General features: G+C 54.4%; 227 protein-coding genes, 1 tRNA gene, 1 other RNA gene and 1 other annotated feature (2 of these 230 only partly in view). Of the genes, 126 read left to right on the top strand and 103 right to left on the bottom strand.

Annotation, left to right across the window (positions count from 1 at the left end):
* From EE896_RS15125 to EE896_RS15120, 3 genes are all read right to left on the bottom strand, one after another.
* Positions 1-172: the 5' portion of a methyl-accepting chemotaxis protein gene (locus tag EE896_RS15125; RefSeq protein ID WP_033761898.1), read on the bottom strand. 1406 nt of this gene lie to the left of the window's left edge; only the first 172 of its 1578 coding nucleotides appear in the window; its start codon is at positions 170-172; the stop codon falls past the left edge of the window.
* A 300-nt stretch (positions 173-472) separates the two neighbouring features.
* On the bottom strand, positions 473-622 hold the full coding sequence (locus EE896_RS22425; protein WP_003850104.1) for a hypothetical protein: 150 nt from the start codon (positions 620-622) through the stop codon (positions 473-475).
* Between the two features lie 81 nt (positions 623-703).
* The gene (locus tag EE896_RS15120; RefSeq protein ID WP_140916029.1) at positions 704-1666 is read right to left on the bottom strand and encodes a chemotaxis protein; all 963 of its coding nucleotides are present in this window, start codon (positions 1664-1666) and stop codon (positions 704-706) included.
* Between the two features lie 167 nt (positions 1667-1833).
* On the opposite strand from EE896_RS15120, the gene EE896_RS15115 reads away from it, so the two are divergent.
* A complete protein-coding gene (locus tag EE896_RS15115; RefSeq protein ID WP_008924851.1) occupies positions 1834-2226 on the top strand; it encodes a YgiW/YdeI family stress tolerance OB fold protein in 393 nt (130 codons plus the stop codon).
* Between the two features lie 36 nt (positions 2227-2262).
* Here EE896_RS15115 and dbpA read toward each other — a convergent pair whose 3' ends face one another.
* Positions 2263-3645, bottom strand: coding sequence for an ATP-dependent RNA helicase DbpA (dbpA, locus tag EE896_RS15110; protein ID WP_008924852.1), 1383 nt, complete (start codon positions 3643-3645; stop codon positions 2263-2265).
* A gap of 413 nt (positions 3646-4058) precedes the next feature.
* Between dbpA and EE896_RS15105 the strand changes: the two genes are divergently transcribed.
* A complete protein-coding gene (locus tag EE896_RS15105; protein ID WP_008924853.1) occupies positions 4059-4277 on the top strand; it encodes a hypothetical protein in 219 nt (72 codons plus the stop codon).
* Between the two features lie 193 nt (positions 4278-4470).
* Here EE896_RS15105 and EE896_RS15100 read toward each other — a convergent pair whose 3' ends face one another.
* Positions 4471-5859 (bottom strand): amidohydrolase family protein, encoded by a 1389-nt coding sequence (locus EE896_RS15100; RefSeq protein ID WP_140916028.1) that lies wholly within the window; start codon positions 5857-5859, stop codon positions 4471-4473.
* Positions 5860-5949: 90 nt separating this feature from the next.
* The gene (locus tag EE896_RS15095) at positions 5950-6810 is read right to left on the bottom strand and encodes a LysR family transcriptional regulator (RefSeq protein ID WP_003850092.1); all 861 of its coding nucleotides are present in this window, start codon (positions 6808-6810) and stop codon (positions 5950-5952) included.
* Positions 6811-6897: 87 nt separating this feature from the next.
* On the opposite strand from EE896_RS15095, the gene EE896_RS15090 reads away from it, so the two are divergent.
* The 6 genes from EE896_RS15090 (at position 6898) to yniD (ending at position 12602) form a co-directional block, all read left to right on the top strand.
* Positions 6898-8070 carry a cyanate transporter gene (locus EE896_RS15090; RefSeq protein ID WP_003850091.1) on the top strand — a complete coding sequence of 391 codons (1173 nt, stop codon included), beginning with the start codon at positions 6898-6900 and terminating at the stop codon, positions 8068-8070.
* Between the two features lie 206 nt (positions 8071-8276).
* Positions 8277-9932: an L-lactate permease gene (gene lldP / locus EE896_RS15085; protein ID WP_039659031.1), complete on the top strand. Its 1656-nt coding sequence runs from the start codon at positions 8277-8279 to the stop codon at positions 9930-9932.
* Entirely contained in the window at positions 9929-10702 is a 774-nt protein-coding gene (gene lldR / locus EE896_RS15080; protein ID WP_039659034.1) for a transcriptional regulator LldR, read from the top strand. Before lldP ends, lldR begins: the two co-directional genes overlap by 4 nt.
* Entirely contained in the window at positions 10702-11889 is a 1188-nt protein-coding gene (lldD, locus tag EE896_RS15075) for an FMN-dependent L-lactate dehydrogenase LldD (RefSeq protein WP_140916027.1), read from the top strand. The genes lldR and lldD overlap by 1 nt, the downstream gene beginning before the upstream one ends.
* Before the next feature lie 57 nt (positions 11890-11946).
* Complete coding sequence (locus tag EE896_RS15070; RefSeq protein ID WP_003850085.1) at positions 11947-12375, top strand: OsmC family protein; 429 nt, start codon at positions 11947-11949, stop codon at positions 12373-12375.
* A 155-nt stretch (positions 12376-12530) separates the two neighbouring features.
* Positions 12531-12602: a small membrane protein YniD gene (gene yniD, locus EE896_RS22665; RefSeq protein WP_370581736.1), complete on the top strand. Its 72-nt coding sequence runs from the start codon at positions 12531-12533 to the stop codon at positions 12600-12602.
* 115 nt (positions 12603-12717) lie between these two features.
* Here yniD and EE896_RS15065 read toward each other — a convergent pair whose 3' ends face one another.
* The 3 genes from EE896_RS15065 to EE896_RS15060 form a co-directional block, all read right to left on the bottom strand.
* Positions 12718-12951 (bottom strand): hypothetical protein, encoded by a 234-nt coding sequence (locus EE896_RS15065; protein WP_008924857.1) that lies wholly within the window; start codon positions 12949-12951, stop codon positions 12718-12720.
* A gap of 99 nt (positions 12952-13050) precedes the next feature.
* On the bottom strand, positions 13051-13221 hold the full coding sequence (locus tag EE896_RS22420) for a hypothetical protein (RefSeq protein WP_003850083.1): 171 nt from the start codon (positions 13219-13221) through the stop codon (positions 13051-13053).
* A gap of 170 nt (positions 13222-13391) precedes the next feature.
* Positions 13392-14042: a CPBP family intramembrane glutamic endopeptidase gene (locus EE896_RS15060; protein ID WP_003850082.1), complete on the bottom strand. Its 651-nt coding sequence runs from the start codon at positions 14040-14042 to the stop codon at positions 13392-13394.
* 213 nt (positions 14043-14255) lie between these two features.
* On the opposite strand from EE896_RS15060, the gene EE896_RS15055 reads away from it, so the two are divergent.
* The 3 genes from EE896_RS15055 (at position 14256) to EE896_RS15045 (ending at position 17910) form a co-directional block, all read left to right on the top strand.
* Positions 14256-16859, top strand: coding sequence for a bifunctional diguanylate cyclase/phosphodiesterase (locus EE896_RS15055; RefSeq protein WP_140916026.1), 2604 nt, complete (start codon positions 14256-14258; stop codon positions 16857-16859).
* Positions 16860-17137: 278 nt separating this feature from the next.
* Positions 17138-17434, top strand: a complete 297-nt coding sequence (locus EE896_RS15050; protein WP_003850080.1) for an I78 family peptidase inhibitor — start codon at positions 17138-17140, stop codon at positions 17432-17434.
* 158 nt (positions 17435-17592) lie between these two features.
* On the top strand, positions 17593-17910 hold the full coding sequence (locus EE896_RS15045; RefSeq protein WP_140916025.1) for a hypothetical protein: 318 nt from the start codon (positions 17593-17595) through the stop codon (positions 17908-17910).
* Positions 17911-17922: 12 nt separating this feature from the next.
* Here the strand turns inward: EE896_RS15045 and EE896_RS15040 are convergent, their stop codons facing one another.
* Complete coding sequence (locus EE896_RS15040; RefSeq protein ID WP_003850078.1) at positions 17923-18174, bottom strand: biofilm development regulator YmgB/AriR family protein; 252 nt, start codon at positions 18172-18174, stop codon at positions 17923-17925.
* 434 nt (positions 18175-18608) lie between these two features.
* Here EE896_RS15040 and EE896_RS15035 point away from each other — a divergent pair, with 434 nt between their 5' ends.
* On the top strand, positions 18609-19880 hold the full coding sequence (locus tag EE896_RS15035; RefSeq protein ID WP_008924859.1) for a multidrug efflux MFS transporter: 1272 nt from the start codon (positions 18609-18611) through the stop codon (positions 19878-19880).
* On the opposite strand, the gene EE896_RS15030 is transcribed toward EE896_RS15035, so the two are convergent.
* Entirely contained in the window at positions 19765-22899 is a 3135-nt protein-coding gene (locus EE896_RS15030; protein ID WP_153574577.1) for a beta-galactosidase, read from the bottom strand. The genes EE896_RS15035 and EE896_RS15030 overlap by 116 nt on opposite strands.
* Before the next feature lie 399 nt (positions 22900-23298).
* On the bottom strand, positions 23299-23490 hold the full coding sequence (locus EE896_RS15025; protein WP_003850076.1) for a hypothetical protein: 192 nt from the start codon (positions 23488-23490) through the stop codon (positions 23299-23301).
* Between EE896_RS15025 and iraP the strand changes: the two genes are divergently transcribed.
* The 3 genes from iraP to EE896_RS15010 all read left to right on the top strand — a co-directional run bounded on the left by iraP (position 23489) and on the right by EE896_RS15010 (position 25913).
* The gene (gene iraP / locus EE896_RS15020; RefSeq protein WP_003850075.1) at positions 23489-23743 is read left to right on the top strand and encodes an anti-adapter protein IraP; all 255 of its coding nucleotides are present in this window, start codon (positions 23489-23491) and stop codon (positions 23741-23743) included. The genes EE896_RS15025 and iraP overlap by 2 nt on opposite strands.
* A 112-nt stretch (positions 23744-23855) precedes the next feature.
* Positions 23856-24158, top strand: coding sequence for a PsiF family protein (locus EE896_RS15015; protein WP_003850074.1), 303 nt, complete (start codon positions 23856-23858; stop codon positions 24156-24158).
* Positions 24159-24386: 228 nt separating this feature from the next.
* Positions 24387-25913 (top strand): FAD-dependent oxidoreductase, encoded by a 1527-nt coding sequence (locus EE896_RS15010; protein ID WP_039659045.1) that lies wholly within the window; start codon positions 24387-24389, stop codon positions 25911-25913.
* Between the two features lie 54 nt (positions 25914-25967).
* On the opposite strand, the gene proC is transcribed toward EE896_RS15010, so the two are convergent.
* Positions 25968-26780 (bottom strand): pyrroline-5-carboxylate reductase, encoded by an 813-nt coding sequence (gene proC / locus EE896_RS15005; protein ID WP_110411620.1) that lies wholly within the window; start codon positions 26778-26780, stop codon positions 25968-25970.
* A gap of 168 nt (positions 26781-26948) precedes the next feature.
* On the opposite strand from proC, the gene EE896_RS15000 reads away from it, so the two are divergent.
* Positions 26949-27404, top strand: coding sequence for a YaiI/YqxD family protein (locus tag EE896_RS15000; RefSeq protein WP_003850071.1), 456 nt, complete (start codon positions 26949-26951; stop codon positions 27402-27404).
* Here EE896_RS15000 and EE896_RS14995 read toward each other — a convergent pair.
* Positions 27401-28129, bottom strand: a complete 729-nt coding sequence (locus tag EE896_RS14995; protein WP_140916020.1) for a DUF2076 domain-containing protein — start codon at positions 28127-28129, stop codon at positions 27401-27403. The two genes, EE896_RS15000 and EE896_RS14995, sit on opposite strands and share 4 nt — an antisense overlap.
* A gap of 315 nt (positions 28130-28444) precedes the next feature.
* On the opposite strand from EE896_RS14995, the gene aroL reads away from it, so the two are divergent.
* The 3 genes from aroL (at position 28445) to ppnP (ending at position 29844) form a co-directional block, all read left to right on the top strand.
* A complete protein-coding gene (aroL, locus tag EE896_RS14990; RefSeq protein ID WP_003850067.1) occupies positions 28445-28969 on the top strand; it encodes a shikimate kinase AroL in 525 nt (174 codons plus the stop codon).
* Between the two features lie 111 nt (positions 28970-29080).
* A complete protein-coding gene (locus EE896_RS14985; protein ID WP_003850063.1) occupies positions 29081-29272 on the top strand; it encodes a YaiA family protein in 192 nt (63 codons plus the stop codon).
* Positions 29273-29547: 275 nt separating this feature from the next.
* Entirely contained in the window at positions 29548-29844 is a 297-nt protein-coding gene (gene ppnP / locus EE896_RS14980; protein WP_003850060.1) for a pyrimidine/purine nucleoside phosphorylase, read from the top strand.
* Positions 29845-29872: 28 nt separating this feature from the next.
* Here ppnP and EE896_RS14975 read toward each other — a convergent pair whose 3' ends face one another.
* A complete protein-coding gene (locus EE896_RS14975; RefSeq protein ID WP_105099446.1) occupies positions 29873-31285 on the bottom strand; it encodes a hypothetical protein in 1413 nt (470 codons plus the stop codon).
* An 83-nt stretch (positions 31286-31368) separates the two neighbouring features.
* A complete protein-coding gene (gene rdgC, locus EE896_RS14970; protein ID WP_003850053.1) occupies positions 31369-32280 on the bottom strand; it encodes a recombination-associated protein RdgC in 912 nt (303 codons plus the stop codon).
* 146 nt (positions 32281-32426) lie between these two features.
* Between rdgC and mak the strand changes: the two genes are divergently transcribed.
* On the top strand, positions 32427-33338 hold the full coding sequence (gene mak, locus EE896_RS14965) for a fructokinase (protein ID WP_003850052.1): 912 nt from the start codon (positions 32427-32429) through the stop codon (positions 33336-33338).
* An 84-nt stretch (positions 33339-33422) separates the two neighbouring features.
* On the opposite strand, the gene eat is transcribed toward mak, so the two are convergent.
* A complete protein-coding gene (gene eat / locus EE896_RS14960) occupies positions 33423-34787 on the bottom strand; it encodes an ethanolamine permease (protein WP_008924864.1) in 1365 nt (454 codons plus the stop codon).
* Positions 34788-35037: 250 nt separating this feature from the next.
* Between eat and EE896_RS14955 the strand changes: the two genes are divergently transcribed.
* Positions 35038-36042, top strand: a complete 1005-nt coding sequence (locus EE896_RS14955) for a phosphotransferase enzyme family protein (protein ID WP_105099445.1) — start codon at positions 35038-35040, stop codon at positions 36040-36042.
* A 161-nt stretch (positions 36043-36203) separates the two neighbouring features.
* Positions 36204-37271 (top strand): AraC-like transcriptional regulator QhpR, encoded by a 1068-nt coding sequence (qhpR, locus tag EE896_RS14950; RefSeq protein WP_003852478.1) that lies wholly within the window; start codon positions 36204-36206, stop codon positions 37269-37271.
* Here qhpR and EE896_RS14945 read toward each other — a convergent pair.
* Positions 37268-37660: a cell envelope integrity TolA C-terminal domain-containing protein gene (locus EE896_RS14945; protein ID WP_003852479.1), complete on the bottom strand. Its 393-nt coding sequence runs from the start codon at positions 37658-37660 to the stop codon at positions 37268-37270. The two genes, qhpR and EE896_RS14945, sit on opposite strands and share 4 nt — an antisense overlap.
* A gap of 153 nt (positions 37661-37813) precedes the next feature.
* Here EE896_RS14945 and EE896_RS14940 point away from each other — a divergent pair, with 153 nt between their 5' ends.
* The 3 genes from EE896_RS14940 to EE896_RS14930 are packed head-to-tail and all read left to right on the top strand — an operon-like array spanning position 37814 to position 39515.
* The gene (locus EE896_RS14940; RefSeq protein ID WP_008924867.1) at positions 37814-38491 is read left to right on the top strand and encodes a CsgG/HfaB family protein; all 678 of its coding nucleotides are present in this window, start codon (positions 37814-37816) and stop codon (positions 38489-38491) included.
* A gap of 11 nt (positions 38492-38502) precedes the next feature.
* Positions 38503-38862, top strand: coding sequence for a DUF4810 domain-containing protein (locus EE896_RS14935; RefSeq protein WP_008924868.1), 360 nt, complete (start codon positions 38503-38505; stop codon positions 38860-38862).
* Positions 38859-39515, top strand: coding sequence for a DUF799 domain-containing protein (locus EE896_RS14930; protein ID WP_140916019.1), 657 nt, complete (start codon positions 38859-38861; stop codon positions 39513-39515). The genes EE896_RS14935 and EE896_RS14930 overlap by 4 nt, the downstream gene beginning before the upstream one ends.
* A 29-nt stretch (positions 39516-39544) precedes the next feature.
* On the opposite strand, the gene EE896_RS14925 is transcribed toward EE896_RS14930, so the two are convergent.
* A complete protein-coding gene (locus tag EE896_RS14925; protein ID WP_140916018.1) occupies positions 39545-43219 on the bottom strand; it encodes an SbcC/MukB-like Walker B domain-containing protein in 3675 nt (1224 codons plus the stop codon).
* Positions 43216-44415, bottom strand: a complete 1200-nt coding sequence (sbcD, locus tag EE896_RS14920) for an exonuclease subunit SbcD (protein ID WP_003852485.1) — start codon at positions 44413-44415, stop codon at positions 43216-43218. Before sbcD ends, EE896_RS14925 begins: the two co-directional genes overlap by 4 nt.
* A gap of 197 nt (positions 44416-44612) precedes the next feature.
* On the opposite strand from sbcD, the gene phoB reads away from it, so the two are divergent.
* The 6 genes from phoB to proY all read left to right on the top strand — a co-directional run bounded on the left by phoB (position 44613) and on the right by proY (position 51972).
* A complete protein-coding gene (phoB, locus tag EE896_RS14915) occupies positions 44613-45302 on the top strand; it encodes a phosphate response regulator transcription factor PhoB (protein WP_003852491.1) in 690 nt (229 codons plus the stop codon).
* Between the two features lie 14 nt (positions 45303-45316).
* Positions 45317-46630, top strand: coding sequence for a phosphate regulon sensor histidine kinase PhoR (gene phoR, locus EE896_RS14910; RefSeq protein WP_003852493.1), 1314 nt, complete (start codon positions 45317-45319; stop codon positions 46628-46630).
* Positions 46631-46649: 19 nt separating this feature from the next.
* On the top strand, positions 46650-47570 hold the full coding sequence (locus EE896_RS14905; RefSeq protein WP_078804314.1) for a PstS family phosphate ABC transporter substrate-binding protein: 921 nt from the start codon (positions 46650-46652) through the stop codon (positions 47568-47570).
* A gap of 161 nt (positions 47571-47731) precedes the next feature.
* A complete protein-coding gene (locus tag EE896_RS14900) occupies positions 47732-48838 on the top strand; it encodes a cobalamin-independent methionine synthase II family protein (protein WP_140916017.1) in 1107 nt (368 codons plus the stop codon).
* A gap of 391 nt (positions 48839-49229) precedes the next feature.
* Positions 49230-50549, top strand: a complete 1320-nt coding sequence (gene brnQ, locus EE896_RS14895) for a branched-chain amino acid transporter carrier protein BrnQ (protein WP_008924876.1) — start codon at positions 49230-49232, stop codon at positions 50547-50549.
* Between the two features lie 70 nt (positions 50550-50619).
* Positions 50620-51972 (top strand): proline-specific permease ProY, encoded by a 1353-nt coding sequence (proY, locus tag EE896_RS14890; RefSeq protein WP_003852502.1) that lies wholly within the window; start codon positions 50620-50622, stop codon positions 51970-51972.
* Between the two features lie 513 nt (positions 51973-52485).
* Here proY and EE896_RS14885 read toward each other — a convergent pair.
* From EE896_RS14885 to EE896_RS14875, 3 genes are all read right to left on the bottom strand, one after another.
* On the bottom strand, positions 52486-53742 hold the full coding sequence (locus tag EE896_RS14885; RefSeq protein WP_008924877.1) for a histidine-type phosphatase: 1257 nt from the start codon (positions 53740-53742) through the stop codon (positions 52486-52488).
* The gene (locus tag EE896_RS14880) at positions 53743-54555 is read right to left on the bottom strand and encodes an inositol monophosphatase family protein (protein WP_003852505.1); all 813 of its coding nucleotides are present in this window, start codon (positions 54553-54555) and stop codon (positions 53743-53745) included.
* 207 nt (positions 54556-54762) lie between these two features.
* Positions 54763-55344, bottom strand: a complete 582-nt coding sequence (locus EE896_RS14875; RefSeq protein WP_105099440.1) for an ACP phosphodiesterase — start codon at positions 55342-55344, stop codon at positions 54763-54765.
* 103 nt (positions 55345-55447) lie between these two features.
* Between EE896_RS14875 and queA the strand changes: the two genes are divergently transcribed.
* The 5 genes from queA to secF all read left to right on the top strand — a co-directional run bounded on the left by queA (position 55448) and on the right by secF (position 60928).
* On the top strand, positions 55448-56518 hold the full coding sequence (gene queA, locus EE896_RS14870) for a tRNA preQ1(34) S-adenosylmethionine ribosyltransferase-isomerase QueA (protein WP_003852507.1): 1071 nt from the start codon (positions 55448-55450) through the stop codon (positions 56516-56518).
* Positions 56519-56595: 77 nt separating this feature from the next.
* Complete coding sequence (gene tgt / locus EE896_RS14865) at positions 56596-57744, top strand: tRNA guanosine(34) transglycosylase Tgt (RefSeq protein ID WP_003852508.1); 1149 nt, start codon at positions 56596-56598, stop codon at positions 57742-57744.
* Entirely contained in the window at positions 57744-58076 is a 333-nt protein-coding gene (gene yajC / locus EE896_RS14860) for a preprotein translocase subunit YajC (protein WP_003852509.1), read from the top strand. The genes tgt and yajC overlap by 1 nt, the downstream gene beginning before the upstream one ends.
* Positions 58077-58101: 25 nt before the next feature.
* Positions 58102-59949 (top strand): protein translocase subunit SecD, encoded by a 1848-nt coding sequence (gene secD / locus EE896_RS14855; protein WP_071778534.1) that lies wholly within the window; start codon positions 58102-58104, stop codon positions 59947-59949.
* A 10-nt stretch (positions 59950-59959) separates the two neighbouring features.
* Positions 59960-60928: a protein translocase subunit SecF gene (secF, locus tag EE896_RS14850; RefSeq protein WP_003852511.1), complete on the top strand. Its 969-nt coding sequence runs from the start codon at positions 59960-59962 to the stop codon at positions 60926-60928.
* Positions 60929-60987: 59 nt separating this feature from the next.
* Here the strand turns inward: secF and EE896_RS14845 are convergent, their stop codons facing one another.
* Positions 60988-61566 carry a SadB/YajI family lipoprotein gene (locus EE896_RS14845; protein WP_140916016.1) on the bottom strand — a complete coding sequence of 193 codons (579 nt, stop codon included), beginning with the start codon at positions 61564-61566 and terminating at the stop codon, positions 60988-60990.
* Between the two features lie 16 nt (positions 61567-61582).
* Positions 61583-62020 carry a peptidoglycan-binding protein LysM gene (lysM, locus tag EE896_RS14840; protein ID WP_003852513.1) on the bottom strand — a complete coding sequence of 146 codons (438 nt, stop codon included), beginning with the start codon at positions 62018-62020 and terminating at the stop codon, positions 61583-61585.
* Positions 62021-62206: 186 nt separating this feature from the next.
* On the opposite strand from lysM, the gene nrdR reads away from it, so the two are divergent.
* The 6 genes from nrdR (at position 62207) to pgpA (ending at position 66277) form a co-directional block, all read left to right on the top strand.
* Complete coding sequence (gene nrdR / locus EE896_RS14835) at positions 62207-62656, top strand: transcriptional regulator NrdR (protein ID WP_003852514.1); 450 nt, start codon at positions 62207-62209, stop codon at positions 62654-62656.
* Between the two features lie 3 nt (positions 62657-62659).
* Positions 62660-63760, top strand: a complete 1101-nt coding sequence (ribD, locus tag EE896_RS14830) for a bifunctional diaminohydroxyphosphoribosylaminopyrimidine deaminase/5-amino-6-(5-phosphoribosylamino)uracil reductase RibD (RefSeq protein WP_140916015.1) — start codon at positions 62660-62662, stop codon at positions 63758-63760.
* 90 nt (positions 63761-63850) lie between these two features.
* Positions 63851-64321: a 6,7-dimethyl-8-ribityllumazine synthase gene (gene ribH / locus EE896_RS14825; protein WP_136196561.1), complete on the top strand. Its 471-nt coding sequence runs from the start codon at positions 63851-63853 to the stop codon at positions 64319-64321.
* A gap of 19 nt (positions 64322-64340) precedes the next feature.
* The gene (gene nusB / locus EE896_RS14820; RefSeq protein ID WP_003852517.1) at positions 64341-64760 is read left to right on the top strand and encodes a transcription antitermination factor NusB; all 420 of its coding nucleotides are present in this window, start codon (positions 64341-64343) and stop codon (positions 64758-64760) included.
* A gap of 55 nt (positions 64761-64815) precedes the next feature.
* On the top strand, positions 64816-65793 hold the full coding sequence (gene thiL / locus EE896_RS14815; RefSeq protein WP_140916014.1) for a thiamine-phosphate kinase: 978 nt from the start codon (positions 64816-64818) through the stop codon (positions 65791-65793).
* A complete protein-coding gene (gene pgpA, locus EE896_RS14810; RefSeq protein ID WP_003852520.1) occupies positions 65783-66277 on the top strand; it encodes a phosphatidylglycerophosphatase A in 495 nt (164 codons plus the stop codon). The genes thiL and pgpA overlap by 11 nt, the downstream gene beginning before the upstream one ends.
* 56 nt (positions 66278-66333) lie before the next feature.
* Here the strand turns inward: pgpA and EE896_RS14805 are convergent, their stop codons facing one another.
* From EE896_RS14805 to xseB, 4 genes are all read right to left on the bottom strand, one after another.
* Entirely contained in the window at positions 66334-67308 is a 975-nt protein-coding gene (locus EE896_RS14805) for an aldo/keto reductase (RefSeq protein WP_105099437.1), read from the bottom strand.
* Positions 67309-67389: 81 nt separating this feature from the next.
* Positions 67390-69255 (bottom strand): 1-deoxy-D-xylulose-5-phosphate synthase, encoded by a 1866-nt coding sequence (dxs, locus tag EE896_RS14800; RefSeq protein ID WP_008924885.1) that lies wholly within the window; start codon positions 69253-69255, stop codon positions 67390-67392.
* A 19-nt stretch (positions 69256-69274) separates the two neighbouring features.
* Positions 69275-70174 (bottom strand): (2E,6E)-farnesyl diphosphate synthase, encoded by a 900-nt coding sequence (gene ispA / locus EE896_RS14795; protein ID WP_140916013.1) that lies wholly within the window; start codon positions 70172-70174, stop codon positions 69275-69277.
* Positions 70174-70416 carry an exodeoxyribonuclease VII small subunit gene (xseB, locus tag EE896_RS14790; protein WP_003852524.1) on the bottom strand — a complete coding sequence of 81 codons (243 nt, stop codon included), beginning with the start codon at positions 70414-70416 and terminating at the stop codon, positions 70174-70176. Before xseB ends, ispA begins: the two co-directional genes overlap by 1 nt.
* Before the next feature lie 232 nt (positions 70417-70648).
* Here xseB and thiI point away from each other — a divergent pair, with 232 nt between their 5' ends.
* Entirely contained in the window at positions 70649-72097 is a 1449-nt protein-coding gene (thiI, locus tag EE896_RS14785) for a tRNA uracil 4-sulfurtransferase ThiI (protein ID WP_003852525.1), read from the top strand.
* A gap of 81 nt (positions 72098-72178) precedes the next feature.
* Here the strand turns inward: thiI and yajL are convergent, their stop codons facing one another.
* Both yajL and panE read right to left on the bottom strand, forming a co-directional pair.
* A complete protein-coding gene (gene yajL, locus EE896_RS14780) occupies positions 72179-72775 on the bottom strand; it encodes a protein deglycase YajL (RefSeq protein WP_140916012.1) in 597 nt (198 codons plus the stop codon).
* Positions 72729-73649 carry a 2-dehydropantoate 2-reductase gene (gene panE / locus EE896_RS14775; RefSeq protein WP_039659075.1) on the bottom strand — a complete coding sequence of 307 codons (921 nt, stop codon included), beginning with the start codon at positions 73647-73649 and terminating at the stop codon, positions 72729-72731. Before panE ends, yajL begins: the two co-directional genes overlap by 47 nt.
* 135 nt (positions 73650-73784) lie before the next feature.
* Here panE and EE896_RS14770 point away from each other — a divergent pair, with 135 nt between their 5' ends.
* Complete coding sequence (locus EE896_RS14770) at positions 73785-74276, top strand: YajQ family cyclic di-GMP-binding protein (protein ID WP_003852530.1); 492 nt, start codon at positions 73785-73787, stop codon at positions 74274-74276.
* Positions 74277-74841: 565 nt separating this feature from the next.
* Here the strand turns inward: EE896_RS14770 and EE896_RS14765 are convergent.
* The 8 genes from EE896_RS14765 to EE896_RS14730 form a co-directional block, all read right to left on the bottom strand.
* Complete coding sequence (locus tag EE896_RS14765) at positions 74842-76206, bottom strand: MFS transporter (RefSeq protein WP_008924887.1); 1365 nt, start codon at positions 76204-76206, stop codon at positions 74842-74844.
* A 132-nt stretch (positions 76207-76338) separates the two neighbouring features.
* Entirely contained in the window at positions 76339-77226 is an 888-nt protein-coding gene (gene cyoE / locus EE896_RS14760; RefSeq protein ID WP_008924888.1) for a heme o synthase, read from the bottom strand.
* Between the two features lie 13 nt (positions 77227-77239).
* Positions 77240-77569, bottom strand: a complete 330-nt coding sequence (locus EE896_RS14755; protein WP_008924889.1) for a cytochrome o ubiquinol oxidase subunit IV — start codon at positions 77567-77569, stop codon at positions 77240-77242.
* Positions 77569-78183 (bottom strand): cytochrome o ubiquinol oxidase subunit III, encoded by a 615-nt coding sequence (locus EE896_RS14750; RefSeq protein WP_008924890.1) that lies wholly within the window; start codon positions 78181-78183, stop codon positions 77569-77571. The genes EE896_RS14755 and EE896_RS14750 overlap by 1 nt, the downstream gene beginning before the upstream one ends.
* Entirely contained in the window at positions 78183-80165 is a 1983-nt protein-coding gene (cyoB, locus tag EE896_RS14745; RefSeq protein WP_008924891.1) for a cytochrome o ubiquinol oxidase subunit I, read from the bottom strand. The genes EE896_RS14750 and cyoB overlap by 1 nt, the downstream gene beginning before the upstream one ends.
* 4 nt (positions 80166-80169) lie before the next feature.
* Positions 80170-81096, bottom strand: a complete 927-nt coding sequence (gene cyoA / locus EE896_RS14740; RefSeq protein ID WP_008924892.1) for a cytochrome o ubiquinol oxidase subunit II — start codon at positions 81094-81096, stop codon at positions 80170-80172.
* Positions 81097-81540: 444 nt separating this feature from the next.
* On the bottom strand, positions 81541-83031 hold the full coding sequence (gene ampG / locus EE896_RS14735) for a muropeptide MFS transporter AmpG (protein ID WP_008924893.1): 1491 nt from the start codon (positions 83029-83031) through the stop codon (positions 81541-81543).
* A 57-nt stretch (positions 83032-83088) separates the two neighbouring features.
* Positions 83089-83667 carry a lipoprotein gene (locus EE896_RS14730; protein ID WP_008924894.1) on the bottom strand — a complete coding sequence of 193 codons (579 nt, stop codon included), beginning with the start codon at positions 83665-83667 and terminating at the stop codon, positions 83089-83091.
* A 286-nt stretch (positions 83668-83953) separates the two neighbouring features.
* Here EE896_RS14730 and bolA point away from each other — a divergent pair, with 286 nt between their 5' ends.
* The 9 genes from bolA (at position 83954) to EE896_RS14685 (ending at position 94370) form a co-directional block, all read left to right on the top strand.
* The gene (gene bolA / locus EE896_RS14725; protein WP_008924895.1) at positions 83954-84268 is read left to right on the top strand and encodes a transcriptional regulator BolA; all 315 of its coding nucleotides are present in this window, start codon (positions 83954-83956) and stop codon (positions 84266-84268) included.
* A gap of 293 nt (positions 84269-84561) precedes the next feature.
* Positions 84562-85866 carry a trigger factor gene (tig, locus tag EE896_RS14720; RefSeq protein WP_039659077.1) on the top strand — a complete coding sequence of 435 codons (1305 nt, stop codon included), beginning with the start codon at positions 84562-84564 and terminating at the stop codon, positions 85864-85866.
* 335 nt (positions 85867-86201) lie between these two features.
* Positions 86202-86825 (top strand): ATP-dependent Clp endopeptidase proteolytic subunit ClpP, encoded by a 624-nt coding sequence (gene clpP / locus EE896_RS14715; RefSeq protein WP_003850496.1) that lies wholly within the window; start codon positions 86202-86204, stop codon positions 86823-86825.
* A 134-nt stretch (positions 86826-86959) separates the two neighbouring features.
* On the top strand, positions 86960-88231 hold the full coding sequence (gene clpX, locus EE896_RS14710; RefSeq protein ID WP_003850494.1) for an ATP-dependent protease ATP-binding subunit ClpX: 1272 nt from the start codon (positions 86960-86962) through the stop codon (positions 88229-88231).
* Between the two features lie 186 nt (positions 88232-88417).
* Positions 88418-90772, top strand: coding sequence for an endopeptidase La (gene lon / locus EE896_RS14705; RefSeq protein WP_003850493.1), 2355 nt, complete (start codon positions 88418-88420; stop codon positions 90770-90772).
* A gap of 214 nt (positions 90773-90986) precedes the next feature.
* Positions 90987-91259, top strand: a complete 273-nt coding sequence (hupB, locus tag EE896_RS14700; RefSeq protein WP_033731763.1) for a nucleoid-associated protein HU-beta — start codon at positions 90987-90989, stop codon at positions 91257-91259.
* Between the two features lie 249 nt (positions 91260-91508).
* Positions 91509-93377: a peptidylprolyl isomerase gene (ppiD, locus tag EE896_RS14695; protein WP_140916011.1), complete on the top strand. Its 1869-nt coding sequence runs from the start codon at positions 91509-91511 to the stop codon at positions 93375-93377.
* A 140-nt stretch (positions 93378-93517) separates the two neighbouring features.
* Complete coding sequence (locus EE896_RS14690; protein WP_008924899.1) at positions 93518-93871, top strand: ComEA family DNA-binding protein; 354 nt, start codon at positions 93518-93520, stop codon at positions 93869-93871.
* Between the two features lie 100 nt (positions 93872-93971).
* Positions 93972-94370: an acyl-CoA thioesterase gene (locus EE896_RS14685; RefSeq protein ID WP_003850485.1), complete on the top strand. Its 399-nt coding sequence runs from the start codon at positions 93972-93974 to the stop codon at positions 94368-94370.
* Positions 94371-94419: 49 nt separating this feature from the next.
* Here the strand turns inward: EE896_RS14685 and queC are convergent, their stop codons facing one another.
* Both queC and EE896_RS14675 read right to left on the bottom strand, forming a co-directional pair.
* On the bottom strand, positions 94420-95115 hold the full coding sequence (queC, locus tag EE896_RS14680; RefSeq protein WP_140916010.1) for a 7-cyano-7-deazaguanine synthase QueC: 696 nt from the start codon (positions 95113-95115) through the stop codon (positions 94420-94422).
* 41 nt (positions 95116-95156) lie between these two features.
* The gene (locus tag EE896_RS14675; protein WP_140916009.1) at positions 95157-96875 is read right to left on the bottom strand and encodes an SgrR family transcriptional regulator; all 1719 of its coding nucleotides are present in this window, start codon (positions 96873-96875) and stop codon (positions 95157-95159) included.
* A 91-nt stretch (positions 96876-96966) separates the two neighbouring features.
* On the opposite strand from EE896_RS14675, the gene cof reads away from it, so the two are divergent.
* Complete coding sequence (gene cof, locus EE896_RS14670) at positions 96967-97788, top strand: HMP-PP phosphatase (protein ID WP_008924902.1); 822 nt, start codon at positions 96967-96969, stop codon at positions 97786-97788.
* 34 nt (positions 97789-97822) lie between these two features.
* On the opposite strand, the gene EE896_RS14665 is transcribed toward cof, so the two are convergent.
* A complete protein-coding gene (locus tag EE896_RS14665) occupies positions 97823-98857 on the bottom strand; it encodes a PLP-dependent cysteine synthase family protein (protein ID WP_008924903.1) in 1035 nt (344 codons plus the stop codon).
* Between the two features lie 116 nt (positions 98858-98973).
* On the opposite strand from EE896_RS14665, the gene EE896_RS14660 reads away from it, so the two are divergent.
* The 5 genes from EE896_RS14660 (at position 98974) to amtB (ending at position 104914) form a co-directional block, all read left to right on the top strand.
* Positions 98974-99435 carry an Lrp/AsnC family transcriptional regulator gene (locus EE896_RS14660; RefSeq protein WP_033742960.1) on the top strand — a complete coding sequence of 154 codons (462 nt, stop codon included), beginning with the start codon at positions 98974-98976 and terminating at the stop codon, positions 99433-99435.
* A 24-nt stretch (positions 99436-99459) separates the two neighbouring features.
* The gene (locus EE896_RS14655) at positions 99460-101229 is read left to right on the top strand and encodes a SmdA family multidrug ABC transporter permease/ATP-binding protein (RefSeq protein ID WP_105099434.1); all 1770 of its coding nucleotides are present in this window, start codon (positions 99460-99462) and stop codon (positions 101227-101229) included.
* On the top strand, positions 101222-102997 hold the full coding sequence (locus EE896_RS14650) for a SmdB family multidrug efflux ABC transporter permease/ATP-binding protein (protein ID WP_008924906.1): 1776 nt from the start codon (positions 101222-101224) through the stop codon (positions 102995-102997). The genes EE896_RS14655 and EE896_RS14650 overlap by 8 nt, the downstream gene beginning before the upstream one ends.
* Positions 102998-103254: 257 nt before the next feature.
* A complete protein-coding gene (gene glnK / locus EE896_RS14645; protein ID WP_003850469.1) occupies positions 103255-103593 on the top strand; it encodes a P-II family nitrogen regulator in 339 nt (112 codons plus the stop codon).
* Positions 103594-103627: 34 nt separating this feature from the next.
* Complete coding sequence (gene amtB, locus EE896_RS14640) at positions 103628-104914, top strand: ammonium transporter AmtB (RefSeq protein WP_003850465.1); 1287 nt, start codon at positions 103628-103630, stop codon at positions 104912-104914.
* A 49-nt stretch (positions 104915-104963) separates the two neighbouring features.
* On the opposite strand, the gene tesB is transcribed toward amtB, so the two are convergent.
* On the bottom strand, positions 104964-105827 hold the full coding sequence (gene tesB / locus EE896_RS14635; RefSeq protein ID WP_003850463.1) for an acyl-CoA thioesterase II: 864 nt from the start codon (positions 105825-105827) through the stop codon (positions 104964-104966).
* 190 nt (positions 105828-106017) lie between these two features.
* On the opposite strand from tesB, the gene EE896_RS14630 reads away from it, so the two are divergent.
* Positions 106018-106575 (top strand): YbaY family lipoprotein, encoded by a 558-nt coding sequence (locus EE896_RS14630; protein WP_008924908.1) that lies wholly within the window; start codon positions 106018-106020, stop codon positions 106573-106575.
* A gap of 30 nt (positions 106576-106605) precedes the next feature.
* Here EE896_RS14630 and EE896_RS14625 read toward each other — a convergent pair whose 3' ends face one another.
* Positions 106606-106923, bottom strand: coding sequence for an MGMT family protein (locus tag EE896_RS14625; protein ID WP_039659087.1), 318 nt, complete (start codon positions 106921-106923; stop codon positions 106606-106608).
* A gap of 187 nt (positions 106924-107110) precedes the next feature.
* Between EE896_RS14625 and ffs the strand changes: the two genes are divergently transcribed.
* An RNA gene (gene ffs, locus EE896_RS14620) (signal recognition particle sRNA small type) lies at positions 107111-107207 on the top strand.
* A gap of 135 nt (positions 107208-107342) precedes the next feature.
* Here the strand turns inward: ffs and EE896_RS14615 are convergent.
* From EE896_RS14615 to EE896_RS14605, 3 genes are all read right to left on the bottom strand, one after another.
* Positions 107343-107558: an HHA domain-containing protein gene (locus EE896_RS14615; protein ID WP_003850458.1), complete on the bottom strand. Its 216-nt coding sequence runs from the start codon at positions 107556-107558 to the stop codon at positions 107343-107345.
* A 24-nt stretch (positions 107559-107582) separates the two neighbouring features.
* The gene (gene tomB / locus EE896_RS14610; RefSeq protein WP_003850455.1) at positions 107583-107960 is read right to left on the bottom strand and encodes an Hha toxicity modulator TomB; all 378 of its coding nucleotides are present in this window, start codon (positions 107958-107960) and stop codon (positions 107583-107585) included.
* Positions 107961-108107: 147 nt separating this feature from the next.
* A complete protein-coding gene (locus EE896_RS14605; RefSeq protein ID WP_003850454.1) occupies positions 108108-108461 on the bottom strand; it encodes a hypothetical protein in 354 nt (117 codons plus the stop codon).
* A gap of 340 nt (positions 108462-108801) precedes the next feature.
* Here EE896_RS14605 and EE896_RS14600 point away from each other — a divergent pair, with 340 nt between their 5' ends.
* The 3 genes from EE896_RS14600 to EE896_RS14590 are packed head-to-tail and all read left to right on the top strand — an operon-like array spanning position 108802 to position 111200.
* Positions 108802-109470 carry a metal ABC transporter ATP-binding protein gene (locus tag EE896_RS14600; protein WP_008924910.1) on the top strand — a complete coding sequence of 223 codons (669 nt, stop codon included), beginning with the start codon at positions 108802-108804 and terminating at the stop codon, positions 109468-109470.
* Positions 109467-110306, top strand: a complete 840-nt coding sequence (locus EE896_RS14595; protein ID WP_003850449.1) for a metal ABC transporter permease — start codon at positions 109467-109469, stop codon at positions 110304-110306. The genes EE896_RS14600 and EE896_RS14595 overlap by 4 nt, the downstream gene beginning before the upstream one ends.
* A gap of 15 nt (positions 110307-110321) precedes the next feature.
* Positions 110322-111200, top strand: a complete 879-nt coding sequence (locus tag EE896_RS14590; RefSeq protein ID WP_003850447.1) for a metal ABC transporter substrate-binding protein — start codon at positions 110322-110324, stop codon at positions 111198-111200.
* 45 nt (positions 111201-111245) lie between these two features.
* On the opposite strand, the gene ykgO is transcribed toward EE896_RS14590, so the two are convergent.
* The 4 genes from ykgO to EE896_RS14570 all read right to left on the bottom strand — a co-directional run bounded on the left by ykgO (position 111246) and on the right by EE896_RS14570 (position 116180).
* Positions 111246-111386, bottom strand: a complete 141-nt coding sequence (ykgO, locus tag EE896_RS14585; protein ID WP_003850445.1) for a type B 50S ribosomal protein L36 — start codon at positions 111384-111386, stop codon at positions 111246-111248.
* Between the two features lie 3 nt (positions 111387-111389).
* Positions 111390-111650 carry a type B 50S ribosomal protein L31 gene (locus EE896_RS14580; RefSeq protein WP_008924911.1) on the bottom strand — a complete coding sequence of 87 codons (261 nt, stop codon included), beginning with the start codon at positions 111648-111650 and terminating at the stop codon, positions 111390-111392.
* Between the two features lie 161 nt (positions 111651-111811).
* A complete protein-coding gene (locus tag EE896_RS14575; RefSeq protein WP_003850443.1) occupies positions 111812-114967 on the bottom strand; it encodes a multidrug efflux RND transporter permease subunit AcrB in 3156 nt (1051 codons plus the stop codon).
* A 16-nt stretch (positions 114968-114983) separates the two neighbouring features.
* Complete coding sequence (locus EE896_RS14570) at positions 114984-116180, bottom strand: efflux RND transporter periplasmic adaptor subunit (RefSeq protein ID WP_140916008.1); 1197 nt, start codon at positions 116178-116180, stop codon at positions 114984-114986.
* A gap of 142 nt (positions 116181-116322) precedes the next feature.
* On the opposite strand from EE896_RS14570, the gene acrR reads away from it, so the two are divergent.
* Complete coding sequence (acrR, locus tag EE896_RS14565; protein WP_003850439.1) at positions 116323-116961, top strand: multidrug efflux transporter transcriptional repressor AcrR; 639 nt, start codon at positions 116323-116325, stop codon at positions 116959-116961.
* On the opposite strand, the gene rsmS is transcribed toward acrR, so the two are convergent.
* The 3 genes from rsmS to priC are packed head-to-tail and all read right to left on the bottom strand — an operon-like array spanning position 116958 to position 117952.
* A complete protein-coding gene (gene rsmS / locus EE896_RS14560) occupies positions 116958-117110 on the bottom strand; it encodes a pleiotropic regulatory protein RsmS (RefSeq protein WP_003850436.1) in 153 nt (50 codons plus the stop codon). The two genes, acrR and rsmS, sit on opposite strands and share 4 nt — an antisense overlap.
* An 8-nt stretch (positions 117111-117118) precedes the next feature.
* Entirely contained in the window at positions 117119-117364 is a 246-nt protein-coding gene (locus EE896_RS14555) for a GlsB/YeaQ/YmgE family stress response membrane protein (RefSeq protein WP_003850434.1), read from the bottom strand.
* Positions 117365-117421: 57 nt separating this feature from the next.
* Positions 117422-117952: a primosomal replication protein PriC gene (gene priC / locus EE896_RS14550; protein ID WP_003850432.1), complete on the bottom strand. Its 531-nt coding sequence runs from the start codon at positions 117950-117952 to the stop codon at positions 117422-117424.
* Between the two features lie 57 nt (positions 117953-118009).
* Between priC and EE896_RS14545 the strand changes: the two genes are divergently transcribed.
* The 6 genes from EE896_RS14545 (at position 118010) to htpG (ending at position 124299) form a co-directional block, all read left to right on the top strand.
* On the top strand, positions 118010-118399 hold the full coding sequence (locus EE896_RS14545) for a DUF454 family protein (protein WP_003850431.1): 390 nt from the start codon (positions 118010-118012) through the stop codon (positions 118397-118399).
* 144 nt (positions 118400-118543) lie between these two features.
* Entirely contained in the window at positions 118544-119095 is a 552-nt protein-coding gene (gene apt, locus EE896_RS14540) for an adenine phosphoribosyltransferase (protein ID WP_008924915.1), read from the top strand.
* 157 nt (positions 119096-119252) lie between these two features.
* Complete coding sequence (dnaX, locus tag EE896_RS14535; protein WP_039659093.1) at positions 119253-121331, top strand: DNA polymerase III subunit gamma/tau; 2079 nt, start codon at positions 119253-119255, stop codon at positions 121329-121331.
* Positions 120673-120734 (top strand) — a sequence feature (DnaX frameshifting element). Its footprint overlaps the gene before it by 62 nt.
* Positions 121332-121386: 55 nt before the next feature.
* A complete protein-coding gene (locus EE896_RS14530) occupies positions 121387-121719 on the top strand; it encodes a YbaB/EbfC family nucleoid-associated protein (RefSeq protein WP_003850423.1) in 333 nt (110 codons plus the stop codon).
* A complete protein-coding gene (recR, locus tag EE896_RS14525; RefSeq protein WP_003850420.1) occupies positions 121719-122324 on the top strand; it encodes a recombination mediator RecR in 606 nt (201 codons plus the stop codon). The genes EE896_RS14530 and recR overlap by 1 nt, the downstream gene beginning before the upstream one ends.
* A gap of 100 nt (positions 122325-122424) precedes the next feature.
* Positions 122425-124299: a molecular chaperone HtpG gene (gene htpG / locus EE896_RS14520; protein ID WP_003850418.1), complete on the top strand. Its 1875-nt coding sequence runs from the start codon at positions 122425-122427 to the stop codon at positions 124297-124299.
* Positions 124300-124332: 33 nt separating this feature from the next.
* Here htpG and EE896_RS14515 read toward each other — a convergent pair whose 3' ends face one another.
* Positions 124333-125202, bottom strand: coding sequence for a LysR substrate-binding domain-containing protein (locus tag EE896_RS14515; RefSeq protein ID WP_003850416.1), 870 nt, complete (start codon positions 125200-125202; stop codon positions 124333-124335).
* 189 nt (positions 125203-125391) lie between these two features.
* Here EE896_RS14515 and EE896_RS14510 point away from each other — a divergent pair, with 189 nt between their 5' ends.
* The 4 genes from EE896_RS14510 to EE896_RS14495 all read left to right on the top strand — a co-directional run bounded on the left by EE896_RS14510 (position 125392) and on the right by EE896_RS14495 (position 129459).
* Positions 125392-126276 carry a DUF6024 family protein gene (locus tag EE896_RS14510; RefSeq protein ID WP_003850414.1) on the top strand — a complete coding sequence of 295 codons (885 nt, stop codon included), beginning with the start codon at positions 125392-125394 and terminating at the stop codon, positions 126274-126276.
* Positions 126277-126381: 105 nt separating this feature from the next.
* Positions 126382-127026 carry an adenylate kinase gene (gene adk / locus EE896_RS14505; RefSeq protein WP_003850412.1) on the top strand — a complete coding sequence of 215 codons (645 nt, stop codon included), beginning with the start codon at positions 126382-126384 and terminating at the stop codon, positions 127024-127026.
* 113 nt (positions 127027-127139) lie between these two features.
* Positions 127140-128099, top strand: a complete 960-nt coding sequence (gene hemH, locus EE896_RS14500) for a ferrochelatase (protein ID WP_003850410.1) — start codon at positions 127140-127142, stop codon at positions 128097-128099.
* 58 nt (positions 128100-128157) lie between these two features.
* Positions 128158-129459 (top strand): inosine/guanosine kinase, encoded by a 1302-nt coding sequence (locus EE896_RS14495; RefSeq protein WP_003850408.1) that lies wholly within the window; start codon positions 128158-128160, stop codon positions 129457-129459.
* A gap of 223 nt (positions 129460-129682) precedes the next feature.
* Here the strand turns inward: EE896_RS14495 and ybaL are convergent, their stop codons facing one another.
* Positions 129683-131377 (bottom strand): YbaL family putative K(+) efflux transporter, encoded by a 1695-nt coding sequence (gene ybaL, locus EE896_RS14490; protein WP_003849412.1) that lies wholly within the window; start codon positions 131375-131377, stop codon positions 129683-129685.
* Positions 131378-131962: 585 nt separating this feature from the next.
* Here ybaL and ushA point away from each other — a divergent pair.
* Positions 131963-133699, top strand: a complete 1737-nt coding sequence (gene ushA, locus EE896_RS14485) for a bifunctional UDP-sugar hydrolase/5'-nucleotidase UshA (protein WP_373681463.1) — start codon at positions 131963-131965, stop codon at positions 133697-133699.
* Positions 133700-133733: 34 nt separating this feature from the next.
* Here ushA and EE896_RS14480 read toward each other — a convergent pair whose 3' ends face one another.
* Positions 133734-134165: a multidrug/biocide efflux PACE transporter gene (locus EE896_RS14480; RefSeq protein WP_140916006.1), complete on the bottom strand. Its 432-nt coding sequence runs from the start codon at positions 134163-134165 to the stop codon at positions 133734-133736.
* Positions 134166-134254: 89 nt separating this feature from the next.
* Between EE896_RS14480 and EE896_RS14475 the strand changes: the two genes are divergently transcribed.
* Positions 134255-135124 (top strand): LysR family transcriptional regulator, encoded by an 870-nt coding sequence (locus EE896_RS14475; protein ID WP_140916023.1) that lies wholly within the window; start codon positions 134255-134257, stop codon positions 135122-135124.
* On the opposite strand, the gene ybaK is transcribed toward EE896_RS14475, so the two are convergent.
* The 3 genes from ybaK to copA all read right to left on the bottom strand — a co-directional run bounded on the left by ybaK (position 135121) and on the right by copA (position 139160).
* Entirely contained in the window at positions 135121-135600 is a 480-nt protein-coding gene (gene ybaK, locus EE896_RS14470) for a Cys-tRNA(Pro)/Cys-tRNA(Cys) deacylase YbaK (RefSeq protein ID WP_140916005.1), read from the bottom strand. The genes EE896_RS14475 and ybaK overlap by 4 nt on opposite strands.
* A gap of 172 nt (positions 135601-135772) precedes the next feature.
* Positions 135773-136576, bottom strand: a complete 804-nt coding sequence (locus EE896_RS14465) for a TraB/GumN family protein (RefSeq protein ID WP_140916004.1) — start codon at positions 136574-136576, stop codon at positions 135773-135775.
* Between the two features lie 70 nt (positions 136577-136646).
* The gene (gene copA, locus EE896_RS14460) at positions 136647-139160 is read right to left on the bottom strand and encodes a copper-exporting P-type ATPase CopA (protein ID WP_140916003.1); all 2514 of its coding nucleotides are present in this window, start codon (positions 139158-139160) and stop codon (positions 136647-136649) included.
* Between the two features lie 97 nt (positions 139161-139257).
* Between copA and cueR the strand changes: the two genes are divergently transcribed.
* Positions 139258-139662: a Cu(I)-responsive transcriptional regulator gene (cueR, locus tag EE896_RS14455; protein WP_003849426.1), complete on the top strand. Its 405-nt coding sequence runs from the start codon at positions 139258-139260 to the stop codon at positions 139660-139662.
* Here the strand turns inward: cueR and EE896_RS14450 are convergent.
* The 5 genes from EE896_RS14450 to tesA form a co-directional block, all read right to left on the bottom strand.
* Positions 139650-140096, bottom strand: a complete 447-nt coding sequence (locus EE896_RS14450) for an NfeD family protein (RefSeq protein ID WP_140916002.1) — start codon at positions 140094-140096, stop codon at positions 139650-139652. The two genes, cueR and EE896_RS14450, sit on opposite strands and share 13 nt — an antisense overlap.
* Complete coding sequence (locus tag EE896_RS14445) at positions 140096-141010, bottom strand: SPFH domain-containing protein (protein WP_003849430.1); 915 nt, start codon at positions 141008-141010, stop codon at positions 140096-140098. The genes EE896_RS14450 and EE896_RS14445 overlap by 1 nt, the downstream gene beginning before the upstream one ends.
* 58 nt (positions 141011-141068) lie before the next feature.
* The gene (locus tag EE896_RS14440) at positions 141069-141926 is read right to left on the bottom strand and encodes a co-chaperone YbbN (RefSeq protein ID WP_003849432.1); all 858 of its coding nucleotides are present in this window, start codon (positions 141924-141926) and stop codon (positions 141069-141071) included.
* Positions 141927-142005: 79 nt separating this feature from the next.
* Positions 142006-142779 (bottom strand): SDR family oxidoreductase, encoded by a 774-nt coding sequence (locus EE896_RS14435; protein WP_003849434.1) that lies wholly within the window; start codon positions 142777-142779, stop codon positions 142006-142008.
* A 30-nt stretch (positions 142780-142809) separates the two neighbouring features.
* Complete coding sequence (gene tesA / locus EE896_RS14430; RefSeq protein WP_181162210.1) at positions 142810-143436, bottom strand: multifunctional acyl-CoA thioesterase I/protease I/lysophospholipase L1; 627 nt, start codon at positions 143434-143436, stop codon at positions 142810-142812.
* Between tesA and ybbA the strand changes: the two genes are divergently transcribed.
* Complete coding sequence (ybbA, locus tag EE896_RS14425; protein WP_010259059.1) at positions 143404-144090, top strand: putative ABC transporter ATP-binding protein YbbA; 687 nt, start codon at positions 143404-143406, stop codon at positions 144088-144090. The genes tesA and ybbA overlap by 33 nt on opposite strands.
* The gene (gene ybbP / locus EE896_RS14420; protein WP_140916001.1) at positions 144087-146504 is read left to right on the top strand and encodes a putative ABC transporter permease subunit YbbP; all 2418 of its coding nucleotides are present in this window, start codon (positions 144087-144089) and stop codon (positions 146502-146504) included. Before ybbA ends, ybbP begins: the two co-directional genes overlap by 4 nt.
* 83 nt (positions 146505-146587) lie before the next feature.
* Here the strand turns inward: ybbP and purK are convergent, their stop codons facing one another.
* From purK to ppiB, 4 genes are all read right to left on the bottom strand, one after another.
* Entirely contained in the window at positions 146588-147652 is a 1065-nt protein-coding gene (purK, locus tag EE896_RS14415) for a 5-(carboxyamino)imidazole ribonucleotide synthase (RefSeq protein ID WP_140916000.1), read from the bottom strand.
* Entirely contained in the window at positions 147649-148155 is a 507-nt protein-coding gene (purE, locus tag EE896_RS14410; protein WP_003849444.1) for a 5-(carboxyamino)imidazole ribonucleotide mutase, read from the bottom strand. The genes purK and purE overlap by 4 nt, the downstream gene beginning before the upstream one ends.
* 130 nt (positions 148156-148285) lie before the next feature.
* A complete protein-coding gene (gene lpxH / locus EE896_RS14405) occupies positions 148286-149002 on the bottom strand; it encodes a UDP-2,3-diacylglucosamine diphosphatase (protein ID WP_003849446.1) in 717 nt (238 codons plus the stop codon).
* Complete coding sequence (gene ppiB / locus EE896_RS14400; protein WP_003849447.1) at positions 149002-149496, bottom strand: peptidylprolyl isomerase B; 495 nt, start codon at positions 149494-149496, stop codon at positions 149002-149004. The genes lpxH and ppiB overlap by 1 nt, the downstream gene beginning before the upstream one ends.
* A 212-nt stretch (positions 149497-149708) precedes the next feature.
* Here ppiB and cysS point away from each other — a divergent pair, with 212 nt between their 5' ends.
* A complete protein-coding gene (gene cysS, locus EE896_RS14395; RefSeq protein WP_008924928.1) occupies positions 149709-151094 on the top strand; it encodes a cysteine--tRNA ligase in 1386 nt (461 codons plus the stop codon).
* A 33-nt stretch (positions 151095-151127) separates the two neighbouring features.
* Positions 151128-152234, top strand: coding sequence for an AAA family ATPase (locus EE896_RS14390; RefSeq protein ID WP_140915999.1), 1107 nt, complete (start codon positions 151128-151130; stop codon positions 152232-152234).
* Between the two features lie 27 nt (positions 152235-152261).
* Here EE896_RS14390 and ybcJ read toward each other — a convergent pair whose 3' ends face one another.
* Positions 152262-152474, bottom strand: a complete 213-nt coding sequence (ybcJ, locus tag EE896_RS14385; RefSeq protein ID WP_003849455.1) for a ribosome-associated protein YbcJ — start codon at positions 152472-152474, stop codon at positions 152262-152264.
* Positions 152475-153341, bottom strand: coding sequence for a bifunctional methylenetetrahydrofolate dehydrogenase/methenyltetrahydrofolate cyclohydrolase FolD (gene folD, locus EE896_RS14380; protein ID WP_003849457.1), 867 nt, complete (start codon positions 153339-153341; stop codon positions 152475-152477).
* Positions 153342-153513: 172 nt separating this feature from the next.
* On the opposite strand from folD, the gene EE896_RS14375 reads away from it, so the two are divergent.
* The 3 genes from EE896_RS14375 (at position 153514) to EE896_RS14365 (ending at position 154864) form a co-directional block, all read left to right on the top strand.
* Positions 153514-154017 (top strand): DUF1198 family protein, encoded by a 504-nt coding sequence (locus EE896_RS14375; protein WP_008924930.1) that lies wholly within the window; start codon positions 153514-153516, stop codon positions 154015-154017.
* 94 nt (positions 154018-154111) lie between these two features.
* A tRNA-Arg gene (locus EE896_RS14370) sits at positions 154112-154188 on the top strand.
* Between the two features lie 352 nt (positions 154189-154540).
* Positions 154541-154864: a hypothetical protein gene (locus EE896_RS14365; RefSeq protein ID WP_008924965.1), complete on the top strand. Its 324-nt coding sequence runs from the start codon at positions 154541-154543 to the stop codon at positions 154862-154864.
* On the opposite strand, the gene EE896_RS14360 is transcribed toward EE896_RS14365, so the two are convergent.
* Entirely contained in the window at positions 154861-155679 is an 819-nt protein-coding gene (locus EE896_RS14360) for a DUF4225 domain-containing protein (protein WP_140915998.1), read from the bottom strand. The genes EE896_RS14365 and EE896_RS14360 overlap by 4 nt on opposite strands.
* A 714-nt stretch (positions 155680-156393) precedes the next feature.
* On the bottom strand, positions 156394-156573 hold the full coding sequence (locus EE896_RS22890; RefSeq protein WP_420372167.1) for a hypothetical protein: 180 nt from the start codon (positions 156571-156573) through the stop codon (positions 156394-156396).
* Between the two features lie 413 nt (positions 156574-156986).
* Between EE896_RS22890 and tssB the strand changes: the two genes are divergently transcribed.
* The 20 genes from tssB (at position 156987) to ddpX (ending at position 180160) form a co-directional block, all read left to right on the top strand.
* Positions 156987-157472, top strand: a complete 486-nt coding sequence (tssB, locus tag EE896_RS14350) for a type VI secretion system contractile sheath small subunit (protein ID WP_003854105.1) — start codon at positions 156987-156989, stop codon at positions 157470-157472.
* Positions 157469-158944 carry a type VI secretion system contractile sheath large subunit gene (gene tssC / locus EE896_RS14345; protein ID WP_003854103.1) on the top strand — a complete coding sequence of 492 codons (1476 nt, stop codon included), beginning with the start codon at positions 157469-157471 and terminating at the stop codon, positions 158942-158944. The genes tssB and tssC overlap by 4 nt, the downstream gene beginning before the upstream one ends.
* Before the next feature lie 29 nt (positions 158945-158973).
* Entirely contained in the window at positions 158974-159468 is a 495-nt protein-coding gene (locus tag EE896_RS14340; protein ID WP_008924967.1) for an Hcp family type VI secretion system effector, read from the top strand.
* Positions 159469-159513: 45 nt separating this feature from the next.
* Positions 159514-159921, top strand: coding sequence for a GPW/gp25 family protein (locus tag EE896_RS14335; protein ID WP_140915997.1), 408 nt, complete (start codon positions 159514-159516; stop codon positions 159919-159921).
* Positions 159922-159935: 14 nt separating this feature from the next.
* On the top strand, positions 159936-161738 hold the full coding sequence (gene tssF, locus EE896_RS14330; protein ID WP_039659122.1) for a type VI secretion system baseplate subunit TssF: 1803 nt from the start codon (positions 159936-159938) through the stop codon (positions 161736-161738).
* Positions 161729-162664 carry a type VI secretion system baseplate subunit TssG gene (gene tssG, locus EE896_RS14325; protein ID WP_008924969.1) on the top strand — a complete coding sequence of 312 codons (936 nt, stop codon included), beginning with the start codon at positions 161729-161731 and terminating at the stop codon, positions 162662-162664. The genes tssF and tssG overlap by 10 nt, the downstream gene beginning before the upstream one ends.
* A gap of 4 nt (positions 162665-162668) precedes the next feature.
* Entirely contained in the window at positions 162669-164657 is a 1989-nt protein-coding gene (locus tag EE896_RS14320; protein ID WP_008924970.1) for a type VI secretion system Vgr family protein, read from the top strand.
* A gap of 11 nt (positions 164658-164668) precedes the next feature.
* Positions 164669-165181, top strand: a complete 513-nt coding sequence (locus EE896_RS14315) for a DUF6931 family protein (RefSeq protein WP_008924971.1) — start codon at positions 164669-164671, stop codon at positions 165179-165181.
* Entirely contained in the window at positions 165181-165480 is a 300-nt protein-coding gene (locus tag EE896_RS14310) for a PAAR domain-containing protein (RefSeq protein ID WP_181162220.1), read from the top strand. The genes EE896_RS14315 and EE896_RS14310 overlap by 1 nt, the downstream gene beginning before the upstream one ends.
* A gap of 12 nt (positions 165481-165492) precedes the next feature.
* Positions 165493-166548 carry a type VI secretion system protein TssA gene (tssA, locus tag EE896_RS14305; RefSeq protein WP_140915996.1) on the top strand — a complete coding sequence of 352 codons (1056 nt, stop codon included), beginning with the start codon at positions 165493-165495 and terminating at the stop codon, positions 166546-166548.
* Positions 166545-167201 carry a type VI secretion lipoprotein TssJ gene (locus EE896_RS14300; RefSeq protein ID WP_039659126.1) on the top strand — a complete coding sequence of 219 codons (657 nt, stop codon included), beginning with the start codon at positions 166545-166547 and terminating at the stop codon, positions 167199-167201. Before tssA ends, EE896_RS14300 begins: the two co-directional genes overlap by 4 nt.
* Positions 167198-168589, top strand: coding sequence for a type VI secretion system baseplate subunit TssK (tssK, locus tag EE896_RS14295; protein ID WP_008924975.1), 1392 nt, complete (start codon positions 167198-167200; stop codon positions 168587-168589). Before EE896_RS14300 ends, tssK begins: the two co-directional genes overlap by 4 nt.
* Positions 168586-169212 (top strand): DotU family type IV/VI secretion system protein, encoded by a 627-nt coding sequence (locus tag EE896_RS14290; protein ID WP_008924976.1) that lies wholly within the window; start codon positions 168586-168588, stop codon positions 169210-169212. The genes tssK and EE896_RS14290 overlap by 4 nt, the downstream gene beginning before the upstream one ends.
* A gap of 1 nt (position 169213) precedes the next feature.
* On the top strand, positions 169214-172651 hold the full coding sequence (locus tag EE896_RS14285) for a type VI secretion system protein (protein ID WP_140915995.1): 3438 nt from the start codon (positions 169214-169216) through the stop codon (positions 172649-172651).
* Positions 172652-172700: 49 nt separating this feature from the next.
* Positions 172701-175253, top strand: coding sequence for a type VI secretion system ATPase TssH (gene tssH, locus EE896_RS14280; RefSeq protein ID WP_140915994.1), 2553 nt, complete (start codon positions 172701-172703; stop codon positions 175251-175253).
* The gene (locus tag EE896_RS14275) at positions 175250-176572 is read left to right on the top strand and encodes a VasL domain-containing protein (RefSeq protein WP_140915993.1); all 1323 of its coding nucleotides are present in this window, start codon (positions 175250-175252) and stop codon (positions 176570-176572) included. The genes tssH and EE896_RS14275 overlap by 4 nt, the downstream gene beginning before the upstream one ends.
* 141 nt (positions 176573-176713) lie before the next feature.
* Positions 176714-177619 (top strand): hypothetical protein, encoded by a 906-nt coding sequence (locus tag EE896_RS14270; RefSeq protein WP_078804177.1) that lies wholly within the window; start codon positions 176714-176716, stop codon positions 177617-177619.
* A 94-nt stretch (positions 177620-177713) separates the two neighbouring features.
* Positions 177714-178679, top strand: coding sequence for a hypothetical protein (locus EE896_RS14265; protein WP_140915992.1), 966 nt, complete (start codon positions 177714-177716; stop codon positions 178677-178679).
* Positions 178680-178861: 182 nt separating this feature from the next.
* Complete coding sequence (locus tag EE896_RS14260) at positions 178862-179353, top strand: hypothetical protein (RefSeq protein ID WP_140915991.1); 492 nt, start codon at positions 178862-178864, stop codon at positions 179351-179353.
* A gap of 225 nt (positions 179354-179578) precedes the next feature.
* Positions 179579-180160 (top strand): D-alanyl-D-alanine dipeptidase, encoded by a 582-nt coding sequence (gene ddpX, locus EE896_RS14255; protein WP_140915990.1) that lies wholly within the window; start codon positions 179579-179581, stop codon positions 180158-180160.
* A 172-nt stretch (positions 180161-180332) separates the two neighbouring features.
* On the opposite strand, the gene EE896_RS14250 is transcribed toward ddpX, so the two are convergent.
* Complete coding sequence (locus EE896_RS14250; RefSeq protein ID WP_003854080.1) at positions 180333-180569, bottom strand: DUF2171 domain-containing protein; 237 nt, start codon at positions 180567-180569, stop codon at positions 180333-180335.
* A gap of 353 nt (positions 180570-180922) precedes the next feature.
* Between EE896_RS14250 and EE896_RS14245 the strand changes: the two genes are divergently transcribed.
* The 7 genes from EE896_RS14245 (at position 180923) to EE896_RS14215 (ending at position 185881) form a co-directional block, all read left to right on the top strand.
* Positions 180923-181519, top strand: a complete 597-nt coding sequence (locus tag EE896_RS14245) for a DUF1349 domain-containing protein (protein WP_003854078.1) — start codon at positions 180923-180925, stop codon at positions 181517-181519.
* Positions 181520-181621: 102 nt separating this feature from the next.
* Entirely contained in the window at positions 181622-182641 is a 1020-nt protein-coding gene (locus EE896_RS14240; protein ID WP_140915989.1) for a DUF481 domain-containing protein, read from the top strand.
* 103 nt (positions 182642-182744) lie between these two features.
* Positions 182745-183710, top strand: a complete 966-nt coding sequence (locus EE896_RS14235; protein ID WP_140033621.1) for a magnesium and cobalt transport protein CorA — start codon at positions 182745-182747, stop codon at positions 183708-183710.
* 297 nt (positions 183711-184007) lie between these two features.
* A complete protein-coding gene (locus EE896_RS14230) occupies positions 184008-184241 on the top strand; it encodes a hypothetical protein (protein WP_003854071.1) in 234 nt (77 codons plus the stop codon).
* Between the two features lie 474 nt (positions 184242-184715).
* On the top strand, positions 184716-184988 hold the full coding sequence (locus EE896_RS14225; protein WP_003854069.1) for a cupin domain-containing protein: 273 nt from the start codon (positions 184716-184718) through the stop codon (positions 184986-184988).
* Between the two features lie 11 nt (positions 184989-184999).
* Positions 185000-185425: a DUF4186 domain-containing protein gene (locus tag EE896_RS14220; protein WP_140033620.1), complete on the top strand. Its 426-nt coding sequence runs from the start codon at positions 185000-185002 to the stop codon at positions 185423-185425.
* Positions 185426-185563: 138 nt separating this feature from the next.
* On the top strand, positions 185564-185881 hold the full coding sequence (locus tag EE896_RS14215; RefSeq protein ID WP_140033619.1) for a hypothetical protein: 318 nt from the start codon (positions 185564-185566) through the stop codon (positions 185879-185881).
* Positions 185882-185946: 65 nt separating this feature from the next.
* On the opposite strand, the gene EE896_RS14210 is transcribed toward EE896_RS14215, so the two are convergent.
* Positions 185947-187185, bottom strand: coding sequence for an AI-2E family transporter (locus EE896_RS14210; RefSeq protein WP_003854064.1), 1239 nt, complete (start codon positions 187183-187185; stop codon positions 185947-185949).
* Positions 187186-187536: 351 nt separating this feature from the next.
* Here EE896_RS14210 and EE896_RS14205 point away from each other — a divergent pair, with 351 nt between their 5' ends.
* The gene (locus EE896_RS14205) at positions 187537-187866 is read left to right on the top strand and encodes a hypothetical protein (RefSeq protein ID WP_140915988.1); all 330 of its coding nucleotides are present in this window, start codon (positions 187537-187539) and stop codon (positions 187864-187866) included.
* A 14-nt stretch (positions 187867-187880) separates the two neighbouring features.
* On the opposite strand, the gene EE896_RS14200 is transcribed toward EE896_RS14205, so the two are convergent.
* Complete coding sequence (locus EE896_RS14200) at positions 187881-191639, bottom strand: NAD(P)-binding protein (RefSeq protein WP_140915987.1); 3759 nt, start codon at positions 191637-191639, stop codon at positions 187881-187883.
* Between the two features lie 601 nt (positions 191640-192240).
* Between EE896_RS14200 and EE896_RS14195 the strand changes: the two genes are divergently transcribed.
* Positions 192241-192933 (top strand): YetF domain-containing protein, encoded by a 693-nt coding sequence (locus EE896_RS14195; protein WP_003854056.1) that lies wholly within the window; start codon positions 192241-192243, stop codon positions 192931-192933.
* A 14-nt stretch (positions 192934-192947) separates the two neighbouring features.
* On the opposite strand, the gene EE896_RS14190 is transcribed toward EE896_RS14195, so the two are convergent.
* The gene (locus EE896_RS14190) at positions 192948-193682 is read right to left on the bottom strand and encodes a GNAT family N-acetyltransferase (RefSeq protein ID WP_003854055.1); all 735 of its coding nucleotides are present in this window, start codon (positions 193680-193682) and stop codon (positions 192948-192950) included.
* Positions 193683-193870: 188 nt separating this feature from the next.
* On the opposite strand from EE896_RS14190, the gene EE896_RS14185 reads away from it, so the two are divergent.
* The gene (locus EE896_RS14185) at positions 193871-194077 is read left to right on the top strand and encodes a hypothetical protein (RefSeq protein ID WP_003854053.1); all 207 of its coding nucleotides are present in this window, start codon (positions 193871-193873) and stop codon (positions 194075-194077) included.
* A gap of 64 nt (positions 194078-194141) precedes the next feature.
* On the opposite strand, the gene EE896_RS14180 is transcribed toward EE896_RS14185, so the two are convergent.
* Positions 194142-195335 (bottom strand): zinc-dependent alcohol dehydrogenase, encoded by a 1194-nt coding sequence (locus tag EE896_RS14180; RefSeq protein WP_003854051.1) that lies wholly within the window; start codon positions 195333-195335, stop codon positions 194142-194144.
* 150 nt (positions 195336-195485) lie between these two features.
* Complete coding sequence (locus EE896_RS14175; protein WP_003854049.1) at positions 195486-196076, bottom strand: hypothetical protein; 591 nt, start codon at positions 196074-196076, stop codon at positions 195486-195488.
* A gap of 365 nt (positions 196077-196441) precedes the next feature.
* Here EE896_RS14175 and EE896_RS14170 point away from each other — a divergent pair, with 365 nt between their 5' ends.
* The 4 genes from EE896_RS14170 to EE896_RS14155 all read left to right on the top strand — a co-directional run bounded on the left by EE896_RS14170 (position 196442) and on the right by EE896_RS14155 (position 200735).
* Positions 196442-197728, top strand: a complete 1287-nt coding sequence (locus tag EE896_RS14170) for an HAAAP family serine/threonine permease (RefSeq protein WP_003854047.1) — start codon at positions 196442-196444, stop codon at positions 197726-197728.
* Positions 197729-197963: 235 nt separating this feature from the next.
* Positions 197964-199061: an ABC transporter substrate-binding protein gene (locus EE896_RS14165; protein ID WP_078804186.1), complete on the top strand. Its 1098-nt coding sequence runs from the start codon at positions 197964-197966 to the stop codon at positions 199059-199061.
* 271 nt (positions 199062-199332) lie between these two features.
* Positions 199333-199797, top strand: coding sequence for an RcnB family protein (locus tag EE896_RS14160; RefSeq protein WP_078804187.1), 465 nt, complete (start codon positions 199333-199335; stop codon positions 199795-199797).
* A gap of 101 nt (positions 199798-199898) precedes the next feature.
* A complete protein-coding gene (locus EE896_RS14155; protein WP_008924994.1) occupies positions 199899-200735 on the top strand; it encodes a Cof-type HAD-IIB family hydrolase in 837 nt (278 codons plus the stop codon).
* A 108-nt stretch (positions 200736-200843) separates the two neighbouring features.
* Here the strand turns inward: EE896_RS14155 and EE896_RS14150 are convergent, their stop codons facing one another.
* Positions 200844-201992 carry an iron-containing alcohol dehydrogenase gene (locus tag EE896_RS14150; RefSeq protein ID WP_039659295.1) on the bottom strand — a complete coding sequence of 383 codons (1149 nt, stop codon included), beginning with the start codon at positions 201990-201992 and terminating at the stop codon, positions 200844-200846.
* 292 nt (positions 201993-202284) lie between these two features.
* Between EE896_RS14150 and gntT the strand changes: the two genes are divergently transcribed.
* The gene (gene gntT / locus EE896_RS14145; RefSeq protein WP_003854041.1) at positions 202285-203601 is read left to right on the top strand and encodes a gluconate transporter; all 1317 of its coding nucleotides are present in this window, start codon (positions 202285-202287) and stop codon (positions 203599-203601) included.
* 111 nt (positions 203602-203712) lie between these two features.
* On the opposite strand, the gene EE896_RS14140 is transcribed toward gntT, so the two are convergent.
* Entirely contained in the window at positions 203713-203958 is a 246-nt protein-coding gene (locus EE896_RS14140; RefSeq protein ID WP_003854040.1) for a hypothetical protein, read from the bottom strand.
* A 255-nt stretch (positions 203959-204213) separates the two neighbouring features.
* On the opposite strand from EE896_RS14140, the gene EE896_RS22945 reads away from it, so the two are divergent.
* The 5 genes from EE896_RS22945 (at position 204214) to tatE (ending at position 207790) form a co-directional block, all read left to right on the top strand.
* Positions 204214-204297 carry a small membrane protein YohP gene (locus EE896_RS22945; RefSeq protein ID WP_019105993.1) on the top strand — a complete coding sequence of 28 codons (84 nt, stop codon included), beginning with the start codon at positions 204214-204216 and terminating at the stop codon, positions 204295-204297.
* Between the two features lie 958 nt (positions 204298-205255).
* Positions 205256-205465: a transcription antiterminator/RNA stability regulator CspE gene (gene cspE, locus EE896_RS14135; RefSeq protein WP_006118399.1), complete on the top strand. Its 210-nt coding sequence runs from the start codon at positions 205256-205258 to the stop codon at positions 205463-205465.
* A gap of 228 nt (positions 205466-205693) precedes the next feature.
* Complete coding sequence (locus EE896_RS14130) at positions 205694-206125, top strand: GNAT family N-acetyltransferase (RefSeq protein WP_003854037.1); 432 nt, start codon at positions 205694-205696, stop codon at positions 206123-206125.
* A gap of 499 nt (positions 206126-206624) precedes the next feature.
* Positions 206625-207413, top strand: coding sequence for a deaminated glutathione amidase (locus EE896_RS14125; protein WP_140916021.1), 789 nt, complete (start codon positions 206625-206627; stop codon positions 207411-207413).
* A 173-nt stretch (positions 207414-207586) separates the two neighbouring features.
* Positions 207587-207790 (top strand): twin-arginine translocase subunit TatE, encoded by a 204-nt coding sequence (tatE, locus tag EE896_RS14120; protein ID WP_003854033.1) that lies wholly within the window; start codon positions 207587-207589, stop codon positions 207788-207790.
* Positions 207791-207912: 122 nt separating this feature from the next.
* Here the strand turns inward: tatE and lipA are convergent, their stop codons facing one another.
* The 13 genes from lipA to leuS all read right to left on the bottom strand — a co-directional run bounded on the left by lipA (position 207913) and on the right by leuS (position 221387).
* Entirely contained in the window at positions 207913-208878 is a 966-nt protein-coding gene (lipA, locus tag EE896_RS14115) for a lipoyl synthase (protein ID WP_003854032.1), read from the bottom strand.
* A 169-nt stretch (positions 208879-209047) separates the two neighbouring features.
* Positions 209048-209707 carry a lipoyl(octanoyl) transferase LipB gene (lipB, locus tag EE896_RS14110; protein ID WP_008924997.1) on the bottom strand — a complete coding sequence of 220 codons (660 nt, stop codon included), beginning with the start codon at positions 209705-209707 and terminating at the stop codon, positions 209048-209050.
* A gap of 80 nt (positions 209708-209787) precedes the next feature.
* A complete protein-coding gene (gene ybeD / locus EE896_RS14105; protein ID WP_003854030.1) occupies positions 209788-210051 on the bottom strand; it encodes a DUF493 family protein YbeD in 264 nt (87 codons plus the stop codon).
* A gap of 100 nt (positions 210052-210151) precedes the next feature.
* On the bottom strand, positions 210152-211363 hold the full coding sequence (dacA, locus tag EE896_RS14100) for a D-alanyl-D-alanine carboxypeptidase DacA (protein WP_003854029.1): 1212 nt from the start codon (positions 211361-211363) through the stop codon (positions 210152-210154).
* Positions 211364-211494: 131 nt separating this feature from the next.
* Positions 211495-212571, bottom strand: coding sequence for an endolytic peptidoglycan transglycosylase RlpA (rlpA, locus tag EE896_RS14095; protein WP_003854028.1), 1077 nt, complete (start codon positions 212569-212571; stop codon positions 211495-211497).
* 10 nt (positions 212572-212581) lie between these two features.
* Entirely contained in the window at positions 212582-213694 is a 1113-nt protein-coding gene (gene mrdB / locus EE896_RS14090) for a peptidoglycan glycosyltransferase MrdB (protein WP_033743010.1), read from the bottom strand.
* A gap of 8 nt (positions 213695-213702) precedes the next feature.
* Complete coding sequence (gene mrdA, locus EE896_RS14085; RefSeq protein WP_140915986.1) at positions 213703-215607, bottom strand: peptidoglycan DD-transpeptidase MrdA; 1905 nt, start codon at positions 215605-215607, stop codon at positions 213703-213705.
* Between the two features lie 34 nt (positions 215608-215641).
* Positions 215642-216112, bottom strand: a complete 471-nt coding sequence (rlmH, locus tag EE896_RS14080; RefSeq protein WP_008103678.1) for a 23S rRNA (pseudouridine(1915)-N(3))-methyltransferase RlmH — start codon at positions 216110-216112, stop codon at positions 215642-215644.
* 3 nt (positions 216113-216115) lie between these two features.
* Positions 216116-216433, bottom strand: coding sequence for a ribosome silencing factor (gene rsfS, locus EE896_RS14075; RefSeq protein WP_003854023.1), 318 nt, complete (start codon positions 216431-216433; stop codon positions 216116-216118).
* 92 nt (positions 216434-216525) lie between these two features.
* Positions 216526-217170, bottom strand: coding sequence for a nicotinate-nucleotide adenylyltransferase (nadD, locus tag EE896_RS14070; protein ID WP_140915985.1), 645 nt, complete (start codon positions 217168-217170; stop codon positions 216526-216528).
* Positions 217163-218194 carry a DNA polymerase III subunit delta gene (gene holA, locus EE896_RS14065; RefSeq protein ID WP_140915984.1) on the bottom strand — a complete coding sequence of 344 codons (1032 nt, stop codon included), beginning with the start codon at positions 218192-218194 and terminating at the stop codon, positions 217163-217165. Before holA ends, nadD begins: the two co-directional genes overlap by 8 nt.
* The gene (gene lptE / locus EE896_RS14060) at positions 218191-218790 is read right to left on the bottom strand and encodes an LPS assembly lipoprotein LptE (RefSeq protein ID WP_003854016.1); all 600 of its coding nucleotides are present in this window, start codon (positions 218788-218790) and stop codon (positions 218191-218193) included. Before lptE ends, holA begins: the two co-directional genes overlap by 4 nt.
* Before the next feature lie 14 nt (positions 218791-218804).
* Positions 218805-221387 carry a leucine--tRNA ligase gene (gene leuS / locus EE896_RS14055; protein ID WP_140915983.1) on the bottom strand — a complete coding sequence of 861 codons (2583 nt, stop codon included), beginning with the start codon at positions 221385-221387 and terminating at the stop codon, positions 218805-218807.
* A gap of 222 nt (positions 221388-221609) precedes the next feature.
* On the opposite strand from leuS, the gene EE896_RS14050 reads away from it, so the two are divergent.
* Positions 221610-222092, top strand: coding sequence for a zinc ribbon-containing protein (locus tag EE896_RS14050; protein WP_003854013.1), 483 nt, complete (start codon positions 221610-221612; stop codon positions 222090-222092).
* A gap of 45 nt (positions 222093-222137) precedes the next feature.
* Here EE896_RS14050 and EE896_RS14045 read toward each other — a convergent pair whose 3' ends face one another.
* The 9 genes from EE896_RS14045 to miaB all read right to left on the bottom strand — a co-directional run.
* A complete protein-coding gene (locus tag EE896_RS14045; protein WP_140915982.1) occupies positions 222138-222863 on the bottom strand; it encodes an amino acid ABC transporter ATP-binding protein in 726 nt (241 codons plus the stop codon).
* On the bottom strand, positions 222864-223541 hold the full coding sequence (gene gltK / locus EE896_RS14040) for a glutamate/aspartate ABC transporter permease GltK (protein WP_140915981.1): 678 nt from the start codon (positions 223539-223541) through the stop codon (positions 222864-222866).
* Entirely contained in the window at positions 223541-224281 is a 741-nt protein-coding gene (locus tag EE896_RS14035; RefSeq protein ID WP_140915980.1) for an amino acid ABC transporter permease, read from the bottom strand. The genes gltK and EE896_RS14035 overlap by 1 nt, the downstream gene beginning before the upstream one ends.
* Positions 224282-224566: 285 nt before the next feature.
* Positions 224567-225463: an amino acid ABC transporter substrate-binding protein gene (locus EE896_RS14030; protein ID WP_003854004.1), complete on the bottom strand. Its 897-nt coding sequence runs from the start codon at positions 225461-225463 to the stop codon at positions 224567-224569.
* Positions 225464-226072: 609 nt separating this feature from the next.
* A complete protein-coding gene (lnt, locus tag EE896_RS14025; RefSeq protein ID WP_140915979.1) occupies positions 226073-227596 on the bottom strand; it encodes an apolipoprotein N-acyltransferase in 1524 nt (507 codons plus the stop codon).
* A gap of 4 nt (positions 227597-227600) precedes the next feature.
* Positions 227601-228482 (bottom strand): CNNM family magnesium/cobalt transport protein CorC, encoded by an 882-nt coding sequence (gene corC / locus EE896_RS14020; protein ID WP_008925004.1) that lies wholly within the window; start codon positions 228480-228482, stop codon positions 227601-227603.
* An 82-nt stretch (positions 228483-228564) separates the two neighbouring features.
* Entirely contained in the window at positions 228565-229038 is a 474-nt protein-coding gene (ybeY, locus tag EE896_RS14015) for an rRNA maturation RNase YbeY (RefSeq protein ID WP_039659164.1), read from the bottom strand.
* Positions 229035-230096 (bottom strand): PhoH family protein, encoded by a 1062-nt coding sequence (locus EE896_RS14010; RefSeq protein WP_013357113.1) that lies wholly within the window; start codon positions 230094-230096, stop codon positions 229035-229037. The genes ybeY and EE896_RS14010 overlap by 4 nt, the downstream gene beginning before the upstream one ends.
* Before the next feature lie 209 nt (positions 230097-230305).
* Positions 230306-230686, bottom strand: partial view of a tRNA (N6-isopentenyl adenosine(37)-C2)-methylthiotransferase MiaB gene (miaB, locus tag EE896_RS14005; RefSeq protein WP_140915978.1) — the 3' end only. The gene runs 1044 nt beyond the window's last position; the window shows 381 of its 1425 coding nt (coding positions 1045-1425); its start codon lies off the right edge, out of view — the gene reads right to left on this strand; its stop codon occupies positions 230306-230308.

Genomic DNA, 230686 nt, shown 5'->3' with positions numbered 1-230686 from the left:
CAAATGCCAGTCGTACTTTCACATAGCGATCATCAACGATCGACGAGATCGCCGTATTGATATTGTTAATTCTGGTAATAGATGTCACACCAATCACTATCAGTAACGTCACAATAATGCCGAAGGCTGCTGCAAGCCGCATTCCGACCTTCATATTCCTGATGCTGAACATGTTCTTTTCCCCGTTATTGTATTAATCAATTTATTAGCAACACTCAGATTCCCTGCTGTTGTACGCAAAGCCGTGCTGAAGTCTGTGGTCACAGCCGCAGGCAAAATGTGATCTCGCGCATACAGTTATCGGAGTGCGGAGTTGTATCTTTAATAATTTTTAAGTAATCACGCAGCGTGAATAAATAATCAGTGAAAAGCATCAGAAAAGGTTAACAAACGAGCGGAGGCGGAATTCAGGCAAAAAAAAGGGCTGTCAGCAGTGGTGCTGACAGCCCGATCCAGACAAACATGAATGGATTCAGAAAACTAAAAAGTAGAGGCCTACCCAGAACGCGACGCTTAAACTGACGGCGCTAATCCAGGCCAGCTGACGTAAACGGCCACGCAATACCTTTTGAGGAGAAGGCGTCGCAGGTGCGGGCGTAACAGGTAAAGTTTCAATGTGCATAGTCGTTTCCTGGTCAGGTCAGCGATTCCGCTGATCAAAAAAGTAAAAGTGTGCCGGGCATTCTTTGCGGCCCGTGTTCACTTAACGGGCGGTATCGAGAACGTTGAAAATCACGTCTGAAAGTTCATTCAGCTCAAACTTTGCCACATAGCCGTCGGCTCCCACTTTACGCACGTGGTCTTCGTTGGCGCTTCCAGAGAGTGAGGAGTGGATCACGACCGGCAGCGTTTTCAGAATCGGGTCACGCTTGATGTTGCGGGTCAGCGTAAAGCCATCCATCTCGGGCATCTCCAGATCGGTCAGTACCAGGGCAATTTTGTCGTGAATCGACTCGCCTGAAGCCTGCACTTCCTGGCTTAGCAGCTTAATTTTTTCCCAGGCATCAAGGCCGGTGTTAAACATCAGCGCCGGAATGCCCATGCTCTTCAGTCCCTGCTCCAGCAGCTGACGCGCGACTTTGGAATCTTCTGCCACAATCGCAACCGCACCCGGGCGATAGTTGAAGGCACGCGGTTTGGCCGCTTCAGGCTCGACGCCGCGTGACGACGGGATGATGTCATACAGGATTTGCTCAACGTCCAGCACCATCGCCAGCTCGCTGCCCTGCTTATCGGTGTCCAGGCAGGCGATGCTGGTAATGTTGCGACCGCCGATACCGGCTTCAGCGGTATGGACCTGGCTCCAGTCGAGACGCACGATGTTATCCACGGATTCCACGGCAAATGCCTGGGTGTTACGGGCATACTCGGTGACCAGTAGCAGGTTAAGGCCCGTTTCAGGTACGCAACCTGCCACAGCAGGCAGGTCGATGACCGGAATGAACTGACCGCGAATACTGGCCATACCCAGCAGCGGCGAACTCATTCCCGCGGCTTTGGTGATGGTCTGCATTGGTACAATTTCACGCAGCTTGAAGACGTTAATGCCAAACAGCTCAGACTTGCCTTTCAGCTGATCAGAACCTAAGCGAAACAGCAGCAGCTCAAACTTGTTCGATAATGCGAGGTTCGCTCTCTCATCGATCTCTTTCTGAAAATTATCCATGGTTGCCTCTGCATTAACGCAGCTGGTGAAATAGGGTGTGAACAGGTTATCGGCAGCAAACGGAAAAAGGTGAGAAGAGAAAGGTGAAATAAAACGGACGCCAATTATTGTGCCAGGCTTAACCCTGAAGGTTCAACATGGACACCTTTCCAATAAAGGAGTGTGAAATGAAAAAAGTGATTTTAGCGTCGTTGCTGGTGATGATGAGCGCGGGTGTGTCGGCTGAAGAGGGCGGATACAAAGCGGGTGATGCGCCACCGCCGCAGCACAAGCAGGATGCGGGCTATAAAGGCTCAGAAGATACCGGTCAGACACATATTGATCAGATCCGCGATTTCCGTCAGGGCGGGTATGTGACGCTGGAAGGTTACATCGTAAAGAAAGAGCAGGGCGAGCGCTATCAGTTCCGCGACAACACCGGTACGTTACCGATTATCGCACCGAAGAAGACCTTTGATGGTAAAACCTACACCGCGGAAGACAAAGTACGTGTCAGTGGTAAGGTACAGGGCAAAGGGGATAAAACCACGCTGCATGTGACACAAATCGAAGAGCCATAAGAAATCGGGCGAGGTAATAACCTCGCCCGATTTTATTCAGTCCTTCAGCAGAATCGCCCGGCAGGTTTTGCCTTTGATTTTGCCCTGCTTGAGTTTCACCAGTGCCGCTTTAGCGTGGTTCGCTTCAATCGCCACGTAGGCATGGGTTGGGGTCAGAACGATTTTACCGATCTGATCGGCGCGATAACCCGCTTCACCGGTCAGCGCACCCAGAATGTCTCCCGGACGCATCTTGGCTTTACGACCACCATCAATACACAATGTCATCATGGCGGCAGGCAGAGGCTTGCTGCTGCCTTTTTTCAGCGTGCTGGCAGAAACCCACGGCAGTTTTTGCTGCAGGAAATCCTCCAGTGCATGTGCGCGCGCCATTTCATCGGCAGCAACCAGGCTGACGGCAACGCCATGTTCGCCTGCACGTGCTGTACGACCGATGCGGTGCAGGTGGATTTCAGGATCCCAGGCAAGCTGGTAGTTGACCACCATCGCCAGTGATTTGATATCCAGTCCGCGCGCGGCGACATCGGTGGCAACCAGTACGCGTCCACTGCCGTTAGCAAAACGGATCAGCACACGTTCGCGATCGCGCTGTTCCAGGTCACCATGCAATGGCAGGGCGCTGATATCACGCGCGTTAAGCGCCGCAGCGACATCGTCACATTCACGTTTGGTGTTGCAGAAGACCACACAGGATGAGGGCTGACGGTCGCTAAGCAGCGCGATGAGCAGACCCAGTTTTTCATTGTGGCTGGCTTCAAAGAACTGCTGGTCAATTGAAGGCAGTTCGCTGACTTCTTCAGTTACCACGCTCAGCGCATCACGCTGGAAGCGGGTACTGATGGCGGTGATGCCGTCGGGCCACGTAGCGGAAAAGAGCAGCGTCTGCCGCGAGGCGGGCGTCGCCTCAATGATAGTTTCCATATCATTGAGGAAACCCATCTCCAGCATCCGATCTGCCTCATCCAGTACCAGCGTGTTGAGCTGGTCCAGTTTGAGGTTTTCGCGGTTGATGTGGTCGAGGATACGACCCGGCGTGCCGACCACGATATGCGGTGGATGCACCAGCGAGTCACGCTGTGCACTCATCGGTTGTCCGCCACACAAGGTGAGGACTTTGATGTTTCGGGTGAAGCGGGCCAGCTGGCGCAGCACGTTGCCCACCTGATCGGCCAGTTCCCGGGTTGGACACAGGATGAGTGCCTGAGTCTGAAAGCGGGTGCTGTCAATATGGTGCAGTAAACCAATACCAAAGGCAGCCGTTTTACCGCTGCCGGTTTTTGCCTGCGCACGCACGTCGCGTCCCTGCAGAATGGCGGGCAGCGTAGCAGCCTGCACGGGCGTCATGCTGGTGTAGCCCATCTCGCGCAGGTTATCGAGCTGGCTGTCGGGAAGCGAATTGAGGGTAGAAAAAGCGGTCACGGGCGCGGCCTCTGAGGCTGAAAGTGTAGGGCATTATTGCGGGGCAAGTCTGGCAGAAAGCACGCCTGACAGCAACGGGAACCTCGATGGTTAACGGTATGAAACTATCTCTGCCGGTACGCTTAGGAATAGACTGAAGTTTGCCTGGAAAAGACGGTTTTTTTTAATCGATTCGCTGAATGTAAAGCTTTTCATTTCAAAGTGATAATTTACCAGGACCATGCATTGTTTTATAACCCTCCGTTTTTAAATATTTATTTCATTGTTAATCAGATGATTCCTTAATAATCACTCCAGTAATAGAATTAATCATTAAAAAATATCGCTCTCCATGCCGATAAAAATCCTGAGCTAATTGCTTTATATTTAGCGCGCCATATTCCTGGTACAACGACCGGTAGAGGGTATTTGCATTGAGTAAACGCATCCAGGGACCACATGAAAATGTGCTTAAAATAGTAGGCCGCGCCGTACTGACACTGCATATTCATGGAGAGGGCTTATCGGCTGATAAGATCGCTTCGATGATTGCGTGTTATGCGGAAGATGAGCCCTGTGATCAGGAAGATCGTCGCTTATACGCGCTGGCAATGGAACTAATGTCGAATAATCAATGGGCCAAAAGCGCGTAACCCGCACTTCGCTCAGGTAAATGCAGAGCCTCCCTTGTGGAGGCTCTGTTGTTTTTGGGGAGAGGGCTGGCTCGCGGTCGATTGAGTCTGGCTCGGTGAAAAGGGTGGTAGCCCGCGATGCTTTGCTTCAGGCGCAGGCTCCCATCGCTTCACGTCAGGTGGTCGTCTGTGAACCCAATGCGGTTTTGCTGTGTCAGGCTGAGGCCAGTGCAAAGACCGGTTTACCGCGCGAGAAGGTCGCGACCACCGGCGAGATCCGGGCTACGGCTTCGGCGGAACAGCTCGCCGCCACCAGCATCATACTCGCGTCATCGCCCGTCACGGGCCACTGGCGTTTACCCTGAGCAGAGAGTGGCAGCCGGTCGCCTGTGGCAATCGCCAGCGCCCGCGACAGCGAGAATTCATCCGAGCCGCGATAGAGTTGTGCGTAAAGATGCGCTTTTTCCAGCATGCTGCCCGTGCCAAAGGGTGACCAGTGATCGATGACGCTGTCTGTGCCGGTCATCACTTTCACACCCGCTTTCTGTAGCTGCGGAACTGGCATGGTGAGCTTGCCGATCGGCAGCGTGGAGGCGACGCTGAACTGCTGCTCCGCCAGCCCTTCGATCATCCTGTCCAGCGCGCTGCCGGTCAGGGTCGCCAGCGCGAAACCGTGGCTCAGCGTCACTTTGCCTTTTAGCACCGGATTCTTCGCCACGGTGTCAATCATGTACTGAATCGCCGCCACGCCAGCAGGGGAGGTTTCATGCAGATGAATATCCACGCCGCGCTGGTAATCGAGCGCAATCTGGAACATCGCATCCAGCGACCTCTCCATCGCACCATCGACATTGGTGGGATCCAGCCCGCCGACATACTCAACGCCGTGCTGCATTGCTTCGCGCATCAGCCCGTCAACCTGCGAGTGCAGCAGGCCGTGCTGCGGGAAGGCAACGATCTCGCAGGGAAAATCGGGGTGCCGGGCTAATGCCGCCTGCAGATGTTCCAGGCTCCTAAGGCCGCTGACCGGATCAATGTTGCAATGGCTGCGGGCGCGGGTGGTGCCTTTGGCGTGCAACAGAGCGATCAAGGCTTCAGCGCGCGCCTCGGAGTGCGGCAGCAGTTGCGGAATCAGGACTTGTTCGCGCGCAATCATATCCATGATGGTTTTGCCCTGACGGGGACGCGGAGCCTGCCACGGGCCGCCGTAGAAGGTTTTATCCAGGTGAATGTGCATATCCTGCGTGGCGGGCAGCAGCAGGGCATCCTGTGCGTCCCAGGACGGCAGCGTGCTGTCGCCCTGGCCTGCGGGCACCAGCTGGTCAATTTTACCGTCGCGTACGCTGATGTCGTAACGTCCGGTCCGGGTCGCGACGATTTCGTCATCCTCGCGAATAAACCCTTCTTCCAGCCTCACATTGCGCAGCAGGTAGTGATCCTGCTGTGGCAGGGCGGTGGACTGGTCGGGATTGATAGCGGGTGAAGGTGAGGACGTGGCGGCACTGGCCTGCCCGAGACCGGCGGCCAGTAAGCCGCCTGCGGCGGTCCAGCGAACACCTTGTCCAAGGAAATCGCGGCGGCTCGGTGAAGAGGAAATAGGCATCAGAGGCTCCTGCAAAGTGAACAAGACATTAATCTGACAAACGACGCTTCACCCTGCTGCGTTATTTTCCACTGACGACAATTCGATATCTCACTGCCAGCGCAGCTGGCCAAAGGCCGCCAGTGACTCTGCCAGTTCGCGCTGCAACGGATCCTGCGGCTGGCGGCAGAACAGTGCCAGTTCAAAGGTATCAATCAACGGCAGTCCCTGCTCAGGACCCAGCACCCGATGTTGCGGCAGGCGGCAGCTGGCGGGCAGTAACGTGAGTCCCAGTCCCTGAGCACTGGCGGCGGCCAGCGCGACCAGGCTGGCGCTGCTGTAGCTAATGCGCCAGCTTCGACCCAGCGCATCCAGCGTCTGGCACACCTCGTCACGATAGAGCCCCTGCTGGGGAAACAGCACCAGCGGCACCGGCGTCTGTTCAAAGCAGGGCCACTCCGCGCTGTCGAGCCACAGCAGGGGTTCGGGACGCGACGCCATCGGACGCTCGCCGTAAGGCTGCTTGATCAGCATGATGTCGAGCTCTTCACGCTGCCAGGCGCGACGCAACTCCACCTGCATGCCACTCATCACATCCAGCCGCAACTGCGGATGGTCGCGGCTGAAGTGCGCCAGCAGGCCGGCAGTGGGTGCAGCGAAATCCTCCGGCACGCCAAGGCGCAACACGCCGTCGCGCCACTGGTCACTCAGCACATCGTGCGCTTCGCCATTCAGAGCAATAATCCGGCGGGCGTAGCCTAAAAGTTTTTCGCCCTCTTCGGTGATCTGCACCTGATGCGAGGTGCGAACCAGCAGTTCCTTTCCTAACATCTCTTCAAGACGTCGCACCTGCTGGCTGACAGTGGATTGCGACAGGTGCACTCTGTCGGCGGCGCGGGTAAAGCTGAAGGTTTCACACACCGCCACAAAGCTAAGCAACTGCTGCGGGGTAAACATGGGCTGACGATTCATTTTTCCACTACCTGGCAGAGTAATATTTCATTTCCAGATAGTAGCGACTGCTGCCAGGCTGGCAACCTTTAACTGCGTGGATCTCAGATGAAGAGAGAGAACAATCTGCTGCTGGCGGCGCTGGTGCTGGCAGGACTCAATATGCGGCCACTGATGACCTCGGTCAGTCCGTTACTCGGCCAGTTGCGGCAGAGCATTGGTCTGTCGTCACTGGCGGCATCGCTGCTACCTGCGATACCAATGATGATGATGGGCGCGATTGCGTTAATCAGCGCCCCGCTGATGCAGCGTTTTGCGGTGCGCAGACTGCTGCTCGGCGGTCTGGTACTGCTGTTGCTGGCGCTGGTGAGTCGGCTGTTGGTTACTGATGGCCGCTGGCTGGTGCTGACTGCCGTGCCGGGTGGGGCAGGTATTGGCATTGTACAGATGGCAATGCCGGGATTGATCCGTCAGCGTTTTGGCAGCCGGAGCGCCGGCGTGACCGGACTCTGGGCCGCCGCGCTGATGGGTGGCGGCGGAATTGGCGCGGCTATCTCGCCGTGGCTGAGCGCACATTTTGGCTGGCAGGGCGCGCTGAGTAGCTGGGCGCTGCCGGTGGTGCTGGCTATTCTGGTCTGGCTGTTTATCACCACCGCACCGCCCACAGCCCGGACAGAGGCAGCAGAGATGCCTTCGCTGTGGCGAAAAACCCGTGCCTGGACGCTGGCGCTGAGCTTTGGACTGGTGAACGGAGGATATGCCATCTGTGTTGCCTGGCTGCCTGACTTTTATCATCAGCTCGGCTGGAGCACACAGGCGGGCGGTTCACTGCTTGGTATGATGATCGCCTGTCAGGTCTCGGGTGCGCTGCTGTTGCCGTTGCTGGCTCGGGGCCGCGATCGTCGTCCGCTGTTGCTGTTCACGCTGGCGATGCAGCTCAGCGGCATGCTCGGCTTTCTGCTTGCGCCACAAGGGGCGCCGTGGCTCTGGGCGGGGATTGCGGGCGTCGGACTGGGCGGGGCGTTTCCGCTGGCACTGGTGCTGGCGCTGGATCATCTTGATAAACCCCAGACTGGCGCACGGCTGGTGGCCTTTATGCAGGGCGTCGGCTTTATTATTGCGGGCAGCATGCCGTTTATCGCCGGTCAGCTGCATGCGTTCACCGGCCAGTTCGCCAGCATCTGGATTCTGCAGGCGGCGGTTACGCTGCTGCTGGTCGTCCTGACTCTGCGTTTCCATCCACGCAGCTATCAGCGGGCCTTTCCCGGCGTGAGTAGCTGATTTTGGTCGGACCAATCAAAGCAATACTTTTCTCTGGTTCACACTCCAGAAATATTCGCGCAACTTCTATTGCCACGGATTAACAATACATTAACTATCTCTTGCCACAAGCCCCGATAAAGCATTTTGGTCTGACCAATTCGGGGCGCAGGGCATGCAGCGCTGCGGCTACATGCTTCGTCACCTCTTCCTCTGGAGATACTGGCATGCAGATCTGGCAACAAAACTACGATCCGCTGGGTAATATCTGGCTCTCAAGCCTTGTTGCTCTGATCCCGATTCTCTTTTTCTTCTTTGCGCTGATTAAGCTGAAGATGAAAGGCTATCTGGCGGCCACCACTACAGTGGTGCTGGCGCTGCTGGTGGCGCTGTTTCTCTATCAGATGCCGGTTGCACAGGCGCTGGCTGCCGTGGGTTATGGCTTTCTCTATGGATTGTGGCCGATTGCCTGGATTATTGTCGCGGCGGTATTTGTTTACAAGATCTCGGTCAAAACCGGTCAGTTCGATATTATCCGCGCCTCTATCCTCTCGATTACGCCCGATCAGCGTCTGCAGATGCTGATTGTCGGCTTCTCATTCGGGGCTTTCCTGGAGGGCGCTGCAGGCTTTGGTGCGCCAGTGGCGATTACTGCCGCGCTGCTGGTGGGACTCGGCTTTAATCCACTCTACGCCGCCGGCCTCTGCCTGATTGTAAACACCGCGCCGGTCGCCTTTGGTGCGATGGGCATTCCGATTATTGTGGCGGGCCAGGTGACCGGACTGGACAGTTTTGCCATCGGTCAGATGGCTGGACGCCAGCTGCCGCTGCTGACCCTGATTGTGCTGTTCTGGATCATGGCGATCATGGATGGCTGGCAAGGCGTGAAAGAGACCTGGCCAGCGGTGGTTGTCGCGGGCGGATCCTTTGCCATTGCCCAGTTCCTCAGCTCCAACTTCCTGGGGCCTGAACTGCCCGATATTATCTCTTCACTCGCCTCGCTGGTTTCGCTGACGCTATTCCTGCGGGTCTGGAAACCGGTGCGTATCTTTCGGTTTGCCGATGCAGAGGCGAAGCAGGGCGATCCGCTGCTGCCTCCGCAGAAGTATCGGCTGGGCCAGGTGATCCGTGCCTGGATGCCGTTCCTGTTTCTTACTGCTACCGTCACGCTCTGGAGCATTCCGCCGTTTAAAGCGCTGTTTGCCAAAGGCGGTGCGCTCTATGACTGGGTGCTGGCTGTGCCGGTTCCGATGCTGAATGAGCTGGTGGCGCGGATGCCACCGGTCGTCAGCAGTGCGACGCCTTATCCGGCGATCTATAAACTGGATCTGGTTTCTGCCACGGGTACCGCCATTTTAATCGCAGCCATCATCGCTATGCTGTTCCTGCGCATGAAACCAAAGGCGGCATTGCAGACCTTTGGTGAAACGCTGAAAGAGCTGGCGCTGCCAATCTACTCCATCGGAATGGTGCTGGCGTTTGCGTTTATCTCCAACTATTCCGGCCTCTCTGCGACGCTGGCACTGGCGCTGGCACACACCGGCCACGCATTTACCTTCTTCTCGCCGTTCCTCGGCTGGCTGGGTGTCTTCCTGACCGGATCAGATACCTCATCGAATGCACTGTTTGCCGCGTTACAGGCCACCACTGCCCAGCAGATTGGCGTCTCCGATATTTTGCTGGTGGCGGCGAATACCACCGGCGGCGTGACCGGTAAGATGATCTCGCCGCAGTCGATCGCCATCGCCTGTGCAGCGGTCGGGCTGGTGGGGAAAGAGTCCGACCTGTTCCGGTTTACCGTTAAACACAGCCTGATTTTCACCTGTATGGTCGGTGTGATTACCACACTTCAGGCCTATGTCTTCCCGTGGATGATCCCATGAACAGCCATGTCGATCCGCTGGTGATGCGCCTCCGGGCGTATATCACCGAACATCAGCTTGAACCGGGTATGCGACTGCCCGCCGAACGTCAGCTCTCTGCGGAGCTTGGCGTCTCCCGCTCCTCGCTGCGGGAAGCGATACAGCAGCTGATCAGCAGCGGAATGCTGATCAGCCGACGTGGCGGCGGCACCTGGCTCCGTCAGCAGCTGGCTCCCTGGTCGGAGCAACGCATCGTCGAGCCGATTCGTCAGTTACTGCGCGACGATCCCGACTACCGCTACGACATTCTGGAGGCGCGCCATGCCATCGAGGCCAGCACCGCCTGGCATGCCGCACTGCGCGCCACCGACAGCGACAAAGAGAAACTGCAGTTCGCTTTCGACGCCACCCTGAAACTCAAGGAGAGTGACGATCCCGATCTCGCCGCGCAGGCGGATGTGCGCTTCCACCTGGCGATTGCCGAGGCGTCGCACAATGTGGTGCTGCTGCAGACCATGCGCGGTTTTTTTGAGCTGCTGCAGTCATCGGTGATGCAGACCCGTCAGCGCATGTACACCCAGCCTGCGATTTTCGGCCGCCTGACGGAACAGCATCAGGCGCTGCTTGATGCAATCCTTGCGGGCGACGCCGAAACGGCCCGTCAGGCGGCGATGCACCATCTGGGTTTTGTGCACACCACCATGAAAAGCCTGCATGAAGATGAAGCGCGTCAGGCGCGCATCACCCGTTTACCGGATAACGACATACGCAACCCTAAGGAATCTGACTGATGATTATCTCAGCTGCCAGTGATTATCGCGCCGCCGCGCAACGTATCCTGCCGCCGTTCCTGTTTCACTATCTTGATGGCGGTGCCTACGCCGAGCATACCCTGCGACGTAACGTGGAGGACCTGTCTGACGTGGCGTTGCGTCAGCGCATCCTGAAGAACATGTCGGAACTGAGCCTTGAGACGAAATTATTTAATGAAACGTTGTCGATGCCGGTTGCGCTCGCACCGGTCGGTCTGTGCGGCATGTATGCCCGTCGGGGCGAAGTACAGGCCGCGCGCGCTGCCGCCCTGAAAGGCATTCCGTTTACGCTGTCGACAGTCTCGGTTTGCCCGATTGAAGAGGTGGCCCCGCAGATCAACCGCCCAATGTGGTTCCAGCTCTATGTGCTGCGTGATCGCGGGTTTATGCGCAATGCGCTGGAACGCGCCAAAGCCGCCGGTTGCTCAACGCTGGTGTTTACCGTGGATATGCCGACGCCGGGTGCACGCTATCGCGATGCGCACTCCGGGATGAGCGGTAATCATGCGGCGCTGCGTCGATACTGGCAGGCGGTTACTCATCCACAATGGGCACTGGATGTGGGCCTGCAGGGGCGTCCACACGATCTGGGGAATATCTCCGCCTATCTGGGTAAGCCGACCGGGCTGGAAGATTATATCGGCTGGCTGGCGAACAACTTTGATCCCTCGATCAGCTGGAAAGATCTGGAGTGGATCCGCGAGTTCTGGGACGGACCGATGGTGATCAAAGGTATTCTCGATCCGGAAGATGCGCGGGATGCGGTGCGCTTTGGCGCAGACGGCATCGTGGTCTCGAATCATGGCGGACGTCAGCTGGATGGTGTGCTCTCTTCGGCGCGGGCGCTGCCCGCGATTGCCGATGCCGTCAAAGGTGACATCACGATTCTGGCGGACAGTGGCATTCGTAACGGGCTGGATGTGGTGAGAATGATCGCGCTGGGCGCAGACAGCGTGCTGCTGGGAAGGGCCTTTATTTATGCGCTGGCGACCCACGGTCAGCGCGGTGTTGAAAACCTGCTGAACCTGATTGAGAAGGAGATGCGCGTTGCCATGACGCTGACCGGCGCAAAATCCATTAGTGAAATTACCCGCGACTCACTGGTCCAGGCGGAGGTGTTGCTGGCACCAGCAAGCACATCGCCACGTCCGCGTGCGGTGAATTAGCCTGCGAAAATGAATGTATTGTCTATACTTAGCTTCTTTACCAACAGGAGGAATGACATGACCATTCACAAGAAAGGTTCGGCGCACTGGGAAGGCGATATCAAAGGTAAAGGCACCGTCAGCACCGAGAGCGGCGTGCTGAGCCAGCAACCTTATGGCTTTAATACCCGTTTTGAAGGCGGTAAAGGCACCAACCCGGAAGAACTGATTGGTGCAGCGCATGCAGCCTGTTTCTCTATGGCGCTGTCGCTGATGCTGGGTAACGCGGGTCATCCGCCGGAAAGCATTGATACCACGGCCGACGTGTCGCTGGACAAAAAAGGCGACGGCTTTGCCATCACCAAAGTGGCGCTGACCAGCACCATCTCTCTGCCAGGTATTGATGCGTCAACTTTCGACGAGATTATCAATAAAGCCAAAGCAGGCTGCCCGGTTTCTCAGGTTCTGAATGCGGAAATTACGCTGGATTACACCCTGAACAACTGATGCCGGCGACGGGTCGCCTTTTGGTGGCCCGGACGTTATGCTATCCCCTCGGTCCTGTTACTGACCGAAACTGATGCGCCTTCTGGCGCATCTTCGCTTTCTGATGAGAGGAAACCGAGGTGACAAGATACCGGGCGGCCAAAAAGTACTGGAAGATGGTGCTGGTTCTTTTATGCATTTGCGGTGGTCTGCTGTTGATTCGCTGGGCCGCCATGATCTGGGCATGAGTCGATGAAGGGGACCGGGCGTCACACGCCGTGCAACGTTTTGATGGTGATGATTGCGCTGGAAGGGGAGCTCTGCCGGCTCACAGCCTCATGTCTGCCGGGATAATCGTGTTATTCAGACAAAGGCATCTTCACGCCGTTGTTTAGCCCGCACGTCACTGCGCGCAATGCGATACGCTTTGCGGGGATCGCCCACCACAAATTCAAAGGTTGGCGTGTAGTAAAATGGCAACCAGCCGCCATAGCTGCTCTCCCACTCCCATCGGACGGGGCAGGGCCACAGAATGCCATCATACAAAAGATAGTATACCCAGCGTCCACCAGGACGACGGGGGCGTGATGTTTTCATGGGATTCACTACGGTAATGGTTAACAACAGCTTATATTTTGTACGCTAAAGCGCCAGCTTGCAATGTTACAGCGCCGCTTTATTGAACCTGGTCCTGAATTAGCGATGGACCTCTCCGCAAAGCAGGACCACATTCGGCCTGACTTTATGAATGCGGTTCGCCATCGTTTCGCAGTCGACCTTTGTCGGATAGATGCGCTCCGAGACCGGCAGCGCTTCGCAGGCATCGTAGCCGCACGCGCTCACTAACAACACAAATCCTATCAACATAGTTCCTCTCCTTTGCACGGTCTGGTGGTACGGACTGCGGTGCTTTTTATCCCTTTTTAACATCCAGTATAGACAAACGTGACGGTGCGGCATTGTCAGTGTGAGCTATGGTCCGTCCGCAGGGTCATGCCGGCGTCTGTCAGCGTGTAAGAAGAGGATTGATGCCTGCATTAACCCGCGAAATACCAGGCGGGCAGCAGCGCAATCAGGTTATTCAGGGTGTGGAGGAAGATGGGCAGCGCCAGACTGTTGCTCCGCAGCCGGGCATAGCAGAGCAGCAGTGAAAACAGCGTCAGGGCGATAAGCGTCTGCCAGTGCACATACTGCGTATGCATTACCGCAAACAGCAGCGAGGTGAGCAGCATACAGGCGAAGCGGCTGCGCGGCGCCCACAGCAGAAAACCCTGTAACAGAAAACCGCGGAACAGCACCTCTTCAAAAACCGGCGCCAGCAACACGGCGGTCAACAGCAGGATAAGCAGCGAATTACGTCCCTGCTGCGCCTGCATCACCAGCCAGCCTTCCGGCTGCATAAATTGCATCTGTGCTGCCATCAGGACAAACAACGCGCCGGTAAAGAGCAGGGTTTGCAGGGTATAAAGTTCACCCAGCGGTAAATCGGTACGGCGCTGGCAGTAGAAGCGATAAAGCGGGTAGATCACAGCAAATTCAAACAGACAGAGCACGGGCACCAGCAGGCCGTCATTACGCAGCACGCCGTAATTAGGGAACAGGGTGATCAGCATGGTAACCAGGTAATAGACCACAAAGCTGCCGACGTAGAACAGCGTCAGGGTCACTCTGTCGGAATTGATGTTCATAGGCGACTCAGCCAGCGAAGGTAAGCGCATAGTAGCAATGCCCCCGATCGCTGTCGAGTCAGCCTGTAACACAATATTTAAGCGCAAAATGTTTACCGCAGACTAAACACCCGAGCGCCCGAGCCGATAACTGAGGAAACTAATCGGGTCAGCACCCTGTGTGGTATTGCCGGCCTTTCATCTCAACCCCTGGTTGTGTAGTGGGCACTCTTAATGACTTTTAATCCTCCGGCGCCACCCGCGTTGCCATTCAGACATGTTGCTGAAGATCGCACTGTCCGCTTTACGCGGCGCAGCCTGCGTGTCCTTTCGCTGCTGCTGTTTGGCGTGCTGGCGCTCTCGATGCTGATGGTGCTGACGATTGCGCAGCGGCAAAACAGCGTATCGGTTGAGCATGACCGGCTGCTGATGCAGCAGGCGTGGAAAAGTCGTCAGGAGGCGATGGTAACGGATATCCGGGATTATGCGTTCTGGGGCGAAGCCTGGCAAAATCTCCATGTCAGTGTGGACAAAGTCTGGGCGTTTGACGAAGAGAACTTTGGTCCAGGCCTGTATGAGGAGTATCACTACGAGGGTGTTTTCGTGGTCGATGGTAAAGGCCACACCCGTTATTCAGTCATTAACGGCAAACTGGTGGATACGCCGCTGGAGGCCTGGCTGGGCAAAGAGACCTCTGCATTTATTGCGGCGGCACGTCAGCTTAACAACAAAGCGATGCATCGTGATGTGCTGATCAATCATCTGCCCGCCATCGTGGTTGCTGCCCCTATCACCAGTGGCAAAGTGAGGGCGGTGACGCCAGTGGCGGGGCCTCCGTCCATCATGATATTTGTGAGTCTGTTTACGCCTGAAAAATTAAAGGCGCTGGGAACATCGCTGGATGTACGCGAACTGCGCGCGCCAGCCAGTGAGGAGGATGCCCTGCGTGAACCCCGGATGATGTTAACGTTGCCGATGGGCGACCCGATTGTGCTGCGCTGGACCTCAAAGATGCCTGGCATGGGCCTGATCTGGTTTTTGCTGCCACTGCTGATGTTGATGGCGATCATCATCGCCATAATTACCCGTCGCGTCAGTCGCCATGCGCTCTCAAATGCAATTATCTCTGATCGGCGTTTCGCTATGCTGGCGATCAGTCAGCAGGAGCTTGCCAACAGCGAAGCGCGGTTTCGCGATCTCGCTGAGGCGGCGTCAGACTGGATCTGGGAGACGGATGCAGAGGGCCGGCTAATCTATCTGTCAGCGCGCTTTCATACCGTTACCGGCCATGACATTACGCACTGGCTGGGGCGTCACATCGATCATCTGCTGACGCATCCCAGCCATTCGCTGGTTGCCTGGCTGCGACGTCAGGAGGAGGACGGACAGCAGATGCCGCTGCGCTGTCAGTTCATGTCTGCGCACGGCAATCGTCGCATCGGCCAGCTGGTGGCAAAAACCATCTGGCACGACGCGAAACGCATCGGGTTTCGCGGTACGGTATCGGATATCACTCAGGGTATGGAAGCTGAGGCGCGCATTCAGTTCCTGTCGCGTCACGACGTCCTAACCGGCCTGTCGAACCGCATGCAGTTGCTGGAGTTTCTGACGCTACACCTTGCAATAACGGATGGCTCCGCGCCGCTGACGCTGGTCACCCTCGATCTTGATCAGTTCCGGCCGATTAACGAAACCTGGGGTCATGCAGCAGGCGACGAGGTGCTGAGCCAGATAGCACAGCGACTGAAGCGCTGTATTGGTCCGCAGGAGCTGGTGGCGCGGCTGAGTGGCGATGAGTTTGTGCTGGTATTACGTGAAGCGAACCGTGAGCGGGTCGATCAGCGTTGTGCTCAGCTGGTGCATGAGGTTCAGCAACCGATCAGCACCGGCCAGCATGTCCACTATCTTACCATCAGCATGGGGATTGCCTGCGCACCTCAGGATGCCAGCCACCCGGAAGCGCTGCTGGAAATGGCAGATATTGCGCTGAATGAAGCGCGTGACGCGGGACGCAATCAGTGGGTCTGGTATGCCAATGAGATGACCAGTCAGCGGGAAGATAAACGTGAAATGGCGCGGCGGATTGAGAAAGCGCTGAAGAACAATGAGTTTCGCCTGCACTATCAGCCACGCTATCAACTGCTGACGGGGCAGCTGGCGGGCGCTGAGGCCCTGATTCGCTGGCAGATTGCCCCGGATCAATGGATAACGCCCGACCACTTCATTCCACTGGCGGAAGAGAGCGGTCTGATCGCCACCATCAGCGACTGGGTGCTGATGCGCGCCTGTGAGGATGCACTGGGGTGGGGCGGCGAACGCTATGTTTCAGTCAATATATCGCCAATGGAGTTTCGCACCAGCGACCTGGTGCAACGGGTCGCGAACGCGCTCGAGAAAAGTGGCCTGCCGGCAACCCGGCTGGAGCTCGAAATTACTGAGAACGTTACCTTTGAACACCCACAGCATGCGCTGGAAATCATGCAGGGATTACGATCGCTGGGTGTCCGGTTGACTGTTGATGATTTCGGCACCGGCTATGCCGCGCTGGGCTACCTGAAAACCTTCCCGTTTAATGGCCTGAAGATCGATCGCTCCTGGATGAAAGATTTCCCCGAGTCGCAGCAGGCACAGTCGGTGGTCGCGGGGATCATTGCGCTGGCTCGCGCCTTTGCCCTGACGATCACAGCAGAAGGCATTGAGACAGAAGCGCAGTTAAACCAGCTAAAACAGCTCTCATGCGAAGAAGGGCAAGGTTACTTCCTTGGCCGGCCGATGCCACTGGCTGCATTCAGAACGCTGCTGGAAAGAACGGCGCAAAATCAGCCTGAGATGGCTTAACGCACTTTGACCGCGAGGGCGGTCATTAGCATTGCGCAGACAACAAAAATAATCAGTTCCATTATGACCTCCACGGGGCTGGGTAAGAAAATTCTTAAGAAATTGTAGGGGTTCACGGTGACTTTTTTTTGGCTGAGAGTGCGATTAATCTCAAAAGGACGCCTGCCCAGCAGTTGGCTTAATCCTGCTGTAACAACTTTACCTTTTGAGGGTTCAGGTCTGCCGGCGCGTTTTGCTACTCTTGGGCAAGGTGTTACACGTCCAACAGGAGAATAAACGTGAGATTTTATGGAAAAGGGCTGCTGGTAGTCGGTCTGTTCGCATTAACCGCCTGTCAATCTGCCTCTCAACCCGACACTGCCCGTGTGGCGCAGGATCCCGACGCTGACCGCTGCGGCGCCTCACAGTTTCAACACTATATCGGCAAACCGTTGACCGCACTGCAGGGTCAGCACTTCGAACAGCAGGTGCGTCCGATCCCCTATAATTCAGCCGTCACCATGGACTTTAATCTCAACCGGCTTAATTTCCTGGCCGATAAAAATGGCAATATCAGCTCAGTTTATTGTGGCTAATGGCCAGAATGTCATAGGCTTGTCATAACGGCAGGCGAGGATAGCTGCGCGTTTGAGAAACTTCCTCGTCACACAATAGATAGTGCTCGTCTTGTTTATTCCCGCCCCGGCGGGAATTTTTTTAGCGTCCGCGGACCGGAACAGGAGCGAAGAAGAAGATGAAACGCATAGTGGCATTTCTGCCCACGTTGTTACTCAGCAGCACACTGGTGCATGCTTCCAGTGAAGACGCCTGGAAAAAGAGCCGCGAGGTGATGGTTCAGGCGTGCGTCAACGCCAGCCACCTGAGCAAAGTCAGGGTGCTGGGCGAACCGATCGAATATGACGACAACACAGGTTACAGTGCACTGTTGCTGGAGGGACGCTACCCGCAGCAGCACATGAAAAATAAGCGGGGACGGGAGCTCTGCCTGTTTCAGCGCAGCAGCGGACGTGCCAGCGTCAGCGAAGCGGATAAGTTACGCTGGGTGAAGTAGACGCCGGTTGATTTACGGCTCCGGCTGCGTGTCGATCAACTGAGCCAGCAAGGTGCGATAACGCTGCAACTGCATCTCGTCGCCCTCTACTTCCAGTTTATCGATCACCCGCGCAATCAGCACTTTACTGGTGGCGGGCTCGCCCGCTTCCATTATTTCACGCAGGATCACCGCCAGCAGATCGGACTCTGGCGGTGTCCGCCAGGCCGGGCTTTTAAAATAGTCGCTGATTGCACGGCTGGCGCTATTTGGTTGTACTCTCATTTCCCCACCTCCGCTGAAACACGCCACTGCCCCTTACTGCTGAGTAAGGGCGTATCTGTATGAAATAAGCTGGTTTGCCTCAGCGTAGCCGGATGGTCTGCACCGTTTTTTGCGGAGGACGTCGCACCGATCAGAATGATCGCCACACCGCCACGGCTGGCGGTTTTTTAAACATAGAAGCGGGGAGCGGGGTTGTCAGTAACAGAATGACATATTTTTCCATATTGATGAGGGGGCGTTTAAGAAGCGCATTTCAGTGCCGTCTGTCATCCGCGCGCTTCGCACTCTGAATTCCTGCGTCGGTGAAATTTGTGCCGGTAATTGAGCCGAATCAAAGCAGAATCCGTTCTTTCACTCTCTGTGCCATGTTTTGTCGGTCACGCTGAGAATGCGCGCGTTAGACTGAGCCTACCCTCTCTTTATATCGTCTGCTCATGCCACGCACTATTGAACCCTGGAAGATAAACCTGATCTCGGTCTGGTTTGGCTGCTTTTTTACCGGACTGGCGATTAGTCAGATTATCCCGTTTCTGCCGCTCTACCTTGAACAGCTAGGCGTAACCGGTGGCGAATCACTGAGCCTCTGGTCGGGTCTTACCTTCAGTATCACCTTTGTGGTCTCGGCGGCGGTGGCGCCGCTATGGGGCAGCCTGGCCGATCGCAAAGGTCGTAAACTGATGCTGCTGCGTGCGGCTTTTGGCATGGGCGTGGTGATCCTGCTGCAGGCTTTTGTCACGGAGGCCTGGCAGTTGCTGCTGCTGCGTGCCCTGATGGGGCTAACCTCCGGATATATCCCCAACGCCATGGCGCTGGTGGCGGCTCAGGTTCCGCGTGAACGAAGCGGCTGGGCGCTGAGCTGTGTCTCAACCGGTCAGATTGGCGGGGTGATTCTGGGGCCAATGCTGGGCGGGCTGCTGGCCGACTGGGTCGGTTTGCGTACGGTGTTTATTGTCACTGCGGTGCTGTTGATGGTCAGCTTTCTGGTGACGCTGTTCCTGATTAAAGAGACCGGTTATATCCCGGTCAGTAAAAAAGATAAGCTCAGCGGACGCGAGGTTTTCCGCTCGCTGGATAACCCAAAGCTGATGCTCTGCCTCTTTTTTACCACCATGGTGATTCAGATGTGCAACGGGTCGGTGAACCCGATTCTGACGTTGTTTGTGCGTGAACTGGCACCGACTGCGGAGAATATCGCTTTTCTGAGTGGCGTGATTGCCGCGCTGCCAGGCGTCTCAGCGCTGCTGGCGGCACCCCGGCTGGGGCGACTCGGCGATCGCATCGGCACGCAGCGTATCCTGCTGGCGACAATGGTTATCTCGCTGCTGCTGTTTGTTGCGATGTCGTTTGTGACCAGCACGACACAGCTGGGGATATTGCGGTTTCTGCTGGGCTTCGCCGATGGCGCAATGATGCCTGCGGTGCAGACGCTTCTGGTATGTCATTCGCGCGACAACATCACCGGACGAATCTTCGGCTATAACCAGTCGTTTATGTATCTCGGCAATGTCGCAGGCCCGCTACTGGGGGCTGCGGTGTCGGCGGTGGCAGGTTTCCGCTGGGTCTTTTTTGCCACCGCCGTGGTGGTGCTGATTAATGTGCTGTTTCTGAAGCGTTTTTACCGGCGTCCGAAGACCGAGCTGCCCCTGGCTGAGAAATCGTCAGCTCAGCCTGCCAGCGCTGCTGAGTCAGTAAAAACTCAGGACTGACGCTGGGGCTCCAGGAGTCATCGCCGCCAACGCCCATGTGAAACGCATCCAGATGCAGCCAGCAGCCCGTTTCAGGACGCAGAAGGTGGCGGTGTGAAGTCTCCCGCAGCTGCTCCAGACTGAAGCGGCTTAGCGAGAAAGCGAAGTCGCCGCTGACCTGCCAGCTGCCGCTGTCGAGCTGACGCGTACCGCCACGCTGACCATTCTCGCTGGGGAAAACGTAGGGCGTTGAAAGCTGATCCAGCGGCAGCTGCCAGCGGGAAAACTGCGCGGCCAGCTGGCGGTCGGGATAGTTTTCATGCGGACCCAGGCCCAGCCAGCTAACCTGCTGCGGGATGTGTGCCAGCTCACAGCGCAAGCCGATGCGTGCGGGCGGTGGCAATCCGCGCGACTGCTCAACCGACAGCTGCAGCTGTAACTCACCCTGCGCGTTGATCACATAACGTTTACGGCTGATGAACGCGAGCTCACCGTTGGCGAGCCAGCCATGCAGCGTCTCAATCTGCACTGCCTGCGACAACGTATTCGCCGTGATCGATACCAGACTGCTGCTCATCTGGTCATAACCCGCCGTTTTCCAGCGTTCAACCCAGGCATCAGGATCAACCCGTTCCGCTTCGCTGGTGCCGATGTCATTGTCCAGCGGCGCGCGGATAAAGCAGTCCTGAAGAGGGGAGAGCAGCGTCGGCTCCTCATTGACAAACCACTGCGTCAGTTCGCCGCTGTGGCGTGAAAAATGCCAGCGTTGCTGCTGATGAGTGACAACAATGTCACTGGCATCATTGTGCAGCACAGGTGCTTCGGCAGCCTCTGGCTGTACTGGAATCGCCAGCGCCGAGGGCAGCGTCCACTGGTGCCAGGCGACGCGCCAGCCAGCAACGCTCCAGGGTGTGGCGTTGATCTGATGAATCGCGACGTTCAGCCAGCATTCGCCGTATAACGCGGGCGGTGTGGGCAGCGTGATTCGCTGCTGACCCTGCGCGGTGATATCCAGCACTATTTCGCCTTCTGTCACCACCTCTCCTTCCTGCTCAATGGACCATCGCAGCACTTCATTGTCACTGTGGCGGAACAGATAGTCGCTGCTGATCGTAACGCTCAGCGGATCGCGGGGATCAACGGTAAACTGATAAAACTGCTGGGCGCGCTGCGCTTCATAAAGCGCTGGATGTGGCGTGCGATCGGCAAACACCAGCCCGTTCATACAGAACTGACGATCGTTAGGCTTATCGCCAAAATCACCGCCGTAAGCCTGCCAGGAGTTGCCCTGTTCATCATGGCGGGTCAGGCTCTGATCCACCCAGTCCCAGACGAAGCCGCCCTGCAGTCGCGGGAACTGACGGAAGGCCTCCCAGTACTTCGCAAAACCGCCGAAACTGTTGCCCATGGCATGCGCGTATTCACACAGGATCAACGGACGCGTTTCGCCCGGCAGACCGATCCACTTCTTAAGCGACCATTTCGGCACTGCCGGGAACGGCTGATCTTCATCAACCCTGGCATACATCGGGCAGATAATATCGGTTGCGGCGGTATCTGCACCGCCGCCTTCATACTGCACCGGACGGGTTGGATCGCTGCTTTTCACCCAGCGGTAGAGCGCGTCATGGGTGGCGCCATGTCCTGACTCGTTGCCCAGCGACCAGATGATAATGCTGCAGTGATTACGATCGCGCTGCACCATGCGCGTGACACGTTCGCTGTAGGCCGCGAACCAGCGGGGATCATCGGAGAGCCGGTTCATCGGCTGCATGCCGTGGGTTTCGATATTGGCCTCATCCACGACATAAAGCCCGTACTGGTCACACAACCGGTACCAGAGCGGATGATTAGGGTAGTGCGAACAGCGGACCGCATTGAAATTGTGCTGCTTCATCAGCTCGATGTCGCGGCGCATCGTCGCCTCATCCACTACCTGACCGTGCTCCGGATGGTGCTCGTGACGGTTGGTGCCCCGGATCAGCAGCGGTTTGCCGTTCAGGCAGAGCAGGCCGTTGTCGATGGTGACCTGACGGAAGCCAACATCGTAAGCTTCCACTTCGACCAGCTGCTGATCGCCATCCAGCAGCGCCAGCGTAGCACGATAGAGGTGGGGCGTTTCGGCGCTCCACAGCGCGGGCTGTTCAACCGGCAGGCTGATCAGGGCGCGTTCAGGATAGTGACCCCGTTCGTCAATGATCGCGCTGCCCAGCGGCTGCTGACACTGCGCAACCTGCTGTTTACCCTGCCACAGCGTCAGGCGCAGCTGATAGCGCGAGGTGGCGTCCGGCAGTAAGGCGACGCGGACCTGGGCGCGTAGCTCGGCACGGGTAAACTCCGGGCTGAGCCGGGTTTCCAGCTGAACGTCGGCCAGATGCACCTGCGGTTTATGCAGTAATGTGACATCGCGGAAAATGCCGCTCATCCGCCACATATCCTGATCTTCCAGATAGCTGCCGTCGCTCCAGCGCAGCACCATCACCGCCAGCCGGTTTTTACCCGGTCGCAGATGAGGACTCAGGTCAAATTCGGCGGGCAGGCGGCTGTCCTGAGAGTAGCCAATCCAGCGCCCATTGCACCACAGGTGAAAAGCCGAATTTACGCCGTCAAAAATGATGCGTGTCTGTCCCGAATCGAGCCAGGCTGTGTCAGTCGTGAATGTGAGCGAGTAACATCCGGTGGGATTCCCGGCGGGAACCAGCGGAGGATTAACGGGAATCGGATATTGTACGTTGGTGTAAATGGGCGCATCGAAGCCGTGCATCTGCCAGTTAGCCGGGACCGGAATCGTGCTGGCATCCGGCAGATCCTGCAATAACCAGCTGGCAGGCACCGCTTCAGGCTGAGCAAAGTAACTAAATCCCCACTCTCCGTTGAGACATTGCCGTGACGCCGAAGGATGATCATCGCGCGCCGCCGCTTCATCGCGCCAGCTGGCGAATGGCGGATGGGCATCCAGACGATGCAGCGAGGTCACGACCGGGTTCTCCCAGTCGCGCCGGGAGAGGATGTCACTGAAAGTAGCCAGAGAGAGAGTCATGATTTTATCCTGTAAATGTAATGCGCTCACAATGCGCAAAATTCGTCAGTCTGTAAAGTGTTCACCCTCCCGATTTACACAAATAGTCCTGTTAACAAACTCACCGGGATGTTGAGAATACGACGACATACTGGCGGTAAAACGTTAAGTCTGGTCAGCAAAGATGAATAGCCGCCTGAAGCAGAGGAATCTCACTTGTCGCCATGCCAGCGGCTTCATACACTCCGCCCGATTTTTTCACTCTGAGGTAGATAGGGTACGAATCAATAAGCTGGTGGCTGTTGTGGGATTAGTGACTGCATTAAGTGGATGTATTTTCCCGCCTCCCGGCGGCGGTTGGGGCGGACACGGTGGCGGGCCGGGTCACGGATTCGTAAATCCTCGTTAAGCTTCTCTGTTTCATTTCAGGCAAGCGACATTTAACCGCGGCAGTGCAACCCCGCAAAACGTTTCGCCAGCAAAATAACCGTAAATGGCTGAACAGATGGGATAAATGTGGGCTAAGCCACTGAAAAAATGGCTGTCGCCCTCTGTTTTTTTAGCCAGCGTGGTGATAATTTCAGCTTTTCTCCACCGCTGAGACAACAGCATGAAAAACCTGATTGCTGAGTTACTGGTAAAGCTGGCTGAAAAAGAGGCGACAGCGAAAGAGCAAATGGCGCAGATTGAAGCACTGGAGATCGTTGTCACTGCGCTGGTTCGCAAGCTGGAGCCGCAACAACATCTGGCAATCACCACCAGCATTGAAAGCGCTATGGACAACGTGGCTGATGCTGATGATAACGATGCACGCCTGCTGCGCAATTACATTGAAAAGCTGCTCCATCATCCCCGCCAGTATTGATCCCGGAACAGGTCGGGAATGGGATCTTCCCATCACTTTGACCTCAAACATTTTCTGCTTTGCTTATTCGCTGCCAGAATAATAGAGGACAATCCACTGTGGAGTTATCAAGATGAAAGTCGGTTTAATGGCGATGATGATGGCAGGCCTGCTGGTCAGCGGGCTGGCAGGTGCTGCGGAGAAAACTCCGCAGCAGGAGAAAATGACGATGTGCAACCAGCATGCGAAATCACAGGATCTCAAAGGGGATGCGCGCAAAACCTTTATGAGTGAATGCCTGAAAAAGGACAGCAAGATGTCGCAGATGTCACCGCAGCAGATGAAAATGAAAAGCTGTAACGGTGAAGCCGGTGATAAAAAACTGGCAGGCGATGCCCGTAAAACCTTTATGAGTCAGTGCCTGAAAAAGAGCTGATGATGCCCACGGCCACGCAGGTGGCCGCTTCTATCTGCCGCCCGATGCGGATTCACTTCCCCCTCAACGCCGATTAAATTACCTGCCACAACAGCAGGTTATCTTTCTGAAACAGATTCCTCATCAGGCTTCCCGGTTCCTTTGCCACACTTACTGTTTGTAGGGGATTGCGCAGCGGGCTTTTTTGCCGTGCAGCATAAGACCAGAAACAGTGAAAGGAGCCATGCCGTGAACTATCAATTTACCGTCGACCTGAACGATCTGCCGCAGCGACAGCCGGTTAAAAAGACGCTCGGCGATGTTGATCTATTATTGATTCGCGACGGTGACAACGTCCGTGCTTTTCAGGCGAAATGTCCACACGCTGGCGCACCGCTTGAACAGGGCGCGATTTGCGGCGATCGGCTGGTCTGCCCGTGGCATAAAGCCGCGTTTGATATCGCCGATGGCAAAATGTGTGAACCGCTGGCGTTAGCCGATCTCAAACAGTACCCGCTTCGCATTGAAGAGGGCCGGGTACTGATAAACCCCAAAGCGATGTCACCCGCAGCACCCATTGGCAGCGGGGCAGATGCACCGGTCTATGTGGTATTAGGTGGCGGCGCGGCGGGTAGCGCAGCGCTATGGCGTCTGCGTCATGAAGGTTTTAAAGGCCGCCTGATACTGGTCGAGCGTGAAGCCGATGCACCTTATGACCGCACCGCGCTGACCAAATTTGTGCCGTCGGGAAAAATGGATATTAACGAAGTGCCGCAGCTGCTGAAAGCGGATGTGATGGACCACGTTGAAAGACTCCAGGCTACAGTGAGCCGGCTGGATGCACAGCAACAGCGGTTAATCTTCGGCGATGGCGGGACGCTTGCGTTCGACAAACTGTTGATCGCCAGCGGCGCGACGCCTGTTCTTCCCGATTTGCCGGGCAGCGATCTTGACGGGGTTCATCTGCTGCGCAGCAAAGCGCAGACCGATGAGCTGCTTCAGGCGGTGGATGCCAGCCATAAAATCGTGATTATCGGCAACAGTTTTATCGGTACCGAACTGGCGTCGGCACTGCGTAACCGCGATATTGACGTCACAGTCATTGCCCGCCAGGCACTGCCTTTTGCTAAACGGTTTGGCGAGCAGATTGGTCGCTATTTCTACCAGCTTCATGAGCAAAACGGCGTGAAGTGGGTGCAGGGCGAGATCGAAGCGCTGCAGGGTGACCAGAAGGTAAATGGCGTGCAGCTGAAGGGCGGACGCAGGCTGGATGCTACCGTTGTGCTGTTCGCGACCGGGGTTAAACCGGCCACCGACTTTATTCACGATCTGCCGCTGGCAGAGGATGGCAGCCTGCAGGCGGATGATCAGTTGCGGGTCGCTGATAATATCTGGGTGGCGGGGGATATCGCCACCTATCCGGCGGCACAGGGGCCGCTGCGTATTGAGCACTATCGCGTTGCACATCAGCAGGGACAGACTGCCGCATGGAATATGCTGGATCAAAACGTCGCTTTTGATCGGGTGCCGTTCTTCTGGACGACCCAGTATGGCACTCGTTATGAGTATGTTGGCCACGCGGCAGAATGGGATGAATTCCAGCTAATCGGTTCGCTGGAGGATAAAAAGTTTATGGCGTTTTATGGTCAGCAGGGGCAACTGGCGGCGATCTGCTCATGCGGTATGTATACGCTGACCGCTGAGCTGGTGCAGCAGATGCAGCATCCCATGACGCTTTCTGACGCGGTGGCGCGCTGTCAGGCGAAAATCAGTTAAGCTGCACGCAGGGCGGACCAGGCTGACGGGCCGCCCTGCGCACTTTCTCACCGGTTAGCTGCGACTCAGTTTCTCTGACTTCGCCATGCACTGCTGCATCGCTTCCATCACTGCCGAGCGCATCCCTTTTTCTTCCAGCACTTTCACCGCTTCAATGGTGGTGCCGCCTGGAGAGCAGACCATATCTTTGAGTTCAGCCGGATGTTTACCGGTGGTCAGCACCATCTGCGCCGCGCCTTTAACCGCCTGCGCAGCAAACTGATAGGCCTGAGCACGCGGCATGCCACCCAGTACGGCTGCATCCGCCATCGCCTCGATAAACATAAACACGTATGCCGGTGCAGAACCGCTCACGCCGACCACGGAGTGAATCAGATATTCATCCACCACGGCCGCTTTGCCGAAGCTCTCAAAAATCGCCACGACTTCGTCGATCTCCGGCTGCTCAACCAGCACGTTAGGCGTTACCGAGGTCATGCCTTCGCTCACCAGTGAGGGCGTATTCGGCATTGCGCGGACAATTTTGCGATCGTAACCCAGCACCGAGGAAAGCGAGTCCAGCGTCACGCCAGCCGCAATCGACACCACCAGCGCCTCTTTTTTCAGGCTGCCTGCCAGCTCTTTTAATACTTTCAGAATGACATTCGGTTTTACTGCGCCGAACAGGATGTCCACTTCACGCGCCAGCGCATCCGCGCTCTCTGCTGCGTTGATGCCATACTGCTCTGCCATCGCCTGGTTGGTCTCAGCTTTGCGATCGTAAACGAAGATATCAGACGGGGCGATTTTGCCGCTGTTGACCAGTCCGCCGATAATGGCTTTCGCCATGTTTCCCCCGCCGATAAATCCGATTTTCTTTGCCAGCATCGCCATCTCCTTAGGACATTATTCGTTTTTCTCAGTGAGCTAGCTTACTTCAGCCAGCCCGAATAACAAGTCAGCTGCAAGCGCGCTGGAAAGCGTGGCGCAAATTAAATTTGCCATTTAAGAGGAACCCGGCAAGATCTCAGGCTTCTCTGACTGTAAGGAATCATGATGTTTATCTGGGTCGATGCCGATGCCTGTCCGAATGTGATCAAAGAGGTGCTCTACCGTGCGGCGGATCGTACCGCGACCACGGTCACTTTTGTGGCGAACCAGTTTTTGCGCGTGCCGCCATCGCCGTATCTGCGCACGCTGCAGGTGCCTGCTGGCTTTGATGTGGCGGACAATGAGATTGTCAGACGTTGTCAGCCCGGCGATCTGGTGATCACCGCCGATATTCCGCTGGCGGCTGAGGTGATTGAGAAAGGGGCAGCGGCGCTGAATCCGCGCGGCGAGCGTTACTCACCGGCGACGATACGCGAACGTCTGACGATGCGTGATTTTATGGATACGCTGCGGTCAAGCGGCGTGCAGACCGGCGGCCCCGCGACGATGAGTCCGCGTGACCGCCAGCAGTTTGCGAATGAACTGGATAGCTGGCTCACCCAGCAGAAACGCTCAACTTAAACGAAGCTGTCGTCGTCGTCGAAATCGTTGCCGCCAAAATCGTTGAGATCGCTGTTGTCGGCATAATTGCTGTCCCAGCCCGTGTTCTGGTCGAGGAAGGCGCTGTCGTTACCGCCGTTAAAGTTATCGGCATTGTCATCGCCACCGTTGAAGGTGTTGAGATTATCATTCACCTCCGGCAGCGGCGGCTCATTGATGATATTCACAATCTCTTCCGGCTGTGAATGGTGGAACATGCTGGTCAGCATGTCGGCCATCACGACACCACCCGCGACGCCCACGGCAGTTTGCAGAGCGCCGCCAAGGAAACCGGTGCCGCGTGGCGCGGGTGCCTGGGCAGGGGCATACTGCTGCTGTGCCGGTTGCTGCGACGCACTGTTCCACGGTGACTGTTGCTGCGGCTGCTGAACGGGAGGCTGCTGACGCGAACCGCTGCCAAACAGTCCCGACAGGAAGCCGCCGCTGCTCTGTGCAGGCTGCTGCTGTTGTTGTTGCTGCAACTGTGCCACCTGGCTTTCCAGCGCTGACACTTTCTCATTGAGTTTTTTCAGCGCCGCTTCCTGAATCAGGATTGCCTGCGTCATGTAGTAAGGCGCGCCTGGCTGCGCCTGAAGATGCTGGTTAATCAATTGTTCGGCAGCGGCATCGCGTGCCACGGCCTGGCTTTCGGCCTGTTTCAGACGGCTGAACAGCCCATCAATCAGTTGTTGTTCTTCGCGTTGCATGATGACTCTCCTGTGGCGATTGTTATCAGTATATGGGGTCGTCAACACGAAAAGTAAAATCCGGGCGGTAAGCAAATATTGCCAGCCCATTTCAGCCGCCGTTTTATGCGTTTTTTAGCGCCCGGTTACTCACCTGATGCACAAAACGTGCATGCATTTCCCCTTGAAAATAGAGAGATTATCGCTGTTCATGTGAGGAAAAAGCGTAAATCATGCCTGACAGGTGGAGGCCATAATAATTTCCAGTTATGATGCGTCGCATTAATCAGCTAACCATGCAGCCGCATCGCGCGGTCAGGCGGAGGAACGGCCCTGATGTCACTACCCATCTTTTTGATTGGCGCTCGCGGTTGCGGCAAAACCACGGTCGGCGAGGCGTTATCGCAGGCGCTGGGCTACGCCTTTACGGATACCGATCACCATCTGCAACTCAGCACGCAACGCAGCGTGACGGAGATTGTCGAGGCGGAAGGCTGGGAAGGTTTCCGCGCCCGTGAAACGGAGTCGCTGAAAGCAGTCACGGCCCCCAGGACGGTCATTGCCACGGGCGGTGGCATGATCCTGGCTGAAGAGAACTGCCGCTTTATGCAGGAGCAGGGGCAGGTGATCTGGCTCAGCGCGTCCCCCGAAGTGCTGGCAGAGCGACTGGAAAGCGAACCTGAAGCGGCCCAGCGTCCGACCTTAACCGGACGTCCGATTGCTGACGAGATGAGTGATGTACTGCGTGAACGCGCGCACCTTTACCAGGCGGCGGCCCATCATCAGGTGAATGCCATGCAGGCACCGGAGTGTGTGGTGGAAGAGATTCTGCTGTCACTTTCTCTGGCGCGCGCCAGCTAACCCTCAGATTTTTCCCGCTTTGATCCCGCTTCAGATGGCATTGTCTATACTTATCCTATGACAGGCAGCAGCCTGTCCTGTGGAATGTTGTTCAGACAAGAGGGACACAGTATGCCTACCAGACCGCCGTACCCGCGTGAAGCGAAAATTGTGACTGTTGAAAAGGGGCCTGAAGGTAATAAGGTAACCTTTTATGAATTGCGTGCTGATCATCCCAAACCGAATTCATTAATCAGTGAGCATGAGACGGAAGAAGAAGCGCACGATGCTAAAGCGCGCTACGAAGACGTCGAAAAAGAGTAAAGCATTGCGGCTGGCAGGGAGGCCAGCCTGATATTCAGCGTCATTTCGCCGTTTGTCAGTACGTTGCCTGAGTTATGCCCATCGCCTCTTTATTCCCGACATCCCCTTGCCGACGCACAACAAAGCTGCCTGGAATACTGGCTTAACGCTTTTTCGCTCTGCGCGTCTGATCTCTCCCGCCGGAACAGATCACAAACGACCATCATTTCGCGTGACAGATCAGCGGGTTCCCTTCTACACTGCCAGACACACAACATGTGCTCTGGAGAACTATTATGCTCAACGTTAGTGAGTATTTTGACGGAAAAGTTAAATCTATTGGTTTTGACAGTGCGAGCACCGGTCGTGCCAGCGTCGGCGTGATGTCTGAAGGTGAATACACATTTGGTACCGGCCAGCCGGAAGAGATGACCGTCGTTAGCGGCTCGCTTAAGGTGTTGCTGCCAGGTGAGACCGAGTGGAAATGGTTTGAAGCGGGTTCGGTGTTTAATGTGCCGGGTCACAGCGAGTTTCATCTGCAGGTAGGCGAGCCAAGTTCCTATCTCTGCCGTTACCTGAAAGATAAAGATTAAAAAAAGGGCCGCTAAGCGGCCCTTTTTTCTAGCGAATAATCTTCACATCACTCAGGGTGATAGCGCCCATCGGTTTATCACCTGTTTTTGCCCTTAGTGGCGCTAAAATCCGCAGGTCTTCAAGCCAGGCACTCTCTATGACGGTGACAGGCTGTTTGTCTGTCGCAATGGTACAGGTTACCTTCAGATAGCGTCCGCTAAATGCCGGGTTAATCTCTCGCGCGTCGCCACCGCTGGAGACGGCACAGGTTTCCCGCTGATGACTGTCCTCATCCTTGCCCACGCTACTCTCACTCACCGCGTCGTTCTGATAGTGCTGTCCGGCGGTTAGCGGATAACGCAGCGTCGAACTAAGTTGTTTTAACCGCGAAGGGGAATAGGAAATCGACATGGTATAGGCGAGCTGGATATCATTGGCAATCGTCAGACGCTGCACTTTCCAGATACCGTAATCCTCCAGCTTGCGAATAAATCCAGCGTCATCCGCCACCATATGCACGCTGACGCGACCTTCCCGACTATTTTCGACCCAGCTGAGCTGCTGAAAACGCGGTGTGGCCCAGGGATGGACCAGGGTTTTCAGTTGTTGCTGCAGGGCAGGGGCAAGCGGGACGGCGGCCAGCACCGAGGCCGGATTGCCATTCAGGTCGGGTAGCATCTGTTGTGCCATCGAACCGGGCGATTTATGCGAAGCGGGTCTGAAGTGGCCCAGTGCATGAAATCTCTTAACATCTGGCAGCGTACAGAGCTGGGCAAAAGTTTTTTGCAGCAGAGGCGTCAGATCAAAAGCGGTTTTACGGCGCGCCAGCTGGCCTCCATCCAGTGAATCGGTTACGTAACCGTTGTCATCAATATCAAATGCGGATAACGGTGTACTGACACCGGTTTCGCAGTTAAAACGGTAATTTTCGACCTTTAGACTGTAGGGCGCATCATAGGGTGGATCGAAATCGCTGGCCGCATAATCAGTGCCGACCCGGACCCGCAATATCTCTGCCTCACGCTTCAGGCTGGCAACGTCAATCAGTGTCGTGGCACCATACTTATCAGCAGATTCAATTTTTTCCCATAGCACTGACCTTTCGGGTAATCCGCAGATTTTTTTCAGAACAGCCGGATCCTGATTTGAGCCAGGCTGAGGTGCGCTGTAGCGGCCATATTCATTGCCGTAAAACCGGCCTTGTGGGCTGCCTTCTGCATCGACCATGTGGCGGTAAAGCGCTTCGGCATAAGGTTTTTGGCAATCATAAGCCTGCCAGACCTGCATTGCGCCCCCGTTTTTACCGGGAATAGCCACCATCACATTCAGGCGATCGTTGATGCGCACCGCATCGAAACGGCTGACGCTGGGCGGATCATCCGAGGCGGGCTGACTGCGTGCAGAGAGTGAAAGAAGCGACAGTGTGCAAAATAAAAACAGGTGCCGAAATAAGCGGGACATAAGTGGAATTCCTTTGCCAAAGACCCGGTTATCGACAAAGTATGCCAAAACTTCAGGGCGGAACGGCGCCGCCCTGATAATGCTTAACGCTGGGCTTCGCCGCCTAACGCTTCCACCAGATTACTGGTCAGTGCTGCCAGTTCGCTGGTCATCAGAATAAAGTCGGCATCAAAGCGCTGCGCGAAATCTTCGCGGTCGATATCGTCGTTCTGGTCGCGCAATGTGTCGCTGAACTTCAGACGCTTCACTGAACCGTCATCGGCCAGCACGAACTGAATACGCTCCTGCCAGTCGAGTGCCAGTTTTGTCACGACCTTGCCGGCTTCGATATGGTTGGCGATCTCATCGCACACCAAATCCTGTTTCTTGCAGCGGATGACGCCGCCATCTTCCAGCAGGGCTTTCAGCTCCGCTTCATCCATCAGCGCAAACCCGGCTGGCAGGTCGCCTGAACGCACCCATTGGGTCAGCGTCAGTTCAATCGGATTTTCCAGCGTCAGTGGCACCACCGGCAGTGAACCCAGGCTTTTGCGCAGCAGCGCCAGGGTATCTTCCGCTTTTTTCGCGCTGGCACAGTCCACCATAATCAGGTTATTGACCGTGTCGATCCACAAATAGGTCTGGCTGAAACGGCTGAAAGCACGCGGCAGCAGGCTATGCAGCACTTCATCTTTCAGCGAATCTTTTTCGGTCTTTTTGAGCTTGCGGCTCTGCTCAGATTCCAGCTTGTCGATTTTTGCTTCCAGCGCCTGTTTCACGACCGGCGAAGGCAGGATTTTCTCTTCTTTGCGGGCGCAAATCACAATCTGGCCTTTATTCTCGTGGGTCAGCGCGTCGCTGCGGTTACCCATCGGCGAGACCCAGCCGGTCTTGCTCATATCCTGACTGCCACACGGTGAAAAAGTGAAGGCGTCGAGCTGTTTTTCCATCTCATCTGCGGACAGCGGAATGTCACGATTCAGACGATAAACCATCATATTTTTAAACCACAACATCGGGATTCCTTACCGTGGCGCGATCGGGCGCACAAGTCTGCGAGAGTCAGCGCGCATGATAGCGAAACATCGGAGTGGTTTCATTGCCTTTAAGGCAGCCGCCTTTTACTGTATCTCTCACCTGAACGAATAACGAGGAAGTAACCTTGCGCATAGGCATAGATCTGGGTGGCACCAAGACAGAAGTGATTGCATTGTCAGATAAGGGAGAGGAGCTGTTCCGTCACCGCGTGAATACCCCGCGTGACGACTATCAGGCAACGGTGCAGGCAATTGTTGATCTGGTCACGCTGGCGGAGCAGAAAACTGGCGAGACCGGTACGGTCGGCCTGGGCATTCCCGGCTCGCTTTCGCCTTTCAGTAAGCGGGTGAAGAATGCGAACTCCACCTGGCTTAACGGCCAGCCGCTGGATAAAGATCTGGCTCAGGCGCTGAACCGGGAAGTGCGCATCGCCAACGACGCGAATTGCCTGGCCGTATCGGAAGCGGTCGACGGTGCCGGTGCCGGACAGTCGCTGGTGTTTGCCGTGATTATCGGTACCGGATCGGGTGCAGGTATCGCGATTAACGGTGAATCGCGCATCGGTGGTAACGGTAATGCCGGTGAGTGGGGCCACAATCCGCTGCCGTGGATGGATGAGGATGAGCTGCGTTATCGTCAGGAAGTGCCCTGTTATTGCGGGCAGCAGGGCTGTATCGAAACCTTTGTTTCAGGCACCGGTTTTGGTATCGACTATCAGCGGCTGAGCGGCGTACATCGCAAGGGCGCGGAGATCGTCTCACTGCTGGCACAGCAGGATCCGATCGCCGAACTGGCAATGAGCCGCTATGAACTGCGTCTGGCAAAATCGCTGGCGCAGGTGGTGAACCTGATCGATCCTGACGTGATCGTGCTGGGCGGCGGGATGAGCAATGTGGATCGGCTCTATCAGACTGTGCCGGTGCTGATGAAGCAGTGGGTGTTTGGCGGGGAGTGTGAAACGCCGGTGCTGAAGGCGCAGCATGGCGACTCCAGCGGCGTACGCGGTGCGGCGTGGCTCTGGCCGCTTAACGGCTGAGTGTCCCGCACATCCGCTGACGTTCAGCGCCTGGATTTCAGGCGCTGAACGTAACCCACGGCGCGGCATCCTGCCGCGCCGCGTTTATTCGCCCACCAGCATCGTGTCCTGTGGCGCCCGGTCGCGCTGCGCTTTGGTGGCGAGGAAGTAAATATAGCCGACCAGCATGATGGCAAAGAACAGCGCGCCAATCACCGGGTTAAACCACAGCATCGCCAGCAGACAGACCACCGACAGCAGCAGGGCGATGCCCGGAACAATCGGATAGCCCGGCGCGCGGAAACTGCGGGGCATTTCCGGCGCGCTGCGGCGGAGTTTAAACAGGCTCAGCATGCTCATGATGTACATCACAATCGCGCCAAACACCGCCATGGTGATCATCGCCGCCGTCAGCGTCATTCCCTGCAGATTAATCACGCCATCGCTGTAAATCGCCGCGATGCCCAGTACGCCACCGAGAATAATCGCCCGATGCGGGGTCTGGAAACGTGACAGTTTTGCCAGAGAAGGCGGCAGATAGCCCGCGCGTGCCAGAGCAAAAAACTGCCGTGAATAGCCGAGAATAATGCCGTGGAAGCTGGCAATCAGACCAAACAGGCCAATCCACACCAGCATATGCATCCAGTTAGAGTGTTCGCCGACAATCATTTTCATCGCCTGCGGCAGCGGATCGTTTATGTCCGAGAGTTTGCGCCAGTCGCCCGCGCCGCCTGCCATCAGCATCACGCCAATCGCCAGCACCACCAGCGTCAGAATCCCGCTGATGTAGGCGCGGGGAATGGTTCGGGTGGGATCTTTTGCCTCTTCGGCGGCCATCGCTGCACCTTCAATGGCAAGGAAGAACCAGATGGCGAAGGGAATGGCGGCGAAAATACCGGAGAAGGCGGGCATGCCGAAGGTGTCGCTGCCTGCCCAGCCGTGCGCAGCAAAATTCGCCAGGCTAAAGCCGGGTGAGACCACGCCCATAAACACCAGCAGCTCAATGACAGCCAGCACGGTGACAACCAGTTCGAACATCGCCGCCAGTTTTACACCCAGAATATTCAGCGTCATGAACACCAGGTAAGCCCCGACCGCTGCGGTTTTTGGGTTGAGCTGGGGATACTGCACATTGAGATAAGCCCCAATCGCCATGGCGATCGCCGGTGGCGCAAAGACAAACTCAATCAGCGTCGCCAGACCGGCAATCAGTCCGCCGGTTTCGCCAAAGGCGCGACGACTGTAGGCAAAGGGCCCGCCCGCATGAGGGATCGCAGTGGTCAGTTCGGTGAAGCTAAAGATAAAGCAGGTATAGAGTGTGGCGATCAGCGCGGTAGTGACCAGAAATCCCAGCGTGCCTGCCACAGCCCAGCCGTAACTCCAGCCGAAATATTCGCCTGAGATCACCAGGCCAACCGCAATCCCCCACAGGTGCAGGGTGCCCAGCGTGGGCTTGAGTCTGTTTGTCATACTGTTATCCCCGTCGTTGTTGGTCGCACGCGGCGTTACACCGCCATTACGACTAAAGTAAGGTGATAATGCCGTTGCATTACTCACCACGACTTGACGCGGGCGCAGTGACTTCTGTCCTCCACGGTCAACTCACAGGCAACAACCGGGCCGGATGCACGCTGCGGTCAACTTTGTCTCTTCTGAGGTCAAGCAGCTCACCTTCTGGCAACGCATGCTGAGATAACGCAAGTGAAAAGGAGCCGGACTGATGAGCGCTAAACAATATGACAACCTGACTGATTCCCAACTCACCCTGATGGCGCAGCAGGCGCTGGCCTGCTATCCCGCCGCGCTACAGGGAGATCTCAGCCTGCTGTGCCGCTCAGAGAATGCCACATTCCTCTTGCAGGCAGCAGGCCGGCGTTATGCACTGCGGCTGCATCGCGGCGATTACCATCAAAAAGCGGACATTGTCAGTGAGCTGCTGTGGCTCGATGCGCTGCGTGAAACCGGCATTATGGTGCCGGAAGCGGTGCCGGACAAAGAGGGTGAAACCGTACTGACGCTGCGACTGCCGGATGGCGGTGAGCGGTACGTAGTGTTGTTTCACTGGATTGATGGCGAGATGCCAACCACCGACGTCGATCCCCGCGCTTTTCAGCAGCTGGGCACGATTACCGCGCGGCTGCATCAGCACAGTAAACAGTGGCAGCCGCCTGCGGGTTTCCAGCGGATTATCTGGGATCACCACACCATGACGAGTAGCGAGAGTCACTGGGGACGCTGGCAGGATGCGCCTAATCTGAATCCCGCCGATCACGGCGTGGTCGAGCAGGCGATAAGTCAGGTGGGTGCGTCGATGGCGCAGTTTGGCAAAGGATCTGATCGTTATGGCCTGATCCACGCCGATCTGCGACTCACCAATCTGCTGCTGCACAAGGGTGAAACGCGGGTGATCGACTTCGATGACTGCGGACTTGGCTGGTATCTGCACGATCTGGCGGCGGCGATCAGTTTTGTTGAGCATCATCCGCGCGCGCCAGAGTGGATCGATCACTGGATTCGCGGTTACGAGCAGGTGGCGCATATCAGCGACGCGGAGATGGCCATGTTACCCGCGCTGCTGATCCAGCGTCGCATCCAGCTCACTGCATGGGTGGGATCCCATGCCGAGACTGAAATGGCGCACAGTCTGGGTCCGGAGTGGGCCAGCCATTCGGTTCGTCTTTGCCGCCGCTATCTGGACGGTCAGCAGCTGCCGGTTGGCGTCTGATGCACCAGCGGCGGGCGTGACTGCGCCGCCGCAGTGCCCGATGCTATGCTCACGCGCAGCCTGACGCCCCCACAGGCGGCGTGGCAGGCATCGGGGACCTGGTATGGAATTTGCTCTGATCATGTGACGGGTGATCCACCTGAATTCTGACAGAGGCGACCATGAATCCGACACTGATAAAGCCTGATGCCTTTGCGGCCTGTTCTGCAGCGGCGGGCGCAGGCAATCACGGCGTGCTGGCAGCGGCGGCGACCGGCTTAAGCGACTTTATTCATACCCAGGGCGGCGATGTTGATCGCATCTTCGGCATCAGCGGCATCGATCCCGAGCGCCTGGCCAGCCCGACGCTGAGTCTGGGACTGGTTAACTACTGTCGGGTACTGGAAGAGGCGGCGCGTCACTCTGGTTTTGATAACTTCGGTTTGCACTACGGCAGGCAGTTTAAACCGCAGTCATTAGGCCTGATAGGTTATATCGGCTTGTGCTCCGACACGCTGGAGCAGGCGCTGCACAATGTGGTCAATGCGTTTCCCTGGCATCAGCACGACACCTTAACCCGGCTGGTGGATAAGGGGGAGTGCTGGCGGCTCGACTATCAGGTGCGACACGGCGCAATCCTGTCGCGCCGTCAGGATGCCGAGCTTACACTTGGCATGTTTATGAATCTGATCCGTCACGTGGCAGGCAGGCACTGGGCACCTCGTGAAGTTCACTTTGAACATCCGCGTCCCGGCCAGTGGCACGATCACTGTAAAGTGTTTGATGCGCCAGTCTGGTTCGATCAGCCGTTTAATTCGCTGGTGATCCCGAAGCGCGATCTGCTGCGCGCAATGCCAGAGAGCGATCCGATCCTGTTGATGGTGATGCAGGATGCGATCCGGCGGCTTAATCGTGGTACGTCACAGCAAAGCATGATTGAACAGGCGCGATCGCAGGTTAATTTATCGCTGATGCAGGGCGAGCCGGTGCTGGAAGAGGTGGCGGATAAACTCGGGCTGTCGAGCTGGTCACTGCAGCGGCGACTGCGCGAAGAGGGCAGTAGCTTTACCGCGCTGGTGGATCAGGTGCGCTGCGAAATGGCGACATATTATCTGCAGCAAAAGCAGCTGCCGATCTCAGAGATGGCGCTGCTGCTGGGCTATTCGGAAGTCAGTGCGTTCTCACGCGCGTTTCGCCGCTGGTTTGGCATCAGTCCGCGCCAGTGGCGTCAGGAAGGTCTGGCCAGCTAACCGCGCGGCGCAAAGCCGAACCACGCCGGTTGCCCGGGCTCCGGTGGCGGCGGCAGATCGCGGGTCTGCGCCACCAGCTGCCAGGCACGCAGGCAGAGCGCTTCATCACCCTGAGTCTGGGTCACCGCATAATGTCTGCTGTGCGCCTGCCACTCCATCCGTACCAGACATTGCTGGCCCGCATAACGCGCCGCATCCGTGAACTGCCTGTTGAGCACCGGCTGCATTTGATTAGTCCAGTGACAGGATTTGCTGTCCGGATCTTTCGCAGGCTGACAAAGATTTGCCACACTATCCTGTTGCTTTGTCACAGGTTGCTGACAGGCGCTGAGCGACACTGCAATAATCATCCCCAGCAATATTCTCATCTTCATATTAATTAAATTCATTTAACTGGCCAATTTTCCTTAAAGATCTTCCTGTCTGCTGCCGACAGTCTACAGACCGGCATCATGAATGCTATGGCATTACTCCGACTGTCGACAGAACCAGAATTTACCGCCCTGGCGCGGATTACGTCTCTTTTACTTCATGGATTAGAAATGCAGAAAAATTATGCCTTTGCGGCACTCTCCCTGTTAATGGCGTCGCTGATCAGCGGCTGTGCCACCGAATCTTCCCGCGCTATTCAGGCCCCGCAGGTTCGCGCAGCCAGTCAGCCGGTTTACCAGGGCGTGCGCAGCCCGATTGCGGTAGGCCAGTTTGATAATCGCTCCTCGTACATGAACGGCATCTTCTCTGATGGCGTCGACAGGCTGGGCAATCAGTCGAAAACCATTCTGATTACCCATCTGCAGCAGACCAATCGTTTCAGCGTGCTGGATCGCAGTAACCTGAAAGAGCTGCAGCAGGAGTCGGATTTCAAACGCAGCCAGCAGAATATCAAAGGCGCGAACTACATCATCACCGGTGATATCACCGAATTTGGCCGCAAAGAAGTGGGCGATCAGCAGCTGTGGGGCATTCTGGGCCGCGGCAAAACGCAGGTCGCCTATGCCAAAGTGAATCTGAACGTGGTGGATGTCACCACTTCTGAAGTGGTCTACAGCTCCCAGGGCGCAGGCGAGTACCAGCTTTCGGCGCGTGAAGTCATCGGCTTTGGCGGCACCAGCAGCTATGACTCAACGCTGAACGGCAAAGTTATGGATCTGGCGATTCGTGAAGCGGTCGATCATTTAGTGGATGGAATCAACAACGGCGCATGGCGTCCGGCTAAATAAGGAAGCAGTAAATGAAGATGATGACACTGAGCAGCCTGCTGATTGCCGCAGCGCTGCTGGCCGGCTGTGCGCCAAAAGCGCCGAAGACGATCTACTACTGGGGCGATTATCAGCAGCAGGTCTACAGCTACTATCAGCCGGGCAGCGATCCGCTGAAGCAGATTGATGCGCTGAATCTGGATATCGAAAAAGCCCGTGCTGTTAACCAGCCGGTTGCGCCTGGCCTGCATGCCCAGCTGGGTCTGCTCTTTGCCAAAACCGGCGACACCAATAAAGCCTTTGAGCAGTTTGCCATCGAGAAGCAGCTGTTTCCCGAATCGGCACCTTACATGGATTTTCTGATGAGTAAAAAACAAGGAGTGGTTCAGTGAAAAAACTGATTGCCCTGAGCGGCGCGCTGATGGTGTTGTTGCTGACCGGCTGTGCGCACCCGAAAAAACCTTATGATTACAGCGCGTTTCGTGCCAGCAAGCCCGCCTCAATTCTGGTGTTGCCTGCGGATAATAAATCACCGGATATCAACGCTGCTCACAGCCTGAACTCGCTGGTGACGCGTCCGCTGGCCGAAGCCGGTTACTACGTCTTCCCGGTGGCGGTTGTTGAAGAGACCTTTCAGCAGAATGGCGTGACCAGCGCCACTGACGCCCAGGCGGTCAGCGCGAAGCGTCTGAATGAGATTTTCCATGCCGACAGCGCGCTCTATGTCTCGATCAGCGAATATGGCAGTAGCTATCGGGTCATTGACAGCGTGACGACCGTGACGGCCCAGGCACGGCTGGTGGATCTGCGCAGCGGCAAAGAGATCTGGCAGGGTAAGGCCACTGCCAGCGACAGTGAAGATAACAACAATAACAATGGCGAACTGGTGGGGATGCTGGTGAACGCGGCGATCAAACAGATTGCCAGCAACGTCACTGATAAAGCGCACACCGTGGCCGGACTGACCAGCAATCGACTGCTGTCCCAGAACGAGCAGGGCGGGTTACTTACCGGCCCACGCTACACGCTGGTTAGCGCCCGCTGATCAGACTCAGACGGGCGCGCTGGCGCCCGTTATCCCTGCGGCAGTTCCAGCTGGCTGTAGCCTAACCCATTCATCTTACGCACTTTAATCTGCACCGGAATACGCTCTTTCATCGCTTCCACGTGGCTGATCACCCCAATGGTTTTACCGCTGGCGTTAAGCGCGTCCAGCGCATCCAGCGCGGTATCCAGCGTCTGAGCATCCAGCGTGCCGAATCCCTCATCCAGAAACAGCGATTCGATACGCGTTTTATGACTGACCAGATCCGATAACGCCAGCGCCAGTGCCAGACTCACCAGAAAGCTCTCGCCTCCCGACAGCGTGCGGGTGTCGCGTGCCGCATCAGCCTGCCAGGTATCGACCACATCCAGCTCCAGCAAATCCTGCGCCCGGCGTTGCAGCAGATAGCGGCCATGCAGCCGATCAAGCTGCCTGTTAGCGAGCGACACCAGATGATCCAGCGTTAGGCCCTGGGCGAAGCGCCGGAACTTGTCGCCGGTCGCGGAACCGATCAGATCGTTGAGCCGGCTCCACTGCGCCAGCACCACACCATCCTGTTCAATCTGCGTCATCAGGCTCTGCTGACGGGCGCGAAGGCTGGCATCGCTGTGCAGCTGCTGCTGAACCTGGCCCTGCAGGCTGGCGTTGTCGCGCAGGGCCAGCCGTAACTGCTCGAGCTGCTGTGCCAGCGCTTCGGCGGATTCCGGCATCGCGTCAGGCTTCGCCTGCTGATGGACACTGAGCCGCTGACGCAGATCTGCCCGTCGCGCCTGCTGCTGCTGGCATTGCTGGTCGAGCTGCTGCAGCTGCTGACGCAGTTGCAGCGCGGTCTGCTCATCCAATAGCGCCGCGCGCAGGCTGGCTTCATCCGCGAATCCGGCGCTCTCCAGTGACTGCTGCAGTGCACTTTCCGCCTCTGTCAGTTTGCCGCTGAGCGTCTGACGCTGATTTTCCAGTCCCGACAGCTCACCCTGCAGGCGACTGACTTCAGCCTGCGCCTGCTGCAGGGCAGCGAGCTGCTGCGCCAGCTGTTCATCAGACTGCTGAATGCGGGCCTGCATCTGCTGACGGGCGAGGGTGACTTCGCGATCGCCAAACAGCGCCTGACGCTGCTGACGCATTTCACCTAACTGTCTCTGGCTCTGCTGTTGTTGCTGTTGACGGATGGCCAGTTGCTGCTGTTCCTGCTCTGCCTGCTGTTGCAGGGCGGTGAGCTGGGTTTCGCCTTTTAACAGTTGCGGCTGCAGGTTAGCGAGCAACTGCTCACTCTCCTGCCAGCGCTGCCAGCGCCTCTGCTGTTCCGCCAGCCACGTGTCGCGATTCGCGGCATCCGGAAGGGCAAGGTTGTGGTCGCTGAACTGTTGGGCTAAACGGGATTGCAATTGCGCCATGGCCTGCTGTTCCTGCTGCTTCCGCTGGTGCAGCGCATCCAGCGCCTGCTGCAGGCTGATCAGCGACTGCTGCGCCAGTTGCTCTGCCTGCAGATGTTGTTGCCAGGCCTGCAACTGCTGAAGATGGTGATCTTTCGCGGCCTGACGTGCCTGTTCGGCGGCTTCCTGTGCCTGCCGCTGTTGCTCAAGCTGGCTTTCGTGTTCGCTTTGCTGCTGCTGCCACGCGGCTAACGCTTCGCGGTCGACAAGGGTGAAGGTAAGTGCCAGCTCACCGCTTAGTGCCTGCCATTGCTGCTCAAGCTGGTCAAGCTGACGCTGCATTTCCGCGATTTCGTCACGCAGGGTCTGCTGCTGAACGGCAGATTGCTTTAGCTGTTCGCTTTTTGCCGTTCCTGCTTCACGCAATGCCTCAGTTTGCTGCAGCAGCGCAGCCCGGCGCTGCTGGTTAGCACTCACTTCCAGCGTGCTGTAGGTTTCAACAGCCGGATGGGTGCAGGAGCCGCACAGCGGGCACGGCTGATCGGGGGTGAGCCGGGCGCGGTAATCGCTGAGATCGATAATCTGCTGCTCCAGCGCACAAATTTTTTCAACGTCATCCAGCTGCTGCTTTTCGCGTTTCCACGTTTCACGCAGAGTCTGAAGTTCCGCTTCGCTCTGCTGTTGCGCTTTTTCAAGCGCGGTCAGCCGCTGCTGGCGCTGATTCAGCTGCTGATGCAGTGGCTGCCACTGCGTGGAGAGCAGCAACAGTTGCTGACGGGCCGGACGGCTACTCTGCAACTGGCTTAATGCCTGCCGCAGTGCAGCGGGCGGATGCTGTTCATGAAGCGAAGTGAGTGCCTGCTCCGCCTGCAACAACGCCTGGTGCGCCTGTTGCTCCGCCTGCTGGCGCGGCAGGGCCTGCTGTGCCTGCTGTTGCTGTTTCGCCTGCTGGGCGTCGATCTGTTTTTGTTGCTGTTCGCACTGCTGCTGCAGTTCGGCCAGCGTCGCCTCACGCTGTGCCAGCACGGCAAAGTTCTCCTGCCATACCGGCAGTGAAGCGCCCCAATGCGCCAGATCGGCAAGCTGCTCACGTAACTGATGCTGTTCAGTCATCGCCTGCTGCACTGACATCACCTGACGCTTCTGCTCCGCCAGTCTGTTCTGCGTCTGGTCAGCCTGCTGTTGCTGGCGGGCATTTTCCTGCTGTTGCTCTGCAAAGTGCTGCTGCAGCGTCATGATTCGCTGATCCAGCGGTAATACCTGTTCCGTCAGCAGGTTCTCCTGCTGCTGCTGTTCCTGAAGCGCCTGCTGGCGGGCCGTCTGAGCAGCAGCGTAATTTTGCTGATGCTGCTGCTGTTGGTTCTGCGCCTGCTGCGCCGATGCGGTCAGTTGCTGGCAGTGGCTCTCGATCTGCTGCTGTTCGGTGCGTAATGCATCACGCTGCTGCAGTTTTATCCGCAGCTTTTCAGCCGGTTCGCTGCGAGCCAGCCGCTGGCGGTCCGTCTCTGCCGCCTGGGATGCAGACTGAGCCTGCTGCAACGCGGCATCAGCCTGCTCACTCTCCTGCTGTAACTGCTGCGCCTGCTGCTGCCACTGCTGCTGCTGCTGCGCCTGTTGATAGTGCGCGCTGAGCCGCTGTTCCGCGTCGGTCAGATCGGTGAGCTGCAGTTGCAGGGCGTCACGTGCGTCACTATCCAGCAGTGCCATCGCACCCGCCTGACTGCGCAAGATATCCAGCTGCGTTTTCGCCTCTTTGTGACGCTCGTAGATAGCGGCGGAGATCAGGCCGTAAATTTCGGTGCCGGTCAGCTCCTCCAGCAGTTCGGCACGCTCACTGGCTTTAGCGTTGAGGAAGGCGGCAAACTGGCCCTGCGACAGCATCATTGAGCGGGTAAAACGTTCGAAATCAAGCCCGGAGAGAGTTTCGATCATCTTCAGCTTGTCACCGACTTTATCGGCAACAATGGTGTTGTCGGCGCAGCGCGCCAGCTCAACGCGCGGGGCCTGCAGCTTACCGTCAGCGGTGCCGCGCGCACGGTTCTGGCTCCAGAAGGCGCGCCAGGCTTCGCCTTTGATCTCAAACTCTACTTCAGCCAGACATTCGGCACAGTCGCGCGTCATCAGCGCATTCTGGCTCTGGGAAATCGCGCCCAGGCGCGGCGTCTGGTGATAGAGCGCCAGACAAATGGCGTCCAGCAGGGTGGTTTTACCTGCGCCGGTCGCGCCGGTTATGGCAAACAGGCCATTGCTGGCAAAAGGCTCGGCGCGGAAGTCGATGAACCATTCACCGCGCAGAGCATTAAGGTTTTTAAACCGTAGCGTGAGGATCTTCATTGGGTCTCTTCCATGGCGGCCAGCGTCTGGCGGAACAGGGTGGTCATCTCGTCGATTTGCGCAGGTTGCAGCTCCTCATCCAGCGCGAGCCGGCGGGCAAAGACCTCTTCCACTTTCAGTTCACTCAGGGTTTCGTTGTCGAGCCGCGCCAGGCTCTGCTGCCGCTGCTCGCGGCTGCGGCGCAGCAGCAGGACTTCAACCGGCAGCGTGGCGGTCAGGGTTTCGACCTGATGCTGCAGATCGCTGAGGTACTCCTGCGTGGTGACTTCGATGTCGAGCCAGGTCGGCTTCTCCTGCTCAGCCGTGCTGAAGGCGTGTAACTGTTCCGCAATCTGTGCCAGCGATCCTTTCAGCACCTGCATCGGCTGCGCCTGCGGCACCACCAGCGGCGTAACGGATTGCAGGCCGCTTGCCGCAAGCTCCAGCAGAAAGACGCTTTTTTCGCTGCCCAGCTCATCAAAACTCAGCGGAATGGGCGAGCCGCTATAGCGGATATGCTCGCTGCCCGCCACGCGCTGGGCGCGATGAATATGGCCCAGTGCAATGTAGTCAGCGGCCGGAAAGGCACTGGCGGGGAAGGCATCAAGCGTACCGATGTAGATGTCACGCACCGAATCGCTCTGGCTGACCCCGACGGTGGTGAGATGTCCGGTAGCGATAATCGGCAATGCATGGCCCAGCGCCTGGGCGGCGGCAAAGCGCTGCTGATAGTGATGGGCAATCGCCTCCAGCAGCGAGGTCTGTTTATCGCGCCCTGACTGACCCGCCCGGCTGCGCAGAATATCGCGCGGTCGCAGATAGGGAATGGCACAGAGCAGCGCGCCCGGTTCGCCCTGGCGTGTGTTCAGCAGCAACACATCATCCTGCTCCTGGGGGGTGGCGATTACCCGGGTGTTGAGACAGGCGAGCAGTTCGCGTGACTCATTCAGCGTCGCCACGGAATCGTGGTTGCCCGCCAGCACAATCAGCTGACAACCGGTGGGCTGCAGCGCCACCACAAAGCGGTTAAACATCTCGCGGGCGTAGCTGGGCGGCGTGCCGGTATCAAACAGATCGCCTGCAATAATCAACGCATCCACCTGATGCTGTTCAATCTGGATCAACAGCCAGTCGAGAAACGCCTGATGTTCGGCTGCCCGACTTTTGTTGTAAAAGAACTGCCCCAGATGCCAGTCCGCAGTATGAATGATGCGCATGATGAGTCCCTGCCGTTGTGATTCGCCCGGCGATTATACTGGCTCTGCGGCCAAAGCGAAAAATTGTCGCTGCGCTGTCATAAATGATTACCAACGGCGTTACAGGCAGGTTATGTTTTTCATAAAAGTGTCACAAATCTGACGCATAATGGCGCCGCGAATCTCAGTGACAGCCGTCATAATCAGCAGGAGTAATAATGGCTAAGCGCATTTTGGTTGTGGAGGATGAAGCCCCCATCCGTGAAATGTTGTGTTTTGTTCTGGAGCAGAACGACTATCAGCCAATTGAGGCGGAAGATTATGACAGTGCCGTGGGCAAGCTGATTGAACCCTGGCCCGATCTGATTTTACTGGACTGGATGTTACCTGGAGGCAGCGGTATTCAGTTTATCAAGCATCTGAAACGCGAGGCGATGACACGGGATATCCCGGTGATGATGCTCACCGCGCGTGGCGAAGAGGAAGATCGGGTGCGTGGCCTGGAAGTGGGCGCCGATGATTACATTACCAAGCCGTTTTCGCCTAAAGAACTGATGGCGCGAATTAAAGCGGTGATGCGCCGTATTTCACCGATGGCGGTGGAAGAGGTGATTGAGATGCAGGGACTGAGTCTGGATCCTTCTTCACATCGCGTGATGTCCGAAACCACGCCGCTGGAGATGGGCCCGACCGAATATAAGCTGCTGCACTTCTTTATGACTCACCCGGAACGCGTATACAGCCGCGAACAGCTGCTGAACCACGTCTGGGGCACCAATGTGTATGTGGAAGATCGCACTGTTGATGTTCACATTCGCCGTTTACGTAAAGCGCTGGAAGTCTCCGGCCACGATCGCATGGTACAAACCGTCCGTGGAACAGGGTATCGTTTCTCTGCCCGCTACTAAACGGAGCCTTTACCGTGCTGGAACGCCTCTCCTGGAAGAGATTACTGACAGAACTGCTGCTGGCCTGTCTGCCTGCGGTGCTGCTGGGCCTGCTGTCTGGCGGTTTGCCCTGGTGGTTGCTGCTGAGCGTGGTCATGGTGCTGTTATGGCATTTCCACAATCTGATGCGGCTGTCGCACTGGCTGTGGCTCGACCGCACCATGACGCCACCCGCCGGGCGTGCCAGCTGGGAACCGCTGTTTTATGGTCTTTACCAGATGCAGCTGCGCAACCGGCGGCGGCGACGTGAACTCGGTAATCTGATCAAACGTTTCCGCAGCGGTGCCGAGTCGCTGCCGGATGCGGTGATCCTGACCACGGAAGAGGGCACTATTTTCTGGTGTAACGGTCTGGCGCAACAGCACCTGGGTCTGCGCTGGCCGGAAGATAATGGCCAGAACATCCTCAATCTGCTGCGTTATCCGGAGTTCTCACGCTATCTGCGCCAGCGCGATTTTGACAAGCCCCTGACGCTGGTGCTGAACAACAAACTTCACATGGAATTTCGCGTCATGCCCTACAGCGAGGGGCAGTGGCTGCTGGTGGCGCGTGATGTGACGCAGATGCATCAGCTGGAAGGGGCGCGCCGCAACTTCTTTGCCAACGTCAGCCATGAGTTACGTACGCCGCTCACGGTGCTGCAGGGCTATCTGGAGATGATGAACGACTCGGTGATGAGCGAGCCTTCGCGCAGCAAAGCGCTGCACACGATGTCGGAGCAGACGCGCCGTATGGACAGCCTGGTCAAACAGCTGCTGACGCTGTCGCGCATTGAAGCCGCGCCTGCCATCGATCTGAAAGAGAAGGTGGATGTGCCGGTCATGCTGAAACTGCTGCAGCATGAGGCGGCGACGCTAAGTGGCGGTCGTCACGATATTCATTTCCATACCGATCCCCATCTGAAAGTGTTCGGCAACGATGAACAGCTTCGCAGTGCTATCTCCAATCTGGTTTATAACGCGGTGAATCACACCCCGGATGGCACGCGGATCGATATCAGCTGGCTGCGCGGCAAACAGGGCGCCACCTTCCGGGTGTGCGACAACGGGCCGGGTATTGCTTCAGAACATATTCCCCGTCTGACCGAGCGTTTCTACCGCGTCGATAAAGCGCGTTCACGCGCCACCGGGGGTAGCGGGCTGGGTCTGGCGATTGTGAAACATGCGCTGAGTCACCACAACGCGCGGCTCGACATCACCAGCGTGCCGCACCAAGAGACCTGTTTTACGTTTACGCTGCCCGCGAGGTTGATTGTCAGCAGCGTGATGCAGGAGAATGCCGTTCATTAATGGCTGCCGGATCTTCCTGATGCGCATTCTTCTTGTATTGATTGTTACGCTGCTGCCGGGCCTGGCGCTGGCCCAGCACGGCACGCTCTCCGGCAATCTCAGCAGTGTCGGCTCAGATACGCTTGGCTATCTTATGACCCTGTGGGGCGAGGATTTTAGTCGGCAGGCGCCGGGCGTCAATGTGCAGGTTCAGGCCTCCGGTTCCTCAACCGCACCGACCGCGCTGGCAGCAGGTGCCGCACAGCTCGGTCCGATGAGCCGCCCGATGCAGGCCGATGAGCGGCAGGCTTTTGAGGCGCGCTACGGTTATCCGCCGCTGGCGGTGCCGGTGGCGATGGATGCGCTGGTGGTGGTAGTGAATCAGCGTAACCCGCTGCAGCAGATTGAACCGCGTCAGCTCGACGCCATCTTCTCCATTACCCGTCTGTGTGGCGCACACAGTGTGCCGCTGCGCTGGGGCGATCTCGGTTTAACCGGCGCGCAATGGAACAAACGCCCCATTCAGCGCTATGGACGTAATTCCGCCTCCGGCACCTGGGGTTTCTTCAAACAGCAGGTGCTATGCAAAGGCGATTTCCGCAGCGACGTAGCGGAGTTTCCTGGCTCGGCCGCGGTGGTGCAGGCGGTGGCCGGTAATTCGCGCAGCATCGGCTACGCCAGTTTTGGCTTTCATCTCAGCGGCGTAAAAATGCTGGCGGTGACGAATGATCAGGGCCAGGCGATTGCTCCGGATGCCGATGCTATTCGTAGCGGCCGTTATCCCTGGGCGCGCCCACTCTATCTCTATGTTAATAAAGCACCCGGTAAACCACTGCCGCCGCTGGTGGCGGCATTTCTGCAGCAGGTTCTTTCACCACAAGGACAGCGGCGGGTCAGCGAAGCGGGCTATCTGCCGCTCTCAGACAGCCAGATGGCAGAGGCGCGCGCCGCCCTGCGTTAATCCCGGTTGAATTTTTTTCATCATCCCTGAATTTTCTTCAGTTGCAGATGCATGCCACTCATGACACTCTGTTTTCAGACATGTAGCCATCCGGATGGCTATTTATTTCAGGGTGTAATGATTTCCTGTCGTTATTACCGGCAGGAGAGACAGGAGTGATCATGCAAAGAGAAACCGCCCCGTTCCGTGCCGACACCGTTGGCAGTTTTCTGCGTCCCGCTGCGATTAAGCAGGCGCGCGAAGCGTTTGCTACCGGAGAGATTGATGCGGCGGCCCTGCAGCAGGTCGAAGATGAGGCGATTCGCGATGTGGTAGCGAAGCAACGTGAAAATGGCCTGAAGGTGGTCACCGATGGCGAGTTTCGTCGCGGCTGGTGGCACTTCGACTTCTTCTATGGCCTGAATGGCGTTGAGCGCTATGAAGCGGAACAGGGCATCCAGTTTAATGGCGTGCAGACCAAAGCGCATGGCGTGAAAGTGGTGAGCAAACTCGGTTTCCCGGCGGATCATCCGATGCTGGCGCATTTCCGTTTCCTGCAGAGTATTGCCGGGGATGCGGTGCCAAAAATGACCATTCCCAGCCCCAGCGTTTTACACTTCCGCGGTGGCCGCAAAGTGATTGATGCAGAGGTCTATCCCGATCTGGCGGACTACTTCGAGGATCTGGCGCAGACCTACAAAGCGGCGATTCAGGCCTTTTATGATGCGGGCTGCCGCTATCTGCAGCTGGATGACACCGTCTGGGCTTATCTCTGCTCTGAAGATCAGAAGCGCGATATCCGCGAACGCGGCGACGATCCGGATCAGCTGGCACAGATTTACGCTCAGGTACTGAATAAAGCGCTGGAGGATAAGCCTGCCGATCTGACGGTGGGTCTGCATGTCTGTCGCGGGAACTTCCGCTCCACCTGGATCTCAGAGGGGGGCTACGGGCCGGTGGCAGAAATCCTGTTCGGCAGCGTCAACGTGGATGCGTTCTTCCTGGAGTATGACAATGCCCGGTCCGGCGGCTTTGAGCCACTGCGTTACATTAAACGGGGTCATCAGCAGGTGGTGCTGGGTTTAATCACCACTAAGGTGGGTGAACTGGAAGATCCGGCGCAGGTGAAAATCCGGCTGGAAGAGGCGGCGCAGTACGTCAGCCTGGATCAGATTTGCCTCAGCCCGCAATGCGGTTTCGCCTCAACTGAAGAGGGCAACAGCCTGAGTGAAGCGCAGCAGTGGCAGAAAATTCGTTTGGTGGTGGATATCGCGAATCAGGTCTGGTAGTGCTGTAACGTTGTGCAGACAGGCGCGTAAAACGCGCCTTTTGTGTATCTGAAACCCCGTTCATGCGGGGATTTCTCACGCTCTGTCTATTATTTAGGCACATCATCTTGTGTCCCTGCAGCAAAAATTAACGCTATCCACTGCCTTTGGGAAAAATGGTGGTATAACCTTCTGGTTTTCCGATCCCGTATTGCCTTTCACCGCTATAAACGTTTTACTTAGCGCCGTTGTCGATCCATCCCTCTGTGAACAGAATAAAAGCAGCTTAAATCACCTGCGCTTTACCCTGCGACGAGCATAATGCGCTGACATTGTCAGCCAGATCGCGGTTTACACGCAGCGAGGGGACAACACTAACCCAACTTCCACCGCAACATCAGTGACAGGCCGTATGACACATCGTTTAACTTCGAAGGACATTCTCGCGCTGGGCTTTATGACATTCGCCCTGTTTGTTGGCGCGGGCAACATCATTTTCCCGCCAATGGTCGGTATTCAGTCTGGTGAACACGTCTGGACCGCCGCAATTGGTTTTCTGATTACCGCAGTCGGGTTACCGGTGATGACCGTGATCGCGCTGGCTCGCGTCGGCGGCGGCGTGGATGCACTCAGCACTCCGATTGGCAAGGTTGCGGGCATTGTGCTGGCTACCGTGTGCTATCTGGCTGTTGGGCCGCTGTTTGCCACCCCGCGTACGGCAACGGTTTCATTTGAGATGGGTATTGCGCCGCTGACCGGCGATGGTGCGCTGCCCCTGTTTATCTACAGCCTGATCTACTTCGCGCTGGTGATTGGTGTATCGCTTTATCCGGGCAAACTGCTCGACACTGTAGGTCACTTCCTTGCGCCCTTGAAAATTATCGCGCTGACCGTGCTGGGCGTGGCTGCACTGGTGTGGCCGGCGGGTGGCACCATTCCCGCGACCGTTGATTATCAGCATGCGGCGTTCTCAAGCGGTTTCGTTAACGGCTATCTGACGATGGATACGCTGGGCGCGCTGGTTTTTGGCATCGTGATTGTCAACGCCGCCCGTTCGCGTGGCGTCGACAATGCCGCGCTGCTGACGCGCTATACCGTGCTGGCAGGCCTGATCGCGGGTCTGGGCCTGACGCTGGTCTACCTTTGCCTGTTTAAGCTGGGCGCGGGCAGCGGTGCGCTGGTTGATCAAAACGCCAACGGCGCAGCGATTCTGCATGCGTATGTTCAGCACACCTTTGGCAATATGGGCAGTCTCTTCCTGGCCGCACTGATTTTTGTTGCCTGCATGGTGACCGCCGTTGGCCTGACCTGTGCCTGTGCGGAATTTTTTGCGCAATACCTGCCGTTATCGTATAAAACGCTGGTGTTTATTCTGGGTCTGTTCTCGATGGTGGTGTCGAACCTCGGCCTGAGCCACCTGATTCAGATCTCCATCCCGGTACTCACGGCGATTTACCCGCCTTGTATCGTGCTGGTTGTACTGAGTTTCACCCTCAACTGGTGGAACAAGAGCAGCCGGATTATCGCGCCAGCTATGCTGGTAAGCCTGCTGTTTGGCATTGTTGATGCGATTAAAACCACCGGGTTTAAAGATTTGCTGCCCGCTTTCAGTCAGCATCTGCCGCTGGCCGATCAGGGTCTCGCCTGGTTGCCGCCGTCGCTGGTGATGCTGCTGATTGCCGCTGTTGTTGATCGGGTGAAGGGGCCGGAACAGGTTGCCGTTCACTCGTAACAGAACGCACTGATTTTTCTTTAACCACGGGCCTGCCCGTGGTTTTTTCATTTCACAGGTACAGGTTGTTATGCAAGAAACCAACAAGCTCAAACGCGGACTGAGCACGCGCCACATCCGTTTTATGGCGCTGGGATCGGCGATTGGCACCGGGCTGTTTTACGGTTCCGCCGACGCGATAAAAATGGCCGGCCCGAGCGTGCTGCTCGCCTATATCATCGGTGGGGCCGTGGCTTACATCATCATGCGTGCGCTGGGTGAGATGTCCGTTAATAATCCTCAGGCCAGTTCCTTTTCACGCTATGCGCAGGACTATCTTGGGCCGATGGCGGGTTACATTACCGGCTGGACCTACTGTTTTGAGATCCTGATTGTCGCGATTGCAGATGTCACCGCGTTCGGCATCTATATGGGCGTCTGGTTCCCCGAGGTGCCGCACTGGATTTGGGTGCTGAGCGTGGTGCTGATCATCGGTGCCGTCAATCTGATGAGCGTGAAAGTGTTCGGTGAAGTGGAGTTCTGGTTCTCCTTCTTCAAAGTCGCCACCATCATTGTGATGATTCTGGCCGGTTTCGGCATGATCATCTGGGGGATTGGCAACGGCGGCCAGCCGACCGGCATCCATAATTTATGGACCAATGGCGGCTTCTTCGCGCACGGCGTGGTCGGCATGCTGCTGTCGCTGCAGATGGTGATGTTCGCCTACGGCGGCATTGAGATTATCGGGATTACGGCGGGTGAAGCGAAAGATCCGGAGAAGTCGATTCCGCGTGCGATTAACTCAGTGCCGTGGCGCATTCTGGTGTTCTATGTCGGTACGCTGTTTGTGATTATGTCCATCTACCCATGGAATCAGGTAGGCACGTCGGGCAGCCCGTTTGTGCTGACATTCCAGCATCTTGGCATCGCCGCCGCCGCCTCTATCCTCAATTTTGTGGTGCTGACCGCGTCACTCTCGGCGATTAACAGCGATGTGTTTGGTGTGGGTCGCATGCTGCACGGAATGGCGCAGCAAGGCCATGCGCCTAAAGTCTTTATGAAGGTCTCTTCACGCGGAATTCCGTGGGTGACGGTTGTCGTGATGATGTTTGCCATGCTGATTGCGGTCTATCTCAACTACCTGATGCCCGAAAAAGTCTTCCTGGTGATCGCGTCGCTGGCGACCTTTGCAACAGTATGGGTCTGGATCATGATTCTGCTGTCGCAGATCGCGTTCCGTCGCAAAATTGGCAAAGAGGCGGCCAGTAAGCTGAAGTTTGCACTGCCAGGTGGCAGCTGGACGGCGGGTGTCGGCGTTGCCTTCCTCTGCTTTATCATCGGGCTGATTGGATATTTCCCCGATACCCGTATTTCACTCTATGTGGGTATGGTGTGGATAGTGGTATTGCTGCTGGGTTATAAGCTGGTGCGTAAAACCCGCTAATCCTCTGTTCTGCTCTCCCGATTTATGGGGGAGCAGAACACGCTATTTCCCCTCTCAAATTTTCCCCGCATCTGATTATTTATGTGATCCCCGCCACAACACGAACTCCTTTTATTCGGCACTTATTGTGTATCAGCGAAATAAGGTCATGCATCACATTATTTCAGCAAATAGTTCCGGGAATGATTATTTCAAAGAGCAGTGAATATCACGGAGGATGCAAACCGGGGACAGGGACACAAGAGAGCCTGAGCAGGAGAGGGTGCAGCTAATCGGGCACGAAGGGTAATAAAGGCAGAAATAAAAAACGGCGAAACCAGTCGCCGAAATACTCAAGGATTACAGGAAAATAGTTAATAAAGGGATGATTGACGTAACTATCGTAAAACAAAACGGGTAGCGCTGATAGTCAGTCGTTTTAAATAAGAATAGGTCGGAGTGGCGTTAATTAACCGTGGTTAACATTAATAAGGCCGCATTGAGACTGCGGCCTTAATTTCATTAGCCACAGACTCAGGGCAATATAACCGAAACCGGCAACACAGCGCTGTTATCCAGGTTTTTCCGCAGCTGAGTCAGCGTGGATTGATAAGGGCAGAGCACGCCGACATGGGTAACTCTGCAGTCTGACTGATGCCATTCCTGATGTAATAACGGATGTTTATCATCAATTGGTTGCAGCTGTCGGATACCATCCAGACTCTGCGCCTGAAAATAGAGTCGCAAAAAACGTTTGCCACTGTGTATGTCGCGCCAGCGCTCCAGCACCAGACTGCTGCCCGGCGGAATGTTGCCGCGTGAATAGCCGGGTAACTGCCAGCTAAAGTCCATCAGAGTGCGCACCATTGCGATGTTGGTGTCATGCGCCACCAGAATCAGCCAGCGGGTTGGCGAGCTGTCAGACGCAATTTCTGACAGCAGGGCGTTAAGCAGTATTGAGCCACGGTGCTGAGCCAGATAAAGGATATCGTTGCTCAGATCGTAGTTGGCGGTCAGCAATGGAAGCAGCGAGGTGATCTGCGCGGCCGAGGTGATGTGTCCCCAGGCGAGCTGATCAAACGGCAGGTTTTCGCTGTAACCCAGTCGCAGCGTCTCCACCATGCTCGCCATCACACTCAGCCCGTAAACGTAAGTATTGCCGTTGCGCGTCTGCCGAAACGCCCAGGGCGCATCAAACAACGGGCAATCTGTTGCGGGCGGGCAGACGGCAGCTTTCAGTTGCTGAATCGCCGGCTGCAGCTGCTGTTGTAGCCGGGCCAGATCGCCTGCTTTCTGCTGTTTCGCGGCGAGCTCCTGAGCGGGATCGGTCCGGGTGATGGTCAGCTTTTCGCTCTGAAACAGGGGATCGGCATCGCCTGCTACGTGATGCACGGGCACGCCGCAGCCGGGAAATGCGCCGTCCGTCAGCGCCGCGGCGGTGGCGCGGGTGCGCTGAAGCGGACTGGCGCGAACGTAGACCTCAGCCGCGTCAGGACAGCCCGTGCTCAGCAGCCCGAGCTGACGATAGCGATCGCCTTCCCAGCGTCCTTTATTCACCACAGCGCTGTAGCCATGGCCGGTCAGCTCACCATCGGCAGTGGTCCACTGCGTCCAGGGTTGCTGGCTGGCGGCTTCGATCTCTTTGCGATTGCCGGGCGTGGGCGGACGAACACCGTGACGGCTCAGTTCGACTACTTTCTCCAGCTGGTAATCCGCCGCCTGTGACGCCGGGCTTAGCAGCCAGAGAGAACTGAGGATCAGCGCGCAGCGGTACAGGGCAGGCATCGTCATTTATTCCTCCAGCGCCAGATTGCCGGTCAGCGCTTTTATTTTCGGGTAAAGGGCTGCATTGGACAGCAACACCGGGTTGCCGTTTTTCATTCCGTCATTACGCAGGTAATCATTGGTGACACCGCCTGCTTCACGCATCAGGACGATGCCCGGCAGACTGTCCCAGGGATGCATATGCGCTTCATAGTAGCCAATCAGCCGCCCGGCGGCGGCCCAGGCGCTGGTAAGCGCACCAGAACCGATACGAATAAACATGCCACCCTGTTCTGTTAAGCCGCGAATCAACCGCGAGGTACTTTCACCCGGTGTGCGGCTGGAGTTGCTGATGCCGAGTAACCCCTCGTTGAGATGCTGCGCGTCATGGGCCTGCAGACGGCTCTCATTAACCCACGCGCCCTGGCCCGCTCGTGCATGAAACAGCTCCTGATGGTTAGGATCGCAGACCACGCCGATCACCGGTTCGCCCTCACAGACGACGGCCAGCGAGACGCACCAGTTAGGCAGGCCATTGACGAAGCAGGCGGTGCCATCGATCGGATCAACGACCCAGATAAAAGGCGCGCCCTGGACCTCGCCACCGCTCTCTTCGCCATAGACGGCATCCTCAGGAAAACGCTCGGCAATTAACGACTTAATTAATGCCTCAACGTTACGATCAGCCTCGCTGACCACATCCTGCAAATCCCTTTTGTGTTCCACTACCAATGTCTGACGCTGTTGATACCATGACAAAGCCCGGCTGCCCGCAGCACGGGCAATGTCGCAGGCGTAACGATAACGCGCGTCTATTTCAGAATGCGAAGCGGATGACATCTTTTCCTCTTATGATTTTTTTGCCATAACGAACGGAAGGTGCGCCTGAGCAGGCGGTCTGGCTGTAATGTTTTCTTAGCTATTGTTAAGAAAGGCTTCATTAAGCCGCAGATAAGCAGCAATGGCAAGATGGCGGGAAGTCAGGAAAGCGGCTTTTTATTCAGACGAAAGCTGGCATCCGCCAGCCCGGCAGCAGAGGATCGGGTTTTACAGGGTTCTGCTGGTCGCCAGCGCCATTAAACGCGGATAAAAAATAAAAAACAGCGCTTCCAGCTGATCATAATGTTCGGTGAAATCATGGTAGGAGTCGCGCAGTGCCGCCAGGCGTGGACGGCGGCTGGCCATGCCGTGCAGCACCCGCTCAAGCCGTGCAGGCTGGGCATAATGCTCAAACCAGCGCTCACGCCACATCACAGCATTGAGTTCCTGAAATTCAGTGGGGGTATCTGGCAGTTGCGGCAGGATTTCGCGCTCGGCGGCGGCAGAAAACTGCACCAGCGTCTGCTCGGGTGTGAAACGCTGCCAGTGACGCGCCAAAAAATGGTCCCAGATGACATCCAGTGTGATGGGTGCCACGCGATACGTTTCCGCACGGAACAGCTGACGGGCGCTGCGCACTTCCGGCAGCCCATCGGTCATCACATCCAGACGACGATGCATCAGAATGCCGTCTGCAACAGGTGCAGACCAGTGCTGGTGCGGGTTGCCACGCACAAAGTCGGCCATTAAATTGCCGAGTAAGGAGCTGTTGGCCAGCTTAGCCAGATGGAGATGCGCAAGAAAGTTCATGCCGCATTATAGGCTGAACTGCCTTAGCGCAGCCAGTTGTTCAGAATTGGTCGTTTTTCCGCTAAACTGTGCCGCCTGTTTTTGCCTGAGAAAGAACATTTCAATGCGTGTCGCTGATTTTGCTTTTGAACTGCCCGAATCCCTGATTGCTCACTATCCCCAGGCGCAGCGCAGTGGCTGTCGCCTGCTGTCGCTCGATGGCCCCAGCGGGGCCTTGTCGCACGGTGTTTTCACCGACGTGCTGGATAAGCTGAATCCAGGCGATCTGCTGGTGTTCAACAACACCCGCGTGATTCCGGCGCGCGTCTTTGGCCGTAAAGCCAGCGGTGGCAAAATCGAAATGCTGGTAGAGCGGATGCTCGACGATAAGCGCGTACTGGCACATGTGCGCGCCTCGAAAGCACCAAAGCCGGGCGCAGAACTGCTTCTGGGTGAAGATGAGAGCGTGAAAGCGACGATGGTGGCACGCCACGATGCGCTATTTGAGATTGTCTTTGATGATGAGCGCGCGGTGCTCGATATTCTCAACAGCGTCGGCCATATGCCGCTGCCGCCCTATATTGACCGTCCGGATGAAGAGGCGGATCGCGAGCTTTATCAGACGGTTTACAGCGCCCGTCCGGGTGCTGTCGCGGCCCCGACCGCCGGTCTGCATTTCGATGAACCGCTGCTGCAGGCGCTGAAAGAGAAGGGCGTTGAAATGGCGTTTGTGACGCTGCATGTTGGGGCGGGGACTTTCCAGCCGGTGCGTGTCGAGACCATCGAAGAGCATCACATGCACGCAGAATATGCCGAAGTGCCGCAGGAGGTTGTTGACGCGGTGCTGGCCTGTAAAGCGCGCGGCAATAAGGTGGTCGCCGTCGGCACCACCTCCGTCCGTTCGCTGGAGAGCGCCGCCAAAGCGAGTCAGGATGCTCTGATTGCGCCGTTCTTCGATGATACCCAGATTTTCATCTATCCGGGCTATGAGTATCAGGTGATTGATGCGCTGATCACCAACTTCCATTTGCCCGAATCGACGCTGATTATGCTGGTCTCGGCGTTTGCCGGTTATCAGCACACCATGGCGGCGTATCACGCAGCCGTGGCTGAGCAATATCGTTTCTTCAGTTATGGTGACGCGATGTTTATCAGCAAAAATCCGCAGGCGCCGCTGGAAAAAGTGGGCGACTGATTTATTAACCGATAGCCGGAACCGCCTTAATAGCGTGAAGGTTGTATACATTGGACTGTTTCTCCAATGGGGGCTTTGTGAAATTTGAACTTGATACTACAGACGGGCGCGCACGCCGTGGCCGTCTGATTTTTGATCGCGGTGTGGTGGAAACCCCTGCGTTTATGCCTGTCGGCACCTATGGCACCGTGAAAGGCATGACGCCGGAAGAAGTGCAGGAGACTGGCGCACAGATCATTCTGGGCAATACCTTCCACCTCTGGCTGCGTCCGGGCCAGGAGATCATGAAACTGCATGGCGATCTGCATGATTTTATGCAGTGGAAAGGGCCGATTCTGACCGACTCCGGCGGCTTCCAGGTCTTCAGCCTGGGTGACATCCGCAAAATCACCGAAGCGGGCGTTCACTTCCGTAACCCGATCAATGGCGACCCGATCTTCCTCGATCCGGAAAAATCGATGGAGATTCAGTACGACCTCGGTTCCGACATCGTCATGATCTTCGATGAATGTACGCCCTATCCGGCAGACTGGGACTATGCCAAACGCTCCATGGAGATGTCGCTGCGTTGGGCGCGACGCAGCCGTGATCGTTTCGACAGCCTGGGGAATAAAAATGCGTTGTTTGGCATTATCCAGGGCTCGGTTTACGAAGATTTACGAGATGTCTCGGTGAAAGGTCTGGTAGAGATTGGCTTTGATGGGTACGCTGTGGGCGGCCTGGCGGTGGGTGAGCCCAAGCAGGACATGCACCGTATTCTTGAGCACGTCTGTCCGCAGCTTCCGCAGGATAAACCACGTTATCTGATGGGTGTCGGCAAGCCAGAAGATCTGGTTGAAGGCGTCCGTCGCGGCGTCGATATGTTTGACTGCGTGATGCCTACCCGTAATGCCCGAAATGGTCACCTGTTTGTGACTGAGGGTGTGGTGAAAATCCGCAACGCCCGATACAAAGATGACACTGCGCCGCTGGATGCGGAGTGTGATTGTTACACCTGTCGCAATTATAGCCGCGCCTACTTGTATCATCTCGACCGTTGTAACGAAATACTGGGCGCGCGTCTGAACACTATCCACAATTTGCGCTATTACCAGCGTCTGATGGCAGGTTTACGCCAGGCCATTGAAGAGGGTAAATTAGAACACTTTGTAACTGAGTTTTACCAACGGACGGGCAAAGAAGTTCCGCCATTAACGTCTGATAATTCATCAATGAGGGAAATTTAATGAGCTTATTCATTTCTGACGCCGTGGCTGCAGCTGGCGCACCGTCTCAGGGAAGTCCGTATTCTCTGGTGATCATGCTGGTGGTGTTTGGTCTGATTTTCTACTTCATGATCCTGCGTCCGCAGCAGAAACGTGCGAAAGAGCACAAGAAGCTGATGGATTCCATCTCTAAGGGTGATGAAGTGCTGACCAGCGGTGGCCTGGTAGGCCGCGTAACGAAAGTCTCTGACACGGGATACGTCGCTATCGCGCTGAATGACACCAATGAAGTCGTCGTTAAACGTGATTTCGTCGCTGCCGTGCTGCCTAAAGGCACTATCAAGGCGCTGTAATTCTTTCTTCCCTAAGGGAACTGCCGTGTTAAATCGTTATCCTTTGTGGAAGTATGTGATGCTGGTCGTCGTGATTCTCGTCGGCCTGCTCTATGCGCTTCCCAACCTGTATGGTGAGGATCCGGCCGTTCAAATCACTGGTGCGCGCGGAAGCGCCGCCAGTGAGCAGACGTTGGATCAAATTCAGTCCGCATTAAAACAAGACAATATCCAGAGCAAATCTGTTGCGCTGGAAAATGGTGCGATTACCGCGCGCTTCAACAATACGGATGTGCAGTTACGCGCCCGTGAAGCCATCATGAAAGCGCTGGGTGAGAACTACGTTGTCGCGCTGAACCTTGCGCCAGCCACGCCGCGCTGGCTGAGCATGCTGTCAGCAGAGCCGATGAAACTCGGTCTCGACCTGCGTGGTGGTGTGCACTTCCTGATGGAAGTGGACATGGACACCGCGCTCAGCAAGCTGCAGGAGCAGAATGCTGACACGCTGCGTAGCGATCTGCGCACCAAAAATATCCCTTATACCACCGTCAACAAAATCGCGAACTACGGCGTGGAAATTCGTTTCCGTGACGCTGCCAGTCGTGATGCGGCGATCTCCTGGCTCTCCTCGCGTCATCAGGATCTGGTGATCAACAGCAGCGGCAGCGATGCGCTGCGTGCCACCATGAGCGATGCCCGTCTCAGCGAAGCGCGTGAATATGCGGTTCAGCAGAACATTACGATTCTGCGTAACCGTGTAAACCAGCTTGGCGTGGCGGAACCACTGGTTCAGCGTCAGGGCTCCGATCGCATCGTGGTTGAGCTGCCGGGTATTCAGGATACGGCGCGTGCCAAAGAGATTCTGGGCGCAACCGCGACGCTGGAATTCCGTCTGGTGAACACCAGCGTAGATCCTACTGCGGCGGCCAGTGGCCGTGTTCCGGGTGACTCAGAAGTTAAAGACATGCGTGATGGCCAGCCGGTCGTGCTCTACAAGCGGGTGATCCTGACCGGTGACCACATCACCGACTCGACGTCCAGCATGGATGAGTACAACCAGCCACAGGTGAACATTTCACTTGATAGCGCAGGCGGTAACATCATGTCCAACTTCACCAAGGACAACATCGGCAAGCCGATGGCGACCCTGTTTGTGGAGTATAAGGACAGCGGTAAAAAAGATGCTAACGGCCGTTCAATTCTGGTGAAACAGGAAGAGGTGATTAACGTCGCTAATATCCAGTCTCGCCTGGGGAACAGCTTCCGCATCACCGGTATCAACAACCCGAACGAAGCGCGTCAGCTGTCGCTGCTGCTGCGTGCCGGTGCGTTGATTGCGCCCATCCAGATTGTGGAAGAGCGTACGATCGGGCCGACCATGGGTCAGCAAAACATTACTCAGGGTCTGGAAGCCTGCCTGTGGGGTCTGCTCGCCTCGATCCTGTTTATGGTGGTGTTCTACAAGAAGTTTGGTCTGATTGCGACGAGTGCGCTGCTGGTTAACCTGGTGCTGATTGTCGGCGTCATGTCCCTGCTGCCTGGTGCGACCCTGACCATGCCGGGTATTGCCGGTATCGTGTTAACACTGGCGGTAGCAGTCGATGCTAACGTACTGATTAACGAACGTATTAAAGAAGAGCTGCGTAACGGGCGCTCGGTTCAGCAGGCAATTCATGAGGGCTACAAAGGCGCCTTCTCCAGTATTGTCGATGCGAACGTGACCACCCTGATCAAAGTTATCATTCTTTACGCGGTCGGCACCGGTTCGATCAAAGGCTTTGCTATTACCACCGCAATTGGTATCGCGACCTCAATGTTCACCGCGATTATCGGTACCCGTGCCATTGTTAACCTGGTTTACGGTGGCAAACGCATCAACAAGCTGTCTATCTGAGGAGTGCGTTGTGGCACAGGAATATAACATTGAGCAGTTAAACCACGGGCGTAAAGTCGTCGACTTTATGCGCTGGGATAAGCTGGCCTTCATCATTTCAGGACTGCTGATTCTTGCCGCGATTGCGATCGTGGGTGTGCGTGGTTTTAACTGGGGCCTCGATTTCACCGGTGGTACGGTGATTGAGATCGCGCTGGAAAAACCGGCCGACCTTGAAGTCCTGCGTGGTGATCTGGTGAAAGCGGGCTTTGACGAGCCGCTGGTGCAGAACTTTGGCAGCAGCCGTGACGTCATGGTGCGTATGGCACCGGTGACCGGCCCGGCGGGTACTGAGTTAGGCAATAAAGTGGTGTCGGTGATTAACCAGACTACCCAGCAAAACGCGACCGTTAAGCGCATTGAGTTCGTTGGCCCGAGTGTGGGTAGCGACCTGGCGCAGGCGGGTGCGATGGCGCTGCTGTCTGCACTGATTGCGATTCTGATCTATATCGGTTTCCGCTTTGAGTGGCGTCTGGCGCTGGGTACCGTGCTGGCGCTGGCGCATGACGTGATCATCACCTGCGGCCTGCTGGCGCTGTTCCGCATTGAAATCGACCTGACAATTGTTGCCTCGCTGATGTCGGTGATTGGCTACTCGCTTAACGATAAAATTGTGGTCTCTGACCGTATTCGTGAAAACTTCCGTAAGATTCGTCGCGGCAGCTCTTACGATATTACGAACGTGTCACTGACACAGACGTTAAGCCGTACCCTGATTACCTCGCTGACGACGCTGGCGATGATCCTCATCCTGTTCGTGTTTGGTGGTGCGTTGCTGAAAGGCTTCTCACTGACCATGCTGATTGGTGTGACGATTGGTACGATTTCATCCATTTATGTCTCTTCGGCGCTGGCGCTGAAGCTGGGCATGAAGCGTGAACATATGATGGTGCAGAAAGTCGAGAAAGAGGGCGCCGATCAGCCTTCTATCCTGCCTTAATCACGCGTCAGAAATAAAAACGGGCAGCCAACAGGCTGCCCGTTTTTTTTGCACCGCGGCTATGGGCTAGCGGGTGCGGCAGGGGAAGTCTGAGTCGGCGTATCCCCGGTTACGTTATGCACGCGGACATAACCCAATTGCTCCGGTGTCAGGCCACTGAGCCGCAGCGGGATGCTGGTCGAATGCTGGGGCAGCAACGAGGCCGGCACCGTGACGGTCTGACTCAGACTGTCGCTGTTCAGCGGTTTACCGGTCGCCGGGTCAAGCTCACCCCAGATCACCGTCGCATGCAGGGCGGGCAGAGGGCGGTCGTCCATTGAACGCACAGTCAGGGTTGTCCGCGAGCCGCTGGCTTCAGCGGTCACAGGCGACAGCGTCAGTCGCAGTGTGCCGAGCTGGGTTTGCAGCGCCACTGGCGTTTTCGCCTGCGGCACCAGCCATGCGCCTTGTTGCAACTGACTGTTAAGCTGTCCCTGGACTTCCAGTGCACTGGCCTGCGTGGTCAGGTGCTGCATCTGCTGATTTAGCTGACTCACTTCCTGATGCAGCTCTCTGACCTGCGGATTGCCTGCCGTGGTGCTGCAGCCGCTCAGCGTTACCAGAGAGAGCGCCACCGGAATCCAAACCATCCTGCTCATAAGTTATCCTTGTCCGTTATTTTGGAATACGTAAAACCTGGCCAGGATAGATCTTATCAGGATGCGAGAGCATTGGCTTATTCGCTTCGAAAATCTTGTTATATTCGTTAGCGTTGCCGTAAACCTGTTTGGAAATCGCGCTCAGCGTATCGCCTTTTTTCACGGTGTACAGCTCTGACTCGACCGCGGTATCTGTCACGGTCACCTTGTCTTCAACTTTCGTGATGCCTGCAACGTTACCTGCAGCAATCAGAATCTTTTCTTTCAGCTCCTGGGACAGGCCATCACCGGTCACGGTCACGGTGTCGCCATTGACCTTGACGTCGACCTTGTCGCTGTCAGGCAAGCCGAGCTTGTTAATGTGATCCTGCAGCTTTTTATTCTGGTCATCTCCGCCGTTTACCGCGTCCCAGAGTTTTTCACCGGCTTCTTTCACAAAGTTAAACAGACCCATACAACCTCCAGAGTGTTAGTGGAAAATTTTACTTGCAGCTCTTAAAGCGTAGTCCCTTTTGCCGCAGCCGAAATTTAGCCGCGTTTATCCTGCGATGAGAAGCCCGGTAAAGGCACGGAAGAGATTTTGTTGATTCGCAGTTCGCGCTACACTGTCAGACCCATCACTCTCGCGTCAGGAAACGTCATGCATTGCCCATTCTGCTCCGCTGTGGACACCAAAGTGATTGATTCTCGTCTGGTTAGTGAAGGCTCTTCGGTGCGTCGCCGCCGCCAGTGCCTGGTGTGTCATGAACGCTTCACCACCTTTGAGGTGGCGGAACTGGTGATGCCACGCGTGGTGAAGAGCAATGATGTGCGCGAGCCTTTTAATGAAGACAAAATGGCCAGCGGGATGATGAAAGCGCTTGAGAAACGTCCCGTGAGTGCCGATGCGGTTGAAAGCGCTGTGAACCATATTAAAACGCAGTTGCGCGCGACTGGCGAACGTGAGATCCCCAGTAAACTGATTGGCAATCTGGTGATGGATGAGCTGAAGAAGCTCGACAAAGTGGCCTATATTCGCTTCGCCTCAGTTTACCGCAGCTTTGAAGATATTCGTGATTTTGGCGAAGAGATCGCCCGGTTACAGGATTAAACCATGGATGAACTTTACATGGCGCGCGCGCTGGAACTGGCGCGACGCGGTCGTTTTACGACCATGCCGAACCCCAATGTCGGCTGCGTGATTGTGCGCGATGGCGAAGTAGCAGGCGAGGGCTGGCATCAGCGTGCCGGTGAACCGCATGCCGAAGTTCACGCCCTGCGCATGGCGGGCGAAAAAGCCCGTGGTGCAACCGCCTATGTCACGCTGGAGCCCTGCAGCCATCATGGTCGCACACCGCCCTGTTGTGATGCGCTGATTGCTGCTGGCGTTAGCCGTGTTGTGGCTGCGATGCAGGACCCCAATCCGCAGGTCGCAGGACGCGGGCTGCACCGTCTGCATCAGTCAGGCATTGCGGTCAGCCACGGCCTGATGATGCCGGAAGCGGAAGCGCTGAATCGCGGCTTCCTCAAGCGGATGCGCACCGGCTTTCCCTGGATTCAGCTCAAGCTGGGCGCGTCACTGGATGGCCGCACGGCAATGGCCAGCGGTGAAAGCCAGTGGATAACGTCGGCTGCGGCCCGCCGGGATGTCCAGCGTCTGCGTGCGCAAAGCGCCGCAATCCTCAGCAGCAGCGCTACGGTGCTGGCGGACGATCCCTCGCTGACGGTGCGCTGGTCTGAACTTGATCCGGAGAGCCAGTCACTGCTTGATGAACAGCAACTGCGTCAGCCGGTGCGGGTGATTGTTGACAGTCAGAATCGCGTCACGCCGCAACATCGGCTCATTTCTCAGCCGGGCGAAACCTGGCTGATGCGTCATCAGCCGGATCAACAGCACTGGCCCGCTGAGGTGACGCAGATTGCCGTGCCGCTGCGCGAACAGCAGCTGGATCTGGTGGCGATGATGATGCTGCTGGGACAGAAACAGATTAACAGCGTCTGGGTTGAAGCGGGTGCCTCACTGGCCGGGGCGCTGTTGCAGGCCGGGCTGGTCGATGAACTGATTGTTTATCTGGCACCTAAGCTGTTGGGTCATGAAGGACGTGGCCTGTGTCAGCTGCCGGGGCTCAGCTCGCTCGCTGACGCGCCTGCCTTCCGTTTCAGCGACGTCCGGCAGGTCGGTGACGATTTACGCCTGATCCTGACACCCCAATAACACGGTCGGAAAAGCGAGAGCACGCCGCCCAAGAGTATGATAGAATCCGCCCCCCTGCGCGGGGCTAACCAAACCCCTGAAAGGATAAGTATGAAAGTTATCGAAGCTGCTGTTGCAACGCCTGAGGCCAATGTTGCCATCGTTATTGCGCGTTTTAACAACTTCATTAATGACAGCCTGCTGGATGGCGCAGTTGATGCCCTGAAACGTATCGGCCAGGTCAAAGATGACAATATCACCGTAGTCTGGGTGCCAGGTGCCTACGAACTGCCTCTGGCAGCCCGTGCGCTGGCTAACTCCGGCAAATATGATGCGATTATCGCACTCGGCACCGTCATTCGTGGAGGCACTGCCCACTTCGAATATGTGGCGGGTGAAGCCAGCTCCGGTATCGCCAGCGTTGCCATGAACAGCGATATTCCTGTCGCGTTTGGCGTGCTGACCACTGAAAGCATCGAGCAGGCCATTGAGCGTGCCGGCACCAAAGCGGGTAACAAAGGTGCTGAAGCGGCTCTGACTGCGCTCGAAATGATCAACGTATTGAAAGCCATTAAAGCCTGATTTTTGTAAGGGGAATTTTGTGAAACCTGCTGCTCGTCGTCGCGCCCGTGAGTGCGCTGTTCAGGCGCTTTACTCCTGGCAGTTGTCGAATAACGACATTGCCGATGTGGAATACCAGTTTCTGGCGGAACAGGACGTCAAAGACGTCGACATTACCTACTTCCGCGAACTGCTGTCCGGTGTGGCGACCAACAGTGCGTATCTGGATGGACTGATGAAGCCCTATCTGTCGCGTCAGCTCGAAGAGCTGGGCCAGGTAGAAAAAGCTATCCTGCGCATCTCGCTGTATGAGCTGAGCAAACGTAACGATGTGCCTTATAAAGTGGCCATCAACGAAGGGATTGAGCTGGCGAAAGTCTTCGGTGCCGAAGACAGTCATAAATTTGTTAACGGCGTGCTGGATAAAGCCGGTCCACAAATTCGACCCACTCGCAAATAAACAAAAAGGCCGGCTTGCCGGCCTTTTTTCATTAAGGGTTAAGCGGAACGCAATTATGTCTTGTGGTGAATTTGAACTCATCGCACGCTACTTCAACCGCAGAACACGCAGCCGCCGTGATGTCGAACTCGGCATCGGTGACGATTGTGCGTTACTTAGCGTGCCGGAAAAACAGACCCTGGCGATCAGCACCGATACCCTGGTCGCGGGTGTGCACTTCTTACGGGATATTCATCCTGCCGATCTGGGTTACAAAGCCCTGGCTGTGAATCTCAGCGACCTTGCTGCTATGGGCGCCGATCCCGCCTGGCTGACGCTGGCCTTAACGTTGCCGCAGGTCGATGAAAGCTGGCTCTCGGCCTTTAGTGAAAGCCTGTTTGAACTGCTGGAATATTACGATATGCAGCTGGTGGGTGGTGACACTACGCGTGGCCCGCTGAGTCTGACGCTGGCGATTCACGGTCTTTTGCCGCAGGGCCGCGCCCTGAAACGATCCGGCGCGAAGCCGGGCGACTGGATCTTCGTGACCGGTACGCTGGGTGACAGCGCGGCGGGTCTGGCGTTGCTGCAGCATCACTGTCGCATCAGCGATCCGGCAGTGCATGAAGCGCTGATTAAACGTCATCTGCGTCCGATGCCGCGCATTCTGCAGGGTCAGGCACTGCGTTCGCTGGCTTCCTCTGCGGTGGATATTTCCGACGGTCTGATTTCCGATCTCGGCCATGTGCTGAAAGCCAGCGGCTGCGGCGCGCGGCTTAACCTGGATGCGTTGCCACTGTCGGCGGCCCTGCGCGACCACTTCGAGCCTGAGCAGGTACTGCGCTGGGCGCTGAGTGGCGGCGAAGACTATGAACTCTGCTTCACTGTGCCAGAGGTTAATCGCGGCGCGCTGGATGTGGCGCTGGGGCATCTGGGCGTGCCGTATACCTGCATCGGACAAATAGCACCGGAGTCGGAAGGCTTGACGCTGCTGGATAATGGCAAGCCCGCCACCTTCCGTCACAAAGGGTTTGATCACTTTGATGCTAAATAACGACGTGGCCAAACGTCGCCTGCGGATGAGCAATCCCTGGCATTTGCTGGCGACCGGTTTCGGCAGCGGATTAAGCCCGGTTGTGCCGGGCACCATGGGATCGCTGGCGGCCATCCCATTCTGGTGGCTGATGACTTTCCTGCCGCAGGATCTCTATTCGCTGGTGGTGCTGGTGGGTATCTGCGTCGGCGTTTATCTCTGCCATCGCACCGCCAAAGATATGGGCGTACACGATCACGGCAGTATTGTCTGGGATGAGTTTATCGGCATGTGGATTACGCTGATGGCGATTCCGGTCAACAGCTGGCAATGGGTGCTGGGGGGCTTTGTGCTGTTCCGTATTCTTGATATGTGGAAGCCATGGCCGATTCGCTGGTTTGACCGCAATGTGCATGGCGGCATGGGCATTATGGTTGATGACATTATTGCTGGCGTGATTTCCGCTGCCATGCTCTATGGAATCGGGGTCTGGCTGGCGGCTTAACCGCCATGCTAAACGCCTGATAAGAGGTGACGCCCGGGAAGGGCGTCACGTCAGGTTTACTCGAATCCTACCGCCTGATGTGGCTGATAGAGCTCTTCCAGCAGGGTAATTTCCTCGTCACTCAGCGTGACATCCACCGCCTTAACCAGATCGTCAAACTGCTCAGCACGGGACGCGCCAATAATCGGTGCCGTGACGGCAGGTTTGCTCAGCAGCCAGGCCAGGGCCACCTGCGCCCGCGTTACGCCTTTACCTTCCGCCACCATCGCCAGTCGTTCTGCAATCGCGGCATCGTTCTCTTCGGTGTTGTCATAAAGCTTTGCCATTACCTGGTCAGAGGCAGAGCGCGCGGTGTTTTCACCCCACGGGCGGGTCAGCTTGCCGCGCGCCAGCGGACTCCAGGGCAGCACGGCGATCTGCTCCTTCAGACAGAGAGGATGCATTTCCCGTTCCTCTTCGCGCTGAATCAGGTTGTACTGATCCTGCATGCTGACAAAGCGGTGCCAGCCCTGTTCAGACTGCATCTGCAACGCCTGAGCAAACTGGCTGGCGTGCATTGACGAGGCACCGATGTAGCGGGCTTTGCCAGACTGCACGACGTCATGTAGCGCTTCCAGCGTCTCCTCCAGCGGGGTGTTGTAGTCCCAGCGGTGAATCTGCAGCAGATCGACATACTCCATGCCGAGGCGCTGCAGGCTGTCATCAATGGATTGCAGGATATTCTTGCGCGACAGGCCCTGTGAAAGATTAGTCAGGGGGAAATAGACTTTGGTGGCGACAACAACCTCTTCACGGCGGGCAAAATCTTTTAGTGCCCGACCCAGAATCTCTTCGCTGCTGCCATCAGAGTAGCTGTTAGCCGTATCGAAGAAGTTGATACCTGCATCCAGTGCCTGCTGAATCAGTGGACGGCTGCTCGCTTCTGGCAGCGTCCAGGCGTGGTTGCCGCGCGTTGGCTCGCCATAGGTCATACAACCGAGACAGAGACGAGACACCTGCAGATCGGTGCTACCGAGTTGAATCGTATTCATGGTGAAGGCTCCTGCGAAAGTGCAAAGGTTACAGCATAGCAGGATGTTGCGCTCCCTGAGGGGGAGCGCAGCGAAGGGAGGTTACTGCGCCAGCCAGCGGGCGATCTGTTGCTGAATGCCTTCCGCGTCAAGCAGATAGTCATGACGCACTTCATCCTGCGTACCCTGCGGGATAAATTCATCCGGCAGACCGATGTTCAGCACAGGAACAGCCAGACGTTTCGCCATGATAAATTCATTCACGCCACTGCCTGCACCGCCTTTGATTGCGCCTTCTTCCAGCGTAATCAGTGAGTCGTGCGTGGCAGCGAGCTCAGCAATCAGCGCTTCATCCAGCGGCTTTACAAAGCGCATATCGACCAGGGTCGCATTCAGTGCTTCCGCTGTGGCGGCAGCTTCTGGCAACAGAGTGCCGAAGTTCAGAATTGCCAGCTTTTCACCCTGGCGTTTCACGACCGCTTTACCCAGCGGCAGGCTCTGCAGGGGTGCCAGCGGCGTACCGACACCGGTGCCGCGCGGATAACGCACTGCACTTGGGCCAGCCTGATAGTGATAGCCGGTGTAGAGCATCTGCCGACACTCATTCTCATCGCTTGGGGTCATGATCACCATATCCGGCACACAGCGCAGATAGGCGAGATCAAACGCGCCCTGGTGAGTCTGACCGTCCGCACCCACAATACCACCGCGATCAATGGCAAACAGGACCGGCAGTTTCTGGATGGCGACGTCATGAATCAGCTGATCATAGGCACGCTGCAGGAACGTCGAGTAGATGGCAACAATCGGTTTGTAGCCGCCAATCGCCATACCCGCTGCGAAGGTCACCGCATGCTGCTCGGCGATTGCCACATCAAAATACTGTTTCGGGAACTCACGGGAGAAGGCCACCATGCCGGAGCCTTCACGCATCGCCGGGGTAATCGCCATCAGCTTCGGATCGTCGGCAGCCATTTCGCACAGCCAGTTACCAAAGATTTTGGAGTAGCTCGGCAGACCTTCCGCACTTTTTGGCAGTTCGCCAATCGCCGGGTCAAATTTAGGCACGGCGTGCCAGGCAATCGGATCTTCCTCTGCCGGCGCGTAGCCTTTGCCTTTCTTCGTCATGATATGCAGGAACTGCGGCCCTTTCAGGCTGCGCATGTTGCTCAGCGTATTGACCAGCGTCAGCACATCGTGACCGTCAACCGGGCCGATGTAGTTAAAGCCCAGCTCTTCAAACAGCGTACCCGGCACGACCATGCCTTTGAGGTGTTCTTCGGTGCGTCTTACCAGCTCTTTAATCGGCGGCAGGCTGGTCAGCACACGCTTGCTGCCTTCGCGTAGTCGTGCGTAGGTTTTACCTGACAGGATTTGCGCCAGGCGGTTATTCAGCGCACCGACGTTTTCAGAGATCGACATCTCATTGTCGTTGAGGATGACCAGCATATCCGGCTTGATATCACCGGCATGATTCATCGCTTCAAACGCCATGCCCGCCGTGATCGCGCCATCGCCGATAATACAGGCGGTGCGACGGCCCTGGCCTTCACGTTCAGCCGCCGCGGCCATGCCGAGACCGGCACTGATCGAGGTCGATGAGTGTCCGACGCTTAAGACGTCATATTCACTTTCACCGCGCCACGGAAACGGGTGCACGCCATTTTTCTGACGAATGGTGCCGATGCGATCGCGGCGACCGGTCAGAATTTTATGCGGATAAGCCTGATGACCCACGTCCCACACCAGATGGTCAAAGGGGGTGTTATAGACATAATGCAGCGCGACCGTCAGTTCGACTACGCCCAGACCCGACGCAAAATGGCCGCTGGAGCGGCTTACACTGTCTAACAGATACTGACGCAGTTCATCACACAGCGCAGGCAACTTCTCTTTGGGCAGGGCGCGCAGCTCCTGAACCGTGTTTGCCAGCGCCAGTGTCGGGTATTTAGCAATATCAAAACTCATCAGAGACTCATTATGGAAGTTATTTGTCGCGTTCAATTATGAAGCTCGCTAGCGCCTGCAGTGCTGTAGTGTTATAAGAGTGCGCAGCGAGCAATTCTAAAGCATCAAGAGCTTCCTGATACAAATCCCGCGCTTTTGCACGGGCATTTTCAAGGCCTAACAATGAAGGATAGGTGCTTTTTCCCAGATCCTGATCGGCACCCTGGCGTTTTCCGATCACGGCCGTATCACCGACCACATCGAGAATGTCGTCCTGCACCTGAAACGCGAGACCAATAGCCTCAGCATAGCGGTCAAACAGCGGCAGCGCTTCACGGCCCGCATCGCCTGCCGTTAACGCGCCTAACCGGACTGCTGAGCGGATCAGCGCGCCGGTTTTGTGGCGGTGGATCTGTTCAAGCTGGTCCAGATCGACAGATTTGCCTTCCGCCGCTAAATCCAGCGCCTGTCCGCCACACATCCCGGCCACGCCGCTGGCCTTAGCCAGTTCGGAGAGCATCATCAGACGGTATTCGGCACTGACACCCGGCATCGCTTCATCTGCCAGGATAGAGAAGGCCAGCGTCTGCAGGGCGTCGCCCGCCAGAATCGCCGTATCTTCGCCATATTTAATGTGACAGGTTGGCTGCCCGCGACGCAGTGCGTCATCGTCCATCGCAGGGAGATCGTCATGTATCAGAGAGTACGCATGGATGCATTCAACCGCGGCGGCGGGCGCATCCAGACTCGCCGGGTCGGCGTGGAGCATTTCACCGGTAGCGTAGACCAGAAAAGGACGCAGGCGTTTACCGCCTAATAATGCCCCATAATGCATGGCATTCACCAGAGGAGAACTCTGAAAAGGAAGTGGCTCTATAAAACGCGTCAGGGCAGCGTTCACCTGCTGCTGATAAACGTCGAGTAATCGGGCGAAATCCATTAGTCGTTTTCCGGCGTGAAAGCGGTGAGGTCGGCCTCTTTATCATCATTCAGCAGAATACGGACCCGCTGTTCAGCCTGCTGCAGCGTCTGCTGGCCATTTCGCGCCAGCTGCACGCCGCGCTCAAATTCGTTCAGGGCTTCTTCAAGCGGCAGTTCACCACTTTCCAGACGGCTGACAATCTGCTCCAGCTGCTGCAATGACGTTTCAAAGCTGGCTGGCTGTTCGGCTTTTTTCGGCATATTTCGTGTCGACTCACAGTTGGGACATTATCTCGCAATCGGTCATGGTAGCTGAGACCCAATGATTAGCAAAATAATCAATGCGGCGGCTGATGAAGAAGCAGTCACCTGACAAAGGTGATATACTCCCGCGCCTCGGATGCGGTTGCGCCTTGCAGCCCGCAATTTTGTGATTTTACCAGCTAAGTGCCGCCTGTTTTAGCACTTATTTGCCCAACGAAGCTGTGTCGCCATGAAGTTTATCATCAAGTTATTTCCTGAAATCACCATCAAGAGTCCGTCGGTGCGTTTGCGCTTTATCAAGATTCTTGCCAGCAATATTCGCAACGTCCTGAAAACCGTCAGCGACGACATCGCCGTTGTGCGCTACTGGGATCACATTGAAGTGCGGTCAAAAAATGCAGCGCTGGCGGATATTATTCCCGATGAGCTCGCCCGCATTCCCGGTATTCATCACGTTTTAGCGGTCGAAGATCGCGAGTACACGGATATTCATCACATCTTTGAACAGACGTTAGCGCAGTATCGCGACAGTCTGGAAGGAAAGAGTTTCTGCGTGCGTGTTAAGCGTCGTGGCAAGCATAGCTTCAGTTCGCAGGATGTGGAGCGCTATGTAGGCGGCGGTCTGAACCAGCATATCGAAAGCGCCCGCGTGCAGCTTAAAAATCCGGACGTGACGGTGAATCTGGAAGTTGAAGAGAATCGTCTGACGCTGGTGACTGCGCGCTACGAAGGCCTGGGTGGCTTCCCGATTGGCACGCAGGAAGATGTGCTGTCGCTGATTTCCGGCGGTTTCGACTCCGGCGTCTCCAGCTATATGCTGCTGCGTCGCGGCAGCCGTGTGCATTACTGCTTCTTTAACCTTGGTGGAGCCGCCCATGAGATTGGCGTCCGTCAGGTTGCGCACTATCTGTGGAATCGTTTTGGTCGCTCACACCGCGTACGCTTTGTAGCGATCAATTTTGAGCCGGTCGTCGGTGAGATCCTCGAGAAAGTGGATGACGGCCAGATGGGCGTAGTGCTGAAACGCATGATGGTGCGGGCTGCCTCGACGATTGCTGAGCGCTACGGCGTACAGGCACTGGTCACCGGTGAAGCGGTAGGCCAGGTGTCGAGCCAGACGCTGACCAACCTGCGTCTGATCGATAACGCGTCGGATACGCTGATTCTGCGTCCGCTGATCTCTCATGACAAAGAGCACATTATCCGAATTGCCCGTGAAATCGGCACCGAAGATTTCGCCAGCACCATGCCGGAATATTGCGGCGTGATCTCAAAAAGCCCGACCGTGAAGGCGGTGAAAGCGAAGATTGAGGCGGAAGAGCAGAATTTCGACTTCACGATTCTCGATCGGGTTATCGAAGAAGCGACCAACGTCGATATCCGCACCATCGCTGAGCAGACAGAAGAGGAGGTGGTGGAAGTTGAGACCGTCGCCTTGCTGAGTGAGAACGATGTGGTGCTGGATATCCGATCTATCGATGAGCAGGAAGAGAAGCCTCTGACGCTAAACGCGACGGAAGTGAAATCGCTGCCGTTCTATAAACTCAGTACGCAGTTTGGCGATCTCGATCAGAATCGCACCTGGCTACTCTATTGCGATCGCGGTGTGATGAGCCGTCTTCAGGCGCTCTATCTGCATGAGCAGGGCTTTAAGAACGTTAAAGTTTACCGTCCGTAGTGACGCCTGATAGCCAGTCAGATCCTGTTCAGGTCTGGCTGGCTTATCTTTAAACAGATTGATTTAAAATAAACAGGCTGTTTAAGCCTGATAGTCATAAATGCCGGGAGCCAGCACCAGTTGTGCGGCAACCTCGCGCGCCATCTCTTTTCCCACCAGCAGATCAATCAGCTTCAGCGCAAAATCCATTGCCGTGCCGGGTCCCTGGCTGGTCAGCAGATTAACGCGCGGATCCCAGACGACACGGCGCTCCATCCACTTATCTGCCGGAATGGTCTCTTTTAAGCCGGGGAATCCGGTCATGTTACCGACCGGGAAGAGATCGTGGGGGATCAATACGGTGCCTGCCGCTGCGCATATCGCGGCGACAATTTTCTCACTGAGATGAAACTGACGCACCGTTTCGACTAACAGCGGACTGTCACGGAGAGTCTCAGCCCCTTTAAGGCCACCAGGCAGGACGATGGCGGCGAAGTCATTGTCGGCGACTTCAACCAGTGTGACGTCAGCCAGCAGACGCACACCGCGAGAGCAGACGATCTCCCGGCTGCCATCGCTTTCGACGCTGGCGGTAACAACGTTTAGCCCGGCCCGAACCAGCAGGTCGATAGTGGTGACAGCTTCGGTTTCTTCACTGCCATGTGCCAGGCAAACCAGCACCGATGCGTTCGCGGTCATAATGGGACTCCTTGCGTTTTACAATGTCATACAGACGGGTGTTCTCCGTCAGCACCAGGCCGTGCGTCCGGGCGCGGCGCAGCAGAAAGCCGCTGATATAGTCGATTTCGGTGAGCCGTTGCGCGCGAACATCCTGCAGCATTGAAGAGGTGTTGGCCGCAGTGCTTTCAATCACGTCGAAGATGATGTCCTGAAGGCTTTCACTGGCTATGCTCTGGCCTTCGCGCTCCATGACCCAACTGATCTCTTCACACAGTTGCGCGATCTGTTCCGGATAAGCACGCAGTGCACCGTTCTGACACGCATACTCCACGCTGAGCGGGTTGATGACGCAATTAACGGCCAGTTTGCGCCAGCAGGCGGCCCGGATATTGTCATGCCAGGCAACGTCGGGCAGTGCAGGGTGCAGGATATCGGCGAGATCGCTATAAGCGGCGCTTTTACGGTTGCCGGGGCCGATATGGGTGATACCACTGGCAATGTGTTTGATGACGGTGCCATCGCGCATCGCCGCATGGGTAGTGACGCCGCGCAGCAGTGGCTGAGTCAGCCCTTTCAGCTCTTCAAGCGTCCCCATGCCGTTGTGCAGCAGCAGCACCGGGCAGTTCTTCTGCAGCACGCTCTCCAGGTTTTTCACCGCAGGCGAGACCTGCGGGGCTTTGAGCGTGACGAGCAGCAGCTGGCTTTCCGCCAGAAAGAGCGGATCATTGGCAATAAACGTGCGGTTCGATATGTTGCCTTGTGGGTCAACCACATTGGCTGAACAGTAGGGCTGCGGCACCCGCAACCATCCCTGTACCTCATGTCCCTGGCGGGCCAGTGCTGTCAGCCAGACCTGTCCCAGCGCACCGCAACCTAACACGGTAATTTTCATGCTGCCTCCCGCTGGCGGGCTATCCATCTATTATTCATTGTCACACTTTCATTATAGCGTTGTGTGCAGCCTGATTTTATTTAGCACCTTAAGACGCGTATTATGCATGTCACTTTAGCGTCAGGAGAAGAAGAGATGCCATCTTTCGATATCGTTTCAGAGGTCGATCTGCAGGAAATTCGCAATGCGGTGGAGAATGCCAACCGTGAAGTGTCTACCCGCTTCGATTTCCGCAACGTGAGCGCCGAGTTTGAGCTCAACGAAAAGAATGAAACCATCAAGATCACCAGCGAGTCTGATTTTCAGGTTAAGCAGCTGGTCGATATTTTGCGTGAGAAGTTACTGAAGCGCGGGATTGAAGGCGGCGCCTTAGAGGTGCCCGAAGAGATTGAGCATAGTGGCAAAAGCTGGGCGGTCGATGCCAAACTGAAGAAAGGCATTGAAAGCGACGTCGCGAAGAAGCTGGTGAAGCTGATTAAAGACAGCAAGCTGAAAGTGCAGACCCAGATTCAGGGTGAAGCATTGCGTGTGACCGGCAAAGCACGTGATGATTTGCAGGGCGCGATGGCGATCGTGCGCGGCAGTAATCTGGGCCAGCCGTTCCAGTTTAAAAACTTCCGCGATTAAGCGTGATTGGCTGAGTTTTCAGCATGAATGCAGTGATATAAACCCGGCTAATGCCGGGTTTTTTGTTATCTGGCAGGAGCAGCGCTGCATCGTTCCAAATTTGTGAGCCGTCTGAATGAAGGCGTGGTTTGTGACGTCAGTGGCATCGTGTGCTGGCTTGCATCTCTTTGAAGAAGTGGGTGTGAGCTGTAGGGCGTCTGTGCGATCACGCACTTGCTCAGGGAGCCTGTGCCTTTCGCAAAGACGCAAAAGCGCCATCCATGGCGGCTCATCGCGGGCCATCCATGGCCCGCGATGCTTTGCTACAGGCACAGGCTCCCATCGCTATGAATTTCTGAGTTGTCTGTAAGAATGGTTATGCGGGTTGGAGGTTGCTTAGAACCTTAAATGCGGGTGAACCATTCAGCAACTCAAAAGCTTAGGAGGCGAAGGGAATACGGCCAGAGGAGGAAAGCGTCCCGCGCCATGGATGGCGACTTTTGCGACTTTCCGATCTGACCTTGCCCCCTGCGCCAGCTCGATCCTGAAGCGAAACGAGCTGACGTTATCACCAAACTTTTTTAAGCTAGCAACTCCCCAGCAGCGCTTCCAGTTCAGGGCGGCTGGTGACCTTACTATCAATTTTGATATACGCGCTTTTCTCTTCCGGCACGATAAACACGGAGTTAACGCCAGGCTGCGCTTTCAGGCGCTGCTCCAGATTTGGCACAGCCAGAGCCGCATCACTCAGCACGATGCGCAGGCTACTGACATAAGGCGGCTCCTGCATCGTCATGCTGACAAACAGCCAGGCCGCAGCCACCATCGCGCCAACCAGGAACACGGTCTGAGCATCGAAATGACCAAATACCCAGCCACCCATACTGCCACCAACGGCCACACCCAGGAACTGGCTGGTGGAGTAGATCCCCATCGCCGTACCTTTATAACCTGCAGGGGACTCTTTACTGATCAGTGAAGGCAGGATGGCTTCCATCAGATTGAAGGCGAAGAAGAAGAGCTGAACACCCACGACCAGCGTCCAGAAATGACCTTCCGCGCCCCACAGTACAATCTCAGCAATGACAATCATCCCGACGCAGCCGACAAACACGCGCTTCATACGACGCTTCACTTCGGCATAAATAATAAACGGCACCACGCCGGCAAAGGCGATAAGCATAGTGGAAAGATAAACTTTCCAGTGCTCAGGGGCCGGGAATCCAGCCTGTTCAAACTGCCCTGGCAAGGCGACAAAGCTCGACATCAGCAGAACATGCAGGCAGAAAATACCGATATTGAGCTTTACCAGACGCGGGTTAGCCAATACTTTGCGGAAGCTGCCTTTCACCATACCCGATTCACGGTTCAGGACATGATGTGAAGCGGACGGCACCACAAGCAGGGTAATCACGATACCCAGCGACGCCAGAATCGCAATCATCCAGAACAGCGCATGCAGACCCAGCGCGTGCGTAACAATCGGGCCGACGACCATAGCAATCGCGAAGGTCACGCCAAAACTGATGCCGATAAACGCCATTGCTTTGGTGCGGTTCTGCTCACGGGTTAAATCGGATAACAGGGCCATTACGGCAGCCGCAATCGCGCCTGAACCCTGCAGCGCACGACCCAGAATAATGCCCCAGATGGAGTCGGTGCAGGCGGCGATAACGCTGCCCAGAACAAACAACAACAGTCCGCCGACAATTAACGGCTTACGGCCGATGCGGTCGGAGAGCAGACCAAAAGGAATCTGAAAGATTGCCTGGGCAAGGCCATAGATGCCAATTGCCAGACCGATTAAGGTTTCACTTGCGCCCTGTAATGCCATGCCATAAGTGGTCAGTACCGGCAGGACCATAAACATTCCCAGCATGCGCAGGGAAAAGACCGTACCGAGGCCCCATGTGGCGCGCAGCTCCACCGGAGTCATTTTATTATCGTTCATTCCAACCTCTGTTAATGTGCTGCTTTTATTCTAGGTGGCGGGGCAGGGCGGGTAAAACAATAGTTTTTAAGCAGTGGTAACAAAAAGAAAGGGCGCGATAATCGCGCCCTTTTCATGCTGTATCGGTGCCAGTTACCAGACGTAAGTCAGCAGGTCCTTTGAAGCCGGAGCCAGCGAATCTACCGACATCATCACGCTCAGCGCGGTGATGGTCACGATAGAAAAGACAAACAGCTTGCGTGCCCAGACACGGTCATCTGCGGTTTTGTAACCCGATAACGCCATGCCCAGCCACCAGACGCTGACCGCAGCAGCCACAACCAGATATTTGTAACCCGCGTAGCCACCCAGCGTCAGCATCAGCGTGGCAATCATAAACGCCAGAATATAGAGCGTAATATGATTCTTAGCCACGGAAATGCCTTTCACCACCGGCAGAACCGGGATGTTCGCTGCCTGATAATCTTTAAAGCGGAAGATAGCAATCGCGTACGAATGCGGCATCTGCCACAGGCTAAAGATCGCCAGCAGGATTAACGCACCAGCATCAAACTGGTTAGAGACTGCACAGTAGCCGATAACCGGCGGCGCAGCACCTGACAGACTGCCAATCAGCGTTCCGTAAACGGAATTACGCTTCATGTAGAGACTGTAGATACCCACGTACACCACGAAGCCCATCACCGCCAGCCACATGGCCAGCGGATTAGCACCGAAGTAGAGCAACGCAAAGCCGGCAATACCCAGCACAGTGGCATAAACCAGGCTTACTTTCGCGGAGATGAGGCCTTTTACCAGCACCCGATTCCTGGTTCTCTCCATCTTGATGTCAATGTCGCGGTCAATCACGTTGTTGAAAACACAACCCGATGCAACCACCAGTGACACGCCCACCAGGGTGATGAGAAACAGGGCGTAATCTGTGTTGCCTTTGGAAGCCAACAGAAATCCGCCGATCACAGAAATTAAATTCCCGAAAATAATTCCTGGTTTTGTAACTTGCAGGTATTGCTTAAACATTACGCGTGACTCTTTAGTGAGGCATCATGTTGTAGTTGAGGTTCCACATGATCCACAGTGAGCCCACTACGACAATCAGGATGATGATGGCCGAGAAAACAATGGCTACCATGTTCCAGCCACCCTCAGATTTGCTGTCTAAGTGCAGGAAGTAGACCAGGTGAACCAGCACCTGGATTACCGCACAAACCAGAACAACACCGAGGATAGTACCGTGAGATGCACTGCCATCCATTACCATCCAGAACGGGATGGCCGTCAGGATGATAGAGAGGATGAAGCCGATCATGTAGGACTTCACGCTACCGTGTGAAGCGCCATGTTCGTTAACAGAATGACTCATTACATGGCTCCCATCAGGTAAACAACGGTGAAGACGCAAATCCAGACCACGTCCAGGAAGTGCCAGAACAGGCTCAGACACATGATACGGGTGCGGTTAGTCGCGTTCAGGCCACGTTTAGAAACCTGGAACATCAGAACCAGCATCCAGATCAGACCGGAGGTCACGTGCAGACCGTGAGTACCGACCAGCGTAAAGAAGCCAGACAGGAAGCCACTGCGATCCGGACCAAAGCCTTCAGCAATCAGGTGATGGAATTCATAGATTTCCATCCCGATGAAGCCCAGACCGAACAGGAAGGTCAGCGCCAGCCAGCCGATAACGGCACCTTTTTGCTCCTTGTTCATGGAGATAACAGCCATGCCGTAAGTGATCGAACTCAACAGCAGCAGGGCGGTTTCTACCAGAACAAACGGCAGCTCAAAGATATCTTTACCTGCCGGGCCACCGGCAGTGTTGTTGACCATGACAGCATAGGTCGCAAACAGGGTTGCGAAGATAATGCAGTCACTCATCAGGTAGATCCAGAAGCCAAAGACTTTATTGGCTCCTGCATCGTGATGCCCATGCTCCGCATGGGCGTCGTGGTGATGTTTAAGAGTTTCAGTTGACATTATTTCAGACCTGCTTTGCTGATTTCGTCAAAGTGCTGGTTTTCAATCTTCTGAACTTCAGCAACCGGAACGTAGTAATCCACGTCTTCGTCGAAGCTCTTCACGATCCAGGTAACGATCATGCCGAGGAAGGAAAGACCAGCCATCCACCAGATATGCCAGATCAGCGCGAAGCCCATTACAGTAGCGAATGCGCAGATGACGATTGCAGCACCACTGTTTTTCGGCATATGAATCTCTTCATAAGATGCCGGCTGTTTGTACGCTTCGCCTTTCTCTTTCATTTCCCAGAAAGCATCACGCTCATGCACATGTGGGATGACAGCAAAGTTATAGAACGGTGGTGGTGAAGAGGTTGCCCACTCCAGCGTACGACCGCCCCACGGGTCACCTGTCACATCACGGTTCTGATCACGGTCACGTACTGAAACGTAGAACATGGTCAGCTGACACAGGATACCCATTGCAATCAGACCAGCACCGACCGCCGCAACCACCAGAAGAGGGTGGAACTGTGGATCGATATCCTGGCTCAGACGACGGGTCATGCCCATGAAGCCCAGTGCGTACAGCGGCATAAAGGCAACGAAAAAGCCAATGATCCAGAACCAGAATGCGCGCTTACCCCAGGTTTCGTTCAGGGTGAAGCCGAATGCTTTCGGGAACCAGTAGGTCACGCCTGCCATACAACCGAAGACCACACCACCGATGATAACGTTGTGGAAGTGAGCAATCAGGAACAGGCTGTTATGCAGAATAAAGTCAGCGCCCGGAACGGCCAGCAGTACGCCGGTCATACCCCCTACAGAGAAGGTTACCAGGAAGCCAACGGTCCACAACATGGCAGAGTGCATCTGAATGCGGCCCTGATACATGGTGAACAGCCAGTTAAAGATTTTAACCCCGGTCGGAATCGCGATGATCATCGTCATGATACCGAAGAAGGCGTTAACGTTGGCACCTGCACCCATGGTGAAGAAGTGGTGCAACCAGACGATAAACGACAGCACGGTAATGGCGATGGTCGCCCACACCAGAGAGGTATAACCAAACAGACGTTTTTTGGAGAAGGTCGCGGTAATCTCTGCGAACACACCAAACACCGGCAGTACCAGGATATACACTTCCGGATGGCCCCAGACCCAGATCAGGTTGACGTACATCATCATGTTCCCGCCCATTTCATTGGTGAAGAAATGGAAGCCGAGATAACGATCAAGGGTCAACAGCGCCAGGGTCACGGTCAGAACCGGGAACGCAGCGATGATCAGGACGTTGGTGCACAGCGCGGTCCAGGTAAAGACCGGCATTTTGAACAGGCTCATGCCCGGTGCGCGCATCTTCAGGATAGTCACGAAGAAGTTAATACCGGTTAAGGTCGTACCAATACCTGAAAGCTGAAGGCTCCAGATCCAGTAATCGACCCCGACGCCGGGACTGTACTCCGCGCCGGAAAGCGGCGGATAAGCCAGCCAGCCGGTCTGTGCGAACTCGCCCACGCCCAGCGACAGGTTAACCAGGATCACACCGACCGCAGTAAACCAGAAGCTCAGGTTGTTCAGGAACGGGAACGCGACGTCACGTGCACCAATCTGCAACGGAACGGCGATGTTCATCAGGCCAACCACGAAAGGCATCGCCACGAAGAAGATCATAATCACGCCGTGCGCGGTAAAGATCTGGTCGTAGTGGTGCGGTGGCAGAATGCCCGCTTCACCGGCCGAAGCCATAACCTGCTGGGTACGCATCATAATGGCATCAGCGAAACCACGAATCAGCATGACGAATGCCATGATGATGTACATGATACCCAGGCGTTTGTGGTCGATTGACGTCAGCCATTCAGACCACAGATATTTCCACTTACCAAAATAGGTAATCGCAGCGACCAGCGCCGCACCACCTATCAGGATAGCGGCAACCGTAACCATGATAATCGGCTCATGGTACGGCACTGCATCAAGTGTTAATTTTCCGAACATCGTATTATTCCTCGGCTCCCGCGGAAGCGGCGTGACTCATGTCCATACCTTCATGCTGTGGCATGTCCATTTTCCCGTGGCTCATCTTGAACTTGTCGATGACTTGCATGAACAATTTAGGATCAGCTGAAGAGAAATATTCCACCGGGTGATTTTCGCTTGGCACAGCCACTTTCTCGAAATCATCCATAGTAGTCAGCGTGTTAGGGGCTGCTTTAACTTTAGCCACCCACTGCTGGAATTCCGCATCGTCTTTGGTTGCAATGGCTTTAAACTTCATGCCAGAGAAACCACGACCACTGAAGTTCGCAGAGATACCGTCGAAAATTCCCGGCTCATTCGCAATCAGATGCAGTTTGGTCTGCATACCAGCCATCGCATAAATCTGGCTGCCGAGCGTTGGGATGAAGAAAGAATTCATGACGGAGTTAGACGTAATTTTGAAGTTCACCGGAGTGTTTGCCGGGAAGGCAATCTGGTTCACGGTCGCAATACCCTGCTCCGGGTAAATGAACAACCATTTCCAGTCCAGTGCAACCACATCGATCTCAACCGGTTTCACATCAGATTGCAGCGGTTTGCTGGGCTCCAGTGCGTGGGTCGATTTCCAGGTCAGCACACTGAGGAAGATAATGATCAGGATCGGAATGGTCCAGACCACGGCTTCCACTTTGTTAGAGTGTGACCAGTTAGGGCTGTACTTCGCATTCGTGTTGGATGCCCGATATTTCCAGGCAAACACCACGGCCATCAGGACTGCGGGAATCACGACGATCAACATCAGGCCAAAGGCAGTCAGTATCAGCGAACGTTGCTCCAGTGCAATCTGTCCTTTGGGATTTAACAATGCACTATCGCAGCCACTCATTAATAAAGTGCCTGCAATTAATGACAAAATCCCCAAACTTTTATTGTATTTACTGAGTCTCATTTAACGACCTCAATGACAAAGGGCTCTATTGTCGTTTAAGTGTGCGCGCATTTTACGGGAAGGTTTATGCAGTGTAAACCAGCTTAAGGATGTGTCAGATACGTGTTGACACCTTTTGCTAAGGGTGTCACAGATGTTGCGCCAGGTGACAAATAATTAACGCAGACAAGCAGTTGGCATCAATATAACAAAAACCAATGGAAGTAACCGTAAAAAAATCAGGGAAAGGAATAACCCTTACTTTTAACTCCCAAATATTTAACAAGTCTGCATCATTTGCGCGATGAAATTTAACTAAAGTAATTGCTCACCGGTTTTTAGTATTTCCGCTACGCCTCCTCAGGTCATATTCTTATTTTTTAAAAATAACACGCGATGATAAATGATGGCGACTTATCGGCATGGCATAAAATAAGTCGCCGTTCGTTAACCTATCGATTTTACTTAAGCATCTGATGCAGGTAACACCGGCGTTTTCTTCAGCGCCCGGTAGTCCAGCAACACCCCGGCAAGCACCGCCAGTAAGGAGAGGGTCATGCCCAGCTCGAACAGGCGGGTCAGCAGCGGTGCCAGCGCAGTCAGTCCCAGTGCGTTCAGTGCCAGCGCTACCAGCCAGAGAGCCAGTACGCCGCATCCGGCTGCAAACAGACGATTAGTCCAGCGATAACCATGAGGATAGTAGCTTCGTGTGAGGAAATTGCCACTTTGCTCGACCTGATTCAGTGTGTGTCGACAAAAAGTCAGCAGTAGCAGCCCAGGCAGTCCCGCAAATACCGTAAAAGCATAAAATGTTGGCCAGCCCCAGAGTTCAACCAGCCAGCCCGCAGCCGGGCCAACATAGACCCGACCAACGGCTGAGAGCGCCGACAGCAGGGCAAACTGTGTTGCAGAGAAGGATTTGTTGCAAAGGGTCATTAACAGGGCCACGAAGGCCGCCGTGCCCATGCCGCCGCACAGGTTTTCAACAAAAACCGCGCTGGCCATACTCCACAATTGTTTGTCGGTCACCGCCAGCAGCCAGTAACCAAAGTTTGAGACTGCCTGCAGCACGCCGAAAATCATCAGTGCCCGGAACAGACTCAGACGCTGCATCAGAACACCGCCATAGAGCGCCCCGATAATCGTCGCCAGCAGGCCCAGCGTCTTGTTGACCAGGCCGACGTCACCGGCATTGAAGCCGACGCCACGAATCAAAAAGGTGGTGGTCAGCGAGGCGGCGAATGCATCGCCCAGCTTGTAAAGAATAATCAGGGTAATCAGCAACCAGGCGTTGTTACGCTGGAAAAAATCCTTAAGGGGATCAACAACCGCCTGACGCAGCGAATGTGGGGTAGAGATGCGTGTGTCGGGCTCGCTGGCCGCAAGCGTCGCGATAATACCCGGCACCATCATCAGCGCCATCAGCCAGTAGGTTGCCTGCCAGCCCAGATAGCGGTCAGCCAGCCACAACGCCAGTCCGCCTGAAATCAGCATCGCCAGACGATAACCCAGCACGGTAATCGCGGCACCGCTGCCACGTTCTTCAGGTGGCAGGATATCCGTTTTCCAGGCATCAAAGACAATATCCTGAGAGGCGGAGCAGAAAGCGATCAGCACCGCCAGCGCGGCCATCAGGGTCAGATCGCGTCCTGGTTGCAGAAATCCCATCGCGAAAATCCCCCCCACCAGCGCCAGCTGACTGAGCAGCAACCAGCCGCGGCGGCGGCCCAGAAACGGCGGCGTATAGCGGTCCATCATGGGTGACCAGAGAAATTTAAAGACGTAGGCCTGGCCGACCAGCGAAAAGAAGCCAATGGTTTTTAAATCGACATTTTCCACCGTCATCCACGCCTGCAACGTGCCCGATGTCAGTGCCAGCGGCAATCCCGAAGCGAACCCAAGGAGCAACAATACGGCGGCGTTTTTCTGGCTGAAGAGGCGAAGGTAGTGGTTCATGCGGATCCTGCAGATAACAAAATGCCCTGCACAAGGCAGGGCAGAAGAGAGAGGGTGTTAACGGGCGTTTTGCTTGATGAAGTCGTTGACGCTGGTGTCCTGCGCCATATCCGCGATCACATCGCTCATGGTGGAGTTAACCGCGTTGGTGATCTTCTGGTTACTGGCGTTGAACGCGCCTTCTACGCTGTAAGTCTGGCGGTAGTTTTTAACCTGTTTGTTGCCGTTTTTTGCGGTCGCAATGATCGAGATGTCCGCTTTGGTGGTGATGCTATAGCGCACATTGCCCTGCGTCACGTCAGCATAGAGGTTGTTAACCACAATCTGAAGGTCTACCGCGCCATTAGGACCAACCATATAACCGCGAGCGGTCATCTGCTTCTCCAGCACTTCCTGCAGCAGGAAACGCAGATCGCGCGAAGGTGTTAAGGTCACTAGCTGACCATCACGGTTTACTTTTGCCAGCGCCTGATCTTTACGCTGGTCGGCACCGTTGATGCTGACGGTTACGCCCATCAGGCCCGGGTCCTGCTGTGGCAACTGAATTTTAGGCTGGATTGTCAGGGTATTATTGCTGGTTGCACAGCCGGCTAAAATGAACGCAGCCAACAGTGGGAATAACAGTTTTTTCAACATACTTTTTCTCGTTGGTGTCAGGGGGTTGGTTTGCAAAAACTGGAGGCATCATAGCATTGCCCGGCAGTGAAAAAAGCCCTGTTGCCGGTGAAATTGTGTCTGAAACCGTTTTAAGCCCCTTCTCTGACAGGTTAGTTTGCTGTTCGTTTCAGCTACGTTATTATGCGCGTCGGAGGCGGGCTGACATAAAATGCAATATTTAGCCTCTGCTGACGGGTAAGCGCACTAAAAGCGACTAAGATTGAATGAGATGGGGCACAGCGCTCGCCATTGAGGAGTAATAGCCATGATCCGCGAACAAATAGAAGAAAAGCTGCGTGTGGCATTTCAGCCAGCTCATCTGGAAGTGCATGACGAAAGCTACCGGCACAACGTTCCTGCCGGCTCAGAAAGTCACTTCAAAGTGGTCATTGTCAGCGACTGTTTTGCAGGCCAGCGCTTTCTGGCGCGTCATCGCTTAATTTATGGCGAGCTGGCGGCTGAATTAGCGGGCAGCGTTCATGCCTTAGCCCTGCATACTTACACACTGAAAGAGTGGGAAGGATTGCAGGATACCGTACTGGCTTCGCCTAACTGCCGCGGTGCCGGTACACTCGCCTGACCTCCCTTCTCCAAAACGGCCTGCGGGCCGTTTTTTCTTTTATTTAGTGAAAAACGCGATCCCTGGCTCAAAAAAGCAGCAAACCTGCTGAAAAGTGGTGAGTTAGCGTCCTCGACTCATTCCAGCGATGCCGCTATAATGCTGCGTCTATTTTTCCGGAATGTCTTCGGGACGCTTCTGGTAACAGGGATCAGGTTCTCTTCACGGAAGCCGTCCCGGTTGTTGGATACGGCGCATTTCACTATGTGTGGTGTCTGAAGTTGACCGAGCACGTGATTTTTTGAGGTAACAAGATGCAAGTTTCTGTAGAAACCACTCAGGGCCTGGGCCGTCGCATTACGATTACTGTTGCAGCTGACAGCATCGAAAGTGCAGTAAAAAAAGAACTGGTTGACGTTGCCAGGAAAGTCCGTATCGATGGTTTCCGTAAAGGCAAAGTGCCGATGAACATCGTTGCGCAGCGTTATGGCGCTTCTGTCCGTCAGGACGTGCTGGGCGAGCTGATGACGCGCAACTTCGTTGACGCCATCATCAAAGAAAAAATTAACCCGGCTGGCGCACCAAACTACGTGCCAGGTGAGTACAAAGAAGGTCAGGATTTCACTTACGCGGTTGAATTCGAAGTTTATCCGGAAGTTGAGCTGAAAGGCCTGGAAAACATCGAAGTCGAAAAACCAGTCGTTGAAGTCACTGACGCTGACGTTGATACCATGCTGGACACGCTGCGTAAGCAGCAGGCCAACTGGATCGAAAGCGACGCTGCTGCAGGCCCGGAAGATCGTGCCACTATCGATTTCAACGGTTCTGTTGACGGTGAAGAGTTCGAAGGCGGCAAAGCCACTGATTTCGTTCTGGCCATGGGCCAGGGCCGCATGATCCCAGGCTTTGAAGAAGGCGTTGTGGGTCACAAAGCGGGCGAGACTTTCACTATCGATGTGAAATTCCCGGACGACTACCACGCAGAAACCCTGAAAGGGAAAGATGCGAAGTTCGAGATCGTGCTGAAGAAAGTTGAAACGCGCGAACTGCCAGAGCTGACTGAAGAGTTCATCAAACGTTTCGGCGTTGAAGATGGTTCAGTTGCCGGTCTGCGTACCGAAGTGCGTAAGAACATGGATCGCGAGCTGAAAGGCGCTATCCGTAACCGCATCAAAACGCAGGCGATCGACGGTCTGGTTGAAGCTAACGAAATCGACGTGCCAGCTGCGCTGGTTGACAGCGAAATCGACGTTCTGCGTCGTCAGGCTGCACAGCGTTTCGGTGGCAACGAACAGCAGGCGCTGGAACTGCCACGCGAACTGTTCGAAGAGCAGGCTAAACGCCGTGTTGTTGTCGGTCTGCTGCTGGGCGAAGTGATTCGTACCCATGAGCTGAAAGCTGACGAAGCACGCGTAAGCACCATGATCGAAGAGATGGCTTCTGCGTATGAAGATCCGCAGGAAGTGATCGAGTTCTACAGCAAGAATAACGAGCTGATGAACAATATGCGCAACGTCGCGCTGGAAGAGCAAGCGGTTGAAGCAGTCCTGGCGAAAGCTAAAGTGACTGAGAAAGAGACCAACTTCCAGGATCTGATGAATCAGACCGCTCAGGCCTGATCTCACATTTAACTGTCTGTGCTAAGCCCGTGACTGAAAAGTCACGGGCTTTTTTGTGTTTTGCGTACAGAACGGCACTCTTCGCTGCTATTTGTTTAATTAATCGGCAAATTATTCACGCATCGCTTTTTCCGGGTTAGCGAACAGGGAAAAGATTGTTATGCTTGAAACATGCGTGCAGCATCCCCAGATAGTGGGAGTATGCAGAAATGAGAGTGAGGCTGGCTGATTAACCGTCCTGAAGGTGTCGGAAAAGGTGCGACGTGGAGTTTCCCGCGCGTCTTACGTAGAATCGGTACAGAATGTTGCCAATGAAATTTATCCAGGAGACGGTAATGTCATACAGTGGCGATCGTGAATATACTGCACCGCACAATGCGCTGGTGCCAATGGTGGTTGAACAAACTTCGCGTGGTGAGCGTTCATACGACATCTACTCCCGTCTGCTGAAAGAGCGTGTCATTTTTCTGACCGGCCAGGTTGAAGACCACATGGCAAATCTGATCGTGGCGCAGATGCTGTTTCTGGAAGCTGAAAATCCGGAAAAAGATATCTATCTGTACATCAACTCACCTGGCGGTGTGATCACGGCCGGTATGTCGATCTACGACACCATGAAATTTATTAAACCGGATGTCAGCACCATCTGTATGGGACAGGCCTGTTCAATGGGTGCGTTCCTGCTGACGGCGGGTACCAAAGGTAAACGTTTCTGTCTGCCAAACTCACGTGTAATGATCCACCAGCCGCTGGGCGGCTATCAGGGCCAGGCGTCAGATATTGAGATCCATGCGCGCGAGATCCTGAAAGTTAAGCAGCGTATGAATGAGCTGATGGCTGAGCATACCGGTAAAACGCTGGAAGAAATTGAGCGCGATACCGAGCGTGATCGTTTCCTCTCTGCAAGTGAAGCGGTAGAGTATGGATTAGTCGATTCAATTCTGACGCATCGCCAATAAGACCCGACTTACCGTTGTCCCTGGTCTATAGTTAACAGGGTAACGGTACTATTATGGGTTGAATGAATTTCGGCCGTCTCTGCACGGCCTGAGCCGTACGCGTGTATGGCCTGAGAACTAGAAGAGGTTAACTGATGACAGATAAGCGCAAAGACGGTTCAGGAAAGTTGCTGTACTGCTCTTTTTGCGGCAAAAGCCAGCATGAAGTGCGAAAGCTGATTGCCGGGCCGTCAGTGTATATCTGCGATGAATGTGTTGACCTGTGCAACGACATCATTCGCGAAGAGATTAAAGAAGTTGCGCCGCATCGTGAACGTAGTGCGTTGCCAACCCCACATGAAATTCGCCATCACCTTGATGATTATGTCATCGGCCAGGAAAGAGCGAAGAAAGTGCTGGCGGTTGCCGTTTACAACCACTACAAGCGTTTGCGCAACGGCGATACCAGCAATGGCATCGAACTGGGCAAAAGTAACATTCTGCTGATTGGTCCCACCGGTAGTGGTAAAACGCTGCTGGCAGAAACCCTTGCACGCCTGCTGGATGTGCCGTTCACCATGGCTGACGCCACTACGCTGACTGAAGCCGGTTATGTGGGTGAAGACGTTGAAAACATCATCCAGAAACTGCTGCAGAAGTGTGATTACGACGTTCAGAAAGCACAGCGCGGCATCGTTTATATCGATGAAATCGACAAAATCTCACGCAAGTCAGATAACCCGTCGATTACCCGTGACGTGTCAGGTGAAGGCGTACAGCAGGCTCTGCTTAAGCTGATTGAAGGCACCGTCGCTGCCGTTCCACCGCAGGGTGGACGTAAGCATCCGCAGCAGGAGTTTTTGCAGGTTGATACCTCGAAAATTCTGTTTATCTGCGGCGGCGCATTTGCCGGCCTGGACAAAGTGATTTCCCAGCGTGTTGAAACCGGATCCGGTATCGGTTTCGGCGCCACCGTGAAAGGGAAGTCGCAGAAAGCCAGCGAAGGCGAATTGCTTTCACAGTGTGAACCTGAGGATTTGATCAAATTTGGTCTGATTCCTGAGTTCATCGGTCGTCTGCCAGTGGTTGCCACTCTGAGCGAACTGAGCGAAGAAGCACTGATTCAGATTCTGCGTGAACCTAAAAACGCCCTGACGAAACAGTACCAGGCGCTGTTTAACCTGGAAGGCGTTGAGCTGGAGTTCCGTGACGAGGCGTTAACTGCCATTGCGAAGAAAGCGATGTCACGTAAAACCGGTGCACGTGGTCTGCGTTCCATCGTAGAAGGCGCATTGCTGGAAACGATGTATGATCTGCCTTCCATGGACGACGTGGAAAAAGTAGTGATTGATGAATCAGTTATTGAAGGTCAGTCTGAGCCCATGTTGATCTATGGTAAGCATGAAGCGCAGGCGTCTGGCGAATAATTAAACAGATCGTCCATGTTGTCATAATAAAAAAGGGGAAAATGTTTCCCCTTTTGCTTTTCTCGCCTCTGTGACGTTGAATGTCGGATAAGCATCCCCATATACTCAGATACCTGTGGGTTTAACTGCATACCTGCCTGATGCGGTTCCCATCACCTGGCGGACATTAAACAAAGAGAGAGCTCTATGAATCCTGAGCGTTCTGAACGCATTGAAATCCCCGTGTTGCCGCTGCGCGACGTGGTGGTTTATCCGCACATGGTAATTCCGTTGTTTGTTGGCCGGGAAAAATCAATTCGGTGCCTTGAAGCCGCAATGGATCATGATAAAAAAATCATGCTGGTCGCACAGAAAGAGGCTTCAACGGATGAACCTGGCATTAACGATCTCTTTTCAGTAGGGACCGTAGCCTCAGTATTGCAAATGCTGAAACTGCCGGACGGCACCGTCAAAGTTCTGGTCGAAGGTTTACAGCGCGCCCACATTACGACGCTGGCCGATAACGGTGACCATTTTGTGGCACAAGCTGAATATCTGGTTTCGCCTGAGATCGAAGAGCGCGAGCAGGAAGTGCTGGTGCGCACGGCGATCAATCAGTTTGAAGGCTACATCAAACTCAATAAAAAGATCCCACCAGAGGTTTTAACCTCGCTGAACAATATTGACGATGCGGCCCGCCTTGCCGACACCGTCGCAGCACATATGCCACTGAAACTGGCAGACAAACAGTCTGTGCTGGAGATGTCCGACGTCAACGAGCGTCTGGAATATCTGATGGCGATGATGGAATCTGAAATCGATCTGCTGCAGGTTGAGAAGCGTATTCGCAACCGTGTTAAGAAGCAGATGGAGAAGAGCCAGCGCGAGTACTATCTGAATGAGCAGATGAAGGCGATTCAGAAAGAGCTGGGCGAGATGGATGACGCGCCTGATGAGTACGAAGCGTTAAAACGCAAAATCGACGCGGCCAAAATGCCGGAAGAAGCGCGCGAGAAAGCGGAAGCCGAACTGCAGAAGCTGAAAATGATGTCCCCGATGTCCGCTGAAGCCACCGTGGTTCGCGGCTACATCGACTGGATGGTTCAGGTTCCGTGGAACGCGCGCAGCAAAGTGAAGAAAGATCTGCGTAAAGCGCAGGAGACGCTGGATACCGACCATTACGGCCTGGAGCGCGTGAAGGATCGTATTCTTGAGTATCTTGCGGTTCAAAGTCGCGTCAGCAAAATCAAAGGGCCGATTCTCTGCCTCGTCGGACCGCCAGGGGTAGGTAAAACTTCTCTGGGTCAGTCGATCGCGAAAGCGACCGGACGTAAATATGTGCGTATGGCGCTGGGTGGCGTGCGTGATGAAGCAGAAATCCGTGGTCACCGCCGTACTTACATCGGCTCTATGCCGGGTAAATTAATCCAGAAAATGGCGAAAGTGGGGGTTAAAAACCCGCTGTTCCTGCTGGATGAGATCGACAAAATGTCTTCTGACATGCGTGGCGATCCTGCGTCTGCCCTGCTGGAAGTGCTTGATCCTGAGCAGAACATTGCGTTCAACGACCACTATCTGGAAGTCGACTATGACCTCTCTGATGTGATGTTTGTGGCAACGTCGAACTCAATGAACATTCCGGCACCGCTGCTGGATCGTATGGAAGTGATTCGTCTGTCGGGTTACACCGAAGATGAAAAGCTGAATATCGCTAAGCAGCATCTGCTGACTAAGCAGATTGAACGTAACGCCCTGAAAGCCAGCGAAATTACGGTTGAAGACAGCGCGATTGTCGGCATTATCCGTTACTACACCCGTGAAGCCGGTGTGCGTAGCCTTGAGCGTGAGCTGTCGAAGTTGTGTCGTAAAGCGGTGAAATCACTGCTGATGGACAAGACTAAGAAGCACATCACCATCAATGGCGAAAACCTCAAGGACTTCCTGGGCGTACAGCGCTTTGACTATGGCCGTGCTGACAGTGAAAACCGTGTCGGTCAGGTTACTGGCCTGGCCTGGACGGAAGTGGGTGGCGATCTGCTGACCATTGAAACCGCCTGCGTGCCGGGTAAAGGCAAACTGACTTACACCGGTTCTCTGGGTGAAGTGATGCAGGAGTCGATTCAGGCTGCACTGACCGTAGTGCGTGCCCGTGCCGAGAAGCTTGGCATCAATGGTGACTTCTACGAAAAACGTGATATTCACGTTCACGTGCCAGAAGGCGCCACACCGAAAGATGGTCCAAGTGCCGGTATCGCCATGTGTACTGCGCTGGTTTCCTGTCTGACCGGTAACCCGGTTCGTGCAGATGTCGCCATGACCGGTGAAATTACCCTTCGTGGTCAGGTACTGCCGATTGGTGGGCTGAAAGAAAAACTGCTGGCAGCACACCGTGGCGGTATTAAAACTGTGCTGATCCCGGACGACAACAAGCGTGATCTGGAAGAAATTCCACAGAACGTGATTGCCGATCTGGAGATTCATCCGGTGAAACGCATTGAAGAGGTGCTGAATCTGGCACTGGAAAATGCGCCATACGGCATGCAGGTCGCGACAGCAAAATAGTGATTAACGGCATAAACCGTTAAAAAGCGGAGCTGGCAAGGCAATTGGCGCTTGCCAGCTTTTTTTTGTGCCGCTAATTTAGGTGGCTGCCGACGCGACGTTCTCAGAGAAATTACGTTGTTTCGGCGTCACTGGCTTGATATAACTTGCTGCGCGCTCGGACCTGGCTGGATGCAGGGTGCGATGTGAAATAATAAAAGAGGGGATGAATAGAGTGAATAAGTCACAATTGATCGACAAAATTGCTGCCGATGCTGATATTTCTAAAGCTGCTGCAGGACGTGTTTTAGATGCATTTATGGGCTCAGTTTCAGATGCGCTGAAAGAGGGTGATGAAGTGGCTCTGGTGGGTTTCGGCACATTCTCTGTGCGTGACCGCGCTGCACGTACCGGTCGTAATCCGCAAACCGGTAAAGAGATCACCATTCCGGCCGGTAAAGTTCCCGGTTTCCGTGCTGGTAAAGCATTGAAAGACGCTGTCAATTAATAACAACGAATAGATTCATTGACGCATTTTCTTCAGTGGATTAGAGGACGATTAACCCGTTCTCATGTAACATACGGGCACATCAATCTGATGTGCCTTTTTTTTGTTTTAACCGGTGAGAATCGGGCCGTAAGATGGACCTGGACCGGATTGAGACTGCCAGCTAAGCCTGCAGTTGCGTAAGTCGCCAGCGAGTGGCGAATTGCGACCGAGCTTTACATTCACACTACAGCGGAGTGTTGCCATACCATGATGGACAATTTACGCGCGGCGTCGAACAATGTCGTGCTCAAGATTATTCTGGGACTGATTATGGTCTCCTTTGTGCTGACGGGCGTTGGCAACTATCTGATTGGCGGCAATAACGATTATGCGGCCAAAGTTAATGGTCAGGAGATCAGCCGTGGACAGCTGGAGCAGGCGTTCAACAGCGAACGCAGCCGTCAGCAGCAGATGCTGGGCGACCAGTTCTCGCAGTTGGCCAGCAACGATGGCTACATGCAGCAGATCCGCCAGCAGGCGCTGTCGCAGTTAATCGATCAGGCGCTGCTTGACAGCTACATCAAAGATCTCCACCTCAGCATCAGTGACGATCAGGTTAAGCAGGCTATCTTCAATCAGCAGGCTTTCCAGACCAACGGCAAATTCGACAATGCGAAATATCTGGCTCTGATCGGCAACATGGGTTTCAGTGCTGACCAGTACGCTGAAGCATTGCGTAAGCAACTTTCTAATCAGCAGCTGATTAATGCCGTTGCTAACACCGATTTCACGCTCAAAGGCGAAGCCAGTAAACTGGTGGACCTGGTTTCACAACAGCGTGACATTCGTCAGGCGACGCTGGACGTCAACGCGCTGGCGGCGAAGCAAGCCGTCACCGACGATGAAATCAGTCAGTATTATCAGCAGCATAAAACCAGTTTTATGGCGCCGGAACAGTTCCGTGTCAGCTATATCCTGATGGATGCGGCCAGCATGCAACAGGATGCCAGCGAGGCGGATATTCAGGCCTGGTACGACCAGCATAAAGCAGACTATACACAGCCGCAGCGTACGCGTTACAGCGTGATTCAGACTAAAACTGAAGCCGATGCCAATGCGGTACTGGCCCAGCTGAAAGGTGGCGCCAGCTTCGCGGATGTGGCGAAAGCCAAATCAATCGACCCTATTTCTGCGCGTAAGGGCGGTGATATGGGCTGGCTGGAACCTTCAACGACGCCGGATGAGCTGAAAAATGCGGGTCTGACTCAGAAAGGCCAGATGTCAGGCGTGATCAAATCCTCAGTGGGTTTCCTGGTCGTTCGTCTCGACGATATTCAGCCAGAGCAGGTTAAGCCGCTGAATGACGTTCGCAGCGCCATTGCCGCGAAAGTGAAGCAGGAAAAGGGCGTTGATGCCTTCTACAAACTGCAACAGAAAGTCAGCGAAGCAGCCAGCAATGACAATGAGTCACTGGCGGGTGCGGAGCAGGCTTCGGGTCTGAAAGCGAAAGAGACCGGCTGGTTCAGCCAGGATACGCTGCCAGACGCACTGAACTTCGATGCGGTGAAGCAGGCGATCTTTAATGGTGGCCTTGTGGGGCAAAACGGCGCGCCGGGCAACAACTCCGATATCATCACTGTTGATGGCGATCGTGCCTTTGTGCTGCGTATCAGTGAGCACAAACCAGAAGCGGTAAAACCGCTGGATCAGGTTAAGGCGCAGATCACGGACACGCTTAAGCATGATAAAGCGACGCAGCAGGCGAAAGCCCAGGCGGATAAACTCCTGACCGATCTCAAAGCCGGTAAGCAGGATGCGCTGACTGCCGCGGGTCTGACCCTGAGCGCCAGCAAAACTGTTGACCGTAACGCGCAGGATCCTGTTGCACAGGCGGCCTTTAATCTCCCTCAGCCCGCGGAAAATAAACCTTCATGGGGTGTGAGCGAAGATATGCAGGGCAACGTGGTACTGGTGGCGGTTGATAAAGTTAAAACGGGTAGCATGCCGCAGGCGCAGATTGACGAAATGGTCAAAGGCGTCACGCAGAATAATGCACAGCTGACGTTTGAAGCGTTGCTGCAAAACCTGCGTAAAGAAGCCAAAATTAAGTACGGCGCTGCTGCACAAATGCAGTAAGCCTCGCAGAAACAGTGCAACAACAGTAACAATCAAAGGCCGCATTCGCGGCCTTTTCCATTTCTGCAATTCCACTTTTGTGCCTTGTGCGCAGCGGTGACACGCTGTCGCTGCTGTTTAAACACAAGGAGAAACACAGCATGGCTAAACCTAAACTCGTTGCCCTTTATCTTTCCCTCGCGCTGGGTGGTGCACTCTGTCATACCAGCGTCTCTGCGGCCCCTGAATCTGCCAGCGACGCTGTCACGCAGAGCGCACTATCCGCGTCAAAGCCGGCATCACCATTACAGCCACAGCAGGAGCAGGTCAGTATCAATGACGCGACAGCGGAACAGCTCACTGCCGTCATGAATGGCGTAGGGTTGAAAAAAGCCCAGGCGATTGTGAGCTATCGCGAACAGTACGGGCCCTTTAGCGCAATTCAGCAACTTAGCGAAGTGCCGGGCATTGGCAACGCGTTGATAGAGCGGAATGCGGGCAGGCTGAAATTGTGAGGCAGTACACATCTGTGATGCTTAAGCCGCGCTGAGCAGGCGACTCTGCTAAAGTGAACAGGTCCAACCAGTTAACTTACAGTAGCAGGAGAGCATGACCATGCAGACCACCATAAAAGTGCGCGGCTATCATCTGGATGTCTATCAGCACGTCAACAATGCACGCTATCTTGAGTTTCTTGAGGAAGCTCGCTGGGAATGGCTGGAAGAGGTTGAAGCATTCCACTGGTTGCAGGAACAGAAACTGGCTTTTGTGGTGGTCAACATCAACATCAATTATCGTCGCCCGGCCGTGCTGGGCGACGTACTCACTATCGACAGTGCAATCACGCAGTTGAATGGTAAAAGCGGCATTATTGCGCAGCGGGTTTTGCTGGCAGGTCAGGAAACCGTCGTGGCGGATGCTGCACTCACGTTTGTCTGTATTGATTTGCGGACCCAGAAGGCGGTTGCGCTGGAAGGAGAATTACGCGAGCGACTGATGCGTCTGATGGCATAAACCGGGTAAAGGCGGCAAACTAAATTCTCTGCCGCCACGCCAGAGTGCCTTAACTAAGGCCGCTCTTAGCTTTCATCGCGGCCATTACCCTATCACGATCGTTGAGATACCCCTGCAAGCCATTAGCCCTTAAATTGCAGGCAGCACACTCACCACATCCGTCACCTTTCACGCCGTTATAGCAGGTCAGCGTCTGCTCACGTACCAGCGAAAGCTGCTGCCAGTAGTCCGCCAGCGCCCAGGTTTCCGCTTTGTTGAGCCACATCAGCGGCGTCTCAAAACGAACCTCGCGCGCCATGCCAAGCGACACCGCATTGTTCAGCGCTTTAACAAACTCATCACGGCAATCGGGATAGCCAGAGAAATCGGTCTCACAGACGCCAGTGATCACCGCTTCCGCTTCAACCTGGTAGGCATAAACCGAGGCCAGCGTCAGAAAGAGAATATTGCGGCCCGGCACGAACGTACTGGGTAAACCACTGGCCTCAGGATTGTAAGCCGGCACCGGAATGTTATCCCGTGTCAGGCTGCTGACGGCGAGTTCGTTCAGCATGGTCACATCCAGTACTTTATGCGCGCGCGCGCCCAGTTTAATGGCCAGATCCCGGGCAACCTCAATCTCTTCCCGGTGGCGTTGTCCATAATCGAACGTGACGCAGTGAACCTCATCATATTGCTCTAAGGCCTGAATCAGACAGGTAGTGGAGTCTTGTCCACCGCTGAAAACTACAACAGCGCGTTTCATGGTGTTTTCCTGGTCATTAATTTTGCGCTTATGGTAATGCCTCAGTCCGCTGCTGAACAGCTGCAAGGCGGATCAATGGGCGGTGGAATCCAGGCGCGACTGAAATCGAACCAGCCCAGCGTGTTGAGCTCAATGCCTTCAACGCCAGGCGGTGCGTGGATTTGGTAGCGATAATTGAACAGCGGCAGCAGAATGCCCTCCATCATCAGCTGATGATAAAGCTGGTGAAGCGTGTGAATACGAATGTTGCTGTCCGCGATCTGCTGAATAGCCAGCAGTTGCGCCTGGACGTCTTCGCCCTCTGGTGTGACCCACAGCGGCCGCCATAGCGGATCGCTCTGCAACCAGTTGGCCAATGTAAAGACCGGCGCATCACCAATCAGCCTGTCACCCATCACGATATCTGCTTCATCGAGTTGCTCGATGCGGTGCCAGTTTTTTACCGGGTGAAACACCACGTTCAGGCTGCAACCGTGCCGTTTTAACAGGGCAACCAGCGCCTGTGACATCTGGTGTAATTCAACCGGTAACTGATAATGCAGCGTCAGTGTCGCCGGCAAGGGGACCGGGACATGATTAATCCGCGGCACATCCCAGCCAGGTAACAGTTCGCTGCTGGGCGTGATTAATCCTTCATCCAGTGGCAACCGGCTGACGATGCCGCTTTGCTGAATTAGCTGAAAAAGCGTACGTGCCTGATCGCGCGTAAATCCGGCTCGTGGTCGGCAGACCAGATAACAGAAGCCGAGACTGATGCTGCTGCTCACCGGTTGTAACGTCCTGAGTTCATCGGCATCCCCTATGGCAATTTGCACCGGATGACGACAGCTACTGCCGAGAGCAGGATCAAACAACTGAGGCGTAATCCAGTACTCCACGGCTTGCAACAGCGGCCGCTGCAGATGCCAGCGGGAATGACTTTCAATCCTGACCAGCTCAGGACTAAAGTGCGCCAGTTTCCATGGGCCGCTGCCAATGACAGCATCATCAGGATGAGGCAACAGGCATAACAGATGGGCAAGGCGATGAGGCAGCCAGAAGTCAGGGCGTCGCAGGATAAACCGCAGCGCAAGCGGATGGAGGGCATCCACGCTAATCACATCAGCCAGCAATACACGCACGCGCGTATCGTGCAACAGCTGACGGAATTGCGTCACCAGTTGTGCGGCCTGCACTGGCTCGTCGTTGTGCCACATTAGCTGAGGACGTAACCAGAATAACCAGCTACAAGATGCCTCATCATGTTGCCAGTGGTGTGCCAAATCGCCCACCGGCTCATCCTGCTCAAACCGGGTCAGTCCTGAGTAGATCTGGCGCACCAGATGCTGTTCAGCCCGTCCGGCAATCTGGCGCGGCTCAGTGCTTTCCATCGGGCGATAGTAGGGAATGCGCAGAACCGGCGTATCGTTCTGCCACTGTCCACCCATGAGTGGCCGCAGCATATTGATTAGCCTTTCCGGTGCCAGATCCAGCAACTGCAAAGCCTCCGCCGCCTCTCCGGCATCAAGCTGGCGTTGCAGCAACTGCTGTCGTAATTGTTCAGGCGTTTGCAGAAACGTTAATTGCCCCTGCTTGCCACGGCCTGGCTCGCCATGCCAGTGAAGCCAGCCTGCGTGCTGCCACTGTGACAGCAACGTTCGCAGATGGCGTTCGCTGCAGATGCAGTGGCGTGCCATCTCTGCCACGCAGGTCTGCTGAGAGGCGCCCAGACTCTGCTGCCACAGACGTTGAAACTGATTAAGGCGATTAAGTTGGCGCATGCTAAACCCGGAACAGTTTTTTTTAAGTATTCACTATTAGTTCCGCAATTTACAGGCAATAGTAAAGCCATCTTTCAGCAGGAGGGGAATCATGGTGCGTTTAGCCGCGTTCGATATGGATGGCACATTGTTGCTGCCGAATCATCAGTTGGGGCAGCAGACTCTGGAGAGTTTGCAGGCATTGCATCTGCGTGATGTTAATCTCGCGCTGGCAACGGGCCGCCATCTGCAGGAAATGCAGATCCTGCGGGAAAAAATGACACTTCCCGCATGGCTGATCACCGGTAATGGCACCCGCGTACACGATCGATCTGGCAATCTTATCTTCGCACGTGATCTGCCTCCTGCCGTCGCTGAAGAGGTCATCCACCGCCACTGGGATACCACCGCGACAATCCATATTTTCAACGATCAGGGGTGGTTTACCGATCGACCTGCTCCGGAGCTGCTGGTGGCCCATCAGATGAGCGGATTCGGTTATCAACTGTGCGATCTTAAAAAGCTGCCTGCGCATCAGGTGACAAAAATCTGCTTTATTGATCAGCATCAGAATCTGTGTCGGCTAAAGATCTCGCTGGATGCCGCATTGGGCGAGCAGGCTACGATCTGCTTCTCTGGGGTGGACACGCTGGAGGTCTTGCCCGCTCACTGCAACAAAGGCAGCGCGCTGGCGCTGTTATGTGATCACCTGTCGCTGACAATGGCGGAATGTATGGCGTTTGGTGATGCGATGAACGATCGCGAGATGCTGGCGCAGGTCGGGCAGGGCTTCATCATGGGCAATGCGATGGCGCAATTGAAAGCCGCACTTCCGCATTTACCCGTATTAGGGCATTGCGAGACACAGGCAGTGTCTCACTATTTAAATCACTGGCTGGCTACACCTGACCTCGCGTATTCCCCCGAATGCTGAGGATTGCCGTGCACCGGACAGGATGTCCGGTTTTTTATTCCAGCTCGCGCTGCCACGGCGTGATATCGCCAATATGTTTTGCTACCCACTCTGGCTGATAGTAGCTATCGGGATAACGTTCGCCACTGTCGCAAAGCAGTGTCACCAGCGCCCCTTGCTGATTTGCCGCCCGTAAGCGTTTCGCCACCTGCATCATGCCCCAGAAATTAGTGCCGGTAGAGGCGCCAGGTTTGCGTCCCAGAATCTTTTCCAGTTTCAGCATGGCGGCCAGCGTCGCACCATCCGGCACTTTTATCATTTCATCGATCACGTCAGGCATAAACGAGGGTTCTACCCGTGGACGGCCAATCCCCTCGATCATGCTGCCGCGCGTGCTGGTCAGAGTGGCATCACGCTGCCTCCAGTAGTCGAAAAAGACAGAATGCTGCGGATCCACTACCAGCATTTTCGTTTCCAGTCCCTGGTAACGAATATAGCGGCCCAGGGTCGCTGAAGTGCCGCCGGTGCCTGCACTCATGATGACAGTATGGGGAATGGGATAGGGCTCGTGCTGCATCTGACGAAAGATGCTCTCTGCAATGTTGTTATTGCCACGCCAGTCTGTCGCGCGTTCAGCGTAAGTAAACTGATCCATAAAATGGCCATTCAGCTGCCGCGCCAGCCGTTCAGACTCTGCGTAAAGCTGGCAGGGATCCTCGACAAAATGGCACTGTCCGCCATAAAACGCGATCTGCTCAATTTTACGCTTCGCTGTACTGGCGGGCATCACTGCAATAAACGGCAGGCCCAGCAGCCTTGCGAAGTACGCCTCAGAAACGGCAGTGCTGCCTGACGAGGCTTCTATAATCGGCGTATCCTGTTTAATCCAGCCATTAGAAAGGCCGTAAAGAAACAGAGATCGTGCCAGCCGATGTTTAAGACTGCCACTGGGATGGGTGCTCTCATCTTTCAGATAGAACCAGATGCCGGGAAAATCCGCCAGATCGAACCGGATCAAGTGGGTCTCTGCCGATCGTTGAAAGTCAGCATTAATTTCGTTGATAGCGTGACGAATCCAGCAAGTGTGCATCTCAGGCGTCCGATAAAAAATAATGAGACTATTTTATGGCACGTGCAGGAAAAAGAGATTGCAAAATTACCGCTAAAATCGCGGTAATGGAGAAAATGATTCTCTCGGAGCCCCGAATGTTAGATAAAACTGACCTCAAATTGCTCGCGCTACTGCAGCAGGACTGTACCCTGTCACTGCAGGCATTGGCGGATGCCGTCAACCTTACCACCACACCCTGCTGGAAGCGCCTGAAAAAACTGGAAGATGATGGCATTATTCGCGCTCGGGTAGCGTTGCTGGATGGTGATAAAATCGGACTGTCACTGACGGCATTTATGTTTGTGAAAACCCAGCAGCACAGCCGCGACTGGTATCAGACTTTTGTCTCCGTGGTGAGTAGCATGCCGGAGGTCATGGCCTTTTACCGCATGGCAGGGGAGTATGATTACCTGCTGCGCATTCAGGTGGCCGATATGAAAAGCTATGATGCTTTTTACAAGCGAGTAGTCAATGGGGTGCCCGGCCTGATTGATGTGACATCCAGCTTCGCCATGGAAGAGATTAAATACACCACGGCTTTACCTGTCGCCCTCTGAGGGCCTGAGATTGAGAGCAGCGTTGTGCGATTATTCAGTCAGTTAAGTTGGTATTTCCTGCGGGAGTGGCGGCGCTATCTGGGCGCGGTCATCCTGCTTATTGTTATTGCTATTCTGCAGTTGCTGCCGCCGCATGTAGTCGGCGTGATTGTCGATGGTGTAACACGTGACAACATGAGTTCCAGCCGCATCATGATGTGGATTGGGATCATGCTGGCAACGGCAATCGTGGTCTATCTGCTGCGCTATGTCTGGCGCGTCCTGTTGTTTGGTGCCTCCTACCAGCTGGCGGTTGAACTGCGCGAAGATTTTTATCGCCAGTTGAGTCGTCAGCAACCGGCATTTTACCTGCGTCACCGCACCGGCGACCTGATCGCGCGCGCCACCAACGACGTGGACCGGGTGGTGTTTGCGGCCGGAGAAGGGGTACTGACGCTGGTCGATTCGCTGGTGATGGGATGTGTGGTGTTACTGGTGATGAGTACTCAGATCAGCTGGCAACTGACGCTGCTGGCGCTGGTGCCGATGCCGATTATGGCTATCGTGATCCATCGTTACGGCAATCAGTTGCACCACCGCTTTAAGCTGGCACAGGCGGCCTTCTCCAGCCTCAACGATCAGACGCAGGAGAGCCTGACCAGCATCCGGATGATCAAAGCCTTTGGTCTGGAACAGCATCAGTCGCAGCAATTTTCCGACATCGCCCGTGATACCGGGGAAAAAAACCTGCGCGTCGCGCGGGTCGATGCCCGTTTCGATCCCACAATCTACATCGCGATCGGTTTCTCAAACCTGCTGGCGATTGGCGGCGGCAGCTGGATGGTGTGGCATGATCAGATGACGCTGGGACAGCTCACCAGTTTTGTGATGTATCTCGGCCTGATGATTTGGCCAATGCTGGCGCTGGCGTGGATGTTTAATATTGTCGAACGCGGCAGCGCCGCCTGGAGCCGCATCAGTGCGCTGCTGGCAGAAGCGCCAGCGGTGGAAGATGGCGATAAATCTTTACCCCACCAACCCGGCATGCTGCAGGTCGCTATTCGCGCCTTTCACTATCCGGCCAGCACAGGTCCGGTGCTAAGCGATATCATCTTCCAGTTGAAACCCGGTGAAATGCTGGGACTGTGCGGGCCAACCGGCAGTGGCAAAAGCACACTGCTCAGCCTGATTCAGCGTCACTTTGATATTCAGCAGGGTGACATCCGCTACCATCAGATCCCGCTGCCGCAGTTACGGCTGGACAGCTGGCGCAGCCGTCTGGCCGTAGTCAGCCAGACACCGTTCCTGTTCTCAGACAGTGTGGCGAACAATATTGCATTGGGGAAACCGGGCGCAACCCAGCTGGAGATAGAACGTGCAGCTATGCTGGCCTGTGTGCATGACGATATCCTGCGTCTGCCGCAGGGTTATGAAACGGAAGTCGGGGAGCGCGGCGTCATGCTGTCCGGTGGACAGAAGCAGCGTCTTTCGATTGCCAGGGCACTCCTGCTGAATGCCGAAATCCTGATTCTGGACGACGCACTTTCTGCAGTGGATGGACGTACCGAACACGAAATCCTGCATAATCTGCGCATCTGGGGGCAGGGGAAAACACTGATTATCAGCGCACACCGCCTGTCGGCGCTGACAGAAGCCAGTGAAATTCTGGTGCTGCAACAGGGCAGCGTGATGCAGCGAGGCGATCACGATGCGCTGGCCAGCAGTGCTGGCTGGTATCGTGATATGTACCGGTATCAGCAACTCGAAGCGGCACTGGATGATGATGAAAATGAGAAAGGAGTGCCGCATGGCTAAGTCTGCACGCTTGTGGCCAACCCTGAAGCGTCTGCTGAGCTACGGCAAGCCATGGCGCAAATCTCTGTCGCTGGCGGTTGGCATGCTCTGGATTGCTGCCGCAGCGGAAGTGACCGGCCCGGTGCTGGTCAGCTATTTTATTGATAACCTGGTGGCGAAGCATCAGATGCCCTGGGGTATCGTTGCCGGACTGGTGGTGAGTTTTATTCTGCTTCAGTTACTGGCCGCCGGGCTGCACTACTGGCAGGCGCTGTTATTCAACCGTGCCGCAATTGGTGTGGTCCAGCAGTTGCGCTGTGACGTGATGAATGCAGCACTCTGTCAGCCGCTGAGCGCCTTTGATACCCAGCCGGTCGGTCAAATCATTTCGCGTGTGACGAACGACACCGAAGTCATCCGTGATCTCTACGTCACGGTGGTCTCCACTGTACTGCGCAGTGCTGCACTCGTTGGCGCCATGATGGTAGCGATGTTCAGCCTTGACTGGCGCATGGCACTGGTGGCGATGATGATCTTCCCGCTGGTACTGATAGTCATGTTTATCTATCAGCGCTACAGCACGCCGATTGCCCGACGGGTTCGTAGTTATCTGGCAGACATTAACAACGGCTTTAACGAAGTGATCAGCGGCATGAGCGTGATTCAGCAGTTTCGCCAGCAGGCGCGATTTGGTGAGCGTATGGGCGAAGCGAGTCGCTCCCACTATCTGGCGCGAATGGAGACGCTGCGTCTTGATGGCTTTCTGCTGCGCCCTCTGTTGAGCCTGTTTTCAGCGATGGTACTGTGTGGGTTGCTGATCCTGTTCAGCTTCTCGGTGCCTGGCGTGTTTGAAGTCGGGGTGTTGTATGCCTTTATTACTTACCTGGGCCGCCTGAATGAGCCGCTGATTGAGCTGACCACGCAGCAATCGATGCTGCAACAGGCGGTGGTTTCTGGTGAGCGTATTTTCGAGCTGATGGATGCTACGCAGCAGCAATATGGCATCGACCCGCAGCCACTGGCTTCAGGTCGTATCACCCTGAACAATCTCAGTTTTGCCTACCGTGAAAACCGCGATGTACTCAGTGATATCAATCTTGACGTCGCACCGCGTGAATTCGTGGCACTGGTGGGCCATACCGGCAGCGGCAAGAGTACTCTGGCTAATTTGCTGATGGGCTACTACCCGGTGACGCGCGGCGAAATCCGGATTGATGACCGGCCTATTGGTGACCTGAGTCATGCCGTGCTGCGACACGGTATCGCGATGGTGCAGCAGGATCCGGTCGTCCTGGCCGATACGCTGCTGGCCAATGTCCGGCTGGGCCGCGACATCAGCGAAGAGGCTGTCTGGCAGGTGCTCCAGCAGGTACAGCTGGCGCCACTGGCGCAGGCTTTACCAGAGGGAATTCATACCCGGCTGGGCGAGCAGGGCAATAATTTGTCGGTCGGACAGAAGCAGCTGCTGGCGCTGGCCCGGGTACTGGTTGATCTGCCGCAGATACTTATCCTCGACGAGGCAACAGCCAATATCGACTCCGGTACCGAACAGGCGATTCAGCAGACACTTGCGACGCTTCGTCAGCACAGTACGCTGGTGGTGATTGCGCACCGACTATCAACGATTGTGGAAGCGGACAAGATCCTGGTGCTGCATCGCGGTCGTGTGGTGGAGCAGGGTACCCATCAGCAACTGCTGGCGATGCAGGGACGCTACTGGCAGATGTATCAGCTACAACAGGCAGGTGAAAATCTGGCGTCGGGCGTGCCTGTAACATCTGAAGGTTGAGCTGCACCTTTTTTGAGCATGTTTATCAGAATAATCTGTACAAATGCACTCCTTTGACGCCTTAAGCACCAAAGGAGTGCAGTCCCTGGCAGTATTCCCCTTCATCCAGGCTTCAGGTTTCCGCTACGGTTAAAACCATGCCTTGCCGCGTCTCGCCTGACTCACTGATTAACGTCAGTTTTACACTCTGGCACAGGCTTTGCTTATATCCCTTCGTGTCCATAAACGTTACCAATTTACTCGCTGGAGGGGATCCAATGAAGCTGGTCACCGTCGTAATTAAGCCATTCAAGCTGGAGGATGTACGTGAAGCTTTATCCTCTATCGGCATTCAGGGACTGACCGTCTCCGAAGTGAAGGGGTTTGGCCGTCAGAAAGGCCATGCAGAGCTTTATCGTGGCGCAGAATACAGCGTAAATTTCCTGCCAAAAGTCAAAATTGATATCGCGATTGCCGATGATCAGCTGGACGAAGTGGTGGATGTCATCAGTAAAGCGGCTTACACCGGCAAAATTGGCGACGGTAAGATTTTCGTGGCTGAACTGCAGCGCGTCATCCGTATTCGTACCGGCGAGACCGATGAAGCCGCTCTGTAATCAAGACTCAGTACTGTGATGGGATGGAATAAAAATGAATAAAATGTTAGCTAAGTTGGGCCTCACCAGCCTGGCACTGTTACCCTCACTCGCGATGGCTGCGCCTGCCGTTGCGGACAAGGCTGATAACGCATTTATGATGATTTGCACCGCGCTGGTGCTGTTTATGTCAATTCCAGGTATCGCGCTGTTTTACGGTGGTCTGATTCGCGGCAAAAACGTTCTGTCGATGCTGACCCAGGTCGCGGTGACCTTCTCGCTGGTTTGCGTATTGTGGGTGGTCTACGGCTACTCCCTGGCGTTCAGTGAAGGCAATGCTTTCTTTGGTGGCTTTGGCTGGGCCATGCTGAAAAACATTCAACTTACCGCCGTAATGGGCAGTTTCTATCAGTATATCCACGTCGCTTTCCAGGCCTCATTTGCCTGTATCACCGTGGGCCTGATTGTCGGTGCGATCGCTGAACGTATCCGCTTCTCTGCAGTACTGATTTTTGTCGGTGTCTGGCTGACGCTCTCCTATTTACCTATCGCGCACATGGTGTGGGCGGGCGGTTTCCTGGCTCAGGATGGTGCGCTGGACTTTGCTGGCGGTACAGTAGTGCATATTAACGCCGCAGTAGCAGGTCTGGTGGGCGCTTATCTGGTAGGCAAACGTGCTGGCTTTGGTAAAGAGGCCTTTAAGCCACACAACCTGCCAATGGTCTTCACCGGCACCGCGATTCTTTATGTTGGCTGGTTCGGCTTCAACGCCGGTTCTGCGTCTGCAGCAAATGAAATCGCGGCATTGGCCTTCCTGAACACCGTCGTCGCAACCGCGGGCGCAGTCCTGGCATGGACCTTTGGCGAGTGGGCGGTACGTGGTAAGCCTTCTCTGCTGGGTGCCTGTTCAGGCTTTATTGCCGGTCTGGTAGCGATTACCCCAGCCTGTGGTTACGTTGGCGTGGGCGGATCCTTGATCATCGGTCTGGTTGGCGGCCTGGCAGGATTGTGGGGTGTGACCACCCTGAAGAAATGGCTGCGTGTGGATGATCCCTGCGATGTGTTCGGCGTACACGGCGTCTGCGGAATTGTAGGCTGTATTCTGACTGGCGTGTTTGCTTCCTCTTCACTGGGCGGCGTGGGCTATGCACAGGGCGTTACCATGGGCCATCAGGTCTGGGTGCAGCTGTTCAGCGTCGGCCTGACTATCGTCTGGTCGGGTGTTGTCGCCTTTATCGGCTTCAAGCTGGCTGACCTGATTGTTGGTCTGCGTGTACCGGAAGAGCATGAGCGTGAAGGTCTGGATGTAAACAGCCACGGCGAGAACGCTTACAACCAGTAATGTGTCAGTACGGAAAAGATTAATCGGGGGCGAGAAATCGCCCCTTTTTTTATTCGCTGCGCTGACGCATCACGCCTTCCTGAACCGTCGACGCCACCAGCACACCTTGCTGATTGTAAAACTCACCCCGGACAAAACCGCGTGCGCCAGAAGCCGAGGTACTGACTACGCTGTAGAGCAGCCATTCAGTGAAGTCGAACGGGCGATGGAACCACATGGAATGGTCGATCGTGGCGACCTGCATGTCCGGTTCTAAAAAGCCTTTGCCGTGCGGCTGAAGCGCGACCGGCAGGAAATTGAGATCGGAAGCATAGCCGAGCAGGTACTGATGAATACGTAAGTCGTCAGGTAGTGGGCCAGTGGCACGGATCCAGACCTGGCGCTCAGGCTTAGCCACATGTCCCCGCAACGGGTTGTGAATCTGTACCGGACGGATCTCCAGCGGACGTTCAGCAATGAATTTCTCGCGTAGCTTTTCTGGCAGAAGATGTGCCATTTTCTGCGCCATCGCCTGTTCAGTTAACAGGTTTTCAGGCCCGACGACTTCAGGCATCGGATTTTGATGTTCAAATCCGCTTTCCGGCGACTGAAACGATGCGGTCATGTAAAAAATCGGCTGTCCATTCTGAATGGCACTTACCCGCCGGGCACTGAAACTTTTGCCATCACGCAGCGTTTCAACATCATAGATAATCGCTTTCTGGCTATCGCCGGGCCGCAAAAAGTAGCTGTGGAAAGAGTGGATAACGCGATCTGGCGGAACGGTTTGCTTAGCGGCATAAAGCGCCTGACCGACCACCTGACCGCCAAAAACCTGGCGCAGACCCAGATCTTCGCTCTGGCCGCGATATAGACCCTCTTCGAGTTTTTCCAGATTTAACAGATTCAGCAGATTTTGCAGTGCCTGACTCATGGCGCATTCCTCAATAAAGTGACCTGCTCAGTGTGAAAGATCGGACCAGTTAACGTCAATCAGACTTTCCGCTTTAGCTGAGCCAGGCAAAATTTCATTTTTGTGCCAACATTAAGGACATACGGCGAGTGAAACGCTGTAAGCAGGATTCGCTGCCGACAATCATTTTGATCAAATGGAGACGACATCAATGAAACTCAGGCATGTGTGTAGTGGTGTAATTATGGCGCTTGCTGTTGCGGGATGCGCCGATAAGAGTAAACCCGTTCCGACCCCCACTCTGGGTTCTGCGGTTGCAGGCCAGACCGCGGCAATTGCGCAGCCTAACGTAAGTGGCTCTGTATTTATCCGCCAGCGCATTGCGCTGCCGCCGGATGCGGTGTTAACGGTAACCCTGTCTGATGCCTCTGTATCCGACGCACCATCAAAAGTGCTGTCGCAACGCGTGGTGCGTACTGAAGGTAAACAGGCACCGTTCCAGTTCGTGCTGCCGTTTAACCCGGCCGACATCCAGCCTAATGCGCGCATTCTGTTAAGCGCAGCGATCTCAATCGACGGCAAGCTGGCTTTTGTCACTGAAGGCGTGAAGCCGGTGATCAACCAGGGTGGCACTAAAGCTGAACTGCTGCTGGTACCCGTGCCATCAATGGCGATGCCAACCCAGCCGGGGGCAGCGACCACCGTTCCTTCGACCTCACCGACTCAGGTGACGCCGTCTGCAGCTGTTCCTGCACCAACCCATATTTAATCACTTTTCGGGGCGACCTTGTCGCCCCTTTTACTGCCTGAAATCCCAGCGATACGTTCCGATATCAAGCTGTCCCTCATCACTTACCTCTATGCCTTCGGCTTCCAGTGCATCGCGCTGTCTGAACAGACGGTCGCCCTGCAGTGAAATTTTACCGTGACGATTGACGACGCGATGCCAGGGAAGGGCAGTACCTTCAGGTAACCGACTGAGCACGCCGCCGACCTGACGTGCCGCCCGCGGAGAACCTGCCAGCAGCGCCACATCGCCATAGGTAGTGACATGGCCATACGGAATAGCGGCAACAATTTGCCAGATGCGTTGCTGAAAGGTGTCAGGCTGATCCATGTGTTTATTTCATCTGCTTATTTCATCAGGAATAGGGTCTTAACTTTAGCATGGGGAGAAAGCAGTGAAAGCGTTATAGCGGCGGTTGTTCAAGAAAACAACGGTTGTCCCGACTACGCTTGCAATTGCACCCTCCTTCCCAGATAATGCCCCCGCTCTCGTAAAGAGGGCTTGTCAATGGGGGCCCTGTTGGTTCTCCCGCAATGCTAGCTTGTGAACTCGGTCAGATCCGGAAGGAAGCAGCCGTAGCAGGTGACGCGTGTGCCGGGATGTAGCTGGCAGGGCCCCCACCACTTTCTCCCTCGCAATATCCCTTCACAGAAACTGCAGACAGGCAAAACCCGCCTGGCCGATTGGTTTGACGGCAGGCAGGAATATCCGGTACTAAAAAGTGTAAAGCTAAGTACTAATCAATAAAACTAGCGGACAAATTTCCAGACTGAACCCGGGACTTTATCGTAAAGCTTGTTCATCGTCAGTTCTGCCAGACGATGGTCAGCTGCCGAGTAAAATACCGCTAACTCATCTTCAGGTAATTCATACTTATTTTTTTCAATGACCCTTTCCAGGGTATCCAGTGAACGGCAACGCCGTAGTCGCATCAAATAATCAGTTTTAGTCAGGGTTTTGTTCATAAATAAACCGTTCTCATGTCTGTACTATAATGAATGGCTCGGTTGCTGGAGAAAAGCGCACTCTTCAGTGAACAGATTAAATAAGCGTTTAGCTGAACGTTGCCACCGTTGAAGATCCGGACTATTGACACCATAGTTGCTGAATAACATAAAGGTATCATCAAGATATTCATCGATTTGCGAAATCAGCGCTTCATCTTCAACGTGCTTAATTTTGTAATTCATGGTGAAAGAGGCGATGTGCTCAATCAAATCGTTAAGCTGCAGATTGCTTTCAGAAGTGGGATCATTTACCCAGCCATGATGGCTGTCGGTTAATGTTGCCATGCTGTCGTCAAACAGGCTTTCACATAGGTATTTAAGCTGGGCAATATCATGCCGTTTCGGTGAGTATTCGTCCATCTTTTTCCCCTCCATAGCTAGCACAGTTGCCGCAGGGCAGCGAGTCACGATAACGCCGCCGGGAAGCGATTATTCGGGCAGTTATTAAACGGGATATCTTAAAGATAGTGTAAAACCATTAGTTCTGCTCACCTCCATTACTAAATATTACAATTCATCGCTGGGGGAGGGTTGTGCATTGTCAATCGCATCAAACTCAAGTGCACCGGGCACAATGCGAAACTTCACCTGCTCCGATTGCGTTACTGTTTCATTTAAATCCTGACAAGGACTAAATAAATTCCAGTCAAAATCGTAAAGTAATTTAAAACTATCCAGATCCTGATATTCAACACAAATAATTTTTAAACTGCCAGGAACTAACTGCGCATTCTGCGAATACCAGCGTAAATCCCCTACCAGCAAATCTGTTATTTTGAGAATATTCCGCTGAACAATCTCCGCTAATTTTGTGCAGTCTGATTCGCCTACAGCAATATCACATTCAATTCGTGACAACATATCTGGTCCGCTTATAACCGTTAATAAACCTATCATTGGATTTCTGCAACCAGTTTGCAAGCCAGCAGAGCACAAAACCGTTAATTGTTAACCTGCGCCAGTGGTGTGAGCAGGCTGCATCGCATGTCTGCGACTGCCAGTGACACCTGGTGTTATTTATCTTTTGATACACATTCGCGCATAGGTGCAACAACAATATCCGATATATTATTGTTATGTTATAACATATTGGTGAAGTGATGCGTCAGAGTGGATTACTTATGTCATTAGGTGGGCGACTGGCTATCGCACTGCTGTTCATTGCGCTGCTTGCTGTGGCGATAAAATGGGGGATCAGCGCATGATCCGGTTCAACGCACTTCGCGCGGGCTATCAGGGACAGGCTGTTACCCCCGCCATCAATGGTCAGCTCAGCGCTGGCTCGATGACAGCCCTGGTCGGCGCGAATGGTAGCGGCAAATCAACACTGTTAAAAACCATCGCGGGCTTGCTGCCACCAATAGCGGGGCGCTGCGAGCTGCAGGTTTCGCGGCGGGCTATTGGCTGGATGCCACAGCGTACTGAACTGGAGACGCGCTTTCCCCTGACGGTATTTGAACTGGTTTCAATTGGCTGCTGGCCTCGCTGCGGCTGGTTCGGCGGCATCAACCGGGAACTGCGTCGGGAAATCTGGCAGGCGCTGGAGGCGGTTCAGATGCGTGATTATGCAGATGCGCAGCCCGCGACCTTATCGGGCGGACAGCTTCAGCGCGTCTTGTTTGCGCGACTGATGTTGCAGCGCAGCCAGCTCTGGCTACTGGATGAGCCTTTTAACGGCATTGATAGTCAGACGGTAACATTACTGATGTCGATACTGGAACAGCAACAGCAGGCTGGAACAACGCTGCTGGTGGTGCTGCACGACCGTCCACTGGTCGCTCGCTACTTCAGTAATGTGATGTCGATGGATGATACGGAGGTCAGTTGCACCTGGCTCCCTGATCCCCCTCTGCGGAGTTATGCGCCGTGACGTTGATACAGCCTTTTATTGAGTTTGGGTTTATGCGGCGCGCACTGGTTGCCTGCGTCGCGCTGGCTATCAGTGCCACGCCACTCGGCGTATTTCTTTCGCTGCGCCGTATGAGTCTGATTGGCGATGCATTATCACATGCCGTGTTGCCGGGTGCGGCTATTGGCTATCTGATCTCCGGACTGTCACTGGTCGCGATGGGTATCGGCGGCCTGATCGCAGGTTTAGCCGTGGCGCTGCTCTCGGGCGCGGTGAGTCGATACACGCCCTTAAAAGAGGATGCCAGTTTTGCCGGGTTTTATCTCGGTTCGCTGGCGCTGGGCGTCACGCTGGTCTCACTGCGCGGCTCAAGCGTGGATCTGCTGCACGTGCTGTTTGGCTCGCTGCTGGCGGTGGACAACGCTGCACTGTTGCTGGTTGGCGGCATCGCCGCCTTTACGCTGATTATGCTGGCGATCATTTATCGTCCGCTGGTCATCGATGCCTTTGACAGTGACTTCCTGCGGGCGCAGGGAAAATGGAGTGCACCGCTGGTGCATGGTCTGTTTTTAATGCTGGTGGTGCTGAATCTGGTGGCGGGCTTTCAGGTGCTGGGCACGCTGATGTCGGTGGGATTAATGATGCTGCCCGCTGCCAGCGCCCGTTTCTGGAGTCGCCATCTTGCCGCGATGCTGGCTATCGCCATTTTCATGGCAATGCTTTCAGCCCTGGCTGGCCTGATGCTCTCCTGGCACTTTTCATTACCGGCCGGTCCCGCTGTGGTGCTGAGCGCCGCCATGCTGTTTTTTTTCTCCATTCTTGCAGGGCCATGCGGCGGGATTTTGCGCCGCCATTAATCTTAAGGGGTATCTATGAAAAAATTACCGGTTAGCCTGGCGCTCGCTGCGCTGTTTGCCACGCCATTTGCAATGGCAAAAACGGTGGATGTCGTGGCCAGTTTTACTGTGCTGGCAGATATCGTCAAACAGGTCGGCGGCGATCATGTCAACGTAAAAAGTCTGGTGGGACCGAATGGCGATCCCCATACGTTTGAACCTACGCCACAGGACAGCCAGGCATTGGCGAAGGCCGATCTGGTGTTTGTCAGCGGACTGGGGCTGGAAGGGTGGATGGATCGCCTGGTCAGCGCGTCGGGATATCGCGGGCAGCCCGTGGTCGCTTCAACGGGTGTGACTACCCGCAGCATGGAGGAGGAGGGCAAAACGGTGACCGATCCACACGCCTGGAACAGCATGCAGAACGGCGTTATCTACGCGACCAACGTGATGAATGCGCTGGTCAAAGCCGACCCTGAAGATGCACCAGCAATCCGCAAGCGTGGGCAGAATTACATACAGCAACTGCAGGCGCTGGATAGCTGGGCAAAAACGGCCTTTGATGCTATTCCAGTCGACAAACGTAAAGTGCTGACCAGTCACGATGCGTTTGGTTACTTTGGACAGCGATATGGCGTAACGTTTCTGGCACCCGTCGGATTCTCTACTGAAGCAGAAGCGAGTGCCAGCAACGTGGGGAGCTTAATCAACCAGCTCAAACAGCAGCACATTAACCGCTATTTCATCGAGAATCAGACGGACCCGCGGTTAGTGAAACAGATAGCCAGCGCGACCGGTGCTGAGCCAGGTGGTGAGCTCTATCCGGAAGCGTTATCCACGGCTTCTGGCCCGGCGGCGACTTATCAGGCGGCCTTTAAACATAACGTGAATGCGATGCTGAAGAGTATGCAATAGGCATAAAAAAGGCCGGGCGAGCCCGGCCAGTCATCACGACACAAACTAGCGTTTCTTCTTCCTTCCCTGTACAGCCTTAAAGCGTGGATTTGTTTTACAGATGACGTAAACACGTCCTTTCCTGCGCACCACTTTGCAATCCCGATGGCGATTTTTGGCGGAGCGCAGAGAGCTTAATACCTTCATGAGTTACCTCTTCTTTGCGGCCAGGAAAGAACCGAAACGCTGGTTAAAGCGTGCGGTGCTGCCTTCTTTAGCAAAATCTTTCTGTTTGCCGGTGTAGAAAACATGCGAGGCGGATGACACGTCCAGAGTGACGTAGGGCAGTGTTTCGCCTTCGAACTCAACTGTGCGATCGGTTTTAATGGTGGATCCGATTTTGAACCACACATCCGCGGATGTGTCATGGAAGACCACGTGACGATAGTGAGGATGAATATTCGCTTTCATAATGCACGCCTATGTAATGTTATAATATAACATTATTATGCGCCGCACCTTTTGAGATTGCAACTGTCGTAGCGCTGGTTCAGGTGAAGTGGCAGGAGAGAAGGAGGGTGGAATCGCAGGCATAAAAAAGGCCGCTTGCGCGGCCTCAGATGATTTACAGCTTAGTGAGTCTGGTTATGTTCAACCGGATGACTGTTCGCTGATTCTTCTTTTTTCTTGCCAAAGCGGCGGCGTACTACCACAAAGAACACCGGCACAAAGAAGATTGCCAGGATGGTCGCGGTAACCATACCACCGATTACGCCTGTACCTACCGCGTTCTGCGAACCGGAGCCAGCACCGGTACTGATCGCCAGCGGCAGTACCCCGAGAATAAACGCCAGTGACGTCATCAGGATAGGACGCAGACGCATACGACACGCTTCCAGCGCAGCTTCAATCAGCCCTTTGCCCTCTTTATCCATCAAATCTTTAGCAAATTCGACAATAAGGATGGCGTTCTTGGTCGAGAGGCCGATGGTGGTCAGTAACCCGACAACAAAGTAGACGTCATTACTTAAGCCACGCAGAGTGGTAAAGAGCAGTGCACCAATGACCCCGAGCGGGACAACCAGCATAACCGAGAAGGGAATCGACCAGCTCTCGTACAGTGCGGCGAGACACAGGAAGACCACAATCAGCGAGATAGCATAGAGCGCAGGAGCCTGATTACCGGACAAGCGTTCCTGATAGGACATGCCAGTCCAGTCATAGCCGATACCGGCAGGCAGTTTCGCCGCCAGCTCTTCCATCAGATCCATTGCCGCACCCGAACTTTTACCGGGAGCTGCCTGTCCCAGGATTTCCATCGCAGGCAGGCCGTTGTAACGCTCAAGGCGCGGTGAACCATACTGCCATTTCGCTGACGAGAAGGCAGAGAAGGGCACCATGGTTCCACTGCTGTTGCGCACGAACCATTTACCAATGTCGTCCGGCAACATGCGAGAGTCCGCTTTACCCATCACGTAAACTTTTTTCACACGACCGCGGTCAATGAAGTCGTTCACGTAAGAGCCACCCCAGGAAGCCGCCAGCGTAGTGTTGATATCACTGAGTGATACGCCCAGTGCCTGCGCTTTTTCCTGATCGATCGTCAGCTTGTACTGCGGTGTATCTTCCATACCGTTCGGGCGCACGCCAACCAGCGTATCAGGATGCTGTGCAATCATACCAAATAGCTGATTACGCGCTTCCGTCAGCTTATCGTGACCCAGGTTATTCTGATCGATGAGCTCAAAATCGAAGCCAGTCGCGTTACCCAGTTCAATGATAGCGGGCAGGTTGAACGGAATGACCATCGCATCTTTGATTGCGCCCAGCGCCTTCATGGCGCGGCCAGCAATCGCCGGAACTTTCATGTCTGCGCCGGTACGCTCATCCCACGGCTTGAGACTGACGAAGGCGATACCGGTATTCTGTCCACGACCAGCAAAGCCGAAGCCGTTAACGGTGAACACCGATTTAACCGTGTCTTTCTCCTGCGTCAGGAAGTAGTCCGTCACCTGATCAAGCACTTTCTGAGTACGCTCTTGCGTTGCGCCCGCAGGCAGCTGCGCCTGAGCCAGCAGCAGACCCTGATCCTCTTCCGGTAAGAATGAAGAGGGCAGTCGCATAAACAGAAACGCCATTCCGACCACGATGACCAGATAGATCAGCATGTAGCGACCCGTACTGCGAACCATGTGGCCGACACCATCCACATAGTGACTGGTGCTTTTGTCGAATATACGGTTGAACCAGCCGAAGAAACCGGTGGTTTTCCCGTGATCGCCTTTTTTGATCGGTTTCAGCATGGTGGCACAGAGTGCCGGCGTCAGAATAAAGGCGACCAGCACCGATAGCGCCATCGCCGAAACGATAGTAATGGAGAACTGGCGATAGATAACGCCGGTCGAGCCACCAAAGAACGCCATCGGAATAAATACAGCGGCCAGTACCAGCGCGATACCGACAAGTGCGCCCTGAATCTGCTCCATTGAACGCTTCGTTGCTTCTTTTGGCGGTAATCCTTCTTCCGCCATCACGCGCTCAACGTTCTCAACCACCACGATGGCGTCATCCACCAGCAAGCCGATGGCCAGCACCATCCCGAACATCGTCAGGGTGTTTATCGAATAACCAAACGCGTTGATAACGGCAAACGTACCCAGCAGTACCACGGGCACAGCGATAGTTGGAATGAGCGTGGCGCGGAAGTTCTGCAGAAACAGATACATCACCAGGAACACCAGCACAATCGCTTCGATCAGCGTTTTCACCACTTCGAAAATCGAGATCTTAACGAAAGGTGTGGTGTCATACGGATAGACCACTTTCAATCCGGCCGGGAAGGTCGGCTGCAATTTGGCCAGTTCTTCTTTCACCGCATTGGCGGTATCCAGCGCATTCGCACCGGTGGCCAGCTTGATACCGATACCGGACGCAGGCTTGCCATTATAACGGGCAACGATTTCGTAGTTTTCTGCACCGAGTTCAATCCTTGCCACATCACGCAGACGAACCTGAGAACCATCTTCGTTCACTTTGAGCAGGATTTTGCCGAACTCATCCGTTGAGGTCAGACGGGTTTGCGCAATGATTGAGGCATTGAGCTGCTGTCCTGGCACCGGCGGCGTACCACCTAACTGACCGGCAGCGACCTGGGTGTTCTGAGTGTTCAGCGCACTGATCACATCAACCGGCGTCAGGTTGTAGTTGTTCAGCTTGTGCGGATCCATCCAGATACGCATCGCGTACTGCGCACCAAATACCTGGGTATCACCCACGCCTTTGGTACGGCTGATCGGATCTTTGATTGATGACGAAATAAAGTCAGAAATGTCATTCTGCGTCATGTTGTCATCGTCGCTGATGAAGCCCGCAACCATCAGGAAGCTACTGGACGATTTCTTAACCTGAATCCCCTGTTGCTGCACTTCCTGCGGCAGCAGCGGCGTCGCCAGCTGCAGTTTGTTCTGCACCTGAACCTGCGCGATATCTGCATCTGTACCCGACTCAAAGGAGATGGTCAGGGTCAGCGTACCGGACGAGTCGCTGCTCGAGGACATATACATCAGTCCATCGATACCGTTCATGTTTTGTTCGATAACCTGGGTCACCGAGTCCTGCAGCGTTTTAGCATCCGCACCAGGGTAGGTGGCCTGAATCTCAATCGCCGGCGGGGCAACATTGGGATATTGCTCGATCGGAAGTTTGAGAATCGACAGCGCACCGACCAGCATGATGATGATGGCAAGCACCCACGCAAAGATGGGTCGATCGATAAAGAACTTAGCCATGAATCAACGGCTCCTGTTATGACGGTGACTTGTCAGACTGCGGCTTTGAATCGGGTGCCGCTTTCGCATCGTCTGAGACTTCTTGTGGGGTCACCTGTGCGCCCGGCTTGGCACGCTGCAGACCGGTGCTGATCACACGTTCACCCGCTTTAACACCGTCAGTGACTAACCATTTGTCGCCAATCGCCTGAGAGGTGGTGACCTGACGCGCTTCAACTTTGTTATCTGCACCCACGACCATGACCGTTGCCTGACCCGTTGGGGTACGGGTTACCGCCTGTTGCGGAACCAGCAATGCATCAGGATTGGTGCCTTCATCCAGACGCGCACGAACAAACATGCCCGGTAACAGGGTATGGTTCGGGTTCGGGACAATGGCGCGCAGGGTGATAGAACCGGTGGTTTCATCAACGGTGACGTCAGAGAACTCCAGCGTACCAGGCTGTGGATAGCTGCTGCCGTTCTGCATCAGCAGTGTCACGTTGGCTTTGCCCTCGCTCTGCTTCAGCTGACCCGACTCCAGTTCTGAACGTAAGCGCATAAAATCTTCGCTCGACTGGGTGACGTCGACATACATGGGATCAAGTTGCTGCACGGTGGCCAGTGCGGTGGTTTGTGCGCTTTGTACCAGCGCACCTTCCGTTACCGACGATTTACCGATGCGGCCACTGATAGGCGAGGTGACTTTGGTGTAAGCCAGATTAATGCGGGCCGTTTCGACATTGGCTTTTGCTACCTGAACTGCAGCCTCGTTTTGCGCGGCTGTAGCAACAGCGGTGTCATAATCCTGCTGACTGATATATTTGGTGCCGAGCAGAGGTTTATAACGTTTGACGGTCAGCTGAGCGATATGTGCGTTAGCCTGCGCCTGCGTTAAATCACCTTTGGCGCTGTCATAGGCTGCCTGATAGGTAGCCGGATCGATCTGATAGAGAGACTGACCTGCTTTAACGTCGCTTCCTTCAATAAAGTTACGCTTCAGAATAATACCGGACACCTGCGGACGGACTTCAGCCACACGGTATGCCGAGGTGCGGCCTGGTAATTCAGTTGAAATCTTAAGGGGTTCCGTTTTCAGTGTAACAACACCTACGGCTGGCGGTTGCTGCTGGGCGGCTTGTTCGGATTTATTGTTGTCACATCCTGTTAACAAAAAGCTGCCTGATAGCATCAGGGCGGCCGCCAGAGGCGATAATCCTCTGATTTTTTTCATAAATAAACCTCTAGTGTCCGGTATCAATTGGTCAATGGATCACAAACTGAAAAACCCATTGCTGTGGCAAGGCGCAGGTCATGCTATGGTACATACATTCACAAATGTATGTAAACTTACCTGTTTGTAAAAAAAGCCCACTATGGCACGAAAAACCAAAGCGCAAGCACTTGAAACACGGCATCAAATTCTTGATGCCGCTATTGTTCTCTTTTCGCAGCAGGGCGTCTCAGCCACCTCACTGGCAGATATCGCCACCGCAGCCAGCGTTACGCGCGGGGCAATCTACTGGCATTTCAAAAACAAAGCCGATGTATTACACGAAATATGGCTTCGTTGTGATGCGGGTCTGGACGATGTGGAACTTGAGTATCAGACAAAATACCCTGGCGATCCACTCTCTGTGTTGCGCGCAATGCTGGTCTATATCTTTGAAGCGACTGCAAAGGATCCACAGCGACGCGCGTTGATGGAGATCATTTTCCATAAATGCGAGTTTGTGGGCGAAATGTCAGCACTGAAGAATATGCAACAAAGCTTACTGCTGGAATGCTACGATAAAATTGAAGATGTCCTGCGCCAGTGCATTGACGCCGGACAACTTCCGGGCACTCTCAGCACGCGTCAGGCTGCCCTGATTATGCGCGGTTACGTCAACGGTATGATGGAAAGCTGGCTGTTTTCGCCGGACAGTTTTGATTTAGCCGCAGACGCACCCGTTCTGACCAACGCCTTTATCGATATGCTGCGCCTCAGTCCGACGCTGACGGCGTCCTGTTAGGTCGGCTGGCTATCGCGCTTGTTCTCGAAATCGCGCTGCACCATAGCCAGTGCGGAGAGCACGGTCTCAACCGGCAATTGATGCTCTTCCAGTAGCTGAATCAGATCAACAGCCAGTTTGACGTCGTCAGGGGCGTTTTCCAGTGACATCTTGTCTCCTAAATACGTAATCGGGCCGCGACCAGCAGCATCACTACCGCGCCGACAATCGCTATGCCCAGGGCGCCAGCATGCAGCGTTGCCAGCGAGCCCAGTTCAAAATAGGCGGCGATATAGCCGCCGATCAGTGCGCCGATCATCGACAGCGTCAGGGTCGCCATCAGGCCACCGGGCCGACCCGGTATCAGCAGACGCTTTAACAGGCCCAGCAGTAGCCCGCAAATTAGCCAGCTCAGTAAACCCATGGTTCGTCTCCAGGCAGAATTGCACTCAGTATAGAAGCGCTTTTCTCACGCTGCGCTTTATTCGCTGTGCTCGCCGCCGCGCAGGGAAGCGCCCCATTCGACAGAGCGAATCGCCTGACGGCAGCGCGCCAGTCTTCCCTCTAGTGTTTCCAGATCCTGCTTCAGCTGACGCTGGACCGCCAGCGTTTCGGCCAGTGCCAGCCGCTGTTCACGCTGATCGATCATCGCCAGTAAGCGCCGTTCAAATTCACGGTACTCCTGATATTTTGAGGCGCGTGGGTTCTTAACCGGCTGTTCACGTTGGGTACGCAGCTTTTGGGTACTCGCCTCGCGTTGCAGGGCAGCAATCTGATCCACCAGGTGTTCAGCCAGCCAGGCACTGCGCGCCAGATCGTTGACGCTGTCGCACAGTCGGGCGAAATTCTGTTCCACTTCCAGCAGGTAATCTGCCAGCCGCGTGCCTTTGGTGTGAAAAAGCTGCGAGTCAAAGCGTGGCATACGGCACTCACCATCCGGATGACGCGCAATCTCCTGACGCAGGTCGATCAGAAGCTGTTGCAGGCGCTGTTGCAAAGCGATCGCACTCATCGCGTGACGTCCTGTTGTGCTAACGTAGTCGGATGAGGAAAGTGCTGGGCGGGATTCATGCAACGCATTCTGTTATTAACCCTCGGCTGGCTGGCGATTGTGCTGGGGACGCTGGGCATTGTATTACCTTTATTACCTACCACGCCATTCATGCTGCTTGCGGCCTGGTGTTTTGCGCGGTCATCGCCGCGCTTCCATCACTGGCTGCTGTGGAAATCGCCATTTGGCCGCTATTTGCGTCACTGGCAACAGCATCGCGCAATGCCGCCGGGCGCCAAAGTCCGTGCTATCTGCCTGATAGTCGCAACATTTAGTCTTTCGCTTTTCCTGGTGCATCAGCTCTGGGTACGCATCATGCTGCTGATCATGCTGGCGGCGCTGCTGCTGTTTATGTGGCGTATTCCGGTGGTGGCAGAAGCAGCGGACGCACCCAAGTCGCCGCGATAAAGTTGCATTTAGCCGGTCATTTGCTTAGATTTGGGCGTCTTCGTGCGTGGCTTCCCTTTGTGAATTGACTTCCGCTGAGCCTTTTACCAGGTATTAGCGCTTTTGAAGCTGCGCGAAACAGAATTTTTTACCAGGCGTATCATTATGACCGACACTGCGCAGCAGCTTGAATTCATTAAAAACAGCATTAAAAGTATTCCCGATTATCCTAAGCCAGGCATCCTGTTCCGCGATGTCACCAGCCTGCTGGAAGATCCCAAAGCCTATGCCGCGTCGATTGCGCTGCTGGTTGAGCGTTACCGTAATAAAGGCATCACTAAAGTGGTGGGTACGGAAGCGCGCGGTTTCCTGTTTGGTGCCCCGGTGGCATTAGGCCTCGGCGTCGGTTTTGTTCCGGTGCGTAAGCCCGGCAAACTGCCGCGTGAGGTTTACAGTGAAGCTTATGAGCTGGAATATGGCACCGATCAGCTGGAATTGCACAAAGATGCCATCCAGCCGGGCGATCTGGTGCTGGTGGTTGATGACCTGCTGGCGACCGGTGGGACCATTGAAGCGACCGTTAAACTGATCCGTCGTGCAGGCGGTGAAGTGAAAGACGCGGCTTTCATTATTAACCTGTTCGATCTGACCGGTGAATCGCGTCTCAATGCCCTGGGCGTTGAGAGTTACAGCCTGGTCAAATTCCCCGGCCACTAAGCCACTCTTTCGGCCTTGCCACCCGGCGAGGCCGTCACGCCTCTGGCGTCAAGATAACGAGTGCCAGCCAAAAGCGTAGCTGATAGACTACTGCAATCTTATACAGGGGTTGCAGAGCGTCTGCGCTCATCTTTCCATCCAACTTCGTCGAATCCACATGAGCTATCAGGTACTTGCGCGAAAATGGCGTCCCCAGGCTTTTGCTGATGTTGTCGGTCAGGAACATGTTCTGACGGCGCTGGCGAATGGATTGTCTCTGGGACGCATCCATCATGCTTATCTCTTCTCCGGCACCCGCGGCGTGGGGAAAACCACCATTGCGCGTCTGCTGGCCAAAGGCCTTAACTGCGAAACCGGTATCACCGCCACGCCCTGTGGTCAGTGTGATAACTGCCGTGAAATTGAGCAGGGCCGCTTTGTCGATCTGATCGAGATTGACGCCGCATCGCGTACCAAGGTTGAAGACACCCGCGATCTGCTCGACAACGTGCAGTACGCCCCGGCCCGTGGACGCTTCAAAGTCTATCTGATTGATGAAGTGCATATGCTGTCGCGTCACAGCTTCAATGCGCTGTTAAAGACGCTGGAAGAGCCGCCTTCACACGTTAAGTTTCTGCTGGCGACTACCGATCCGCAGAAACTGCCGGTGACGATTCTTTCGCGTTGCCTGCAGTTCCATCTCAAAGCGCTGGATGTTGATCAAATCCGCCAGCAGCTCGAGCATGTGCTGAAGCAGGAACAGATTGAGAGCGAAACCCGGGCGCTTCAGCTGCTGGCGCGCGCCGCCGATGGCAGTATGCGCGATGCGCTGAGCCTCACCGATCAGGCGATTGCCATGGGGCAGGGCGCGGTGACCAGCAACACGGTCAGCGTCATGCTCGGCACGCTGGATGATGAACAGCCGCTTGGGCTACTGGAAGCGCTGGTGGACGGTGACGGTCAGCAGGTCATGACACTGCTGAGCCAGGCGGCTTCACGCGGTGTGGAATGGGAGGCGTTGCTGGTGGAGATGCTGCGCCTGCTGCACCAGATTGCAATGGTGCAACTGCTGCCGGCTTCGCTCAGCGATGATGACGAGAGCAACGCTCTGCGACTGCGCGAACTGGCTCGCGTGGTGCCACCCGCCGATCTGCAACTCTATTATCAGACGCTGTTGATGGGCCGCAAAGATCTGCCGATTGCGCCCGATCGCCGCATGGGCGTGGAGATGACGCTGCTGCGCGCACTGGCGTTCCACCCCAAAGCGGCGGTGGCAGAACCGATTGCCCGTCCCGCGCTAACCCAGCAGATGGCACCTGTCGCGCCGGCGCAGACGGCACCGGCACCTTCCGGGCCTTCACCTGTCGCACGACACGCGGCAGCACAGCCCGCCACATCGTCACCTGCTCAGACAGCGTCACCTGTGGCGCAGCAGCCTCAGCAGCCGATGCCTGCGCCGCAACACCACGTTGCCGCTCAGCCGCAGATGGCCGCGCCCGATGCAGCTCCGCAACCCGCGCCGCCGCCGGATGCGGCACCTGAAGCGCCACTTTCAAGCTCCACCAGCCAGCTCCTCCAGGCGCGCACGCAGTTGTTGCGTCAGGGAGCGAACAAACCAAAAAAGAGTGAGCCGGCGGCGCCAGGTGCGCGGCCGGCCAACTCGGCACTGGAGCGGCTGGCTTCGGTTACCGAGCGCAGTCAGCAGCGTATCCGCGATCGCGAGCCTGCCGCGCCGGTAAAAGAGGAAGCGTACCGCTGGAAAGCCGTTAATCAGCAGGTTGAAGTGGCAGAGCCGGTCGCGACGCCGAAGGCCTTGCGTTCTGCGCTGGAGCATGAGAAAACCCCTGAGCTGGCGGCGCGACTGGCGGAAGAAGCGCAACAGCGCGATCCCTGGGCCGCAGAGATTGCGACCCTGCCGCTGCCAAAACTGGTGCAGCAGCTGGCATTAAATGCCTGGAAAGAGACCACCGAAAACGGGGTCTGCCTGCATTTACGCAGCAGTCAGCGTCATCTGAATTCACCGTCGGCGCAGCAGGTGTTATGCGATGCACTGAGTGAGCGTGCCGGGCAGAAAGTTGAACTCTCGGTCGTTGAAGACGATAATTCATCGGTGTTGACGCCACTGGAGTGGCGTCAGGCCATTTACGAAGAGAAACTGGCGCAGGCGCGTCAGTCGATCACCTGTGATACCCACATCCAGACGCTGCAGCGATTTTTCGATGCTGATCTGGATGAGGAGAGTATCCGACCTGTTTGAACACGCTGCTGCTATCGTAACGATAGCGTTGTAGCCTTAGCTGAGAGAGAAAACTATGTTTGGTGGTAAAGGCGGATTGGGCAACCTGATGAAACAGGCCCAGCAGATGCAGGACAAAATGGCCAAGGTTCAGGAAGAGATCGCCGCGATTGAAGTGACCGGCGAATCGGGTGCTGGCCTGGTAAAAGTGACCATTAACGGCGCGCACAACTGCCGTCGCGTGGAAGTCGATCCCAGCCTGCTGGAAGATGACAAAGATATGCTGGAAGATCTGATCGCTGCGGCGTTCAACGATGCGGCACGTCGCATTGATGAAACCCAGAAAGAGAAGATGGCGTCTGTCTCTTCGGGTATGCAGCTGCCACCAGGCTTTAAGATGCCGTTCTGATGCAAACCAGTCCACTGCTTGAATCATTGATGGAGTCGCTGCGCTGTCTGCCCGGCGTTGGGCCGAAATCGGCACAGCGCATGGCTTTTCAGCTGCTGCAGCGCGATCGCAGCGGTGGTATGCGCCTGGCGCAGGCGCTGACCCGGGCGATGTCGGAGATTGGTCACTGTGCTGATTGCCGGACATTCACCGAGCAGGAAATTTGCACCATCTGCGCCAATCCACGGCGTCAGCAGAATGGTCAAATCTGCGTAGTGGAAAGCCCGGCAGATATTCACGCCATTGAGCAGACCGGCCAGTTTGGCGGCCGCTACTTTGTGCTGATGGGACATCTGTCGCCGCTCGACGGCATTGGTCCGGCAGATATCGGCCTGGATCGTCTGGAACAGCGACTGGAGAGTGAAACGCTGCAGGAAGTGATCCTCGCGACCAATCCGACGGTGGAAGGCGAGGCGACTGCAAACTACATTGCGGAACTCTGTGGTCAGTATGGCGTTGACGCCAGCCGTATCGCGCACGGTGTGCCGGTGGGCGGAGAGCTGGAGATGGTCGATGGCACCACGCTGTCCCACTCGCTGGCAGGTCGACAGAAGTTTAAATTTTAATCACTTGCCGGTGTTGTGAAAGACACCGGCTTGAAAACCCCCGCGTCATCCCCACATCAACCTCAACAACGTTTGTTCAACCTGTTTTGTTGAGGTAGCAATGACCATGAAAGGACAAGAGACCCGTGGCTTTCAGTCGGAAGTAAAACAACTTCTGCACCTGATGATCCATTCTCTCTATTCAAACAAAGAGATTTTCCTGCGTGAGCTGATTTCCAATGCCTCGGATGCGGCAGACAAACTGCGTTTCCGCGCGTTGTCAGATTCCAGCCTGTATGAAGGTGACGGCGAGCTGCGCGTTCGTCTCTCTGTTGATAAGGACAACCGTACCCTCACGCTCAGCGACAATGGTATCGGTATGCGTCGCGATGAGGTCATTGAGAACCTCGGCACTATCGCCAAATCGGGCACCAAATCCTTCCTGGAATCCCTCGGCTCCGACCAGGCTAAAGACAGCCAACTGATCGGTCAGTTCGGTGTGGGCTTCTACTCTGCCTTTATCGTGGCAGATAAAGTCACCGTTCGTACCCGCGCTGCGGGCGCATCTGCCGATGAAGGTGTGTTCTGGGAATCTGCGGGCGAGGGCGAATATACCCTGGCTGAGATCGAGAAAGCCGATCGTGGTACTGAGATCACGCTGCATCTGCGCGAAGGCGAAGATGAGTTCCTGGACGCATGGCGCGTTCGCAGCATCATCAGTAAATATTCCGATCACATCGCGCTGCCGGTTGAGATCGAGAGCAAAGATGAAGAGGGCGAGGGAACTCACTGGGAGAAGATCAACAAAGCCCAGGCGCTGTGGACCCGCAACAAAGCTGAGATCAGCGACGACGAGTACAACGAGTTCTACAAACATATCGCCCATGACTACAGCGACCCGGTCGCCTGGAGCCACAATCGGGTGGAAGGTAAGCAGGAGTACACCAGCCTGCTCTACATTCCGGCGCGTGCGCCATTTGATATGTGGAACCGCGATCAGAAACATGGCCTGAAACTCTATGTGCAGCGCGTCTTTATCATGGACGATGCTGAGCAGTTTATGCCGAACTACCTGCGCTTTGTGCGTGGTCTGATTGACTCCAGTGATCTGCCGCTCAACGTCTCCCGCGAGATCCTGCAGGATAGCCGCGTGACCCAGAGCCTGCGTGCTGCGCTGACGAAGCGTACTCTGCAGATGCTGGAAAGACTGGCGAAAGATGACAACGAGAAATACCAGACCTTCTGGAATGAGTTCGGCCTGGTGCTGAAAGAGGGTCCGGCGGAAGATAACGCCAACCAGGAAACGATTGCGAAACTGCTGCGCTTCGCCACCACCCAGAGCGAAGGTTCAGCACAGACCATTTCACTGGAAGATTACGTCAGCCGCATGGTGGAAGGTCAGGAGAAGATTTACTACATCACTGCTGACAGCTATGCCGCTGCGAAGAGCAGCCCGCACCTGGAGCTGTTCCGCAAAAAAGGCATCGAGGTGCTGCTGCTCTCTGACCGCATCGACGAATGGATGATGAGCTACCTCACTGAGTTCGACGGTAAGACCTTCCAGTCGGTCAGCAAAGCGGATGAGTCGCTGAGCAAGCTGGCGGATGAAGAGACCGAAGAGCAGAAAGAAGCGGAAAAAGCGCTGGAGCCATTTGTTGAGCGTGTGAAAAATCTGCTGGGCGAACGCGTGAAAGAGGTGCGTCTGACCCATCGTCTGACCGACACGCCAGCGATTGTGACTACCGATGCCAACGAGATGACCACGCAGATGGCGAAGCTGTTTGCGGCGGCCGGACAGGAAGTGCCGGAAGTGAAGTACCTGTTTGAAATCAACCCGGATCATCCGCTGGTGAAACGTGTTGCGGATACGCAGGATGAAACACGCTTCGGTGAGTGGATTGAGCTGCTGCTGGATCAGGCGTTGCTGGCAGAGCGCGGTACGCTGGACGATCCAAACCAGTTTATCCGTCGCATGAACCAGCTGCTGACGGCATAACGGCTAAAGGCCGGTGATTATCACCGGCTTTTTTTATGGCTGTGCGGCCTCCTGCAGCCAGTCACGAAACACACGGATCTCTGTATCCTGACGACGGCTCTGCTTCGTCATCATCCAGGTCGCACGCTCCACGGGAACAAAGCCCAGCGGGGCGATCAGCGTGCCATCTTCCAGCTCTTTGCGAACCAGCAAACGCGGTGCCATCAGAACACCCAGACCACTTCGTGCGGCCTGAATGCCCAGCGACAGCGTCTCAAAATGTTTACCGCTATTAAAGCGACCCCTGACTCCGGTCTGGACCGCCCACTCTGACCAGGCGTGCCGTCGGGTATCTGCATGGAGCAGAGGCAGTGCTACCAGATCCTCTCCGACCCGCAGTTGCGTGGCAAAATGCGGTGCGCAAAGCGGTCCAATCTCATCCTCGCTGACCAGCGTGGCGTCTAAATCGGGTTCAGGTGGATCGCCATGGCTGAGGATCAGTACATCCACATGTTCGCTGCGCAGTTGCGCGATCTCAGCGAGCGGCAGAAAGTGAACTTCAATCTCCGGATAGCGTTGGTAAAAGCTGGCGATTCGGGGGATCAGCCATTGTGACAAAAAGCTGGGAGCACAGGAGACGCGGATTTGCTGAAGCAGGCCGGTGCGAATAGTCTCGCAGCTGCTGCGTAACTCACTGAATGCCTGCTGACAGCTCAGAAGCAGCCGGTCGCCGTGTGCGGTCAGTTTCACGCGGCCATGACTACGGACAAACAGCGGCTTACCCATCCAGCTCTCCAGCTGGCGAATCTGATGGCTGATGGCGCTGTGGGTCACATGCAGATGTTCAGCCGCCACACTAAAGCTGCTGTGTAAGGCTGCCTGGTGAAAATAGTGCAGCGCTCTGAGTGGTGGCAGTCCGTTCATCCCTATCTCCTGTGCAGAAACCTAACAGGGATTGTTAATTTATATCATTTTAAAGTCCAGCCGCATTGACCTACTCTGTAAAGCAAATTCTGGCGGGTTGACTCAGCCTTATATCTGTGTTTTTTTTCAGCGATATTCCGCCTCGCTTAACCTGCGCTCACGCCGCACACTCCATGAAGCGAGACAACCATGGCTCACAGCCCTTTATCCTCTGAAACGTCAGCAGAGGCGCGCCATCGGTTACGCCTGGCGCTCTCACGCTTTTACCGGCTGGAGCAATTCGATCTCTTCTTCGCGCCCTCACTGCATGTAGCGCAGGTCCTGCTTTCTCAGCTTTTTCTGCGTCAGGAGCAGGCACGTAATCAGCAGCGCTACGCCTCGCGTTATCCGATCACCGAACTTAGTAACCTGCCAGCGGTTCCGCTGATAGCAGGCAGCATTATGCTGGTTCCTCATATCGAATTGCCGAATGGCCGCGTGCGTCCCTTACAGGATTGCCAGAATCAGGGCGTGACTGAGGCGAGCGAGAGCTTCGCCAGCGTGCTGCATCAAAGACTGATCGATGAATCCCATTTGTTTGTTACCCGGCTGGATCGCCACGCTGAGATCTGCAGCGATCTGGTGCTCGTAGCGTTGCGGACCCATGACTTCAGTACGCTGGTGCGCAGCGAACTGCGGCTATTTGAACAGGGACTGACTCTTAACGCCACGTACGAGGCGCTGCGCCGCTTCGACGATCCGCTGTGGCGCCCCTACAATGCTGCCACCGTCGATGCGCTTTCCCTGTCATCCCCGCTGCCGCTGAACTCCTGTCATCAGCCTGGTTTGCCGTTCGCCAGCTTTAATGTTCCGGCCTCGCTGATCTCTGCGCTGTCAGATGCGGACGATGTGGTGAAATGGCCGCAGCTGGCGAGGCTGCAGCTGAATGCTAACGTGCGGGGCAGCGGCAAAAAAAGCGTGAATATGACGCATCATCTGAGTCGGCGACTGCAATTTCTGCTCAGCGCAGGTGGTAAATCTGAAAAAGCGTCAGTCAGGCCGGGCGGGTCGGGGTCAGGGCCAGAAAGCCGCTAAAGTCACCCTGCGCGATCCGCGCCCTTCCTTGTGATGAGCGGGTCATAATGGTATGTTCTTCCGCTTCTAAGATAGATCAATGCGATTCGCAAGGGGATTTACGCAATGCGTATTATTCTGCTCGGAGCTCCGGGCGCAGGTAAGGGGACTCAGGCCCAATTCATCATGGAGAAGTACGGTATTCCGCAAATCTCCACCGGCGACATGTTGCGTGCAGCAGTAAAAGCAGGCAGCGAGCTGGGCAACCAGGCGAAAGCCATTATGGATGCTGGCAAACTGGTGACCGATGAGCTGGTGATTGCGCTGGTCAAAGAGCGTATCACTCAGGAAGACTGCAAAAACGGTTTCCTGCTGGACGGTTTCCCGCGCACCATTCCTCAGGCAGATGCAATGAAAGAGGCCGGGATCAAGGTTGATCACGTGCTGGAGTTTGCCGTACCGGACGAACTGATTGTTGAACGCATCGTGGGCCGTCGTGTTCACACCCCATCTGGCCGCGTTTATCACGTCACCTTTAATCCACCGAAAGTGGAAGGCAAAGATGATCTGACCGGCGAAGAGCTGACCACGCGTAAAGACGATCAGGAAGAGACCGTGCGTAAGCGCCTGGTGGAATACCATCAGATGACCGCGCCACTGATTGCTTACTACAGCAAAGAAGCGGAAGCGGGCAACACCGCCTATCACAAAATCGACGGGACCCGTAAGGTGACCGAAGTGAGTGCTGAGCTGGCTAAGATCCTCGGCTAAGCTCAACGGGGCCGGTATTACTGGCCCCTTTTGCAGTAATCGATTTTACCTCCCACTAATTCCGCTACAATTTCCCCGTTTTCACGCATCCCCGCTGTCATCAAGGAACTCCAATGAGGCAAGATAAGCCCGGCGTGTTATTGGTAAATTTAGGTACGCCAGACGCCCCAACCACACCTGCAGTTAAACGCTATCTGAAACAATTTTTAGGCGATCCGCGCGTGGTTGATGCGCCGCGCTGGCTCTGGTGGCCGGTTCTCAATGCTGTCATTCTGCCGTTTCGCTCGCCACGCGTCTCTAAACTCTACGCATCGGTCTGGATGGAAGGGGGATCACCGCTACTGGTTTACAGCATGCGTCAGCGCGATGCCCTGGCGGCCCGTGTTGATATGCCCGTCGAGCTGGGCATGAGCTATGGTAACCCGAGCCTGAAAAGTGCAGTCGATAAGCTGATGGCGCAGGGCGTGACCCGCCTGATTGTGCTGCCACTCTACCCGCAATTCTCCTGCTCCACTGTGGCCTCAGTGTGGGATGGTCTGACCGCCGTATTCAAAGATTACCGTTCGCTGCCTGACGTGCAGTTTATTCGCGACTATGCCGAGCATCCGGCCTATATCGCCGCGCTGAAAGCGACGGTGGAGCGCTCATTTGAGCGGCACGGTCAGCCCGATCTGCTGGTGTTATCGTTCCACGGCATTCCGCAGCGTTTTGCCAACGAAGGCGATGACTACCCGCAGCGCTGTGCGGATACCACTGCGGCCCTGGTTAAAGCACTGGGTCTGCGTGACGGTCAGTACATGATGACCTTCCAGTCACGTTTTGGTCGTGAACCCTGGCTGATGCCTTACACCGACAAAACCATGGAAAGCCTGCCCGCCAAAGGGATCAGGCATGTTCAGGTGATGAGTCCGGGCTTCTCCTCTGACTGTCTGGAGACGCTTGAGGAGATCAGTGGCGAAAACGGCGAGATCTTCATGCATGCCGGTGGTGAGAAGTTTGAGTATATCCCTGCGCTGAACGCCGATGAGGCGCATATCGACATGATGGCGCAACTGGTCGACGCACGCCGTTAAAGCGCAGGCGGAGAGTGTGATATCATTCTCCGCCTGTTTTTCCAGACGGCACCTCCCGATGAAATTTCCCGGCAAACGCAAATCCAAACACTACTTTCCCGTCAGCGCACGCGATCCCCTGTTACAACCCGCACAACACGACGTTGATGCCGGCAGCTGGGTGGTGGGTATCGACCAGACGCTGGTGGATATCGAAGCAAAAGTCGATGACGCTTTTCTTGAGCGCTACGGCCTGAGTGCCGGGCACTCGCTGGTCATCGATAATGCCGTCGCGGAAGCGCTCTATAACGAGCTGATGCGCGAAGCGCTGATCACCCATCAGTTTGCCGGTGGCACCATCGGTAACACGCTGCATAACTTCTCGGTACTGGCTGATGACCGCTCGGTGCTGCTGGGTGTTATGTGCAATAACATCCAGATTGGCGGCTACGCCTATCGTTATCTCTGTAACACGTCAAGCCGGGTCGATCTCAACTATCTGCAGGGTGTCGATGGCGCTATTGGCCGCTGCTTTACGCTGATTGGTGAACATGGCGAGCGAACGTTTGCTATCAGCCCAGGCCAGATGAACCAGTTACATCCGGATAACGTGCCGGAAGAGGTGATTGCCGGTGCCTCTGCCCTGGTACTGACCTCTTACCTGGTGCGCTGCGCCGAAGGTGAGCCGATGCCGCAGGCGACGTTACGGGCGATTGAGTATGCCAAACGTCACAACGTGCCGGTGGTGCTGACGCTGGGCACCAAGCATGTGATTGGCGATAATCCTGAGTTCTGGCGGGACTTCCTGCGTGATCATGTCAGCATTGTGGCCATGAATGAAGAGGAAGCGCTGGCGCTGACCGGCGAAGCCGATCCACTGCTCGCTTCCAATATGGCGCTGGATTGGGTGGATCTGGTGCTCTGCACCGCCGGCCCGATTGGGCTTTACATGGCGGGCTACACCGAAGACGAGTTCAAACGTAAAACCAATCATCCGCTGTTGCCGGGTGCGATTGCTGAGTTCAACCAGTACGAGTTCAGCCGCGTAATGCGCCAGCAGGATTGCCAGCAGCCGCTGCGTGTTTTCTCGCACATCGCGCCTTATATGGGCGGACCGGAAAAGATCATGAACACCAACGGTGCCGGTGATGGGGCGCTGGCGGCGTTACTGCATGACATCACCGCCAATAACTATCACAGCCTGAATGTGCCTAACTCCAGCAAACATGCGCGTCCGTATCTGACCTATTCGTCGCTGGCGCAGGTGTGTAAATATGCCAACCGTGTCAGCTATCAGGTGCTGAATCAGCATTCGCCGCGTTTAACCCGCGGCCTGCCGGAGCGGGAAGACAGTCTGGAAGAGTCTTACTGGGATCGGTAAAGCGGGTCGCCACAGGGCGGCAGACAGTTTGCAAACTTAAATGAGGGTGAATCTGACAGCAATGGATTAATTCAACGCGCAGGGAACAGGGTCAGAAGAGGAAAGCGTCCCGCGCCAGGACGGCGCGGGCCGAGCATGTCATGGATGACGGCTTTTGCGTCTTTCCGATCTGAACCTGTTCCCTGTGCCGTCTCGGTATCACAGCTATACGGGCCAGACTTAATCAGCGCACTACGTCGCAGGCCTGTAAATCCTCGCCCTGCGTCATCTCATCCTGCAGAATTTGCAGCATACTGCTGGCAATCTCACGCTCACCCATCACCACGCGAGTGGCGCCACGTTCCATGATGTACTCCACTTCATCGTCATAGTGAGCGCGGGCGATAATCTCGATATTCTGATGTTTTTCACGCGCGGCGGTGACCACTTCTCCCGCCTCATATCCATTCGGGATGGTCAGCAACAGCCAGCGGGCGCAGTCGAGTCGGGCCAGTTCCATGGTGTCCGCGCGAGCCGCATTTCCCAGCACGGCTTTGATGCCTTGCTCGCGCAGTGCTTCAACACGCGTGCGGGAATTCTCAACCACCACCAGCGGAACATTGGCTTCAAGCAGCTTCTGGCCAATCAGGCTGCCAACACGGCCATAACCCACAATCACGGCGTGATTGCAGAAATCGACCGGGATCTGCTTCTCTTCTTCAATTGCTTCTTCCAGCGTCTGCTCTTCCATCGTCTCCGTTTTCGCCAGGAAACGCTCAAGCAGGGTAAACAGAATCGGGTTAAGCATAATCGACAGGATGGCGGCGGCCAGCACCAGATTGCGGCCCTCATCATTCAGCAGCCCAAGTGAGATACCCAGGCCGGCCAGAATAAAGGCGAACTCACCAATCTGCGCCAGGCTGACCGAAATGGTCAGAGCCGTACGACGCGAATGGCCAAGCAGCGACACCAGCAGCCAGGCAGCGACTGACTTACCCACCACAATAATGACCAGCGCGCCCAGCACCGCCAGCGGCTGCGTGACCAGAATCGACGGGTCAAACAGCATGCCGACCGACACAAAGAACAGTACGGCAAACGCATCGCGCAGTGGAAGGGTATCGCGCGCAGCGCGGTGGCTCAGTTCCGACTCGTTCAGCACCATACCGGCGAAGAAAGCGCCCAGCGCAAACGACACATCAAAGAATTCAACCGCACCAAAGGCGATGCCCAGTGCCAGTGCTAACACCGCCAGTGTAAACAGCTCGCGTGAGCCAGTGGCGGCGCTGCGGGCGAGAATCCAGGGCACAGCACGGCGTCCCACCACCATCATCAGCACCATAAAGGCGGCGACTTTGCCAATCGTCCACAGCAGGTCCCAGACCAGCAGTCCGGCGCTGGCGTTACCCTGTTCCATCATGCCGGCAATCGCAGGCAGCAGCACCAGCGTCAGTACCATCACCAGATCTTCAACGATCAACCAGCCAATCGCTATCTGTCCACGCTGGCTGTCGATCAGCTGTCGCTCCTCTAACGCGCGCAGTAACACCACGGTACTGGCGGTAGAGAGGCACAGACCAAACACCAGGCCCGTCATCCATGACCATCCCATCGTCCACGATAATCCCATTCCCAGTAACGTCGCGACCGCGATCTGTGCGATGGCACCGGGAATGGCGATCGACTTTACCGACATCAGATCTTTCATCGAGAAGTGCAGGCCGACACCAAACATCAGCAGGATAACGCCGAGTTCTGCCAGTTCAGGGGCCAGATTCGTATCTGCAACAAAGCCGGGAGTAAAGGGACCGGCCAGCACGCCAGCTATCAGGTAGCCGACCAGGGGAGAAATTCGCAGGCGATTTGCCAGCATCCCAAGGAGAAATGCCAGAACCAGTGCTCCGACAATGGTAGTGATCAGCGGTGTGGTGTGATGCATGCCTGTCTCCTTGTATACAAATGTGTCCGCTTGTAACAAATGAGTTTAAAACAAAATCTATTCTTTCGCTGAGCAATTTGCGGGAATACCTTAAAAAACCATGAAAAAAAGTCAAATGTACAATTTAGCAGGTGTTTTTACTCATTATCCGCAATATTCACTGATTTGACGCTTCAGACCGGGGGAAGATAAATAAATATCAGATGCAGTAAATGATGCCGTTCTGGCGTAAAAAAGAGATAAATGTGTGTGCAGAGCAGTTAAATTCTGTCAGCGGCACTTTTACAGCAGTCAGCAGGGAGGTCAGCAATAGCGTTTACTGCCAGTATCTGCACCCTCCACCAATAACCGGACAGGGTCACTGGTAAAGCGCGTTATCGCACTAACGCCGCTTTGCAGGGCTGTCCTGCTCATCAAAGGCGGATCAGAAATAAAAGAACAGGGCGTGTCAGGCAGATGAATGTGCATTGGCCTTGAGTTCGCCGGGGGAATGTGCGACACAGTGGGGCAAAGCGGCAGAAAGTCGGGCCAGACGATAAATTAAGGAGAGTCACAGTGTTGTTATCTAAATGGACAGGGGTGGGCATGGCACTGCTGGTGGCCGTGATGCCGCTGTTTTCACAGGCCGCCCAGGCCGATCGCACCTATCGTTTCAGTCTGCTGCACACCAACGATGAGCACGGTCATTTCTGGTTTAATGAACAGGGTGAGTATGGCCTGGCCGCGCAGAAAACCCTGATGGATACCATGCGCTACGATGTTCAGTCCCGCGGCGGCGGCGCATTGATCCTCTCTGCCGGTGATGTGAACACGGGCGTGCCGGAGTCCGATGAGCTGGACGCTGAACCCGATTTCCGCGCGATGAATCTCATTGGCTATGATGCGATGGCGCTGGGCAACCATGAATTTGACAAGCCGATCGCGGTCCTGCGTAAGCAGGAACAGTGGGCGAGATTCCCGCTACTGGCCGCCAACGTGTATAAAAAAAGCACCGGTCAGCGCCTGTTCAAACCCTGGGCGGTATTCAACCGTCTCGGATTAAAGATCGCGGTGGTCGGGCTTATCACCCCGGACACGGCGAAACTGGCTAATCCGGCCGGACTGACAGATACCGAGTTCCGCGATCCGGTCGCTGAAACGGTGAAAGCGGTGGCTGAATTGCGCGCCACCGAGAAGCCGGACGTGATTGTCGCGCTGACCCATCTGGGCCACTATGACGACGGTAAACACGGCAGCAACGGCATAGGTGATGTCACGCTGGCGCGCAGCCTGCCTGCCGGAACGATCGACCTGATTGTCGGCGGTCATTCGCATGATGCGGTCTGCATGGAAAAAGAGAACGTCAGCGTAAAAAATTATCAGCCAGGCCAGCCGTGTGAGCCGGATAAGCAAAATGGTATCTGGATTATGCAGGCTGACAAGTGGGGCAAATATGTCGGCCGCGGCGACTTCACCTTCCGTAATGGTCAGGTGACGCTGGAGGCTTATCAGCTGGTGCCGGTTAACCTCAAACATAAGATAAAGAATGCAGATGGCAGCGAAACCTGGCTGACCTGGCAGGAAGAGATCCCGAAAAACACCGCCATGATGAAGTTGCTGATGCCGTTCCAGAAACGTGCAGAGGCGAAGTTAATCGTGAATGTTGGCAGCGCTGACGGCAATTTCAGTGGTGAAAAAGAGCAGGTTCGCTTTGAGCAGACGAATCTGGGCCAGCTGATTCTGCGCGCCCAGATGGCGTTCACCAAAGCCGATTTTGCGGTGATGAGCGGTGGCGGTATTCGTACCTCACTGAAAGCAGGCAAGCTGAACTGGCGTGACCTGTTGCAGGTTCAGCCCTTTGGCAATCAGGTGGTTTCGGTCACCCTCACCGGTGCGGAGATCAAAAAATATCTGGATGTCGTTGCTAATATTCAGCCTGATTCAGGCGGCTACGCGCAGTTTGCCGGCATCAGCCTGACCACCGACGGTAAGCAGGTCAGCAACGTCAGCATTAACGGTAAACCGCTGCAGGACACGCAGATTTATCGCATGGCGACCAACAGCTTCAATGCGGCGGGTGGCGACGGTTACCCGCGTCTGGATAATCATGCCGGGTATGTCAACAGCGGAGCTGTGGATGCGCAGGTGCTGCGTGACTTCATTAAGGCGCATTCGCCGGTGAAAGCCAGCGACTATCAGCCGAAAGAGCAGATTGTGCACCTGACGGATGAGCAGATTCGGGCACGGGATGAAGCAGCGGAAAAAGCGCGGAAGCGTAACTATCCAAAAATGATTCTGGCGTGGATCTGGCCGTGGGGGAACCAGACAGCCCGTACGCATTGAGCTTAACGGGAGGCGCTTGCGCCTCCCTTTTTTCTTACGCCTGGCAGGAGTGACGTCTAATCCAGCGCTCGCGCAGTTTGTCCCATACCCAGTTGTAGGCCATGGTGTAGGGCAGGAAGAAGAGGAAAAAGGCCACTTCTACCAGGAAAGCCTGACCCAGAGAAATATCCAGCATCCAGGCGGCAATCGGCAGACCAATCAGGATAAATCCGCCTTCAAATCCCACTGCATGTAACACACGCACGCCGGGTCCGCGTTTCTGGCCCGGCGCATAGAGCCTGTCAAATCCGCTGTTATAAATCATGTTCCATAGCATCGCGACCGTTGAGAGCATAATCGCCAGCGATCCCATCTGAAACAGCGGCTTATCCATCACCCATGCCGCCAGCGGCGAAACGGTCAGAATCGCCAGCGTTTCAAAGCAGACAGCATGAAGAATACGTTCTTTAATTGAGCGGGTACGCATTGTTAATTCTCCTTGAATAATGCGGCGCATTTTCACACGTCAGAATGCTAAGATAAAATGAACACCTATCGAAAAAAGCGATGGTTCAGATGCGTTACTCCCCGGAATCCCTTGAGGCTTTTATGCAGACCGTGGCGAGCGGTTCTTTCTCTGCGGCGGCGCGCGCGCTGGGTAAAAGTCAGTCCACCATCAGCGCAGCAGTGGCAAATTTAGAAGATGATCTCGGTTTCGTGCTGTTTGATCGCGCCGGTCGTCAACCCATCCTGACCGAGCAGGGACGCCGTGTTATTCCTCAGGTTCAGCAAATCCTCGCCGCCAGTGAGCGGCTGGATGCGCTGGCGATACGTCTGTCGCAGGGCGTTGAGCCCCGGCTGAGTTTTGCTATGTCCGATTTCTGGCAAACCGATCACCACGAGCATCTGCTCAGGCAATTTGATGCCCGTTATCCGGAGATTGAACTGGAGGCCATGATTGCCGAGGATGGCGATGTGCTGGATCTGCTGCAGGCCGGGCGGGTCCATCTGGGTGTGGTGCGGGCACAGCCTAATCTGCCGGTGGATATTGCGGTAGCACGACTGCAGGTTGAAGCGCAGATGGCCGTCTTTTTACATCGCGATCATCCGCTGGCGCAGCTTAGTACCGTAAGCGAAAGCGAGCTGGAAGGCGTTCGTCACCTGCGGCTAAACACCTGGGTTGAGGACTCTGAACCCGCGCCGATGGGACGAATCTGGTCGGCACCCACGTACTTACTGCTGTTAGAGATGGCGGAGCAGGGATTTGGCTGGACTGTTTTGCCGCGCTGGCTGGTGAAGCAGTTTGGACATGACGTCCTGAAAGAGCTGTCGATGCCGGGCTGGCCGCAGCATATCGCCATTGAGGTGGTTTGGTCGCGACGCACGCCACCTGGCCCGGCGGGCCGCTGGATGATCGATCAGCTTTGCGCCCAGCCACGGGTTTAATCGTGGCGGGCGATATCCGCAAACCGGGCGTCCAGCAGCCGCGAAAGATCCTGTGGTGCCAGTTCGATATCCAGTCCACGCTTACCGCCTGAAATAAACATGGCGTCAAATGCGCTGGCAGAATGGTCAATCACCGTAGGCAGCCGTTTTTTCTGCCCCAGTGGACTGATACCGCCCACCAGATAACCCGTGACCCGCTGCGCCAGCTGCGGGTCAGCCATATCCGCTTTCTTCGCGCCCAGCGCTTTTGCCACCTTCTTGAGATCCAGCTGTGTCGAAACTGGCGTAATCGCCACCGCCAGCTGTTTCGCCTCGCCATTCAGCGCCACCAGCAGCGTTTTATACACCTGCCGCGCATCCAGATTGAGTTTGCGCACGGCTTCATCACCAAAATGCGTTTCGTGACTGTCATGCTCATAGGGGTGCAGGATGAAGCTGACTTTTTGTTTTTCCAGCAATTTTACGGCGGGCGTCATACGGGCTCCTTACTAAGAAAAATCTTATTGCGCAGATCCATTGAAAAAGGTGGCGAAATTTTGTTCTTTGCGTAAAATTGGCCTCGCGCCCGCAATCTGATTGCTGGCGATAACCAAAATCATAAACAAATTCCTCTTTGACGGGCCGATAACATTATCGGCTCTCTTTTTTTCAGGGCTTCTTCAGCATCTCAGGCAGATTAGCTTCGCCGTACAGATGCAGCGCGCCGACCGCGACCACATAGTTTCCTGCCGCGAGCCCTCGCAGGCTGTGACACCATTGTGCATTGCGCTGACCGATCAACGTATCATTCAGCGCCTGACTAAACGTGGCGGGCAGGGTAATTTCCGGCTGGCGTGGCGGCGTATCGAGCCACCAGCTCACCATCATCTGCAGCAGTCGCGCATTGGTATGCCAGTGCAGCAGCGTATCCTGTAACAGCGCCATACCGTCATCCGGCAGTGCGGTCAGCAGGGCGATCTGTGCATCTGCGCCTTCCAGTTCAATCACCGGCTTGTTCAGATCTTTTGCTGCCTGCAGCAACTGATAATCGATGCCGTAGTCAGGTCGCAATCCCAGTCTTTGCGCCTGCTGTGCCTGTAACATCAGCGCCACCTGCCAGGCGGGCAGGTTATCCAGCAGGCTCAGGTTGAGACTCATCTCCTGACACAGTGCGGTGAGCGTTTGCATCGTACTGCTCTCCAGCCGTGTCGTGAGTGCTGGACGATCGCCCCGGTGATCAAAGGGTGATCCACCCTGCGTAATATCCGCTTCCACTATGAGCGCATCCGCATGCTGCAACAGATGCAGCAGGCGCGGCGGCAACGGTTGCATGTCGCGCGTTCCCATATGGATGCTGCCCACCAGATGCAACTGACGATCGCCAAGCCGGACATCCATCGCAGGCCAGCGGTAACTGGCGGGAAAAAGTTGGCTGATAAAGCCGCGCAGTGAGCGCCAGATGTTGCCTGTCATTCCCAATCCTTGCGGTTCAAAACGCCATGCTAGCGACTTCAGAGAACGAAAAACAGCGCTGAAAAGGCGATTACTGGCGCGGCGGTTGGTAACGCAGCAGGCGGTTTGCATTGCTGACCACCGTTATAGAGGAGAGCGCCATCGCTGCACCCGCCACAATCGGGCTAAGCAGAGTACCGGTCAGCGGATAGAGCACACCCGCAGCCACCGGAATACCGATGCTGTTATAGATAAATGCGCCAAACAGGTTCTGCCGGATATTGCGCAGTGTCGCAGAAGCGAGCGCTAACGCATCCGCCACGCTGTTCAGGTCGGCACGCATTAATGTAATGCCTGCCGTTTCCACGGCGACATCGCTGCCGCCGCCCATGGCAATGCCCACTTCGGCCTGCGCTAGCGCAGGCGCGTCATTGATACCATCACCGACCATCGCAACGCGGCGGCCCTGCTGCTGTAAGGCTTCAATGGCAGCCGCTTTGCCATCCGGCAACACGCCAGCAATGACTTCATCAATACCGGCTTCGGCTGCAATGGCGCGCGCGGTATTTTCATGGTCACCGGTCAGCATAATCAGGCGATAACCCTGCTGATGCAGCCGCTTCAGGGCGGCGCCACTTTCTGGCCGAAGCTGATCGCGGAGCGCAATCAAACCGGTTAGCTGGCCCTGTTCCGCCAGTAACACCGGCGTTGCCCCCTGTTGTGTCAGGCGCGCAATCTCTGCTTCTGCCACCTGATAATCAATGCCGCTGTCGTGTAACAGTGCAGCATTACCCAGCAGCAGCGTTCTGCCATCCAGAATACCGCTGACCCCTTTACCGCGTATTGTACGAAATTGCGCTAACTGAGGCGGTTGCGTCAGTTTCGCTTCAGCGACAATCGCTTTCGCCAGCGGATGACCCGAGGAAAACTCCAGCGCGGCCGCAGTCGCTAACACGGATTCACGGCTGGCATCACCCCAGACCAGCACCTCGCTGACCTGCGGCTTACCGGCGGTGAGAGTACCGGTTTTATCAAACACCAGCGTGTCGATTTGGCTGGCGCGCTGCAGGGCATCGGCGTCGCGGACCAGCACGCCCAGTTCAGCGGCACGTCCAACACCGGCAATAATTGACATCGGTGTCGCCAGTCCCAGCGCACAGGGGCAGGCAATAATCAGGACGGTAGTCGCGATTACCAGCATGTAAGCGATGTGTGGCTGTGGCCCGAACAGATACCACACTGCGCCGCTGAGCAGTGCAATCAGCACCACGACCGGAACAAAAACAGCAGAGATACGATCGGCCAGACGCCCCACATCCGGTTTGCTGCTCTGTGCCTGACGTACCAGCCGGATAATGCGCGACAGGGTGGTGTGATTCCCGGTGGCCCGTGCGGTAAATTCAACCGAGCCGTCCTGCACCAGCGTGCCGGCGAAGATCGCCGCACCCGGATTTTTGCTTTGCGGCACCGCTTCGCCGGTAAGCATCGCTTCATCAAACCAGGCTTCACCCGTGACGATTTCACCATCGACCGGAACCCGATCGCCGGTGACCAGGCGCAGCGTCATGCCAGGCTGGACGTCGCTTACCGGGATCAGCCGGTCACCCTGTTGATCGACCAGCCGCGCCTGGGCCGGCGTCAGATCAAGCAGGCGTTCCAGCGCCTTAGACGATCGCTGACGCGCCCGCTGCTCCAGCGCATGCCCCAGATTGATCAGTCCCAGAATCATGACGCTGGCTTCAAAATAGAGATGGCGTGCCTGCGGCGGGAAAAAGTCGGGCCACAGCACCACGCTAAAGGAGTAGACCCAGGCGGCGCCTGTGCCGAGTGCCACCAGCGTATCCATGGTGGCGCTGCCATTGCGTAAACTGCGCCAGGCACTGCGATAAAAGTGGCTGCCGGTCACGACCATGATCAGCAGGGTTACGACGCCCAGCGCCAGCCAGGTGGTGTGGTTGCTGTCGGTGAGCATCATGTTGTTGCCCACCATGCCCCAGATCATCAGTGGCACGCCAAACGCCAGGGCGACAGCAGCCTGCCAGCTGAAACGCCGCATGGCACGGCGAGCGCTGTGCTGCTGTTTTTCACGTCGCTCCTGCTCGTCATCAACGACCTGTGCGCCGTAACCTGCGGCATCGACGGCAGCCACAAGCTGGTGCGGGTCAGCATTACCCAGCACCAGCGCGCTGCGTTCACCGAGATTGACCCGTGCCTGGCTGACACCGGTAACCTGCTGCAGCGCTTTTTCAACACGACTGACGCAACTGGCACAGGTCATGCCTTCAATCAGCAGCATATGGGCAGGCAACGCTTTTTCTGCCGGATGAGAAGCGGTCTCCGTTGTCAGCGCCTCCGGCGGCGGCTCCGATGCTGTCAACGGTTCAGACTTTGGGGAGGCGTCTGCTGTTTTCAGCGTGGCGTGATAACCCACCTGTTCCACAGTAGCAATCAGCGCGGCCGCATCCGCCTGACCAGAAACCTGCGCTTCCTGTTGAGTGACCTCAGCCAAATCAACATCGTCGCGTTGTTCCAGTGCCTCTTTGACGCGTTTGACACAGTGACCGCAGGATAAGCCGTCGAGTGCCAGGGAAATAGTGTGTGACATAATCAACTCCTTCTGTAATCCCATTTGACGAATTGGTCAGTTCCGATTCATGCTTAAGCATAAACCTTCCATCAAGGGGAAGGTCAAGGGGATGCAAATGAACATCAGCGATGTGGCGAAAAAGACCGGGCTGACCAGCAAGGCGATTCGCTTTTACGAAGAGAAAGGCGTGGTGACACCGCCGTTGCGCAGTGAAAATGGTTACCGCACGTATAGCGGTCATCACATTGACGAGCTAAACCTGTTACGTCAGGCGCGTCAGGTGGGGTTCACGCTGGATGAGTGTCGTGAGCTGGTGGCGTTTTTCAATAATCCCTCGCGCCACAGTGCTGATGTCAAAGCCCGCACGCTGCAGAAAGCTGATGAAATCGCGGCCCACATTGAAGAATTGCATACCATGCGCGCACGCCTGCTGGCGCTGGCGGACGCCTGTCCCGGCGATGACAGTGCCGAGTGTCCCATCATCAATAATCTGGCCGGATGCTGCGGTCAGCGTGGCTGAATACGCAGTGTGATGCCCTCAACACCCACCACGACCACCGGTGTGCCCGCAGGCAGATCCCGATCTGCCTCAACACGCCAGCTGCTGTCCCCGATGCGCACATGGCCGGTGCGGTTGTGCAGGGCGGTATCCAGTGTAAGCTGCAACCCGATCATCTGGCTGCCGCGCTGGTTCAGAGCGTTGGGTTTTTGATGCGCCTCACGGTGGCGCATCCAGCGATACCACAAAAACACACACACCAGCGTCATCGCGGCAAACAGGGAACCCTGCGTCGTCCAGCTCACCGGCACAAACCATTCAATGAGGCCGACAATAACCGCCGCCAGACCGCTCCACAGAAGATAACCGCTGGTGCCCAGCATCTCAGCCGCCAGCAGTAATCCACCCAGCGTCAGCCAGAACCAGTGAGGGTGCGCGATAATGTCGGCCAGCATCAGCGTTTCGACTCAGTGCGTGAGTCCTTCAGCAGTTCACCGATGCCTGCAATTGAACCCAGCAGACTGCTTGCCTCCAGCGGCATCATGACGACTTTGCTGTTATTCCCCTCACCGATTTTTTGCAGCGCATCGGTGTATTTTTGTGCCACGAAGTAGTTGATCGCCTGAATATCGCCTGCTGCGATCGCTTCAGAGACCATTTTCGTGGCGTTAGCTTCTGCCTCAGCCTGACGCTCACGCGCCTCTGCCTGAAGGAATGCCGACGTACGTTCACCTTCGGCTTTAAGGATTTGCGACTGCTTTTCCCCTTCAGCGCGCAGGATTGCCGCCTGCCGTACACCTTCGGCTGTGAGAATGTCGGCGCGTTTGGTTCGCTCCGCTTTCATCTGCGCATTCATCGCGCCAATCAGTTCCTGCGGCGGACGCACGTCACGAATCTCGATGCGGGTGATCTTAACGCCCCACGGATTCGTCGCTTCATCCACGATGTGCAGCAGGCGGGTGTTGATGCTGTCGCGCTGTGACAGCATTTCGTCCAGCTCCATACTGCCAAGAACAGTACGCATGTTGGTCATGGTGAGGTTCAGGATAGCCTGCTCAAGATTGCTGACTTCATAGGCGGCACGCGCAGGGTCAACGACCTGAATAAAGCAGACGGCGTCGATGGTGACGTTGGCGTTGTCTTTAGAAATGATCTCCTGCGAGGGAATATCCAGTACCTGTTCCATCATGTTGATCTTACGACCGACACGATCCATGAACGGCACTACCAGACTTAATCCTGGCTGCAGGGTGCGGGTATAACGGCCAAAGCGCTCGACCGTCCATTGAAAACCTTGTGGCACGATTTTAACGGTCGCCCAGACCGCTACCAGTGCCAGAATAATCAGGGCAGGAATAACAGTAATCATACAACCTCCGCATTGTCAGATTAACGGGCCGAGTCGCTTCGGCCCGTGGTGCTGCTGTTTAATACAGCAGGGAGTAGAGCTGGCGACGATAGCGCGCAGCCAGTGCATCGCCGGTCCCCAGCGCGGCCAGAATTTCCTGTAGCATTTTGCGCGCCTGGCCATCAGCGGCATTAAGATCGGATTTCAGGAAGCTGAACAGCAGTTCCAGTGCTTCTTCATTACGACCCACCTGATGCAGCTGTAAGGAGAGTTTAGCAGCCAGTCCGGCGTTAGTCGGATCCGCTTCCAGCTCGGATTGCAACTGCTGAATCTCCGGCGTATCCGCAGCCTGTTTCAGCAGATCGATCTGTGCCATCAGGCTCTGATAACGGGTATCCTGGTCCTGCAGCGGCACCACTTTCAGCACTGCCTCCGCTTCATCGCTGCGGTTCAGGGTAATCAGCACCTCCGCCAGCAGGAAACCAATTTCGCTGGACTGGTTGCTCAACTGCCACGCATCTTTTAACAGTGGCAGCGCCTCCAGCGGTTTCTCTTCCTGCATCAGCGCCATCGCCTGTTGCGCTTTCAGCTCTTCTTCGCGCGGCAGCACTTTTTCCAGCAGGGCGCGGATCGCTTCTTCTGGCTGTGGTCCCTGGAAGCCGTCGACCGGCTGGCCATCCTGGAACAGGTAGACGGTCGGAATTGAACGCAGACCAAACTGCGAGGCCACCCGTTGCTCTTTGTCACAATCCAGCTTTGCGAGGATAAACTGACCCGCGTACTCCTGGGCAAGACGCTCCAGCACCGGCGTCAGCTCCAGACAGTGCTGGCTGCGCTCAGACCAGAAGTAGAACAGCACCGGCAGCTGCATCGACTGCTCAAGGGTCTGCTGCAGGTTAGATTCGTTGATGTCGATGATAGAAGCTTGTGGTGACATGGATAAGTCTCTTTGCAAAAAGTGTTCTAAGAATATGGGGCCAACTGGCCCGGCTTCAAGCGCTATTACGCAGGCCTGATTAATGGCTGCGCAAAATGCGATCCAGCATCCAGCCAGGCAGTAACCGTTTCAACAGGCTCATTACGTGTGCGACCAGTGTCACCGGGTAGCGTAAACGTGGATGTTTACTCTCGAGTGCGTGACGAAGTTTAGGCAGAATGGCTTCCGGTGGCAGGGTGAAGCGTGCCGCGATGCCGGGGTTACGCACCGGATTATGCTGTTCGCCCTGCGTCACATTATCGGTAAAGCGCGTCTCAATCGGTCCCGGTTCTATCAGACTGACCCGAATGCCACTGCTGCGCACTTCCAGCCGCAGTGCATCGCTCCAGGCTTCCAGTGCATATTTACTGGCAGCGTACGCGCCCCGGCCTGGCGTGGAGATCAGTCCCAGCACCGAACTGGTATTCACAATGCGGCCATCGCCGCTGGCTTGTAACGCAGGTAACAGCCGCAGCGTTAATTGATGTACACCGAAAAAGTTGCTGGAAAACTGCTGTTCAAGTTGCTGACGGGAGAGGGTACGAAGCGGTCCATAGAGGCCAAACCCGGCGTTGTTAAACAGCGCATCCAGACGGTTATCGCATAACGCGAGTATCGCATCTGCTGCCTGATCCACGCTCTGCGGATCGTCCAGATCGAGCTGTAGCCCGGTAAAACCCAGCGTGTTCATACGCGCGACATCGTCGGCTTTGCGGCAGGCGGCGATCACCCGGTAACCTCGCGCCAGTAAATCGTGGGCGGCGACCAGGCCAATGCCGCTTGAACAACCTGTAATCAGAATAGTTTTTTGCATTTATTTACCCTATTTGCGCATCCTGGCGCGTTACGGCTGCTTAACTAAGGGGGCCAGTTCTTTTGCCATTAACGCAGAGATAAACGGCTGAGCATCAGGATTCGGATGAATACCATCCTGCTGCATCCATTCGGGTTTCAGATAGACCTGCTCCATAAAAAAGGGCACCAGAGGAATGGCATGCTGCTGTGCGAGCTCCGGATAGATGCCGCTGAACGCCTCGGTGTAGCGGCGGCCATAGTTGGCGGGCAGACGGATCTGCATCAGCAAGGGTTTCGCATTAGCGGCTTTGACATCGTCGATCACTTTACTCAGATTCTGTGCGATAGCGTCGGGCGGGAAACCGCGCAGACCGTCGTTACCGCCCAGTTCGATTAACACCCATTGCGGCTTATGCTGTTTTAATAGCGCAGGCAGTCGCGCCAGTCCCTGGGCAGCAGTATCACCGCTGATGCTGGCGTTGACCACTTTCGGTTTCTGCTGCCACTGCTTATCAAGCAGGCTGGGCCAGGCCGCAGTGGCAGACATGCGATAGCCCGCACTCAGGCTGTCGCCCAGCACCATCAGGGTATCTGCAGCAGCAAGACGGGATACCAGCAGAAGAATCAATAACAGGAAGGGATAATGCCAGCGGAAAACATTGTTGAAGTTCATCATCTTACTAAGTCCGTCGGTCAGGGAGAGCATCAGTTAACCATCCTCACCGGAGTTGAGTTGGTTGTCAAACCAGCCGAGACCATTGCGCTGATTGGCGAGTCGGGTTCCGGCAAGTCTACCCTGCTGGGCATTCTGGCCGGGCTGGACGATGGCAGCAGCGGTGAAGTCCATCTGCTGGGTCAGCCGCTGCACCAGATGAATGAAGAGCAGCGTGCAGCACTGCGTGCCCGGCAGGTTGGTTTTGTGTTTCAGTCATTTATGCTGGTACCGACTCTGAATGCGCAGGAAAACGTTCAACTGCCATCACTGTTGCGCGGCGACAGCGATCGCCAGAGCCGCGAACAGGCGCGTGAACTGTTGACGCTACTCGGGCTGGGTGAGCGTCTGCATCATCTGCCCGCCCAGCTGTCCGGCGGGGAACAGCAGCGGGTCGCGCTGGCCCGCGCCTTCAGCGGTCGTCCGGGCCTGCTGTTTGCCGATGAGCCCACCGGCAATCTCGATCGTAAAACGGGTGACCGTATTGCCGACCTGCTGTTTTCTCTTAATCGCGACTTCGCCACCACGCTGATTCTGGTGACGCATGATGAACAGCTGGCGGCGCGTTGCGACCGTCGATTGCGGCTGCGTGACGGAAAATTGTGGGAGGAGCAATGATCTGGCGCTGGTTCTGGCGCGAGTGGCGCTCCCCCTCACTGCTGATCGTCTGGCTGGCTCTGACGCTGGCGGTAGCCTGTGTACTGGCGCTGGGCTCAATCAGCGATCGCATGGAAAAAGGGCTGAATCAGCAGAGTCGTGATTTTATGGCGGGTGACCGCACGCTGCGTAGCACTGATGCTGCCCCGGAAGCCTGGCTGGAAAAAGCGAAGGAAAACGGCCTGACGGTCAGTTCTCAACTGACTTTCATGACCATGACCTTTGCCGGGCAGTCGCCACAACTCGCCTCAGTCAAAGCGGTCGATGATCGCTATCCGATGTTTGGCACCTTACAGACGCAACCTCCGGGGCTGAGACCGCAGGCAGGCACCGCGCTGGCAGCACCGCGCCTGATGGCGCTGCTCAATCTGAAAGTGGGCGATACGCTGGAAGTGGGAGACACCCAGCTGCGCATCAGCGGCGAGGTAATTCAGGAGCCGGATGGCGGCTTTAACCCGTTTGAGATGGCGCCACGTCTGCTGATTAACCTGGCAGATGCGGCGAAAACCGGTGCGATTCAGCCGGGTAGCCGCATCACCTGGCGCTATAAATTCTCCGGTAATCCTGACCAGCTGGCCAGCTATGACCGCTGGATTGAGCCGCAGCTGAAGGCGGATCAGCGCTGGATCAGCGTGGAGAACGCGGAAGATGCGCTGGGCCGTTCGATGCAGCGCGCGCAACAATTCCTGCTGCTCTCGGCCTTGCTGACGCTGATGCTGGCGATTGCAGCCGTGGCGGTCGCCATGAGTCACTACTGCCGCAGCCGCTACGATCTGGTGGCGGTGCTGAAAACCCTGGGTGCGACGCACGGCGCGTTGCAGCGCTTAATCATCGGTCAGTGGCTGGCGGTGCTGCTGCTGGCGGCGATTGCCGGTGGCCTGGTGGGGCAGGGTGTGGAAGCGATCCTGATGGCGATGCTGAAACCGGTATTGCCTGCCAGCTTACCGGCAGCCAGCGTCTGGCCATGGATCTGGGCAGTGGGTTCATTGTTTGTAATTTCGCTGCTGGTGGGACTGCGTCCCTATCGTCTGCTGCTGGCAACCCAGCCGCTGCGGGTGCTGCGGCGCGATGCGGTGGCAAATCTCTGGCCGCTGAAGTTCTATATTCCGGTAATGATCGTGGTGGTCGTGACGCTGTTAGCGCTGCTGGTCGGCGGCAGTAAAATGCTCTGGGCGCTGCTGGCGGGTGTGGTGGTGCTGGCAGGATTACTGGCGTTACTCGGCTGGGGAACTCTGCTTCTATTGCGTCGGCTGGTGGTGCGCAATCTGGCATTGCGACTGGCGATCAACCGGCTGCTGCGCCAGCCCGGCATGACGCTGAGCCAGCTCGCCGCTTTTTCACTGTCGTTTATGCTGCTGGCGCTGCTGCTGGTAATGCGTGGCGATCTGCTGGATCGCTGGCAGCAGCAGTTACCGGCGGATAGCCCGAACTTCTTCCTGTTGAACATGACGGCCGATCAGGTGCCGCAGGTGCGTGACTTCCTGCAGTCGCATCAGATCGCGCCCGGGACCTTTTACCCGATTGCGCGAGTACGGCTTAGTGAACTCAATGGCAAACCGGCCGATCCGAAGCTGGATAACGCCCTGAACCGTGAGCTCAACCTGACGGAACTGGCCGATCGCCCGGATCACAATCCGCTGGTGGCAGGCAACTGGCCACCAAAAGCGGGTGAAGTGTCGATGGAAGTGGAACTGGCGGATCGGCTGGGGCTGAAGCTCGGCGATACCCTGACGTTCGACGGCGATACGCAGACGTTCAGCGCACGTATTACCAGCCTGCGTAAAGTGGACTGGGAAAGCCTGAAGCCGAACTTCTTCTTTATCTTCCCGCCGGGGGCGCTCGACAGCCAGCCGCAGACCTGGCTCACCAGCTTCCGCATGGAGGCGAATCCGGTTCTGCTGGCGCAGCTGAATCGTGCTTTTCCGGCGCTGAGTCTGCTGGATATCGGCAGCATCATGCAGCAGATCGGTCAGGTACTGACGCAGGTCAGCCGGGCGCTGGAGATCATGGTGGTACTGGTCACTGCCTGCGGTGTGTTACTGCTGCTGGCGCAGATTCAGGTCGGAATGCGGCAACGCAGGCAGGAGCTGGTGGTCTACCGCACGCTGGGTGCGGGCAAAAGACTGCTACGCACCACGCTGTGGTGTGAGTTTGCCCTGCTCGGCGTCGTCTCGGGCGTGGCGGCCGCGATGGGAGCAGAAGCGGCGCTATGGGGATTACAGACAAAGATTTTCGATTTTCCGTGGCAGCCTGACTGGACATTATGGCTGGCACTGCCGTTATGCGGCGCGTTGCTGTTATCGCTGTGCGGTGGCTGGCTTGGGATTCGGTTACTGAAAGGGAAGGCGTTGTTCAGGAAGTTTGATGCGGCATAAGGCAGGGCTGACTAAGGCGGCATGAGGCCGCCTTTAACCTTTATCCGGAACGCCCCAAGAACCCGCAAGCGGGTAACGGGAAACTACAGCTTTTCAACGGCCCAGGCGATGCCGCTGGCGTACTCTTCCGGGAGCAGGGGCACCAGCGCATTGAGTGCTGTTTTGAGCCGCCTTGCATCGCTGTCGGTCAGATTCAGATGACCCACTTTACGGCCCGGTCGCACCTCTTTGTCGTACCAGTGCAGATGCACCAGCGGCTGCTGCAGCCAGCTGAGATTCACATCGGTGCCGATCAGATTAACCATTACCGACGGCGCAAATACCATCGGCTGTGGCAATGCCAGACCAAGAATGGCGCGCAGATGCAGCTCAAACTGGCTGATCGACGCACCGTTCAGCGTCCAGTGACCACTGTTGTGCACGCGGGGCGCCAGCTCATTAATCAGCAGCCCATCAGGCGTAACGAAACACTCCATTGCCATTACGCCAACGTAATTCAGTGCCTGCATAATGGCGCTGAGCATCGATTCAGCCTGCTGCTGCTGAGCCTGGTCTGCCTGCGGAAACGCTACACTGGTGCGCAGAATGCCATCCTGATGCAGGTTATGCGTCAGCGGATAGAATACAACGGTGCCATCGTGACCGCGTGCGCCCACCAGTGAGACTTCACCGGAAAAGTTGATGCCCTGCTCAACGATACATTCGCCGTAACACGCTTCGGGTAGCTGATGCGTCTCATCAGCACGCAGACGCCACTGACCTCGCCCGTCGTAACCGCCGGTGCGGCTTTTCACGATGGCCAGTTCGCCCAGCGAGTCAAACACTGCCGGCCATTCGCTTTTATCGGCCAGCAACTGCCATGGCGCGGTGGCAAGCCCCAGCTGGTCCAGCAGCTGTTTCTGCGTCAGACGATCGGCCAGACGCGGAAAAATATCACGGTTAACAAAGGCCGGATGGCTCGCCAGTTCGCGCGTCAGCGCGGTCTCCGGCCAGCGTTCGATTTCGGCGGTGATCACACTGTCAGCGATGGGCAGGGAAGCAGGATCCGCCTCCAGACCCACCGGATAGACCGCGATCCCCAACGGTTCACCTGCCTGACGCAGCATACGACCCAGCTGGCCGTTGCCCAGTACGCAAACCGGCTTCATGCATCCACCCGCGGATCAGGATGGTTCAGCACCTCATCGGTCTGACTCTGACGCCAGGTCGTCAGGCGTGACGCCAGCCCACTGTCATGCAGCGCCAGAATCTGTGCGGCCAGCAGCGCGGCATTGGCTGCGCCTGCTTTGCCAATCGCCAGCGTTCCGACCGGAATGCCGCGCGGCATCTGCACAATTGAATAGAGGCTATCCACGCCGCTTAGTGCAGCGCTCTGCACCGGTACACCCAGCACTGGCACCAGAGTTTTTGCCGCCAGCATACCTGGCAGATGTGCTGCGCCACCTGCGCCAGCAATAATCACCTGAAAACCGTTATCGGCTGCCGTTTCGGCAAAGCTGAACAGTTTATCCGGGGTACGGTGCGCAGAGACTACTTCAACATGAAAAGGGACGTCCAGGCTGGTGAGGATCTCAGCGGCGAACTGCATGGTGGCCCAGTCACTTCTGGAACCCATAACAATGGCGATGCGGGCCGGGGCGTTGGATGACATGCGGTCAACTCCTGTGAATAGACAAACAGACCTGGCCGGGCGGACAGGTTTTGAAGGGCACCGAGAATAGCATGAGAAGCACGCAAGGAAAACGGTTGCGTCCCGCTAACGTCCGCGAATTAACCGCAGATTAGAAGTCGAAATCGATGAGCTGAATGCCGCTGGCGTCGAGCTGAATCATGGAACCCCGGCTGTGCCAGGCACCCAGCACCGCGCGTTCCGCCGTTTCACCCTGCAGGTTCAGCGTATGAATGGCGGGGCGATGGGTATGACCGTGGATCAACAGCGGCACCTGCTGGCGCAGCATAGCGGCAGTGACTGCCTCCTGGTTTACATCCATGATGGTCTGGGATTTGTGCTGGTTTGCCTGTTTACTGTCGGCGCGCATCCGGGCCGCAATGCGTTTGCGGATCCTCAACGGCAGCGCCAGGAACAGTCGCTGGATCCACGGATTGTGCACTTTGGCACGAAAGCGCAGATAACCCGCATCGTCGGTGCAGAGCGTATCACCGTGCATGATGAGCAGCCGATGGCCGTAGAGCGTCAGTACCTGCTCTTCCGGCAGCAGCGTCATGCCGCTTGCGCGCGCAAAGCGTCGGCCAATCAGGAAATCCCGATTGCCATGGATGAAGAAGACCGGAACCGGGAGGGCGCGCAGGGCGCGGGCAATCTGCTGATGCAGAGGATTGGGATCGTCGTCACCAATCCAGGCTTCGAACAGATCGCCGAGAATATAGAGCGCGTCGCAGTGGGGCGCTTCGCGCTGTAAAAAATGCAGAAAACCGGCGGTAATCGCCGGTTCTTCCTGACACAGATGGAGATCTGCGATAAACAGCGTGCGCGACATTACTCGCTGACGGTCACTTTCTGGATAACGACGTCATCTTTTGGCACATCCTGATGCATGCCGCTGCGGCCAGTAGAGACTGCTTTGATTTTCTCGACCACATCCATGCCTTCAACCACTTCAGCGAACACGCAGTAGCCCCAGCCCTGAACGCTTTCGTCACGGAAGTTCAGGAAGTCGTTGTCAGCTACGTTGATGAAGAACTGTGCGGTGGCAGAGTGCGGCGCAGAAGTACGTGCCATTGCCAGCGTACCTTTGGTGTTTTTCAGACCGTTGTTCGCTTCATTCTGAATTTCGGCTTTGGTTTCTTTCTGCTTCATGCCCGGCTCGAAGCCGCCGCCCTGAATCATAAAGCCGTTGATTACGCGGTGGAAAATGGTGTTGTCGTAAAAACCTTCACGGCAGTAATCCAGGAAGTTCTGTACGGTTGCCGGCGCTTTATCATCGAAAGTTTTGATTACGATATCGCCATGGTTCGTCTGGAAAGTTACCATTTTTGTCGTCCTGTAAAGGTTGTCATCAGTTGCTGAGGTCGCGGTGTCGATTGGCGTACCTCTTTTTGTCGACCGTTCTTATATCATAATTTCCAATGACGCGTCAGCAGCACGGCGCAGTTGGCTTGCTTTGCGTCGCGCGAGCGATAAAAATACGGCACAATGTCTGGATACTTAAAAGTGCCAACCACACGCGAAAACGGAACCGTTCAATGCTTAAGATTTATAACACCCTGAGTCGACAGAAAGAGGAATTCAAACCCATTCATGCCGGTAAAATCGGGATGTATGTTTGCGGCATCACGGTGTATGACCTCTGTCACATTGGTCATGGGCGGACGTTCGTGGCATTTGACGTCGTGGCGCGCTACCTGCGTTACCTCGGTTATCAGCTTAATTATGTCCGTAACATCACTGACATTGATGACAAAATCATCAAACGCGCCAACGAAAACGGCGAGAGCATCGAAACCCTGACCAACCGCATGATCGGCGAGATGCACAATGACTTCGCTGCGCTGGGGATCCTGCCGCCCGATGAGGAGCCGCGCGCGACCCGTCACATCGCTGAGATTATCGAGCTGGTGGAAAAGCTGATTGCTCGCGGTCACGCCTATGTAGCGGACAATGGCGACGTGATGTTCGATGTGCTCAGCGATACCGATTACGGCGCGCTGTCGCGTCAGGATCTGGAGCAACTGCAGGCGGGCGCACGCGTTGAAGTGGCCGATGTGAAGCGCAACCCGATGGATTTCGTGCTGTGGAAAATGTCCAAAGCGGATGAGCCAGCCTGGTCATCGCCGTGGGGCAACGGCCGTCCTGGCTGGCACATTGAGTGTTCTGCGATGAACTGCAAACAACTGGGTACGCATTTCGATATCCATGGCGGCGGTTCAGACCTGATGTTCCCGCACCATGAAAACGAAATCGCTCAGTCGAGCTGCGCCCATGACGGCCCTTACGTCAATTACTGGATGCACTCCGGCATGGTGATGGTTGACCGTGAGAAGATGTCCAAATCACTCGGCAACTTCTTTACCGTGCGTGACGTGCTGCAACATTACGATGCGGAAACAGTGCGTTACTTCCTGATGTCCGGTCACTATCGCAGCCAGCTTAATTACGGCGAAGATAACCTGAATCAGGCGCGTGCGGCGCTGGAGCGTCTCTACACGGCGCTGCGCCACACCGACAGCAGCGTGCCTGCAAGCGGCGGCGACGCGTTTGAAGCGCGTTTCCGCAGCGCGATGGATGATGATTTCAACACCCCGGAAGCCTACTCGGTGCTGTTCGACATGGCGCGTGAAGTCAACCGTCTGAAAAGTGAAGATGGTGCTTCAGCACATGCGCTGGCGTCTAAACTGCGCGAAATGGCTAACGTGCTGGGTATCCTGCAGCAGGATCCTGAGCTGTTCCTGCAAAGCGGCGCGCAGGTGAATGACGAAGAAGTTGCCGAGATTGAGCATTGGGTGAAGGCTCGTGCCGATGCACGCGCTGCCAAAGCCTGGGCAGAAGCGGATATCGCGCGTGACAAACTTAACGCGCTGGGTGTCATCGTCGAAGATGGGCCACAAGGGTCCAGCTGGCGTCGAAAATAAACCGGAGAGGGCGAGCAATCGCCCTTTTTTATTATGGCGATTGAACAGATTCAGATCCGCGGCTTCCGCTCAATACGGAACCTGGCGCTATCGCTTCAGCAGCTGAATGTGGTGAGCGGTCCCAACGGCTGCGGTAAATCCAACCTTTATAAAGCGGTGCGGTTGCTGCATGAGGCTGCCAGCGGTCGTCTGGCGCTGGCGCTGGCTGAAGAAGGCGGCATCCAGAAAGCGATGTGGGCAGGCGGTTTGCGCCGGGGCGATCGCCGACACGATCCAAAGCGACTGGAGCTGGCGGTGGTAATGGATGACATGGATTACCAGCTGGAGATTGGTTTTCCCGAGCCACTGTCGACCAGCCTGTTCAATCTGGATCCGCTGGTGAAGCAGGAACGGCTCTGGCTCAGCGGCCAGCGACGTCGTCCTTCTGCCTGCATCATGCAGCGCGAAAACCAGACCGCCTTTCTGCACAACGTTGAAGGTGAGCGCGTCGCCTATCCGGCGGTGTTGCATCCGGAGGAGTCGCTGTTTGGTCAGCTTGGCGAACCCCATCTTTATCCGGAGCTTTCGCAACTGCGCGAACGTCTGCAGCAGTGGCGCTTCTACCACGAGTTCGCGGTCTGGCCCGGCTCACCGATTCGTGCGCCGCAGATTGGCGTGCGTGCGCCGGTGCTCGCTCATGATGGCCGCAATCTGGCAGCGGCCTGGGCGACCATCGTGGAGCGTGGTCATTCAGAACTGTTGTTTGAGGTTATGGCGCAGGCGTTTCCCGACTGCCAGTTTGACGTCGAGGTGCAGAACGGCCGTTTTCAGATGCTGATGTCCCGTCATGGCATTCTGCGTCCGCTGGAGAGCGCGGAGTTTTCTGATGGCACGTTGCGGTTTCTTTGTCTGGTTGTGGCGCTGCTCAGCCCGCGTCCACCCGCCTTTATGGCACTGAATGAACCGGAAAACAGTCTGCATGAGGATTTGTTGCCTGCGCTGGCGCGGTTAATCGCCGAAGCCAGCGAGTACAGTCAGCTCTGGATCACCAGCCATTCACCCCGACTCGCAACGCTGATTGCGCAGCATACGGCGGTGAATCATATTGCACTGGAGCAACGGGAAGGGGAGACGCGTGTGAAGGAGGATGAACTGCTGTAATAGCGTCCCCGCAGGGACGCTCCGGAATTACTCGACCACAGTGATGCGGAAACCGGCAAATTCCACGGTCTGACCGGCTACGATCTTGCAGCGCTTACGGGTTTCAACCGCGCCATTCACCTTCACTTCACCCTCGGCAATCACGACTTTCGCCTGTGCACCGCTCTGAACCCAGCCTTCCAGCTTTAACAGGTCACACAGATCGACATGCGGGAATTTACCCAGTGAAAAACTTGTCATTTAAAAAACCTCTTTATCATGAAACTCTTCGCACGCCTGCAGCGTGTTTTGAATCAATGTTGCTACTGTCATTGGACCCACACCGCCTGGCACCGGGGTAATGTAAGATGCGCGCGCTGATGCGCTGTCATAGTCAACGTCGCCTACGACTTTGCCGCTCTCCAGACGGTTAATGCCCACGTCGATAACGATGGCACCGGGTTTGATCCAGTCGCCCGGAATAAAGCCTGGCTTGCCCACAGCAACGACCAGCAGATCGGCGTGCTCAATGTGATGACGCAGATCTTTGGTAAAGCGATGGGTAACCGTTGTCGTACAGCCCGCGAGCAAGAGCTCCATGCTCATCGGACGACCAACGATGTTGGATGCCCCGACCACCACAGCGTTCAGGCCATAAGTGTCAATGTTGTAGCGCTCCAGCAGCGTGACGATACCGCGTGGCGTGCAGGGACGCAGGGTTGGTGCACGCTGACACAGGCGGCCGACGTTATAAGGGTGGAACCCATCGACATCTTTGTCAGGCGTAATCCGCTCCAGCACTTTCACGTTATCGATGCCCGCTGGCAGCGGCAGCTGTACCAGAATGCCATCGATTTCATCATCCTGATTGAGCTTATCGATCAGCTCCAGCAGCTCAGCCTCGCGGGTGGTGGCAGGCAGATCGTAAGAGCGGGAGTGGAAACCAACCTCTTCACAGGCGCGGCGTTTGCTGGCCACATAGATCTGCGAAGCCGGATTTTCACCCACCAGAACCACTGCCAGACCTGGGGCACGTTTTCCGGCCGCCAGACGCTGCTTCACTTTTTCCGCAACCTCAACGCGCACCTGCTGCGCAATCGTTTTACCGTCAATAATTTTTGCTGCCATCAGAGAGGAAATCCACTGTGTTGTGTTGAATCGGGGAAGGGCGCTATTTTGTCAGAAGCGTGGGCTGCTGTCAGTTACAGTTTCAGCCGTGTATGCGCTTTCCGATGTTTTCGTCGCGACGATGCCAGCCTGCATGCGTATGATATCTGCAGGACAATCCGGGGACGATGTAATGATTTGGATAATGCTTGCGACTCTGGCGGTGGTATTTGTTGCTGGATTTCAGCTGCTCACCGCGGGCTCACGCCACGCCGCCCAGCGGCTCAGCAAACGACTGCAGCTGCCACCGGTACAGGTGGAATCAATGATCTCTATGATGGGAAAAGAGGCCGCGAAAGAGTTTACCGACTATCTCAGCCACGATAATGAAACGCATCTGCATAATGGCGCAGCGGTACTGCTGATCTGGCAGGTGTTGATTGTTGATGGCAGCGAGGAGAACAGCCAGCGCTGGCATACGATTCTCAGTCGCGCCGGTTTTTCACCGCTTATCAGCCGCCAGCAGCTGCTACTCGCGCTGGGCTTTCTGCGCCAGCTGGAACCGGACAGTCAGGAACTGCACGCACTTCGTGAGCAATACAACGCGCGCTTCACATCACAAGGGATTGAGCTGGAAGGAGAATTGACCGGCAGCAGTAAACTCGTGTCGCTCAGCGAATGGCGCAGTCGTCACTGACGCCAATTGGTTATTCCCGCAGCACTTCGCTGCGGGGAAACGGCAAAAACGTTGACGTACCCGCTTCCCGACGTATAATCCGTGCCATCTCCATGCGCCCTTAGCTCAGTTGGATAGAGCACCGGCCTTCTAAGCCGTAGGTCACAGGTTCGAATCCTGTAGGGCGTACCAAATTCTCTCCTATTTTTTGCATACTGAGACTCTTTTTTCTCTATTGTCAGTTTGATACCTCAACATTTTACTCTTATTTATGTTCAAAAAACGAATTGCCCGCATTACTCGCATGGCTGTTTGGATAGGTTAGTATTTTTCTGTGCTTACGATCTGCTTATTGTGCATGCTGTTTTTTGCATATAGCATTTTAATATCATGCGCAATTGCATGGATATGATGTTCAGGCAGAGCCTTCTGAGGTGAGGAAACGTTGATACCAGTGCTGGCCAGGTAAGCAGGTTGGTTAGCATGTGTCTCGTTCACTGTGCTATATTTCGCACGTATCGCAACGTTATTCAGGATGAATCAGATGAACGAATTTGAGCAAGAACTCTATAATAACGGCTTCTCTGCTAAAGATATCGGTAAGCTCAAGAGCATCATTAAAAAAGACGAATCAAAAAAAGATACACTACAAAGCCTCGTTATTGATTTGAGTAAACGCTTCTGGGGCGGTGTCATTGCTCTTGTTATTTTGCTACTGATTGGACTGGATGGCATTTTCAATGCGGATGCTTCAAATGCCATTCCATATATTATTGTTCTGACGTTTGCATTTCTTGTGGTCTATTTTGTGACTCCTCTGAACCTCTCCTGGAAAGCTAACAGGTTTATCAGAAAAACCAGAGGTTAGTTTTGTGCAGGGCTATTTTGCATTTGGTATAGGTTCAAACCTACTCCAGCCCCCTTATAGGCTGCTCCAGCGCCTTTTAAGGCAAGTGCTGGTTTACTCATAACCTGAACCTTGCGGTAATAGTCTGTTGGCAGATATTTGTATAGCCGCCATGCTTCTGGCTTTAAAGTCAGTTTGAAAATGCCATAGTATGATGTTGTCAAATCAACTACCTGATAGGCTAACAAGCCGAGTCGCTTATCAAAACCAAAAAAATCTGCAACATCTTCATATTTATCTCTTATTGGGTTCGATGGGTGAGGCACACCGCTGAGTTTTCCTATGCTCTCAATCCCTGATCCCACTCCATTCATCACCAGGGTCGAACCCGCTACAACACCTAAAATATTACCTGTAGTGACAGAACCTACAATCAGACCGACACCAGCCACGATTTGCAAGCCACTTAACACCACGCCGATCCCATTGATGACATATCCAATGACCTTTTCATGGTCATGATAAAACTGCACGGAAGACGATACGACAGCTTCACCGGTCCTAAGCATTCTGTCCTGAATCTTGAGATGCTGACTTTCCTGCTTAAGATTCTGAATGCACTCCTGACACTGATCGTCAGAATTTGAAGTACGAATGGTATGGATCTGTAAACGAGCGAACTCGCGCACCTCCTCCTGGAATTTCAGTTTTACAAGAGCATCCTTGAGGTGAAATTGAGAAAGTGAAGTAGCTATGTTAACTAAATGATTAGCTTCAAGATTTGCCATCGTCAGAAAGTAGTTTGAGAGTCTTTTTGTGTCCCAGTAGTTGTCCATAACAGTACCTCTGTAAAAACGTGGTCTCACTAAACGTGATTTTCAGATCCTAAAATAGCTGGAGCTGTATGGGAGCACAAATTGAGGTGTGCAAGTTTTGCAATGCTGAGCAATTTATCGATGATTGACCTGCTGACCTGCTGACCTGCTGACCTGCTGACCTGCTGACCTGCTGACCTGCTGACCATGAATAGTGATGTATTCATAAGTCACTGGAGAAGATCCTTTGGAGAAGTATTTTTCCTGCACACCAATCTTCAGTATTCTCCGCGAGACAGAAGCCGGTGTTTTGGCCCGGGAGCTCTGCCACAGGCTGTATACCGGAAGTCTCATCAGCTGCTAACCGTACTCAGGATTTCGGTCAACACACCATCAATATGTAGCCTGCATAAATTTATAAGGCAGAAGCTATTATAATCAGGGGTTAAAACTATTTTTTAAAATATACGAATATTTTTTAAGGTGATTTTGTTCATTTTTATTCAGGAGCTGGCTGTAAAAATAACATATTCTTTTCATGTTGTATGATTTTCAATTCTTTGTTGCTGGTCATTTTTTCTGTGTAATCTGATTATACATGCTCGAAAGCTGTTCTTCAGTGAGTGATGCGCCAACCTTTATTTAACATTAATTTAAAGTTGGTTCATTTTTGATTGTGTCTTTGTTTAAGGTTCCTGAACTTAAAGGTGGTGTCAGGAAAAAAATTTAGTTACATTAGTTTCGCATTAACGAGATGATGAATGAAATTACATAATATGGATCCGGCTGGTAATAATGATTTTTTGGGTGGATGGCTGGTTTTTTATTAGGGCGTTTAAAGGAAGGTAATAAGCAGGTGATTTTTTTAATTATTCCTTTTATTCTTGCTCGCAGTGTGAAATTGCTTCGCTTAATACGATAGGTGAAGGTTTTGACGTTAACATGCTTTTTCAGGGCGAAGTGAGCTATTAAAGTTATCTGTTTAATTTTATCCTCTGGCTTGCGGGCATGATAAATGTCAGAGAACTAATACATGCTGGGACACCCACTGCAGTGGAACCAAATGTCCTCTTCAGGAATCTGATCATGTTAATAAACCAGAGCAAAGTGACAGCGAGGATTATGAACGTCAACACTGAGCGTGGGTAAAATTCAAAAGCGAGGTTAATACGCCGAATTCAACTTATTTGAGATGTCACCAAATTCCATTGTCTTTTCTATGGGGCTGTTTTTAGCTTGCTACCGATTTTGCTGGTGAACTGAGCGGATTTTTTAAATATTAAAAATCTAATTTTCTCTTGAGATCTTAATGTCTGTGAGTTTAATTCATGTCAGAAACCCAAAGTAAACTGGGCAAGGCCCGGCCGCCACGCGTGCATATTACCTATGACGTTGAAGTTGGTGGCGCGGAAACCCAGAAAGAGTTGCCACTGGTTATTGGTGTGATGGGCGAATTTTCGGATGAAAAAAAGCCCCTTCGTGAGCGACGCTTTGTTCAGATTGATAAAGACAATTTTAATGAAGTGATGCAGGGCATGAAGCCTGAAATCGAAATGCTGGTTGATAATGAACTGAATAATGACGATGGAAAGCTGTCGGTCGCACTGCGTTTCAATTCTATTGAGGATTTCGCTCCTGAAAATATAGCTCTACAGGTGGAGCCTCTGAAAAAACTACTTGAGCTGCGGGAGCAACTGAGTGATTTACGCAACCGTACAGCCAGTAATGATCGCCTGAAAGAACAACTGGCGGAACTGCTGGCCAATCAGCCTTCAGAAACGAAAGTTGATAATGTGGGAGAAGAGGCAGAATGAGTGCTGAGGAAATGCAGGCTGCAGTCACAGAGGCGGTCAGTGCCGATTACCTTGATCAGATAATTGACAATACCCAGGCTATCAGGCGTGAGTCTGATCGCAGCAAGCTGAGGTCTCAGCTTGACAGTTTCCTCAGTGAGGTGGCAACAGGCGCTGTTGTTGTAAGTAATGACCTGGTGGGTAGCATTGAGGAGCGCATCACAGTCATTGATGCCCTTCTTTCGGCGCAGATCAGCAAAATCATGCAGGCGCCAGCGTTTCAGAAAATGGAATCTTCGTGGCGGGGTCTGCAGAAGCTGGTTCAGAGCAGCGTTACGGAAAACACGAAAGTCCGGGTGTTGAATTGTACCAAAAAAGAGCTGATCCGCGATTTTAAATCTGCCTCTGATTTTGACCAGTCAGTCCTGTTCAAAAGCGTCTATGAGAGCGAATACGGCACTTTTGGTGGAGAGCCGTACTCCGCATTTGTGGGCGATTTTGAATTCGACGCCATGCCGGAAGATTTATATCTGCTGGAGCAGATTTCTCATGTTGCGGCGGCGGCTCACGCCCCTTTCCTCACGGCAGCGGATGCCGGCATGTTTGGTATGAATAACTTTCAGGAGATGCCGCGTCCCCGGGATCTCGGCAAGCTTTTTGACACGTCAGACTATATCCGCTGGCGTTCTTTCCGACAGAGCGACGACGCCCGCTACGTTGGACTCACACTTCCCCGGGTTATAGGTCGCCTGCCTTATGGTGCCAAAACAACACCAGTAGAGATGTTCAATTTCGAAGAGAAAATCGACGAGAGCCGTGAGGGAGCCAGCTATCTGTGGATCAATGCCGCCTATGAACTGGCCGGCCGAATGATTTCTGCTTTTGAAGATCATGGATGGTGTGCGGCTATTCGCGGTGTTGAAGGTGGTGGTCTGGTGAAGTCGATGCCGGTGTATAACTACATTTCGCATACCGGCGAGAAGGTATTGCAGTGTCCAACGGAAGTGGCTATCTCCGACCGCCGTGAAAAAGAGTTAGCAGACCTCGGGTTCATTCCTCTGGTGTACTGCAAAGGAACGGATTATGCCGCCTTTTTCGCTGTGCAGTCGGCAAATAAACCGCGGAAATATGACTCCAACCTTGCAAACGCGAATGCGCGGTTATCAAACCAGCTGCAGTACATTATGACCACATCAAGGTTTGCTCATTACCTTAAATCGATTGTGCGGGATAAAGTCGGCAGTTTTATGTCCAGAACAGAATGTCAGAACTTCCTGCAAAACTGGATTAATCAATATGTGGTGGGCTCTGACAATGTCGGCCTGCATATTAAGGCCAGCCATCCGCTGCGCGAAGCCCGGATTGAGGTAGTGGATGTCCCGGGATGTCCCGGAAGCTATCGTGCCGTGGCCTATCTGAGGCCTCACTTCCAGCTTGAGGGACTGACGATGTCGCTTCGGCTTGTAGCTGAATTACCTGCATCGGCAGGCTGATAAAAAACGTATTATAACCAGGAGAAGATATGTCCAGTGCAAGTAATCTATTTATGCAAATCGACGGTGTAAAAGGAATTGTAACTGATAAACAGTATAAACAGTGGATTGCTATCGGTCATGCATCAATGGGCGTGCATAGCCAGGCCAGTATTGATAATGGCAGTGGGCAACTGAATAGCAGCGGCGTGCATTTTGAAGATATTTCTATTGCGAAGGCGCTGGATGCCACATCAACCCAACTGGTTGATATGGTTGCGCAGGGAACCAACGTTAAAAAAGTGATTATTGCGCTGAACGTCAAAACTGACAATAAAGATAATGAAATTTGCCGCTGGGAATTTGAGAATTGCATTTTTACCAGCCATAACATCAGCCTGCATAATTCAAACGGTATACCTGATGAGCAGCTTGCCATGGTATTTGGCTCGGTTAAGTTCCAGACCAGTATGATTACGTCTGAAGGTTCAACCAGTAAACAGGGTCCTGTTGGCTGGAATCAAGTCACTAATACCAAACTTTAAGTTAAGCGGCAGCGCGCTTTATAGCGTGCTGCTTATGGGAACATTATGCTTTTACAGCTGCTGTCTGATGATAATCCTGTCGCCCAGGATGAAATCCCGGAAATTATTTCGGATGACGGGGTGCTCGCAGCGGAGCTATTGATGCTGCTCTCATCCAGGCCTCGGCACTACCACGTTTCAGACATGCCTGAAATATGTCAGTCGGTCATTAACTACGGTATCAGCGATGTGTTTCCGGGAGGGATATCCAGAAGTGATAGAAATATTATTCTTGAATCCCGCATTTTACATGCGCTTCAGCTTTTCGAACCGCGTTTAAAAGACGTCATGGTGTCCGCCGGAAACGAAAGTTATGGATGCAGTTCCTTTATTATTGAGGCTGAAAAAAATAATGCTCCCATCCGTTTTTATCTGGAATGGGATGACGTCCTCAGCCATTTCTCATTACGTTAACAGTGGTTTCTGACATGCTGTCAAAGAAGTTGCTTTCTTATTATCAGAATGAGTTGAGCTATCTCAGAAAATACGGAAAACGGTTTTCCCGTCATTTTCCGAAGGTTGCCCGACGTCTTGGCATGTCAGATGGACTGTCCGAGGATCCGCACGTTGAGCGGATCATCGAGTCTTTTGCACTTGTTACTGCGCAAATTCAGCAGCGTCTGGATGAGGATATGCCTGAAGTAACCGAAGCTCTGCTGACCGTTCTGGCTCCTCAGTTTCTCCGGCCGTACCCGTCGGTATGTATTGTACAGATGCAGCCTGACAAAAGAATCAGCGGACTGACCACTGGCTGTGAGGTTGAGGCCGGGACAATGCTCTATACCCGACAATCAGAGGAGCATGTCTGCCATTTCAGGACGCTTTACCCGGTCATTATGGAGCCCATGACGCTTGAGGAAACAAGTCTCAGGTTTGATAACAGCACTCTGCGCTGGCAACTGGAATTACGGCTTCAGGTCTGGCCGGGAGCAATCCTGAATTCACCCTCACTGCGCTTTTATCTTAATGGCAGCAGTCTGGCAGTGAATATACTTTACACACTGATAAATGATGAGATTGAAGCCTTTTCACTGGTTTGCGGAGAAAAGCATTATTTACTTTCTGAATCTGATATTCAGGTCGTGGGATTTAACCGTGCAGAGAGTATTCTCGAATGCGATCCCCGTATATCACCGGTCTATGCTCTGCTTCAGGATTATTTTTATTTCCCTCAGAAGTTCCATTTTATTGATTTCAGCCTGCCCGCAGGACTCACTGTGACATCGAATGAGGTCATGTTGTTCAGGCTGCGTTTTCGCCAGTGCGCGATGGTTGCAATGCTGGATAAAATTGCTTGCTCGGTTGACCGACATTTTTTCCGGCTGCACTGTACGCCGGCAGTAAACCTTTTTCCAATGCGCGCTGAACCTCTGGTTCCGCACGATGATACTGCGGAATATCCTGTGAGACCCGATATCCGTCATGGTGATGCTATAGGAATATGGTCAGTGAACCGCGTTTGTGCCACGCACAAAACGGGTAATGAAATCAGCACAAGGGATATCGCGCCGCTGTTTGGTCTGTCGCATTCCGTTACAGGGGGAGAGCAGGGGACATACTGGCAGTGTATGCAGCGTGAAACCGTTGATGAAAGTGGCCCTGCAAACCGCCTGTTTATTGCTTTTTCCGACCGCGGTGAAAAGCCTCTGACGCCGAAGAATGACTTGATTAATATAGAACTGACCTGCTATGACCGGGATATACCCTCCAGCATACGCAATGGTAATCCTGAAGGGGATTTCGAGTCGGATCTGGCAGTAGCGGGAGTGACCATTACGGCACTCACGCGGCCCACGCGAACCGTCTCTCAGCAGGTAAAACAGGCTTCACGCTGGCGGCTCATCTCGCATTTATCCCTCAATCATATGCTCATCAGCGGCGATAACGGGGTTCAGGTCCTTAAAGAAACATTTGCGCTATATAACATTAATGATAATCCCGCTATTCAGCAGCTGATCGGATTAATCAAACATGTCGTTGTAACACCTGTGACCGCTCGTCTGGTGAGCAACGATCCCCTGTCAATGGCGCGTGGGGTTGAGATCTGTGTGACTTTCCAAAGTTCCGCCGCAGAAGAACCTGAGTATTTTCTATTCTGTCGTTTTATTGAGCACTTTCTTTCGCTTTATGCACCAGTAAACAGCTTTTCACAGGTCGTAACCTGCATCGAATTTCATCAGGAAAGCCGGCGAGTGTGGCCTGTGCGGAGCGGGAGGCTGTCGTGGATTTAAGTACGATTTTCAGCCGATATAACTTTTTCCAGCAGGTTCGCCTGATGTTGCGGCGCCTGAAGGAACGACCTGAGAGTAACGGAACAAAATCGCTGACCAGTGATATCAGTTTTGTATCGCCTCTTTCACTTGACGCTCCAGCAGGCGAAGTGGGTCAAATTATCAGAACGGAAGAGGGAGTATGGCAGGTTGAGGTTCTGATGTATGGAATGACGGGTGCTCTGGGAGCACTACCCACGACGTATACAGAATGGATGCTGGAGCGCTATTACCGATACGGTGATAAAACGGCGAAAGCATTTATTGATATCTTTAATAACAGATTGCATGCCCTGCGTTATCTGGCCTGGCTTAAATATCACTATTACGCCTCGTATGAGTTGAACAGTCAACGCCCTCTCAGCGAGGCGTTGCTGGGGCTGGCTGGCGTCATGCAGTCTGCTCCTGCGCTTCAGAATGAAGCCTTCGCAGGTCTTTTTATGCACCCTGTGCGGTCAGCCCTGAACCTTGAAACATGGCTGGAAAACCTTTTTTCCGTTCCCGCCCGAGTGCGTTCTTTCACCGGAGGATGGCTGAAGGTTCCTTCTGAGCAGTGTTGTCATCTTGGTCATGTCAGGCTGACTCTGGGACAGGCCCCTATGCTGGGTCAGATGCGCAGAGACAGGGCTTCCGGCTTTACAGTGGAATTGGGCCCGTTGCCATTAAGTCATGCGCCACAGTATCTGCCTGGCGGAAAATTCTATGCCGACCTGTTAAAACGCATTCGCGAATATGTTGGTCCCGGACTGGCATTCTCGGTCGAAATAATTACAAAACATGATCGCCACGGCGTCCCGGGGGGATGTCTCGGTGTGGATCTTTGTCTCGGGCAGCCCGGACCAGGTTTTCATCGTGTTTATTTACCCGTGTGCCGTGAACAGGAATAAATAAATGTTATCAGGTCAGGAAAATCGCTTTATCCGTTTTGTCGGACAGTCTGCATCGTCTCTGGTTCTGTTGTCCCTGGAAGGTAAAGAACAGTTGTCTGCGCCGTACGACTTCACAATCCGCTTTCGTTCAACACTGACATCGTCAGAAACGGCGAGTTTGCTGGGTGAGGAACTTGCCTGCCATGTTGGTTCAGGACAGCGCTCGCGTTATGTGCAGGGGGTCGTAACAGAAATGGAAGAAGAAAGCGATGACAGGGGGATCTGTACCTGGCACGCACGGTTACAGCCTCGCCTGGCTCTGCTGAAAATGGGCCGTAATCTGTCCGTATATCAGAATATAACGGTACCCGACCTGGTGTGTCGTTTGTTACGCGGGAATAACATCACCGATATTGACCTGCGGTTACATGGCAGTTATGCACCGCATGAATACTGTATTCAATACCGTGAATCGGACTTTGATTTTATCAGCCGACTTCTTGAGCAGGAAGGAATTTACTATTTCTTCTGCCAGACCAAAGATCGACATACGCTTGTCCTGGCCGATCATCCATCCGGTCACTACCGTGCAATAACACCTGAGCTGGCCTATCAGCCTGAAGCGGGAAAGGGTGAGGATGGCGGCATTTCGAGCTGGTCATCCCGTGTAAGTCTGGCAGTGTCTTCTGTTCATTATAAAGCGTTCAGTTTCGAACAGGCGGCTACCGCAGAGGGCGAATGTCTGTGTAATAACCTGGAATACAGTGCTCAGGGGATCAGTTTCGTTGATGCGTATGACCTGAGTGACCGGGAGACGCTGCAAAGCGCTGCACGGCTGAAAATGGAGCAGCTTGAAGCGCAGACCCGCTATGCGCATGCCCGCATTCAGGCATGGTGGCTAAGTTGCGGCGAGACGTTCTGTCTCACGTCGCTGCCTGATCAGGCAGGCGAATATATTATGCATTCCCTGACATTTCAGGCTGTCAGCAACCTGGATGATGGTTTACCCGATTTTAAGTGTAACGCGTCAGTTTTTGATACCGCCAGAGTGTGGCGGCCTGAGTGTGTCACGCCCGTACCTGACATACCCGGAGTACTTACGGCGACTGTGGTCGGTCCTGCCTCTGAAGATGTGCATACGGATGAGTACGGCCGCATAAAAATACAGTTCCCCTGGGACAGCGAAAATAAGAATGATGACAGCAGTTCCTGCTGGGTCAGGGTATCTCAGCCCTGGAGCGGCGCGCGCTTCGGTGCCATGTTCATCCCCCGCATCGGCAGTGAGGTGGTGGTTAGTTTCCTGCTCGGCAATCCTGACAATCCGCTTGTTACCGGCACCGTCTCCAACGGCAGGAACCTTCCTTTGCTTAACCTGCCCGGTGAGAAAGAACAGGCGGGATTTGTATCAAGAAGTTCTCTCAATGGTTCAGTGGAAGAGGGGCATCAGCTCCGTTTTGACGACAAAAAAGGAGAAGAAAAGCTAACTCTCGTCGCCCAAAAAGATATGGATGTGGTGGTCAAAAATAATCTGACGACGGCCGTTACTTCTGCGGTTAAAGAGACCATCGGCTCTGATCGCTCCACGGAAATCACCAAAGGAAACGATGCGCTCATTCTGCATCAGGGAAATTGTAACCTGACCCTGGAACAGGGAGATTTTAACACCCTCCTTCAACAGGGAAACATGGCGCTGGGTCTGCAGCAGGGGAATTACAGCCTGAAAATTAATGGTCACCTGCAGCAAAATCTGAAAGACGGAAGCCATTCACTCAGCATATCCGGGGGAGGCAGCACAATAAAGGCAGATAAGCGCTGTGTTATCGAGTCAACCCAGGCGGTTGAGCTGAAAGTGGGCAGCAGCAAAATCTCCATTACCCCGGCCGGAATAACGCTGAGCGGCACCACCATCAAAATTGAAGGGACAGCCACGGCAGAACTGGGTGGTGCAATGGTCACGATCAAAGGAAGCGGCATGACCCAGGTCAAAGGTGGCGTGGTCATGATTGGCTGAGGATGACAAAAATGACTGTGTCTAAGATTTTATCCCCGGAAGGGGTTGCGAAGATTCGGGATTCGGCGTCCTGGCATGAAAACATGCATAGCCTGCTGACCGCTTTGCACTGGGAAGACGCGCTTGGGTACTGGGTAAACGCGTGTACGGCTGAGAAATTGATTGCCTGGCTGCTACCGCATTCAGTCAGCACGCTGCCGCCGGGTGAATCCACCCATGCATTTGAAGCCGATATCAGTAACTGGCTTAAAACCTACGAGGATAACTACCGCTGGCGTATTTTTCATCAGGCTGAATCGCTGGGTTTTTCCACACCTGCAGGTGCTCTTGGCCTGGCGATTTTCTGGACGGGAAGCCTGACGCAGCCGGAATATGAAGCTGTATATGCTGACGAACATCTTACGCCCCTGATGCTCTGTACCGTGTTGCGACTCCTGAGCATCAGGCTTGCCGGACCCGATACGCCGGATTTTGGAGCACGGCAACTCTATTCTCTTTGGCTTCCGGTGCAGGAGAACGAATGATGGGACAGCCAGCAGCACGAGTCGGCGATATGCATATCTGCCCGATGGTCACTCCGGGAGTGCCGCCAATTCCTCATGTGGGAGGGGCGGTATCAACGCCCGGTACACCCACGGTGCTGATAGGCGGCGTGCCTGCAGCGACAGTGGGATCGCTTGCCATCTGTGTGGGGCCACCAGACAGTTTAGTGGCGGGAAGTACCTGCGTATTCATTGGTGGTAAGCCAGCGGCGCGTATGGGGGACATCTGTGCCCATGGTGGAACGGTTGTCGCAGGTTGCGTCACAGTGCTGATTTCATGAAAGGGCATAGGGATGAAAATTGATTTAGACGAGCTTCTCTTGCCCCTGCCCGGAGGGCAGCCAGCGGGCAGATGCATGGAATATGAATCTGTATATGAAGAGATCCGTCAGGCGCGTGAGAGCGATCCGGACTTTCTGCCACAGGACGAATGGCGGACACCCCTGCGTAAAGCCGACTGGCCAAAAGTAATACGTCTTAGCGCATCAATACTGCGTGAAACCAGTAAAGACTTGCAGGTCGCCTGTTGGCTGGTTGAAGGGACCAGCCAGCAATACGGGATTGTCGGTATCAGGGAAGGCCTTGCTTTTCTGCATCGTTTTGTTGCCCGTTACTGGGACAGTGGCTGGCCCAGGAAAGACGATGACGATGGCCTGTTGATTAGTCATGCCATCGTCAGCCGGCTTGATCGGCAACTGTCTGATCTGATTATTCAGCTTCCTTTGCTCAGTCAGCCTGAAAGCACGCTCGAATACTGGCGGAAGGTACTGGCTTATGAACATCAGGCGTCAATGGCTCCGGGTGAACGCGGCAGCGAGGATTTTTCAGCCGAAACGTTTCACCTTTGGGCCTCCCGGCAGTCAGCGGAAAAGTTAGCACGACTGTCTGATGAATTGTTACTGCTGTCAGTATGTCTTGCAGATTTTGAAGCCACATATCAGACGCTGAATCCGCAAAAAGAAGGACCAGCACTAGGGCAGGCAGCTCAGGGAATTAAAGACCTGCAGGCATTTTCACAACGACTGGCCGGGTTAGTGACACCAACCAGCGAAGATGTCATGTCGCTTAATGTTCTCGCACGGAATGACGAACAGCCTGTGTTAAAAACCAATGAGCTGGCTTCAGGATCAGGCAATCAGCAAATGTCTCGCGATCTGGCGATCACCCAGATGTTAACGATTGCTCATTTTTTTCGTCAGTCTGAGCCCTCGAGTCCGGTTCCATTTTTAATGGAGCGAGCTGCCCGCTGGGCTGACATGACGCTGACGGAATGGCTGGAAGAGATGCTGAGTGATAACAACACTCTTCAGGATATTAATAACGTGCTAACGGGGCCAGGGAAGGAATGATTATAAAAGGGAAAAATCTGTGCTGTTTCAGCCTGATATGGATGTTGTCAGGTTGTGCGGGACATCAGAGCAGTTTGCAAAATTCAGCGAAACCAGATCTGTCAGCGCCGTTTTCAGCTGGAGCCATTAGCGTAACGCTAAATGCCAGGCCTGACCTGAATCTGGTCAACGGCATGGCCAACAGTTGCACTATTTTAGTGCTTCAGGCTGCAAAAGCCGAAACGCTTGAACAGATACTCATCAATCCTGTGAAAGTAAAGAGCCTGTTTGCGGGGGCAGGAGTCGGGACGGATGCGGCAAACGGCCACGCAGTTTTACAGATTGATCGTTACACCATGATGCCGGGACAGACAACCACGTTGCATGTCGACAGGGCAATGCACACGCGATACATGGCGCTGATTGCAGGGTACTACCCATTCCCGGGTAAACAGCACCAGATCCAGGAAGATATTCCTGTAAGGAAATACAAGACAGGATGGCTGAATCCCGTCTGGCATCGCGAACTTTCACCATTATCTCTGGCAATCACGCTGGGAAGTGAGGGAATTATCAGCACACAGAAAAACGTTCAGAAAAGCCAGGCTCCGGATGTCAGCCTGCCTGACATTGATCTGACTGAGACAAAAAATAGCGGAGCAGATAAACAATGAACGCTGAAGAACAACAGATCTATTGGCATTCTGGACTTTATCTGCAACCTCAACATTTACAGTCGCTCGATCTCCATTATGCATGGTTGCATGCCCGTCATCGGCAGCAGGCGCAACCTTATAACTACGGGATTAGTGAGATGTCTGTGAACAGGGCTGCTCTGAACGATTATGTCATGAGTGTTGATAGCATTAGTTTCTTTCTTCCGGGTGGAGATTATCTGACGTACCCCGGAAACTGTCGTATTCAAAAAAGAAACTTTCGTGATGCCTGGAAACTTCGCGATCATCCTTTAACGTTATGGCTGGCATTACCGCGGTTTGACGCTGCCCACTGTAATGTGACGTTGCCAGAAAAGGAAAACAGCCATGTGGTAACTCGCTGGCTGAGTATGGCAAACGCTCCTCTGATGAAAGACGTGCATGGTAGCGGTCCTGAAACTGAAGTAAACCGTATCTTATATAATGTTTTGTTGCTGACGAGCGAGGAAAAAGAGGCCGCAACCAACTGTGAATGCATCCCATTGGTAAGGTTGTGTCATGAGGGTGAGCAAGTGGTCTTTGATTCAATGTTTTCACCTCCTGCCGTTACGCTCTGTGGCAGCCCCTCACTGCATAAGCTCATTGAGAGCCTTGTGTTCGAAATCGGAGCCAGAACCCGGAAACTCGAAGAATATAAGCGTCCGGAACAGCTGGTCAGCCGTCAGGAACGGAGCGATCAGCTAATTCAACTGATGACTATGCGCTCTCTTAATCGCGCATTACCCGTGCTGAAAAATTACATGGCGGCTGCTCAGGTACATCCCTGGAGTATTTATAATTTACTGAGTCAGCTTGTCGGCGAACTTTCCTCATTCAGTGATTGTTGTAATTGTCTGGGAGAATGGAAAGGGGAGGAAAATATCGCCCTGTATTATGATCATGAAAAACTATTTGACTCATTTTATCGTCTGAGAACGACGTTAACTATGCTTATGAACAGCCTGGTGCTTGAAGACAGCACGTATATAAAGCTGAAAAATGAGAATGGCATATTTTGTGGAGAGATAACGAAAAATCAGGAACTGAAGAAAGGCGATGTTTTATTGTTATTACGTACTTCGGAAAAAATCCTGAGCCAAAGTGGTCAGTTCAGTGCGGCAGGCTTTAAGCTTGCCTCGGGTAATACGATTGACGGATTGATTCGACATGCTTTGCCAGGGGTAGCGCTCACCGCCTGCGAAAATCCACCTCGGGGAGTGCCTGTTCGCAACGATTATTATTATTTTCACATACACCACAATTCTGACCAGTGGCGTTCTGTAGCTGAAAATGGGGAGGTTGCGTTTTATTTTCCTGAAATGCCGGATGACCTGGAAGTGCAGCTGGTTTTTACGGGGGCAGAATGAATTCTCTGTTAAATCATTATCTACCTGTGTTCAGTATGGGAATAAAGTTCAGTCTGACGCCCGAGGATTATCCTGACTGTAATCATTTCAGAAATGAGTGCATTACATTGCTGGATAAGGCTATGCTGAACTCAGAATTATTATACAGCCTGCAGGACTGTGAGGATTCACATTTTGCGGTGATTGTATGGCTTGATGAAATGGTATTAAAAACGTCACCGGACTGGGTAAATGAATGGCGCACCAGCATGCTGCAAAGTCAAAGGTTCCGGACGGCGATCGGGGGCGAGGAATTTTACACCCGTCTTGATAGAATTGATTTAGTGAATAAGGACCTGAGGCAGGTTTACCTTTTTTGTTTGCTCATGGGTTTCCAGGGGAAGTATGCTCATAAGAGGAGCGATGAATTACAGTTGCGTATCAGTGATGAAAGGAAATGTCTTCCAGATGAATGGCAGTCCTGGCCCGGTGTTGCGAGAATTATAGCAACGGACGTCGAATTAAATTCGCGCCAGTCTTTTCAGAGGTTGCGTTTTTTTCATAACAAAACATCATTGTTTTTATTTGGTGCTATTTTTTATCTGACAACTCTTTCAGGACTGCATCTGTTAATCCGGAACTAATATGTTAAAAAAGATAATTCCCGTTATAATCTGGGCGGTTTTGCTGTGCATTCTTTTCATCTTTTGCCTTTTCCTGTCAGTATGGATGGAAATATCTCTTGTTTACGCCATTGTTTTATGGTTTTTTTTTATTTTTTCTGTTTGTCTGGTTAGTCTGCTTCGGAAATCGTTATCCGCCTTGCAAAAACAGGATTATTTTCAGAAGCTTTTTTCCCGCCATGTATTTTCCCGTACAGAACGGATCCTGTATACACACTGGAGATCGGGCGTACGTAGATTAAAAAAAGCCAAAAGAATAAATAAGGTCTATCCCTGGTTTTTTATTACCGCAGCAGGCAACAGTCATTCAACCCTGCTGTCGGGGTCAGAGATGATGCCAGCTTCGGGATGTCGGGAAAATCGGGAGATCACGCCAGCCCGAACCCTGCGGTGGTGGTTTTTCCAGCCACTGTCATTTCTGGAACTGCCCGGACTATTTTCTGAGTCCGGATGTGTGAAAAAAGTCTGGAAACGAACTGCGAGCTGGTTTCATGCGGCTCCGCCGCCGGCCGGCGTTGTCGTCTGCATTTCTGTTACCGAATTGCTGAATCTTCGCGATGAGCCGCCTGTCATCAGGGGGAGGCGTATACGTGCTTGCCTGGAGCCGTTGCTGAATAAAACCAGAAGACGTTTGCCGGTTTATGTCCTGGTGACAGAGTGTGAAAATATCCCGGGATTCAGCCGCTGGATAAGTGCGCTATCACCAGAACAACAGCACCAGCCTCTGGGATATTTCTGGCTCACGCCTCCCGCGATTGATAGCCGTGATCCCTCATTCCTCAGTCCCCTTTTCGATGCCATGAGAGAGGGGCTAAATAACGTGCGTATCAGCATGTTTTCCGGAGCAAAGCCTGATGCTGATACACTTTTTCTGCTGGACATGCCTGAGCAGATGCAGTCGCTTCAGCCTGTATTGCATCAATATATTGCGTCCATCTGTGGGGATGATGTCAGTTCAGACTCTACGGTCCCGGCATTAGGCGGGATCTGGTTTACGGCAACAGAACCTGTTAGCAACACATCAAATGAGAGAAAGAGTTATTTTACAGGAGAGTTGTTTTCCAGAACGCTGCCATTTATCAGTAGCAACAGCAAAATATTATACACATGCCCTGTCCGCGGCTTTTTGAGCCGCTGGGGAACGCTTTTTATCGCGAGCATAGTTACATTTCTGCTGTTGATTAGCGCGACAATGACCTTTCATGTTGTTGATACCGATAAAAGCAGTGATGTAATTAGCTCTCTTTCTCAGCTGGAATCGATTGATGCTGCTCTTCAGCATCCGGTCCGCTATTTACCTTTCATAAGTGTGCTTTATTCCCGCCAGGCCGAGATTGAGGATAGGATATTATCCTATTCGGTGATTCATTATCAGGATGATCGCGAGGTTATCAGCCGTTACCACCAGGATTTCAAACTGGCCGTTCCGGAAAAACAACGTGAACTCATCATGGAACTTGCTCGTGCTGTTGTGGCAAAAGAAAGCCTTCTGAACGGCAACGCACTGGCTTCGTCATCAGGAAAGTCACCGATATCTCCTGCCCTGACAATGATGACTAGCGATATTTCCCTGACTCCACGCCAGAGTTTGCTGCTCCAGCGTGCACTTTTGTTGCGTAATGGAGGAGAACAACAGATATCCCGTTTAAGACGTTTACTGGGTGAACTTGTCAGTGACGATCCACAGTGGCGATGGCTGCTGGCATCAACTCAGCAGATTTCGCCTGTACGTTCGGGAAGCTTTTTTCCAGGAAGTGGTGACAAAGTTAGCATTGATGGCATCTGGACAGCGGAGGGGACGCAACAAATTTACCGCTGGCTGAAAGAGATTCACTACGCAGCAGGTAAAAAAATAGACTTACCCGCCTTGGCACGGTTTGAACAACGCCTGCCTGCACTACGTCAGTCGGCCTGGATTAAGTTTATTATACAGCTGAACAGACTGCCTGTTTCGGATCTGAGTGAGCAACAGTGGTCTGATATCTTGCTCAATATTGCCCAGGGAAACAGTCCTGCAACAGGCCTTGCGCGTATGGTAAATCAGCAGCTTGCAGACATCAGTCATGCTGACGCTTCGCCCTGGCTGTTACAGCTGCGAAAGCTGGTTGAATTGCAGACGAACAGTGTTTCAGGAACGCTGGTTCGACAGTTCAGTCAGCGCAAGCAGGAGCTGTATTTTGTCTTCGGGGAGTGGCTTAAAAAGGGCAAGGGCGCTCAGGTTATTACTGACGCGGGCTTACAGGCACAGTCGTGGACGGATTGGCAGAGCAGTTTACATTCTGCCGTATCAGATGCACTTAATTCGCCATCAGATACTCCCTTGCTGACGTCAGGTCTGTTTGCCCCTGTTCAGGGAAACGAAAACAATCCACTTCCTGCACTGAGTAAGCGTTTCACAGCATTGCGTAAAAACCTGATCTCTGTGACGCCAGATGCCGGTGTTGACGCGGTCTGGACACTGTATGGGCAGGATAAAAAATTGATAATCGCTCATGCCATGCAACAGAGTGGATGCTGGTTACAGCATCAATGGCAAAGCACGGTGCTATGGCCACTGGAGCAGAACGCCAGGCGAATAGACTATCCGGCACAACAGGCTCTCGCACACCAATATATTTCCTCCTTTATGCGTGATTCAGCAAAACATGTTCTCGCTATCGGTAAGAACGGTGCTGAAGCAGGCAAATTTGAAGGCCAGCATATAAAGCTGAGCCAATCGTTTATCTCCCTGATAAACGCGGAACTCAATCCCGATGATTTGCTGCCCATGCCTGAGCGGGATAAAACCCGTAAGGATGACAAATTAGCCCTGCTCAGAGCCCAGCAGAAAAGTCTCGAAGATAAGCAGAAACAGCTGGAGAGCACGCCCAGAGAACTGAGCCTGCATAGCCTGCCAGCCACAGTACCTGGTGGTGCCGGGCTAATGCCTGTCGGCACTAAACTTACTCTTTTTTGTGACGATCAACGCTGGGTACTGAAGAGTATGAACTTCGATGAACAGGCGCTTTTCAGGTGGCGGCCGGGTCATTGCGGCCGGGTGGCACAGCTTATTCAGTTTCCCGGCTTCAGCCTTGAATATAACTACACAGGAGAGAGTGCCTGGCCAGATTTCCTCAACGATATAGCAGAAGGGCAGCACACTTATCAGGCGGAGGATTTTTCCGACCAGGCTGCATTATTGCGTGCGCAGGGTATTAAACAAATTATGGTTCGCTATCAGCCAGCCAGCCAGGCTGATGTTCAGGAGACCTGGCGGCAATGGCAGGCGCTTGAACACGCACTTGATGAGAATAATAGCGCGCAGCAAGCGTCTCTCATTCAATCCGGCGATGGACGCTTTTCTGAACCGCAGAAACACCTGCTTTCCCGCCTTCCTGCAAAAATTGCAAGTTGCCCCTGACCAGCTGTCGGATGAACTGTTCATTTAGTATAAAAATCAGGAAGAAAACATGAGTCAGTATTTGAAAAAAATTACGGAAGTCTTTTCTGCCGATGCGCGGCACTGCCTGAATGCGGCAGTGAGTCAGGCCGTTAGCCGGACTCACCATGAGGTGAGTGTTGAGCATTTACTGCTGGCGCTAATCACTACTCAGACGGTATTGCTTGAACAGCTGTGTCTGGGGGCGGGGCTCAGAGGGGACCAGCTGGCAGACGCGCTGACGCATAGTCTGAACCAGCAGCGCAGCGGCAATACCTGTGGACCCGTACTGTCTGAGTCCCTTGTCCGGCATCTTGAGAAAGCATGGCTGCATGCCAGCATTTGCTGGCATCAGCGGCATCTTCCTGCCACGGCGTTTATTGGTTGTCTGCTTGCTGACCCGGACGATGTTACGTTGCCTCTTCCGACAGAGGTTCGTCAGGCACTGCATTGTGACGTGCTGAAGGCTGACGCACTCATGGCTGAATACTCAGGTACGGGCCAGAAAAAAGATAACACGGAAGAAGGTGTGCCATCTGGTGGGCCTGCATTGCTGAAATACACCCATAATCTGACTCAGAAAGCGCGCCGGGGAGAGCTGGATCCCGCTACAGGGCGTGAGAATGAAATCCGCCAGATGATAGATGTATTACTTCGTCGGCGTCAGAACAATCCAATCCTGACGGGTGAACCTGGCGTCGGTAAAACAGCACTGGTTGAGGGATTAGCGCAGCGCATCGTCAGCGGTACCGTACCAGACTCACTGAAAAAAATGGATATCATGTCACTTGATCTCAGCCTGTTACAGGCTGGAGCCAGCGTAAAAGGTGAATTTGAAAATCGGCTGCAAAGCCTGCTCTGTGACATTCAGTCACACCCCGTGCCGATCATTCTTTTTATCGATGAGGCACATATGCTGGTTGGAGCAGGAGGGACTGCGGGCCAGAACGATGCGGCCAACCTGCTAAAACCCGCCCTGGCAAGGGGAGAGTTACGCATGATCGGTGCTACAACGTGGTCCGAGTACAAAAAATATTTTGAAAAGGATGCTGCGCTTGCCCGCCGCTTTCAGATAGTCAGGGTGACGGAACCCGACCGGGACACGGCAATTAATATGCTGCGGTCGATTGTACCCGCCATCAGCAGTCATCATGGTATTCCAGTCCCTGATTCGGCAATCGTGGCTGCTGTTGAATTCTCTGCCCGTTATCTTCCGGGCCGGCAGTTGCCTGATAAGTCAGTCACGCTGCTGGATACGGCCTGTGCCAGGGTGGCTTTGTCCCAGAGCGACGAGCCACGAGAGATTGAAGATCTGAATGTCATGCTGAGGAATATCTCACTTGAGCGCCGTAGCCTCTCTCTGGACAGTGGATGTGCAACACGTATTGCCTGGCTGGATCAACGTAAAGCTGAAATCAAACAAGACCTGACCATTCTGACTCCGGTATGGAAAGAACAGCAGAGCCTGGTTGCCCGGATTGCTCAATGCCAAAATTCTGAGCAGCAAGCAAGCCTGCGGCAGAAACTGTCTGTAATGCACAAACAGCAACCTATGGTCTTCGAGCGTGTTGATGCGGCATGCGTTGCAGAAATTATTGCCGGGTGGACGGGGATTCCGGTGGAACAAATCCTGGAGCAAAAACAGGGGCCGCTGAATACTCTGTATGAACGTTTGTGCGAACGGGTTACCGGACAATCACATGCGCTTGAGGCAATTGTCCGGCAGATTCGAACCAGTCGGGCGGGTCTTGCCGATCCGTTAAAGCCAATGGGCGTCTTTATGCTGGCCGGACCTTCCGGGACAGGTAAAACAGAAACAGCACTGGCCCTGGCAGAAATGTTGTACGGCGGAAGTAGAGGGCTGATAACGCTGAATATGTCTGAGTACCAGGAGGCACACTCTGTCGCCGGCCTGAAAGGCTCTCCCCCTGGCTATGTCGGCTATGGACAGGGTGGCGTACTGACTGAGGCTGTGCGTCGACAACCCTATAGCGTTGTTCTGATTGATGAAGTTGAAAAAGCACACAGAGATGTGATCGAACTTTTCTATCAGGTATTTGACAAAGGGGTCATGGAGGACAGTGAAGGGCAAACTATCGACTTTCGCAACACCTTCATCATTCTGACCAGTAATCTGGCTGATGATGTAATTATGGCGGCAGGAGAAAAGGAATCTCCTGATATCAATGCATTAGTCCGCCAGATACGACCTGAATTCAGCCGCGTATTTCCAGCGGCGTTTATGGGGCGTCTGACCCTGCTCCCTTACTTACCGCTCAGTGCCCAGGCGCTTAATAATATTATCAACGCTAAGCTCAGAATAATCAGCCTGCGCTTTTCTGGCAGAGACGGTGAGAAGAGATCTCTCAGTTACAGTCCTGCAGTAGTGAGGTATATCGCTGACCGCTGTCATGTCAGGCAAAGTGGCGCGCGTGATGTTGATACTGTAATCAATCAAAGCCTGTTGCCTTTGGTGACCGATTATTTGCTCGAAGCTGACGGCAGCGGAAACCTGCATATCCGGGTGCAGGTTACGGGAAAAGATCTTGCCATCGTTACAGATCGACAGAGTAAAAGAAAATGAACTCAGGCACTGTTTTTCAGGCGCTAAAAGTTAATAAAAAAGATCCGAGACAGAGCCCGGAGTTTCTTGAAATCAACTGGTCCATGCAGAATGCAGATATTCGCAGGATGAGTGAAAGTGAATGGAAAACGCTGGATAGCCAGTGCCGGGCATACTGGCGTAAGTATGGGTATGATTTGCAGAGTGGGTGTTGGTTCTGTCTGATGAGCTTAAAGCTGGACGGCTGGAGAGGTCTGGCGCAGGGACTCAATATCCTGGTTAGAGTATGGCGCGGCAAGACATCCGAATATTGCTGGCCTCCGGTCGTCGATTCGGATCGACGACGATATCTGCTTGAATGGCTGAATACACACGTAGTGACCAGTATTTACCAGCTTGACTGTGATGATAATTTTACGGCCGTGGCCAGTAGTATTGCTGAAAGTATTGCACTGCTTTATGACGAAGCGGTGAAAACGGATGCACGTTGCAGAAACTCTTTAAAAAATATGCATTATTTTCTTCAGGTTCGCAGTAAAGCATCTTCTTCTTTGATTTTAAGCCTTGCACATTTAAAAATTGATAAAGATATACGGCCAGAATTATCTCCGATCAATATTAAAACCAATTCCTCTGTCCAGGGGAGCAGCATAAAAAGAAAGCATCTTATTCAGGCTGGATGTGCAGGTATTATTGGCGGTATGTTGGCGACCATGCTGTTAATGTCCGGCATCAGATACATGGAAAAACCAGGAGTTACCGAAAAGCTTGCTGGGGTACTTCAGGATTTTCCGGGTGACGATGCACTGACAGCATTAGCATGGCAGGGGATAGATAAGGAAGAACTGGAAAGTCATCGTGATGAAATATTGCATAAGTCGGCGTCATTATTGACATGGATTGCGGATCGTCCAAACGATGAATTACTTCGCAAGGGCGATATTCTTGCTCAGCGTCTTGAAAATGCATGGCCTGATAATTCAGTCAGTCAGAAATGGAAGTATAAACTGCAGGCTAAGGCTAACATTTTACCCTCAACGTGGAACTACAAAGAGGTTACTGCCGATCTGGACGAATTTGATTTAAAACTGGCCAATGCAGAACAGAGAAAAGGAGGATATTTAACGATTTCTGAACTGAAAAGCTTTTCCTGGAAAATACGCAGAAAACTGGAAAGTTCAGGCGTACCACCAGAAGAACTGCTTAGATATTCAGCAGAGGATAAAGAAGGCAGCCGTAAAGAAATTCTGGAGTCTGTTGCAAAAACCTTGTCTGCTTTAAATGCTTTGTATGTATTGTCAGTGAACCAAAATGATAAGCCAGCACAAGAAAATCATTAAGTCCCAAAAGGATTATGCTCTTTAATGAACGTAATGTTTTTTCTGAAAAAATAAAGCTGATTTGATTTTGTTATTTTGAGGTGGCTGGCAACACTAAGCTAGCATCACCCGTGTAAAATTATACTAAACATGAGATTTAAAATGATAAACTTTGATAGAAGTATTTCAAAGAAATGTTTAAAAAAATTCAGTGAGAGAACTCAGGTTAGAAACGAAAGAGAAAAGATTAATAGCGATATATTACGGGCGTGGGATTATGAATTAAATAAAAAAGCAAGACCAGATTTAATGATCGCACACTGTATCTCTTCCCGCGGAAGCGTTTCTGCCATTGGAAAAAAGAACACAAACTCACCTTTTTTAACAAAGACTGTAGAAGCGGTTCTATCATCATGGGATGTTATATCTGCCTGTTGTACAGGTGTAGTGTCGAATTCTAACGGTATTATGGAAGGTCGGGTGCCTCTGGATATTCAACTCAATCTTCGTGTTCCGGTACAAAATATTTTGGGTACGCATCATAGTGATGTGAGATTCAATAATTTTTCAGGGCTTGAAGGTAATGTTCCGCATGGACGTGTTCTGGATAAAGCGGCATTGACCGAAAGTATTTTTAAAGGGATAGAAAGACCTAATGATCATGGTTTCAAAATGTCTGGTCCTTATAATATTTTACGTCATCCAAATGAATTCTTGAGAAAAATTGTTTCCAGTGCGGGTAATTATAACGAAATACTTCTTGTGGGGAAGACAGGCGTACGGATGTATATGGACTTCCCATGTACTGAAATGATAAAGCTAAGAGGGGTTTCATTCAGACCAAATTATCTTATAAAGCTTTTGATCAAAGGGGAATATGACGAAGAAACACTGTCAAAATTTGAAGAGGACATGGAGTTTATAAAAAAAATTCTCAGGGTTAATGCTAGTAACAGACTTCTATTCCCGATGGGAAGACATCCTGGGTTAAGAAGGCTTAAGTTTTCATATCACATTGAAAAAGCAGGGTTTATAACAGTTGATGGTAGCTCTTTTGTGCTTAGTTGAAAGCTAAATTTTTAACATTTTACTAATTATTCGTAAGGTGCCGGGAGAATGTTCCTGCCACCCCTCTTATCCGTTAATTAGTAAGGAGATACGTATGGATAAAAAAAAGTGTGTGGCCGGCAATCCATTGCAGGTAAACAAGGCATTGGAACTACAGGCATTGATTATGTGTTATTTCCCAAAATATACTAACTGCGAAGTTGAGTTTGAAGAATACAACTGGGATTTCGGGGGTAGTGATAATGTTATTCAGTCAAAAATAAGAAGTATGGCTATATCAAAAGGGTATTGTAAAAAGGATTTTATAGTGCGAAACCGGATGGTTGTAAAAAAAGAAAAAGCAATCAGCCCCATAAAAACCCTTCACAGGGCATTGGTAGCAACCTATGTTACTTCAGGTAATTACTATAATACGCCCTTAAGACGACGTCTCAATCCAGTTCAGCGGCTTGTGTCTGAACCACTTACCATGAGTATGGAGGATGTCATTGAAAAGTTCAAGCGTGAAAGCGAAGAAGCTGCCAGAGGTTATGGGTTTAGCCTTGATTTTACTGTAAGAAGCATGAGATTACAGGGCAGGTTGTCTGCGGGCTTTTCAACATTACTGCTTAAAAATCTGCTATTGGAAAGAAAAAGAAAAGGGACAACGTTTCGTGGCGTTCTGGCGTCATCACAGTTTGTGACTTTGCTCGATTATTACAGTCAGCATTCTACCGTTGTAACCACAGATCAATTTCTTTCCACTACCACATATCAGCTTGTTGCCAGAGAGTTTTCCGCAGGAAAATATGATTCCCGATCTGTTTCTGAAGGAGATAAAAAAGTTGTCTTTATCGTGGAGGGATACTCTGGTGCAGAAATATCAGCATGGATTGATGAAGGTGAAGTGTTATATCCGCCAGAAGTTTATTTTCAGGTCTGTCCAGTAAATACTTATGAAAAAATACGTTATCTGGGTGCTACATACGGCGCGTTTATCTATAAATTAAAAGAGGTTCCTGCGCCAGATACCGATAAGGAAATACCCTTTTTAACAGATGTTCATAAATTGCAACGTTAAGGCATAATTTTAATAACATGTTTGATATCACACCTGAAAATGCTGGGGTTAAAACATACACTCCATAAATATCTTCTTTTGGTTTTTTAGCTTTTAAGAAGAATATGGCGGTGTTTTCAGGGTGAGGTTTCTCTTGTTTTTTTCTGGTGGATGCTTTTATTTTTCTATAAAAGGTAATGTTTATGTTAACAAGCACTCAACGTGATAAGTTAAACAATATATTTAATCATCGTGCTAAAATGAAGACAATCAATTCATTTTTATCCTTACAAGAACCTGCGGGCCCAGAGCAAATCCTTGAGCTAAGGAGGTTGTCTGACAATGATTATTTTTTTGTCCCTGTGATGCCTGAAAGGAAAGTTAATATCCCAAAACCTCATGGGCGATTTTTATTTGTTATTCCCTCTTTCTCGCCAGGAAAGGTCTTCTGTGGCGTACCTGATGGTTACCGGACGTTTGCTTCTGAGATTATCAAACCAATACAGGGCCATACTTCAATATGTCTTGATAAAGATGTGTTTTTTGCGGGTGAAGTGGATTTTATTAATGGCGTATTGAAAAGCTGGTCGAATAACAGTGGTCATTATATGCCAAAAGCAGAACTCATTGATATTAATTTTATTCCGGCAGTAAAATTACTCTTGCCTAAAAGTAAGTTTAATGAGATTTTTTGAAGTAATTTTTTGTTAATGATAGACATGTAATTTTTTAGACTACTGTTTTTTTTGAAAAGCAGGATGTCCAGGAGTGCCAGAAAGATTCATTCACTACAGAATCTGGAAAATGCCTGCAAATACCTCAGAATTGGTAAAGGAAATAGATCGTTCATTACGGTCTGGAAGAATGCGTTAGCAAAGATACCTGAACCCTAAAATTTTATGAACAAGGAGCACCCCATCATGGAAAGTCAGAGTCTTGTTGATATCGCTGAGGCCTTTCCTCAGTCAGCCATCGATCTCAAATATGCCACCGCTGACAACCTCACCGGTAAGCCGATCTATCGCGACGCGCGTTGTCTGCTGCACGTTGATGCGGCGAAAGCGCTGGCAAAATGTATCAATATCGCCGGTGTGGCGGGCTATAAGATGCTGATCCTCGATGCATATCGGCCACCTGCTGCGCAGGCTATTTTATGGCAGGCCTGTCCGAATCCTGACTATGTTGTGCCGCTTTCGCGTGGATCAAACCACAGTCGCGGAACGGCGGTAGACGTGACGCTGATCGATGAGCGCGGTGAGATCGTGGATATGGGCACCGGCTTCGATGAGATGAGTGAGCACTCTCATCCTTATCATCCTGCGGTGCCTGTTCAGGCACAGCGCAACCGACTGATGCTTAATGCCATCATGCTGGGCGGTGGCTTCAGCAGTATTGCAACCGAATGGTGGCATTTTGAATTGCCCGGTTCAGATAACTATCCTCTGATTGACGGTGCGTTTCACTGTTATTCCTCGCCTCATGCTGAAAATATCAACATCTGAAGCGTTATAAACAGGAGGGGTATAATGAGTGCAGGGAGATGCGTATCGCGCTGTTTAATATAAGCAGAGTGATTAAATAAATAAATTCGGGCAGGGCGGAATGACGTTGTCATTTACAGCGGTTTTCTGGAGTAATAAAAAATAAGCCGTGGCAGGCGCCACGGCTAACGATTTATGCAGACTGCCACTCGCTTTCAACATCCGCTTTGGCTTTAGAGAGAATGACTTTATTGTCATCCACTTCTTTAACCCAGCTGAATGGAATAATGTGGTGCTTGCCGCCTGCTTCAGGGTCGCTTTTCGCCAGTTTAATTTTGTCGTCGCCTTCAAAATGGTCGACAATACCGACATGTTCGCCATTTACATCAACAACCTGTGCGTGATCCAGAATCTCTGATTTATCTACCATGGTGGCTTAATCCTTATATTTGATGAGTTAAGTTGACCTCAGACAAAACAAGCCTGGTAGTTAAATACGTTTTTAGCCAGGCGATTAACAAAATGAAATAGTTAAGTGCACTGGTCCTGGTCGATATTATTTCCCCTCATAAGTGTGTGAAAGAAAAATAAGCGAAACCGCAGATAAGGCGGATTTGTCTGTTGCTTCAGGCATTCTGACCTGTTCATCTGCCACATCACTTTAATCAGATTAGCTGCGTGAGTCTGCCGCGCGTTTAACAACAAGGCTATGATAATCAGACCCATCGCCTTGCGGTAGAGCAACCTGATCGCGGGCGGTTTAACGTACAGAAAGGAGTCCCTATGACAGCAGTCAGTTCATTGACCACCGAAGGCGGCGTCTGGATTAATCAGCCGCCGGTACACAGTCTGGATGGCAATACGTTGCAGTTCGAAACCGCATTAAACAGTGATTTCTGGCAGCGCACCTGGTACGGCTTCGAACGGCACAGCGGCCACGCCTTTGGCTTCTGGGTAGAAAACGACTTCACCGTTCAGGTGCAGGTGAGGGCAGAATTCAGTCAGCTCTATGATCAGGCTGGTCTGTTCATTCAGGACAGTGAAACGCATTGGGTTAAAGCGGGTATTGAGTTCAACGATGACCAGCCCGCCATTGGCAGCGTGGTCACGCGTGAGTTTTCTGACTGGTCTACCGGCGTTTTTCCAGGCGATGCGCGTCAGTTCTGGATGCGAGCCACGCTGGAAAATGCCGCGCTGAGGATCCAGTACTCCACTGATGGAGAGATATGGCCGCTGTTGCGACTCTGCCCGTGGCCGGGTCAGGGGCGGCGTTTTGTCGGCGTGATGGGCTGCTCGCCCGAACGCGAAGGGCTGGGGGTTAGCTTTATGGATTTCGCGCTGACTCCGCCGCTCGGTAAAGCACTGCACGACCTGTCATAACCCTGGGCAGATTGCTTATCATCGCAGAATCGGCTTAATTGTCGGGTCAGAATTTGCGGTGACGCGTCGTCCATGCAGGACAACGCTTTTACAGGGAAAGCCATGCGTTGTTCCAACTTGTTGACCAGACTGCTGGTCATCTTCTGCTGTGCCGGATGGGCAGAGCAGGCCGCAGCCGATACCGTCTGGCTGAATAATGGCGACCGGCTGACGGGCACGATTCGTTATCTCAGTGACGGCAAGCTGGGTATAGAGACACAGTATGCCGGGACCGTCACGCTGGACTGGAATGCGGTCAGCACGCTCGCCAGCGAGAATCCGGTCAATGTCGAAAACAAACATACCGGTGAGCATTATCAGGTGCGGCTCAGCTCGTCCGATCCCGGCTATGTCTGGGTTGAGCGCAACGAGCAGGAGCAGCAGGTCTCCCTCAGGCGTATTGACGAGTTTATGAAAGCCAAAGTACGCACCGATCAGCTCGCCTGGACCGGCAACATCGATGCGGGCGTCAAAGTCAAAAAAGCCTCGACCAAAACGGATGACTACAGTTTTGCGCTTAACACCAAACTCAACCAGGGAAAATGGCGGCATGACATCGGCGCGACCTTCAACCGCGAGCAGGAAAACGACAGCATCAACACCAGTAACTACAGCCTGCGCTATGCCTTTGATTACCTGGTCAGGGAGCAGTATTTCTGGCAGACCCGCGCGACCTACAAGCGCGACTGGGTTGAGAATCTCTCCCGGCAGGCGCTGATCGGGACCGGGCCAGGCTATCAGCTGTGGGACACTGAACTCAGCGCGTTCTCACTCTCATTGCTGGGCGGTGCCTTTGAGTATGGCTACAGCGATGACAGGGAAGAGCGACATTTTGGCGGCTCAGTACGCTGGAACTATCAGCGCTATTTGCTGGGCAAGTCGGTCACGCTTTACAGCAATGGCGACATCGGCCATTCGCTGGACGATGACGGGGTATTTATGCTGGATGCGGAAGTCGGAATGCGCTATAGCCTGACTTCCTGGTCAACCCTGCATATTGGCTATCATCGCAACCTGGTCAGCGGCATACCGGATACCCTGAATGAAGGCATCTTCTCCACCGGGCTTGGGCTAAAGTGGTAATCCGCAGATTGCGCAACGCCGCAGCAAATCCTTACGGTTTTTATCCGGTTACAGGCCCGGCATTAGCTAAGCTCCATGTACTGTCACAACAGGAATGCAGAAGATGATCGTAAGTAGCATGGTGTATCGTCCGGGATGCGCGGGCGAAGAGGTCCAGGTCGATGATATCAGTGAAGTGATTAAAGAGCCGGAGGCGTTTATCTGGCTTGGGCTGTGGCAGCCAGACGCTGAGTTTATGGCGAAGATTAAAGAGGAGTTTGGACTCCACGAACTGGCGGTTGAGGATGCGCTTAATGCCCATCAGCGACCTAAAATCGAACATTATGGCGACTCACTGTTTATTGTCGTGAAGACGGTGTGCGCTAAGGATGATACCTGCGAGCTGGGTGAGTCCCATTTCTTTGTTGGGAAAAAATTCCTGATCAGCATCCGTCACGGCGCATCGGAAAGCTACACCCCGGTGCGACAGCGGGCGTCTGAAAACCCGGCGCTGCTAAAATTTGGTCCGGCCTATCCGCTTTACTGCCTGCTCGATTTTGTCGTGGATCGGTATGCTCAACTCTCCACCTCACTGAATGAGCGGGTCGGGCAGATGGAGAACGATCTCTTTACCAGCGAATTCGACCGCAAGTCGGTGCAATCGGTTTACACCATGCGTCGTCATCTGCTGTCGCTGCGCAATGTGGCGCTACCGGTTGAAGAGATCTGCAATCAGCTGATTCACCTGCATGAAGATTTGATACCCCGTCCGCTGCGTGCCTATATCCGTGACGTACAGGACCATGCCCGCCATGTGGTAACTGACGCGGAAGATATGCGCGAGATGCTGACCAGCGCCATGCAGGTCAATCTGGCGCTGGTCACGGTGCAGCAGAATGAAGTGGTGAAAAAGCTGGCCGGCTGGGGCGCGATTCTGGTGATCCCGACAGTTGTATTCAGCATGTATGGCATGAACTTCGAGCACATGCCAGAGCTGAAGTCGCTGTATGGTTATCCGCTGGCTGTCGGGCTGACGCTGGTGGCCTGCGGCGGGCTGTGGGCCAGGCTGCGCCGCTCTGGCTGGTTGTAATCGTGACGGGTCAGGAGAGGGTGCATAAACGGTCATCCTGTTCCTGACCCGTGTTCTTTCGCTGTACCTGACGCAACTGCCCGTTTTTGCTGCGGGTCCACATGAAGATGCGCGGGATTGGTCCGGCAGAACAGGCAACAGACACCGCCACAAAGCGAACCCTTTGACGCTGCGCTTATTCTGCCGCTGCCCTTGTAATCCTGTCGATTTAGTTCAGACTCACTACTCCACTCATGTTTTATCATCAGAGCTGGCCTGACTATCAATCAGCGTTATGCTTTTACAGTCAGGATTAATGTGAATGAATTTACACGTTTTACCTTCTACCCCATCACCGGCTGGCATATCGGTCCTCTGAGTTCGCATCAGGCACTCGTCCTCAAATTCGGTTATATCGATCCCGACGCCCCGCGTGAACAGGGCCCGCAGGAGACGCTGTTCCTGGGGCTGACCATTGAAATGGCCAAAAAACTGGTTGCCAGTCTTTCCGAACATATCGACTACGCCGAAAAAATGGGCAACCAGCACTAGTTTCCATCCGGGAAGACGCCTGGCGGTTGGCATTCAGTAATCCATCGTCGGGTGCGCACACCGTTACGCTGCCGCCGCATTTAACCTACTGGCACCACCGCCGACAATAACGCTATCCACGCCACTCTACGCGACTGGCCTACGCTACGATTCACTGGCTGTCGCTGCGGGGTTCGTTTTCGTCTGATTGCAGCATAATGAGTCCTGTTTGAGTCAGCAGCGTCTGTGCCCGACGGGCCTCCACGCCTCTTTTGGACTATTGGTGATTAATCAGCAATAGTCCTGTTCTTTCATGGTGAACACACTTTTTTGTCATCCTGATGTCAAACCAGCGACAATAAGAAAGCAGGAACAGCATCCGACTGACCGGTCAACAACGTTGCCTGCGCGACGGTACGTAACCCGTTGAGTGCCATAAGTAACCATAAAGATCGTCTACACTGCTTAGGGTCTGTTCCACATTGAGGTGTTGCCATGACCGAACATGAATTCAGAAAATTGTTAGCCGAACAGGGCTTTGATGAGCCGCTGCTGGTTGAACGAGCAGCGTCAGCCCAGCTTGATAATCACGTCCATCCCTTTGAGGCGCTGGCACTGATTCTCAGTGGTGACATCACTATCAGTACTGAACAGGGCGACACGACGTATCATCCCGGTGAGACATTTCACCTGCAGCCGAATGAGCTGCATCGCGAGGCGTTTGGTCTGCAGGGCGTCAGTTATCTGGCGGGACGTAAATATGAGTAACGAGTATTAGCATGAAGGTTTCAGACGATCTCTTTATCCGGCTGGCGCGCTCACCGTTCCGCCAGCGTTTTCGCCTTGGACGCGCTGAATATGATTACGCCAACAGCAAAGGCGAGTCGGTAGTGAGGCAGCACGCCGCAGAGTTTGTGGAACAGCGCCTTGCGCCTGCCCAGCCTGAGAATGATGGCAAACAGACACCCATGCGCGGCCATCCGGTGTTTATCGCCCAGCACGCCACCGCGACATGCTGTCGTGGCTGTCTGAGTAAATGGCACAATATCGGACAGCATCAGCCGCTGAGTGCTGAGCAGCAGGTGTATGTGGTAACGGTGTTACTGGCGTGGATTACGCGACAGCTGGAACAGTCTGCGCCGCCTGTTCGCGTGACCCGAAATCAGCCTGAAAAAGACGACGATCCGCAGCTCGCGCTTTGGTAGTGGGCGAAAAATCTACAATCAATCACTTTTTCTGGTGAAAACTGGCCCTTTTTCATTCCTGGTTTATTCTTAAATCTTTCCTGGGAAGGCTATGCCAGGATTAAAACCTACACGGCAACGATGAATACAGAGGGAATTATGAAGAAATCAATTATTGCACTGTCTGCTATTTTGCTGGCCTCGCCAGTATTTGCTGCTACTACTACAGACAACACCGTTGCAGAAGCGCATAAAGGCGCTGATACCGCGAAAGAAAAACTGCATCAGACCCAGAACGAAGGCGAAGAGCTGAAGCTGAAGTCTGAGCACGACGCTGAAGGCAAGAGCCACACCACCGGTAGCAAAATCACCGAAGGTACACAGAAGGGCTGGCACAAAACCAAAGAAGGCACTGAGAAAGGCTGGGATAAAACCAAGCAGGGTGCTGAAGATCTGAAAAACAAAGCGACCAACTAATTCGCTGCTGTTTCAGAGTTAAAAAAAACCCACCGAAAGGTGGGTTTTTTTATGGCCTGACGCTGTCAGGGCTTATTCAAGGCTGCTTTCTCTCTCTGCGAGGCGACTAACGCTGAGACTTTGCTTTCCGTTTCTGCAGCCGCTTCCGCTGATGCCGCAGCCGCTTCTGCCGCGGCTTCTGCTGCTGCCTCGGCGGCGTCATCGGACTGTTTCTTGCCTTCTTCGATAAACTCTTCGTCGATGGCTTCGATATTCTCGCGGTTGTCGCGTCCGGAGAGGAGATTCCAGCAGGCGATAAACAGAGCAGCAATCACCGGACCGATAACAAAACCGTTAATGCCGTAGATTTCCATACCGCCCAGCGTGGCAATCAGGATCATATAGTCAGGCATTTTGGTGTCTTTGCCGACCAGCAGCGGACGCAGGATATTATCCACCAGACCGACAATCACCACGAAGAAACCCACCAGGAACAGCCCTTTCCACAGTGCGCCAGTGGCGAAGAAGAAGATCGCCGCAGGCACCCAGATAATGGCGGAACCGACGGCCGGAATCAGGGAGAGGAAGGCCATCAGCGCACCCCACAGCAGGCTGCCGTCGATGCCGGTAAACCAGAAGGCCAGCCCGCCGAGAATACCCTGAACGATACCGACTACCACCGTGCCTTTCACCGTCGCGCGCGCCACGGCGGCAAACTTCACCATCAGGTGATGCTTCACGTAGGTTGAGAGCGGCAGCGCTTCCAGAATCAGATGTACCAGATAGGAGCCATCTTTCAGCAGGAAGAACAGCAGATAAAGCATGATGCCAAAGCCGACGGTGAAGCTGAACGTCCCTTTACCGATGATAAAGGCGCTGCCTGCGACATACTGACCGCCCTTAAGGGCAAACGAGGAGAGCTTCTGCTGAATTTGCCCGGCGTTATCCAGATTGTTTTCAGCCAGAAAATGCTTCGCCCAGCGCGGCAGATGCTGCAACAGATCGGCGAAGACCACCGGGAACTGCGACGAGTTGGTCTGCAGCTTGTGATAGACCGCGTTGGTTTCAACCACCAGTGAGGAGGCAATGATCGCCAGCGGCGTAAACACAATCAGGCAAATACAGAGCAGGGTAATTAACGCCGCTACGCCATTACGATCACCCAGTCGATTACGAAGCCAGGTTTTCAGCGGATGGAAAATGACCGCCAGAATCGCTGCCCATAAAATCGACGAGAAATAGGGCGAAAGGACGTCAAAAAAAGCGACGGTGGCGATAGCCAGAATCAAAATGAAAAACCCGATGTTCAATCCTTTAAAACGCATGGAAAAACCTCATCTGGAACAAACGCTGATAAACCCGACGCGCAAATTTTCTGTGCCTGTCTTCGCCTATGCGAGGGCCTGGGACGCATTAACGGTCTGGCTTTGTTCTTAACACGCTGCTGGTGGCAGCATCATACTGGCTAACTATCTGAAAGGTCTGGCAGAAGTGATGAACGGATAATGTTCGTTCGCTGCGTGACTTCCGGTCGGTAGCAGGCTGCTTATGACTGCAGCGCGCTGAATCCTACATTAGCGTAGCGGTTTCGACCATTATTGGTAGGTCAGAGACTCATGTTCTCTGTGTATGCTGCCGATAATAGCGTTGACTGAGCAAAAAACAGGCAATAAGAAATGGGTAAACCGAGCGTTTTAACGGTGCTGCTGGCGCTGGCACTAACCGGCTGTGCCACCAAACAGTATCCTCAGGCGGCGGCGGTAACGCCGGAAGAGACGGCGACACTTAACTGCAGTGCACTGGATCAGGAACTCGTGAAAGCGCAAAGCGTGCAGAGTGACATTGAGCAAACCGGCCAGTTTGATGCACTGACCGTACTGGGGTTTGTCGGCGATTTCGGGCTGGGTAATGGCATTGCGAAATACAATGCCAGCCAGAAGGCAGAACGGCGACTGAATCAGTTACAGTCGCTGAAAGCCGCGAAGTGCAGCCAGCGACTGTCGTAGCGGGCGGCTTAAAATCAGCCAACGGTTCCTGCGCGGACATGCTGCAGCCGGACATTTTCGGCTGCACGTTTACCTGCCAGAAACGCGTGATCCGAATTGTAATATTCCCACTCGCTGTAGCGACCCGACAGATGAATATCCTGAGTCAGCAGCCACTGACGGATCAGCGCCACGTTATCGCTTCGTGCATGGTCATAGACCACGTAGGCATAGGGCATATCAACCTCTGAAGCACAAAGCAGCGGATCGTCCGCAGTGATCATGCCGACCCTGATGCAATCCTGACGGCAGCGCTCAATCAGCGCATCGCCCTCCAGCGGCAGTGGGTTGGCCGCATTGTAGGTGATTTCGCAGGTTAAGCCGAATCCGCCCGGCGGATTGCAGTGTGGGCTGGCATTACCCTGCACAAAGATGCGGTGGAACAGCGTATCGCCAGGATAGTAAATCCAGTGCTTTTCGGTCAGATCAGCGCGACCAATGCCCAGATTCACACAGCGCACCGAAACAAACTGCAGCTGCTGCGCCGCCCGTTGCACACTCTCCGGCACCTCATCGCCCATCAGTTTAATCAGCTCAGGTAGCGGCATGGTGCTAATCAACTGCTCATAACGGTAGTGGCGACCATCCGCCAGCAGCGCAACATGCGCCTGCGAATAGATGCGGGTCAGCGTCGTATCCGTTTCCAGCGTACATTTCAGATGCGGCAGGAAGCCGGACATCAGTGCCTGGAAACCGCCGCGCAGCGGATAGCCAAATCGGGCGTTAGGGCCGACCGGTTTCGCCAGTGGTTGTAGTGCGCCATCGATGATCTGCGACAGATCGGGCAGTGGGACGCGTCCGCCCAGCCAGGAGGTTTCCATATCTGTCAGCGGCACTTTCCACAGCTTCTGGTTGTAGGGCAGGGCAAAGTGACGTGCGATGCCTTTACCCCAGGTTCGCATAATGAAGTGCTGGAAATCCTCTTCGCCTTCCACCATGCCGCTGCTGCTGCCCTCATCCGGAATCGCGCCATCCGCACAGCAATCCCGCCGCGCCCGCGCGCGATCCAGCGGCACGGCAGCTGTCGCCGTTGCGCCATAACGCGCCTCGATAGCCCCCAGCACGCACTCTTTTACCACCTCGACCGGCAAGCCGTGCAGCGCAGACTGGAACGGATAGCGGGTATACACGCCGTCACTGTAGACCCAGGCTTCACGTGCCTGCCAGTGCAGATTGTCGCCCAGCAGCATTTCATAGAGCTGCAACACATATGGGTCCTGCGAGAACATAATGTGACCAGCATAATCGAAGGTGAACCCCTGATCGTCAATCGAGCGGCACCAGCCGCCTGGGGTGCTATTTTTCTCCAGCAGTACGGCACCTTCGCCATAGTGATAACCGGCGCTCAGCCCGGTGGGTCCGGCTCCGATAATCAGGCACGGCACCGCATCGCTCTCCAGCATGGCCGGCGTTAAAGGTGTGACGTTAGCCTGTGCGCTGGCCTGACTGGCTGACTTCAGGGCAGGCTGACGTTGCGCGAGCGCCTGCTGGATCAGTCCATGTATCTGCTCAGCGGTGCGATCCCATGAGGTGGCATCCACTTTTGTCTGCATCCGTCCCATCAGCGCCAGCCGCTCAGCGGCACCCATCGCCATTGCCTGTTCACAAGCGGCAATAAACGCCGGGTGAGTTTCTGCTACTGCCACCTCCTCTGCGTAGTGGCGCGCCACATCGACAATCGCGGTACTGACAATCGGCAGCTGCGCCGCCATATATTCCAGCACCTTGGTAGGCGAGATGAAGCGGGTGGAGGCATTAATGGCGAACGGCATCAGACAAACATCCCAGCCTGCCAGAAATTGCGGCAGTGCCTGGTAGGGCTGCTGGCCGAGCCAGTGAATATTGTCGCGCTGTGGCAGGCTGGCGGGATCAATTTTTACTACCGGCCCAACCATAATGATCTGCCATTCGGGGTGGGTGTCTGCCAGCGTCGCAATCAGCGACAGGTCGATGCGCTCATCAAGCACGCCGTAGTATCCCAGACGCTGCGGTGGAATCGTATCCTGCAACGGATGACGATTAGTGCGATCGCGTGCCTGCTCAAAATGAACAGCATCGACACTGCTGGGAAAGCAATAGACCTGAGAATGTTTGTCACGCTTCGCTTCGTAAAGACTGGTGCCGCCGGTAAAGACCAGATCGGCGCGGGTCATCAGTGCCGATTCGCGCTGTTGCAACTGGCGCGGCGCATTCTGGAAGGCGGAAAGCTCATCCATACAGTCGTAAATTACCAGCGAGGGATCAAACGGCGTCAGCAGCGGCAGCGCCATCGGCGTATAGAACCAGATCAGCGGCTGTTCATCTTCCTCAAGAAGTGGCGCCAGCAGCAGCAACAGTGGCGCGATCTGGCTGTCATGAAAACCGGGCGCGTCGCTGTCGGTATGTGGCTGGATGACCGTGATGTTAGCGGCAGGTGAACTCTGATGCAGACCCGGTGGCCCCGACTGCCGGACCGGCTCCTCGACAAACAGCACGCGATAGTGCTGCGCCAGGCGTGTCAGAAGCTGCTGCGGACGCTGGAAAACAAATCCCCAGCGTAAATGGCTGAAAACAATGAGAACAGGTGGTTTCATGGTGTGCTCCTGACGTTGTAGTGGGGACTGAATGTGCTGCAAAAAGCGCTGCGCCTGCCGTAAAGCGTCGGCATAAGGCTGCTGTAACTGGCGGGCGTAAGGATCCGGCCCCAGCAGATCGAGATCCCATAAACCGCTGCGGGTCCAGAAGGTTGTCTCTTCCCACAAGGGACGATCGAGGATCGGATAGAGGCAGATGCCGATCAGATCAACGCCTGCCAGCTGTGCCTGCGCTACCTGGGTGGTGATTTCGCTGATCCAGGCTCCACGTCCGCTGCCAACATGACTCGTTTCCGCCAGCAGAATGGGCCGCTGGTAACGCTGCCAGACTTGCTGCAGCATCTGATGCAGTGGCTGGCGGCGGTTGTCGCCCAGATGCCAGTAAAGGCGGAGGTTTGAGCCCTGTTCCCACTGGTTATCGTGGTAGTAATTCACGCCAATCAGATCGAGATAGCGGGGTGTGCCACCCAGCTCCGGGTTACGCCTGCCGCTAAGCATGTCCCACGCCTGATACTGGGTATCGCACATCTCACGTGCCAGCACGTCACTGGTGGGATCGGCAGGATCGGGCACGATATGGATCAGCGGATCGCAGTGCAGCAGACGGGCGCGCGGATCGGCCAGCCAGATCGCATCACAGGCGGCCAGAGTGGCGCGAACCAGTTGCTGCTTGGCAGCATCCGCCCGATCCGGCGCCGGAATCGCCTCACAGGCGAACAGCCCGACCGAGATGCCCCAACTGACAAAGGAGATTTCATTCATTGGGGAGTAGACCGGCGGCTGCTGATACCAGGGCGCCAGAAAGCGGGCCAGCGCACCGCAGAACGCAGCAAAGCGACTGATAAAATCGTGATCAAACAGGCTGACGCCAGCGGGCCAGCCGTAATGGCAGATTGTCCAGCTCAGCTGGATGCCCTGCTGCTCTGCGGCCCGCATCCGCGCAGCGACCGTCGAAAAGTCATAATGCCCATCGCGTTCACATAAGCGCCAGCCGACGCTTTCGCGTACCGTGCGAATAGAAAAGGGGGACAGCGCGGCATAATCCTCTGCTACACGTGTCTGATGCTGGTTAAGATCGTTCATCGACAGCGCAATCCCGGCAGGATTGATATGGTCGGCACCTTCATAGCCGGCCTGCCAGAAACTGGTAAAAGGCGTCATGGCATCTCCCGAAAAAAGCAACACGTTTCTCTCTGACGAGCCGTCGTGAAACGGGTCAGGGCGTTACAGGTATGCATTGCAGACTGGTCGTTATGACCAGTCTGAACAGATGGGCGATCCTTGCCATAAGGCACAACCACTGAAGGACAGGCATCAGGTCCTGTGGCGGTCTTGACGAGAGATAGCAGGTGTCTACGTGCGGCGCTATCGGCAGGAAAAAGGCTGACTTCTCTGAATGTTATCGGGTTTATGGAAGCCTTACTGGAAAGTATAGATGCGAGAGTGTGGTAATCAACTTATTGAAGTAAAAAGAAAAAAGCGCAGCGGTAAAAGAATTCCAGTCAGAAACAGGATATTTTTTGGTTAGGTTTCATAATCTGTTTGATAAGCGCAACGTGAACGAAGTCAGCGCTATTTTCAGCTTTATTAACCTTTTCCTTCACATGCAGAGAGGTCAGACTCACCCGCTTTTACGTTACAGCTTCGCTTGCCTTTTGGCGGGCTGGCGACAAGATTTACTTATCACTGGCCTGAATCTGCGGGTCATCAACGGAGGGCTGCGATAATGCGTGTTCCTTTAAAACAGGATGTTTAGCAGACTATGTTCTCATTCGACTGGCACCGTTTCTTACTCAACGATCAACCGGCCACTTTTTTATTTGAGGTGGTGGCGCGGGTCCTGATCGCATATCTGGTGGTATTCACCTTTTTGAAAGTGTCTGGACGACGCGGCGTGCGCCAGCTGTCCCTGTTCGAACTGGTGGTCATCCTGACACTGGGCTCGGCATCGGGTGACGTCACATTTTACGATGATGTACCGGTGTTGCCGGTCATTATGGTGTTTGTGGTGCTTCTGGCCCTCTACCGCCTGACGACCTGGCTGACGGCACACAGCCCGCGCTTTTCACGATTTATTCAGGGCGACGTCATTACGCTGATTAAAGATGGGTTGTATGTGCTGGAAAGTCTGGATCGGCTGAATATTTCCGAAGATGAGTTCTTTATGGAGTTGCGGCAGAGCGGCGTGGAGCATTTGGGACAGGTCCGGCTGGCGCTGGTGGAGGTCGACGGTCAGCTTAGCCTCTATTTCTATGATGATAATGAGATGCGCGCCGGGCTAAGCATACTGCCGCCGGAGCATCGGCAGGATTACAGTACGGTGCCGATCAGCGCCCTTTACGCCTGCACGCATTGCGGGCAAACACAGAGGATAGAAGCCGGGCAGCCGGCCGTCTGTCCGCGCTGTCAGCGGCAGCGCTGGTCTGCGGCACTGAGCGTGCGTCGGCTGCATTAATGGCCCGTGCCTGCTTAACCTTTCCGGCTTGTCGCGTCAGTATCGCCCCGATGAGCACCGGCGAAACAGGCGCTGAGTGAGCGCTTTTGCTCTCCTTCGGCGGTGAAATTATCCGCGCTCAGCCAGGCGTTCAGGGCGCGCTGAACGTCTGGCCATTCCCGATCAATCATCGACAGCCAGTCGGTATCCCGATTACGCTGTTTTCGCGTCATGACCTGACGAAAACGGCCCTCAAATCGAAACCCCAGCCGTTCTGCTGCGCGTCGTGACGCCACATTGGTTGAATCACAGCGCCACGCGACTCGCCGATACCCCAGCGAGAAAGCCTGTTGCAGCAGCAGAAAAATCGCCTCGCTGCCGATAACACTACGCTGCATCAGCGGCGACCAGGTGACGTGACCGATTTCAAGGGTGCCATGTTCGGGTTCAATGCTGGCGAAGCAGACCACACCGCAGGGCTGCTGATTCGGCGTGCAGACAGTGAAGGGTACCAGGGCTTTATCAGCAACTTTATCTGCAATCCAGCGCTGCATCTGCATCAGCGAAGCGGGCCGCTCTGCGCTCAGCCAGGTCCAGTCGCGATCATCCGGTGCCAGCATAAAGGCCTGTAACAGCGACGCCGCATGTTCCACGCTAAGCGGTAAAAGAAGGCAGTGCTGTCCCTGGAGAGGAACGCCGTGAGGTCTGGCGACCGGCTGCCAGTCAGGCAACGCTTCACCGACCGGCTGATCAAACTGATTGATGTTCACTGGCATCCTCCTGAAGGGAATAGGGACGGGAAGCGGGAAAACTTTCGAGCTGTACTGACGGGCTATCCTGAACCGCGAGTAAACCCGTCGCAGCTTGTTCCCGCTACCCACATAACTTTGCCTGTTACTGACAGAAAATGAAAACCCTTCAGGCAGCATAGCGACACCGAATTCATTGAGGTGTGCGTATGAAAGTGAGGCTGGCCAGTACATTACTGTTTTTGCTGTTATCGTTTGGCGCGTTTTCACAACAGGTGATCAGTGAAAGTCATCCCCATTCACGCAGTGCGCGACTGCTCGAGCAGGGGAGTCAGGTGGACACGGCGGATTCGCCGGATGAACATCTGCTGGAGCGGCGGGAGTGGCGAAGCAGTCTGGAGCGTAAGCCGTTTTGAAATGAATTCCCCGGCAGAGTTCTCTGCCGGGGAGCAGGGAATGTGGCCCTGCTGGTTCATGTGACTAAATGGTGGCCTGGGAGGCTGCCATGCCAGGCACCAGAATCACCTTGCGACACTCCTCTTCGCGTTTTGCGAAAATATCGTAGCCGCGTGCGGCATCTTCCAGCGGGAGATGGTGAGTTATAATCTCTTCCGGCGTCAGATGGCCCTGCTCAATCAGCTTCAGCAGGTCAGGCAGATAAGCATGGACATGCGTCTGTCCCATCTTAAAGGTCAGCCCTTTGTCGAAGGCATCGCCAAACAGAAAGCCGTGAATAAATCCTGCGTAGACGCCTGGCACGCTGACGATACCGCCACGTCGCACTGCAGCAATACACTGACGCAATGCTTTGCCGCTACTGCCTTCCAGCTTGAGATTGGTGAGCACGGTCTCAGTCATGCTGCCTTTTGCCTCAAACCCGACGGCATCAATTACGGCATCTACACCGCGATTGCCGGTACTGTGTTCGATAATCCAGCCAGCCGGATCATCAATTTCATCGAAATTAATCGGGATTACGCCGTAACGTTCGCGGGCAAAGTTTAAGCGGTAATTATTATGGTCAATCATGTAGATCTGTTCGGCACCCTGCTGGCGGGCGCAGGCAGCACTGAGCAGGCCAACCGGTCCGGCACCGAAAATTGCCAGGCTGGAGCCCGGCTTGACCTCAGCGTTTTTCACCGCCTGCCAGGCAGTGGGCAGAATATCCGACAGGAACAGCACTTTTTCATCCGACAGCACCGACGGCACTTTGAACGGGCCTGTATTGGCTTTGGGCACACGGACATATTCCGCCTGGCCGCCAGGCACACCGCCATAAAGCTTGCTGAACCCAAACAGCGCCGCAGGTGGCGTGATGTTTTTGCGGTTCAGGATAGCGCCTCGTCCGCTATTGGTATTTTCACAGGCGGCATACTGACTCATGAGACAGAAAAAGCAGTCGCCACAGGCGATAACAAAAGGGATGACAACCCGATCACCTTTGGCCACGGCGGTCACGGCGCTTCCGGTCTCAACCACTTCACCCATAAACTCATGACCGAAGATATCGCCATGCCCGGTCCCCGGGATTTTGCCGCGATAGAGATGCAGGTCTGAACCGCAAATAGCGGTAGCGGTCACACGCAGGATAATATCATCGGCGGCTTCCAGTCCCGGATCGGGCACGTTATCCACACTGACTTTATGGGGACCATGATAAGTTAATGCTTTCATCTCTTCATCTCCTGCTGACAAGGGAATGGTGGTCAGGCCAGAAGGCGTGACTACCCGCGGGAAAGACTCAGGGAACCTGAAATCGCAACCTGCCTGAAGTGTAGTAACCCTTTGAGGAGTAAGCAGAGCGGTGCATATGACTGACCTGTATCAGCCGGGCTGACAGGGCGGATGCAGCTGGATCGTAGCGACCGGGGCGGAGGCCGAATCGGGCTGCCAGCGGGCCAGATCGGCAAAGGCACGACGATAAACCGTATCGATCTGCGCCGGAACCTGTTCGATGTAGTGAAACGCATGCTCGCGTGTTTCACCGGTGAGATTCTGCAAATAGTGCCGTGCGTCATCCAGCGTGGGGATCTGGCCTTCCGTTCCCGCCATGCGGGCGGGCAGACCGGTCCAGATTAATCCTTCAATGCCTTTCGTCTGTGCCCACTCCGCCAGCGGTCCGGTTGCGTTCTCTGTCACCGTAATCATGCCGATGCCATCGACGCGGCTGTCCGGAATCGCCTCACGAAGGCGCAATGCACGGCAGGCGCTCTCCAGTGACGCCGTGTTTAACCAGGCCCAGAGTACCTGCACCGGTTTTGCGTTCAGACAGATTGCGGTCGAGAGTTCACCGCCGTCAGCGATGCGCACAAATTCAATCGGTACCGCAGGACCATCATGATGCCACGGACTGGCCACTGGCAGGTCGCCGGTTTTCCAGATTAACGATCCCCATCCCAGGCAGGCAATCTTCATTTTCATCTCCTTTGCATCTGTCGGCGTGATCGCGACAGCGTGAGGTAAAGCGTAGTCCGTTATGCTGAATCGTTGCAGGGATCACCTTTTTAAGGGGGTAAAACCGCCACATAAATGGCATGATCGCCGTGCAGTCGCCTTGCACGATATGACGGATTTTTGCGCAACACATGCGAGTTTATCTTCGTTACTTGAAGTTTTATCGTCATGTAGTGTAAAAAGTGGCGCACGCAATCGATTACCTATGCGCGGGCGGATCAGCGGCACCCTTCACTGATCCGCTTGCAGCAGAGGCGGAGAGCGGGAGAGACCTTTTCCTGCCTGTTGGCTCAAATTAATGGCGGCTTTTTAACACGGAAAATCTGATGAAAACCACACAAACGGGCACGCTGGGTGCGCTTGAGAGTGACGTCGATACGGGATGGCGTAAAACCGACACCATGTGGATGCTGGGTTTATACGGCACGGCAATTGGCGCGGGTGTACTGTTCCTGCCAATTAATGCGGGTGTCGGCGGTCTGATCCCGCTGATCATTATGGCGGTGCTGGCTTTTCCGCTGACCTTCTTTGCGCACCGCGCTCTGACGCGCTTTGTGCTCTCCGGTAAAAATCCGGCCGGTGATATCACTGAAGTGGTCGAGGAGCATTTTGGCATCGGCGCGGGCAAGCTGATTACGCTGCTCTATTTCTTCGCTATCTACCCGATACTGCTGATGTACAGCGTGGCGATTACCAATACGGTAGAGAGCCTGATGGTGCATCAGCTTGGCCTGGTGCCACCGCCGCGTGTGCTGCTGTCGCTGCTGCTGATTGTCGGACTGATGACCATTGTGCGTTTCGGCGAGAAGATGATCGTGAAAGCGATGAGCGTGCTGGTTTACCCGTTTGTGGCGGTACTGATGCTGATGGCCTGCTACCTGATTCCACACTGGCACGGCGCGGCGCTGTCGACCCTTAACGTTCAGCCTGCGGGCAGCAGCCTGTGGATGACGCTGTGGCTGGCGATTCCGGTGATGGTCTTCTCGTTTAACCATTCACCTATCATCTCTTCCTTTGCGCTGGCGAAGCGCGAAGAGTATGGCGATGCCGCTGAGAAAAAGTGTTCGCGCATTCTGGCCTGTTCGCACCTGATGATGGTAGTGACGGTGATGTTCTTTGTGTTCAGCTGCGTGCTGAGCCTGTCGCCCGAAGATTTACACGCTGCCAAGGCGCAGAACATCACCATCCTTTCTTATCTGGCTAACCATTTTCAGGTGCCGATGATTGCGTGGATGGGGCCGCTGATTGCCATTGTGGCGATCACCAAATCATTCCTGGGTCACTATCTGGGTGCGCGCGAAGGATTTAACGGTATGGTCAATAAGGCGTTGCGCAGTCGCGGTAAGACCATCGCGCCAGCCAGACTGAATCGCCTGACGGCACTCTTTATGCTGCTGACCACATGGCTGGTGGCGACGCTGGACCCGAATATTCTCGGCATGATTGAGACACTGGGCGGACCGATTATTGCCATGATCCTGTTCCTGATGCCGATGTATGCCATCCAGAAGGTGCCCGCGATGCGTAAATACAGTGGTCACATCAGCAACCTGTTTGTTGTGCTGATCGGACTAATTGCTATCTCTGCAATCTTCTATTCGCTGGTGAAGTAACACGCAACAGGCGCATCTCAGTCACGCTGAGACGCGCCTGCTTTCCTGCCCGCCACTCGCCGTTCTTACTCTCCTCCTCCGCAATTCTGCGCCATCGCTTCGTGATTTCAGCCAGCAGTCGCGTTCCAGATCTTCTCGGACAGTAGCATCCGGTCAGCAATTTTTACATTTGTTACGTATTCGCATGGTAAAGTAAACGCGAATAATTATTATTCCTTTATGGGACAGGAGAAAAATGAAAATCGGGATTGCTGCAGCTACCACACTTTTACTGTCAACGGCCTGTGCGGCTACCACCTATCCGGTCACCGTGACCGACATGGATGGCCAGAAAATTACGCTGCAAAAAGAGCCGCAACATGTAATTTTGCAGGATGGGCGCGACGTGATGTCGCTGGCACTACTGGATCGACAGAATCCGTTTCAGCGGGTTGTCGCCTGGAACAACCTGCCGAAAAAGCAGGACACTCAGACCTGGGACCTGCTGAAGCAGCGCTGGCCGCAGGCCGCATCCATTGTGGATATGGGCTTTAACGATCAGGGACAGGTCAATCTGGAGAGCGTGCTGGCTCAGCAGCCCGATATGATGATTGCCCAGCTGCGTGCCAAACCGGCCCTGATGCAGTCAGGCGTGCTGGCGACCCTGAAAAATCTGCATATCCCGGTGCTGTTCCTGGATGATGAACTCCATCCAAAAGAGAATACCCTGAAGAGTGTGAAAGTGCTGGGCACCGTTCTGAACCGCGAAGCCGAAGCAAAAGCCTACGCAGATTTTTACCAGCAGCGCTGGGAGATGCTTCAGCAGAAGATTGCGCAGGTGCAGCACAAGCCGACAGTGTTTATTGAGCCAATTGCCGGCAACAGCGATAACTGCTGCTTTACCCACGGTCATAACGGCTGGGGCGCACTGGTAGAAGCGGTCGGTGGAAAAAATATCGGCTCAGCGTTACTGCCCGGCAGTTCAGGATTTGTGTCGCTGGAGAAGATTATCGCCATGAAGCCGGACGTCTACATCATGACCGGCTCTAAACGCCCGAACAGCAACGTGCTGCCGTTTGGCTACGGTGCCAGCCAGGCCGACGTGACCGCCACCTTTAACCGCCTGCAGAGCCGTACCGGTCTGGAGCAGATCGAACCGATAAAACAGAAGCGGGTGTATGGCGTTTATCACCATTTCTATAATCACCCTTACAACATTATCGGAATGGAAATTCTGGCAAAAGATCTCTATCCGGAGTTGTTCAGGGATCTGGATCCGACGGCTGATTATCACCACATTGTGACGCACTTTACCGGGTTACCGGACGCGCCAGTGATCCTCAGTACGCCATAACCGGATAACGCGTCAGAGAGCGATTCAGCATCCTGACGCATCTCAACGCTTAAACAGTCAGCCTGATGCGTGATTATCAGGCTGACTCTTTGATATCTGGATTACGTCAGGAAAGCTGTCCGGATATGACGCGTGTTAAGAAAGCGCTAAGCAAGCGTAATAGTGTGTAAGTTACCGGATTTTAAGACTTTTGAAGATGTCTCCCGCCACAATTATTGCCATCATGCCAATCAACGGTGCCTGAACAGCCGTTATTTTCGGAGGCAGTATCATGAAAAAAACAACACTTACGCTTATCGCTTCACTTTTGACATGCAGCACACTCTTTTCTCAGGCCTCACGGGCAGACGATCACGGAGACGCACCGCGTATGCCGGTACCACATCAGAATGATGATCATCGTCCTGACAATCGCGGTCCTGACCAGAATCGCGGCCGCGACAATCGCGATCATGATATGGGCAATCATCGCCCGGATCAGGATAACAAACGCCATGGCAGAGAGGGCCGCAATGAACGGGACCATTTCGCCTGGCAGGGGCACGACTTCCGTCGCGGCCATCCTGTTCCGCCAGAATATCGCGGTGACCATTATCGTGTAGCCGACTGGCATGAACGCGGTCTGCGTGAACCGCCACGTGGTTACCACTGGGCAAACATTGATGGCAACTATGTGCTGATTGCTGCCGCGACCGGGGTGATTACCGCGCTGGTGCTGAATAGCGCCCTGAACTGATTCCCGGGGGATGGCTCAGGCCATCCCTCTTTCTTTCCGTTTTGCTGCGCCAGCGGCTATCCTGAGACTCCACTCTGAAATTTCCTGTGTAAGGAGTCATGATGACGACGGTTAAGATGGTTGCGGTAGATATGGATGGCACGTTTCTGGACGATAACAAGCAGTATAATCGATCCCGTTTTCTCGACGGCTATCAGCAACTCACCGCCCGTGACATCAAATTTGTGGTAGCCAGCGGCAATCAGTATTACCAGCTCAAATCCTTCTTCCCGGAGATCGCCAGCGATATCGCTTTTGTGGCAGAGAACGGCGCATGGATTATTGATCGTGATGAGGAGCTGTTTTGCGGTGCCTTTGAACGACGTGATGTGGAAGCGGTCATCGACACTCTGCAAAACGGCAACTATCCCGGCCTGCGTTACCTGCTGTGTGGACGTGACAGCGCGTATTACTTCGAGGGCATGGAAGAGACCTGGCTTAAGAAGATGCGCCACTACTGTCACCGGCTGAAGCCGATTCATCATCTGAATGAGGTGCAGGATGACAGGCTGTTTAAGTTCGCACTGAATCTGTCTGACGATCACATAGAAGCACTGATGGCGGATATTGAGCGTTTGCATCAGGGCCGCGTGGCGGCGACCTCCAGCGGTCACGGTTCGGTAGATTTGATCGTGCCGGGAAATCATAAAGCGCACGGTCTGGATCTGCTGGCTCAACGTTGGGGGATTACGCACGATCAGGTGCTGGCCTTCGGCGATGGCGGTAACGATCTGGAGATGCTCAAACAGTCCGGCTTTAGTTTTGCCATGGGCAACGCGCCAGAGCGGGTAAAGCAGGCGGCGCGCTTTGAAGCACCCTCTAACAACGAGCAGGGCGTGCTGCAGGTGATTGAGCAGATGCTGGCAGGTGAGGGGCCTTTTAGCGCCAGAGAGGCTTAGCCTCGCGTCTCAGAGCGCGGATGCAACAGAATTGCGCTGAGCGGATGCCTGACCTGCCAGGGCTGGCAGGTCAGAATTGCCGGAACCGGGAAGCGAGATTCGCGTTGATCACGCCGTGATTTGCCAGGCCTGCGTAATCATCGTCTGCATCTGTTCGTGGCTGTAATTTACCAGCGAGTTTTTGCTGTTGGCACGCGCCAGAATCCACTCGACCTCGGTGCGGCTCAGTGTGGGGCCATCCTGCCAGAACGGGGTGATCGACTGCGCCTGCAGCCACTGCTTCAGAAACTGTGCCGGTGAATCCGTGGTTTCGCTGAAAAGTTGTGGGTGTAGCTCGGCCATCAGCTTTCGCTGCAGCGGCTGCTCGCTATCAGACAACAGATCCAGGAACGGAAACAGAAGCCGTCCGCATACTTCTCCGTGATGGAACGGTTTTATCGCCCCCAGTTCTCCCGCAATACCATGGATCACGCCGAGACCCGCACTGCTGAGACTGACACCTCCCAGCCACGACGCCATCATCATCGCTTCTCGTGCCTCATCACCAACCGCATCCTCGCGATTGAGTGCAGGCCAGGCCTGAATAAACTGACGCAGACCGGTCAGCGCCAGCTGTCGGGTGAAGAGATTGCCTTTGCTGGAGAGATACGCTTCGAACAGGTGGGTAAAGGCATCAATTCCGCAGGTCGCCAGCACAGAGTCAGGTGCACCTTTCAGCAGATCCGGGTCAAGAATCGCCACCTCTGGCACAAAGACCGGGTGGCGCAATGACGCTTTGATTTGAATGTCCTGCTGGTCGGTTACCACCGCATTTTGCGTCACTTCACTGCCGGTCCCGGCAGTAGTCGGAACAGCAATCAGCGGCAACGTGATGGGCTGAACGGCAGTGTCACCCACTTTTTCCAGATAACGGGCGACAGGTAAAGGATGTTGTACCATCGCACTGAACGCTTTCGCCGCATCCAGCACACTCCCTCCACCAATCGCGACTACCCGATCAACATGCCCGCGCCAGCGCGCAACCCAGCCATCAATTTCAGTGGGTGAGGCTTCATGGCTGACAATTTCGTAGCCAATAATGTGATCGTTGAGGCCAGCTTTCAGCCGGGCGTAGGCCGGGCCCTGCAGGAAAGATTGCCCGCAAAACAGCAGGGTAGGCTGTGAACGGGCGGCCAGCAGCGGCACCAGCTTATCCAGACTACCGCGGCCAAAAAGGGTTCGTTGATTACTGTACAGCTCACTCAGGTTCTCACTCACCAGTGCATCCTTTTTACATTTCACTAAAATCTGAGTGTAACGAAAAGCGCGGCGTCGACACTGGCAAACTTTCTGATAACGCATCGGCAAAAAGTTGATCACCTTCGCAAAACAGAAATTCACCGTCGGCGGGGTGATGCTTTCCTGCGGATGTTACCCTTAACATGTTATCGGTAACAGCGTTTGTCGGGATGTGTAAACATCTTACAAAGGCACTGTTTTGTCGCCCTACGGGGATCATGATAATAAATCGACACCGTATTCCGTTCGGTGCACAAGGTGGAGAAAAGCTATGCCATTACTCTATGTGGCGATCGGCGTCGCGCTACTGTTGCTGCTGATGATTCGCTTTAAGCTCAATGGATTTATCGCGCTGATCCTGGTGGCGCTGGCCGTCGGCGTGATGCAGGGCATGCCGGTGAATAAAGTTATTACCTCAATCAAAGCGGGTGTAGGTGGCACGCTGGGCAGCCTGGCGTTGATCATGGGCTTTGGTGCCATGCTCGGTAAACTGCTGGCCGATTGCGGCGGGGCGCAACGTATCGCGACCACCCTGATTGAGAAATTCGGCACAAAGCACATTCAGTGGGCGCTGGTGCTGACCGGTTTTATTGTCGGATTTGCGCTGTTCTATGAAGTCGGCTTTGTACTGATGCTGCCGCTGGTATTCAGCGTGGCGGCGTCGGCGCGTGTGCCGCTGCTCTATGTCGGGGTGCCGATGGCCGCTGCTCTGTCCGTGACGCACGGTTTCCTTCCGCCCCATCCGGGTCCAACCGCCATTGCCACGCTGTTTAACGCAGACATGGGTAAAACGCTGCTGTTTGGCACGCTGCTGGGTATCCCTACGGTGATTCTGGCAGGTCCGGTCTACGCACGTTTCCTGAAAAATATCGATAAACCGATTCCACAGGGGCTCTATAACCCGAAAACGTTTACCGAAGCGGAAATGCCCAGCTTTGGCGTGAGTGTCTGGACGGCACTGGTACCAGTGGTGCTGATGGCGCTGCGTGCCGTGGCGGAGATGCTGCTGCCAAAAGGCCACGTGCTGCTGCCCTATGCGGAGTTCTTTGGCGACCCGGTCATGGCGACCCTGATTGCGGTGCTGATTGCCATCTTCACCTTTGGACTGAATCGTGGCCGCACGATGGAACAGGTGATGGATACCCTGACCGACTCGATCAAAATCATTGCCATGATGTTGTTGATCATCGGTGGTGGCGGTGCCTTTAAACAGGTGCTGGTGGACAGTGGCGTAGATAAATATATCGCCAGCATGATGCACTCAACGCAGCTGTCACCCATCTTTATGGCGTGGTCGATTGCCGCAGTGCTGCGTATTGCGCTGGGCTCTGCCACGGTAGCAGCGATTACTGCCGGCGGTATTGTTGCACCGCTGATTGTTACCAGTGGCGCCAGCCCGGAACTGATGGTGATCGCCGTGGGGTCCGGCAGCGTGATCTTCTCTCATGTTAACGACCCTGGATTCTGGCTGTTCAAAGAGTATTTCAACCTGACGATTGGCGAAACCATTCGCTCCTGGTCTGCGCTGGAAACCATTATTTCGGTTTGTGGCCTGGTGGGTTGCCTGTTGCTCTCCTGGGTGATTTAACCTGTCGTCGCTGGCAAATCTGTCAGCGGCTCTCTGTTCTGACCGGGTGCACGACGTTAAAACTAAAAAGGGCCGCAAGTGCGGCCCAGGCTGTCACTTAATTCTGACGCCTTAGTGAGGCGGTTCAAAACCGGCTTTCACCATCTCTTCCCGCAGCGCACGTGCAATTTCACGGTTGCCGCCAGTGACCGGGTAGATCACGTTATTCACCACATCATCAAGATAGTGCTCGTCAAACTCCTGCATAGAGAGCTGCGTGCCGCCTTCATCGTTGATGGCGAAAGAACCTCTGATGTGGTTACCGCTGTTTTTGGCCTTAAGGCTGTAGCGGCCCATGCTGGTATTAATCGTGCTCATAAGATCTCCTCGCGACTCATTTCAGTCTCATCACTATTGAGGCCTGCCTTGCCGCATAAATTTTAGCCAGGAGTATTCTTTAAAACGAAAAAAGAGTGCCGGTAAAAACTGGTGTTGCGATCGCTATCCCAGAAAGCAAATAAAGAGCAGGATTGGTGAACTTTTGACCAATTGAAGCCTGAGTGAAGCGGCGCGATAAATATTCCTGTCTATACTGCCTACAGGAAACGTGTCTAATCAGTGAGGGAAAAGGAAATGAAAATTATTCTGTGGATTATCGCGATTATCTTTATCGTCGGCCTGCTGACCCTGACAGGGGTGTTCAAACTGATTTTCTGATTTTTGTAAAAGCTTCAGCGACAACGGGCACCTAATCAGGTGCCCGAACTGTTTTCTGGCTGGCCAGCAGACACTGTGTAATGGGATCCATCGGCGTCGTGGGCAGCAGATCCTGGGAATCCAGGCATTTTTTACAGTTCGCACAGCGGGCACCATGAACGTTGTGCTCTTCCTCGTGATACTCCGTAAAAACGAATCGGGTGCTTCCGCACTGACTGCAGCGTATCTTCATCACCATCCTGTGCCTCACTCTCCTTTTCATTTGCCCGGAAGGAAGCTATCCCCTCACCGGTTAAGCGGACGTAATCTATTGCCGGGTAATATTATTCCGGCTCGCCATAAGAAAAGTAGTTGCTCATAACGTTAATTGTTTGTTGCCAGATGCGAATCCGGACACTAAAAAGCACTTCATTGATCTTTCTCAAGGTTTGCCTGCTTTTGGTGAAAATATCAGCAGGTTGCCTGCTCTCACTGGGGGCAATGGCACAGCAGTCTCAATATTGTCTGAGAAAAAGTCGTTTCGGCGGATAGGAATTTGCGATCAACTGCACATTAAATAACCAGATGCGTTACGGCGGCCTCCGGAAGCAGGGAAATCGGATTTTTATGCTGAGGTTTACTACCCGCAGGACGATAAAAAATAACTGTTTTGAGACGGTTGTTATCAGTAATAACAGGAATACGTCTTAATAAGATTTTCCTTTTTAACCTCAAAACGTCACGGTGTTAAAGATCAAAAAGGTTCGCCTTTCCAGCAGGTTAGCGGAAGGCACAGGCCATACGTCTGATCCCTGCTGATGAGTGTTTCGCAAGTCGAAAAGCAGGAAAGTGTGATGCATGTACGGAAAGTCGATATTTATCACTTTTTCATCAAATCATGCTGGACAAATCCCTCAGCAATTGCTGTACTAGACCCCGACACAGTTTAGTGTCCATTTTTCATGTAAAGGTAATATAGATGTCTAAGATCAAAGGTAACGTTAAGTGGTTTAATGAATCTAAAGGATTCGGTTTCATTACTCCTGAAGATGGCAGCAAAGATGTATTCGTACATTTCTCTGCAATCCAGAGCAACGGCTTCAAAACTCTGGCTGAAGGTCAGCGCGTAGAGTTTGAAATCACCGACGGCGCTAAAGGCCCATCTGCTGCTAACGTTATCAGTCTGTAAGTTAACAGTCAGAATTCTAAAAACCCGCCTTATGGCGGGTTTTTTTATGGCTGTAATCTGCGCTTCATCCCTCACATCGTAACCTTCTGAATTGTCCCCAGGGGCGCACAAACTGCGCGGCGGTTCACAATAAATCCTCGTAACATATTTATAACAACCAGCTGTGCAGCTTTTTAGCCTGCGACGCTATATAACAGTGCTACAGAACCCGATGAGTGAGGAGACAGGATGAACATACGGCATGCGGAGTTGAGAGACAGTTTTGCGTTGAGTGCCTTGCTGAGTGAGTTAGGCTACGGCGGCACTGAAAGTTTCATTGAGCAGCGTCTGGCGCAGTTATGCAGCGATCCCAGTGAAGCGCTGTTAGTGGCTGAACTGGGCAGTCAGGTTCTGGGTTTCCTTTCACTTCATTTTATTCCTCAGCTGGCCCTGGCCGGTGATTTCGCCCGCATCAGTTACTTCTGTATTGCGGAAGGTGAGCGCAGCAAAGGCGTCGGCCAGCAACTGCTCCAATATGCCGAAACGCTGGCAGCCCGCCGTGGCTGCGATCGTATGGAAGTCCATTGCCATCAGTCACGGCTCAAGGCGAATCAGTTTTACGCGCGCGAGGGTTATGCTGAATCACCCTGTTATCTCATTAAAAATCTGCAAGCGGGTTAAATTCCCGTCCTGAGGCGATGACCAGTGCCTCGGCAATCATCTCCCGCTGTTCATCCCTGAGGCTGGCGACAGGGATTATTGCTGACCTGCTACCACAGCATTTGTTCTTTGCCAGCACTTTCTGCTTCCTATCTGGTTTCAGTACAGCATAAACAGTTGTCCGACTGCTGATTAGCGCCGTTACCTCACGTGATGCAGACACTCTCTGCATACCCATCGGGACGGCGTCCACGCAGAACACGCACTGAAGCTGTTAGCGGTATTAAGGGCGGCGAGCGATAGCGCTTAGAGGCTATGGCGGTATAAAAGAAAACAGGATGACACTGCACTGGCTGTACAATGCCGAAGCACAGCGCAGGAATAAGCGGCGATCAGGTTCGTTTTAAAGAGAACAGACAACGATCGCCGGCTCTGGTTGCGAGCATTCTCTGCAAGGGCTTAATCACTGATGAGTGACGCGGGAAGTGATACTTCTGGTCGCTGGGGGAGGAAAGAGATGATGAAAGTTGCACTGGGACAATTTGCGGTCAGCCGTGAATGGCAGGAGAACGCTGATAGCTGTCTGGCTCTGATGAAGCGGGCAGCAGAGGGAGAAGCGGATCTGCTGGTCCTGCCAGAAGCTGTTCTGGCGCGCGATAATACCGATCCCGATTTAGTGGTGAAAGCCGCACAGCCGCTGGATGGCCCTTTTATCACACAGTTGCTGGGTGCCAGTGAGCATAATGCGCTGACCACTATAATGAGCGTCCATGTCCCCAGTGACCAGCATAAAGCGCTCAATGTACTGGTGGCTATCCGCAACGGCGAAATTATTGCCACCTATGAAAAGCTGCATCTGTACGATGCATTTGCCGTGCAGGAATCGCAACGGGTCAATCCAGGCCATGTCATTCCACCGCTGATTGAGGTTGCGGGTATGAAAGTCGGATTAATGACCTGCTATGATGTGCGTTTCCCGGAACTGGCACGACGACTGGCGCTGGACGGTGCAGAAGTGCTTGTGTTGCCTGCCGCATGGGTGAAAGGCCCGCTGAAAGAGATGCACTGGGATTTACTGACCCGTGCCCGCGCGCTGGAGAACACCTGCTATATGGTGGCGGTGGGCGAGTGTGGCCCACGCAATATTGGCAACAGTCTGGTGGTCGACCCGCTGGGGGTAGCGGTGGCGAATGCCGCGGAGTCCCCGACACTACTGTTTGCTGAACTCGACCCGGAACGCGTCGTCTATGCCCGACAGATGCTGCCGGTACTGGAGAACCGGCGCTTTGCGCGTCCTGAACTCAAGTGATCTAAGGATAAAAATCCATGACGACAAAGCGAGCAAAACGCTGAGTGCTGGCACTTGTGCATACTTAATCGGCCTCTCTGAGATCTCACTCTGTTACAGATTCCAGTTGTCGCCGCAGGCAAACTGCGCGTAAATAACAGTCACCGTGATTTGAATAAGTTGAAAGGTTAAATATGGAAGGTATCAGTATTGCCAAGCTGCTGATTATCGGTGCGCTTATCGTACTGCTTTTTGGTACCAACAAGTTGCGCTCACTGGGCGGCGATCTGGGCTCCGCGATTAAGGGCTTCAAAAAAGCCATGAAAGACGAAGATACCAGCGCAACCCGAACAACCGCTGAAGACGTACCGGCAGAACGCGTCGTTCATAAAGATTAATCGGTTATTTGCTGAAAATAACTGTTACTTTTTATTTCAGGCAACGTCAGGCACGCATAAAAAAACCAGGCTGTTTCCAGTCTGGTTTTTTGTTTTTCAGGCTTCTGATAGCGGAGGCCGGCTTATTTCACTTCTTCGCCTTTGGCCTGCATATCCGCATGATAGGAAGAGCGGACAAACGGACCGCATGCGGCATGGGTGAAGCCCATCGCCATCGCTTCTTCTTTCATCTCATCAAATTCAGCCGGGCTGACGTAGCGCTGAACCGGCAGGTGGTGACGGCTCGGCTGCAGATACTGGCCCAGAGTCAGCATGGTGACACCGTGGCGACGCAGATCGCGCATCACTTCCACGATTTCGGCGTTGGTCTCACCCAGCCCAACCATCAGACCCGATTTGGTCGGGATATCCGGATGCGCTTCTTTGAACCGCTCCAGCAATTTCAGTGACCATTCGTAGTTAGCGCCCGGCCGCACCTGGCGGTAGACGCGTGGTACGTTTTCCAGATTGTGGTTAAACACATCCGGTGGCGTTGCGGTGAGAATTTCCAGCGCACGGTCCATGCGGCCACGGAAGTCCGGAACCAGTGTTTCAATTTTAATCGTGGGATTTTTTTCGCGAATGGCGCGGATACAGTCTGCAAAATGTTGTGCACCGCCATCACGTAAATCATCGCGGTCAACAGAGGTGATCACGACGTAGCGCAGGCCCATATCGGCAATCGTCTGCGCCAGTTTTGCCGGTTCGTTAGCATCAGGCGCATTAGGACGGCCATGTGCCACATCGCAGAACGGACAGCGACGGGTACAGATAGCACCAAGAATCATAAAGGTGGCAGTACCGTGGTTGAAGCATTCAGCAAGGTTAGGGCAGGAGGCCTCTTCGCAGACTGAGTGCAGCCCGTTTTTACGCATCGCGGCTTTAATGCCCTGAATACGACTGGAGTCAGCTGGCAGCTTGATTTTCATCCATTCCGGCTTACGCAACATCTCCTGCCGTTCAACAGCCACGGTTTTCACCGGGATCAGCGCCATTTTGTCTGCGTCACGATATTTGACGCCGCGTTCCATCTGAATTGGTTTACTCATAAATCAGCAGGTTCCGGTCGGATTGCGATTTGAAAGCGTTCCCACTCAAACCGGGAAGGGGGCTTTCAACTTTATTTGAAAAAAGTGCAAAAATTATATCATCACATCGCCTGCGAAGCAGCCACAGTCAGCACGGATACGTTACATATTTGTAAATTCGCATTCTGCGTTAAGGCTTAACAGGGAGATCGCCTGATATCCATTCAACATTTTCATAACCTGACAGCCGCGCAAAGGCGCTGACCAGCGGAGAACGTACCTGCTCCGTTGTCACCTCTGGCTCAAAATTTTTCAACTGGGTCATGCTCATCCCGGCGTAACCACAGGGATTGATGCGCAGGAAAGGAGATAAATCCATGGCCACATTCAGCGCCAGGCCGTGAAATGAACAGCCTTTGCGGATGCGTAATCCCAGTGAACAGATTTTCTCTTCCCCGACATAAACGCCAGGAGCATCCGCGCGGGCGCGGGCGCTGACGCCGAACTCTGCCAGCGTCGCGATCACCGTCTCTTCCAGAATGGTCACCAGCTGGCGCACGCCGAGTTTACGGCGTTTCACATCGATGAGGACGTACATCACCTGCTGTCCCGGCCCGTGATAGGTCACCTGACCGCCACGATCGCTCTGCACCACCGGAATATCGCCTGGCATCAGCAGATGCTCCGCTTTTCCCGCCTGACCCTGCGTAAAGACCGGAGGATGCTCGACCAGCCAGATTTCGTCACGACTCTGGTCATCGCGCTGGTCGGTGTAGTGATGCATGGCGTCGGAGACAGATTGCCAGTCGCACAGACCGGACTGACGGACAAAGAGGGTTTCAACTGACAAAACGATAGCCCGCTAAAGGAAATAACGTTAAGAATAACGTCGGCAAACCGTCAGGCAGAGGCGCCTTGCCGACCCGTAAATTACAGGACCATCCGCACGATTTCGATGTTGCCCAGCTCTTCGTACAGGCGTTCAACCTGCTCGATGTGGGTGGCGGTGATAGTGATGTTTACGGAGTGATAGTTGCCTTTGCTGCTCGGCTTAACTTCAGGGCTGTAGTCGCCGGGCGCATGACGTTGCACCACTTCAACCACTTGATCAACCAGCTCCGGTTGCGCCAGACCCATTACTTTGTAGGTAAACGGGGTAGGAAATTCGAGCAGCTCATTCAGTTTGGTTTTCATATTAACTCCGGTGCATAAAAAACAGGCTCCCGCCTGAGCGGGAGCATCATAATATCCTGTAATGGGGGCAGAAGGGTGATTTTTCAATCACCCCTTACGCTTAACCGAACCAGTGATGGAACATCAGTTTGATGTAATCAACGATACGGCCAAAGAAACCACCCTCAGAAACTTCGTTCAGCACCACCAGCGGACGCTGTTCAATAGTTTTGCCATCCAGCTGGAAGTTGATGCTGCCCACAACCTGGTTTTTCTTCAGTGGCGCGTGCAGTTCTGTATTGGTCAGCACATAGCTGGCTTTCAGATCTTTCATACGGCCACGTGGAATGGTCAGGTAAGCATCTTTTTCCACGCCCAGTTGTACACGGTCATTATCACCGAACCAGACTGGCTCAGAAGCGAACTCTTTGCCTGCTTTCAGTGGCGCAACAGTTTCAAAGAAACGGAAGCCCCAGGTGAGCAGTTTCTTGCTCTCAGTTTCACGGCCTTTATAGGTATGACCGCCCATCACAGCGGAGATCAGGCGCATCTGGCCTTCGGTCGCTGACGCCACCAGGTTGTAACCGGCTGAGTTAGTATGACCGGTTTTGATCCCATCCACGTTCAGGTTGGTATCCCACAGCAGACCATTACGGTTCATCTGACGGATATTATTGAAGGTGAACTCTTTCTCTTTATAAACAGCATACTCTTCCGGTACGTCGCGGATCAGCGCCTGGCCGATCAACGCCATGTCGCGCGCGGAGCTGTACTGACCTTCCGCGTCCAGGCCATGAACGGTCCCGAAGTGGGTATTCTGCAGGCCAAGCGCTTTGACGTAGTTGTTCATCAGGTTAACAAAGGCATCCTGACTGCCAGCGACATAGTCAGCCATCGCAACGCAGGCGTCGTTACCGGACTGCAGGACAATGCCACGGGTCAGCTGTGAAACCGGCACGCGATCGCCTGGTTTCAGGAACATCAGCGAAGAACCTTTAAACACCGGGTTGCCGGTCGCCCAGGCATCCGGGCCGACGGTCACCAGATCATCCTGATGAATTTTGCCCGCTTTCACGGCCTGACCAATGACATAGCTGGTCATCATCTTGGTCAGACTGGCAGGATCGCGGCGTGCATCGGCGTTTTTCTCTGCCAGCACTTTGCCTGAGTTGTAGTCGATGAGGACATACGCTTCGGCATCAATGTCCGGCACGCCCGGAATCATGGTCTTGAGATTGACGTCATCAGCAATAGCAGCATGGCTGAGAGAGATAGCGATCAGTGATCCCACTGTCAGGCGTTTCAGTAAACGAGATGATTTCAGCGTGTTCATGTGTAGGACTACAACATCCGTGAGTTTGAGGTTAAAAATGTCACTCATCATAACCAATGCCAGATTTTCTGGCACCGGGCATGATGATTGGGTTGTTAGCAGACGTAACCTGCAGTGCTCTGAACCACGGTTCAGCGACGTGTGTTCGTAATAAATGACGCGGCCTGGCCTTCACTGCTCAGGCGCTGTTGCAGCGCAGCCGCTTCGGCGCGGGAGGCATAACCACCAAGCTGTACGCGATAGACATTGTTGCCCGCGTTTTCAACCTTGCCGGGCACACCATAACGCTGGCTCAGGCTTTTCATCATCTGCTGCGCACGCGCCGGATCGTTCAGCGCACCAACCTGCACCACATAGCCATCGGCGGAACCACTGCTGGCTGCAGGCGAGGCACTGGCTGCTGCGGGTGCGGAACTGGCAGGTGCGGCGGCTGGCGGCTCGTTACCTTCCAGTACACCGTTCGCTAATGGCTGGGGTGCGCCAAGAAAGCCGCTGCTCTGGACTGGCGCGCCCATGTTGTCACTGCTCTGCAGCGTGCTGTTGCTGATGGCTTCAACATTCTGTGCAGGCGGTTCAGAAGGGGCTGCACTGCCGCCGTTCATCACCGCGCCGCCACTCAGATCCGGGCGGGCAGGCAGAGAGTAGCTCTGTTTGGCTACCACGGTTCCGATGGTGCCGGGACCTGAGAGCGTGCCGTCGGGTGCGACCTTGATGTAGTCGACGCGTACCCGCGAATTGTTGGAGATATTCAGGCGATCACCGGCAGCCCGCGACAGGTCGATAATGCGTCCCGGCGTGTAGGGACCGCGATCGTTAACGCGCACCACAATCTGACGGCCATTCGCGATATTGGTCACACGCACATAGCTCGGCAGCGGCAGAGTAGGGTGAGCCGCAGTCAGCGCATCGGGATCGTAAGCTTCACCGGTGGCGGTGCGGTTTCCCTGTGCCTCTTCACCGTACCAGGTTGCCAGACCGACTTCGCTGTAGTTCGACGGATCTTTGATGATGCGATAATTTTTGCCGTTAACGCTGTAATCCTGGCTGGTGCCCGGATTGATTGGCTCATAACGTGGCTCAACGCCTGGAATCTCTACCACCGGTCCGTTGTAAGCCGGTTGCGGCGGCGCCGTATTTTGGGGTTCGGGCGTGGTACAGGCCGCCAGAACCAGTGATGCCAGTGCAACGCCAAGCCATTCCTTACGCATCTGCAGCCTCTTAGACACTTTTAGATAACATTTTTCGGTGAGTGTGGATCGACATCACAATGCCAAATCCCGCCATAAGCACGATAAGCGCGGAGCCGCCATAACTGACCAGCGGCAGCGGCACGCCAACTACCGGTAAGATACCACTAACCATGCCAATGTTAACGAAAACATAAACGAATAAAATCAGCATTAAACCGCCCGCCATAACACGGCCAAAGGTGGTCTGCGCCCGGGCTGCTACCACCAGTCCCCGCATGATCAGCAGCAGATAGAGGGCCAGCAGCAGCAGCACGCCGACCAGCCCTAACTCTTCGGCCAGGACCGCGAAGATAAAGTCAGTATGACGTTCCGGCAAAAACTCCAGCTGAGACTGGGTGCCCTGCAACCAGCCTTTGCCGCGCAGTCCGCCCGAGCCAATCGCGATTTTCGACTGGATGATGTGATAACCGGCACCCAGCGGGTCCGTTTCCGGATCGAGCAGCATCATGACGCGGTCGCGCTGATAGTCGTGCATCAGGAAGAACCACAGAATCGGGATAAAGGCGGCGACCAGCAGTACCGCCACGCTAATCAGTTTCCAGCTCATTCCTGAGAGGAAAAGCACAAACAGGCCCGAGGCGGCAATCAGAATCGAGGTGCCGAGATCGGGCTGTGCGGCCACCAGCAGAGTAGGCAGGAAGATCAGAATCAGCGCGATACCGGTATTTTTCAGCGTCGGCGGACAGACATCGCGGTTGATAAAGCGCGCCACCATCAGTGGCACCGCGATCTTGGCAATCTCCGAAGGCTGGAAACGCACAAAGCCGAGATCGAGCCAGCGCTGGGCCCCTTTACTGATCTGTCCAAAAGCATCCACTGCCACCAGCAGGATGACGCAGACAATATAGAGATAGGGCGCCCAGCCTTCATAAACGCGCGGCGGCACCTGCGCCAGCACAATCATGATCACCAGACCCATCGCGATCTGCCCGAGTTTACGCTCCATCATGCCAGGATCCTGTCCGCTGGCACTCCAGATCACCACGGCGCTGTAGGTCAGCAGCGCGAGAATGATCAGCATAAACATCGGATCGATGTGGATGCGCATCCAGATCGATCGTTTCTGCGGACTATCTTGCATCGACATGTTTATTCACCTTCATAACCGGGCGGCACAGGGGCTGCGTCCGGCAGAACTGTATTGTTATCACCCAACATAATGTGATCCAGAATCTGGCGCATGACGGTGCCGACAGCCGGACCGGCGCCACCGTTTTCCAGGATAATGGTCACAGCGACCCGAGGTTTGTCATAAGGGGCAAACGCGGTCATTAATTTATGGTCGCGTAATCGTTCAGCAATTTTATGGGCGTTATACGTTTCGTTCTCTTTCAGGCCGAAGACCTGTGCGGTACCGGACTTGGCGGCGATTTTATAGGGCGCATCAGCAAAACTCTTGTGCGCGGTACCATTAGGGCGATTCGCCACGCCGTACATGCCATCTTTGGCGATTTCCCAGAAGCCGGAATGGATATCACCAATCGGGGCCTCAGGCGGCTGACGATAGGGCACCAGGGTACGACCTTCGCGGGTAGCACGCAGCATATGCGGCACCTTGACGACACCGTCATTGATTAAAATCATCATCGCTTTGTTCATCTGCAGCGGGGTTGCCGTCCAGTAACCCTGACCGATCCCCACCGGAATGGTATCACCCTGATACCACGGCTTTTTAAACCGTTTCATTTTCCAGTCGCGGGTAGGCATATTACCGGCGCTCTCCTGCGGCAAATCGATGCCGGTACGGCTGCCATAACCAAATTTGTTCATCCACTCCGACAGGCGGTCAATACCCATGTCGTAGGCGACCTGATAGAAGAAGGTATCAGCAGACTCTTCCAGTGCTTTGGTGACGTTCAGACGGCCGTGGCCCCACTTTTTCCAGTCACGAAAACGCTTTTCTGAACCCGGAAGCTGCCACCAGCCGGGATCAAACAGACTGGTGTTACGGTTGATCACGCCCGCACTCATGGCAGAAACCGCGACATAAGGTTTGACTGTGGAAGCCGGTGGGTAAGCCGCCTGAATGGCGCGGTTGTAGAGCGGGCGGTTTTCATCTTCCAGCAGTCCACGGTAATCCTTACTGGAAATACCGTCGACAAATAAGTTGGCATCGTAGCTCGGCGTAGAGACCATGGCGAGAATTTCGCCGGTGCGCGGGTCGCTGACCACCACTGCTGCGCGACTTCCCGCCAGCAGAGTCTCGACATATTGCTGCAGTTTGAGATCGATCGTCAGATAGATATCACGCCCAGCCTGAGGTGACTCCTCATGCAACTGGCGAATAACGCGGCCACGATTGTTAACCTCTACCTCTTCAAAGCCGGTTTTGCCGTGCAGCAAACTCTCGTAATACGCTTCAATCCCCAGCTTACCGATATCGTGTGTAGCGGCATAGTTCGGCCATATGCCCTCTTTATCGAGGCGGGCAACGTCACGGTCGTTGATTTTTGACACGTAGCCGACGACATGCGTCAGCGTGGCACCGTAAGGATAGTAGCGGCGCTGATAACCTTTCACTTCCACGCCGGGGAAACGGTACTGATTAACCGCAAAGCGCGCCACCTGCACTTCATTCAGACCGGTTTTAACCGGGATAGAGGTGAAACGACGTGAGCGTTTACGCTCTTTCTGGAAATTATCGAGGTCTTCATCCGTCAGCTCAAGAACCGGACGTAAGTTTTCCAGCGTCTGTTGCAGGTTATCGACTTTTTCCGGGACAAGTTCAGCCTGATAGATGGTGCGGTTCAGTGCCAGCGGGGTGCCGGTACGATCGTAAATTATGCCGCGACTGGGCGCGACAGGCACCAGTTTGATGCGGTTCTGGTTAGAGCGGGTGCTGTAATCATCAAAGCGAAGAATCTGCAGGTGGTAGAGGTTAACCACCAGAATTGACGAGAGCAGTAAGATACCGACGAAGGCGATAAACGCCCGACGGACAAAGAGTTTCTGTTCGGCGCTGTAATCGCGAAAGGCGTTGCTTTGTAATTTCATCCGCTACTTGTCATGTCTGATGTGGGCTGATCGGTCATTCACGATGATAAGGATGATTTGTCGTTATACTCCAGGCACGATACAGACTTTCGGCTACCAGCACGCGCACCAGCGGATGGGGCAACGTCAATGCTGACAGTGACCAGCTCTGTTCTGCCGCCGCTTTACAGGCGGGGGCCAGGCCTTCGGGCCCGCCAATCAGCAGGCTGACATCGCGACCATCAAGCTTCCAGCGTTCAAGCTGCTGCGCCAGCTGCGGGGTTTCCCACGGTTGGCCCGGAATATCCAGCGTGACGATGCGATTACCTTTGCCGACCGCCGCCAGCATCGCTTCACCCTCTTTTTCAAGAATGCGTTTGATATCAGCATTTTTACCGCGCTTACCTGCGGTAACTTCGATCAGCTCAAACGGCATATCTTTCGGGAAGCGGCGCAGGTATTCCATAAAACCGGTCTGCACCCAGTCAGGCATTTTGGTGCCGACGGCAACGAGTTGCAGTTTCACCGATTAGCTCCAGAGTTTTTCCAGCTCATACAGCTGGCGACTCTCTTCCTGCATCACATGCACGATGACATCGCCCAGATCAACCACGACCCAGTCTGCCGCGCTTTTACCTTCAATGCCTAATGGCATCAGGCCAGCTAAACGGGATTCCTGCTCAACGTGTTCTGCGATCGAAGTCACATGACGCGTGGAGGTGCCGGTGCAGATGATCATGTAATCGGTGATGCTGGATTTGCCCTGAACGTCGATGGTAACAATGTCCTGGCCTTTAAGATCATCAATCTTATCAATAACGAACTCTTGGAGTGCTTTACCTTGCAAAAGGTTCCCCTTGGAATCTGGTAGTAACGAGCCGGCTGTAAGCCCGGAGAGTGCAGCCAAAAAATTAAGCGGCGCAGTATAGCATGCCCGGATCAGTCGCGATATAAGCCTTCGCGGTCGATATAGTCGATAACCGCAGCGGGTAACAGGTCATCGCAGGGCTGATTTTGATGGCGACGGCGGCGAATTTCGGTCGCCGAAATATCATAGAGTGGGGTTTCCGCCAGCCAGATATGCCCCGCGGGCTGCTGATGAAGCTGCCGGATATCCTGAGCGACGTGTTGCTCAAGCCACGCCTGCATCTCTGGCGAGTCGAACCGGGTCGGATAGCCGGGACGCTGGCAGACCAGCAGATGGCAGAGTGACAGCAGATCCTGCCAGCGATGCCATTTTGGCAGGCTCAGCAGGGAATCCTGACCAATGATAAAGGCCAGCGGCTGCTCTGCACCGCGTTCTGCGCGCCAGGCTTCCAGGGTGGTCACGGTCCAGGAGGGGGTGTCACGTTCCAGCTCCCGGGTATCTATCTCAAACAGCGGTAAGCCATGGATAGCACAGCGCAGCATAGCAACCCGCTGAGACGCGCTGGCTTCCGGTTGTGGACGATGCGGGGGCACATTATTGGGCAGCAGCGTCACACGCTGTAAGCCGGTCTGCTGAGCCAGTGCTTCCACCGGGCGCAGATGGCCAAAATGGATCGGATCGAAGGTGCCACCAAACAGTGCGTGTAACTCAGACATGGGCAAAGCTCGTCGGAAAAGCGCGACTGCTGAGCAGCAGCGTCAGGGTTTGCAACTGCGGCCACACTGACTGACCATAATCCTGCTTCAGGGTGATCTCAATCTGACTCAGCAGATGGATGGCGCGTTGCAGACGGGTGGCATCCAGTCGCTGGAGTGCGTCGGAGAACAGCGCGCGGCGGTTTTGCCAGATACGCTGCTGATCCATCAGCGTGCGCAGTGGTTGCCGGGCCTGATGGCGTTGCAGATGCAACAGTGTCAGCAAATCGCGCTGCAGCGTACGCAGCAGAATCACGACTTCGCTCTCTTCTTTCTCCAGTTGGTGCAGGATATGCAGCGCGCGACGACTTTTACCCGCCAGCAGGGCATCCACCCAGTGGAAGGGCGTGAAGTGCGCGGCATCACTGACCGCCTCTTCGACCCGTGGCAGTGTCAGCTTGCCGTCCGGCCACTGCAGTGAGAGCCGCTCCAGCGCCTGCGCCAGCGCCAGCAGATTACCCTCATAGCAGTAACACAGCAGCTGTACTGCCGCGTCATCCACGGATAATTTCAGCGCTTTCGCGCGATTTACCACCCAGCGTGGCAATTGTGCCTGCTCTGGCGTCTGGCAGGGCACGACAACCGCAGAGGCAGCCAGTGCCTTAAACCAGGCGCTGTTTTCCTGCGCTTTGGTCAGCTTTGGCATCCGGCAGATCAGCAGAATATCGGCGTGCAGCAGCTGAGAGAGCTTAACCAGCTGCTCGGCCATGGCGGCGTTGGGGCCATTCTCGGGGAATTGCAGTGTCATCGTCTGACGCTGGGCAAACAGACTCAGTGACTGGCAGCTGACGAACAGGCTCTCCCAGTCGGTCTGGGCATCCAGCGTAAAACTAAAATGTTCGTCGAATCCCTGTGTGGTTGCGGCGGCACGGATGGCATCCGCGCTTTCCTGCAACAGCAGCGGTTCGTTACCGGCTAACAAATAACAGGCGCGCAGCCCCTCACGGAGCTGCGCGCTGAGTTGCTCAGGATAAATCCTGATCATTGCAGGCTGGTAGCAGAGGAAGAGGGCGCTTCCTGTGAACCCTGACCCGGCACCGAAATCACTGACGCTGGCAGAGTATCTTTGCTGTTCATCTGCGCGGCATGCACCGACAGCAGCTTACGAACCAGCTGTTCAGCTGCACGCTGACGCATCTCCTGCGTAATCAGGTCCTGCTCGGCATCTTTTGCCAGCGCCGCATTCGGGTTATCGAAGAACGAACGATAAACCGTGGTGCTGATGGGATAGATACCTTTGCCCGGCAACAGCACCTGCGCAGTGAGGGTCATCACCAGCTGATACTCGGCAGTGGTGCCGCTGATAAAGACCGAGGCTGTGTTACGCCCTGACATTTCAGGACCCAGACGCAGTGTCGGAATATCGGTACGGGTCTGCTTGCTGTCTTCAACAATGGTGACATCGTTGATGCGCAGTTGCTGACGTACAGTACGTGCCAGCGGACCATAAGGATCGCCGGTTGAAACAATCAGGGTTTTCAGTTCGCTGGGCACCTGCGTGGTGCCGCGCGGATGAAAACCACAGCCAGCGGTGATCACCACCGCCAGCATGACAAACAGCCTGATAATCGGATGTCGCACAGTTCCTCCTGAACTTAACCTACGACCAGGTTAAGCAGTTTGCCCGGTACATAAATGACTTTACGGATAGTCACGCCGTCCAGGTACTTTGCCACCAGATGCTCCTGCGCAGCGCGTGCCTGAACCTGTTCCTGTGTTGCATCGGCGGGTACGGTGATTTTGCCGCGCACTTTACCGTTAACCTGTACCACCACAAGCAGTGAATCTTCAACCATAGCGGCTTCATCAGCAACCGGCCAGCTCGCTTCATCAATGGTGCCTTCGCCGCCCAGCGTCTGCCACAGAACATAGCAGGCGTGCGGGGTAAACGGATAGAGCAGACGGACGATAGCCAGCAGCGCTTCCTGCATCAGGGCGCGATCCTGCTCGCTCTCCTGCGGAGCGCGGGCCAGCTTGTTCATCAGCTCCATGATTGCCGCAATAGCGGTGTTGAAGGTCTGACGACGGCCGATATCATCCGCCACTTTGGCGATGGTTTTGTGCAGGTCACGACGCAGCGATTTCTGCTCGTCATTCAGGCTGTCCACATCCAGTGCCACGGTCGCACCCTGTGAGGTGTGCTCGTAGACCAGCTTCCAGACACGTTTCAGGAAGCGGTTAGCCCCTTCAACGCCCGATTCCTGCCACTCCAGCGTCATATCTGCTGGCGAAGCAAACATCATAAACAGACGTACGGTATCGGCGCCGTAACGCTCAACCATCAGCTGTGGATCGATGCCGTTGTTTTTCGACTTCGACATTTTGCTCATGCCCGCGTAGATCACGTCGCGGCCCTGCGTGTCGGTCGCTTTAATAATGCGGCCTTTCTCGTCACGCTCAACTTCAACGTCAACCGGGGAAACCCAGTTACGTTCGCCGTTGTTGCCCAGGTAGTAGAAGGCATCAGCAAGTACCATGCCCTGGCACAGCAGACGTTTTGCTGGCTCATTAGAGTTCACCAGGCCCGCGTCACGCAGCAGCTTGTGGAAGAAGCGGAAATACATCAGGTGCATGATGGCGTGTTCGATACCACCCACATACTGATCGACCGGCAGCCAGTAGTTTGCTGCGGCCGGGTCCAGCATGCCTTCCTTGTAGCTGGCGCAGGTATAACGCGCATAGTACCAGGAGGACTCCATAAAGGTGTCAAAGGTGTCCGTTTCACGCAGCGCTGGCTGACCGTTTACTGTGGTTTTCGCCCACTCCGGATCCGCTTTGATCGGGCTGGTAATGCCATCCATCACCACATCTTCCGGCAGGATAACCGGCAGCTGGTCTTCAGGTGTCGGCATCACAGTGCCATCTTCCAGCGTCACCATCGGGATAGGTGCACCCCAGTAGCGCTGACGGGAAACACCCCAGTCGCGCAGACGGTAGTTAACTTTACGTACGCCCACGCCTTTTGCCGCCAGTGAATCCGCGATAGCGTTAAAGCCAGTTGCGTGATCCATGCCGTTGAACTCACCCGAGTTGAACAGGGCGCCTTTATCCGTCATCGCCGCAGCGCTGACGTCAGGAATGGAGCCATCCAGGTTGAGGATGACCGGCTTGATCGACAGATCGTATTTAGTGGCAAACTCCCAGTCACGCTGGTCGTGTGCCGGAACCGCCATCACGGCACCGGTGCCGTATTCCATCAGGACGAAGTTGGCGACCCAGACCGGAAGCAGCTCACCGGTCAGCGGATGAATAACAGACAGGCCGGTCGCCATGCCTTTCTTCTCCATGGTCGCCATGTCGGCTTCGGCCACTTTGGTATTACGGCATTCAGCAATAAAATCGGCCAGTGCCGGATTATTTACCGACGCCTGAGTCGACAGAGGATGGCCTGCTGCGACAGCCACATAGGTTGCGCCGATAAAGGTATCCGGGCGGGTGGTGTAGACAGTAACTTTCTCTTCGCTCTCTGCCACGTCGAAAGTGATTTCGACGCCTTCAGAACGACCAATCCAGTTACGCTGCATGGTTTTGACCTGTTCAGGCCACTCTTCCAGCGTATCCAGATCGTTCAGCAACTCTTCCGCATAATCGGTGATTTTGATAAACCACTGCGGGATCTCTTTACGCTCAACTTTGGTGTCGCAGCGCCAGCAACAGCCATCGATCACCTGCTCGTTCGCCAGCACCGTCTGATCGTTCGGGCACCAGTTCACTGCGGAGGTTTTTTTATAGACCAGGCCTTTTTCATACAGTTTGGTAAAGAACCACTGTTCCCAGCGGTAGTACTCAGGCTGGCAGGTGGCCAGTTCACGACTCCAGTCATAGCCAAAGCCCAGCAGTTTGAGCTGGTTTTTCATGTAGGCGATGTTGTCGTAAGTCCACGGGGCAGGTGCAGTATTGTTTTTAACCGCAGCGCCTTCTGCAGGCAGGCCGAAAGCATCCCAGCCAATCGGCTGTAGCACGTTTTTGCCGAGCATACGCTGATAGCGCGCGATTACGTCGCCGATGGTGTAGTTACGAACGTGACCCATGTGCAGGCGGCCAGAAGGATAGGGCAACATGGAGAGGCAATAGTATTTCTCTTTACCTTCCTGCTCAGTCACTTTAAACGTTTCGTTTTCATCCCAGTGCTGCTGCACACGGGATTCAATTTCTTCCGGGCGGTATTGCTCTTGCATGGCTGCCTGTGGTCCTTTATGAAAAACATTTTTCTGGCTCTAAGATCCGCATAGCATACCCATAAGGCCGCGTATCAACAACACTTCCCACTTTTGCTGGCACGATTTCTGCCGAAAGCGTCAGCCTCTTCACCCTTTTGTAATTCACTGTACAGACGACACGGCAAAAGCAACATTACGACTAAACTTAAGTCAGCGAGGGTCTGCATAAAGGAGAACAAAATGAATAAAGTGGCTCAGGAGTATCGCGAGTCGTTAGCCGTATTGACTGAACGTCTTCGTCAGGGCGATCGTAACCTTGATGAGCTGATTGCCGGGCGGCGAAGTCAGTTGCTGGTGCGCGATGATATGTCAGAAAGTGAGATTGACCAGGCGCTGCGTTCGGTGCGCCGTGATTTAGGCGAGTTTGCCCGAAGTTACAGCGATGCTGAAGAACCGCTGGCGGACTCACTGTTTATGCGCATTATCCGCGAGAGCGTCTGGAAAGAGCTGGCGGATATTACGGATAAAAGTCAGCTGGAGTGGCGTGAGGTCTTTCAGGATCTGCATCACCATGGTGTCTATCAGAGCGGTGAAGTGGTCGGTCTTGGCAATCTGGTGTGTGAAAAGTGCCAGTTTACCCGGGCAATCTATACGCCTGAGACCTTATCCCGTTGTCCGGAATGCGGCCACGATCAGTTCCAGCGTCAGCCTTTTGAACCCTGATAACAAACATTATGCGGGCCACATTGAGTGACCCGCATACGTTGTTTAGTGCAGAATTTTAGCGAGGAAATCTTTAGCGCGGTCAGACTGCGGATTATTAAAGAAGTCATCTTTGTTGGTGTCTTCGATAATTTTCCCTTCATCCATAAAGATCACGCGATTGGCGACTTTACGGGCAAAGCCCATCTCGTGTGTCACCACCATCATCGTCATTCCTTCCTGCGCCAGTTCAACCATCACATCCAGCACTTCATTGATCATTTCCGGATCCAGCGCGGAGGTCGGTTCATCAAACAGCATCGCAATAGGATCCATGCAGAGCGCACGCGCAATGGCTACACGCTGCTGCTGACCACCCGAGAGTTGCCCGGGGAACTTCTCAGCATGCGCTGACAGTCCCACACGCTTCAGCAGCTTCAGCCCTTTATCGCGGGCCGCCGCTTTGTCTCGCTTCAGCACTTTTACCTGCGCCAGCACCAGATTGTTAATAATGCTCAAATGCGGGAACAGCTCGAAGTGCTGGAACACCATTCCGACCTGACTGCGAAGCTGCGCCAGATTGGTTTGTTTGTTGTTCACTTCGGTGCCGTTGACGGAAATCACACCCTGCTGAACGGGCTCAAGTCCGTTCACGGTTTTGATGAGCGTCGATTTACCGGAGCCGGACGGGCCGCACACTACCACCACTTCACCGGTTTTGACTTCGGTTGAGCAGTCGGTCAGCACCTGAAAGTGACCATACCACTTAGAAACATTTTTCAGGCTAATCATTTAAACCGTCCTTTTTCTTTTTAGATAGCTGACCAACAGCGATGCGCTCAGGCTGATAACGAAGTAGACCAGACCTGCAAACAGAACCATTTCAACCTGGGTGCCGTCGCGCTCACCGATAGTCGACGCGGTACGGAAGAAGTCCGCCAGGCTTAACACATAAACCAGAGAGGTATCCTGGAACAGCACGATACCCTGCGTCAGTAACAGCGGAACCATGGCCCGGAATGCCTGCGGCAGAATAATCAGTTTCATGGCCTGCCACTGCGTCATACCCAGCGCCAGCGCGGCATTACACTGGCCGCGTGAGATACTGATGATGCCGGCACGAATGATCTCTGAGTAGTACGCCGCTTCGAACAGTGAAAAGGCGACCATGGCTGAAATCAGGCGGATATCGGTTTTAGGCGACAGGCCCAGCACCTGTTGCAGGAAACTCGGCACCACCAGATAGAACCACAGCAGCACCATCACCAGCGGTACTGAGCGGAACAGGTTGACATAAATTTTGGCGAACCAGCTGATGGGCTTAAAGGTCGACAGACGCATTACCGCCAGCAGGGTGCCCCAAAGAATGCCGAAAACCACGGCGGTAATCGTGATCTTAAAGGTAATCACTAAGCCGTTAAGCAGATAGGGCAGGCTGGGCGCAATCGAACTCCAGTCAAAGTCGTACATTACTTGCCTCCCGCATTGCCTGGCAGCCGGACTTTGCGCTCGACCAGACTCATCAACAACATAATCACCAGGTTAATCGCGACGTAGGCCAGCGTAATGGCGGTAAAGGATTCATAGGCGTGAGCAGAATAGTCGAGCAACTTGCCCGCCTGTGCTGCCATATCCACCAGACCAATGGTGGAGGCGATAGCGGAGTTCTTGACCAGGTTCAGCATTTCCGAGGTCATCGGCGGAACAATCACGCGATACGCGTTCGGCAGCAATACATAGCGGTAAGTCTGCGGCAGTGTTAATCCCATCGCCAGACCGGCATTTTTCTGTCCTGCCGGCAGTGACTGAATGGCTGCGCGCACCTGCTCGCAGACGCGGGCGGCGGTAAACAGGCCGAGACAGATCATGGAAGAGAGGAAGAACTGAATGTTGGGGTCCAGCTCAGACTTAAACCACATGCCGAGATTCTCGCCCACCAGCTCGGGCGCCACCAGATACCAGAAGAAGAACTGGACGATCAGCGGGATGTTACGAAACAGTTCGACATAGCAGGTGCCAATGGTCGACAGCAGGCGATTCGGCACGGTGCGCAGAATGCCAAAAAATGAACCCACGCAGAAAGCGATAATCCAGGCGCAGCAGGAGACGGCTATCGTCACCTGAAAACCGGACCACAGCCAGCCGAGGTAGGTCGTGTTACCGAACGGGGCCTGTTCGAGAAATATGCCCCAGTTCCAATCGATACCCATAACGAGCTCCGGAAAAAAAGGGTAGCTAAGCTACCCTGAAGATTGATGAACGGCGTTTTATGTCCTGACGCAGGGGAACGACCCGTGTCAGTCTGTCTGTCCATGCCGCGGTTTCAGCAATCGAGAGGGCAGCCAGGCCGCCCTTGTTATACCCGCCGTCTTTCAGGCTGCATTTTGTTGGCTATGTATGTCCACGCATCCGAATCATCTACCTGAGTAGGTTCCCCGGGATGCATGCTCTCCTGCCGACTCAATGTGACCTGAAATCCATTGGGTATTTTTTTGTTAATTGAGTGCTTTGTCGTTTGGCGTTTTGAACAGCGCTTTCATGTCATCAGACAGCTCAAAGTTCATGTTCAGGTTCTTAGGCGGAATAGGCTTTTTGAACCAGGTATCGAACCATTTTTCTGCCTGACCCGACGTCTGGGCTTTGGCGATGGTTTCATCTACCAGCGCTTTGAACTGCGGATCATCTTTACGCAGCATGCAGCCATAGGCCTCTTTAGACTGTGGCGTGCCTAAAATTTCCCAGTTGTCCGGCTTTTTGGCTTTGGCGCGTTCGCCAGCCAGCAGGGCATCATCCATCATAAAGGCCACGGCACGGCCGGTTTCCAGTGTACGGAACGAGTCGCCATGATCTTTTGCGCTGATGATGCGCATATCCAGTTTCTGTTCGTCGTTGAGTTTGTGCAGCAGCACTTCAGACGTAGTCCCTGAGGTTACGACGACGGTTTTGCCTTTCAGGTCGGCGAAATCTTTGATCGGGCCATCTTTCTTAACCAGCAGACGGGTGCCAATAACAAAAATGGTGTCAGAGAAAGCCGCCTGTTTCTGGCGCTCAAGGTTATTGGTGGTGGAGCCACACTCATAATCGTAGGTGCCGTTTTGCAGCAGTGGAATACGGTTTTGTGAGGTGATCGGAATCATTTTGACCTGCAGGTCAGGCTTATTCAGCTTCGCTTTGATGGCTTCCACAATGGCGTTTGAGTAATCCTGTGAATAGCCGACGACTTTTTGCTGGTTGTCATAATAAGAAAAGGGAACTGATGATTCGCGATGCCCGACCACAATGACGCCATTGTCATTGATTTTCTTCAGGGTGCCGCTGAGATCTTCCGCCTGGGCCGCTCCCGCCGCTGCACCGATCAGCAGAAGAGATAATGCCACTTTGCGTAGTTGCATGTTCCAACTCCTTCGTATGAAAAAGGCACAGGATATAACCTGCGCTGATTATGATGTTGTGTCTGTTTTGTGCTGCGTTTCTGCTCATTCTGCGGATTAAATGGGCGCAGAAGAGTCACTAACATAGCTGATTGTTAACGCAATGAAACAAAAAAGTTTCTTTTTTGCGAGGTGATCCGCACCAAAAAAAGGCAAATTTCTCACGCTGCGCGTTTACGGTGCAGGAGGTGCGACAGTTTTGGTGCAATCCGCCTCGCGGCAGCGTCTGCAATCAGGCCGTTAGCGAAAAACAGTGAAACATTTTGCAATCATCGTGCCAGAAAGCGGTGCAGGGTGAGAAAGGCAGCAGAGTATGCGGTCAGGGAGTGGGAGTATCAGAGAATAACAAGGAGAAAAGGCGAAACTTGCACCTCGCACCGACGGCAGATAAACGTCAAGCGAGGGGAGCTTTCGCCTGTAGCAGCGCATCGCGGGCCATAGATGGCCCGCGATGCGCAAGGCAGGGATGGCGGTGTTTGCGTCTCTGCGTAAGGCGTTTACTCCCTGAGCACCGCGCGTTTTCAACAACCTCAGGCGAAGCATTCGCTTCGCCATGACGCCTCTGCGCTGTTATCGGCGTCGGCGCAGCAGGGCAATCAACGCCGCCAGCAGCGTGAGTGACCAGACAGGCCAGATGCCAGCCCGCGCGTACGGGGTTTCTCCCTGCGTAGGCGTAACTTTGCTGGTCAGGACATCGCGCGTAAATTGCGGCAGCATGGCTTCCACATCACCACTGGCATTCACCACTGCAGTTACGCCATTGTTGGTACTGCGCAACAGCGGACGACCCAGTTCCAGCGCCCGCATCCTCGCCATCTGGAAGTGCTGCCACGGGCCGATAGAGTGGCCAAACCAGGCATCGTTCGAAACGGTCAGCAGGAAGTTGGTGTCGGGATGGAAGTTGGCCCGCACCTGTTCACCCAGCACGATCTCATAACAAATGGCGCTGGTCAGGTTATAGCCCGCCACGCGGAGTTGCGGCTGGAGATAGTTGCCACGGCTGAACGCCGACATCGGCAGATCAAAGAACGGAGCCAGCGGACGCAGCAGATCGGCCAGCGGCACAAATTCGCCAAATGGCACCAGGTGATTTTTCTGGTAACGATTGCCGCTGAAGTAGTTGTACGGCGTCTTGCCACCCAGCACGATCACGGTGTTGTAATCGTGATAGCGGTTCTGCTCCAGTCGGGAGTCTACGATACCCGTGACCAGCGAACTGCCGCGTTCACGCAGTTCATCATCCAGTGAATGCAGGAACGGCTGCTGATTACTTTCCAGATCGGTAATCGCCGATTCAGGCCAGATAATAATCGGCGCTTTGCCCATTAGCGGCTGGCTCAGACCGTGATAAATGCGCAGGGTGTTGAGCAGTTGCTGCGGATCCCACTTCATCGACTGCGGGATGTTTCCCTGCACCAGCGCCACTTCGACGGCACGCTCGGGCATCGGCTGAACCCACTGGATATAGCGCAACGGCCACGGCAGGGCCAGCAGCAGCAATGCTGCGACCAGACTTCTGATGCTGCGCTGCTGCAGGGCATATGCCAGCAGGCCAGCCACCACCATCAGCAGGAAGGTCAGGGTCTCGACCCCCGCCAGCGGGGCCAGACCTTTTAACGGGCCGTCAATCTGGCTGTAGCCAAACTGCAGCCATGGAAAGCCGGTCAGCACCCAGCCGCGCAGGAATTCCGTGATCTGCCACAAGGCGGGTGCGGCCAGCGCCAGTCGCCACAGCGTTGTGCGCGGCCAGATGCGATTCAGTACACCGGCAAACAGCGCCGGGTAGATCGCCAGATACGCCGCCAGCAATGCCACGATAAAGACATTCACCGGGCCAGGCATGCCACCAAAGGTGGCGACACTGACGTAAACCCAGTTGATGCCGCTGCCGAATAAGCCCACTCCCCAGACAAAACCGATTGCCGCAGCCTGCGGACTTGAGCGGTTCAGGGTCAGGAGCTGTAAGCCGCACAGCGACAGCAGTGCGGCGGGCCAGAAATCGTAAGGAGAGAAGGCGAGGGTGCCCAGCGCACCCGTCATTAAAGCCAGCAGCAGGCGAACCCGCTGGCGCGGGTAGAGTGAGGCTAAAGCCATAGACTTATTCGTCTTCCAGTTGAGGTTGTGGCGAGTTTTCCGGAATGGTCACGTGAACCTGGATAATGCGGCGGCTGTCAGCCATTGCTACCTTGAACTGGTAACCCTCAATCTCAATGCTTTCACCGCGCGCGGGCAGATGGCCGAAGCCCTGCATCACCAGACCACCAATGGTATCGACTTCATCGTCACTGAACTGCGTGCCAAACACCTCATTGAAATCTTCAATGGCGGTCAGAGCGCGCACCGTAAAGGTGTGACGGTTGAGCTGACGGATATCACGATCTTCTTCATCGTCATACTCATCTTCGATCTCACCGACAATCAGCTCCAGAATATCTTCAATGGTCACCAGACCAGAGACACCACCAAACTCATCGATAACGATCGCCATGTGGTAGCGCTGGGAGCGGAACTCTTTCAGCATCCGGTCAACGCGCTTACTTTCAGGCACAACCACCGCAGGACGCAGGACTTTCTCAATGCTGAAAGGCTCAGATTCGCTGCTCATAAACGGCAGCAGATCTTTCGCCATCAGAATCCCTTCCACATGATCTTTATCTTCGCTGATCACCGGGAAGCGGGAATGGGCGGATTCGATAATGACATCCAGACACTCTTCGAGGCTCTGATTACGTTTCAGGGTGATCATTTGCGAGCGCGGGATCATGATGTCACGCACGCGCTGCTCCGCAATATCCAGAACCCCTTCAAGCATGTCGCGGGTGTCCTGGTCAATCAGCTCTTTGTTATTCGAGTCGCGGATCAGCTCCAGTAGCTCATCACGGCTTTTCGGTTCACCGTGAAAAAGTTGGTTGATCAACAGGGAGAAAAATCCCTTTTTACTACTGGGTGCATCGCTGTTTTGAGAATGGTCGTCGCTCATGGCGGTTTTTATAGATCTCTCTGGTGAGGAATAGGTGCTGTCAGCAAACCGTGCTGACAGCCGGATAGCCAGAATTCGGGATTCAGGCGTCTTCTTTCTCCGAAATGTACGGATCAGGATACCCAAGAGCAAGCATTATCTCGGTCTCCAGTCCTTCCATCTCGTCTGCTTCGTCGTCTTCAATATGGTCGTAACCCAGCAGATGCAGCGTGCCGTGTACCACCATATGCGCCCAGTGGGCTTCAACGCTTTTGCCCTGTTCTGCGGCTTCCTGCTCAACCACCTGGCGGCAGATGATCAGATCGCCCAGCAGAGGTAACTCGATGCCCGGTGGTGCTTCAAACGGGAAGGAGAGCACATTTGTCGGCTTGTCTTTGCCGCGATAAGTCAGATTTAACTCATGACTCTCCGCTTCATCGACCAGACGGACGGTGACTTCGCTTTCGGGCTGAAAAGGGGTAACAGCCGCGGAAAGCCAGCGATGAAACAGGCTTTCATCCGGCAGGTCCGCCGTGTTCTCACAGGCGACCTGCAGGTCGAGAATGACCTCACTCATTTGCTCTCCTGCGTGGCGCTCTGTGCAGCCAGTGCTTCACGTTTACGCTCTTCAGCCTGCTGATCGCGACGGGTCTGATCGGCCGCTTCCCAGGCTTCATAGGCGGTAACAATGCGGGCAACCACCGGATGGCGCACCACATCTTCACTGTGGAAGAAGTTAAAGCTAATCTCTTCAACGTCTGCCAGCACTTCAATGGCATGCCGCAGGCCCGACTTAACGTGACGTGGCAGGTCAATCTGGGTGACGTCGCCGGTAATTACCGCTTTGGAGTTAAAGCCGATACGCGTCAGGAACATCTTCATCTGCTCGATGGTGGTGTTCTGGCTCTCATCAAGAATGATAAATGCATCGTTCAGGGTACGGCCACGCATGTAAGCCAGCGGAGCCACCTCAATGACGTTGCGCTCCATCAGCTTTTCTACCCGCTCAAAACCGAGCATTTCAAATAGGGCATCGTAGAGCGGACGCAGATATGGGTCGACTTTCTGGCTCAGATCGCCAGGCAGGAAGCCGAGTTTTTCACCCGCTTCGACGGCAGGGCGCGTCAGCATGATGCGGCGAATCTCCTGACGCTCCAGGGCATCCACTGCGGCTGCCACCGCCAGATAGGTTTTACCGGTACCCGCCGGGCCGACGCCAAAGGTGATGTCGTGGTCGAGCACATTCGCGATGTACTGCGCCTGGTTCGGCGTGCGTGGCTTAATCACACCACGCTTGGTCTTGATATTGACCGCTTTGCCGTACTCCGGCACGCTTTCGGCGGTTTGTTCCAGTACCCGGCTCTCTTTGATGGCCAGGTGAATCTGGTCAGGCTCAATATCCGGGATCTCACCACGCATCGGCGCGGTGTCGACATACAGGGTTTTCAGAATATCTGCGGCGGCATTGACGCACAGTGGACGTCCCACCAGCTTAAAGACATTGTCGCGACGATTGATCTCAATGCCCAGACGACGCTCAAGCTGTTTCACATTATCGTCGAACGGCCCGCACAGGCTCATCAGTCGACGGTTATCAGCCGGTTCAAGGGCGATTTCACGAGTTTCGATATTCAAACGAATCCTTTGGGTCACTCAGGGCCAGTTATGGGATGTGTCTGACGCACCGTTGGGCTTAACCGTGTGCACCATAACGAAATTATTTATGCCGTAACGCCTGGGCGCAAGCTTAAGGAGAGATATTTGGGCGACACTTTCAGAAAGCAAGTGTCGCGGCGTGAAATTGGCGGCAACGCGCTGCGCGCTGCCGCCCGGTAGTGCAGGGATCACGGCTGGAACAGGCTCACGCCGATTTCGTTTTCTTTGCGGGTACGGGCAATCACAGAGGCCGGGCTTTCCGCCATACGCAGGCCCATATCTTCTTCGGTACGCACCAGTTTGCCGCGCAGCGAGTTGGTGTAGACATCGACAATTTCAACATCCACAAAACGGCCAATCATCTCAGGTGAGCCTTCGAAATTAACCACACGGTTATTTTCGGTGCGGCCGGAAACTTCCATGACGTTCTTGCGGGAGATGCCTTCTACCAGAATACGCTGCACGGTGCCCACCATGCGGCGACTGATCGCCTGCGCCTGCTGGTTAATGCGGTCCTGGAGGATCCACAGACGCTGCTTTTTCTCCTCTTCGCTGACATCATCCGGCAG

The sequence above is a fragment of the Pantoea eucalypti genome, assembly GCF_009646115.1.
Taxonomy (GTDB): domain Bacteria; phylum Pseudomonadota; class Gammaproteobacteria; order Enterobacterales; family Enterobacteriaceae; genus Pantoea; species Pantoea eucalypti.
This window is presented reverse-complemented; position numbering and strand designations above follow the sequence as displayed.

Coding starts and splice junctions, on each gene's coding strand:
- EE896_RS22425 (WP_003850104.1), bottom strand. CDS start 622: ATGCACATTGAAACTTTACCTGTTACGCCCGCACCTGCGACGCCTTCT.
- EE896_RS15120 (WP_140916029.1), bottom strand. CDS start 1,666: ATGGATAATTTTCAGAAAGAGATCGATGAGAGAGCGAACCTCGCATTA.
- EE896_RS15115 (WP_008924851.1), top strand. CDS start 1,834: ATGAAAAAAGTGATTTTAGCGTCGTTGCTGGTGATGATGAGCGCGGGT.
- EE896_RS15100 (WP_140916028.1), bottom strand. CDS start 5,859: ATGCCTATTTCCTCTTCACCGAGCCGCCGCGATTTCCTTGGACAAGGT.
- EE896_RS15095 (WP_003850092.1), bottom strand. CDS start 6,810: ATGAATCGTCAGCCCATGTTTACCCCGCAGCAGTTGCTTAGCTTTGTG.
- EE896_RS15090 (WP_003850091.1), top strand. CDS start 6,898: ATGAAGAGAGAGAACAATCTGCTGCTGGCGGCGCTGGTGCTGGCAGGA.
- lldP (WP_039659031.1), top strand. CDS start 8,277: ATGCAGATCTGGCAACAAAACTACGATCCGCTGGGTAATATCTGGCTC.
- lldR (WP_039659034.1), top strand. CDS start 9,929: ATGAACAGCCATGTCGATCCGCTGGTGATGCGCCTCCGGGCGTATATC.
- lldD (WP_140916027.1), top strand. CDS start 10,702: ATGATTATCTCAGCTGCCAGTGATTATCGCGCCGCCGCGCAACGTATC.
- EE896_RS15070 (WP_003850085.1), top strand. CDS start 11,947: ATGACCATTCACAAGAAAGGTTCGGCGCACTGGGAAGGCGATATCAAA.
- EE896_RS15065 (WP_008924857.1), bottom strand. CDS start 12,951: ATGAAAACATCACGCCCCCGTCGTCCTGGTGGACGCTGGGTATACTAT.
- EE896_RS22420 (WP_003850083.1), bottom strand. CDS start 13,221: ATGTTGATAGGATTTGTGTTGTTAGTGAGCGCGTGCGGCTACGATGCC.
- EE896_RS15060 (WP_003850082.1), bottom strand. CDS start 14,042: ATGAACATCAATTCCGACAGAGTGACCCTGACGCTGTTCTACGTCGGC.
- EE896_RS15055 (WP_140916026.1), top strand. CDS start 14,256: ATGACTTTTAATCCTCCGGCGCCACCCGCGTTGCCATTCAGACATGTT.
- EE896_RS15045 (WP_140916025.1), top strand. CDS start 17,593: ATGAAACGCATAGTGGCATTTCTGCCCACGTTGTTACTCAGCAGCACA.
- EE896_RS15040 (WP_003850078.1), bottom strand. CDS start 18,174: ATGAGAGTACAACCAAATAGCGCCAGCCGTGCAATCAGCGACTATTTT.
- EE896_RS15035 (WP_008924859.1), top strand. CDS start 18,609: ATGCCACGCACTATTGAACCCTGGAAGATAAACCTGATCTCGGTCTGG.
- EE896_RS15030 (WP_153574577.1), bottom strand. CDS start 22,899: ATGACTCTCTCTCTGGCTACTTTCAGTGACATCCTCTCCCGGCGCGAC.
- iraP (WP_003850075.1), top strand. CDS start 23,489: ATGAAAAACCTGATTGCTGAGTTACTGGTAAAGCTGGCTGAAAAAGAG.
- EE896_RS15025 (WP_003850076.1), bottom strand. CDS start 23,490: ATGCTGTTGTCTCAGCGGTGGAGAAAAGCTGAAATTATCACCACGCTG.
- EE896_RS15015 (WP_003850074.1), top strand. CDS start 23,856: ATGAAAGTCGGTTTAATGGCGATGATGATGGCAGGCCTGCTGGTCAGC.
- proC (WP_110411620.1), bottom strand. CDS start 26,780: ATGCTGGCAAAGAAAATCGGATTTATCGGCGGGGGAAACATGGCGAAA.
- EE896_RS15000 (WP_003850071.1), top strand. CDS start 26,949: ATGTTTATCTGGGTCGATGCCGATGCCTGTCCGAATGTGATCAAAGAG.
- EE896_RS14995 (WP_140916020.1), bottom strand. CDS start 28,129: ATGCAACGCGAAGAACAACAACTGATTGATGGGCTGTTCAGCCGTCTG.
- aroL (WP_003850067.1), top strand. CDS start 28,445: ATGTCACTACCCATCTTTTTGATTGGCGCTCGCGGTTGCGGCAAAACC.
- EE896_RS14985 (WP_003850063.1), top strand. CDS start 29,081: ATGCCTACCAGACCGCCGTACCCGCGTGAAGCGAAAATTGTGACTGTT.
- ppnP (WP_003850060.1), top strand. CDS start 29,548: ATGCTCAACGTTAGTGAGTATTTTGACGGAAAAGTTAAATCTATTGGT.
- EE896_RS14975 (WP_105099446.1), bottom strand. CDS start 31,285: ATGTCCCGCTTATTTCGGCACCTGTTTTTATTTTGCACACTGTCGCTT.
- rdgC (WP_003850053.1), bottom strand. CDS start 32,280: ATGTTGTGGTTTAAAAATATGATGGTTTATCGTCTGAATCGTGACATT.
- eat (WP_008924864.1), bottom strand. CDS start 34,787: ATGACAAACAGACTCAAGCCCACGCTGGGCACCCTGCACCTGTGGGGG.
- EE896_RS14955 (WP_105099445.1), top strand. CDS start 35,038: ATGAGCGCTAAACAATATGACAACCTGACTGATTCCCAACTCACCCTG.
- qhpR (WP_003852478.1), top strand. CDS start 36,204: ATGAATCCGACACTGATAAAGCCTGATGCCTTTGCGGCCTGTTCTGCA.
- EE896_RS14945 (WP_003852479.1), bottom strand. CDS start 37,660: ATGAATTTAATTAATATGAAGATGAGAATATTGCTGGGGATGATTATT.
- EE896_RS14940 (WP_008924867.1), top strand. CDS start 37,814: ATGCAGAAAAATTATGCCTTTGCGGCACTCTCCCTGTTAATGGCGTCG.
- EE896_RS14935 (WP_008924868.1), top strand. CDS start 38,503: ATGAAGATGATGACACTGAGCAGCCTGCTGATTGCCGCAGCGCTGCTG.
- EE896_RS14925 (WP_140916018.1), bottom strand. CDS start 43,219: ATGAAGATCCTCACGCTACGGTTTAAAAACCTTAATGCTCTGCGCGGT.
- sbcD (WP_003852485.1), bottom strand. CDS start 44,415: ATGCGCATCATTCATACTGCGGACTGGCATCTGGGGCAGTTCTTTTAC.
- phoB (WP_003852491.1), top strand. CDS start 44,613: ATGGCTAAGCGCATTTTGGTTGTGGAGGATGAAGCCCCCATCCGTGAA.
- EE896_RS14905 (WP_078804314.1), top strand. CDS start 46,650: ATGCGCATTCTTCTTGTATTGATTGTTACGCTGCTGCCGGGCCTGGCG.
- EE896_RS14900 (WP_140916017.1), top strand. CDS start 47,732: ATGCAAAGAGAAACCGCCCCGTTCCGTGCCGACACCGTTGGCAGTTTT.
- brnQ (WP_008924876.1), top strand. CDS start 49,230: ATGACACATCGTTTAACTTCGAAGGACATTCTCGCGCTGGGCTTTATG.
- proY (WP_003852502.1), top strand. CDS start 50,620: ATGCAAGAAACCAACAAGCTCAAACGCGGACTGAGCACGCGCCACATC.
- EE896_RS14885 (WP_008924877.1), bottom strand. CDS start 53,742: ATGACGATGCCTGCCCTGTACCGCTGCGCGCTGATCCTCAGTTCTCTC.
- EE896_RS14880 (WP_003852505.1), bottom strand. CDS start 54,555: ATGTCATCCGCTTCGCATTCTGAAATAGACGCGCGTTATCGTTACGCC.
- EE896_RS14875 (WP_105099440.1), bottom strand. CDS start 55,344: ATGAACTTTCTTGCGCATCTCCATCTGGCTAAGCTGGCCAACAGCTCC.
- queA (WP_003852507.1), top strand. CDS start 55,448: ATGCGTGTCGCTGATTTTGCTTTTGAACTGCCCGAATCCCTGATTGCT.
- yajC (WP_003852509.1), top strand. CDS start 57,744: ATGAGCTTATTCATTTCTGACGCCGTGGCTGCAGCTGGCGCACCGTCT.
- EE896_RS14845 (WP_140916016.1), bottom strand. CDS start 61,566: ATGAGCAGGATGGTTTGGATTCCGGTGGCGCTCTCTCTGGTAACGCTG.
- lysM (WP_003852513.1), bottom strand. CDS start 62,020: ATGGGTCTGTTTAACTTTGTGAAAGAAGCCGGTGAAAAACTCTGGGAC.
- nrdR (WP_003852514.1), top strand. CDS start 62,207: ATGCATTGCCCATTCTGCTCCGCTGTGGACACCAAAGTGATTGATTCT.
- ribD (WP_140916015.1), top strand. CDS start 62,660: ATGGATGAACTTTACATGGCGCGCGCGCTGGAACTGGCGCGACGCGGT.
- ribH (WP_136196561.1), top strand. CDS start 63,851: ATGAAAGTTATCGAAGCTGCTGTTGCAACGCCTGAGGCCAATGTTGCC.
- thiL (WP_140916014.1), top strand. CDS start 64,816: ATGTCTTGTGGTGAATTTGAACTCATCGCACGCTACTTCAACCGCAGA.
- pgpA (WP_003852520.1), top strand. CDS start 65,783: ATGCTAAATAACGACGTGGCCAAACGTCGCCTGCGGATGAGCAATCCC.
- EE896_RS14805 (WP_105099437.1), bottom strand. CDS start 67,308: ATGAATACGATTCAACTCGGTAGCACCGATCTGCAGGTGTCTCGTCTC.
- dxs (WP_008924885.1), bottom strand. CDS start 69,255: ATGAGTTTTGATATTGCTAAATACCCGACACTGGCGCTGGCAAACACG.
- ispA (WP_140916013.1), bottom strand. CDS start 70,174: ATGGATTTCGCCCGATTACTCGACGTTTATCAGCAGCAGGTGAACGCT.
- xseB (WP_003852524.1), bottom strand. CDS start 70,416: ATGCCGAAAAAAGCCGAACAGCCAGCCAGCTTTGAAACGTCATTGCAG.
- thiI (WP_003852525.1), top strand. CDS start 70,649: ATGAAGTTTATCATCAAGTTATTTCCTGAAATCACCATCAAGAGTCCG.
- yajL (WP_140916012.1), bottom strand. CDS start 72,775: ATGACCGCGAACGCATCGGTGCTGGTTTGCCTGGCACATGGCAGTGAA.
- panE (WP_039659075.1), bottom strand. CDS start 73,649: ATGAAAATTACCGTGTTAGGTTGCGGTGCGCTGGGACAGGTCTGGCTG.
- EE896_RS14770 (WP_003852530.1), top strand. CDS start 73,785: ATGCCATCTTTCGATATCGTTTCAGAGGTCGATCTGCAGGAAATTCGC.
- EE896_RS14765 (WP_008924887.1), bottom strand. CDS start 76,206: ATGAACGATAATAAAATGACTCCGGTGGAGCTGCGCGCCACATGGGGC.
- cyoE (WP_008924888.1), bottom strand. CDS start 77,226: ATGTTTAAGCAATACCTGCAAGTTACAAAACCAGGAATTATTTTCGGG.
- EE896_RS14755 (WP_008924889.1), bottom strand. CDS start 77,569: ATGAGTCATTCTGTTAACGAACATGGCGCTTCACACGGTAGCGTGAAG.
- EE896_RS14750 (WP_008924890.1), bottom strand. CDS start 78,183: ATGTCAACTGAAACTCTTAAACATCACCACGACGCCCATGCGGAGCAT.
- cyoB (WP_008924891.1), bottom strand. CDS start 80,165: ATGTTCGGAAAATTAACACTTGATGCAGTGCCGTACCATGAGCCGATT.
- cyoA (WP_008924892.1), bottom strand. CDS start 81,096: ATGAGACTCAGTAAATACAATAAAAGTTTGGGGATTTTGTCATTAATT.
- ampG (WP_008924893.1), bottom strand. CDS start 83,031: ATGAACCACTACCTTCGCCTCTTCAGCCAGAAAAACGCCGCCGTATTG.
- EE896_RS14730 (WP_008924894.1), bottom strand. CDS start 83,667: ATGTTGAAAAAACTGTTATTCCCACTGTTGGCTGCGTTCATTTTAGCC.
- bolA (WP_008924895.1), top strand. CDS start 83,954: ATGATCCGCGAACAAATAGAAGAAAAGCTGCGTGTGGCATTTCAGCCA.
- tig (WP_039659077.1), top strand. CDS start 84,562: ATGCAAGTTTCTGTAGAAACCACTCAGGGCCTGGGCCGTCGCATTACG.
- clpP (WP_003850496.1), top strand. CDS start 86,202: ATGTCATACAGTGGCGATCGTGAATATACTGCACCGCACAATGCGCTG.
- clpX (WP_003850494.1), top strand. CDS start 86,960: ATGACAGATAAGCGCAAAGACGGTTCAGGAAAGTTGCTGTACTGCTCT.
- lon (WP_003850493.1), top strand. CDS start 88,418: ATGAATCCTGAGCGTTCTGAACGCATTGAAATCCCCGTGTTGCCGCTG.
- ppiD (WP_140916011.1), top strand. CDS start 91,509: ATGATGGACAATTTACGCGCGGCGTCGAACAATGTCGTGCTCAAGATT.
- EE896_RS14690 (WP_008924899.1), top strand. CDS start 93,518: ATGGCTAAACCTAAACTCGTTGCCCTTTATCTTTCCCTCGCGCTGGGT.
- EE896_RS14685 (WP_003850485.1), top strand. CDS start 93,972: ATGCAGACCACCATAAAAGTGCGCGGCTATCATCTGGATGTCTATCAG.
- queC (WP_140916010.1), bottom strand. CDS start 95,115: ATGAAACGCGCTGTTGTAGTTTTCAGCGGTGGACAAGACTCCACTACC.
- EE896_RS14675 (WP_140916009.1), bottom strand. CDS start 96,875: ATGCGCCAACTTAATCGCCTTAATCAGTTTCAACGTCTGTGGCAGCAG.
- cof (WP_008924902.1), top strand. CDS start 96,967: ATGGTGCGTTTAGCCGCGTTCGATATGGATGGCACATTGTTGCTGCCG.
- EE896_RS14665 (WP_008924903.1), bottom strand. CDS start 98,857: ATGCACACTTGCTGGATTCGTCACGCTATCAACGAAATTAATGCTGAC.
- EE896_RS14660 (WP_033742960.1), top strand. CDS start 98,974: ATGTTAGATAAAACTGACCTCAAATTGCTCGCGCTACTGCAGCAGGAC.
- EE896_RS14650 (WP_008924906.1), top strand. CDS start 101,222: ATGGCTAAGTCTGCACGCTTGTGGCCAACCCTGAAGCGTCTGCTGAGC.
- glnK (WP_003850469.1), top strand. CDS start 103,255: ATGAAGCTGGTCACCGTCGTAATTAAGCCATTCAAGCTGGAGGATGTA.
- amtB (WP_003850465.1), top strand. CDS start 103,628: ATGAATAAAATGTTAGCTAAGTTGGGCCTCACCAGCCTGGCACTGTTA.
- tesB (WP_003850463.1), bottom strand. CDS start 105,827: ATGAGTCAGGCACTGCAAAATCTGCTGAATCTGTTAAATCTGGAAAAA.
- EE896_RS14630 (WP_008924908.1), top strand. CDS start 106,018: ATGAAACTCAGGCATGTGTGTAGTGGTGTAATTATGGCGCTTGCTGTT.
- EE896_RS14625 (WP_039659087.1), bottom strand. CDS start 106,923: ATGGATCAGCCTGACACCTTTCAGCAACGCATCTGGCAAATTGTTGCC.
- EE896_RS14615 (WP_003850458.1), bottom strand. CDS start 107,558: ATGAACAAAACCCTGACTAAAACTGATTATTTGATGCGACTACGGCGT.
- tomB (WP_003850455.1), bottom strand. CDS start 107,960: ATGGACGAATACTCACCGAAACGGCATGATATTGCCCAGCTTAAATAC.
- EE896_RS14605 (WP_003850454.1), bottom strand. CDS start 108,461: ATGTTGTCACGAATTGAATGTGATATTGCTGTAGGCGAATCAGACTGC.
- EE896_RS14600 (WP_008924910.1), top strand. CDS start 108,802: ATGATCCGGTTCAACGCACTTCGCGCGGGCTATCAGGGACAGGCTGTT.
- EE896_RS14590 (WP_003850447.1), top strand. CDS start 110,322: ATGAAAAAATTACCGGTTAGCCTGGCGCTCGCTGCGCTGTTTGCCACG.
- ykgO (WP_003850445.1), bottom strand. CDS start 111,386: ATGAAGGTATTAAGCTCTCTGCGCTCCGCCAAAAATCGCCATCGGGAT.
- EE896_RS14580 (WP_008924911.1), bottom strand. CDS start 111,650: ATGAAAGCGAATATTCATCCTCACTATCGTCACGTGGTCTTCCATGAC.
- EE896_RS14575 (WP_003850443.1), bottom strand. CDS start 114,967: ATGGCTAAGTTCTTTATCGATCGACCCATCTTTGCGTGGGTGCTTGCC.
- EE896_RS14570 (WP_140916008.1), bottom strand. CDS start 116,180: ATGAAAAAAATCAGAGGATTATCGCCTCTGGCGGCCGCCCTGATGCTA.
- acrR (WP_003850439.1), top strand. CDS start 116,323: ATGGCACGAAAAACCAAAGCGCAAGCACTTGAAACACGGCATCAAATT.
- rsmS (WP_003850436.1), bottom strand. CDS start 117,110: ATGTCACTGGAAAACGCCCCTGACGACGTCAAACTGGCTGTTGATCTG.
- EE896_RS14555 (WP_003850434.1), bottom strand. CDS start 117,364: ATGGGTTTACTGAGCTGGCTAATTTGCGGGCTACTGCTGGGCCTGTTA.
- priC (WP_003850432.1), bottom strand. CDS start 117,952: ATGAGTGCGATCGCTTTGCAACAGCGCCTGCAACAGCTTCTGATCGAC.
- EE896_RS14545 (WP_003850431.1), top strand. CDS start 118,010: ATGCAACGCATTCTGTTATTAACCCTCGGCTGGCTGGCGATTGTGCTG.
- apt (WP_008924915.1), top strand. CDS start 118,544: ATGACCGACACTGCGCAGCAGCTTGAATTCATTAAAAACAGCATTAAA.
- dnaX (WP_039659093.1), top strand. CDS start 119,253: ATGAGCTATCAGGTACTTGCGCGAAAATGGCGTCCCCAGGCTTTTGCT.
- EE896_RS14530 (WP_003850423.1), top strand. CDS start 121,387: ATGTTTGGTGGTAAAGGCGGATTGGGCAACCTGATGAAACAGGCCCAG.
- recR (WP_003850420.1), top strand. CDS start 121,719: ATGCAAACCAGTCCACTGCTTGAATCATTGATGGAGTCGCTGCGCTGT.
- htpG (WP_003850418.1), top strand. CDS start 122,425: ATGACCATGAAAGGACAAGAGACCCGTGGCTTTCAGTCGGAAGTAAAA.
- EE896_RS14515 (WP_003850416.1), bottom strand. CDS start 125,202: ATGAACGGACTGCCACCACTCAGAGCGCTGCACTATTTTCACCAGGCA.
- EE896_RS14510 (WP_003850414.1), top strand. CDS start 125,392: ATGGCTCACAGCCCTTTATCCTCTGAAACGTCAGCAGAGGCGCGCCAT.
- adk (WP_003850412.1), top strand. CDS start 126,382: ATGCGTATTATTCTGCTCGGAGCTCCGGGCGCAGGTAAGGGGACTCAG.
- hemH (WP_003850410.1), top strand. CDS start 127,140: ATGAGGCAAGATAAGCCCGGCGTGTTATTGGTAAATTTAGGTACGCCA.
- EE896_RS14495 (WP_003850408.1), top strand. CDS start 128,158: ATGAAATTTCCCGGCAAACGCAAATCCAAACACTACTTTCCCGTCAGC.
- ybaL (WP_003849412.1), bottom strand. CDS start 131,377: ATGCATCACACCACACCGCTGATCACTACCATTGTCGGAGCACTGGTT.
- ushA (WP_373681463.1), top strand. CDS start 131,963: ATGGCACTGCTGGTGGCCGTGATGCCGCTGTTTTCACAGGCCGCCCAG.
- EE896_RS14480 (WP_140916006.1), bottom strand. CDS start 134,165: ATGCGTACCCGCTCAATTAAAGAACGTATTCTTCATGCTGTCTGCTTT.
- EE896_RS14475 (WP_140916023.1), top strand. CDS start 134,255: ATGCGTTACTCCCCGGAATCCCTTGAGGCTTTTATGCAGACCGTGGCG.
- ybaK (WP_140916005.1), bottom strand. CDS start 135,600: ATGACGCCCGCCGTAAAATTGCTGGAAAAACAAAAAGTCAGCTTCATC.
- EE896_RS14465 (WP_140916004.1), bottom strand. CDS start 136,576: ATGACAGGCAACATCTGGCGCTCACTGCGCGGCTTTATCAGCCAACTT.
- copA (WP_140916003.1), bottom strand. CDS start 139,160: ATGTCACACACTATTTCCCTGGCACTCGACGGCTTATCCTGCGGTCAC.
- cueR (WP_003849426.1), top strand. CDS start 139,258: ATGAACATCAGCGATGTGGCGAAAAAGACCGGGCTGACCAGCAAGGCG.
- EE896_RS14450 (WP_140916002.1), bottom strand. CDS start 140,096: ATGCTGGCCGACATTATCGCGCACCCTCACTGGTTCTGGCTGACGCTG.
- EE896_RS14445 (WP_003849430.1), bottom strand. CDS start 141,010: ATGATTACTGTTATTCCTGCCCTGATTATTCTGGCACTGGTAGCGGTC.
- EE896_RS14440 (WP_003849432.1), bottom strand. CDS start 141,926: ATGTCACCACAAGCTTCTATCATCGACATCAACGAATCTAACCTGCAG.
- EE896_RS14435 (WP_003849434.1), bottom strand. CDS start 142,779: ATGCAAAAAACTATTCTGATTACAGGTTGTTCAAGCGGCATTGGCCTG.
- ybbA (WP_010259059.1), top strand. CDS start 143,404: ATGCCAGCGGAAAACATTGTTGAAGTTCATCATCTTACTAAGTCCGTC.
- tesA (WP_181162210.1), bottom strand. CDS start 143,436: ATGATGAACTTCAACAATGTTTTCCGCTGGCATTATCCCTTCCTGTTA.
- ybbP (WP_140916001.1), top strand. CDS start 144,087: ATGATCTGGCGCTGGTTCTGGCGCGAGTGGCGCTCCCCCTCACTGCTG.
- purK (WP_140916000.1), bottom strand. CDS start 147,652: ATGAAGCCGGTTTGCGTACTGGGCAACGGCCAGCTGGGTCGTATGCTG.
- purE (WP_003849444.1), bottom strand. CDS start 148,155: ATGTCATCCAACGCCCCGGCCCGCATCGCCATTGTTATGGGTTCCAGA.
- lpxH (WP_003849446.1), bottom strand. CDS start 149,002: ATGTCGCGCACGCTGTTTATCGCAGATCTCCATCTGTGTCAGGAAGAA.
- ppiB (WP_003849447.1), bottom strand. CDS start 149,496: ATGGTAACTTTCCAGACGAACCATGGCGATATCGTAATCAAAACTTTC.
- cysS (WP_008924928.1), top strand. CDS start 149,709: ATGCTTAAGATTTATAACACCCTGAGTCGACAGAAAGAGGAATTCAAA.
- EE896_RS14390 (WP_140915999.1), top strand. CDS start 151,128: ATGGCGATTGAACAGATTCAGATCCGCGGCTTCCGCTCAATACGGAAC.
- ybcJ (WP_003849455.1), bottom strand. CDS start 152,474: ATGACAAGTTTTTCACTGGGTAAATTCCCGCATGTCGATCTGTGTGAC.
- folD (WP_003849457.1), bottom strand. CDS start 153,341: ATGGCAGCAAAAATTATTGACGGTAAAACGATTGCGCAGCAGGTGCGC.
- EE896_RS14375 (WP_008924930.1), top strand. CDS start 153,514: ATGATTTGGATAATGCTTGCGACTCTGGCGGTGGTATTTGTTGCTGGA.
- EE896_RS14365 (WP_008924965.1), top strand. CDS start 154,541: ATGAACGAATTTGAGCAAGAACTCTATAATAACGGCTTCTCTGCTAAA.
- EE896_RS14360 (WP_140915998.1), bottom strand. CDS start 155,679: ATGGACAACTACTGGGACACAAAAAGACTCTCAAACTACTTTCTGACG.
- tssB (WP_003854105.1), top strand. CDS start 156,987: ATGTCAGAAACCCAAAGTAAACTGGGCAAGGCCCGGCCGCCACGCGTG.
- tssC (WP_003854103.1), top strand. CDS start 157,469: ATGAGTGCTGAGGAAATGCAGGCTGCAGTCACAGAGGCGGTCAGTGCC.
- EE896_RS14340 (WP_008924967.1), top strand. CDS start 158,974: ATGTCCAGTGCAAGTAATCTATTTATGCAAATCGACGGTGTAAAAGGA.
- EE896_RS14335 (WP_140915997.1), top strand. CDS start 159,514: ATGCTTTTACAGCTGCTGTCTGATGATAATCCTGTCGCCCAGGATGAA.
- tssF (WP_039659122.1), top strand. CDS start 159,936: ATGCTGTCAAAGAAGTTGCTTTCTTATTATCAGAATGAGTTGAGCTAT.
- EE896_RS14320 (WP_008924970.1), top strand. CDS start 162,669: ATGTTATCAGGTCAGGAAAATCGCTTTATCCGTTTTGTCGGACAGTCT.
- EE896_RS14315 (WP_008924971.1), top strand. CDS start 164,669: ATGACTGTGTCTAAGATTTTATCCCCGGAAGGGGTTGCGAAGATTCGG.
- EE896_RS14310 (WP_181162220.1), top strand. CDS start 165,181: ATGGGACAGCCAGCAGCACGAGTCGGCGATATGCATATCTGCCCGATG.
- tssA (WP_140915996.1), top strand. CDS start 165,493: ATGAAAATTGATTTAGACGAGCTTCTCTTGCCCCTGCCCGGAGGGCAG.
- EE896_RS14300 (WP_039659126.1), top strand. CDS start 166,545: ATGATTATAAAAGGGAAAAATCTGTGCTGTTTCAGCCTGATATGGATG.
- tssK (WP_008924975.1), top strand. CDS start 167,198: ATGAACGCTGAAGAACAACAGATCTATTGGCATTCTGGACTTTATCTG.
- EE896_RS14290 (WP_008924976.1), top strand. CDS start 168,586: ATGAATTCTCTGTTAAATCATTATCTACCTGTGTTCAGTATGGGAATA.
- EE896_RS14285 (WP_140915995.1), top strand. CDS start 169,214: ATGTTAAAAAAGATAATTCCCGTTATAATCTGGGCGGTTTTGCTGTGC.
- tssH (WP_140915994.1), top strand. CDS start 172,701: ATGAGTCAGTATTTGAAAAAAATTACGGAAGTCTTTTCTGCCGATGCG.
- EE896_RS14275 (WP_140915993.1), top strand. CDS start 175,250: ATGAACTCAGGCACTGTTTTTCAGGCGCTAAAAGTTAATAAAAAAGAT.
- EE896_RS14270 (WP_078804177.1), top strand. CDS start 176,714: ATGATAAACTTTGATAGAAGTATTTCAAAGAAATGTTTAAAAAAATTC.
- EE896_RS14265 (WP_140915992.1), top strand. CDS start 177,714: ATGGATAAAAAAAAGTGTGTGGCCGGCAATCCATTGCAGGTAAACAAG.
- EE896_RS14260 (WP_140915991.1), top strand. CDS start 178,862: ATGTTAACAAGCACTCAACGTGATAAGTTAAACAATATATTTAATCAT.
- ddpX (WP_140915990.1), top strand. CDS start 179,579: ATGGAAAGTCAGAGTCTTGTTGATATCGCTGAGGCCTTTCCTCAGTCA.
- EE896_RS14250 (WP_003854080.1), bottom strand. CDS start 180,569: ATGGTAGATAAATCAGAGATTCTGGATCACGCACAGGTTGTTGATGTA.
- EE896_RS14245 (WP_003854078.1), top strand. CDS start 180,923: ATGACAGCAGTCAGTTCATTGACCACCGAAGGCGGCGTCTGGATTAAT.
- EE896_RS14240 (WP_140915989.1), top strand. CDS start 181,622: ATGCGTTGTTCCAACTTGTTGACCAGACTGCTGGTCATCTTCTGCTGT.
- EE896_RS14235 (WP_140033621.1), top strand. CDS start 182,745: ATGATCGTAAGTAGCATGGTGTATCGTCCGGGATGCGCGGGCGAAGAG.
- EE896_RS14225 (WP_003854069.1), top strand. CDS start 184,716: ATGACCGAACATGAATTCAGAAAATTGTTAGCCGAACAGGGCTTTGAT.
- EE896_RS14220 (WP_140033620.1), top strand. CDS start 185,000: ATGAAGGTTTCAGACGATCTCTTTATCCGGCTGGCGCGCTCACCGTTC.
- EE896_RS14215 (WP_140033619.1), top strand. CDS start 185,564: ATGAAGAAATCAATTATTGCACTGTCTGCTATTTTGCTGGCCTCGCCA.
- EE896_RS14210 (WP_003854064.1), bottom strand. CDS start 187,185: ATGCGTTTTAAAGGATTGAACATCGGGTTTTTCATTTTGATTCTGGCT.
- EE896_RS14205 (WP_140915988.1), top strand. CDS start 187,537: ATGGGTAAACCGAGCGTTTTAACGGTGCTGCTGGCGCTGGCACTAACC.
- EE896_RS14200 (WP_140915987.1), bottom strand. CDS start 191,639: ATGACGCCTTTTACCAGTTTCTGGCAGGCCGGCTATGAAGGTGCCGAC.
- EE896_RS14195 (WP_003854056.1), top strand. CDS start 192,241: ATGTTCTCATTCGACTGGCACCGTTTCTTACTCAACGATCAACCGGCC.
- EE896_RS14185 (WP_003854053.1), top strand. CDS start 193,871: ATGAAAGTGAGGCTGGCCAGTACATTACTGTTTTTGCTGTTATCGTTT.
- EE896_RS14180 (WP_003854051.1), bottom strand. CDS start 195,335: ATGAAAGCATTAACTTATCATGGTCCCCATAAAGTCAGTGTGGATAAC.
- EE896_RS14175 (WP_003854049.1), bottom strand. CDS start 196,076: ATGAAGATTGCCTGCCTGGGATGGGGATCGTTAATCTGGAAAACCGGC.
- EE896_RS14170 (WP_003854047.1), top strand. CDS start 196,442: ATGAAAACCACACAAACGGGCACGCTGGGTGCGCTTGAGAGTGACGTC.
- EE896_RS14165 (WP_078804186.1), top strand. CDS start 197,964: ATGAAAATCGGGATTGCTGCAGCTACCACACTTTTACTGTCAACGGCC.
- EE896_RS14160 (WP_078804187.1), top strand. CDS start 199,333: ATGAAAAAAACAACACTTACGCTTATCGCTTCACTTTTGACATGCAGC.
- EE896_RS14155 (WP_008924994.1), top strand. CDS start 199,899: ATGACGACGGTTAAGATGGTTGCGGTAGATATGGATGGCACGTTTCTG.
- gntT (WP_003854041.1), top strand. CDS start 202,285: ATGCCATTACTCTATGTGGCGATCGGCGTCGCGCTACTGTTGCTGCTG.
- EE896_RS14140 (WP_003854040.1), bottom strand. CDS start 203,958: ATGAGCACGATTAATACCAGCATGGGCCGCTACAGCCTTAAGGCCAAA.
- EE896_RS22945 (WP_019105993.1), top strand. CDS start 204,214: ATGAAAATTATTCTGTGGATTATCGCGATTATCTTTATCGTCGGCCTG.
- cspE (WP_006118399.1), top strand. CDS start 205,256: ATGTCTAAGATCAAAGGTAACGTTAAGTGGTTTAATGAATCTAAAGGA.
- EE896_RS14130 (WP_003854037.1), top strand. CDS start 205,694: ATGAACATACGGCATGCGGAGTTGAGAGACAGTTTTGCGTTGAGTGCC.
- EE896_RS14125 (WP_140916021.1), top strand. CDS start 206,625: ATGAAAGTTGCACTGGGACAATTTGCGGTCAGCCGTGAATGGCAGGAG.
- tatE (WP_003854033.1), top strand. CDS start 207,587: ATGGAAGGTATCAGTATTGCCAAGCTGCTGATTATCGGTGCGCTTATC.
- lipA (WP_003854032.1), bottom strand. CDS start 208,878: ATGAGTAAACCAATTCAGATGGAACGCGGCGTCAAATATCGTGACGCA.
- ybeD (WP_003854030.1), bottom strand. CDS start 210,051: ATGAAAACCAAACTGAATGAGCTGCTCGAATTTCCTACCCCGTTTACC.
- dacA (WP_003854029.1), bottom strand. CDS start 211,363: ATGAACACGCTGAAATCATCTCGTTTACTGAAACGCCTGACAGTGGGA.
- rlpA (WP_003854028.1), bottom strand. CDS start 212,571: ATGCGTAAGGAATGGCTTGGCGTTGCACTGGCATCACTGGTTCTGGCG.
- mrdB (WP_033743010.1), bottom strand. CDS start 213,694: ATGCAAGATAGTCCGCAGAAACGATCGATCTGGATGCGCATCCACATC.
- mrdA (WP_140915986.1), bottom strand. CDS start 215,607: ATGAAATTACAAAGCAACGCCTTTCGCGATTACAGCGCCGAACAGAAA.
- nadD (WP_140915985.1), bottom strand. CDS start 217,170: ATGTCTGAGTTACACGCACTGTTTGGTGGCACCTTCGATCCGATCCAT.
- holA (WP_140915984.1), bottom strand. CDS start 218,194: ATGATCAGGATTTATCCTGAGCAACTCAGCGCGCAGCTCCGTGAGGGG.
- leuS (WP_140915983.1), bottom strand. CDS start 221,387: ATGCAAGAGCAATACCGCCCGGAAGAAATTGAATCCCGTGTGCAGCAG.
- EE896_RS14050 (WP_003854013.1), top strand. CDS start 221,610: ATGAATAAAGTGGCTCAGGAGTATCGCGAGTCGTTAGCCGTATTGACT.
- EE896_RS14045 (WP_140915982.1), bottom strand. CDS start 222,863: ATGATTAGCCTGAAAAATGTTTCTAAGTGGTATGGTCACTTTCAGGTG.
- gltK (WP_140915981.1), bottom strand. CDS start 223,541: ATGTACGACTTTGACTGGAGTTCGATTGCGCCCAGCCTGCCCTATCTG.
- EE896_RS14035 (WP_140915980.1), bottom strand. CDS start 224,281: ATGGGTATCGATTGGAACTGGGGCATATTTCTCGAACAGGCCCCGTTC.
- EE896_RS14030 (WP_003854004.1), bottom strand. CDS start 225,463: ATGCAACTACGCAAAGTGGCATTATCTCTTCTGCTGATCGGTGCAGCG.
- lnt (WP_140915979.1), bottom strand. CDS start 227,596: ATGGCTTTAGCCTCACTCTACCCGCGCCAGCGGGTTCGCCTGCTGCTG.
- corC (WP_008925004.1), bottom strand. CDS start 228,482: ATGAGCGACGACCATTCTCAAAACAGCGATGCACCCAGTAGTAAAAAG.
- ybeY (WP_039659164.1), bottom strand. CDS start 229,038: ATGAGTGAGGTCATTCTCGACCTGCAGGTCGCCTGTGAGAACACGGCG.